Genomic DNA, 230686 nt, shown 5'->3' with positions numbered 1-230686 from the left:
ACGAGTTCCTCGCCGGTGGCTCGCCGGCCAACGGCGCCCGGATCACCGCCCGCGCCTGGGTCGATCCGGGGTTCCGCGAGCGGCTGCTCGCCGACGCGAACACCGCGATCCGCGAGGTGGGCCTGTCGATGGCCGGCGGCCTGCAGGAGCAGCGGCTGAAGGTCGTCGCCAACACCGCCGAGGAACACAACGTCGTCGTCTGCACGCTGTGCTCCTGCTACCCGATCGCGCTGCTGGGTCCCTCGCCCGGCTGGTACAAGAGCGAGGCCTACCGCTCGCGGGTGGTGCGCGACCCCCGCGGCGTGCTGCGCGAGTTCGGGCTCGAGCTGCCCGAGCGGACGCGGATCTCGGTGTGGGACGCCAGCGCGGAGTCGCGGTACATGGTGGTGCCGCGCCGTCCCGAGGGCACCGAGGACCTGTCCGAGGAGCAGCTCGCCGCCCTCGTCACGCGCAAGGGCCTCATCGGGACCGCCGCGGTCTGACACCGGAGCGCCGAGCGCGCAGCCGCGCCGCCGGGTCCGGCGGTCACCACCACAGCGGCCCCCAGCGACGGGCGTCGGCCTGCACCCGGGACCACGGGACGTCCTCGCTCTTGGCGCGCCCGATGGGGTTGATGCCCCAGCGCATCGTCACGTTGGCCCGCAGGGTGTGCAGCCGGTTCTCGAAGAGCATCTTCTCGCTGATCCAGGAGATGGCGTCCAGCTCCGGCTTCCACGCCGCGGTGTAGCGCTGCGCCGCCCCCGCGAGGGCGGCGGCGCCGAGCCCGGCCGCGCCGATGCACCGGTCGAGCTCGACGGCCGCCTCCATGGCCGCGTTGACGCCCTGGCCGATGGGTGGGAAGGGGCCGGCGGCGTCGCCCAGCAGCAGGGCCCGCCCACCGTCCAGGCGGGAGCAGGTGAGCTTCTGGCCGATGTGGTAGCAGGTCCGCTCGGCGAACGCGGTCACCGCCGCGTCACTGGCGAGGTCCAGCACGCGGGGACAGTGCTGCTGCAGGTAGGCGCGGGCCGCCGCGGCCGAGGAGAACGACAGCGGCCGGCGGGTGCCGATCCCGCAGAACCAGCGCGGCCGGTCGGACTCGTCGTCGCCGGGGATCGCGCCGGCGACGCAGAACGGCCGGGTCGCCAGGGCCTGCAGGTAGGTCTCGTCGAGCTGGTCGACGAGCCGGTCGAGCGCGATCATCGTGAGGTGGTTGGGCAGTGACCTCCGCGCCACGGTGAAGCCGGGCACGTGCCGCTCCATGGCCTCGCGGACCACGGAACCCGCTCCGTCCGCGCCGACGACCAGGTCGAACTGCCGGGTCACCGGACCCCCGCCCGCAGGCGTGTACGACACGGCTCCGCTGAGCACGTCGACCTCGGTCACGCGGCAGCCGTACTCCACGTGGACGGCGTCCTTGTGGCGGTCGGTGACCACCGCGGCGAGGGCCCGGAGGATGTCCCCGCGCGCGCCGGTCCACCCCGGGCCCGGCCAGTCCTCCACCACCTGTCCCGCGTACTGGATCCCCCGGAACGGGAGCAGCCGGTCGTCGAAGTACCCGGTGGCGTCGATGTGCCGCAGGGCGCGCAGTCCGTGCCCGGTGATGTCGATGGTGTACGAGCGGTCCGGGTTGAACCGCGGGGCCAGCTCGGGATGGGCGTCCCGCTCGAAGACCGTGGTGGCGATCCCCCGGCGGGCCAGCGCGATCGCCGCCACCAGCCCGGCAGGGCCGCCTCCGACGATGGCGATGCCGCCCGGCTCGTCGTGCGGCCGGGTCGAGAGCTCGTCGCTGGTGTGGTTCGACATGGCCGTCTCCCGTCGTCGGCGTCGGATGTGTGCCGATGGCCAGGCTCGCGGGCACGGGACGGCGATCGCATCGGTGACCTCCCCAGTCCCGGAGGACTAGCCTGGCCGGGTGCTGCTCGGCCGTGGGCCGGAGTGCATCCGCCTCGACGGCGTGCTCGCGGATGCGCGGGCCTCGCACAGCCAGGTCCTGGTGGTCCGTGGGGAGCCCGGGGCCGGGAAGTCCGCGCTGCTCTCGTGGGCGGCGCACCGGGCGGGGCCCGCCCGCTGCCTGCGGGCCGCGGGCGTCGAGTCCGAGTTCGAGCTGCCGTTCGCGGTGCTGCAGCAGCTGCTCGCCCCGGCGGTCGACGGGCTCGGCGCGGTGCCCCCGGTGCAGGCCGACGCCCTCCGCGGGGCGCTCGGTCTGGAGCCCGGGCGCGGCAGCGACCGGTTCCTCGTCGGCATCGGCGTGCTCTCGCTGCTGGCCGAGGTCGCGGCGGACTCCGGGGCGGTTTGCCTGGTGGACGACGCGCAGTGGGCGGACTCCGCGTCGGTGGAGGCGCTGGTCTTCGCGGCCCGGCGGCTCCGGGCCGAGGGCGCCGCGCTGGTCGTCGCCACCCGGTCAGCAGGCGACGACGCGTTCGCCGCCGCGGGGCTGCCGGAGCTCGTGCTCGGTGGGCTGGACCCGGAGGCGGCGTCGGCGCTGGTCGTCCAGCGGGTGCCGGCGGTGGCCGCGGACGTCCGCCGCCGGCTGGTCGAGGGGTCAGGCGGCAACCCGCTGGCGCTCGTCGAGCTGCCCGGGGTGCTGACCGCGGCGCAACTGGCCGGGCTGGAGCCGCTGCCGGACCCGCTCCCCGTCGGGGCCGGCGTCGAGCGGCTGTTCGCGGCGCTGGCGGCGGAGCTGCCGGAGCCCACCCGCCGGCTCCTGGTCCTCACGGCCGCCGACGACACCGGGCGGCTGGGCGTCATCGGCCGGGCGGCGGCGACGGAGGGTCTCGACCTGACCGCGCTCGGCCCGGCGGAGGCGAGTGGCCTCGTCCGGGTCGCCGGCGGGCGGGCGGAGTTCCGCCACCCGCTGGCCCGGTCGGCGGTGTACCAGGACGCCGGCTTCGCCGGACGCCGGGCGGCGCACCACCGCCTGGCGGCGGTCCTCGACGGCGCCGAGGACGCCGACCGCCGGGCCTGGCACCTCGCGGCCGCAGCGGTGCCCCCGGACGACGCGGTGGCCGATCTCCTGGAGGCGTCGGCCGCGCGGGCGCGCATCCGGTCCGGCCCCGCGTCCGCCGCGGCGGCCCTGTCCCGGGCGGCGGCGCTCTCCGGGCCGCCGGAGCGGCGGGGCCGCCGGCTGGTGGCGGCGGCCGAGGCGAGCTGGGCAGCCGGTCACCCGGCCCGCGCCGCGCAGTGGCTGGACGAGGCCGAACCCCTGCTCGGGGCGCCGGCGCAGCGGGCGGCCCTGCACGGCCTGCGCGGTCTCATCGAGCTGAGCGGCGGGTCGCCGGAGACGGCCTACCCGCTGCTCGTCGCCGCGGCGCTGGACGCTCCGGACCGGTCCACCGCGGTGGCCGGTCTGGCGCTCGCGGGCGAGGCCGCCTCGCTGGCCGGCGGGGAGCGGGCCGTCGAGCTCGGCCGCCTGGTCCGGCAGGTGGTGCCCGGGGACGCCGGGGCCGACGAGCCGGTCGTCGACCTGCTCACCGGGGTGGCCGCCCTCGTCGCGGGGGACTGGGCGGAGGGCGCGATCCGGCTGCGCCGCGTCCTGGGCTCCGCGCGGCGGGTCGAGGAGCCCCTGGCGTTGCTGCGTGCGGGTCAGGCGGCGCTGCTCCTCGGCGACGAGGTCGCGGCGCGGCGGTGCTACCTCAGGGCGGAGGGGGTCCTCCGCCGCACGGGCGGCATCGGGCTGCTGGCCACGACCCTCAACCGGCTGGCCTTCTCCTACGCCCAGTCGGGGCTGCTCGCCGACGCCGAGGAGCGGTGTCTGGAGGGGGAGGGGCTCGCCCGCGAGCTCGGCCAGCAGTCAGCCACCGGCGACGTCGTGCTGGCCCTCATCGCCGCCTGGCGGGGGGACGAGGAGAGGTGCCGGCGGCACGCCGAGGGCGCCGCGGAGCAGGCCGAGGTGCGCCGGCTGGGTGCCGTGCGGGCCGGTGCGGCGTGGGCGCTGGGACTGCTGGACCTCGGTCTCGGCCGGCCCGACCGGGCGCTGGGGGGCCTGGCACCGGTGGTGGCCGGGCGCGGACTGGGCCATCCGGCGGTGGCGCTCTGGGCGGTGCCCGACCTGGTCGAGGCCGCGGCCCGGGCCGGCCGCCCCGAGGCCGGACGTGCGGCGCTGCAGCGGTTCGGGGGCTGGGCCAGGCGGGCCGGGTCACCCTGGGGGATCGCGCTGGCCCACCGGGGCGCCGCCCAGCTCTCCGGAGGGGACCTGCGCTCCTACGAGGAGGCGCTGGACCAGCACGCGGCGGCCGCCCGGCCGCTCGACGAGGCGCGGACCCGGCTGGCCTACGGCGAGTCGCTCCGGCGCCAGCGTCGCCGGGTGGACGCGCGGCTGGCGCTTCGGGCCGCAGCGGAGGCCTTCGACCGCGCGGGCGCGGTCCCGTGGGCGGACCGGGCGCGCGTCGAGCTGCGGGCCACGGGGGAGACCTTCGGCAGGCGGCAGGCCACGGAGTGGGACCGGCTCACCCCGCAGGAGCTGCAGATCACCCGGATGGCCGCGCGAGGTGCGTCGAACCCCGAGATCGCCACGCAGCTGTTCCTGTCCCGGAAGACCGTGGAGTACCACCTGCACAAGGTCTTCACCAAGCTCGGCGTCGGGGGGAGGACCGAGCTGGCCCGGCTGGCGCAGGACTAGGGACCTCCCGGATTCCGGCGCCGACACGGACGTCCAGGGTCGGCGTCGCCGTCCCGGTTCTCCGACGAGGTGAGCACCATGACCACCAGGACCGACCGACCGTCCACCCCGCCCCGCACCCCTCGCCCCGCGCGCCGGCGGGGTGTCCGCCCCCTGGTGACCGTCGCCGTGCTGGCGCTCCTCACGCTGTGGCTGGTCGTCCGGTTCGGGCCCACGTCGAGCGAGCAGCACTCCTTCTCGATGGGCCCCGGCACCACGCGGTTGACCGTCGAGGTCGGCACCGGGTCGGTGCGGCTCACCCCGACCGACGGCGCGGAGATCCAGGTCCAGCGGACCGTCCGCTCCGGGTGGCGGGACCCGCGGATCGAGGAGCGCACGGACGGCTCGCACGCGGTGGTCGAGGCCTCGTGCCCGGGCTTCCTCGGGGGCGGGTGCGAGATCCGCTACGACATCGCCGTCCCGGCCGGCCTCGACGTCGAGCTGGCGGCCAGCACGGGCGACCTCGACGTCCGCGGGATCGAGGCACGGTCGCTGCGGACCACCGTGTCCACCGGCCGCACCACCCTGGTCGACGTCGACGCGCCGCTCGAGATCCGGGCCAGCACCGGCCACGTCAGCGCGTCCGGGCTGCGCAGCGACCGGGTCACCGCCGACGTGTCGACGGGCAGCGTCGAGCTGGACTTCGCCACCGCGCCGACCGACGTCACCGTGTCGGCCAGCAGCGGGGACGTGACGCTGCAGCTGCCGCGAGCCGGGGACCCCTACGACGTGCAGGTGGGCACCAGCTCCGGCGGCGAGCGCGTCGACGTCCCCACCGACCCCGGCTCGCCACGGGCGGTGGCGGTGACCGTGAGCAGCGGGGACGTCGTCGTCCGGCCCCGCTGACCGCGCGGAGGACGTTCAGGGCGTCCCGGCAGGACTGGTCGCCCCGAGGACGATGTCGGGCTTGAACCAGCGCGACGAGGGCTCGTCGTCGGACTCGACCAGGGACCGGATGGACCGCGCCATCTCCTCGACGGGCTGGCGCACCGTGGTCAGCGAGGGGTGGGCGAGCGCTGCTGCGCCGATGCCGTCGAAGCCGATGACGCGGAACTCGTCGGGGACCGAGCGGCCCTCGTGCAGCAGGTGCGCCAGGACGCCGAGGGCGATCACGTCGGCCGCGGTCACGATCGTGGCGCCGGTCCAGCCGTCCGCGAGGATGCGGGCCGCCGCCTCCCGTCCCCAGGCGGCGGAGAAGTCCCCGAGCAGGGCGGGGACGTCGGGGGAGAAGTACTGCCGCATGCCGTCGAGGCGTTCGTGGGCCGAGGAGGAGTCCGGCGTCGCGCCGACGTAGACGACCGGTTGCCTGCTGACGTCGACCGCCGTGCTGACGTGCTCGTGGACGAGCTGCATCCCCGCCCGGTTGCTGACACCGACGTAGGACGCGGCGGTGCCCTGCACGCGGCGGTCGAGCTGGATGGTGTGCACCGCGGCCGCGGCCGTGGTGACGGACGGTTCGCTGCGCTGCTCGTGGACGGGGATCAGCACGAGTGCGTCGACCTGGCGCCCGAGGAACGAGCGGACGCCCCGGGCCTCGGTCTCCAGCGAACCGTCGGCGCTGAAGACGAGCAGGTCGGTCCCGGGGTCGGAGGAGAAGGCGCGGGAGAGCTGCTGGGCGAGCGCCGAGAAGTACGGGTTGTCCAGGTCGGGCACGACCAGCCCGACGGTCGACGTGCGGGTCTGGCGCAGCGCCCGACCGACCAGGTTCACCTGGTAGCCGAGCCGCTCGGCGGCCTCGGTGACCCTGCGCTGCATGGCCGGGTCGACCGACCGCGTGCCGCTCAGGGTCCGCGAGACCGTCGCCACCGACACGCCGGCCAGCCGCGCGACGTCGGCCATCGTGGCCGAGCGGGACGGCGGCACGGCGGGCTCCTGTCGTCGGGCGAGATGGTGCGGGACGCCGGTCGGGGGACGGCCCTCGACCAGGTGGTCAGTCTGTGTCTACAGTCACAGCCCACCACGGTAATCGATTTCCCACGGAACGAGGACCCCATGACCCGACACCTCGGCGTGGCCGCCCTGGCGACTGCCGCGACCCTGACGATGACCGCGTGCAGCACCGGCAACGAGGAGCCCGCCACCGGGGCGTCCGGCGAGGCTGCCGAGGAGTGCGTGATCGGCATGACCCAGATCAACCAGACCGCCACCTTCTTCACGCAGATGAACGAGGGCGCGCAGGAGGCGGCCGAGGAAGCCGGGTGCGAGCTGCAGATCGCCAACGCCAACAACGACTCGGCCAAGCAGAACAGCGACATCGAGAACTTCGTGTCCCAGGGCGTGACGGGCCTGATCGTGGTGGCCATCGACGTGAACGGCGTGCTGCCGGCGGTGCAGCAGGCCACCCAGCAGGGGATCCGGACGGTCGCCATCGACGCCGAGCTCGAGGAGGGGGCGGTCGACACCTTCGTCGGCGTCGACAACGAGGCCGCCGGGGAGCAGGCCGGCCAGTGGGTCGTGGACGCGGGCCTGGCCGAGGGGGCGAGCTACGGCGTGGTCGACGCCCGCAACTCGTTCATCCAGAACCAGCGCGAGGACAGCTTCCGGGCCGTCGTCGACGCAGCCGGGGCGACCTTCGCGCAGGCCGTCGACGGCGAGAACGTGCAGGAGCAGGCCGCGACCGCCGCGCAGAACCTGGTGACCGCCCAGCCCGACCTCGCCTTCGTCTACACCACGGGCGAGCCGGCCACCGTGGGCGCCGTCGCCGCGCTGGACCCTGCCGGGAGCACCAAGGTCATCGGCTGGGACCTCACCGCCGAGGTGATCGCCGGCATCGACAGCGGGCTGGTGACGGCCGTCGTGCAGCAGGACCCGCGGCAGGAGGGCATCGAGGCGGTCAACGAGCTCGCGGCCGTCCTCGACGGCGAGGAGCCGGCGGGCTTCATCGACGTCCCGATCACGATCGTCACCTCGGAGAACGTCGACGAGTACCGCGAGATCTTCGAGTGACCGCAGGCACCCGCGACATCTCGACCCCGCGGGTCGAGATGCGCGGGATCCGCAAGCGCTTCGGCGCCCTGGAGGTGCTCCGCGGCGTCGACCTCACGGTCGGCAGGGGAGAGGTCGTCGGCCTGGTCGGCGACAACGGTGCCGGCAAGTCGACGCTGATGAAGATGCTGGCCGGCGCGGTCGTCCCCGACTCGGGGGAGATCCGCGTGGACGGGACGGCGCTGACCGGCTCGGGCCCGCGCGCAGCGCGGGCGGCGGGGATCGAGATGGTCTACCAGGACCTGGCGCTGTGCAACGACGTGGACGTGGCCGGCAACCTCTTCCTGGGGCGGGAGATCCACCGCCCCCTCACCCGGCGCCTGGACCACAAGCGGATGCACGAGGAGGCCGCGAAGGACCTCGCCACCCTCCACATCCGCATCAGCGACACCCGGCAGCTGGTGGCCACCATGTCCGGCGGGCAACGCCAGGCCATCGCCATCGCCCGTGCCGTCACCTTCGAGCCGAAGGTGCTCGTGCTCGACGAGCCGACCGCCGCCCTCGCGGCGCGCGAGGTCGAGATGACCCTCCAGCTGATCCGTGACGTCTCCTCCCGGGGGGTCAGCGTCGTGCTCATCACCCACCGCCTCCAGGACCTCTTCGAGGTGGCCGACCGGTTCGTCGTCCTCTACGAGGGCGTCAACCACCGGCAGATGACGCCCGCCGAGACCGACCTCGGCGGGCTCGTGACCGCGATGATGGGGAGGTGACACCGTGAGCACCCGGACCGCCGCCCCCGCTCCCGGTCGGGCCGACCGGCGCGGCGCCCGCCAGGACTTCGTCAGCCGCAACTTCGGGGTGCTGTCGATCTCCGCCGTCCTCGCGGTGCTGTTCGTCTTCTTCAGCGTCCAGACCGACGCCTTCCTGACGACGAACAACCTCGTCAACGTCGCCCGGCAGGTCGCCCCGACCGTCGTCGTCGCCGTCGCGATGACCTTCGTGATCACCACCGGCGCCATCGACCTGTCCGTCGGGTCGATCCTCGGGCTCACCGCGGCGGCGCTCGCGATCGTCGCCGAGAGCGGCAGCGCGGTGGTGGCGCTCGTGCTCGCCCTGGTGCTCGGGCTCGGCATCGGCCTGGTCAACGGCGCGCTGACGGCGTTCGGCAAGCTGCAGTCCTTCATCGTCACGCTCGCCGCGCTCACCGCGGTGCGGGGTCTCGCGCTGCTCATCACCGACGGCTACAGCACGCCGATCACGTCGGACTTCCTGCTGCCGATCGGCAACGGCCGGCTGGCCGGGCTCTACACGCCCACCTGGATCGCGGTGGTGGTCGTCGCAGCGGGTTGGTACGTCTTCAACCACACCCGGTTCGGTCGGTACGTCGTCGCCGTCGGCTCGAACGCGGAGTCCCTGCGCCGTGCCGGCGTCGACGTGCGCCGGATCCAGCTCGCCGTGCTGACGCTGACCGGGCTCGCTGCCGGACTCGCGGGCGTGATCACCGCGGCCCGCCTGGCCAGCGGCTCGTCCAACTCCGGGACGCTGTTCGAGCTCGAGGTCATCACCGCCGTGGTGCTCGGCGGCACCGCCCTGATGGGCGGCAAGGGGTCGATCGTGGGCTCGGCGATCGGGGCGGTCACGCTCGGCGTCATCAGCAACGGCCTGGTCCTGCTGCGCGTGGACGTCTACTGGGTGCCGATCACCCAGGGCATCATCCTGATCGTCGCGATCCTGCTGAACGCGAAGCTCTTCAGCCGCATCACCGGGCAGCGGGGATGAGCGGGTGACGACCGTCCAGACCGTCCGCGGGCCCGTCGCCGTGGACGACCTCGGCATCACCCTGACCCACGAGCACCTGCTCAACGACGTCTCGTCGTGGTGGCAGCGGAGCACGTCCCGCGGGGTGGACCCGGACGAGTTCGCGGACGCGCCGCTCAGCGAGGCGCTGCTGTGGGACCTGCGCCAGGACCCCTTCGGCAACCGTGCCAACCTCGCGCTCGACGACGTCGACGTGGCCTGTGCCGAGCTGGGCCGGTTCGCCGCGCTGGGCGGGCGCACCGTGGTCGAGACCACGGGCTTCGGGATCGGCCGCGACCTCGCGGGGCTCCGGCAGATCTCCGAGCGCACCGGCGTGCACGTCGTGGCCGGCACCGGGTTCTACCTCGAGGCCTCCCACCCGGTCGACCTGGTGGCGCTCGGGCCCGACGGGGTGACCGACCGGATCCTGGCCGACCTCCGCGACGGCGAGGACGGCGTGCGGCCCGGCATCATCGGCGAGATCGGGGTCAGCGCCGACTTCACCGCGGCCGAGCAGGTCGGCCTGCGGGGTGCGCTGGCGGCCCAGGTCGAGACCGGGCTGCCCATCCAGGTCCACCTGCCCGGCTGGTTCCGCCTCGCGGGCACCGTCCTCGACCTCGCTGAGAGCGTGGGTGCCGACCTCGCCAAGCTCGTGCTGTGCCACATGGGCCCGTCGGGGGAGGACCTGGACTACCAGCGTGCGGTCCTGGACCGGGGTGCCTGGGTCCAGTACGACATGCTCGGGATGGAGGTCTACTACGCCGACCAGGGCGTGCAGTGCCCCTCCGACGAGCAGAACGCCGCGAACCTCGCCCGCCTGGTCGCGCTCGGCCTCGGTGGCCGGCTGCTGCTGAGCCAGGACGTCTTCGTCAAGTCGCTCCTGCGCCGCCACGGCGGCCCGGGCTACGCCCACCTCCTGCAGTACTTCGCTCCCCGTCTGCACCGGCACGGCGTGGACGAAGCGCAGGTGCTGTCGCTGATGACCGACAACCCGCGCCGCCTCTTCGGCGGCGGACACCCGACCGAGGGGACCCCGTGACCCGCATCCTGCTGGCCGGCGAGAGCTGGATCTCGACCGCCACCCACGTGAAGGGCTTCGACGAGTTCTCGAGCACCTCGTTCCACACGGGCGCGGACGCGTTCATCGCTGCCGCCGCGAGCGAGGGCCTGGAGATCGAGCAGATGTACGCCCACGACGTGCCGGGCTCCTTCCCCCGCACCGTCGAGGCGCTGTCCGCGTACGACGCCGTGATCCTCTCCGACATCGGCGCGAACAGCTTCGTGCTCCCCCCGGAGGTGTTCCTCGAGGGACGGCGGGTGGACAACCCGCTGGTCGCCCTCGCCGAGTGGACCCGCGGCGGTGGCGGTCTGATGATGGCCGGGGGGTACCTGAGCTTCACCGGCTTCCAGGCGCGGGCCAACTTCGCCAGGACCGCGGTGGCCGAGGTGCTCCCGGTGACGATGCTCGAGGCCGACGACCGGGTGGAGGCGCCGCAGGGCGCCCCGGTCGCACTCGACCTGCCGGCCCACCCCGTGGCCGCGGGGTGGGCGGAGCTGGCCGGCTCCGCGCCGACGCTGCTGGGCTACAACCTGGTCCGACCCAGGGAGGACGCCACGGTCGTCGCGACCGTCGGGGGCGACGTGCTCATCGCCACCCGGGAGGTGGGCGAGGGCCGGTCCCTCGTGTGGACCTCCGACATCGGGCCCCACTGGTGCCCGGAGGACTTCCTGGCCTGGGACGGCTTCGCCCCGCTCGTCGGCGGGATGCTGCGCTGGCTGGCCGCACGGTGAGCGACGCCGGTCCCACGCCGATCGTCCTGGACTGCGACCCCGGCCACGACGACGCGGTCGCCATCCTGCTCGCGCTCGGGTCGCCGGGGGTCCGCCTCCTGGGGATCACGACCTGCTTCGGCAACTGTGCGGTCGAGGACGCCACCCGCAACGCCCTGAGGGTGCTCGCGCTGGCAGGTCGCGAGGACGTCCCCGTGGCAGCCGGAGCCGCGGGGCCGATGCGCGGTGAGGTCGCCCTGGGCAACTACGTCCACGGGGTGACCGGGCTCGACGGCCCCGACCTCCCGGAGCCGACGGCGGCACCGGTCGAGGAGACGGCCGCGCAGCTGCTGCGTCGCCTGCTGACGGAGTCGCCCGAGCCGGTCACGGTCGTGGTCACCGGGCCGATGACGAACGTCGGGACGCTGCTGTCGGAGGAGCCGGGACTCGTCCGGCACGTCCGCGAGATCGTCTTCATGGGGGGCTCGACCGAGCGGGGCAACCACACCCCGACGGCGGAGTTCAACACGTTCGCCGACCCGGAGGCGCTCGACGTCGTCCTCCGTGCCGGCGTGCCGGTGCGGATGGTGGGGCTCAACCTGACCCACCAGGCCCTGGCGACCCCTGCGGTCGTCGAGCGCATGTCGGCGATGCCGCACGACGTGGGTCGCACGTGCGCGGCGTGGATGGGCTTCTTCGGCAGCTCCTACGAGCGCATCTGGGAGTTCGAGGCCCCACCGGTGCACGACCCGTGCACGATCGCGGCGCTGCTGGACCCCGACGTCATCCGCTGGCGCGACTGCTTCGTGGCCGTGGAGCTCGACGGGACGTGGACCCGCGGCACCACGGTCGTCGACCTGTTCGGCCGGCTGCCCGACCACGCACCCAACGTCTCCGTCGCCGTGGAGCTCGACGTCGAGCGCTACTGGGACCTGGTGCTGGCCGCACTGGACGCGCTGGGATCGGCATGACCGGTCTGGTCTGCGTCGTGGGGTCGCTGAACGACGACACGACCCTGACGGTCCCGGTGCTGCCGTCACCGGGCGAGACCACCCTGACCCGCGGCGTGCGCCTGACCTCGCCGGGAGGCAAGGGAGCCAACCAGGCGGTGGCCGCCGCGGTCCTCGGTGCGGAGGTGGCGATGGTCGGGGCGGTCGGGAACGACGAACCGGGGGAGCGGTCGCTGGCCGCGCTGCGGCACGCCGGGGTGGACCTGACCGCGGTCGCGGTGCGCGAGGACGTCGGGACGGGCATCGCCGTCATCACCGTCGACGACGGCGGGGAGAACACGATCGTGGTCGACCCGGGTGCGAACGGCACGCTCACCCCGGACGAGGTGAGCCGCGCGGTCAGCGCCGCCTCGCCCGCGGTGCTGGTCGTCCAGCTCGAGGTGCCGCACGACGCCGTGACCGCGGCGGTCGAGGCGGCCCGGGGAGCCGTGGTGGTGCTCAACCCGGCGCCGATGCCGGCGGACCCCGAGCAGGTCCGAGAGCTCGTGCCGCTCGTCGACGTGCTCGTCCCCAACCGCAGCGAGCTCGGTCGCCTGGCCGGACGTCCCGAGCCGACGGGTGCGGCGGAGGTGGCGGAGTGCGTCGCGGCACTCGGTGCCCGCGGCAGCATCGTGGTCACGCTCGGTGCCGACGGCGCCCTGTGCTTCGAGCCGGGGGCCGCGCCGGTCGCGGTGCCCGGGGTCCCCACCACGGCCCGCGACGCGAGTGGTGCCGGTGACGTGTTCTGCGGGTGTCTCGCCCAGGAGCTCGCGCGCGGCACGGGCCTGCTCGACGCGGTGCGCGCGGCCAACGTGGTGGCCGCCGCCAGCACCGCCCAACCCGGCGCGAGGATCAGTGCGGATCTCGTGGACGGCGCCGGCTCCGTGGACCGGGTGTCTCCGCTCGCACCCTGAGCAGGGGCGACCGGGCACGACGGCACTGCCGTGCAGCCCGCCGTCGCCGTCCACGGGGCCGTCGTCCTCGCTCACCGCGCCGTCTCCCGTGCTCGCCGGCACCCTCCTGCGCGCCCGCCACCGGACAGCACCGGGGGCGGGCGACCTGGTGGTCGCCCGCCCCCTCGTCGTCCGTCCGCGCCGCTACCCGAGACGCTCCGCCGCACGCCGCGGGAGCACCCAGCCGGGCCGCACGAAGTGGCACGTGTAGCCGAAGGGGATCCTCTGCAGGTAGTCCTGGTGCTCCTCCTCGGCCTCCCAGAACTCACCCGCCGGCTCGACCTCGGTGACCACCTCGCCCGGCCACAGGCCCGAGGCGTCGACGTCGGCGATGGTGTCCTCGGCGACGCGCTTCTGCTCGTCGCTGGTGTAGAAGATCGCCGAGCGGTAGCTGCGGCCCACGTCGTTGCCCTGCCGGTCCTTCGTGGACGGGTCGTGGATCTGGAAGAAGAACTCCAGCAGCTCCCGGAACGAGATCACGTCGGGGTCGAAGACGATCTCGACCGCCTCCGCGTGATCGCCGTGGTTCCGGTAGGTGGCGTTCGGGGTGTCGCCGCCCGAGTAGCCGACGCGGGTGGAGACCACCCCCGGACGCTTGCGCAGCAGCTCCTGGGCGCCCCAGAAGCAGCCGCCGGCGAGGATCGCCTTCTCCGTGGTCACGATGTGCCCTCCCTGTCTCGAGTCCCACCACGTCAACACCCGGCCCCGTCCACTGTTCCCGGGGTGCCGGGTGCCGCGGTGCTGTATCTCCGCACCCCGTCGCGCCTCTGTCCGGGTGCAACCCCGTACCAGGAGGACACCATGACCTCGACCACCGATACCCGCCGCATCACCGTGCCGGTCCCGCGGCCCCTCCCCGATGCCGAGCGCATCCCGAGCCCCGACGCCGAGCCGCCCGACTGGGCCTCGCTCTACCCGCTGGTGCGCTACGCGGCCGACAACCTGCGCGTGCTCGGCAAGCGCATCGTCGAGTCCTAGTGGCGGACGGCGTGGTGGTCGGCTGATCGCCGAGCGTCGTCACCACGACCGAACCTGCCTCCGGAGTCGCCGCGGCGTCCACCGTGTCTCCGTCGACGAGACTTGAGGCGCATGACCGGTAGCCGGCGACCGTCCTGTGCCTGGTGGGCTTGAGATGCCGGGACGACCTCCAAAACCGGCGGGCTGCCGCCTCGCGGTCCTCGCCCTCCGACGAGGGTGACGTCGAGGTTTCGCGCGTAGGTCCACCATCCAGAAGCGGGCGCGAGGTGCGCTCACTGTGCATCAGACGACGAGCCAGGAAGCGCCGTTGCTCAGAGACATGGCCGGGGTGATCCGTCCGGGCCCACTGCGCGCACCTCGGTGGTGGGCTTGCCCCCGGTCCAGTCGAAACGTCGCCTGTGAGGCCTCGGCCTCGAGCTGACTGCGGACCAGTTCAAGAGAGTGAGGCCGAGAACAGGGGTCCGTGGGGGCCTGAGACGGGCTTCCGGACGGTCCTCCAGCAGACCTGTACAGGAACAGACAGGAGGGTCGACCTGCGGACACGCCTGGAGCGGGTGACCGTAATCGAACGGGCATGACCAGGTTGAGATGGCGGACCTCGTGACCCTATCTGTGCTGGTCAGCGGCCTGTAAGAGCCTCCGCGCGAGGCGGCACGACCCGAGTGCGATTCATCTCGTGGCTCCACACCTCCTGGGCGTCGCGAGCGGCGACGTGCGCGGCGCGGGTCGCGCACAGCGTGGGGGTGGCGACCACGCCGTCATCGAGGGCGGGTAGGTCCGCGGCGGAGACGGTTGGCACGGTGTCGAGGCGGTGGCGGCGGTCATGGCCGGCCCCAGGCCGCGCGGCCACCTGCCATCAGTCACTGACCTGACCGGGCGTTCCTCGGGCGCCGCCTACCTGGGCCGCCGCGCCGGCGCGGCGACTTCCGCCCGTCTTCCCACACCCCCACGGCGAGTTGCAGGTCGTCTCCGCGCAGCAGTTCCCGCACTTCCGCCCAGAGGCGGGCGTGCCGACCGCGCGGCCCTGTCTGGCCCTCGCGCGCCTGCTGCTGTAGCGCCCGGTATAGCGTCCGGAGGGCGAGGAAGACGGCCTCCTCGCGGGCGTCGTCGCCCGGCGGCAGGTTCGCGACGGCGTGGACGTCGGCCATCCGGTCGTCGACATCGTCGGTCAGATCCTCGAGCGTGGCGGCCGGCGGAGGCGGGCCGCCGGCGCCGAGAACCCGGGTGAGGACGACAGCCGAGCCGAGCTCGACGGCTTGCTTGACCGTCTCAACGCCAGCCTCGCCTCCCGCCGCCCCGAGATCTGTGGGCGCCTCCGCAAACGCGGCCGCGAGGACCGCCAAGGCGGCGGGCCCGGCGACCAGGATGGCCTGGCGGACCCAGGCGGTGACCCGGACGCGCCTGCTGACCTCCTCCGGCTTCGGCCCGTGCTCCGCTGCCTCGGTGAGGGTGCGCCGCAGCTGCCGGACGAAGAAGGTCAGCTCGCGGCGAGCCCTGCGCGCGCGGGGGGCGCGCAGACCTGCCGGGGTGCCCTCGTTGAGGACTCCGTCGACCGCCGTCCGCAGCTCGGGGGCTATTTCCTCCAGGTCCGGCGGCGGACGGTAGCCGAGCAGCGGCAGGACGGCGAACACGTCGTGGTCCGCAGATTCCTGCAGGCGCAGACGCCTGTCCCAGGGCAGAGCTGACAACGCGGTCTCGTCGTTGGCGAGTGCCGTCCAGAACGGTTCGGCATCAGGAGCGAGCAGGCTCTCCAGTGAGGTCAGCAGTTCTTGTCCGGCCGCCACCAGCTCGGTGAACGCGGCCCGGGATTGCTGTTGTTCGGTCAGCTGCAGCTGGGTGAAGCCGACGACGCTGCCGGCGGCCCGGCGGGCCTGTTCCTCCGCCGCCACCGCGTTACGGCCGCGTTCGGCGGCCGCCAGCAGGCGCTCGCCGCGCCGGCGCATTCGCTCGCGGTGCATGCGCGGGAACACGTCGCTGCGCCCGGTCGCCGGTCTGCGAGCGGGCGTCGGCGAGGGCGGAGGGTCCGTGCGGCGCCGGGCGTGCGGCCGGTTCGGATCGTAGGGGGCCACTGCGGTCCTGGGCATGCCTCGCCTCCCACCGGACACGGAAGGTGGCCAGTCGACCGCACACCCGTGGCGGTCACTAGGGGCTGTGGACCCTGCCAGGGAGCCCTGCGAGTAGTGGGCGAGCACGAGGGAAGGGTGTTGGGGTGCCGGCGGTCGCCTTGACCAGCTCGATGACGAGGCGACGTGACCCGGTCGGCTCACGGAGGCCTTGTCCGTCAGGTCCGACTGGGTCCTCATCAGGCTGCATGCCTTGGCAGCGTGACCCGTTCATGACCCACGCAGCGGAAAACAGGGGTCATGAAAGGGTTCAAACGGGCCGTATGGAGGGTCCTCCAGACCTTCTCCAGGAGGGCTAACGGACCACTTGATCTGCGGTTTCGCGTGGAGCGGGTGACCGGGATCGAACCGGCATGGCCAGCTTGGAAGGCTGGGGCTCTGCCATTGAGCTACACCCGCGAGGTGCCCGCCCAGCGTAGCGGCCCGGTCGATAGCGTCCGAGGCGTGACCGACGCCACGTGGCTGGACGCCACCGCCTCCGCCGACCTCGTCCGCCGCGGGGAGGCCGGCCCGGCCGAGCTGGTCGACGCCGCCATCGCCCGCATCGAGCAGGCGAACCCGCAGCTGAACGCCGTGATCCGCGACCGGTTCGACGCCGCGAGGGCAGAGGCCGGGAGCGACCTCCCCGACGGGCCGTTCCGCGGCGTGCCGCTGCTGCTCAAGGACATGGGCGCGCACATGGCGGGGGAGGAGACCGGCTACGGGCTGGCCCCGCTCCAGCAGGCCGGCGTCCGCTGGCGCCGCGACAGCCACCTGGCCACCGCCTTCCGCCGGGCCGGCTTCGTCGTCCTCGGCCGCACCAACGTCCCCGAGCTCGGCACCACGGTCACCACCGAGCCCGCCGCCAACGCCCCGGCCCGCAACCCGTGGGACCCCACCCGCTCCACCGGCGGCTCCAGCGGCGGCTCGGCCGCGGCGGTGGCGGCCGGCATGGTGCCGGTCGCCCACGCCAGCGACGGCGGCGGCTCCATCCGCATCCCCGCCAGCGAGTGCGGCCTGGTCGGCCTCAAGCCCACCCGCGCCCGCGTCAGCCAGGGGCCCGACGTCGGCGAGGGCTGGGCCGGCGCCACCATCGACGGCGTCGTCACCCGGACCGTCCGCGACGCCGCCGCCGTCCTCGACGTCATCGGCCGCCCCATGCCCGGCGACCCCTACGCCGCCCCGCCGCTGCCGCGCCCCCTGCGCGAGGAGGTCGGCGCACCCGTCGGCCGGCTGCGCGTCGGCCTGCTCGCCTCCCCGCCCGAGGGTCGCGGCCTCGACGACCCCGACTGCCGCGCCGCCGTCGCCGCGGCCGGCCGGCTGCTCGAGGACCTCGGCTGCACCGTCGAGGACGCCGGCCCCGCCGCGTTCTTCGACGACCAGTTCCAGCGCGACTTCAACGCCACCATCGCCGCCGACACCGCCCGCACCCTCGCCGACTTCGAGCGCGTCCTCGGCCGCGAGATCGCCGACGACGAGCTCGAGCCGCGCAACGTGCACTACCGCACCTCCGGCAACCGGATGACCGCGACCGAGTACCTCGCCGCCCGCGCCCGGCTGGGCTCCTGGTCGCGCCGGATGGCCGCCTTCTGGACGCCGGAAGACGACGGCGGCGAGGGCTTCGACCTGCTGGTCACCCCCACCGTCGCCGCCCCGCCGCCCGAACTCGGCTGGTTCACCGCCGCCGGCCCCCGCGAGGAGGGCCGCCGCATCGGCTCCTTCATCCCCTGGACCGCGCAGTTCAACGTCACCGGTCAGCCCGCCGTCAGCCTCCCGCTGCACACGACCGACGCCGGTCTGCCGGTGGGTGTCCAGCTCGCCGCCGCCGTCGGCCGCGAGGACCTGCTGGTCCGCGTGGCCGCCGCGCTGGAGGAGGCGGCCCCGTGGGCGGGGCGGCGTCCGGGCGGGCACGCCTAGACTCGTCGCCGCCACGGGGTGTGGCGCAGCTTGGTAGCGCACCCGCTTTGGGAGCGGGGGGCCGTGGGTTCGAATCCCGCCACCCCGACCCCGCCCGCGGCGTCTCTAGACTCGGGGGCCGACCCGGCGTCGTCCACCGTGCCCGGCGCCCGTCCCCGTCTGTCTACCGAGGAGCACTGCCGCTGTGAAGAGCACCATCGAGGAACTGGGCCCCACGCGGGTCCGGATGGCGATCGAGGTGCCGTGGGGGGACCTGGACCACGCCTTCGGTGAGGTCTACAAGGAGCTCGGCCGCCAGGTCCGCGTCCCCGGGTTCCGCCCCGGCAAGGTGCCCAACCGCGTCCTCGACCAGCGCATCGGCCGCCCCGTCGTCCTCGAGCAGGTCGTGCAGCACGCGATCCCCGAGGTCTACTCCGAGGTCGTCCGCGAGAACTCCGTCCGCGTGCTCGGTCAGCCCGACATCGAGGTCACCCGCCTCGACGACAACGACACCCTCGCCTTCACCGCCGAGGTCGACGTCGTCCCCAAGGTCGAGCTGCCCTCCCTCGACGAGCTCGCCGTGACCGTCGACGACGTCGAGGTCACCGACGAGGAGATCGACCAGCAGGTCTCGGTCATGCGCGAGCGGTTCTCGATGCTCACCGGCGTCGACCGCGCCGCCCAGGACGGCGACTTCGTCTCCATCGATCTGGAGGCCCGCGTCGGCGACGAGGTGCTCGAGGACGGCAGCACCAGCGGCATGTCCTACGAGGTCGGCTCCGGCTCGCTCATGGAGGGCCTCGACGACGCCGTCCGCGGGCTGTCGGCCGACGGGTCGGCGACCTTCGAGACCGCGCTGCAGCAGGGCCCGCACGCCGGCGAGCAGGCGCAGGTCACCGTGACCGTCCGCTCGGTCAAGGCCAAGGAGCTGCCGGAGCTCGACGACGAGTTCGCCTCCACCGCCAGCGAGTTCGACACCCTCGCCGAGCTGCGCGACGACGTCCGCACCCGGCTGCAGCGGGTCAAGACCATGCAGCAGGGCGCCCAGGCGCGCGACAAGCTGGTCGAGCACCTGCTCGCCACCACCGAGGTGCCCATCCCCGACGGCCTCGTCGACCGCGAGATCCAGTACCGCAACCAGGCGCTGGAGAACGAGCTGCAGCAGGCCGGCATGGACTGGGACGCCTTCATGTCGATGACCGGCTCGGAGAGCCGCGAGGCCTACGAGACCGAGCAGCGCACCCAGATCGAGGAGGCGGTGCGCACCCAGTTCGTGCTCGACGCCGTCGCCGACGCCCGGGAGATCACCGTCGACAACGACGACCTCTCCGCGCAGATCATGGCCCAGGCCTCGCGCAACCGGATGAGCCCGGAGCAGTACGCCCAGCAGCTGCAGCAGGGCGGCAACATCGCCGAGTTCGTCGCCGACGTCCGCCGCACCAAGGCGCTGGCCCAGCTGCTCGAGCAGACGACGATCACCGACGCCTCCGGCAACGTCGTCGACCTCGAGGCGCTGCGCCCGAAGACCGTCCCGGCCGCCGCTGCCGACTCCTCCGAGGACGCCGGCGAGGACGCCGAGGACGAGGCGCCCGACGCCGAGGTGGAGACCGCCGTCGCCGTCGAGGCCACGGAGGGCGCCACCGAGGACAGCGCGGACGTCGCCAAGGGCTGAGTCCCGCGCCACGCACCACGGACGCCGTCCTCGCCCGCACCCGCGGGGGAGGGCGGCGTCCGCCGTCTCCGGCCCACCGCGCTGCGCCGTCGGCGAACAGGCCCCGCACCGGGACTCCGGGCCCGGGGGTGCGCGTTAGGGTCGACGTGACTCGGGGTGGACGCCGGGGGTACGGCCCGTCCGGGCTCCCCGGCCCCGCTCCCACGAGCCCGCCCATCGAGACCGACTGCTTCCCCGCCCAACGGAGGTCACCACACCCGTGAGCACCGACCCGAACCCGGCGATGTCCCCGCTCATGCGGGGCGGCGCCGGGGGGATGAACCTCAACGACTCGGTCTACGAGCGCCTGCTGCGCGAGCGGATCATCTTCCTGGGCACCCAGGTCGACGACGTCATCGCCAACCAGCTCGCCGCCCAGATGCTCCTGCTGTCCGCCGAGGACCCCAAGCAGGACATCCACCTGTACATCAACTCGCCCGGCGGCTCGGTCAGCGCCGGCATGGCCATCTACGACACGATGCAGTTCATCGACTGCGACGTCGCGACCTACGGCATGGGCCTGGCCGCGTCGATGGGCCAGTTCCTGCTCACCGCCGGCACCAAGGGCAAGCGCTACGCCCTGCCGCACGCGCGGATCATGATGCACCAGCCCTCGGCCGGCGTCGGCGGCACCGCGGCGGACATCGCCATCCAGGCCGACCTGTTCCGCCGCACCAAGAAGGAGCTCAACGAGCTCCAGGCCTTCCACACCGGGCAGCCGATCGAGCAGATCGAGAAGGACTCCGACCGCGACCGGTGGTTCACCGCGCAGGAGGCCCTCGAGTACGGCTTCGTCGACCACGTCGTCAGCCGTGCCGCCATGACCGACAGCACCAACCCGGTCACCGACAACTGACGGCCGCGAGGAGACCCGCCATGAGCTTCGAGATGCCCTCCAGCCGTTACGTGCTGCCCTCCTTCGTGGAGCGGACCAGCTACGGCATGAAAGAGTCCAACCCGTACAACAAGCTCTTCGAGGAGCGCATCATCTTCCTCGGGGTGCAGATCGACGACGCATCGGCCAACGACGTGATGGCCCAGCTCATCACGCTGGAGTCGGCCGACCCCGACCGCGACATCACGATCTACATCAACTCGCCCGGTGGCTCGTTCACGTCGCTGATGGCCATCTACGACACGATGATGTTCGTCCGGCCCGACATCCAGACCGTGTGCATGGGCCAGGCCGCCTCGGCCGCCGCCGTCCTGCTCGCGGCCGGCACCCCGGGCAAGCGCCTGGCGCTGCCGTACTCGCGGGTGCTCATCCACCAGCCCTCCGGCGAGGCCGGCGGTCAGGTCTCCGACCTCGAGATCCACGCCGCCGAGATCGCCCGGGTGCGCGCGCAGATGGAGGAGATCCTCGCGCGGCACACCGGCCGGGACGTGGAGCAGGTCCGCTCCGACATCGACCGCGACAAGATCCTCACCGCGACCGAGGCCAAGGAGTACGGCATCGTCGACCAGGTGATCCAGAGCCGGAAGCTCAACGCGCTGCCGGTCTGATGCACGTCAGACCTCGATCGGTACGGGCGGAGTGTGCGCGTGTCGCGCCTCCGACCCGTACCGTTCGGGGTGCAGTGCCGGGAGTGACGAGCGAGTCGACCCACCCCGGCGCACCGGGGCGTCGCAGCCCCGCGGCGTCCGGGGCGGCAGGTACGGTCGGCGAGCGCCCGATCCCCGGTTGGCAGCGCCGGGAGGACCCCCTCGCGGCACCCGCCTCCAGCGGGGCCGAGCACACGGGCAACGTCAGCGACACATCATCCGCAGGTCCGTTCCACGCAGGACCTGGTTCCCCCGAGGTGGAGGTCAGCAGGTGGCACGAATCGGTGAGAGCGGTGACCTGCTCAAGTGCTCGTTCTGCGGCAAGAGCCAGAAGCAGGTCAAGAAACTCATCGCGGGCCCCGGGGTCTACATCTGCGACGAGTGCATCGATCTCTGCAACGAGATCATCGAGGAGGAGCTCTCGGAGTCGTCGGACCTGAAGTTCGACGAGCTGCCGAAGCCCAAGGAGATCCACGACTTCCTCGAGCAGTACGTCATCGGCCAGGAGAAGGCCAAGCGGACCCTCGCCGTCGCCGTCTACAACCACTACAAGCGGGTGCAGGCCGGCGGTGAGCGCGCCAGCCGCGACGAGTCGGTGGAGCTGGCGAAGTCCAACATCCTGCTGATGGGCCCGACCGGGTGCGGCAAGACCCACCTGGCGCAGACGCTGGCCCGGATGCTCAACGTCCCGTTCGCGATCGCCGACGCCACGGCGCTGACCGAGGCCGGCTACGTCGGCGAGGACGTCGAGAACATCCTGCTCAAGCTGATCCAGGCCGCCGACTACGACGTCAAGCGCGCCGAGACCGGGATCATCTACATCGACGAGGTCGACAAGATCGCCCGCAAGAGCGAGAACCCGTCGATCACCCGCGACGTGTCCGGCGAGGGCGTGCAGCAGGCGCTGCTGAAGATCCTCGAGGGGACGACGGCGTCGGTGCCGCCGCAGGGTGGCCGCAAGCACCCGCACCAGGAGTTCATCCAGATCGACACGACGAACGTGCTGTTCATCGTGGGCGGTGCCTTCGCCGGCCTGGAGAAGGTCATCGAGCAGCGGGTCGGCAAGCAGGGGATCGGCTTCGGCGCGGAGATCCGCGGCAAGAAGGAGATCGAGGCCTCCAGCGCGTTCGCCGAGGTCATGCCCGAGGACCTGCTGAAGTTCGGGATGATCCCCGAGTTCATCGGCCGCCTGCCGGTGATCACCAGCGTGCAGGCCCTCGACCGCGAGGCGCTGATCAGCATCCTCACCGAGCCGAAGAACGCCCTGGTGCGCCAGTACCGGCGGCTGTTCGAGCTCGACGGGGTGGAGCTGGAGTTCACCGACGACGCCCTCGAGTCGATCGCCGACCAGGCCATCCTCCGTGGCACCGGCGCCCGCGGGCTCCGGGCGATCATGGAGGAGGTGCTGCAGTCGGTGATGTACGAGGTGCCCAGCCGCGAGGACGTGGCCTCCGTGGTGATCACCAAGGAGGTCGTGCTGGAGCACGTCAACCCGACGATCGTGCCGCGCAAGCCCACCCGCGAGCGCCGCGAGAAGTCCGCCTGACGCACTGACGCAGCCACGGCGAGCCCGTCCCCGACTCCGGGGGCGGGCTCGCTGGCGTCCGGGGTCCTGAGCGTGTGCGCCGGCGCCCGGTTCGGGTGCCGGGGACGGGGCGTGAGCGCACACGCTCGTCGTCCACCGGAGACGCGCCGTCCACAGACCCCGTGACGCCGGCCGGCGGAGGGGTCGGAGGCGTGACGCTCGCGGGGTGACCCACGACCCGGCCGTGTCCGTCGGCCCGGACGGCTGGGCGACCTGGGAAGCGCTCACCGCCCGCGTCGGCCGCGGGACCGTCGCCCGCTGGGTGGCCGGCGGTGGGCTCGTCCGCCTGTACCCCGGCGTCTACGCGGTTCCCGGCCTGGCCGAGGACTGGCGGCTGCGGGTGGAGGCGGCGGTCTGCGCCTGTGACGGCGTGGTGAGCCACCGGTCGGCCCTGGCGCTGGGGGAGCTCACGCCACCCGGCGGGTCGGTCCACCTGACGGTCGGGCACGCACGCAGCGGAAGAGGGACCCCGGGCGTCGTGCTGCACCGCACGCGGGCGCTCGAGGTCGGCATCCGCCGCGTGGACGGCCTGCCCGTCTCCTGTCCCGAGCGGGCGGTCGTCGACGCCTGGGGGTCCCCGGGTGGGCTCCAGCGCGCGGAGGTGCGGAGCGCGGCCATCGACGCCGTCCGTCACCGGTTGTGCGGCCCCCGAGAGCTGCTCGCGGAGGTCGAGCGCCGACCGTGACTCCCGGGGCGGGCCGGTCTCGTGGAGCTGGTGCGACTGCTGGCGGAGGGCTGCCGCAGTGAGCTCGAGATCTGGGGGTGCCTGGCGGTGCTGGGCGGACCGGGCATGCCCCCGTTCACGCAGCAGCGCCGCATCGAGGTGGCGGGGGAGGTGTTCGTGCTCGACGCCGCCTACGACGAGGTGCGACTCGCGGTCGAGATGGACGGCGCGGCGTGGCACGGGTCCCGGGCTCAGCGGGAGCGGGACATCCGGCGGGACGCGCTGCTGGCGACGGCCGGCTGGCAGACCCTGCGCTTCGGCTTCCGCCGGATGACGACCGAGCCGGAGCGCTGCCGGGCGGAGATCCGTGCCGTCCACGCCGCCCGCCGCCGGCTCTTCGGGGCCGAGCGTGTGCGCTGAGGCCCCGGTCGGAGCTGCGATACGGGGCGTCGGCGCACACCGTCGCCCCACGGCGTCGACGGGCCGAGGGACGGCGGGGCTGGCAGGCTCGGCGGGGTGCGTGCCCTGACCGCCCTGCCCGAGGCGGCCCGCCGCGCCTTCCGTGCCCGCGTCTCCGGCGACCCCACCGGCGCGCCGGACTGGGTCCGCGACATCGCGCGGGTCGGCGAGGGCCCGGGCTGGTTCGAGCCCGACGGCGTGGTGTGGCGGGTGCACGGCGACCTGTCCACCCTCGTCGGCGGGGTCGTCGCGCTGCTCGGCCAGGCGGCGCACCCGCTGGCGCTGGCCGGCGTCCAGCGGCACTCGGCCTACCGCGAGGACCCGTGGGCGCGGCTGGCCGGCACCGCCCGCTGGCTGGTGGTGAGCACCTTCGGCTCCGCCGAGCTGGCCGCGCGGGAGGCGGCGCGGGTCCGCGGGATGCACGAGCGGGTGCGCGGCCGCGTGCAGGGCCGCCCCTACTCGGCGTCGGACCCCACGCTGCTGCGCTGGGTGCACCTGGCCTTCACCGACGCGTTCCTCGCCGCCCAGCAGGCCGTGGGCCAGGACCTCACGGGTCGCTTCGGCCGCCGCTGGCCCGACGTCTACGTCGGCGAGTGGGCGCGCACCGCGCGGGAGCTGGGCGCCACCGACCTGCCGGGCAGCACCGCCGAGCTGGCCGAGGCGCTGGCCGCGTTCCGCGGTGAGCTGGCGCCGGTGCCCGACGACCTGCGCGCCTTCCTCGCCGCGCCGCCGGGGCTCAGCCCGCCGGAGCGGGTGTTCTACCGCGGGCTGTCCGGCGCGGCGGCCCACCTGGTCTCGCCCGCGCTCGCCGGCTGCGCGGGGGTGCCCGGCCGGGGCCGCGGCGGCACCGCCCAGGTCACGGCCACCCGGCTGCAGCTGCGCGGGCTGCGCCTGGCGCTGGGCTCCTACAGCCCGTCGGAGGAGTCGGCCCGCTGGCGCCTGGGCCTGGGTCCGGCACCCGCCTGGGCGCTCGAGGACGCCGCCTGACCGGGTCCGTCGACGATCAGCCCTCGGCGGGTGGGGCCAGGACGACGTCCACCGACAGCGGGCCCTCGCCGGCGACCACGGTCAGGGTGGCGATCCGCCCGGCGTCGGTCAGGTCGCCGCGCGCGGCCTCCACCAGCGGCACCTGCGCCTCCGGCACGGTCACCGTCGCCGACTCGACGTCGGCCCGCATGGACACCTTGGCGTCGGACTTGGCCTTGCGGACGCCGGCCAGCGCGGCCGCGACCACCGGCAGCACTCCCGCGTCCCCGCCGGCCGGCAGCTCGGCGGCCGACGGCCACGGCGCGCGGTGCACCGAGCCGGCCTGCCACCAGGACCAGACCTCCTCGGTGACGAAGGGCAGCACCGGGGCGAACAGCCGCAGCTGCACCGACAGCGCCAGCGCCAGCGCGGCCTGGGCCGACTCCGCCGCCGGGCCGGTGCCGTAGGCGCGCGACTTCACCAGCTCGACGTGGTCGTCGCAGAACGACCAGAAGAACGCCTCGGTCACCTCGAGCGCGCGGGTGTAGTTGTAGGCCTCCATCGCGGCGGTGGCCTCCTCGACCACCGACGCCAGCGACGCGAGCAGGCCCCGGTCGAGCGGCTCGGTCACCTGCTCACCGGTCAGCCCCGCCGTCACCCCGAGGCCCAGCACGAACTTGCCGACGTTGAGGATCTTCATGGCCAGCCGCCGGCCGACCTTCATCTGCGCCTCGTCGAACGGCGAGTCCGCCCCCGGCCGGGCGCCGGCGGCGCGCCAGCGGACGGCGTCGGTGCCGTAGCGCTCCAGCACGTCGATCGGCGTGACGACGTTGCCCTTGGACTTCGACATCTTCTTGCGGTCGGGGTCGACGACGAAGCCGGAGATCGTCGCGTGCGTCCACGGCACCGCGCCGTGCTCGAAGTGCGAGCGGACGACCGTGGAGAACAGCCAGGTGCGGATGATGTCGTGCGCCTGCGGCCGCTGGTCCATCGGGAACACGTGCGCGAACAGCTCCGGGTCGGTGTCCCAGCCCGAGGCCACCTGCGGCGACAGCGACGACGTCGCCCAGGTGTCCATGATGTCGGGGTCGGCCACGAACCCGCCGGGGACGCCGCGCTGCGACTCCTCGAACCCCGGCGGCACGTCGGAGGCCGGGTCGACCGGCAGGGAGGCCTCGTCGGCCAGGATGGGGGAGGAGTGGTCGGGCTCCCCGGCGGAGTCGAGCCGGTACCAGACCGGGAACGGGACGCCGAAGAACCGCTGCCGGCTGATCAGCCAGTCGCCGTTGAGCCCCTCGACCCAGTTCTCGTAGCGGTACCGCATGTGCTCGGGCACCCACTGGATCTCCCGACCGCGGGCGACCAGGGCGTCGCGCAGCTCGGGGGAGCGCCCGCCGTTGCGGATGTACCACTGCCGCGTGGTGACGATCTCCAGCGGCCGCTCGCCCTTCTCGTAGAACTTGACCGGGTGGGTGATCGCCTTCGGCTCGCCGTGCAGGTCGCCGGACTCCCGCAGCAGCTCCACGATCCGCTGCTGGGCGCTGAACGCCGTCTTCCCGGCCAGCTCGCCGTAGACGTCGGCGGGCACGCCGTCAGGCGCCTCGGGCACCAGCCGGCCGTCCCAGCCGATCACCGCGCGGGTGGGCAGCTGCAGCTCGCGCCACCACGTGACGTCGTTGAGGTCGCCGAAGGTGCAGATCATCGCGATGCCCGAGCCCTTGTCCGGCTCGGCCAGGCGGTGGGCGACCACGGGCACCTCGACGTCGAACAGCGGCGTGCGCACCGTCCGGCCGAACAGCTCCCGGTAGCGCTCGTCGTCGGGGTGGGCGACCAGCGCGACGCAGGCCGGGAGCAGCTCGGGCCGGGTGGTCTCGATGAACACCGGGCCGGCCGGGCCGGAGAAGGAGATCCGGTGGTAGGCGCCGGGGCGCTCCCTGTCCTCCAGCTCGGCCTGCGCCACCGCGGTGCGGAAGGTGACGTCCCAGAGGGTCGGCGCCTCCTGGGCGTAGGCCTCCCCGCGGGCCAGGTTGTGCAGGAACATCCGCTGCGCCGTGGCGCGGGAGGTCTCCGAGATCGTCCGGTAGACGTTGGACCAGTCCACCGACAGCCCGACGCGGCGCCACAGCTGCTCGTAGGCGCGCTCGTCCTCCTCCGTGAGCTGCATGCACAGCTCGACGAAGTTGCGCCGGCTGACCGGCACCTGCTCCTTGCCCGGCTTGGCGGGCGGCTCGTACGACGGGTCGTAGGGCAGGGCCGGGTCGCAGCGCACGCCGTAGTAGTTCTGCACCCGCCGCTCGGTGGGCAGCCCGTTGTCGTCCCAGCCCATCGGGTAGTAGACGTGCTTGCCGCGCATCCGCTGGTAGCGGGCGACGATGTCGGTGTGGGTGTAGCTGAACACGTGCCCCACGTGCAGCGACCCGCTGGCCGTCGGCGGCGGGGTGTCGATCGAGTACACCTGCTCGCGCGGCGCGGCCAGGGCGGCGGCGCGGTCGAAGGCGTAGGTGTCCTGCTCGGCCCAGCGGGCCACCCAGGTGTCCTCGAGACCGTCGAGGGTGGGCTTCTCGGGTACGCCGGCCCCGGCTCCCGGGCCAGGCGTGTCCGGGGTGCGGGGATCGGTGACCATGCTCTCCAGTCTAGGAAGGCGGCGGCTGGCATCCTGGGGAGGATGAGCAGCGACCTGACCCGCGTCGAGCAGGAGCTGCTGGCCCGCTGGCCGGAGACCCGGCTGGAGCCGTCGCTGGGCCGCATCGCCGCCCTGGTCGACCTGCTCGGCAACCCGCACCGCGCCTACCCCGTCGTCCACGTCGCCGGCACCAACGGCAAGACGACGACGGCGCGGATGGTCGACGAGCTGCTGCGCGGCTTCGGCCTGCGGGTGGGCCGCTTCACCAGCCCGCACCTGCAGTCGGTGCGCGAGCGGGTCGTCCTCGACGGCGAGCCGGTGAGCGCCGAGCGCTTCGTCGAGACCTACGACGACATCGCGCCCTACGTGCGGATGGTCGACGCCGCCGGCGAGCACCCGATGAGCTTCTTCGAGGTGACGGTCGGGCTCGCCTACGCGCTGTTCGCCGAGGCCCCGGTCGACGTCGCCGTCGTCGAGGTCGGCATGGGCGGCACCTGGGACGCGACCAACGTCGTCGACGCGCGGGTCGCCGTCGTCACGCCGGTGGCGCTGGACCACTCCGAGTACCTCGGCCCCGACGTCGCGACGATCGCGGGGGAGAAGGCCGGGGTCATCAAGCGCGACGCGATCGCCGTCCTCGCCCACCAGCAGCCCGGGGCGCTCGACGCGCTGGTGCGCCGCGCGGTCGAGGTGGAGGCCGTGGTCGCCCGCGAGGGCACCGAGTTCGGCGTGCTCGACCGGAAGGTCGCCGTCGGCGGGCAGCAGCTGCGGCTGCAGGGCCTGGGCGGGGAGTACGACGACGTCTACCTGCCGCTGTTCGGCGCCCACCAGGCGCAGAACGCGGCCACCGCGCTGGCCGCCGTCGAGGCCTTCCTCGGCGCCGGGGCGGCCACCGGCACCGTCGACGTCGAGACCGTGCGGGCCGCGTTCGCCGCGGTCCGCTCGCCGGGCCGGCTGGAGCGGGTGCGCACCAGTCCCACGGTGCTCGTCGACGCCGCGCACAACCCCGCCGGCATGGCCGCCACCGTCGAGGCGATCCGGGAGTCCTTCGACTTCACCCGGCTGGTCGGCGTCGTCGGCGTGGTGCACGGCAAGGACGTCGAGGGGATGCTGCGCGAGCTGGAGACCGTCTGCGCCGAGCTGGTGGTCACCCAGAACACCTCCCCCCGGGCGCTGCCGGCCGACGAGCTCGGGGCGCTGGCCGTCGACGTGTTCGGCGCCGACCGGGTGAGCGTCTCCCCGCGGCTGCCCGAGGCGCTCACCGAGGCGATCGAGCTGGCCGAGGCCGGCCCCGACGACGCCCTCGGCGGCTCGGGGGTGCTGGTCACCGGCAGCGTGGTCACCGCCGGGGAGGCCCGGACGATCCTCGGCGGGACGCCGTGACCGCGCCCGACCCGGTCCGCGCGGCGCGGGCGCTGCGCGGCGCCGCGGCCGCCGTGCTGCTGCTCGAGGGCATCGCGGTGCTGTTCGTGCCGCGGGCCATCGCCCAGACCGCGGCCGGGCTGGGCCCGCTGCGGCTGACGCTCCTGCTGGCGCTCGCCGCCCTCCTCGTCCTGGCCAGCGGCGTCCAGCGCCGGCCGCGCGGGCTGGAGGTCGCCACCGCGCTGCAGGTGCCGCTGCTGCTCACCGGGCTCATCGACGCCGCGATGTGGTTCGTCGGCGGGGTCTTCGTGCTCATCTGGCTCTACCTGCTGCAGATCCGCAAGGACCTGCTCGGAGCGCCGTTCCGCGAGCCCGCCGGCGACTGAGACTCAGGCGGCCGGCCGGGCCGCGAGTTCCTGGCGCAGCCGCGCGACGTCGGCACCCAGCTGCCGCAGCACGCGCCCGACGACCGGGTCGGCGACGGCGAGGACGCCGACGACGAGGTGCCCGGTGTCGATGGCCCGGCGACCCCGCTGCCGGCGCGGCCGGGCCAGCACGTGCCGCAGGGCGGACTCGAGCACCTGCTTCGCGCCGTCGCCGAAGGGCAGGTGCCCGCCGGCCGCGCCGGGTCCGCGGTCGAGCGCGCCGGGCCCGAAGGCGGACTCCGCGGCCGCGCGCACCCGGTCCAGGTCGATGCCGACGGCGGCGAGGGCGTCGGCGTCCAGCGGGCCGCCCGACCGGGACAGCGCCTCCCGGACGGCGGGGTGGTCGACCCCGACGGCCCGCAGCGCGCTGCCGCCGCGGCCGGGGTCGCGGGTGAGGGCGAGCAGCAGGTGCACCGGCTCGATCCGCCCGGCGCGCAGGTCGCGGGCCTCCTCCTGCGCCTCGACCACCGCGTGGCGGGCCTCCTGGGTGAAGCGTTCGAACACCTCAGACGTCCTTCCTGCTCCGGGCGTGCTTCTTGTGGACGGCCTGCCGGGACACCCCTAGCGCCTCGGCGATCTGCTGCCACGACCAGCCCCGCGCCCGCGCGTTGCCGACCTGCAGCGCCTCCAGGCGCTCGGCCAGCTCGCGCAGCGCCCGGACCGCCCGCAGGCCGGTGTCCGGGTCGTCGGCCGCGGCGGCGGTGGTGACGTCGGTGGGAGAGGCCATATGTCAACTCTGGTTGACGCCGTCCCGCCTGTCAACCCAGGTTGACGCGCGGCGTCCCGTAGGCTGCCGCCCCGTGACTGATCGCAGCCTGGTCCTCGTCAAGCCCGACGGCGTCGCCCGCGGCCTCGTCGGCGAGGTCGTCTCGCGGCTGGAGGCGAAGGGCCTGCGCCTGGTCGCCGCCGAGCTGCGCACCCTGACCCGCGAGGTCGCCGAGGAGCACTACGGCGAGCACCGCGAGAAGCCGTTCTTCGGCTCGCTCGTCGAGTTCATCACCGGCGGCCCGCTGCTGGCGCTCGTCGTCGAGGGCCCCCGGGCGGTCGAGGCGTTCCGCGCGCTGGCCGGCGCCACCGACCCGGTCACGGCCGCCCCCGGCACCATCCGCGGCGACTTCGCGCTCGAGGTGCAGTCGAACATCGTGCACGGCTCGGACTCGGCCGAGTCGGCCGCGCGCGAGATCGGCCTGTTCTTCCCGCAGCTCTGAACCAGGTGGACCGCGCCCCCGGGGCCGACGCTAGCGTCGATCCCGTGGGGGAGTCGCTGGTCCGGGCCCGGGGCCTGGTGAAGCGCTTCGGGGAGCACACCGCCGTCGACGGCATCGACGTCGACATCGCGCCCGGGGAGGCCTTCGGCTTCCTCGGGCCCAACGGAGCCGGCAAGAGCACGACGATGCGGATGATCGGCGCCGTCTCGCCGCCGACCGCGGGGGAGCTGCGGGTGCTCGGCATGGACCCCGCCGTCGACGGCCCGGCCATCCGCACCCGGCTGGGCGTCGTCCCGCAGACCGACAACCTCGACCTCGAGCTCACCGTCGAGGAGAACCTGCTGGTCTACGGCCGCTACTTCGGCCTGTCGCGGGCCACCGTGCGGGCGCGGGCCGCCGAGCTGCTCGACTTCGTCCAGCTCACCGACCGCGCCGGCGACCGGGTCGAGCCGCTCTCGGGCGGGATGAAGCGGCGGGTCACCATCGCGCGGGCGCTGGTCAACGACCCCGACGTCGTCCTGCTCGACGAGCCGACCACCGGGCTGGACCCGCAGGCCCGCCACGTGCTGTGGGAGCGGCTCTACCGGCTCAAGCAGCGCGGCGTCACCCTCGTGCTCACCACCCACTACATGGACGAGGCCGAGCAGCTGTGCGACCGGCTCGTCGTCATGGACAAGGGGCGGATCGCCGCGCAGGGGTCGCCGGCCGAGCTGATCGCCGCCTGGTCCACCCGCGAGGTGTGCGAGCTGCGCTTCCCGCTCACCGAGGGCGGTCCCGGGCCGGCCGCGCACGCCGACGCGCTCGCCCCGCTGACCGCCCGCGGGCTCGCCGAGCGGGTCGAGGTGCTGCCCGACCGGCTGCTGCTCTACACCGCCGACGGCGACGCGGCGCTGTCCGCCGTCCTGGCCCAGGGTCTGCAGCCGGTGTCCTCGCTGGTGCGGCGCAGCTCGCTGGAGGACGTCTTCCTCCGGCTCACCGGCCGCACGCTGGTCGACTGACGTGCCCGGCCCGGCCGCCTGGTCGCTGTTCCGGCAGCGGCTGACCGCGCACCGCCACTACTGGCGCAGCAGCGCGATCGGCAGCGTGCTCGAGCCGGTGCTCTTCCTCGCCGCCATGGGGCTGGTGCTCGGCTCGCTGGTCGACCGCGGACCCGGGGTGCCCGGCGGGGTCGGGTACCTGGCCTTCCTCGCCCCCGGCCTGCTGGTGGCCGCGGCCATGCAGACCGCCACGGGGGAGTCGAGCTACCCGGTGCTCGGGGCGATCAAGTGGGACCGCACCTACGAGGCGCTGCTGGCCACGCCTGCCCGCCCGGTCGACCTGGTGGCCGGGCACCTGCTCTACGTCGCCTTCCGGGTGACCACCTCGGCGGCCGCCTTCCTGCTGGTGCTGCTCGCCTTCGGTGCCGCCCGCAGCCCGCTGGTCGTGCTCACCGTGCCGGTCGCGCTGCTCACCGGGCTGGCCTTCGCCGCGCCGGTCACCGCGCTGGCGGCCCGGCTGGAGGAGGACGCCGCGTTCGCCGCGCTGCAGCGGTTCCTGCTGGTGCCGATGTTCCTGTTCAGCGGCACGTTCTTCCCGGTCGAGCAGCTGCCCGCCGTCCTGCAGGGGGTCGCGTACGCCACGCCGCTGTGGCACGGCGTCACCCTGGCCCGCGACCTGGCCCTGGGGACGGCGCAGGCCGGGCCGGCGCTGCTGCACGTGGGCTACCTGGCGCTGTGGGCCGCGGCCGGCGCGGTGTTCGCCGCCCGCGCGCTCACCCGGCGGCTGGTCCGGTGACGCTGCCCCGGCCGGCCGGCCCCTCGGTGTCCCTGCTGCTGCGCGTCGTGCCGCTGTACCCGCTCTCGGCCCGGCGCGCGGGCTCGCTGGTGCACCGCAACCTGCTGGTGGCCCGCCGCAACTGGGTGGTGTTCGTCTCCGGCTTCTCCGAGCCGTTCTTCTACCTGCTGTCCATCGGCGTGGGCATCGGCGGGCTGGTGGGCGAGGTGGTCACCGACGGCGGCACGGCGCTGAGCTACCAGGAGTTCGTGGCGCCGGCGCTGCTGGCCTCGGCGGCGATGAACGGCGCGGTCTACGACGCCGTCTTCAACCTCTACTTCAAGCTGAGGTACGCCAAGCTCTACGACGCCGTGCTGGCCACCCCGGTGTCGGCGGCCGACGCCGCGGTGGGGGAGACGGTGTGGGCGCTGCTGCGGGGCGCGGTGTACTCGGCGGCGTTCCTGCTGGTCATGCTGGCGCTCGGCCTGGTCGGCTCGTGGTGGGCGGTGCTGGCGCTGCCGGCGGCGGTGCTCATCGGGTTCGCGTTCGCCGCGGTGGGCCTGGCGGCGAGCACCTTCCTGCGCGGCTGGCAGGACTTCGAGTTCGTGCAGGTCGCCGTCCTGCCGCTGTTCCTGTTCTCCACGACCTTCTACCCGCTGTCGGCCTACCCGCGGCCGCTGCAGGTGCTCGTCGAGTGCACGCCGCTCTACCACGGCATCGAGCTGGTGCGCGGGGTCGTGACCGGCGACGTCCGCTGGGCGCTGCTGGGTTCGGCCGCCTACCTGCTCGTCCTGGGCCTGGTCGGGCTCGCCGTCGGCGCCCGCCGCCTCGAGCGGCTCCTGTTGAGCTGAGCGGCACGCATCCGGTGGGTCGGCCCCGCGCAGGGGCCCGTCGCGAGCTCGTGAGTGGCGGGGGCGAGGGGGTCCTTCCCTCAGGCCACGGCGGTGAGGACGCGGCCGCCGCGCAGCAGCGCCGTGACGGCGTCGGCCGGCACCGGCGAGCCGAACAGGTGGCCCTGCCCGGTGTCGCAGCCCAGCGCCCGCAGCGCGGCGAGCTGGCCGGGCTCCTCGACGCCCTCGGCGACCACCTGCAGGCCCAGGCTGTTGCCCAGCGCGATGACCGCGTCGGCCAGCGACCCGGCGGCCGCGTCGGCGGCGAGCAGCGCCACCGACGTGGTGTCGATCTTCAGCCGGTCCAGCGGCAGGTCCTGCAGGCGGGACAGCGACGACGACCCGGTGCCGAAGTCGTCGATGGCCACCCGCACACCCAGCGCCCGCACCTCGCGGATGCCCGCGGCCGCGTCGGGACCGGCGGCCACCGCCTCGGGCACCTCGATCTCCAGCCGGGCGGGGTCGACGCCGGCGTCCCGGGCGGCCGCGGCGAGGGCCACCGCGAGGTCGCCGGTGCCCAGCCGTCGCGCGGAGACGTTGACCGCCACGCCCAGCCCCGCCAGGCCGGCGTCGTCCCAGGCGCGCAGCTGCCGGCACGCCTCGCCGATCACCCAGTCGTCGATGGCGTCGACGACGCCGGAGCTCTCCGCGGCGGGGATGAAGCCGGCCGGCTCGACCAGCCCGCGGCTGGGCGACTGCCACCGCGCCAGCGCCTCCATGCCGGTGACCACGCCGGTCCGCAGGTCCACCTGCGGCTGGTAGAGCACCCGCAGCTCGCCGTTGGCCACGGCGGCGCGCAGGTCGCGCACCAGCTCGTCCTGCGCGGTGACCTCCTCACGCATGCCGCGCTCGAAGACCCGCACCCGGTTCTTGCCACCGGACTTGGCCACGTACATCGCCAGGTCGGCGTCGCGCAGCAGGTCGTCCATGCCGCGCCGGTCGGTGCCGCCGGTGAGCGCGACCCCGACGCTGCCGCCCACGGTGAACCGCTCGTCGCCGAAGGCCACCGGCTCCCGCAGGGCGCCCAGCAGCCGCTCGGCGACGGCGACGACGTCGCGGCGGCCCTCGACGTCCTCCATGAGGACGACGAACTCGTCGCCGCCGAGACGGGCCACGGTGTCGGCCGGGCGCACCACCGACTCCAGTCGCCGAGCCACCGCGGTGAGCACGGCGTCGCCGGCCTCGTGCCCGCACTCGTCGTTGACCGCCTTGAAGTCGTCGAGGTCGACGAGCAGCACGGCGTGCCGGCGGGCGCGGCGGTCGGCGAGGGCGTGCGCGAGCCGGTCCGCGAGGAGGGTCCGGTTGGCCAGGCCGGTGAGCGGGTCGTGCAGGGCCAGCCGGGCCAGCTCGCCGGCCTGCTCCGCCAGCTGCCGAGCGGCCGCGCGGGCCTCGGCCTCGGCCCGCTTGCGGCCGGTGATGTCGCGGGCGATCGCGGCGACCTCCGTGAGCGCGCCGTCGTCGTCGTGGATGGTCGAGAAGGTGATCAGCGCGTCGAACTCCGAGCCGTCGCGCCGGCGGTGTCGCCGCTCCACCGGCGCGCTGCTGCCCGACAGCGCCCGCAGGTCGGGCGGGGACTCCCCGCCGGCGGTGAGCACCGACATGTGCCGGCCCACGATCTCGGCGGCCGCCCACCCGTAGAGCCGCTCGGCGCCGGGGTTCCAGCTGGTGAGCCGGCCGTCGGGGGCCAGGGTGGCGACGGCGTCGTCGGTGCACTGGACGACGGCGGCCAGCCGGGCCAGCTCGTCGCGCTGCGCGGAGAGCTCGGCGGTGCGCTCGGCCACGAGCTGCTCGACGCGCTCCCGGCGGTCGTCGAACCGGCGCCAGGCGAGCAGGCAGGCCCAGCTCTCCAGCAGCACGAAGGCGGCGTGCAGCGTGGCCATCGGCAGGGGCGCGACGTCGTGCGCGTAGACGGCGTGGGGCAGCAGGGTGCCCAGCACGAAGTGGTGTGCCGCGACGAAGCCGACGGCGAGCAGGAAGGGCGCCCGGGCGGCGTAGAGGGCGGCCAGCGGGAGCAGCGCGAAGAACAGGAAGTGGGCCTCCGTCTGGCCGCCCGACAGCCGCACGCCGACCGCCGCGACGGCCATGAGCGCGAGCGCCGCGACCGCGGCACGGGTGCTGCGCCGCAGCAGCGTCGTGCGGGCGAGCAGGGTCAGCGCCAGCAGGGGAGCGGTGGCCAGCGCCGCGGCGGCCGGGCCGTGCCCGCGCAGCAGGGCGTAGACCGGCACCGCCGCGACGAGGACGGCGAGGGTGCGGAGGACGAGGGCGTGGTGGGCGGCCCACTGCTCGGGGGGCATCGCCCGGCCGCGGGGCAGGGAGAACGCCGCCCGGCCGCGGGGCAGGGAGAGCACCGCCCGGCCGCGGGGCAGGGGGAACACCGCCCGGCCGCGAGGGAGGGGCGTGGTGGAGCGGGTGGGGGCGGCGCCGTCGGCGCCGCCCACGCTCGGGGGCACCGTGGCGGTCCCGGCCGGCTCGGGCACGTTCCTCCCTGACGCCGTGCTGCTGGTCACCCTGAGTGTAGGCCCGCGCACGCTGCGGCGCTGTTCGGCGCGAGGGTCGGCGACCGGGCGGCGGCGTCTACCCTGGACCGGTCATGTCTGGACAGAGTCTCTACCCCCGTCTCGAACCGCTGCTGGCCCAGGTGCAGAAGCCGATCCAGTACGTCGGCGGGGAGTTGAACGCGCAGGTCAAGGCGTGGGACGACGTCGCCGTCCACTGGGCGCTGATGTACCCCGACGCCTACGAGGTGGGGCTGCCCAACCAGGGCCTCATGATCCTCTACGAGGTGCTCAACGAGCGCCCCGACGCCCTCGCCGAGCGCACCTACGCGGTCTGGCCCGACCTGGCCGCGCTGATGCGCGAGCACGGCGTCGGCCAGTTCACCGTCGACGCGCACCGCGCCGTCCGCGACTTCGACCTCCTCGGCGTCAGCTTCGCCACCGAGCTCGGCTACACCAACCTGCTCGAGGCGCTCGACCTCGCCGGGGTCCCGCTGCACGCGGTCGACCGCGACGAGACGCACCCCGTCGTCGTCGCCGGCGGGCACGCCGCCTTCAACCCCGAGCCGGTCGCCGACTTCGTCGACTGCGCCGTCCTCGGCGACGGCGAGCAGGTCGTCGGCGACGTCACCGACGTCGTCGCGGCGTGGAAGGAGCAGGGCCGCCCCGGAGGCCGGGTCGAGCTCCTGGCCCGGCTGGCGCGGGTGGACGGCGTCTACGTGCCGCGCTTCTACGCCGTCTCCTACGGCCCCGACGGCGCCATCGCCGCGGTGACCCGCACCCGCGACGACGTCCCGGCGCGGGTCGGCAAGCGCACGGTCATGGACCTCGACGAGTGGCCCTACCCGAAGACCCCGCTGGTGCCGCTGGCCGAGAGCGTGCACGAGCGGATGAGCGTGGAGATCTTCCGCGGCTGCACCCGCGGCTGCCGGTTCTGCCAGGCCGGGATGATCACCCGTCCGGTGCGCGAGCGGACGATCACCGGCATCGGCTCGATGGTCGACCAGGGGCTGCGCGCCACCGGCTACGAGGAGGTCGGGCTGCTCTCGCTGTCCAGCGCCGACCACTCCGAGATCGGCCAGGTGGCCAAGGAGCTCGCCGACCGCTACGAGGGCACCAACACCGGCCTGTCGCTGCCGAGCACCCGGGTCGACGCCTTCAACGTCACCCTCGCCAACGAGCTGTCCCGCAACGGCCGCCGCTCCGGGCTCACCTTCGCCCCCGAGGGCGGCAGCGAGCGGATCCGCCGGGTGATCAACAAGACCGTGTCCAAGGAGGACCTGGTCCGCACGGTCACCACCGCCTACGCCAACGGCTGGCAGCAGGTGAAGCTGTACTTCATGTGCGGCCTCCCCACGGAGACCGACGAGGACGTGCTCGAGATCGCCGAGCTGGCCGTGGAGGTCATCCGCGCCGGCCGCGAGGCCAGCGGCCGCCGGGACATCCGCTGCACCGTCTCCATCGGCGGTTTCGTGCCCAAGCCGCACACGCCCTTCCAGTGGGCCGGGCAGGCCAGTGCGGAGACCATCGACCACCGGCTGCGGGTGCTGCGCCAGGCGATCAACGCCGACCGGCGCATCGGCCGCTCCATCGGCCTGCGCTACCACGACGGCCAGCCCGGCGTGGTCGAGGGCCTGCTCTCCCGCGGTGACCGCCGGGTGGGCCGGGTGATCGAGCGGGTGTGGCGCGAGGGCGGCCGCTTCGACGGCTGGAGCGAGCACTTCTCCTACGAGCGCTGGACGGCGGCCGCGGCCGCGGAGCTGACGCCGCTCGGCGTCGACCTCGACTGGTTCACCACCCGCGAGCGCGGCCAGGACGAGGTGCTGCCCTGGGACCACCTGGACTCCGGGCTGGACAAGGAGTGGCTCTGGGACGACTGGCAGGACGCGCTGTCGGAGGAGGAGGTCGCCGACTGCCGGTGGACCCCCTGCTACGACTGCGGCGTCTGCCCGACCAACGGCACCGAGATCCAGATCGGCCCCACCGGGCGCAGCCTGCTCCCGCTCACCGTCGTGGGTCGCTGAGGTGGCCCGGTAGTGGCCCGCCAGCCCGACGGGCCGCCCCCGCCGCCCACGGTCCAGAAGTTGCGGCTGCGCTACGCCAAGCGCGGGCCGCTGCGCTTCGCCTCCCACCGCGACCTCGCCCGCGCGCTGGAGCGGGCGCTGCGCCGCGCGCAGGTGCCGATGGCCTTCTCCGCCGGCTTCTCGCCGCACCCGAAGATCTCCTACGTGGGTGCCGCGCCCACCGGCGCGGCCAGCGAGGCCGAGTACCTGGAGATCGGCCTGGCCCGGCGCTGCGACCCCGAGCAGGTGCGCGCCGCGCTGGATGCGTCGCTGCCGGCCGGCGTCGACGTCCTGGAGTGCGTGGAGGCGGCCGAGGGCGGCGGCTCGCTGGCCGACCGCATCGACGCCGCCCGCTGGCGGGTCGAGCTGCCCGGCGTGGAGCCGGCCGAGCTCGCCGCCGCCGTGGCGGCGCTGCTGGCCCGCGACGAGGTGCTCGTCGCCAAGCGCACGAAGAACGGCCTGCGCGACGTCGATGCCCGGGGCCCGGTGGCCTCGGCGTCCACGGGCGGAGAGGCAGGTTGTGCCATACTGCACGTGGTCGTCCGGCAGGTGACGCCCGCCGTTCGACCCGACGACGTGGTGGCCGCTCTGGCTGCCGTCGCCGACCTGCGCCCGCCGTCGCCCCCCCGGGCCGTGCGTGAGGCGCAGGGCCGGCTCGACGGCAGCGGGACCGTGGCCGACCCGCTCGGTCCCGACCGAGAGGCGCGCGCCCGCTGCCAGGGGGAGCACGCCGCGGTCTGACCGGGGACCGGCCGCCGCTGCGCCGTCGAGCGACACGGCTGCCAGACGTGCCGCCGCCCGGTACCACCCGAGACCACCGCACGACCGCACCACCTGCAGTCCGCACCACCTGCAGTCCGGCCCCGGCCGCGGCGACCGCCGCGCGGGACCGACCACAGACTTCGCAGGCCGATCGGCCACCGCACCCCTCGTGGCCGCCCGGCCCGCCCAACCCGTGCTCCTGCGCGGCCGCCTGTCCTCCGACCGGCGCCCGGGAGCACCACACAGGAGGCGAGCCCTCGTGGCCGACACCGACGACACGACGACCGACGACGACACCACCGGCAGCCCCGCCGCGGAGCAGCCCACGACGGAGCACCCCGTCGCAGGAGACCCCGCCGCGGTGAGCCCCACGGCCCCCGACCTCCCGCCCGGCGACGCCGCCGTCGCCGAGGTGCTCGGCGGCGAGGCGGCCACGGGGGAGACCCCCGACGAGCCGCCCGCGGAGACCGCCGCGGCCGGGGCGCCGGAGGCCGGGGACCCCGCGGCCGGGGACCCGGCGGCCGAGGACGTCGTCCCCGGGCCGCCCGCCCAGGAGGAGCCCGAGGAGGACCCGGCGCCGTCCCCCTTCGGCGCCGAGTTCAGCTCCCCGGAGCCCACCGCCGTCATCGCCCGGCCCCGCCGCCGGGCCACCCGCCCGGCCGGTGCGGCCGATCCGGGCACCTACACCGCGCCTCCGCCGCCGGTCGCGCCCGCCGTCCCGGCCTTCGTCAGCTTCGTGGCGCCGACCGAGACCGAGGTCGCGCCGGCGCCGCGCCGGCGCAGCCGCCGCCCGCTGCCGGAGTCCCCGGAGGTCGAGGAGACCGCCGGTCCGGACGAGGACGCCGAGGAGACCCCGGCCCCGCGCTCGCGCCGCGGCCGCTCCCGGCGCCGTGGCGGCGAGGTCCCGGCGGCCGACGAGCCGCGCCCCGACGTCGACGAGGACGCGGCCGATGCGGCCGACGAGGCCGAGGACACCGACGACGTCGACACCGACGACACCGACCGCGACGAGACCGACCGCGACGAGGGCGACCGCGAGGACGGCGGCGGCAGCCGGCGCCGCCGGCGGGGCCGCCGCGGCCGCGGGCGCGGGCGCAGCGGCGATGACACCGACGGCGACGCCGAGGACGCTCCCGAGCGGTCCGGCGAGGACGCCGACGAGGACGACGGGGCCGAGGACGAGGACACCGACACCGACGAGGCCGCCGAGGGCGACGAGGCCGAGGGCGGGTCGAGCACCCGCCGTCGCCGTCGCCGGCGGCGCCGCGGCGGGGACGCCGGCGCCGAGGCCGCGACCGACGACGACGACCGGCCCGAGCGTGCCGGCCGCACCGGCCGCACCACCAGCGACGACGACGTCCGCGGGGTCGCCGGCTCCACCCGGCTGGAGGCCAAGCGCCAGCGCCGCCGCGAGGGTCGCGACACCGGCCGCCGCCGCGCGCCGATCCTCAGCGAGGCGGAGTTCCTCGCTCGCCGCGAGTCGGTGGAGCGCCGGATGGTCATCCGGCAGCGTGGCGAGCGCACCCAGATCGCCGTCCTCGAGGACGGGGTGCTCGTCGAGCACTACGTGACCCAGGCGCAGGCGACCTCGTTCGCCGGCAACGTCTACCTCGGCCGCGTGCAGAACGTGCTGCCGAGCATGGAGGCGGCCTTCGTCGACATCGGCAAGGGCCGCAACGCCGTCCTCTACGCCGGCGAGGTCAACTGGGACGCCGCCGGTCTGACCGGCAAGCAGCGATCGATCGAGCAGGCGCTGAAGTCCGGCGACAAGGTGCTGGTGCAGGTCACCAAGGACCCGATCGGCCACAAGGGCGCCCGGCTCACCCAGCAGGTCAACCTGCCGGGCCGGTTCCTGGTGTACGTGCCCGGCGGTTCGATGACCGGCATCAGCCGCAAGCTGCCCGACACCGAGCGGCAGCGGCTCAAGGACGTCCTCAAGAAGATCGTCCCCGAGGACGCCGGCGTGATCATCCGGACCGCCGCCGAGGGCGCCTCGGAGGAGGAGCTCACCCGCGACGTGGCCCGGCTGCAGGCGCAGTGGGAGGTCATCCAGACCAAGGCGTCCTCGTCGTCGAACGCCCCGGCGCTGCTCTACGGCGAGCCCGACCTCGCCATCCGGGTCATCCGCGACGTGTTCAACGAGGACTTCTCCGAGCTCGTCGTCCAGGGCGACGACGCGTGGGACACCGTCGAGGCCTACGTCGCGCACGTCTCCCCGGAACTGACCGGGCGGCTGACCCGGCACACCGGCGAGGGCGACGTCTTCCGCGACCTGCGCGTCGACGAGCAGCTGGCCAAGGCGCTCGACCGCAAGGTGTGGCTGCCCTCGGGCGGCTCGCTGGTCATCGACCGCACCGAGGCGATGACCGTCGTCGACGTCAACACCGGGAAGTTCACCGGCTCGGGCGGCAACCTCGAGCAGACCGTCACGCGCAACAACATGGAGGCGGCCGAGGAGATCGTCCGCCAGCTCCGGCTGCGCGACATCGGCGGCATCATCGTCATCGACTTCATCGACATGGTCCTGGAGAGCAACCGCGACCTGGTGCTGCGGCGGCTCACCGAGTGCCTGGGCCGCGACCGCACCAAGCACCAGGTCGCCGAGGTCACCTCGCTGGGCCTGGTGCAGATGACCCGCAAGCGCGTGGGCCAGGGCCTGCTCGAGGTGTTCTCCGAGCCGTGCGAGCACTGCCGCGGGCGGGGTGTGCTCGTGCACACCGAGCCGGTCGACGACAAGCGGCGCGGCGGCGGGGGCAACGGCTCGGGCGCGTCCGGGGGCTCCGGCGGCGGCAACGGGCGGCGCGAGCAGTCCCGCAAGGACGCCGAGCGCAAGGAAACCGAGCGCAAGGAGACCGAGCGCAAGGACGCCGAGCGCAGGGCGCCCGAGCCGGTCGCGGAGCCCGAGCCGGTCGCGGTGCCGGCCGGTGCCGAGGCGGCCGAGGGCAGCGGGCCGGAGAGCGGGGACGGCCAGCGGTCCGGCGGCCGCCGCCGCGGGCGCCGCAACCGGGGCCAGGCCGGCGAGGAGCGCGCCGCCGAGGACGCCGCGGTGCTCGCCGCGACGTCCGGGGACGCCGGCGAGGAGCCCGGGCCCGCCGGGCCCGCCGAGGTCCCCGCGCAGTCGGATGCCGAGGGCAGCGAGCAGGTCGGCACGGAGCCGGTCGGCACGGAGCAGGTCGGCACGGAGCAGGTCGGCACGGAGCAGGTCGGCACGGAGCAGGTCGGCACGGAGCAGGTCGGCACGGAGCCGGTGAGCGCCGGGCCCGAGCCGGTCATCGAGGAGCCCACCGCGGACGAGCTCGCGGCCACCCCGGTCGTGCCGGACGGCGACGCGACCGGCGACGCGGGACCGGCGCCGGCGCAACGGGTCCCCGCCGAGCCCGCCGCCGAGGCCACCGACGAGGCCACCGACGAGGCCACCGACGAGGCCACCGACGTGGCCACCGACGAGGACGACGAGGACGAGGACGTGCCCGCGTCGGCCGGGCCCGACGACCCGGCGCCCCACCGCGACCCGCAGGCGCCCGGCAGCACCCCCGAGGCCGCGTCCGGCAACGGTGCGGCCCCTTCCGGCGGGCGTCCGCGCCGCCGTCGCGCAGCCAGCCGCCCGGCCGGGCCGCCGGCCTCCTGAGCGGCCGGGGGCGCGTTCGACCCGCTCCCGGCCGCTCGGGTACGCTGGTCGGGTTGCACCGCCCCGGACCGGGCCTCGCCCGGGGCCGATGAGGCGGTGCGGCCCGTCCAGCACCCGGCGCCCGCGCCGGGGTGCGTGCAGGGCGCATCGCGGGACAGACAGCAGCGATCGAGGAGTCAGTGGTGTACGCAGTCGTGAAGGCCGGTGGCCGGCAGCACAAGGTGGCCGTGGGCGACCGGTTCACGGTCAACCGTCTCGTGGGTGAGGCGGGCGACACCGTCACCCTCCCGGCCCTGCTCCTGGTCGACGGCGACACCGTCACCAGCGACGCGCAGGCGCTCGCGGGGGTGACCGTGACCGGCGAGATCGTCGGCCACGGCAAGGGCCCGAAGATCCGCATCCACAAGTTCAAGAACAAGACCGGCTACCACAAGCGTCAGGGCCACCGTCAGCCGCTGACCGACGTGGTCGTCCGCGACATCACGAAGGGCTGACGACGACATGGCACACAAGAAGGGCGCCTCGTCCTCCCGCAACGGCCGCGACTCGAACGCCCAGCGCCTCGGCGTGAAGCGCTTCGGCGGCCAGGTCGTCAAGGCCGGCGAGATCATCGTGCGCCAGCGCGGCACCCACTTCCACCCGGGCCTGGGTGTCGGTCGCGGCAACGACGACACCCTGTTCGCCCTGGCGCCCGGTGCGGTGACCTTCGGCACCCGGCGTGGCCGCAAGACCGTCTCGATCACCGCGGTCGAGGCCTGAAGAAGGACCCCCTCGCCCCCCGCCACTCGCAGGCTCGCGGCGGGACCCTGCGAGGGGGCCGTTCCAGTACGTCACCACGTCACGAGCGCACGGGCCGGCCGGCCCGTGCGCTCGTCGGCGTTGAGCAGGCAGTGAGCAGGTAGAGCAGAGACATGGCCGCGTTCGTCGACCGCGTCGTCGTGCACGTCGCCGCGGGCAACGGCGGTCACGGCGTCGCGTCCGTGCACCGCGAGAAGTACAAGCCCCTCGGCGGCCCCGACGGCGGCAACGGGGGCAACGGCGGGGACGTCGTCCTCGAGGTGGACCCCAGCGTCCACACGCTCCTGGACTTCCACCACCGGCCGCACCAGCGCGCCGGCAACGGCCGCCCCGGCGCCGGCAGCCACCGCAACGGCGCCAACGGCGAGGAGCGGGTGCTGCGGGTGCCCGAGGGCACCGTGGTCAGCGTCGACGGCGAGGTGGTCGCCGACCTCGTCGGCGCCGGCACCCGCGTCGTCCTCGCCCACGGCGGCAAGGGCGGCCTGGGCAACGCCGCGCTGGCCAACCCCCGCCGCAAGGCACCCGGCTTCGCGCTGCTCGGCGAGCCCGGTGAGGCCTTCGACGCGGTGCTGGAGCTCAAGAGCGTCGCCGACGTCGGGCTGGTCGGCTTCCCCTCGGCGGGCAAGTCCTCGCTGATCGCGGCGATGTCCGCGGCCCGGCCCAAGATCGCCGACTACCCGTTCACCACGCTGGTGCCCAACCTCGGCGTGGTCCGGGCCGGCGACACGGTGTTCACGATGGCCGACGTCCCGGGGCTCATCCCCGGTGCGGCCGCCGGGAAGGGGCTGGGCCTGCAGTTCCTCCGGCACGTCGAGCGCTGCGCGGTGCTGGTGCACGTCGTCGACACCGCCACGCTCGAGCCCGGCCGTGACCCGGAGACCGACATCGCGGCGCTCGAGCAGGAGCTGCGCACGTACTCCGAGAACTCGACCGGCGGCGAGGAGCTCGACCTGGTGGGCCGGCTGCGGTTCGCCGTCCTCAACAAGGTGGACGTCCCCGACGGGCGCGACCTGACCGACCTGGTCCGGCCCGCCCTCGAGGCCCGCGGGCTGCGGGTCTTCGCGGTCAGCGCCGCGACGGGGGAGGGGCTGGCCGAGCTCGGCTACGCCCTGGCCGCCGCCGTGGCCGAGCACCGCGCCGCGCTGCCCGCGCCCGAGCCGGCCCGCGTCACGCTCACCCCGCGCGCGGTCGACGACTCCGGGTTCACCGTCGCGCCGGACCCCGACGACGAGGGCACCTTCGTCGTGCGCGGCGCCAAGCCCGAGCGCTGGGTGCGGCAGACCGACTTCACCAACGACGAGGCCGTCGGCTACCTCGCCGACCGGCTCAACCGGCTCGGCGTCGAGGAGGAGCTGGGCCGACTGGGCGCGGAGGAGGGCGACACCGTCGTCATCGGCGACGTCGCCTTCGAGTTCCAGCCGACGCTGCCCGCCGGCACGCCCGTCGCCGAGGAGACCGCGGGCCTGGGCGGCCGCGGTACCGACAGCCGCATCGACGCCCCGCACCGGGTGCGTGCCGCCGAGCGGCTGGCGGCCAAGAAGGCCCGCCGGGTGCCCTACGAGCTCACCGAGACCTGGACCGACGACGAGCTGCCCGACGACGAGCTGCCCGACGACGAGCTGCCCGACGGGGACGCGTGACCGCGCGGCCCGAGGTCGCCGCCGCCGGCCGGGTGGTGGTCAAGGTCGGCTCCTCGTCGCTGACCACCCTGCCCGGCGGTCTCGACGCCGCCCGGCTGAGCGCGCTGGTCGACGTGCTGGCCGGGGTCCGTGCGCAGGGCCGCGAGGTGGTGCTGGTGTCCTCCGGCGCGATCGCCGCCGGCCTGGCGCCGCTCGGCGTCGTGGGCCGGCCGCGGGACCTGGCCACCGCGCAGGCCGCGGCCAGCGTCGGCCAGCTGCGGCTGGTGCAGACCTACGCCGACGCCTTCGACCGGCACGGGGTGACCATCGGCCAGGTGCTGCTCACCGCCGACGACCTCACCCGGCGCAGCCACTACCGCAACGCCCGCCAGACCCTGGAGCGGCTGCTGACCCTGGGCGCGCTGCCGATCGTCAACGAGAACGACACGGTCGCCACCGAGGAGATCCGCTTCGGCGACAACGACCGGCTCGCCGCGCTGGTCGCCCACGTCGCCCGGGCCGACGCGCTGCTGCTGCTCTCCGACGTCGACGGCGTCTACGACGGCGACCCCCGTCAGGGCCCCGCCCGGCTGCTGGACACCGTGCGCGACCCGGCCGACCTCGGCGCGGTCACCCTGGGCACCGCCCGGCGCAACGGCGTGGGCACCGGCGGGATGGCCACCAAGGTGGAGGCCGCGCTCATCGCGGCCCACGCCGGCGTCCCCGTCGTCGTCACCTCCACCGGGCAGGCGGCCGCCGCGCTGGCCGGCGAGGCGGTGGGCACCCGGTTCGCCGTCATGGGCCCGCGGCCGCGCACCCGGCAGTTCTGGCTGCGCTTCGCCACCCGCCCGCGCGGCCGGCTGCTGCTCGACGACGGCGCCGTCCGGGCGGTCCGCGAGCGAGGTGCCTCCCTGCTGGCCGCCGGCATCACCGGTGTCGCGGGGGAGTTCCTCGCCGACGACCCGGTGGAGCTGGTCGGGCCCGACGGGGTCGTCGTCGCCCGCGGCCTGGTCGCCTACGACGCCCGGGAGCTGCCGCCGCTGCTCGGCCGCCGGACGGCCGAGCTGGAACCGGAGTACCGGCGGGAGATCGTGCACCGCGACGAGATGGTGCTGGTCCGGCGCCCGTCGCTGGGTTGAGAGACTGCACGGCGTGACGATCCGTCCCATCCGCGAGCTCGGAGACCCGGTCCTGCGCACCCCCGCCGACGAGGTGCGCGCCTTCGACAGGGAGCTGGCCGCCCTCGTGCGCGACCTGGTCGAGACCGTCGACCACCCCGGCCGCGCCGGGCTGGCCGCGCCGCAGATCGGCGTCGGCGCGCGGGTGTTCAGCTACAACATCGACGGCGTCATCGGCCACGTGGTCAACCCGCGGCTCACCGAGGTCTCGGAGGAGACCCAGGACGGCGACGAGGGCTGCCTGTCGGTGCCCGGGCTGTGGGCCCCCACCGTGCGGGGGATGCACGCCGTCGTCGAGGGGTTCGACGTGCACGGGGAGCCGGTCCGGGTCGAGGGCAGCGGGCTGATGGCGCGCTGCCTGCAGCACGAGGTCGACCACCTCGACGGCAAGGTCTTCCTCGACCGGCTCACCGGCGAGGCGCGCAAGGCCGCGCTGCGTGCACTGCGCGACCGCTGACCCGTACGGTCAGGTCCCGTGACCGACCTCGCGACCCGCGCCCGGACCCTGCTCGACCTGCACACCGCCCCGGAGATCCTCGTCCTCACCAACGTGTGGGACGTCGTCTCCGCGCAGGTGGTCGCCGCCACCGACGGCGTGCGCGCGCTGGCCACCGCCAGCCACGGCATCGCCTCGACGTTCGGCTACGAGGACGGCGAGAACATCCCGCTCGACCTGCACCTGGACATGGTCGGCCGGATCACCGCCGCGGTGGACCTCCCGGTCAGCATGGACATGGAGGCCGGCTACGGCGACGCGGGGGAGACCGCCCGCCGGGCGATGGAGAAGGGCGTCGTCGGGGGCAACCTCGAGGACCAGATGAGGCCCCTGGACGACGCCGTCGCCGCGGTCGAGGCGGTCGTGCGCGCCGGCCGCGACGCGGGCGTCGACTTCGTGCTCAACGCCCGCACCGACGCCGTCATCCGTGCTCGGCAGGGCGCCGACCGCGGCGAGCTGGTCGCCGAGGTGGTCCGCCGCGGGCAGGCCTTCCTCGAGGCCGGGGCGCCGGTCGTGTTCGTCCCCGGCCTGGTGGCGCGCGAGGAGATCGAGGCGGTGGTCGAGGGCCTGGGCCGCGGCAGGCTGACGCTGATCAGCGTCCCCGGGGCCTCGCTGCCCGCGCGCGAGATGCAGGAGCTCGGCGTGGCCCGCGTCTCCACCGGCCCGTTCACCCAGCGGGTCGCGCTCACCGCCCTGCAGGACGCCGTCGTCGAGATGGTCGGCGGCGGCGTCCTGCCGCCCGGCACCCGCGCGCTGAACTGAGTGGGGACCGGCGGTCAGACGGCGACGCCGGACCGGGGGAGCACGAGGCCGCGGACCTCGAACTCGGTGACCACCGTGGGACGGCGGGGCCGCCCCTCCAGCAGCTCGGTGGCCAGCGGCCCGACGACCTCCGCGGTGCAGCGCTCGAAGTCCTCGCGCGACTCCCACACCTCGACGACCTGGAAGCCGTCCACGGTCTGCCGGGCGAGGTGCACCAGCAGGCCGTCGACGGCTCCGCCGGTCCGCTCCAGCAGGAGCCGGTGGAAGGCGTCGTAGAGCTCCACCGCCTCGGCCACGTCCATGGTCACGGCGTACGTCATGTCGCCCTCCTCGACTCCTCCCGGCGGCCGTGCGCCGCCGGCAGCCGGTGCACGCCCGCGCCGGAGAGCCGGTGCACCGTGGCGGTGCGGCCGGTGACCAGGAGCAGCAGGTCGCCGGTGGTGCCCTCGACGGGGGCGCCCGCGCCGAGCACCAGGTCGCCGTCGGTGGCCCGCAGCAGCAGGCCGGCCAGCCGCTTGCGCGCGTGGAAGGGGAAGCCCATCTCCCAGGCCCGCCGTGCCGCCGCGGCGGCGGGTGCCGGCGGCACCGGCCGGTCCCGGTCCAGCGGGACGGCGACGTCCTGCCCGTGCACGAGGACGTCGACGAGCGGCTCGAGCGGGCTGATGAACGGAGCGCGCCGCCGCGAGCCGACCATCGCCCGGATCCGCCGGCCGTACTCGGCGTCGGGTAGCGGGCCGACGCGCAGGGCGGAGTCGCGGATCATCCGGTCGAAGCTGCCGCCGGCCCGGATCGCCGGGACGACGGCCTCCCGCAGCCGCATCTGGGCCTGGGTCAGGTGCGCCGCGACGTCGCGCACCCGCCACCCGGCGCACAGGGAGGGCGTGTCCCACTCGGCCGGGGACAGGTCGTCGAGCAGGTCGGCCAGGCTCGCCCGCTCGGCGTCGATATAGCGCCACACGTCGTCGAGGTCCACGACGACCTCCTCGGAGTTGGTACGATGTGCTGACTATCAAGTCAGAAGATCTGACCAACGTCAAGGGGTGTCGTGAGCGGTTCGCACGGGGACGGGCAGAACCTCGGCCTCCTCTGCTTCTACCCGCACCGGGCCATGGAGGCCCGGGTGCTGGCGGCGGTGGCGGCCGCCGGTCACGGGCACATCACCCCCGCCCAGGGCCGCATCGCCGCCCGGATCGGACCCCGGGGCACCCGGCTGACCGACCTGGCCGAGCAGGCGCTGGTGACCAAACAGACCGCCGGCCACCTGGTCGACCAGCTCGAGCGCGCCGGCTACGTGCGCCGCGTGCCCGACCCCACCGACGCCCGGGCCCGGCTGGTGCAGATGGCCGAGCGCGGGCTGGAGGTGGTGGCGATCGCCCGCCGGGTCGAGGCCGAGGTGGAGGCGGAGTGGACGGCCCACCTGGGGGAGGAGGCCGCCGCGCAGCTGCGCACGGCGCTCACCCGGCTGCGCGAGATCACCGACCCCTACCGCTGAGCCGGTCCTCGCGCTGGGCGGCCGCGCAGGGCCGGCAGGTGCCGAAGACCTCCAGCTGGTGCTGCACGTCGGCGAAGCCGTGCTCGGCGGCCACCCGGGCGGCCCAGCGCTCGACCGGCGGGTCGGCCACCTCGACGGTGCGCCCGCAGGACCGGCAGACGAGGTGGTGGTGGTGCACCGGCGAGCAGCGCCGGTAGGCGGCCTCGCCGACCTCGCTGCGCAGCACGTCGACCAGGCCGTCGTCGACCAGGGCCTGCAGCGCCCGGTAGACGGTGGCCAGGCCCACCGCGTCGCCGCGCTCGCGCAGCAGCGCGTGCAGCTCCTGGGCGGTGCGGAAGCCGTCGAGCTCGTCGAGCAGCGCGAGCACCGCCGTGCGCTGCCGCGTCTGGCGGCGGGCGGGGACCTCGGGCGCGCTCACGGCCGTTCCCTCCCCACCGGCGGGACGACGGCGGTCGGGTGGGCGGATCCGCTGTGCTCGTCGTAGTGCGTGCCGGTGACCGTGTGGTGCGGCGCGTGCAGGTGCCCGTCGTGGTCGTAGTCGACGTGGTCGCCGTGCGGCACCGGCCGGTGCCCGCACCCCTCGCCGTGCTCGTGCGGGTGCGCGGCGTGCACCTCGGCCAGGCGGCCGTGCCGCCGCCGCGCCGTCGCGTCGCGCAACGCGACCCCGGCGGTGACGACGAGGAACAGCGCGATGGCCAGCAGCACGATCGTGCCGCCCGACGGGGTGCCGGTGTAGTACGAGCCGGCGGTCCCGGCGACGCTGACCACGACGCCGACCCCGCAGGCCAGGTACAGCGTGCTGCGGAAACTGCGCCCGACCAGCTGCGCGACGGCGCTCGGCAGGATCATCAGCGCGCTGATCAGCAGCAGCCCGACCACCCGCATCGACAGCACGACCGTGGAGGCGACCAGCGCGGCCAGGACGACGTTGAGCGGCAGCACCGGCAGCCCCACGGCGCGCGCGTACTCCTCGTCGTCGCTCACCGCGTACAGCCGCCGGCCGAGCAGCCACACCACGGCCAGCACCACCACGGAGATGACCGCGAAGACGGCGACGTCGGCGGCGGTGGTCGTGGTGATGGCGCCGAAGAGGTAGGCGTCGAGGTTGGTCGCCTGCCCGCGCGGGGCCAGGGACAGCAGCACCACGCCGCCGGCGATGCCGCCGTAGAACAGGACGGCGAGGGCGACGTCGCCGCTGGTGCGCCCGCGGGCGCGGACCAGCTCGATGAGCACCGCGCCCAGCACGGCCGCGACCAGCGCCGTGCCGACCGGCGCGCTGGAGGTGAGCACGCCGACGCCGACGCCGGTCAGCGCGACGTGCCCGAGCCCGTCGCCGAGCAGCGACAGCCGGCGCTGCACGAGGAACACCCCGACGGCGGGCGCGACCAGGCCGACCATGAGGGCGGCCAGCAGCGCCCGCTGCATGAACCCGTACTCGAGCAGCTCCACTAGCGGCTCCCGTCGCGCAGGCGCACGGCGTCGGGCGCCGGCCGCGGCTGGTCGAGGCGGTAGCCGCGGACCGGTGGCCGCGCGGCCTCCTCGGGGTGGTGGCAGTCCGGACCGGTGGCCGCCCCGACCCCGGCCAGCGGCCCGTCGTAGGTGAGCCGGCCGGAGTCGACGACGACCGCGCGGGTGAGCACGCCGGCCAGCGGGCCGGTCTCGTGGGTCACGACGAGCAGCGTCGTCCCGGCCGCCGCCACCCGTGCCAGCACGCCGGCCAGCGCCGCCTGGCTGGCCGCGTCCACCCCGGCGGTCGGCTCGTCCATGACGAGCAGCTCGGGTTCGGCGGCCAGCGCGCGTGCCACCAGCACCCGCCGCTGCTGGCCGCCCGACAGCGCGGCGACCGGGTCGTCCAGCCGGTCGGCCAGGCCGACGGCGTGCACCGCCTCGGCGACCGCGGCCCGGTCGCGCGCGCCGGGCCGGCCGAACAGGCCCAGCCGCGGCAGCCGGCCGACGCCGACCACCTCGCGCACCGTGGCCGGCATCGCGCCGCTGACGGTGTGCCGCTGCGGCACGTAGCCCACCCGGCCGCGCTCGCGCAGCCGGCCGACGGGGGCGCCGAGCACCTCGACCGTGCCGCCGAGGACGGTGGCCAGGCCGAGCAGCCCCCGGGACAGCGTGGTCTTGCCCGAGCCGTTGGAGCCCAGGACCGCGACCGCCTCACCGCGCCGCACGCTCAGGTCGGCGTCGCGGACGATCGCCACGTCGCCGTAGCCGATGGTGGCGCCGGCGAGCCGGATCGCGGGGTCGGTCACGCGCAGCCCTGCCCCTCCCGCAGCGTGGCCAGGTCGGCCCGCATCACCTCGAGGTAGTCCGCGCCGGCCGACTCCTCGGTCAGCCCCTCGAGCGGGTCGAGGACGGCGGTCTGCACACCGGCCTCCTCGGCGACGGTCTCGGCCACGGCGGGGTCGACGAGGGTCTCGGTGTAGACGGTCGTCACGCCGCGCTCCCGGACCAGCGTAGAGATCTCGGCCAGCTGTGCCGGGCTGGGCTCGGTCGAGGGGCTCAGGCCGCTGACCCCGACGACGTCGAGGCCGTAGCGGTCGGCGAGGTAGCCGAAGGCGTCGTGACCGGTGACCACCGTGGTCACCGCGCAGTCGGACAGGCCCTGCGCCATCTCGGCGTCCAGGGCCTCGAGGTCGCCGCGCAGCGCCGCGGCACCGTCGCGGAAGGTGTCCGCGCCGTCGGGGTCGACCTCGGCGAGGCGGTCGGCCAGGGCGTCGCCGACGTCGGCCAGGCGGGTCGGGTCGAGCCAGAAGTGCGGGTCGGGGACCTCCTCGCCGGCGTGCTCGGCGTGCTCCTCCTCGCTCTCGCCCTCGTGTGCGTGTGCGTCGGCGGTCAGGGAGAGGTCGGCGGCCTGCCCGGCGTCCCAGGCGGCGTCCCCGGCCTCGGCTGCGGCGTCGTCCAGCGCGGGCTGGAAGCCCTCGAGGTAGACGAGCAGGTCGGTCTCGCTCAGCGCACCGACGTCCTGCGGGGTGAGCTCCAGGTCGTGCGGCTCGGCGCCCGGCGGGGTCAGCGAGGTGACCGTGACCCGGTCCCCGCCGACCCGCTCGGCGGCCCACTGCAGCGGGTAGAAGGCGGCGACCACGCCGACGCCGTCGTCGGCGCCGGCCCGCGCCCCGTCGGAGCCGCAGCCGGTGAGCAGGACGGCGGTGGCCGCGGCGGCGGTGGAGGCGACGAGGCGGGCGGCCGGAGTGGTCATGAGAACCATTCTCACACGTCCGCCGGACGGTCCGGCCGACGGGTCCGGCGCGTACCCTCCGGGGCGTGTCCGACGTCGCCGAGCTCCCGCTGATCGGGGCCGCCGCCCTGCGTGCCCGCACCGCCTCCCGCGTGCTGCGCACCCTGCCGACCGACGTCAAGGACGCCGCGCTGTCGGCGATGGCCGACGCGCTGGTGGAGCGCGCCGAGGAGGTGCTGGCCGCCAACGCGCTCGACGTGGCGGCCGCGGAGGCCGACGGGACGCCGGCCTCGACGGTCGACCGGCTGCGCCTGGACCCCGCCCGGGTGGCCGGGGTGGCCGCCGCGCTGCGCGAGCTGGTCGCGCTGCCCGACCCCGTCGGCGACGTCGTCCGCGGCTCCCGGCTGCCCAACGGGCTGCAGCTGCGGCAGGTGCGGGTGCCCTTCGGCGTGATCGGCATCGTCTACGAGGCGCGGCCCAACGTGACCGTCGACGCCGCGGGCCTGTGCCTCAAGAGCGGCAACGCGGTGCTGCTGCGCGGGTCGGCGTCGGCGCACCGCACCAACACCGCGCTGGTCGCCGTCCTCACCGAGGCCGGGGAGAAGGCGGGGCTGCCCGCCGGCTCGGTGCAGCTGCTGCCGGCCGACCGGGCGTCGGTGGGCGAGCTGCTGTCCGCCCGCGGCCTGGTCGACCTGGTCATCCCGCGCGGGGGCGCCTCGCTCATCCAACGCGTCGTCCGCGAGGCGCGGGTGCCGGTGATCGAGACCGGCGTCGGCAACTGCCACGTCTACGTCGACGCCTCCGCCGACGCGGCGACGGCCGAGGCGGTCGTGCTGAACTCCAAGACCTCCCGCGTCAGCGTCTGCAACTCCGCCGAGACGCTGCTGGTGCACCGCGACGTGGCGTTCCTGCCCCGGCTGCTGTCGGCGCTGGCCGACGCCGGGGTCACCCTGCACGGCGACGACGCGGCGCGCGCCGCCCACGACGCGGTCGTGCCGGCCACCGACGAGGACTGGGCCACCGAGTACCTGTCGATGGACATGGCCGTGCGGGTGGTCGACGACCTGCCGGCCGCCCTCGACCACGTCGCGCGGTGGGGCAGCGGGCACTCCGAGGCGATCGTCGCCGACTCCGCCCGCGCCATCGCCGACTTCACCGCCGGCGTCGACGCCGCCGCCGTGCTGGTCAACGCCTCGACCCGGTTCACCGACGGCGGCGAGTTCGGCTTCGGCGCCGAGATCGGCATCTCCACCCAGAAGCTGCACGCCCGCGGTCCGCTCGGCCTGCCGGAGCTGACCAGCACCACCTACGTCGTCACCGGGAACGGCCACACCCGCTGACCCGCCCGCCCTCCCCGAGGAGTCGCATGCCCCGCCCGCCGACGCAGACGCCCCAGTTCTCCTCGGTCGCCGACGTGAGCAAGCGGCTCGCGACCGCCGGTTACCTGCCCGACGCGCAGATCGCCACGACGGTCTTCCTCGCCGACCGGCTGGGCAAGCCGCTGCTGGTCGAGGGCCCGGCCGGGACCGGCAAGACGGAGCTGGCCAAGGCGCTGGCCGCGGCCACCGGGTCGGAGCTGATCCGGCTGCAGTGCTACGAGGGACTCGACGAGGCCCGGGCGCTCTACGAGTGGAACTACAAGAAGCAGCTGCTGCGCATCCAGGCCGCGCAGGGGGCCGACGGCGCCGACTGGCACGCCGTGCACGACGACGTCTTCGGCGAGGAGTTCCTGCTCTCCCGGCCGCTGCTCACCGCGATCCGGCGCACCGAGCCCACCGTGCTGCTCATCGACGAGACCGACAAGGCCGACGTCGAGGTGGAGGGCCTGCTGCTGGAGGTGCTCAGCGACTTCCAGGTGACCATCCCCGAGCTCGGCACGATCGCCGCGACCCGGCGGCCGACCGTCGTGCTGACCTCCAACGCCACCCGGGAGCTGTCCGAGGCGCTCAAGCGGCGCTGCCTGTACCTGTCGCTGGACTACCCGTCGGCCGAGCGGGAGCGGGAGATCGTGCTCTCCCGGGTGCCCGACCTCGCACCGGGGCTGGCCGAGCAGCTGGTGCGCACCATCCGGGCGCTGCGGGCGCTGGAGCTGAAGAAGTCGCCGTCGATCTCGGAGACCCTCGACTGGGCGCAGACGCTGCTCGAGCTGGGGCTGGACACCCTCGACGAGACGGCGGTGCGCTCGACGCTGGGTGTGGTGCTCAAGCACGCCAGCGACCAGGACCGCGCCGCCGCCGAGCTGCGGCTCAACTGATGAGCGCGGCGACGTCGTCCGGTGCGGCCGCCACCGGTGGTCTCGCCGGTCACCTCGACGGGTTCGTCCGCGCGGTGCGCGAGGCCGGGATCCCGGTGGGCATCAGCCAGGCCGTCGACGCCGCGGAGATCCTCACCGTCGTCGACCTGCTCGACCGCGAGCAGCTGCGGCACGGGCTGGCGGCGGTGCTGCTGCAGCGGGCGGCCCAGCGGCCGGCCTACGACGTGCTGTTCGACCTGTGGTGGCCGCTGGCCGACCGGCCCGCGGGCGACCCGTCCGGCGGTGCGGACGACGGCGAGGGCGAGCCCGGGGACGACGACGCCGGCTCGACGCTGGACCTCCCCGAGGGGCACGGCGACGAGCGCGACCTCGCCCGGCGGATGCGCGAGGAGCTCGCCCGGCTGCTGCTCGAGGGCGACGACGAGGCGCTGCGCCGCTTCGCCCGTCAGGCGGTCGACCAGCTGGGGCGGGCGCCGGCCTCGCCGTCGGGGCAGTCCTACTTCGGCTACCGGGTGATGCGGGCGCTGTCGCCGGACACGCTGGTCGCCCAGCTGCTGGCCGGGCTGCTCGGCGACGGCGGCCGCGGCGGCCTGGCCGAGCAGGTGGCCCGGCAGACGGTGCGCGAGCGGCTGGCCGCCTTCCGCGCCGCGGTGGACGCCGAGGTGCGCCGGCGCGCGGCGGCCGAGCGCGGGCGCGACCGGGTGGCCAAGAGCGCGGTGCGCCCGCTCGCCGACCAGGTCGACTTCCTGCGCGCCCAGCAGGCCGACCTCGCCGAGTTGCGCCGCACGGTCGCGCCGCTGGCCCGCCGGCTGGCGGTGCGCCTGTCGGCGCGGCGGCGGATGGGCCGCGTGGGGCGGCTGGACTTCCGGCGGACCGTGCGGGCGTCGCTGGGCACCGGCGGGGTGCCGGTGGTGACCCACCACCGGCCGCGGAAGGTGCACAAGCCCGAGCTGGTGGTGCTCTGCGACGTCAGCGGCTCGGTGGCCGGGTTCAGCCACTTCACGCTGATGCTCACCCAGGCGCTGCGGGAGCACTTCTCCGGCGTGCGCGCGTTCGCGTTCGTCGACGCCACCGACGAGGTGACCCGCTTCTTCCGGCCCGGCGCCGACGTGTCCGACGCGGTCGCCCGGATCGGCCGGGAGGCCGACGTCGTGGCCTTCGACGGGCACAGCGACTACGGCAACGCGCTGGAGGTCTTCGCCGACCGCTGGCCGTCGGCGGTCGGGCCGAAGACGTCGCTGCTGGTGCTCGGCGACGGGCGCACCAACTACCGGCAGCCCGGGCTGCCGGTGCTCGCCGACCTGGTGAAGCGGTCCCGCTCGGCGCACTGGCTCAACCCCGAGCCGCGGCGGCTGTGGGGGAGCGGGGACTCCGCGGCCGACCGCTACGGCGAGGTGATCGACATGGTCGAGTGCCGCAACGCCACCCAGCTGGCGGACTTCGTCACCACCCTCTGACCCCCACCGCGCCCTGGTTGCCGCGTCGGGGTGGGGAGACCTGCCGTGCCCCGGTCGGTCGTGCGTGACCGATCGCGCGGTGCGTCGTTGTCAGCGTGGTGCCCGTCGCCGGCCGGCCGGCCGGTGGACCCCGCAGCCGCGGGGAGCGGGCACCCGTGACCGACGGCACGGGGGTGCCGGTCACGGCCGGGGTGGCCCCGGCAGCCCGGGTGCGGCGTCGTCCGCACGCCGGGCGTCGGGCCGGCCTCCCACCCCCGGGTCCTCGCGAACCGCCTCCCCGCCACCCGGCTAGGCTCGGTCGGTGACCGGCAGCCGGATCGGGGTGATGGGTGGGACGTTCGACCCCATCCACCACGGGCACCTCGTGGCCGCCAGCGAGGTCGCCGGGCTGTTCGGTCTCGACGAGGTGGTGTTCGTCCCCACCGGCCAGCCCTGGCAGAAGAGCGAGCGGGTGGTCAGCGCCGCCGAGGACCGCTACCTCATGACCGTCATCGCCACCGCCTCCAACCCGCGGTTCTCCGTCAGCCGGGTCGACGTCGACCGGGAGGGCCCGACCTACACCATCGACACCCTCACCGACCTGCACCGGCAGCGCCCCGACGCCGAGCTGTTCTTCATCACCGGCGCCGACGCGCTGGCGCAGATCCTCAGCTGGCGCGACAGCGAGCGCTTCCTGCGGTTGGCCCACTTCGTGGGCGTCACCCGGCCCGGGTACGCCCTCGCCGACGGGCACCTGCCCGAGGGGTCGGTCAGCCTGGTCGAGATCCCGGCACTCGCCATCAGCTCCAGCGACTGCCGCGAGCGCGTCGAGCGGGGGATGCCCGTCTGGTACCTCGTCCCCGACGGGGTGGTGCAGTACATCGAGAAGCGGCGGCTCTACCGCTCCTCGTCCGGGGCCCGCCGCACCGACCTCCCCCGCGGGGACCAGCGGGTGGCCGACCGCCCACCCGGGCCGTCCCCCTCCGACCCCCACGACCCACCAGCTCCCCACCTCCAGGAGGTGCCCCGATGACCGCCTCGGCCGAGGCGCGGGAGACCGCGCTGCTCGCGGCCCAGGCCGCCGCCGACAAGCTCGCGACCGACGTCTCGATCGTCGACGTCAGCGAGCGGCTGGCGATCACCGACGCGTTCGTGCTGGCCGCCGCGCCCAACGAGCGGCAGGTGCAGGCGATCGTGGACGAGGTCGAGGAGCGCCTGCGCCGGCACGGGGTCAAGCCGGTGCGTCGCGAGGGCGTCGCCGAGGCCCGCTGGGTGCTGCTGGACTTCGTCGACGTCGTCGTGCACGTCCAGCACACCGAGGAGCGCGCCTACTACGCCCTCGAGCGGCTGTGGAAGGACTGCCCGACCATCCCGTTCGTCGACCGCGCCGCGCCGCCCTCCGCCGCGGGGACCGGGGCGCCCGCCGGCACCCTCTCGGCCGACGACGTCGACCCCGGCAGCTCCGACCCGGTGCCGCTGACGCCCGACCCAGCAGGGGACGCCCGCGCCGGCACCACCACCGGGACCGGCGCGACCGCCGCGGCCGGGGCCACCGGCGGGGCCGACGTCACCGACGAGGACCTCGTCGAGGACGACCTGGTGGAGAGTGACCCGCTCCAGGACCCGTTCCTGAGCCCGACGCGGGACCCGTCGCAGATCCCGGCCGCCGGCCCGGAGGCGACCGGCCGGTGACGGCAGCCGTCCCCGCCCTGCCGGTGCCCCGCCTGGTCGTCTGGCGGCACGGCCGGACCGAGTGGAACGCCACCGGCCGCTTCCAGGGCCAGCTCGACCCGCCGCTGGACGCCGAGGGCCGCGGACAGGCGGCCCGCACCGCGCCGCACCTGGTGGCCGGCGGGCTGGCCCCCGAGCGCACGGTCGTCGTCTCCAGCGACCTCGTCCGGGCCGCCGAGACCGCCACCGCGCTGACCGGTCTGCTCGACGCCCCGCTGCGCCTCGACGAGCGGCTGCGCGAGCACGGGCTGGGCTGCTGGGAGGGGCTGACCCGAGAGGAGGTCGCCGCCCGGTACCCCGAGCAGTACGCCGACTGGCTGGCCGGCCGCCCGGTGCAGGGCCGCGGCGGGGAGGACGCGCCGGCCGTCGCCGCCCGCGCGCTGGCCGCGCTCACCGAACTGCCCGAGGCGGAGGTGGCCGTCGTGGTCACCCACGGCGGCACCGCCGGACGACTGGTGGAGGCCCTCCTGGAGCTGGGACCCGAGCACCGTCGGGTCTTCGGCCCCCTGGCCAACTGCGGCTGGAGCGAGCTCGTCCGCCAGGGCACCCGGTGGCGCCTGATGCGCCACAACTGCACGGTGGCCGACGTGGCCGCCCCGACTGCCGAGGCGGCCCCGGCCCGATCGGCCGCCGCCCCGGTCGAGGCCGGCGCCACCCCGGAGGAGGCGACCCCGGCGACGGCCCAGGACGCCGACGCGGTGGCCTGACCCCGGTGCGGGACCGCTCGTCGCCTGCCCCGGGCGACCCGGACCCGGCGGGCTAGCCTCCCCTGGTGGTCGTCGCCGTGGTCACCGACTCCACGGCCTACCTGCCGCCCGACGTCGTCGCCGACTACGGCATCGAGGTCGTGCCCTGCTATGTCGTCCTCGCCGGGCGGTCGGGCCGCGAGGGCGAGGACGTCACCCCCGAGGACGTCGCCCGGGCACTGACCAGCCGCGGCCAGAAGGTGTCCACCTCGCGTCCCACCCCCGGGGACTTCGTCGCGGCCTACCGCCGGCTCCTCGCCGCAGGGGCCGACCGGGTGGTCTCGGTCCACCTGTCCGCCGACCTCTCCGGCACCTGGGACGCCGCCCGCCTGGCCGCCGCGCAGGTCGGCGAGCACCTGGTCACCCTGGTCGACTCCCGGTCGACGGCCATGGGCACCGGCTTCGCCGTCCTCGCCGCCGCCCGCGCGGCCGCCGGCGGGTCCGCGGCCCCGGACGTGGCCGCGGCCGCCAACGACACGGCCGCCCGCACCCGCACGCTGTTCGTCGTGGACACCCTCGAGCACCTGCGCCGGGGCGGCCGGATCGGCGCGGCCGCGTCCCTGCTGGGCACCGCGCTCGCCGTCAAGCCGGTCCTGCACGTCGTCGACGGGCAGGTGGTCCCGCTCGAACGCGTCCGGACGTCGGCCCGGGCCCTGTCCCGGCTGGTGCAGCGGGCGGCCGAGGCGGCCGGCGGGCCCGGCGCCGCGGTCGCCGTCCACCACCTGGCGGCGCCGCAGCGCGCCGAGCGCCTGGCCGCCGAGCTGCGGCAGGCCATCCCGGGCATCCGCGAGTTCCACGTCAGCGAGCTCGGTGCCGTGGTCGGCGCGCACGTCGGCCCGGGAGCGGTGGGTGTCGTCGTGGCGCCGGCCGACGAGCCGCCGGCAGGCGGCGACGAGCACGCGGAGGACTGAGCGGAGGACCGGGTGCACGGGCGCAGCGTGCACCCGGCCGGGCACCACCCCGCGCCGGTCGTCCACAGGGGGTGGCGCCGTCCACAGCCGCCCGCGGGGCGGGCCGGTGCGCGGCCGGCCTGCCTAGCGTCCGCCGGGTGCGCCTGACCTCCCGCCGCTCCGACGACGCCGACGTCATCCGGGCCCGCCTGCGTGCGCTGCTCGACGAGGGCCGGCGGTCCTCCGGGTGGCTGCCCGACGACGACCCGGTCCGGGACGCGCCGGTCACCGGCGTGGCCCTGCTCCGGCGCCGGGACGCGGACGGTCCGGACGGCGACCCGGCCCCCGAGCCGGAGGGGGACGCGGACGACGACCTCCTCGACGGTGACCCGCCCGACGGGGTGCTCCCCGGCCTGGGACGCCACCGCGCACCCGCGCGGACGGTGCGCGTGGACCCCGGCCGCCGCGGGACCTGGGCGCTGTGGGTGTGCGGCCTGGCCGTCGCGCTGGCCGTCGCCGGCTGGACCTGGCTGGACCGGCCGAGCGTGCAGCCGGCACCCGCCGCGGGACCCCCGGCGGCGTCGGCCGCCGAGTCGCCCGCGTCCCCGTCGGTCGGCGAGGCCGCCGACGGGCAGGCCACCGTCGTCGTCTCGGTGGTCGGGCAGGTGGTCACCCCGGGCCTGGTCACCCTGCCCGACGGTGCGCGGGTGGCCGACGCCGTGGCCGCGGCCGGGGGGCTGCTGCCCGGGGCCGACGCCGCGTCGGTCAACCTCGCCGCGGTCGTCACCGACGGCCAGCAGGTGGCCGTGGGGGTGCCCGGAGCCACCGCGGCCGCGGCCGCGCCGGACGGGACCGCTGGGGGAGCGCCGGCCGGGCCGCTCGACCTCAACGCCGCGACGGTCGCCGACCTCGACGCGCTGCCCGGCATCGGGCCGGTGCTGGCCCAGCGGATCGTCGACCACCGGGGCGGGCACGGCCGGTTCACCAGCGTCGAGCAGCTCGACGACGTCCCGGGCATCGGGCCGGCCACCTACGCCGAGCTCGCCGACCTGGTGCGCGTGTGAGCCGCACACCCCCTGCCCGCTGGACCTGGCTGGACCTGCGCCTCGTCCCCGTCGCGGTCGCCGTCTGGGCCGTCACCCTCCTGGCCGGCGTCCTGCCGCCCGCGGTCCTGGCCTGGCTCGCGCTCGCCGCCGTGGTCTCCGCCGGGCTGGTCCTGCGCCGCCGCCGGACCGGTGCCCGGGTGCTGCTCGCGGTGCTGGCCGCCGTGGCGGCGACGGCGACCACCTCGGCCGTCCGCGGCGCCGCGCACGCCGCCTCCCCGCTGGCCGAGGTCGCCGCCGGCCGAGCCGTGGAGCTGGTGCTCGAGGTCGACGGCGACCCGCGGCGGGTGCGCGGGGCCGGGGCGCCGCGCGTCGTCGTCGAGGCGACCGTGGTGGCACTGGACGACGGCACCCGGCGGGTGACGCTCACCGCCGACGCGGTGCTCTTCGCACCCGCGGAGGAGTGGGCCGCCGTGCTGCCGGGGCAGTCGGTCCGCGTGCGGGCCGCGGTCGCGCCCGCCGCCGCGTCCGAGGGGGTCGTCGCCCGGCTCTCGGCCCGCGGCCCGCCCGAGGTGCTCGGCCGACCGCCGTGGCCGCAGCGTGCGGCGGGGGACCTGCGTGCGGGGCTGGCCGAGGCCTCCGGACGGGTCGTCGGCGGTCCGGCCGGCGGGCTGCTCCCCGGGCTGGTCGTCGGTGACACGTCCGCGATGGACCCGGTGCTGGAGGAGGACTTCCGCCGGGCCGGCCTGTCGCACCTCACGGCCGTCTCGGGCGCCAACGTGGCGATCGTCGTCACCGGTGTCCTCGCACCGCTGCGCCGGCGGGCGGTCGACCGCCGGGTGCAGGCGGTCGTCGCGGCGCTGGCGCTGGCCGGCTTCGTGGTGCTCGCCCGGCCCGAGCCCAGCGTCGTCCGAGCCGCCGCCATGGGCGCGGTCACCCTCCTGGCCCTGGCCACCGGCCGCACCCGGGCGGCGGTCCCGGCGCTGTGCGCCTCGGCCACCGTCCTGCTGTGGCTCGACCCCGGACTGGCCCGCGACGCCGGCTTCGCCCTGTCGGTCACCGCGACGGCGGCCATCGTGCTCCTGGCCCCCGGCTGGTCGGCATCCCTGCGGGACCGCGGCTGGCCGCGGACCGTGGCCGACGCGGTCGCCGTCGCCGCGGCCGCCGGGCTGGCCACCGCGCCGCTGGTGGCCGGGCTGTCCGGCCTGGTCAGCCCGGTCTCCCTGCCGGCCAACCTGCTCGCCGCGCCCGCGGTGGCACCGGCGACCGTGCTCGGCCTGCTGGGGACCCTCGTCGCGCCGCTCGTGCCCCCCGCCGGGGACGCCCTGGTGTGGCTCGCCGGGTGGCCGGTGCGCTGGCTGGTGCTCGTGGCCCGGACGGCGTCGGGCCTGCCCGACGGCGCGACCGGGTGGCCGGCCGGCACCCGGGGCGCCCTCCTGCTCACCCTCCTGCTCCTCGCTGTCGGGCTCCTCCTGTGGCGCCACCCGCGGCTGCGCCCGCTCGCCCTGGCCGCCCTGCTCGGCCTCCTGGTGCTGGGCTGGCCGCTGCGCCAGGTGGCCGACGGGTGGCCGCCGGACGAGGCGGTGCTCGTGGCCTGCGACGTCGGGCAGGGTGACGCCCTGGTCGTGCCCACGGGACCGGGTGAGGCCGTCCTCGTCGACGCGGGCCCCGAGGTCGGCCCGGTGGACCGCTGCCTGGGCCGGCTCGGGGTCGACCGGCTGCCGCTGGTGCTGCTCTCGCACCTCGACGCCGACCACGTCGGCGGGCTGGCCGGCGCGCTCGGCGGCAGGGACGTCGACGTGGTGGCCACCGGCACCCTGTCCCCGGCCGACGAGCGGGCGCCCGCGCTGGACGCGGCCGCCGCCCGGGCCGGTGCACGCCGGGAGGTGCTGCGGCCGGGGGACCGGCGGGTGGTCGGCTCGGCGCAGCTGGAGGTGCTCGCCCCGCCGCCGGAGATCGCCACGGCGGCCGCCGAGGCCAACGACCTGTCGACGGTCGTGCGGGTCACCCAGCGGGGGGTCCGCGTGCTGCTCACCGGCGACCTGGGCGCGGTGGCGCAGTCCCGCGTCCTGGACCGGGGCGTGGACCTGGCCGCCGACGTGCTGAAGGTCCCGCACCACGGCAGCGCCGACGCCGACCCCGCGTTCCTGGCCGCGTCCGGGGCCCGGGTGGCACTGGTCTCGGTCGGGGCGGACAACACCTACGGGCACCCCGCACCCCGGCTGCTCGGCTGGCTGCAGCAGGCCGGCGCGCGGGTGCACCGCACCGACCGGGAGGGCGACCTGGCGGTCGTCGGATCGGCGGGCGACTGGGGCGTCACCGCACGCGGCGCGACCGGGGGAGCCGCCGCCGGCTCCGCCCCGGCCGGTGGGGCGACGTCCGGCGACGGCGTCCCCGCGACCGCACCGCGCCGCGTCGCCGCACGCCGGCCGTCCCGTCCCCCCGCCGTGACACCATCGCCCCGTGACAGCGGCACCCCCGGCACCGACCTCCCGGCTGCGGGCCGTCGTCGGCGAGGAGGAGCTGCTGCGCGCCCGCGCCGTCTCCGCCGTGCGGGCCGCCGTCCTCGAGCGCCACCCCGACGCGGAGGTGCACGAGCTGGCCGCGCTGGGCCTGCCGGTGGGTCAGCTGGCCGACGTCCTGGCGCCCTCGCTGTTCGGCGGCCACCGGCTCGTCGTCGTCGGCGGCGTGCACGAGGCCGCCGGGGCCCTGGTCGACGCCCTGACCAGCTACTGCGCCGACCCCGACCCGGACCTGACGCTGGTCGTCGTGCACCACGGCGGCAAGCGCAACGAGGCACTGCTCAAGACCCTGACCGCCGCCGGCGCGGCCGTCGACGACTGCCCGAAGATCTCCTCCGCCAGCGACCGGGCGGCCTTCGTCCGCAACGAGGTGCGGGCGGCGGGCGGCCGGATCACCACCGACGCGCTCACCGCCCTGGTCGACGCGGTGGGCGCCGACCTGCGGGCGCTGTCCTCGGCGGCCACCCAGCTGGTCGCCGACTTCGGCGGCACCATCGACGCCGACGCCGTCGCGCGCTTCCACCGCGGTCAGGCCGAGGTCACCGGCTTCACCGTCGCCGAGCGGGTGCTCGTCGGCGACCGGCAGGGCTCGCTGGAGATGCTGCGCTGGGCGCTCGACCGCGGGGTGGCCCACGTGCTCGTCGCCGACGCCATCGCCGACGGCGTCCGCACCGCCGCGCGGGTCGCCTCGCTGAACACCAGCAACACCGGCGAGCTCGCCCGGGCGCTCAAGCTCCCGCCGTGGAAGGTGAAGAAGGCCCAGACCCAGGCCCGCGGGTGGACCATCGACGGATTGCAGCAGGCGATCGGTGTGGCCGCCGAGCTCAACGCCGACGTCAAGGGGGTGGCGGCGAGCGCCGACTACGCGCTGGAGCGGGCGGTCCGCCGCATCGTCGCCATCCGTGCGGTCACCGGCCGGGCCGCCCGCGGCCTCCGCTAGGCCCCGGCCCTCAACCCCGGCCCGCAGGACGCAGCGAGCCCCGTCCCTCGCGGGGACGGGGCTCGCCGGGAGCGCGGGGCGCAGGTCAGAGGCTGGCGAAGTGCTTGGCCATGCCCGACTTGCGGTTCGCCGCCTGGTTCTTGTGGATGATGCCCTTGCTGGCGGCCTTGTCCAGCGCCTTGCTGGCGTGGGCCAGTGCGGTGCCGGCGGCCGCGGTGTCCCCGGACGCCGCGGCCGTGCGGAAGCGGCGGACGGCCGTCTTCAGGGCGGACTTGACGGCGACGTTGCGCTGGCGCGCCTTCTCGTTCGTCTTGTTCCGCTTGATCTGGGACTTGATGTTCGCCACGCGTGAGCCTCGGTGTCTCGCAGAGTTGGGAGTCTGACAGTGCGTCCGGACGGCGTGCGTCGGCGGACCGGCCTGCCAGGTTACCAGCGCGCGAGGCGGCGTCCCACCCCGGTCGCGTCCGGCCCTCCCGGCAGGGTGCTCCGCAGCAGCGGCCCGCCGTGGGACGATGGCAGCACTGTGACGACTCCCGCTGCCACCGATCCCACCCGGATCCGGAACTTCTGCATCATCGCCCACATCGACCACGGCAAGTCGACGCTGGCCGACCGGATGCTCGAGGTGACCGGGATCATCGAGGCGCGGCAGATGCGCGCGCAGTACCTCGACCGGATGGACATCGAGCGCGAGCGCGGCATCACCATCAAGGCGCAGAACGTGCGCCTGCCGTGGACTCCGCGGACGGGTGAGGCAGCCGGCGCCGAGTACGTGCTCGACATGATCGACACCCCGGGCCACGTCGACTTCACCTACGAGGTCTCCCGCTCGCTGGCCGCCTGCGAGGGCGCGGTGCTGCTGGTCGACGCCGCGCAGGGCATCGAGGCGCAGACCCTGGCCAACCTCTACCTGGCCCTGGAGAACGACCTCACGATCATCCCGGTCCTCAACAAGATCGACCTGCCGGCCGCCCAGCCGGAGAAGTACGCCGCCGAGATCGCGCACATCATCGGCTGCGACCCCGCGGACGTGCTCCGGGTCAGCGGCAAGACCGGCGAGGGCGTGCCCGAGCTGCTCGACCAGATCGTCGCGCAGATCCCGGCCCCGGTCGGCGACGCCGACGCCCCGGCCCGCGCCATGATCTTCGACAGCGTCTACGACATCTACCGCGGGGTCATCACCTACGTCCGCGTGGTCGACGGCCGGATCGCCAGCCGCGAGCGGATCAAGATGATGTCCACCGGCGCCACGCACGAGCTGCTCGAGATCGGCGTCATCTCGCCCGAGCCCAAGCCGGTCGACGGCCTCGGCGTCGGCGAGGTGGGCTACTTCATCACCGGGGTGAAGGACGTCCGCCAGTCCCGCGTCGGCGACACCGTCACGCTGCAGCACAAGCCGGCCGCCGAGGCGATCGGCGGGTACAGCGACCCCAAGCCGATGGTCTACTCCGGCCTCTACCCGATCGACGGCAGCGAGTACCCGCTGCTGCGCGAGGCGCTGGACAAGCTGCTGCTCAACGACGCCGCGCTCACCTACGAGCCGGAGACCTCCGCGGCGCTCGGCTTCGGCTTCCGGGTCGGCTTCCTCGGCCTGCTGCACCTGGAGATCGTCCGCGAGCGGCTCGAGCGCGAGGCCGGCATCAGCCTCATCTCCACCGCGCCGAACGTCGTCTACCGGGTGGTCATGGAGGACGGCACCGAGCACACCGTCACCAACCCCAGCGACTGGCCCGAGGGCAAGATCGACACGGTCTTCGAGCCGGTCGTCAACGCCACGATCATCGCGCCCAGCGACTACACCGGCGCGATCATGGAGCTGTGCCAGAGCCGGCGCGGCCAGCTCGGCGGCATGGACTACCTCAGCGAGTCCCGCGTCGAGCTGCGCTACACGCTGCCGCTCGGCGAGATCATCTTCGACTTCTTCGACGCGCTGAAGTCGCGCACCCGCGGCTACGCCAGCCTCGACTACGCCGAGGCCGGTGAGCAGGAGTCGAAGCTGGTCAAGGTCGACATCCTGCTGCAGGGCGAGCCGGTCGACGCGTTCAGCGCGATCGTGCACAAGGACAAGGCCTACGGCTACGGCGTGATGATGGCCGGCAAGCTGCGCGAGCTCATCCCGCGCCAGCAGTTCGAGGTGCCCATCCAGGCCGCCGTCGGCTCCCGGGTCATCGCCCGCGAGACGGTGCGCGCCATCCGCAAGGACGTCCTCGCCAAGTGCTACGGCGGTGACATCACCCGCAAGCGGAAGCTGCTGGAGAAGCAGAAGGAGGGCAAGAAGCGGATGAAGATGGTCGGCCGGGTCGAGGTCCCGCAGGAGGCCTTCGTCGCCGCGCTGTCCACCAGCGAGCCCTCCACCGCCAAGAAGTGACCACCGGCCGCATCGAGGCCGTCTGCGTCTCCGGCAGCGACCTGCTGCCGCTGCCCGACCGCCGGCCCGGCCGCAGCGGCATCGACAAGCGGCCGGTGGCCGGGCGGGTCGCCGTCGGCCGGCTGGGGCTCGACGGCGACGTCCAGGTCAACCGGCGGTACCACGGCGGCGAGGGCCAGGCGGTCTACGCCTACGCGCAGGAGGACGCCGCCTGGTGGGTGGCCGAGCTCGACCGGCCGCTGCCGCCGGGCCGGTTCGGCGAGAACCTGCGGACGGCGGGGCTGGACCTGACCGGCGCCGTCCTGGGCGAGCGGTGGCGGGTGGGCACCGCCCTGCTCCAGGTCACCGACTGCCGGATCCCGTGCGCCAATTTCGAGCGCTTCTGGGACGTGCCGCGGCTGGTCCGGCGGTTCACCGCGCACGGCGCCAGCGGCGCGTACCTGCGGGTCCTCGAGACGGGGGACGTCGGCGCCGGCGACGAGGTCACCGTCGTCGACCGGCCCGGCCACGGCGTCACGGTCGGGACGGCGTTCCGCGCCTACACGACCCAGAAGCACCGCCTGCCCGAGCTGGCCCCCGCGCTGCCGGTCCTGCCCGAGCGCACCCGCGGGAGGATCGCGGCGCGCATCGAGCGGCGGCTCGCCGCCACGGGCTGAGGCCCCCGGCGCGCTACCGTCGCGCCGCGCCGGGTGGGCCGGCGCGACGGGGAGGTCGCTCGATGCTGCTGCGCCGTGCCGCCGGGCTGGTCGCCGGCACCGTGCTCGCCGTGCCGCTGCTGGCCGGCTGCGGTGGCGGCGGCGAGCCGGAGGAGAGCGCCGACCAGCTGCTGTCGCGGGCACGGACGACCCTCGACGAGGCCAGCAGCCTGCACTTCGTGCTCACCAGCGAGGGCGCGCCGACCACCGGCACCGAGCTGACGGGCGGCGAGGGCGACGTCGCCCGCCCCGCGTCGTTCCAGGGGACGCTGCAGGTGCTGGCCGCCGGCGCGCCGCTCGACCTCGCCGTCGTCTCGGTCGACGGCACCGTCTACGCGCAGCTGCCCTTCACCACCGGCTACAGCGTCGTCGACCCCGCGCAGTTCGGCTTCGGCGACCCCGGCACGCTGCTCGACCCCGACACCGGGATCTCCCAGCTGCTCGAGCAGGCCGGCTCGGCCGAGCTGGGGGAGGAGCGCCGGGTGGACGGCGAGGTGGTGCGCGAGGTGACCGCGGAGCTGCCCGGCGACCTGGTCGAGCAGGTGCTCACCAGCGAGGACCCGAGCCGGCCGGTGGCCGCCCGCTTCTCGGTGGCTCCCGACAGCGGCGAGCTGCGCCGCGCGGAGCTGACCGGCCCCTTCTACACCGCCGGCCAGGACGCGACGTTCACCCTCGAGCTCAGCGACTTCGGCGCCGATGTCGAGATCACCGCGCCGGCTGTCGGCTGAGCCCACGGGGTCCGCGCGGCCGGTCCCGGGCCTGCCGCTGGTCGTCCTGGCCACGCTGGCGGTGCTGGTCACCGCGGCCGACACCTACGTGGTCGTCCTGGCGCTGCCGGAGATGCTGGCGGGGGTCGGCGTCGGCATCGACGAGCTCCAGCGCGCGACGCCGATCATCGGCGGCTTCCTGCTCGGCTACACCGCCACCCTGCCGCTGCTGGGCCGGCTCGCCGACCTCCGCGGCCGGGTGCCGGTGCTGGCCGGCTGTCTGCTGCTGTTCGCGCTGGGGTCCCTGCTGACGGCGACGGCGACCGGCCTGGGTCCGGCGGTCACCGGCCGCGGGCTGCAGGGCGTGGGCGCCGGCGGGCTGGTGCCGGCCACGCTCGCGCTGGTCGCCGACCGCTGGCCGCCCGAGCGCCGCGCGCTGCCGCTGGGCGTGGTCGGCGCGGTGCAGGAGGCCGGCGCGGTGCTCGGCCCGCTGGCCGGCGCCGCGGTGCTCGCGGTCAGCGACTGGCGTGCGGTGTTCTGGCTCAACCTGGCCCTCGGCGCAGCACTGGCGGCCGGGGTGGTCGTCACCGGCCGCCGGCGGCCCGACCCCGCCGGGCTGGTCCTGCTCGCGGTGGCCGCCGCGGCGCTCGGGCTGCTGCTCGCCGAGCCGGCGGCGCTGGCCGAGGACGTCACCCTCGGGCTGGCCTGGGTGCCGCTCCTGGACGGCGTGCCCGCCGCCACCCCGCTGCTGCTGGCGGCGGTGGTCGCGGGTGCCGCGCTGGCCGCCCGCAGCCTGGCCCACCCCGCCGGCGCGGTCCTGCCGCTGCGCGGGCTGCCCCGGCTGGCGCGCGAGGTCGACGTCGTCGGGTCGCTGCTCGCCGTCGTCGCGCTCGGGGCGCTGGTGTGGGCGTTCGCCGCCGCCGACCCGGCCACCGAGGTGGTCGCGCACGGCCCGGTGCTGCTGCCGGTCGCCGCGGCGGCCGCCGCCGCGTTCTGGCTGCACGAGCGCCGCACACCCGACCCGGTGCTGCCGCTGCGCCAGCTGCGACCGGCCGGGGCGTGGGGCGCGCTGCTGGTCAACCTGCTGGTCGGGGTGGCGCTGGTGGCCGCGCTGGTCGACGTCCCGCTGTTCGCCCGGGCGACGACCACGCCGGGCGACCAGCTCGGTGCGGCGCTGGTGCTGCTGCGGCTGCTGGTGGCGGTGCCGGTGGGCGCGGTGGCCGGCGGGTGGCTGTGCCGGGTGGCGGCGCCGCGGGTCGTCGCGGCCGGCGGGATGGCGCTGGCCGCGCCGGCGCTGTGGGCGATGACCCGCTGGGGCGAGACGTCGCTGGACGGCTGGGGGTCCACGGTCGTGCTGCTGGCCGCGGGCCTGGGCTTCGGCCTGGCCATCGCGCCGGTCAACGCGGTGCTGCTGGCGGTCACCGGCCCGGCGGTGCACGGCAGCGCCGGCGCGCTGGCCGTCGTCGCCCGCACCGTCGGGATGCTGGTCGGGCTTTCGCTGCTCACCGCCGTGGCGCTGCGCCGGTTCACCGCCGAGGTCGAGGCGATCGGCTCGCCGCTGACGGTCTGCCCCGCCTCGCCGGCCGACTGCCCGGCGTACGACGCGGCCACCGACGCCGCCGTCCTCACCCAGCTGCACACGGTGTTCGCCGGCGCCGCGGTCGCCGCCGCACTGGCGGCGGCCGCGGCGCTGGTGCTGCTGCGGGAGCGCCCGCTCAGACGGTGAAGACGATCTTCCCGGCGGTGCGGCCCTCGAGCATGCGGGCGAACCCGTCGCGGGCCTGCTCCAGCGGCAGCTCGACGTCGATCACCGGGCGGGCGCCGGTGGCCGCGCACATCCGCATGAGCGCCTCCAGCTCGTCGCGGGTGCCCATCGTGGAGCCGATGACCGACAGCTGGGTGAAGAAGACCCGGTTGAGCTCGGCGCTGGGGTCGAAGCCGGTGGTGGCGCCGGAGGTCACGATGACGCCGCCGGGCTTGAGCGACTTGACGCTGTGGCTCCAGGTCGCCTTGCCGACGGTCTCCATCACCCCGTCGACCCGCTCGGGCAGCCGCGCGCCGGTCTCGAAGGCCTGCTCGGCACCCAGGTCCAGCGCCGCCTGCCGCTTCTCCTCGCTGCGGCCGGTCACCCAGACGCGGAAGCCGGCGGCCCGCCCGAGCACCACCAGCGCGGTGGCGACGCCGCCGCTGGCGCCCTGCACCAGCACGGTGTGCCCGGGGCGCAGCCCGGACTTGACGAAGAGCATCCGGTAGGCGGTCAGCCACGCGGTGGGCAGGCAGGCGGCCTGGGCGAAGGACAGCTCGGCGGGCTTGGGCAGCACGTTGCGCCGGGGGACGGCGACCCGCTCGGCCATGGTGCCCTGGTGCAGCTCGGAGAACAGCGTGCGCTTCGGGTCGAGGGTCTCGTCGCCGGTCCAGCCGGGGGTGGAGACGACGCCGTGGACGACGACCTCGTTGCCGTCCTCGTCCAGGCCGGCCGCGTCGGTGCCCAGGACCATCGGCATCCGCTCCTGCGGCAGCCCGACGCCGCGCAGGCTGAACAGGTCGTGGTGGTTGAGCGAGACGGCCTTCACCTGCACCGTCGTCCAGCCGTCGGGCACCTCGGGTTCGGGGCGGTCGCCGACCTCCAGCACGGAGAGCGGGTCGTCGGGCGAGGGCGTGGAGACGAAGACGGCGCGCATGCGCCGGACGTTAGGACACGGCGGTCCGGTGGGCGAGGGCGCGCCCACCGGACCGCCGCGGGCCGGGGTCAGACCCGGCCGGGTGGGCAGGCGACGTTGTCGTGGGACAGGCCGCCGTTGTCCAGGTCGAGCTCGGCCGCGAGGTCACCGGTCAGCGAGACGCCCCCGGAGACGAGCGCCTCGCGGGAGAGGGAGAGGCCGACGGTGCAGTCGTAGAGGGGCTGCCGCTCCGCCCTACCGACCCCGGTCCAGGTCAGGTCGACGTCCACCGTCCCGGTCAGGGACTCCGGCGCCAGGCCCTGCGAGCCGTCGTCCGCCGCGGTGCAGGTGTAGTCGTAGGACACCTCCAGGCGGGCCGAGTCCAGCCGGTCGACCTCCGCGACGGCCACGTCCTCGCCGTCGACCGTGCAGGAGAGGCCCTCGCGGTACAGCGCGAACCGGACCACGGTCCCCGCGCCCCGCTCCTCCTCGACGGTCACGTCCGCGACGAGGCCGTCGCCACCGGTGAACAGCGCCCACCCGCGGTAGGCGGTGTAGGTGCCGGCGCCCTCGGGAGGTGCCGCGGCCGCGGTCCCCGCCGCGGTCTCCATCGCCGCCGTGGCCAGCAGCACGGTCAGTGCCCGGCCGGCCGTCCTCGTCCTCATGCCGTCCTCCTCACGAGCCGGTCCCGGGACCTCCGGGTCCGGTGAGCGGGAGGGTGACAGCGGCCGGCGGCGAGCCGGAAACCCTTTTCGCGCGGGGCGCGCGGGCTGACGGCGTGCCGCCGGCGACACGCCGTCAGCGGACGACGACGACGTGTTCCTGCCGCGGCACGAACTCGCCGATCACCGGCGCGCCGGGCACCTCGCCGCCGAGCAGCAGCCCCCCGGAGGTCTGCGCGTCGGCGAGCAGCAGCGCCTCCTCCCCGGAGACGGCGGACAGGTCGGCGTGCGGCCGGACCCAGTCCAGGTTGCGCCGCGTCCCGCCGGAGACGAAGCCCGCGGCCAGCGCCTCGCGGGCACCGGCGAGGTAGGGGACGGCGGCGGCGTCGACCACCGCGGTCACCCCGCTGGCCCGCGCCATCTTGTACAGGTGGCCGAGCAGGCCGAAGCCGGTGACGTCGGTGCCGGCGCGGATCCCCGCCGCGACGGCGGCCCGCCCGGCGTCGCGGTTGAGCGCCGTCATCGACGCGACGGCCTCCTCGCTCACCTCGCCGGTCGCCTTCATCCGGCTGTTGAGCACCCCGACGCCCAGCGGCTTGGTCAGCGACAGCGGCGTCCCGGGCACGGCGGCGGCGTTGGTGACGATGCGGTCGACGTCGACCACGCCGGTCACCGCCATGCCGTACTTGGGCTCGGGGTCGTCGATGGAGTGCCCGCCGCCGACGTGGCAGCCGGCCTCCTGCGCCACTTCCAGCCCGCCGCGCAGGACTTCGGCGGCGAGCTCGGCGGGCAGCACGTCGCGCGGCCAGCCGAGCAGGTTGACCGCGACGACCGGGGTGCCGCCCATGGCGTAGACGTCGGAGAGCGCGTTGGCGGCGGCGATGCGGCCGAAGGTGTGCGCGTCGTCGACCACCGGGGTGAAGAAGTCGGTGGTGAGCACGATGCCGACCCCGGGCACGCCCGGACGCCGGTCGATCCGGACGACGGCCGCGTCGTCGCCGTCGTCGAGGCCGACGACCAGCTCGGCGGCCGGGTCGCGCGGGCCGGTGGCGGTCAGCCCGGCGACGACGGCCTCCAGCTCGCCGGGCGGGATCTTGCAGGCGCAGCCGCCGCCGTGGGCGTACTGGGTGAGCCGGATCCGTGCGGGAGCGGTGGTCACGCCGCCACCGTAGGCTCCCGGGCGGAGGCGTCAGGGCGCCTGGTGGCCCCCGCGGCCTCTAAAGCCGACGTGGCCGAGCAGCTCGGTCAGGCGGGTTCGATTCCCGTCCGCCTCCGCCAGCCGCCCCGCGGGCCGGCGCGCATACGCTCCGCAGCGATGAGCGCCGACCCGCGGCGGGCCGTGCCCCGCACCGACACGCTGCTCGCCGACCCCGCGGTGGCCGCCGCGTGCGCCCGGCTGGGCCGCGAGCTGGTCAAGGACGCCGTCCGCGGCGTCCAGCAGCGGGTGCGCGACGGGCGGCTGGACCCCGACAACGCCGTCGCCGCCGTCCTGGCCGCGCTGCCGCCGACGGCGGGGAGCCTGCGGCCGGTGCTCAACGCGACCGGCGTCGTCGTGCACACCAACCTCGGCCGGGCGCCGCTGTCGCCGGCCGCGGTCGAGGCCGTGGTCGCCGCCAGCGGCACCACCGACGTCGAGCTCGACCTGGGCACCGGCCGCCGCGGGCCGCGCGGCGAGGCGGCGCTGGCCGCGCTGCTGGCCGCGGTGCCGGCGGCCGAGGCGGCCCTGGTGGTGAACAACTGCGCGGCCGCGCTCGCGCTGGTGGCCACCGCGCTCGGCGGCGAGCTGGTCATCGCCCGCGGCGAGCTGGTCGAGATCGGCGACGGCTTCCGGATCCCCGAGCTGCTGGAGGCCACCGGCGCCCGGTTGCGCGAGGTGGGGACGACGAACCGCGTGGCGCTCGAGGACTACACGCGCGCGCTCGGCCCGGACACCGGCGCGGTGCTCAAGGTGCACCCGTCGAACTTCGTCGTCCGCGGGTTCACCCGGGCGGTGCCGGTGGCGTCGCTGGCGGAGGCGCTCGCCGGGACCGGGGTGCCGCTGGTGGCCGACGTCGGCTCGGGGCTGCTGCGCCCGCACCCGGTGCTGCCCGAGGAGCCCGACCTGCAGACGACGCTCGCCGATGGCGCCGACCTGGTGCTGGCCAGCGGCGACAAGCTGCTCGGCGGCCCGCAGGCGGGGCTGGTGCTCGGCCGGGCCGACCTGGTGCAGCGGCTGCGCCGGCACCCGCTGTACCGCGCGCTGCGGGTGGACAAGACGACGCTCGCCGCGCTGGAGGCGACGCTGCGCGGCCCGCTGCCGCCGGTGCCGGAGATGCTCGCCGCCGACGTCGCCGTCCTGCGCCGCCGCGCCGAGGCGCTGGCCGCCCGGCTGGCCGGCGCCGGGGTCGACGCCCGCGCCGTCGACTCGGCCGCGCGCGTCGGGGGCGGCGGGGCGCCCGAGCACCCGCTGCCCAGCGCCGCGGTCTCGCTGCCCGAGCCCTTCGCCGCGCCGCTGCGGCGCGGTGCGCACCCGGTCGTGGGGTACGTGGCCGACGGGCGCGCGCTGCTCGACCTGCGCAGCGTGCCGCCCTCGTCCGACGACGACCTCGCCGCCGCGGTGCTGGAGGTGGCCGCCGGGTGGAGGTGATCGCCACCGCCGGGCACGTCGACCACGGCAAGTCGACGCTGGTCCGCGCGCTCACCGGCATGGAGCCCGACCGGTGGGAGGAGGAGCGCCGCCGCGGCCTGACCATCGACCTCGGCTTCGCGTGGACGACGCTGCCCTCGGGCCGGGTGGTCGCCGTGGTCGACGTCCCCGGGCACGAGCGGTTCGTCGGCAACATGCTGGCCGGCGTCGGTCCGGTGCCGGCCGCGCTGGTCGTGGTCGCGGCCGACGACGGCTGGTCGGCGCAGACCACCGAGCACGTCGCCGTCCTCGACGCGCTCGGCGTGCGGCACGCGCTGCTCGCCGTCACCAAGGCCGACCTCGCCGACCCGGCGCCGGTGCTCGCCGACGCCACCGAGCGGCTGGCGGCGACCTCGATGGGCGCGGTGCCGGGCGTGGCGCTCAGCGCGCCGGCCGGCCGCGGCGTGCCCGAGCTGGCCGCCGCCCTGGAGACGCTGCTGGCCGGGCTGCCCGCACCGGATCCCGACGCACCGGTGCGGCTGTGGATCGACCGGGCGTTCCCCATCCGCGGTGCCGGCACCGTCGTGACCGGCACGCTGGCCGCGGGCGCGGTGGCCGCCGGCGACCGGCTGCTGCTGGGCGGTCGCGAGGTGGGCGTGCGCGGTGTGCAGTCGCTGGGCCGCCCGGTGGACCGGGCGGTCGCCACCGCCCGGGTGGCGCTCAACCTGCGCGGCGTCGCCGTCGAGGACCTCCGCCGCGGCGACGCGCTGCTCACCCCGGGCGCGTTCCGCTCGACGGCCGAGGTCGACGTCGTGCTGGCGCGCGAGCCGGAGGAGCGGCTGCCGGCCGAGGCGGTGCTGCACGTCGGCTCGGCGGCGGTGCCGGTGCGGGTGCGCCCGCTGGAGGGGACCGCGGTGCGACTGCGCCTGGCCGGCCCGCTGCCGCTGCGCGTGGGCGACCGGGTGCTGCTGCGCGACCCCGGCGCCCGCCGGGTGCTGGGCGCCGACGTCCGCGACGTCGCCCCGCCCGAGCTGCGCCGCCGCGGCGCGGCCCGGCAGCGCGCCGCCGAGCTCGACGAGCAGGGCACCGGGCCCGCCGGTGCGGCCGCCGACCTCGCCCGGCGCCGGGTGGTGCGCGCCGACGACTTCACCGCGATGGGCTGGCCGGTGCCCGGTGACGCCGTCCGCGCCGGGCCGTGGCTGCTCGCGCCCGGCGTGGTCGACGAGCTGGCGCGGCGGGTGCCCGGGCTGGTGGCCGCGCACCGGCAGGCCCACCCGCTGGAACCGGGCCCGCCGGTCGCCGTCGTCCGGCGCGAGCTGGGCCTGCCCACCGACGACCTGGTCGCGCTCGTCGTCCGCACGCCGCTGGCGCTGCGCGAGGGACGGGTCGTGGTGGCCGCCGCGGGGTTGCCGGCGGCGGTGCAGCGGGCGGTCGACGCCGTCCGCGCCCGGCTGGCCGACGACCCGTTCGCCGCGCCCGACGCCGAGGAGCTGCGCGCCGCCCGGCTGGGCCCGCGCGAACTCGCGGCGGCGGTGCGCGACGGGCAGCTGGTGCGGGTGGCCGAGGGGGTCTACCTGGCGCCCGGGGTGGAGGAGCACGCGCGGGCGCGGCTGGCCGCCGTGCCGGCGCCGTTCACCCTCGGCCAGGCCCGGGCGGCCTGGGGGACGTCGCGGCGCGTGGCCGTGCCGCTGATGGAGTGGCTCGACGCGCGCGGGGTGACCGAGCGGCTGCCCGACGCCAGCCGCCGGCTGCGCTGACCGGCCGGCCGCAGGGGTGTCCTGCCGCCGGTCGTGCTCTGCCCCGGCACTGGGGGCAGAGCGCGAAGGGGAGACCGGGAGGTGTCCGGCCGGCAGTCGTGCTCTGCCCCGGCACTGGGGGCAGAGCACGACTGACCGGGGGAGGAGGTGGCCCGGCTGCCCGCCGGGCGGTCAGACGCCGCCGGCCTCGCGCAGCAGGCGGTCGCGCTCGTCGCTCTCGGTGGCGGCCGGCCGCGTGGTGGAGACGTCCACCGTCTCCACCGTGTCCTCGGGGTCGACCGGCCCGGGCAGCGAGCGGAAGCGGGCGCGGGGGTCCTCCGGTGCGGTCACGCCCGCAGGGTCCCGCGCACCCGCGGCCGGCGCCAGACCGGTCGGCGCCCGGGGTCGGCGCCGGAGTGGCCGGCGTCAGGAGCGGCCTGGGTCAGGAGGCCGGCACCCAGCGCGCCGGGCGCTTCTCCCGGAAGGCCGCGATCCCCTCCTGACCCTCCGCGCCGGCGAACGCCCGCGCGGAGAGGTCGAGCAGGTCGTCGAAGGAGCCGCGCAGCCCACCCGCGCGCAGCAGCCGCTTGGTCTCGGCCAGCGCCCACGGCGAGCCCGCGGCCAGCGCCCGCACCTGCGCCTCGACGGCAGCGTCCACCTCGTCGTCGGGCACGGCCAGGTCGACCAGCCCACCCGCGGCCGCGGCGGCGGCGTCGAAGACCTCGCCGGTCAGCATCAGCCGGTGCGCCACGTGCGGCAGCACCCGCGGGAGGACCACCGCCGAGATGACCGCGGGCACGATGCCCAGCCGGACCTCGGAGAAGGCGAAGGTCGCCGAGGCGCCGGCGACGACGACGTCGCAGGCGGCCAGCAGCCCCACCCCGCCGGCGCGTGCGGGCCCGCGGACGGTGGCCACCACCGGCTTGGGGGAGGTCCAGATCCGCTCGAGCAGCTCGGGCAGCTCGCGCACGCCCTGGTCGCCGGCGCCCGCCCCGGCCGCCTCGGACAGGTCCATGCCGGAGCAGAACACCCGGCCGGTGTGGTCGAGCGCGACCACCCGCACCGCGTCGTCGGCCAGCGCGGCGTCGAGGGCCTCGCGCAGCCGGGCGCGCAGGGCCCGGGAGAGCGCGTTGCGGTTGGCGGGGGAGTCGAGGGTGAGGGTCGCGACCCCGCGCTCGACGGAGACCTGCAGCACGTCGTCGTCAGCCACGACCGGTCATCCTGCCCCGCGCGGCACACTGGGGGCGGATGAACACCGCCCTGCCGCTGCTCGACGCCCCGCCGGCGACCCTGCAGCTCCCCGACAGCGCCCGCGAGGGACTGGCCCGCACGCCCTTCGGGCTCTACGTGCACGTGCCCTTCTGCGCCACCCGCTGTGGCTACTGCGACTTCAACACCTACACCTCCGACGAGCTCGGCCCGGGCGCCAACCGTGCCGAGTACGCGGGGACGGCGATCGCCGAGCTGCGCCGCGCGGCGGAGGTCCTCGGCCCGGACCTGCCGACCGTCTCCACCGTCTTCGTCGGCGGCGGCACCCCGACGCTGCTGCCCGCCGGGGACCTCGCCGCGGTGCTGGCCGCCGTCCGCGATCTGTTCCCGGTCGCCGACGACGTCGAGGTGACCACCGAGGCCAACCCCGAGTCCGTCACGCCGGCCAGCCTGGCGACCCTGCGCGCGGGCGGCTTCACCCGGCTGAGCCTGGGCATGCAGTCGGCCGCCGAGCACGTGCTCGCCGTCCTCGACCGCCGGCACACCCCCGGCCGCGCGGTCCAGGCCGCCGAGGAGGCCCGCGCCGCCGGCTTCGCGCACGTCAACCTCGACCTGATCTACGGCACGCCGGGGGAGACCGACGCCGACTGGGCCGCCTCGCTCGACGCCGTCCTGGCCGCCCCCGTCGACCACGTCAGCGCCTACGCGCTCATCGTCGAGGAGGGCACCCGGCTGGCCCGCCGCATCGCCCGCGGCGAGCTGCCGCTGCCCGACGACGACGTGCTGGCCGACCGCTACGTGCAGGCCGACACGGTGCTGCGCGGCGCCGGGTTCGACTGGTACGAGGTGAGCAACTGGTCGCGCGGGGACGCCGCCCGCTGCCGGCACAACGAGCTCTACTGGGCCAACGCCAACTGGTGGGGCGTGGGCCCGGGCGCGCACAGCCACGTCGGCGGGGTGCGGTGGTGGAACGTGAAGCACCCCGCCGCCCACGCGCAGCGGCTGGCCGCGGGGGAGGACCCGGTCGCCGACTCCGAGGTGCTCGCCCCCGCCGACCGCGCGCTGGAGACGGTCATGCTCGGCCTGCGGCTGCGCGACGGCCTGCCGCTCACCGCGCTGTCGGGCTCCGGCCGGCTGCGCGCCGCCGACGCCGTCGCCCGCGGTCTGCTCGACCCGGTCGCGCACGAGGAGGGCCGCGCGGTGCTCACCGACCGCGGCCGCCTGCTCGCCGACGCCGTCGTCCGCGACCTCACCGACTGAAGAAGGACCCCGTCCCCCTCACGCCTCGCACGCTCGGCGCGAGCCTCTGGACGGGGCCGAGCTGACGTTTGTCAGCTGGGGACGGCGACGTCCCGCACTACTGCGGGGCCCCCGGCGCGGTCAGGCTCGGGCCGTGCCTGCGAACGCCCTCGACATCGACGGCCTGACCGTCCGCCACGGCGACGTCCTCGCCGTCGACGGCCTCGACCTCCGCATCGGGCGGGGCGAGACCGTCGCGCTGCTCGGCCCCAACGGGGCGGGCAAGTCCACCACCGTGGGCGCCGTGCTGGGGCTGCTGCACCCGGCGGCCGGAACCGTCCGCGTGCTCGGCCGCGCCCCGGCCGACGCCGTCCGCGCCGGCTGCGTCGGCGCGATGCTGCAGCACGGCGGCCTGCCCGGCGAGGCGCGCGTCGGCGAGGTGCTGCACCTGGTCCGCGGCGCCTACGCCGACCCCTGGCCGCTGGCGGACCTGGTGGCCACCACCGGCACCACCGGCCTGCTCGGCCGCGACGTCGACGCGCTCTCGGGCGGCCAGCGGCAGCGGGTGCTGCTCGCCCTCGCCCTGGCCGGGCAGCCCCCGCTGCTGCTGCTCGACGAGCCCACCTCGGCCATGGACGTCGAGGGCCGCCGCGCCTTCTGGACGACGATGCGCGACCTGGCCGCCCGCGGGACCACCGTCGTCTTCGCCACCCACCACCTCGAGGAGGCCGACGCGGTCGCCGACCGGGTCGTGGTGCTGGCCGGGGGCCGGCTGGTCGCCGACGGTCCCGCGGCGCAGGTCCGCTCGGCCGTGGCCGGCCGCACGATCCGCCTCCCCTCCGGCCGGCTGCCCGAGCCGCTGCCCGGCGTCACCGGCGCCACCCGGCAGGGCGCCACCGTCGAGCTCGCCACCACCGACGTCGAGGCCACCCTGCGGGCGCTGCTCGCCGGCGGCGTCCCGCTGACCGACCTCGAGGTCCGCGGCGCCAGCCTCGAGGACGCCGTCCTGTCCCTCACCACCACCGGAGGACCCCGATGAGCCCGCTGCTCGCCTTCCAGCTGCGCCGGGTGGCCCGCAACCGGCAGTTCCTGTTCTTCACCGTGCTGCTGCCGGCGGCCTTCACCGTGTTCTTCACCCGGGTCTTCGCCGGGACGCCGGGCGGCGTCAGCCCCGAGCAGGCGGCGGGCACGATGGTCTCGATGATGGCCTACGGCGCGATCGGCGCCACCCTGGGCGCGACCGTGCGGCTCTCCTTCGACCGCGCCTCGGGCTGGCTGCGCCAGCTGCGGGTGACCCCGGTGCCGCAGACGTCGGTGGTCGCCGTCGACGTCGCCGTCGGGATGGTGCTGACCCTGCCGCCGCTGGTCGTCGTCGCGCTGACCGGCCGGTTCGTCAACGGCGTGCGGCTGGCGCCCGGCGAGTGGGCCGGGCTGGTCGGGGTGCTGTGGCTCGGGTCGGCGGTGTTCGTGGCGCTGGGCCTGCTGCTGGGCTGGGCGCTGGAGCAGAAGGCCGCCGGTGGCGCGACCGGCATCGTCGGCACCGTGCTGGCCGCCCTCGGCGGGCTGTGGGTGCCGGTCGAGCTGTTCCCCTCCGGCCTGCGCGCGGTGGCGCACGGACTGCCGTCGTACTGGTACGCGGAGGCCGGCCGGGCCGCCGCCGGGGGAGCGCTGCCGTCGGCGTCAGCGGTCGGCGCCCTGGTCGCCTTCGCCGCCGTCTTCGGGGGCCTGGCGGTGCTCGTGGCGCGGCGCCGTCCGCTCGCCGCCGTCGCGGGCTGACCGGGCTACGGTCGGGCGCCGTGGACCCCCGCCCCCGCTGGTACCGCATCGGCTGGGCGCTGCCCTGGCTGCTGTTCCAGTTCTTCCCGGTCGCCGACCTGCTCACCACCGACCGGCCGCTCGCCGTGCGGCTGGTCGCCGGCGCCGGCCTGCTGGTGTTCACCGGCGTCTATCTCGACGTCTTCCGGCGGGCCTTCGGCGACCGCTGCTGGTCGGGGTCGCTCCTCGGGCGGCTGGCGGTGGTCGCGGTGCTGGGCACCGGGCTGGCCGTGTGGCTGGGACCGTCCTGGGCGGGCCTGCTGATCTACGTGTCGGCGGCCTCGGCGGCGGCGCTGCCCACCCGCTGGACGTGGCCGGCGGTCCTCGCGGCCGCGCTGGTCTGCGCCGGGGTGGTGGTCCTCGGCGGCGAGCCCGGGCTGGTCGTCCTGCCGGTGCTGTGCCTGCTGACCGCGTTCGCGCTGCGCGGCACCCGGCACCTGGTCTCGGTCAACGCCGAGCTCGCCGAGGCGCGCGAGGAGCTGGCCCGCCACGCCGTCGCCGAGGAGCGGCTGCGCTTCGCCCGCGACCTGCACGACCTGCTCGGCCACAGCCTGTCGCTCATCGCGCTCAAGAGCGAGCTGGCCGGGCGGCTGGCCGAGGTCGACCCCGCCCGGGCGCGCACCGAGATGGCCGACGTCGAGGCCGCCGCCCGCCGCGCGCTGGCCGAGGTGCGCGACGCCGTCAGCGGCTACCGGCAGGTGAGCTGCGCCCAGGCGCTGGCCGAGGCCCGTTCGGCGCTGTCGGGCGCCGGCATCGCCGTCCGGCTGCCGCCGCGGGTGCCGGAGCTGCCGGGGCCGGTCGACGCCGCGCTGGGCTGGGTGGTCCGCGAGGCGACGACCAACGTGCTGCGGCACAGCGGCGCCCGCGCGGTGACCGTCACCCTCACCGACGACGGCGCCGAGGCGGTGCTCACCGTCACCGACGACGGATCCGGCCCCGCCGACGACGCCGGGCCCGGCTCGGGGCTCACCGGGCTGGCCGAGCGGGTCGGGGCGCTGGGCGGCGCGCTGACCGGCGGCGCGGGGCGCGACGGCGGCTACGAACTGCGCGCCGTGCTGCCGCTGGCGCCGGTGACGGCGGGCGCGGCCCGGTGATCCGCGTCCTGATCGCCGAGGACCAGTCGATGGTCCGCGGCGCGCTGCGGGCGCTGCTGGAGCTCGAGGACGACGTCACCGTCGTCGCCGAGGTCGGCCGCGGCGACGAGGTGCTGGCCGCCGCCCGCGAGCACGGGCCGGACGTCGCGCTGCTCGACATCGAGATGCCCGGCCGCGACGGCATCGAGGCCGCGCGGGAGCTGGCCGCCGAGCTGCCCGCGGTGCGCGCCGTCGTGCTCACCACCTTCGGCCGGCCCGGGTTCCTGCGGCGGGCCATGGAGGTCGGCGCCGCCGGGTTCCTGGTCAAGGACGCGCCGGTCGCCGAGCTGGCGAGGGCCATCCGCGCCGTCGTCGCCGGCGAGCGGGTGATCGACCGGGACCTCGCGGCCGCAGCGCTCGCCCTCGGGGCCACCCCGCTGTCGACGCGCGAGGCCGACGTGCTGCGCGAGGCCGCCGACGGCGCCACCGTCGCCGACATCGCCCGCCGGCTGTTCCTGTCGGAGGGCACGGTGCGCAACTACCTGTCCTCGGCGATCGGCAAGACCGGGGCGCGCACCCGCGTCGAGGCCGCCCGCGTCGCCGCCGACAAGGGCTGGCTGTAGCCGCGGGACGCCGCGCGCCGCTCCGGTGAGTTCCGAGCTCCCGGCGGGTCCGAGCTCGTGACACCCGAGGCTCGTGACACCCGGGGCTCGTGCCACCCGGGGCTCGTGCCACCCGCGGAGAGGACACCGCCATGTCGGAGCTGCTCGTCGACGTCATCACCTCCCTCGACGGCTACGCCTCGGGAGAGGGCTGGCCCGGCTTCTGGGGTCTCGAGGGCCCGGAGTACCTCGCCTGGCTCGGCGAGCAGCCCGAGGTCACCTACCTGATGGGAGCGAACACCTACCGCCTGATGTCGGGCTTCGCCGCCGGCGAGGTCCCGAGCGGCCAGGACGGGTTCAGGCCCGAGGAGGAGGCATCCGTCGACGAGCTCACGCGAGCGCCCAAGGTGGTGTTCTCCGCCTCCCTCGAAGAGCCGCTGACGTGGGCCAACTGCACGCTCGTCCGCGGCGACGCCGTCGAGGCCGTCCGCGCCCTGAAGTCGACCGGCTCGGGGCTCCTCAGCACGATCGGCAGCCTCAGCCTGTGCCGGTCCCTGCTGCGAGCCGGACTCGTCGACCGCTTCCGGGTCGGGGTGTTCCCGGTGATCACCGGGGCCACGGGCGAGGAACGCGTCTACGACGGCTACCCCGACGTCGCCCTGGAGATGACCGAGCAGCGCACCTTCGACGGCCGCATCCTGCTGGTCGAGTACCGGCCCCGCGTGCTCGAGCACCCGCCGCTCGGCGCCCCCGAGGGCTCTACAGCTCGAGCTTGAAGCCCTCGTGGGAGGCGACGTAGCCGAGACCCGCGTAGAAGCGGTGGGCGTCGGTGCGGCGCTTGTCGGTGGTGAGCTGCACCAGCGTCGCGCCGCGGCGGCGGGCCTCCTCGGCGCACCACCGCAGCATCGCCCGGCCCAGCCCGCGCCCGCGGCGCGCCGCGGCCACCCGCACCCCCTCGACGTGCGCCCGCAGCGCGCCGCCGCGGGAGAGCCCAGGGAGGAAGGTGAGCTGCAGCGTGCCGACGACGGTGCCGCCGTCCTCGGCGACGACGAGCAGGTGGGCGGGGTCGGCGTCCACCGCGGCGAACGCCGCCGCGTAGGGGGCGGGGTCGGCGGTCTCCCGGCCGGCGCCCAGGACGTCGGCGGTCAGCAGCGCGACGATCGCCGGGACGTCCTCGGCGCGGGCGCGGCGCAGCAGCACCCCGCCGTCGAGGAGCTGCTCCCTCACCGCACCCGGCCGGGGTCGGTGGGCATGAGCGCGTCGAGGTCGAGGACCCGCACGTGGATGACGGTGCGCTGCTGCAGCGCCGCGCGCAGCGCCCGGTGCAGGCCGTCCTCGAGGTAGAGCTCGCCGTGCCACTGGACGGCGTGCGGGAACAGGTCGCCGTAGAAGGTCGAGTCGTCGGCCAGCAGGGTGTCCAGGGCCAGCTCGCGCTTGGTGGTCACCAGCGTGTCGAGCCGGATCTGCCGGGGCGGGATCATCGCCCAGTCCTTGGTGGCCAGGCCGTGCTCGGGATAGGGACGCCCGTCGCGCACCGCTTTGAAGACCAGGGACCCGACCTCCGTCCTGACCCGCCCCGTTCCGGCACCGTCCGTCCGCCAGCCTAGCCACGCCCCGGGGGCCCGCGCCCGCCCCCCGCGGGTGTGGCGTGCGTCCGGGTGCGCGACGGACGCGCCGCCCGGTCGTATGCTGGGCTGGCACTCGGTCCGTGCGAGTGCCAGCCCACCGGTGGAGCCCGGTGCGCGCAGGCCGCGTCTCCCGGAGCCGCCCGCACGGGCCCGTCGACCGGTACGGGGAGGTGTCACCGTGGCGCACGACGAACGCCGCCTGCAGGTCCTGCGGGCCATCGTCCAGGACTACGTCTCCACCAACGACCCGGTGGGCAGCAAGGCCCTCGCCGAGCGGCACGACCTCGGCGTCTCGCCGGCCACGATCCGCAACGACATGGCGGTCCTCGAGGAGCAGGGCTACATCACCCAGCCGCACACCAGCGCCGGCCGGGTGCCCACCGACAAGGGCTACCGCCTCTTCGTCGACCGGCTCTCGGCGGTCAAGCCGCTGTCGGTCGCCGAGCGCCGGGCGATCGAGCGCTTCCTCGACGGCGCGGTCGACCTGCACGACGTCCTCGGCCGCACGGTGCGGCTGCTGGCGCAGCTGACCCACCAGGTCGCCGTCGTCCAGTACCCGACGCTGTCGCGCAGCGCCGTGCGCCACCTCGAGGTGGTCCAGCTGACCGCCTCCCGGCTGCTGCTGGTGCTCATCACCGACACCGGACGGGTCGAGCAGCGGGTCGTGGAGTGCCCGGTCGACATCGCGCAGGACGACGTCGCCGAGCTGCGCGCGCTGCTCAACTCGGCCTTCGCCGGCGCCCGGCTGGGCGACGCGGGCGGCAAGGTGCCCGACCTGGTCGACACCGCGCCGCCGCACCTGCGCGCGCTGGTCGCCGCGGTGAGCGCCACGCTGGTCGAGACGCTCGTCGAGCCGGGGGAGGACCGGCTGGTCATCGGCGGGACGGCGAACCTCGCCCGCACCGCCCTGGACTTCCCGGGCAGCCTGCGCCCGCTGCTGGAGGCGCTGGAGGAGCAGGTCGTCGTCCTCAAGCTGATCAGCGAGGTCGACACCGGCGGCGCCGTGCTGGTGCGCATCGGCGAGGAGAACGCGCACGAGGCGCTCACCGGTGCATCGGTCGTCTCCGTGGGGTACGGCACCGGGGACCGGGCCCTCGGGGGCCTGGGCATCGTCGGCCCCACCCGCATGGACTACCCGGGCAACATGGCCGCGGTCCGCGCCGTGGCCCGTTACGTCGGCCAGCTGCTGGCCGAGAGCTGAGGTCTCGAAGACAGATGGCAACCGACTACTACGGCGTCCTCGGGCTGTCCCGGGGCGCGTCCGACGCCGACATCAAGAAGGCCTACCGGCGGCTGGCGCGCGACCTGCACCCCGACGTCAACCCCGACCCGGAGGCCAAGGAGCGCTTCCAGGAGGTCAGCCGCGCCTACCAGGCGCTGACCGACCCCGACAAGCGCCGCATCGTCGACCTGGGCGGCGACCCGTTCGACACCGGTCCCGGCGCCGGCGGCGGGGGATCGCCGTTCGGGCAGGCCGGCTTCGGCGGGCTCGGCGACATCATGGACGCCTTCTTCGGCGGCGCCGCCGGGATGGGCGCCCGCGGGCCCCGCAGCCGCGTGCGCGAGGGCGACGACGCGCTGATCCGCATCGAGCTCGACCTCGAGCAGACGGTCTTCGGCACCACCGAGGAGATCACCGTCGACACCGCGGTCCTCTGCGGCACCTGCACCGGCGCGGGCACGGCGCCGGGCACCCACCCGGTCACCTGCACCACCTGCTCCGGCCGCGGCGAGGTGCAGAGCGTGCAGCGCTCGTTCCTCGGCCAGGTCGTGTCCACCCGGCCCTGCCCGACCTGCGCCGGCACCGGCCAGGTCATACCCGAGCCCTGCCCCGAGTGCGGCAGCGAGGGCCGCGTGCGCGCCCGCCGGACCATCCCGGTCAAGGTGCCCGCCGGCGTCGAGGACGGCATGCGGATCCGGCTCACCGGCCGCGGCGAGGTCGGTCCCGGCGGCGGCCCGGCCGGCGACCTGTACGTGGAGATCCGCGAGCGCCCGCACGAGGTGTTCCGCCGCGACGGCGAGGACCTGCACTGCCACGTGACGCTGCCGATGACGGCCGCGGCGCTGGGCACCACCCTGCCGCTGACCCTGCTCGACGGCGGGGAGACCGACGTCGACGTGCGCCCCGGCACCCAGCCGGGCACCGTGCTCACCCTGCGTGGGCAGGGCGCGCCGCGGCTGCGGGCCACCGGCCGCGGCAACCTGCTGGTGCACGTCGACGTCCAGACGCCGACGCGGCTCGACGCCGAGCAGGAGAAGCTGCTGCGCGAGCTGGCCGTGCTGCGCGGCGAGGACCGGCCGGCGTCGGCGTCCGGCGAGGGGCACGGCGGGCTGTTCTCGCGGGTGCGGAACCCGTTCAAGTGAGCGACCCGGCCGCCGGCGGCGCGCGGCCCGCCCTCGACGGCGCCCCGCTGTTCCTGCTCGACGAGGTGCCCGACGCCCCGGAGCTGCTGGTCGAGGGCGCCGAGGGCCGGCACGCCGTCGAGGTGCTGCGGCTGGCCGCCGGCGAGCCGGTGCGGGTCGCCGACGGCCGCGGCACGGTGGCCGAGGGCACGGTCCTCCACGCCGGACCGGCCGGCCTGCGGGTGCAGGTGGCCGCCCGGCTGGAGGTGCCGCCCGCCGAGCCGGAGCTGTGGCTGGTGCAGGCGCTGCCCAAGGGCGACCGCGGCCCGCTGGCCGTGGAGCTGGCCACCGAGCTCGGCGTGGACCGGATCGTGCCCTGGGCGGCCTCGCGCTGCGTGACCCGCTGGCGGGACGACCGCGTCGAGAAGGGCCTGGCCCGGTGGCGGGCCGCGGCGCGGGCGGCGAGCAAGCAGTCCCGGCGGCCGCGGGTGCCGGAGGTCGCGGAGCTGATGACCACCCGGCAGGTCTGCGGCGAGCTGGAGGACGTCGACCTCGCGCTGGTGCTGCACGAGCAGGCCCGCCGTCCGCTGGCGCGCGTCGAGGTGCCCGCGAGCGGCACGGTCGCCGTCGTCGTGGGACCCGAAGGCGGGCTCACCGACGGCGAGGTCGTGGCGCTGCGGGCCGCCGGCGCCCAGGTGGTGCGACTCGGCCCGGAGGTGCTGCGGACCTCGACCGCGGGCGCCGCCGCGCTGGCCGCCCTCTCGGTCGCCACCCGCTGGCGGTAGGGCGGTGCCGCGCGATGATCAGGTGACCTGATCATCGCGTGTCCCACCCGACGGTGGGCGGTCGGGTGGGACGCGCTGCGGTGCGGTGGGACGCCGCCCGGGCCGGGTCCGCGAGGTGTGGGCACGGGCCGGTCCTCCTAGGGTCGGCGCCGTGAGCGACTGCCTGTTCTGCCGCATGGTCGCGGGCGAGATCCCGGCCGACGTCGTGCACGAGACCGACCGGACGCTGGCCTTCCGCGACATCAACCCGCAGGCCCCCACCCACGTGCTGGTCATCCCCAAGGACCACCACGCCACCGCGGGCCTGCTCGTGGGCGCCGACCCGCAGCTGCTGGCCGAGGTCGTGGCCGCCGCGCACGCGGTCGCCGTCCAGGAGGGGCTGGTCACCGGGGACGGCGCCGAGCCGGGCTACCGGCTGGTGGCCAACACCGGCCCGCAGGCCGGCCAGACCGTGCACCACCTGCACCTGCACGTCCTCGGCGGCCGCCCGATGACCTGGCCGCCCGGCTGAGCCCGCCCGGCTGAACCCGCGTGGCAGGGTGACCGGCATGACCGACGCACCCGGCGCCGCCCCCGTCCGGCTCGAGCGCGACGGCGACGTCGCCGTCGTCGTGCTGGACAAGCCACCGCTGAACCTGTTCGACGAGCCGGTGTTCGCCGGCTTCGAGCAGGTGGTGGCCGAGCTGGTGGCGCTGACCGAGCCCGGCCGGCCCGACCGCGCCCGCGCGGTGCTGCTCGAGGCCCGCGGGAAGGTGGTCTCCGGCGGGGTCGACGTGCACGGCTTCCGGGAGATCGCCGAGGGGCCCGAGCCCGCGCAGCGCGGTGCGGCGCTGTGGGCCCGCCTGCTGCGCATCGCCCAGACGGTCGAGGACCTCCCGGTGCCCACGGTCTTCGCCGCGCACGGGCTCACCCTCACCGCGGCGTTCGAGATCGCGCTGGCCTGCGACCTGCTGGTGGCCGCCGAGCGGGCCTCCTTCGGGCTGGTCGAGGTCGTCGTCGGGCTCACCCCGTCCATGGGCGGGCCGCAGCGGCTGACCGAGCGGGCCGGGCCGGCGCGGGCCAAGGAGCTCATCCTCACCGGCGAGCGCTTCCCGGCCGCCGTCCTCGAGCGGTGGGACGTGGTCAACCGGGTGCTGCCCGACGACGGCTTCGCCGAGGCCGCCCGCGATCTCGCCCGCCGGCTGGCGGCGGGGCCGACGGTGGCGCACGCGGCCACCAAGCGGCTGGTCACCACCGCCGTCCGGCACGGGGTGCGGGCCGCCGACGAGATCACCCCGCAGGTGTCGGGACCGCTGTTCGCGACCGCCGACCTGCGCGGCGCGGTGGCCTCCTTCCTCGAGGAGGGACCCGGCCGGGCGACCTACACCGGGCGGTGAGGGCCGCCCGCGACGGCGGTTCCGGGCTCCCGCGCGCGGGTAGACTCGACCGGTCAGCAGCCTCTGTGCCAGGAAGGCAGGGTCGAGGGCACTTGCCCGATCCATCCCCGAACGTCCCCGTGCCGGGCGCGCCCACCGCGCGCGAGGCCTCCGCGCAGGCCGCGGCCGCGGACGGCGCCAGCGCCCTCGCCGGTCCCGCCCCCGCCGCGGTGCGCACCACGATCACCGTCCCCGACACCGTGTCGATGGTCGCCCTGCTCGGCTCCGGCGACGAGCTGCTGCGGCTCGTCGAGGGCGAGCTGGCCGCCGACGTGCACGTCCGCGGCAACGAGATCGCCGTGACCGGGCAACCGGCCGACAACGCCTTCGCCGTCCGCGTCTTCGACGAGCTCATCGCGCTGCTGGGCACCGGCCAGGCGCTGCGGCCGGACTCGGTGCGCCGGGTCATCGGCATGCTGCGCAGCGGCGGGTCCGAGCGGCCGGCCGACGTCCTCAGCCTGGACATCATCAGCCGCCGGGGCCGCACCATCCGGCCCAAGACGCTGAACCAGAAGCGCTACGTGGACGCCATCGACGCGCACACCGTCGTCTTCGGCATCGGCCCGGCCGGCACCGGGAAGACCTACCTGGCGATGGCCAAGGCCGTGCAGGCGCTGCAGACCAAGCAGGTCAACCGGATCATCCTGACCCGGCCCGCGGTCGAGGCCGGTGAGCGGCTGGGCTACCTGCCCGGCACGCTCAGCGAGAAGATCGACCCCTACCTGCGGCCGCTCTACGACGCGCTGCACGACATGGTCGACCCGGAGTCGATCCCGCGGCTGATGCAGTCGGGCACCATCGAGGTCGCCCCGCTGGCCTACATGCGCGGGCGCACGCTCAACGACGCGTTCGTCATCCTCGACGAGGCGCAGAACACCACCGCCGAGCAGATGAAGATGTTCCTCACCCGGCTCGGCTTCGGCTCCAAGATCGTCGTCACCGGCGACATCACCCAGGTCGACCTGCCCGGTGGCGCGCAGAGCGGACTGCGGATCGTGCGGGAGATCCTCGACGGCATCGAGGACGTGCACTTCGCCAACCTCACCAGCTCCGACGTCGTCCGCCACCGGCTGGTCGGCGACATCGTCGATGCCTACGAGCGGTGGGACGCCGGCCAGCAGCGCCAGGACCGCCCGGCCGCCGCGGGCCCGCAGGGCGGCCGCACGGCGCGGCCGCGCCGGCAGCAGGGGAGCTGAGCGAGGGTGCCCGTCGAGGTCGCCAACGAGTCCGAGATCGCCGTCGACGAGGCGGAGCTGACCGGCCTCTGCCGGTACGTGCTCGCCGAGCTGGGCGTCAACCCGATGGCCGAGCTGTCGGTGCTGTGCGTCGACCCGGACCACATGTCGGTGCTGCACGAGCGCTGGATGGGGGAGAAGGGGCCGACCGACGTCCTGGCCTTCCCCATGGACGAGCTCGACACCGCCCGGCCCGACGACCCCGAGCCCGGCCCGGCGCTGCTCGGCGACGTCGTGCTGTGCCCGTCGGTCGCCGTCCGGCAGGCCCGCGCCGCCGGCCACTCCATGGACGACGAGCTGCTGCTGCTGGCCACCCACGGCGTGCTGCACCTGCTCGGCTACGACCACATGGAGCCGGAGGAGGAGCGGGAGATGTTCGGCCTGCAGACCCGGCTGCTCGAGGGCTGGCGGTCCGCGCCGCGGCAGCCGGTGACCGGCGAGCCGGCCGAACGGGGCCCCGGGTCGCGGTGAGCGCCGGCGCGGTCGTCCTGCTGGTCGTCGCGATCTGCCTGGTGCCCCTCGCGGGGCTCTTCGGCGCGCTGGACGCCGCCCTGCAGCGGGTGTCCCAGGCGCGGGTCGAGGAGCTGCGGCGCGACGGCGTCCGGCGGGCGGCCACCCTCGAGGAGGTCCTCACCGACCGGGCGCGGCACGTCTCGCTGCTCCTGCTGCTGCGGATCGGCTGCGAGATGGTCGCCGCGGTGCTGCTCGCCGTCGTCCTGGCCGGGCTGTGGGGCGCCGGCTGGCAGACGGTGCTCACCGCCGCGGCGGTGATGACGGTGGTCAGCTACGTGCTGGTCGGCGTCGGCCCGCGGACGCTGGGCCGCCAGCACGCCTACCCCATCGCGCTGCGCACCGCCGGGGTGGTGCGGCTGCTCGGCCGCGTGCTGGGCCCGGTGACCCGGCTGCTCATCCTGGTCGGCAACGCGATCACCCCCGGCCGCGGCTACCGGGACGGCCCGTTCGCCACCGAGGTGGAGCTGCGCGAGCTGGTCGACCTGGCCGAGGAGCGCGGCGTGGTCGAGTCCGGCGAGCGCAACATGATCCACTCGGTGTTCGAGCTGGGCGACACCATCGCCCGCGAGGTCATGGTGCCGCGCACCGACGTCGTCTGGATCGAGCGCACCAAGACCGTCCGCCAGGCGCTGGCCCTCGCGCTGCGCAGCGGGTTCAGCCGCATCCCGGTGATCGGCGAGAACGTCGACGACGTCGTCGGGGTCGTCTACCTCAAGGACCTCGTCCGCCGGTCGCAGAACCTCGGCGACTCCCGCGGGCCGCGGGTCGAGGAGCTCATGCGCCCGGCGGCGTTCGTGCCGGAGTCCAAGCCGGTCGACGAGCTGCTGCGCGACATGCAGGCCCGCCGCACGCACATCGCGATCGTGGTCGACGAGTACGGCGGCTTCGCCGGGCTGCTCACCATCGAGGACATCCTCGAGGAGATCGTCGGGGAGATCGCCGACGAGCACGACGCCGTGCAGCGCCCGCCGGTCGAGCACCTCGACGACGGCTCGGTGCGGATCACCGCCCGGCTGCCGGTCGAGGACCTCGCCGAGCTCTTCGACGTCGAGCTGCCCCGCGACGACGACGTCGAGACCGTCGGCGGGCTGCTCGCCCGCGAGCTGGGCCTGGTGCCGATCGAGGGCTCGCAGGCCGAGGTGGCCGGGCTGGTGCTGGTGGCCGAGAGCACCGGTGGCCGGCGCAACCGGATCGACACCATCCTCGTCCGGCGGCTGCCCGACGCCGACCCCGAGCACCAGTCCGGGGCCACCCGGGCCGACGTCGCGGCGGGCGTGGAAGGCTGAGCACCCGTGTCGGCACCTGACCTGCAGCCCGAGGACGCCAAGCTCGTCACCCTCGCCCGCTCCGCGCGCGGCCGCACCGGGGCACCGGAGGGCGCGGCGGTGCGCGACACCGACGGGCGCACCTACGTCGCGGCGAGCGTGGCGCTGCCCTCGCTGACGCTGTCGGCGCTGCAGGCCGCGGTCGCCGCCGCCGTCTCCAGCGGGGTCGAGGGCCTGGAGGCCGCCGCGGTGGTCTCCGACGCCGGCACCGTGGAGACCGCCGGGCTGGCCGCCGTGCACGACCTGACGCCGTCCGCGCCCGTGCACCTCGCCGGCCCCGACGGCGTGGTGCGCTCGACCGCCTGACCGTCGCCGCCTCCGCGTCGGTGTCACCCCGCGGTGGGAGACTGGTCCGGTGAGCACGCCGGAGCAGCCGTACCGCAGCGGCTTCGCCTGCCTGGTGGGCCGCCCCAACGCCGGCAAGACGACGCTGACCAACGCCCTCGTCGGCGAGAAGGTCGGCATCGTCAGCAACCGGCCGCAGACCACCCGGCACGCCATCCGCGGCGTCGTCCACCGGCCCGGCGGCCAGCTCGTGCTCGTCGACACCCCGGGCCTGCACAAGCCGAAGAGCCTGCTCGGCCGTCGGCTCAACGACGTCGTCCGCGACACCCTCTCCGAGGTCGACGTCGTGGTGTTCTGCATCCCGGCCGACCAGCCCGTGGGCACCGGCGACCGGTTCATCGCCCGCCAGCTGCAGGGGACGACGGCGCCGGTGGTCGTCGTCGTCACCAAGACCGACGCCGCGTCGAGGAAGCAGGTCGCCGAGCAGCTCGTGGCGGCCAGCCAGCTGGTCGAGGCCGCCGAGGTCGTGCCGGTGAGCGCGGTCGCGGGCGACCAGGTCGAGCTGCTCGAGGACCTGCTCGTCGGCCTGCTCCCGGAGGGCCCGCCGCTCTACCCGGAGGAGCAGACCACCGACGAGGACACCGACCGCCAGATCGCCGAGCTGATCCGCGAGGCGGCGCTGGAGAAGGTGTTCCAGGAGGTGCCGCACTCGCTCGCGGTCACCGTCGAGGAGCTCACCCGCCGGCCCGACCCGAAGCGGGCGGGCGCCGAGCTGGTGGAGGTGCACGCGCTGCTGCACTGCGAGCGGCCCAGCCAGAAGCCGATGCTGCTCGGCAAGGGCGGGTCGGTCATCAAGGCCATCGGCACCGAGGCGCGCACCGGGCTGGAGCGGCTGCTCGGCGCCCGCGTCCACCTCGACCTGCACGTCACCGTCCTCGGCGAGTGGCAGGACGACCCGAAGAAGCTGAACAGGCTGGGGTATTGAGCACCACACCGAAGGCGCTGTACCGCGACGAGGGCGTCGTCCTGCGCACCCAGAAGCTGGGGGAGGCCGACCGGATCGTCACGGTCCTCACCCGCCGGCACGGCAAGGTGCGGGCGGTGGCCAAGGGCGTGCGCCGCACCAAGAGCAAGTTCGGCGCCCGGCTCGAGCCGTTCACCCACGTCGACCTGCAGCTCTACACCGGCCGCAGCCTCGACATCGTCAGCCAGGCGGAGTCCATCCGCTCCTACGGCTCGGTGATCGCCGGCGACTACCCGGCCTACACCGCCGGCACCGCGGTCCTCGAGACCGCCGACCGGCTGACGGCGGAGGAGAAGGAGCCCTCGCTGCGGCTGTTCCTCCTCGTCATCGGCGCGCTGCGGGCCCTGTCCGATCGTGCCCACCCCGCAGGCCTGGTGCTCGACGCGTTCCTGCTGCGCGCGATGTCGGTGGCCGGGTGGGAGCCGGCGCTCGGCGACTGCGCCCGCTGCGGCGTCGAGGGCCCGCACCGGCACTTCTCCGTCCCGGCCGGCGGCACGGTCTGCCGCGAGTGCCGGCCCACCGGCTCGGCGATGCCCAACCCGGTCACCATCGGCCACCTGGAGGCGCTGCTGTCCGGCGACTGGGACACCGCCGAGGCCAGCGGGAACGCCCAGCGGCGCGAGGGCAGCGGGCTGGTGGCCGCGCTGCTGCAGTGGCACCTCGAGCGCGGGCTGCGGTCGCTGCCGCTGGTCGACCGCTCCGACGTCGCCCCGCGGCGGGAAGCGGGCCTGCTGCGTGAGGCGTGAGGTGGGGCAGCCGAACCCGCACCCGTCGGGCGCGCGGCCGCCGTCGATCCCGGCCGACAAGGTGCCGCGGCACGTGGCGATCGTCATGGACGGCAACGGGCGCTGGGCCAAGCAGCGCGGCCTGCCCCGGACGGCGGGCCACGAGGCGGGGGAGTCCTCGCTGTTCGACTGCGTCGAGGGCGCCATCGAGCTGGGCATCGGGGCGATCAGCGCCTACGCCTTCTCCACCGAGAACTGGCGGCGCAGCCCCGACGAGGTCCGCTTCCTCATGGGCTTCAACCGCGACGTCATCCGCCGCCGCCGCGACGAGATGCACGCGCTCGGCGTGCGGGTGCGCTGGGCCGGTCGCCGCCCGCGGCTGTGGCGCAGCGTGATCAAGGAGCTCGAGGTCGCCGAGGAGCTCACGCGGGACAACGACGTCCTGACGCTGACCATGTGCGTCAACTACGGCGGCCGGGCCGAGATCGCCGACGCCGCCGCTGCGATCGCCCGCGAGGTCGCCGCCGGGCGGCTGGACCCGGGCAAGGTCACCGAGGACACCGTCGCCCGCTTCCTCGACGAGCCCGACATGCCCGACGTCGACCTGTTCGTGCGCAGCTCGGGCGAGAACCGGACGAGCAACTTCCTGCTCTGGCAGTCGGCCTACGCCGAGTTCGTCTTCCTCGACACCCTCTGGCCGGACTTCGACCGCCGGCACCTGTGGGCGGCGTGCGAGGAGTACGCCTCCCGCCAGCGCCGCTTCGGCTCCGCCTAGTCCCCGGGCCCCGTGGGCGGGGCTCCGCACGCGGTCCGGACGGCGCCCACGCGTCCTGCTCGGGCGGATCGGACAGCCGCGCCGGGATCCGTTGACACGCCCACGGCACCGACCCGACAGTGGCGCCTCCCCGACAGAGGACGGACCCCCCACCGTGAGCGAGAGCACGATCGCGCCCCAGCACGCCCGGACCCCGGCGCAGCCCGGTGACCTCACCGACCAGTTGATCGCCAGCGACTTCTGGACCGACCAGATGCTGGCCGAGGCGGGCATCCCGATCATCGACGTCCCGTTCGTCACCTTCGGCGGCGGCATCGGGTCGTTCGTGACCGTGGACTACCTGCGCATCTGCGGCGTCCCGACCAGCGCGATGCGGGTGCTGACCCCGCTCAAGACGCCCTGGGAGAGCTACGAGTACCTGACGACCGTCTCGCAGATCCCCCGCGGCGAGCGGCTGCGGTCGGACTCGTCGTCCTGCCCCGACAACATCTGGGGCTTCCCGAGCTACGCCATCCGCGAGGCGCTGCAGGGCGACCTCAAGCAGGCCTGGAACGTGCTGGTCGAGCCGATCTTCGCGAACTACTACACCCCCCGGGCGGGGCACGCGTTCGAGTCGATGGAGAAGGAGATGCACCGGATCCGGTACCCGGAGATGGTCGTGCACGGCCAGGTCCGGATGGTCCGGCGCCGCGTGGGCGGCGGGTACTTCACCATCCTCACCCCGCCGGAGGGGGCGACGCCGACCAAGCGGATCGCCTACCGCAGCCAGTGGGTGCACGTGGCCGTCGGCTACCCCGGCCTGAAGTTCCTGCCCGACCTGCAGCGCTACCGCAGCGAGCACAACGACTACTCGAAGGTCGTCAACGCCTACGAGCGGCACGAGCACGTCTACGAGCGGCTGCACCAGCGCCCGGGCACCGTGCTCATCCGCGGCGGCGGCATCGTCGCCTCCCGCGTGCTGCAGCGGCTCATCGACGACCGCGACCAGCGCGGCCTGCAGACCCGCATCGTGCACCTGTTCCGCACCTACGTGGACAAGCCGCACGGCACCGGCATCCTCAAGCGCCGCAAGGGCGCCGACGGCTGGGCCTACCAGGGCTTCAACTACCCGAAGTCGGTGTGGGGCGGCCAGCTCAAGCAGCAGGTCCGCACCAGCGAGGGCGCCGAGCGCAAGCGGCTCTACGAGGAGATGGGCGGCACCAACACCCCGGTCCGCCGGGACTGGCAGGAGCAGCTCAAGCGCGGCCGCGCCGAGGGCTGGTACCGCGTGATGATCGGCTCGATCGAGGACATGCGGCCGGTCGGCGACCTGGTCGAGGTGCGCGCGAGCACCCCCGACCAGGGCGAGCACGTGGGCACCTTCGACGCCGTCATCGACTGCACCGGGCTCGAGGCCGACATCCGCGAGCACCGGGTGCTCGCCGACCTGCTCGACCACTCCGGTGCCGGGCGCAACCCCGTGGGCCGGCTGGACGTGCAGCGCAACTTCGAGGTCACCGGGACCGCCAACGGCGGCAAGGTCTACGCCTCCGGCAGCGCGACGCTCGGCGGCCCGTTCCCCGGCGTCGACACCTTCTTCGGCCTGCAGATCGCCGCGCAGGAGATCGCCGACGACCTCATCGCGCAGGGCTTCGCGCGGAAGCTCGGACCGGGGCGCTCCACCAGCCAGTGGTGGAAGTGGGTCCGGAACGTGCAGATCTGACCCCGACACCGACGTCCGCGACGACCGAGAGAGACAACCGTGCTGCCCACCCTCAACGGCCGCATCCAGACCAGGGTCTTCCTGCTGGCCGTGGTCGGATCGATCTGGACCCTGCTCATCACCCCCGTGCTGCCCACCGGGACCTCGCTGGGCGCGTCCTACCGGGCCACCTTCTCCGTGCTGCTGGTGGTGACCGTGCTGGGGGTGCTGTGGGAGCTCGTCTACCACGGCATCCAGCAGTTCCGGTGGGAGAAGGACTGGCCCACGCTCTTCGGCCTGCTCACCGGGATCCCCGAGGGCCTGCTGGTGTGGTTCCTGTTCGCCGGTGGCGCCGTCCCGTGGGTGGACTCGCTGCCCGGGCCGGCCTTCCTCATCCACTTCGCCAGCGTGTGGCTGATCGTGTGGCTGGTGGCCAACGGCCCGATGCGCGTGCCCTTCATCCACTGGCGGATCAACGGCGGGAGGCTCATCTGATGTCGGCGTCCCCCCCGCCGGTCCCGCTGACCGGGACGACCGGCGCACCGGCGACGGTGCCGCCCTTCGACCAGGTCGCCGTCCGGGTCGCCCCGGGGCAGGACCTCGTCGTGCGGCTGCCCGGCGTGCTCCTGGTGGTCGCGGTGACCACCGCCGCCGCCGGGCCGGCCACCGCGCCGGCCCGGCCGGCGCTGGTCGGCTGGGGCCCGGCCCCCGTGCCGCCCGCACCGGTCGCCGCTCCGACCGGCGACGTCCACGTCGGCGAGCTGGTCGGCCTGTGCCGCCGGGTGTCGGCCGCGGGCAGTCGTGCCCCCGGACGGCGGCTGCACGAGGAGCTGCACGGCTGGCTGCTCACGGTGACCGACCCGCCGTCGTTCGCGGTGGCCGCCGCGACCGAGGACGGGCTGGCGCTGGTCCTCGTGGGCGGCGGCACCGCCGAGGTGCCCGACCTCGGCCTGCGCCTGACCCCGGCCGAGGGCGAGAAGCTGGACAACGGGACGCTGGTGCTCGACCGCTTCGTCACCTGGCCGCCCGCGGCGCTGCAGCTGTCGGCCGGCGCACCGGCCGGCACCGCCCCGCACCCGCTGGCCGACCTCGAGGCCGGGGCCGTCCCGGGAGCCGCCGCGGTCCTGTCCCCGGCCCCGGCGCCCACCGCGGCCGGTCCCGTCCCCACGGGGACGACGCAGCTGCGGCTGCCGGCGCCGCACGTCGTGACGCCGCCGCTGCCCCCGCCGCCCCCGCGACCGGCCGCACCGGCCCCGACGCCGCGGGCGCCCGAGGTCCTGGCACCGCCCGCGCCACCGCACGACCACGCGGGACACGGCCACGGCGACCACGCGGACCACGACCACGGGGACCACGCCGGGCACGACCACGCCGCCCCGCCGGCGCCCGTGCCGCCCCCGCCGGTGGAGCTGCCCGCGCCGAAGAAGTCGACGCTGCTGTTCGGCGGGACCGGCGAGCCGGAGCCGCCGCGCGAGCCGCTGCCCACGCCGGGTGCCGCACCCGCCGCGGGCGCCCCGGCCGCCGAGCCCGAGGACGAGCGCCCCCAGGTCAAGGGCATCCTCTGCAAGAACGGTCACCTCAACGACCCGCGGGCCGGCTTCTGCGCGCTGTGCGGCATCCGCACGACGCAGCAGACCGCCGTCCTCGTGGAGGGCCCCCGCCCGCCGCTGGGGCTGCTCGTCTTCGACGACGGCGCGACGGTGAGCCTGGACATGGACTACCTGCTGGGCCGGGAGCCGGAGACCGACGAGCGGGTCGCCTCCGGCCAACTGCGGCCGCTGCTCGTCGTCGACACCACCGGCGGCGTGAGCCGGCACCACGCCGAGATCCGCCTGGAGGGCTGGGACGTGCTGCTGGTGGACACCGGCTCGGCCAACGGCACCCTCGTCGCCCCGCGCGGCGCGCCCGGCTGGTCGTCGCTGGTGCCCGGCCAGCCGGTCCGGCTGACCCCGGGGATGGCCGTGCGCATGGGCGGCCGCCAGTTCGCCTTCGAGTCACCGCACGGCGGCTTCTGACCGCACCCGCCCCGGCGCCCGCCTCCCCACCCGGGGAGGCGGGCGCCGCCGCGTCTCGGGGGCCCGGGTACCTCCCGCGCCCGGTCGTGCACTGCCCACGGTGGCGGGGCAGAGCACGAAGGAGGGACCGGGAGGGGTCCTGCGGCGGGTCGTGCTCTGCCCACGGTGGCGGGGCAGAGCACGAAGGAGGGACCGGGAGGGGGCCTGCGGCGGGTTGTGCTCTGCCCACGGTGGCGGGGCAGAGCACGACCGGCGCCAGGGGAGCAGGTGGCCGGCACGGGCACCGTCCGGACGCGACGGAGCCCGCGCCCCTGGCGGGGACACGGGCTCCGGGGGCGGGGGTTCAGACGGACTCGGCGCGCGGCGTCTCCGGACCGGCGACCGCCGCGAGGGCGGCCAGCGTCTCGTCCATGTCGCGGTCGGCGTCGGCGGTGCCGGCGTGCACCAGCAGGATCGGCGTCAGGTCGTCGGCGGCCGGCAGCGGCGCCGCGCCCGCCGGGGCCACCAGCAGCGCCGGCAGCGCCTCGGTGTCCGCGGCGACCTGCACACCCGCCCGGCGCAGCGAGTCGGCCACCGTCCGCCGCACCCCGCGCCGACCCCCCGTCCGCAGCTGCAGCGGCGCCGACCTCCCGACCGCGGCGTGGGCGGCCACCCGCAGGGCGGCGCGGCCGTCGGCGTCGGTGTCCTGGACGACGGCCACCGGCCCGCCCGGCTGCAGCCCCGCCTCGCCGAGCTCGCCGGACACCACGACCACCGACCCGTGCAGCGACGGCGGCCACGGGTGCCCCGTCGCGGCGGTCAGCGCGCCCTCGGCGATGCCCCACCCGCTGCGGACGAGCACCACGTCGGCGGTGCTGCTGCCGGCCAGGTCGGTGACCTCGGCCCACGGGTCCTCGCTGAAGCGGGAGGCCACCGAGGCCCGCAGGCCGCGTTCCTCGACGCGTCGGGCCAGCGTGCGCAGCTCGCCGGCGACGGTCGCCATGAGCTCGAGGTCGGCGCCCAGGCCGCTGGACACCTCCGGCTTGGGCCGCGACCGGCGCACCACCCGGGTGAGCACGACCTGCGCCGGGCGCTCCCGCCCGACGAGGTCGCAGGCGAGGTCCACCAGGCCGGCGTCGCGGTCGAGGTCGTCGACCACCACCACGACGGTGTAGGCGTCGGTCAGCCCCATCTCGGCCCGCTCGGCCGCCGCGATGTCGCGCTCGAGGACCCGCTTCGGGTAGATGACGTTGAGCAGCGGCGAGGCCATCACCGTCGTCACCACGGCCATGATCACCATCAGCGTGAACATCTCGCCGTCGAGGACGCCCTGCTGCACGCCGATGGTGAGGATGACCAGCTCGGTGAGGCCGCGGGTGTTCATCAGCGTCGCCAGGGCGGTGGCCTGCCGCCGCGGGACCCGCTGCACCCGGGCGGCGGCGAAGGCGCCGACGAACTTGCCGGAGATCGCGACCAGCAGGATCAGGGCCAGCTCGCCGACCCCGGCCAGGTCGATGGCACCGACGTCGACGTTGAGGCCGGTGACCACGAAGAAGACCGGCAGCAGGAGCAGCACGCTCACCTGCTCGAGCCGGTCGATGATCTCGTGGTTGAGCCGGGCGGCGCCCTTGCGCGGCATGACGACGCCGAACAGGAACGCGCCGAAGATGAAGTGGATGCCGATCTCCTCGGCCACCCAGGCGCTGGCGAGGATGCCGACGAGGACCCCCGCGAGCATCTCCGGGGTCAGCCGGCCCAGCCGCTCGTAGCGGGCCACCAGCACCCGCAGCAGCGGCTTGACCACCAGGAACATCACCAGCGCGAAGACGGTCGACAGGCCGAGGATCAGCACCACGCCGGTGAACGACGTCGCCGCCACGATCGCCACCACGACGGCCAGCAGGCACCAGGCCAGGACGTCGTCCACGGCGGCGCAGGCCAGCGCCAGCACGCCGGTGGGGATCCGGTGCATCTGCCGCTCGGCCAGGATCCGCGCCAGCACCGGGAACGCCGTGATCGACATGGCCACGCCGAGGAACAGCGCGAAGCCGAGGAACGGGATCGCCGACGTGTCGCCGTCCTCCGCGGTGAAGACGTCGTGGCGGGTGTGCAGGTAGGTGGCCAGCAGCACACCGAGCGCGAAGGGCAGCAGGATCGAGGCCAGCGACACCGAGACGGCGACCCGCTCCCGCCCGCGGATGAACGACAGGTCGACCTCGAGGCCGATGAGGAACATGAACAGGACCAGGCCCAGCTGCGCCAGCACGTTGAGGAACGGCCGGATGTCGGGCGGGAACAGCAGGGTGTCCAGGTCGCCGGGCAGGGCGCCCAGCAGGGTCGGGCCGAGCAGGATGCCGGCGACGATCTCGCCGACGACGGCGGGCTGGCCCACCCTGACCGCCAGCCGGCCCATGAGCCGGGCGATCACCATGATCACCGCCAGGTCGAGGAAGACGTAGGCGATGATCTCTGCGACGGGGCGCGGCTCCACGGCTGCTCCGGGGGTGTCGAGGTGTCCGGGTCGCGGTGCCCGGGTGCGTGCGGGCGCGGATGCTAGCCGCGCCCGGCGCCGTGCAGGGGGTTCGCGGACGCGGGACGGCGGCGGGCGCGAACGGGTTCCGGCACCGGCGGGAGGGCGGCACACTGACGCGCTGCCGCGCCCCCGCGGCGTCCCGGCCCGGCCGGGAGCACCGAGTCAGGAGGACGTGGATGGATGCCGTCGGCCTGGTGGGCGCGGCGCCCGCCAACATCGCGGACTACCAGGTGGTCCGCGTGCTGGGGGAGGGCAACAACGGCCGCTTCTACCTGGCCCGCCCGCCGGCCCGCCTGGGCCTGCCCGACGACTACGTCGCGGTCAAGGTCTTCACCGGCACGCACAGCGAGCAGGCCTACGAGCGCGGGGTGCGGGAGCTGCGGGCCTTCGCCCAGGTGGCCTCGCCCTACCTGGTGCGGGTCTACGACGCGGTGCTGCAGGACAGCTTCCTGTACGCCATGGAGTACTGCCCGCTCGGCTCGCTGGCCGCGCCGGCCCGGCCGCTGAGCCGCGGGGAGGTGCTGCGGGCGGTGGCGCACGCCGCGCACGCCGCGCACGCGCTGCACGAGGCCGGCCTCACCCACGGCGACATCAAGCCGGCCAACATCCTGCTCACCGACGACGGCGGCAAGCTCTCCGACCTCGGCCTGGCGCGCTACCTGGCGCCGGGCGTGACGCTGACCGGCATGGCCAGCGCCGCCTCCGTGGAGTACCTCGACCCGGCGCTGCTGCGGGGTGACCGCCCCTCGCGCGCCACCGAGGTGTTCGCCCTCGGCGCCACCCTCAACCGGGCGCTGACCGGCACTGGCCTCTACGGCGAGCTGCCCGACGCCGAGCCGCTGCTGGCCATCCGCCGGGTGATGAGCGCCGAGCCCGCGATCAGCCCGGGGCTCACCGACGAGGAGGCGGCGCTGGTGTCGGCGTGCCTGGCCCCGGTGGGGCAGCGCCCGGCGACCGCCGAGCAGGTGGCCGCGCGGCTCGACCAGCTGGCCGCGGCGGCCCTGGGCGGCGTCCGCGCCTGAGCCCGTGCGCGACGAGGGCCCCGTCCCCACCGGCCGGTGGGGACGGGGCCCTCGTCGTCGTGCGACCGCTCAGCCGGCCCGGAAGTCGCTCTGGTCAGCGTCGTTCCACCAGGCCCACAGGTCGGCCAGGCCGGACTGCCCGCCGCCCGGGGCCACCACGTGCCCCTCGGCGGCGACGTCCTCCTGGGTCCAGGCCAGGTTGGCGTCCCCCTCGGCGTCGACCCAGCAGGCCACCCGCCCGGCGGGCTGCTCGTCGGCGTCGCGGTACCCGCGGTAGCCCTGGGCGTCGGGGCAGTCGGTGTCGGTCAGTGGGGAGAGCCCGACGCCGGTCACGTCGGAGACGAACACCGCGTCGACCGCGTCGCCGTCCTCGTAGAGGTAGAAGAAGGCCACCTGCGGGCCGGGCTGCTGCGCGGCGGCGCCGCACTGCAGGGCCGCGAGGTCGCCGTCGCCCGCGGCGCCCTCCGTCGTGCACGACGAGCCGTCGAAGCCGGCGGGCAGGACGGCGCGCAGCTGCTCCTCCGGGTCGGGCCCGCTGCTGGTGCCCGCGCCGCCGGAGGTGCCGGCCGGCCCGCTGCTGCCGCCGGCCTGCGGGGGGTCGGTGCTGTCGTCGGAGCGTCCCATCAGCGCGATGACGGCCACGACGGCGAGGACGACCACGGCCGCGACCCCGGCCAGGACCAGCGGCAACCGGCTGCTCCGCCGCGGCCCCGGCGCCGTGGCGCCGCCGGGCGGGAAGCCGGGAGCCGCGGGCGGGAAGCCGGGGCCGGTCGGCGGGTAGCCGGTGGGCGGGTAGCCCGTGGGCGGCCCCGGGTCGGACGGCGGCCCGTAGCCGGCGGGCGGCCCCGGGTGCGACGGCGGGCCGTAGGCGACGGGCGCGCCCGGGTACGAGGGCGGGCGGTACCCGGTGGACACGCCGGGGGCCGACGGCGGGCCGTAGCCGGCCGCGGGCAGCCCGGGGGAGGAGGGGGAGCCGTACCCGCCGGAGTCGGGGAAGCCCACGGTCTGCGGCCGGGTCAGCAGCGGCGTGACCGACGTCGGCGGGGCCGCCTCGGGCCGGGCCGCCACGCCCACCGAGGCCAGCGCCGCCCGTGCCGCCGCGGCCAGCTCCCCGCAGGTCGCGTACCGCTCGTCGGGTTCCTTGGCCAGCCCCCGGCGGACGACGTCGTCGAGCGCCCGCGGCAGCTCCGGGCGCAGCGCCGACGGCGGCGGCGGCGTCGTGTTGAGGTGGGCGTACATCAGCGTGGCCAGCCCGTCGCCGGTGAACGGCCGGCGGGCGGTGAGGCACTCGAAGAGCACGCAGGCCAGGGCGTAGACGTCGACCCGCCGGTCGATCGGCTTCTCGAGGAAGCGCTCGGGGGCCATGTAGTCGAACGACCCGAGCGCGGCGCCGGTCTGGGTCAGCGCCGGGCCCTGCGCGTCCGTCGTCGACCGGGCGATGCCGAAGTCGACGAGGTAGACGAACTCGTCGTCGCCGGTGCCGGTCAGCAGCACGTTGGACGGCTTGACGTCGCGGTGCACCAGGCCGTCGGCGTGCGCGGCGTCCAGCGCCCGCGCGGTCTGGCTGACCACCGACACCGCCCGCTCGGGGCTCATCGGCCCCCCCTCGGCCAGCACCGCGGCGACGTCGCGGCCGGGCACCAGGCGCATGTCGAGGAAGAGCCGGCCCTCGATCTCGCCGTAGCGGTGGATGGGCACGATGTGCGGCTCGTTGAGCCGGGCGGCCAGGTGCGCCTCGCGGCGGAAGCGCTCGCGGTACCCGGCGTCGGCGGCCAGGTGCTCGGCGAGCACCTTGAGCGCCACCGTGCGGTCGTGCTCGGTGTCGAAGGCGCGCCAGACCTCGCCCATCCCCCCGCGGCCGAGCAGCGCCTCGAGGCGGTAGGGGCCGAACTGTTGCAACTCCACCGGTGCGTCCTCCGTGTGCCGCAGCCCCGGAGCCGGATCGGCGCCGGGGTGCGGGTCGTCGGCGGAGTCTAGGGACGGCGACCGGCCGCGACCAGCGCCCGCGGTGCGGCACGATGGGCCGGTGTTCGCGGTCACCCGCCTGCGCGTCCCCCCGGACGGCGCCGCCGAGTTCCCCGCCGTCGTCGACCGGCTGCTGGCCGCGCTGGCCGACCGGCCGGGCTGGCGCGGTGGGGAGGCGGGCCGCGCCGCCGACGACCCCTCGCTGTGGGCGCTGGTGACCCGCTGGGACGGCGTCGGCGCCTACCGCCGGGCGCTGTCGGCGGCCGAGGTGAAGGTGGCGGGGGCGCCGGTGTGGGTGCACGCGGTCGACGAGCCCGGCGCCTACCTGCCCCTCGACTGACCGCGCCGCGCGGCACCGGGCGGGCCGCCCCGGGTGCGTAGCCTGCGGCGGACAGCACCGCAGCCGGGGAGGACGGGCGCGATGAGCCAGCCGCCGCAGGACGACGGGACCCCGTCGGCCGACCGCACGCGCGAGGTGCGCCTGCCCCCGGTGCCGCCGCGCTCGCCGCTGCCCGACCCGCCGACCGACGAGCTGCCCGGGCCGCCGCTGGGCCAGCGCGACCCGACGCTGCGGATGGGCGGCGGCGGGCCGCGGCCCGGCGGGGTGCCCACGGCGACCGGCGGGCAGCCGGCCGTGCCGAACCCGGCGTGGGCGCAGCCGGGTCAGGCGCCCGGGCAGCCGCAGGGCTGGGGTCCCCCGGGCCAGGGCGGTCAGGGGTGGGGCTCGTGGGGCGCGTCCGGCCCGTACGGGCCGCCCGGCGGCTCCGGCGCCCCGGGCTACGGGCCCCCGGGCGGACCCGGATACGGCGGACCCGGGTACGGCGGCGGCTACGGCGTCGGTCACGGCGGCGGTCACGGTGGGCCGCCGGCCCCGCAGCGCCGGCGCCGCGGGCCCCTGGTGGCGCTGCTGGTGGCGCTGGTCGTCGTCCTCGTCGGCGCCGGGGTGCTGGTCACCGTGCTGCTCACCCGCGACGGGAGCGGCGGGACCGAGGTGGCCGCGTCCCCGTCCGCCTCGGCGTCGACATCGGCGAGCCCGTCGACCTCGGCGAGCCCGTCGTCGACCTCGACGAGCCCGACCACCGGAGCGCCGACCACGTCCTCCGGCGGGGGCGGGTTCGGCGGCGGGGCCGGCAACCCCGACGGCGGCGGGACCAGCGACACGCTCAACTTCCCCGACAGCCCCCAGTTCGCCGCCGGGTGGGTGCAAGCCCTCGTCGACGGCGACGCCGGGGCCGCCTACGCCGACCTGTGCACCGCCGGGCAGGACCGCTTCGCCGACCCCGCCGCGCTGCAGGGCGACTTCGAGGCGTTCCTCGGCGGCCGCATCGACCAGGGCTCGACCAGCGACGCGGTCGCGCAGGGCGACGTCGACCAGGTCACCTTCGACGTCACGCTCGACACCGGCACGGCCCGCTCCTTCGTCGTCACCGTGGTGGAGGAGGGCGGCCGACCGGCCGTGTGCGGGTTCACCGAGCCCTGACCGGGCGGCCCGCCCGGGCCCGGCGACTACCGTGGGCGGGTCCACTCGCCGACCGCCAGCCGGATGGAGCCCCCAGCCCGTGAGCGCCAGCACCACCAGCACCTCGACCGCGACGCACGACCCCGCCCGCCTCGACAAGGTGGTCAACCTCTGCAAGCGCCGGGGGTTCGTCTTCCCCTCCGGCGAGATCTACGGCGGCACCCGCTCCGCCTGGGACTACGGGCCCCTGGGCGTCGAGCTCAAGGAGAACATCAAGCGGCAGTGGTGGCGCACCGTCGTGCAGCGCCGCGACGACGTCGTCGGCCTGGACTCCTCGGTGATCCTGCCCCGCCAGGTGTGGGTGGCCTCCGGTCACGTCGGCGTCTTCACCGACCCGCTCACCGAGTGCCAGAACTGCCACAAGCGCTTCCGGGCCGACCACCTCGAGGAGGACTTCGAGGCGAAGAAGGGCCGGCTGCCGGAGAACGGCCTGGCCGAGATCACCTGCCCGAACTGCGGCACGAAGGGCCAGTGGACCGAGCCGCGGGACTTCAACATGATGCTGAAGACCCACCTCGGCCCGGTCGAGGACGAGTCGGGGCTGCACTACCTGCGCCCGGAGACCGCGCAGGGCATCTTCGTCAACTTCGCCAACGTCATGGGTGCCGCGCGGCGCAAGCCGCCGTTCGGCATCGGCCAGATCGGCAAGTCCTTCCGCAACGAGATCACCCCGGGCAACTTCGTCTTCCGCACCCGCGAGTTCGAGCAGATGGAGATGGAGTTCTTCGTCGAGCCCGGCAGTGACGAGGAGTGGCACCAGTACTGGATCGACGAGCGCACCCGCTGGTACACCGACCTCGGCATCTCGCCGGACAACCTGCGGCACTTCGAGCACCCGAAGGAGAAGCTGTCGCACTACTCGAAGCGCACCGTCGACATCGAGTACCGCTTCGGCTTCCAGGGCTCGGAGTGGGGCGAGCTCGAGGGCATCGCCAACCGCACCGACTTCGACCTGTCCACGCACAGCGAGCACTCGGGCGCGGACCTGTCCTACTTCGACCAGGCCAGCAACACCCGCTGGACGCCGTACGTCATCGAGCCGGCCGCCGGCCTCACCCGCTCGCTGATGGCGTTCCTCATCGAGGCCTACACCGAGGACCAGGCGCCCAACGCCAAGGGCGGCGTCGACACCCGCACGGTGCTGCGGCTCGACCCGCGGCTGGCGCCGGTCAAGGCCGCCGTCCTGCCGCTGTCGCGCAACGCCGACCTCTCGCCCAAGGCCCGGGACCTGGCCGCGCAGCTGCGCCGCAACTGGAACGTCGACTTCGACGACGCGGGCGCCATCGGCCGCCGCTACCGCCGCCAGGACGAGGTCGGCACGCCGTTCTGCCTCACCGTCGACTTCGACACCCTCGAAGACCAGGCGGTGACCGTCCGGGAGCGCGACTCGATGAGCCAGGAGCGCGTCGCCCTGGACCAGGTCGAGCCCTACCTCGCCGCCCGCCTGCCCGGCTGCTGACCCGGGGCACATCCGCGGAAGTGCCCGGTGCACACCCGCGGAGGTGCCCGGGGGCGGTGCCGGGTCAGGCGGCCGGGGAGACGGCGGGGCCGCCGTCCTCGAGCAGGTCGAGGGCGGCGGCCAGCACCGTCTCCACCGGCACGTCGGCGACCAGCGAGGCGTCGTGCCCGCACCGCGACCGGCGCTGGTCGGTGCCGCAGACGGGGCAGTCGGTGCGCGAGGAGACGGCCACCCGGTGCCGCCGTCGGGTGAGCGGCCCGGCGTTGAGCAGGTTGCGCTCCAGGAAGACGCCGACCGTCGCCGTCCCCACCGCCCCGGCGAGGTGCCGCGGCCCCGAGTCGTCGGCGACCACCAGCCGGCAGCGGGCCAGCACGCCGGCCAGCCCGCCCAGGGTCAGCCGGCCGACGAGGTCCAGCAGCGGCGCCGACGACGCGGCGCGGATCGCGTCGGCCGCCCGCCGGTCGTCGGCGCCCGAGCCGACCAGCACCACCTGCGCGCCGTCGGCGGCCAGCGCGTCGGTGACCGCGGCGAAGCACGCCGGCGGCCACCGGCGCCGCGGGTCCTGGGCGCCGGGGTGCAGCGCGACGAGCGGTCCGGTCCCGGCGGGCAGGACGGCGTCGGCGGCCGCGACGTCGGCCGGCGTGAGGGCCAACCGGGGCTCGAGCCCCACCGGGACGGCGCCGACCAGTCCGGCCACCTCCAGACAGCGCAGCACCTCGTGCTGGTCGTGGGCGTAGGGCAGCCAGCGGTCCAGCGCCGGTGCGCCGGTGTCCCGGGCGCCGGCGGTCACCCGGGCGCCGAGCGCGGCCACCAGCGGGTTGGAGTTGCCGCCCCCGCCGTGCAGCTGCAGCGCCAGGTCGTAGCCCTCCCGCCGCTGAGCGGCGAGGAAGCGCCGCACCTCGGCGCCGTCGCGCGCGGCGCCCGGCTCGTCCCGCACGCCCGGCCACGGCGGGACGACGACCACCCGGTCCCACGGCCCCGGCCGCCCCTCCAGGAGCTGCGGATGCCACGGGGCGCCCAGGTAGGTGACCTCCGCGTCGGGGTAGGCCGCCCGCAGCGCGGCCAGCGCGGGCAGCGTCAGCACCAGGTCGCCGAGGAAGTTGGCCCGCAGCACGGCGATCCGCTCGACCTCCCGGACGAGCGCCCCGGTGGCCGCCGGCGGCGGGGGGAACGACCTCGGCACACGACCTCCTGGGCTCGGGTGGGCGGAGAACCGCACTGCCCACTCCGGGCGCGACCCATGCCCGGGGGCCTCCTGCCGCCCCCACGGGTGACCCCGGCCACGAGGTGCCGCGACCTACCCTGGACGTCGTGACCGCGACCCTCGAGCCGACGACGACGGCGCTGCCGCCGCTGCGGCTCGGGCCGCTGACGGTGGACCCCGCGGTGGTGCTCGCGCCGATGGCCGGCATCACCAACCCCGCGTTCCGGACGCTGTGCCGCGAGTTCGGCGCCGGCCTCTACGTCTGCGAGATGATCACCACGCGGGCGCTGGTCGAGCGCAACGAGAAGACGCTGCGGATGATCCGGGCCACGCCCGAGGAGGCGGCGGCCGGCTTCTCCGTGCAGCTCTACGGCGTCGACCCGGCCACCGTCGGGCGGGCCGTGGAGATGCTCGTCGACGAGGAGGTCGCCGGCGTGCGGCCCGCGCACGTCGACCTCAACTTCGGCTGCCCGGTGCCCAAGGTGACCCGCAAGGGCGGCGGCTCGGCCCTGCCGTGGCGGCGGGTGCTCTTCCGCGACATCGTGCGCGCCGCCGTGCGCGCGGCGCGGGACGTGCCGGTCACCGTCAAGACCCGCATCGGCATCGACGCCGACCACGTCACCTACCTCGACGCCGGCCGGATCGCCCGGGACGAGGGCGCCGCCGCGATCACCCTGCACGGGCGCACCGCCGACCAGCTGTACAGCGGCACCGCCGACTGGGCGCCGATAGCCCGGCTGGTGGAAGCCGTCGACCTCCCGGTGCTCGGCAACGGCGACGTCTGGGAGGCCGACGACGCGCTGCGCCTCGTCCGCGAGACCGGGTGCGCCGGCGTCGTCATCGGCCGCGGCTGCCTGGGCCGGCCGTGGCTGTTCGGCGACCTGGCCGCCGCCTTCGCCGGGGAGTCGCGGCGGGCGCTGCCGACGCTGCGCGAGGTGGCCGCGGTCATGCACCGGCACGCGCAGCTGCTGTCGGCCGAGCAGGGCGAGCTGCACGGCTGCACCGACTTCCGCAAGCACGTCGCCTGGTACCTCAAGGGCTTCGCGGTCGGCTCCGACGTCCGCCGGGCGCTGGCGATGGTCTCCTCGCTCGACGAGCTGGCCGGCCTGCTCGAGCGCATCCCCGACCAGCCCTACCCGACGGCGGTCCTCGGCGGCCCGCGCGGGCGGACGAGCAGCCCCCGGCCGGTGGCGCTGCCCGAGGGCTGGCTCGACGACCGCGACGACCCCCGCCCGCCGGCCGGCGCGGAGCTGGAGACGAGCGGCGGATGAGCGGCCCCTACCTCTACGACGACGGCCCCGAGGCGCTGCACACCGGCCGGCCGCGCTCCCGCAACGGGTTCATCGTCGCCCTCCTGGGCGGGACGGCGGCCGTCGCGGTGGCCGCCGTGGTGGCCCTGCCGCTGGTCAAGGGCTCCGCCGAGGAGCAGGCCCGAGAGGTGGTCGGCGTCTACCTGGCCGCCCTCGAGGCCGGGGACACCGAGACCGCCGGCGAGCTGCTGTGCGAGGCCGAGCGCGACCGCGCCACCGAGCAGGGGCTGGCGGCCGGCGAGCGGGCGCGGGAGTACGTGCCGTTCGGCACCGGCGAGGTGGTCGGCGTGCGGCCCGGCGAGCTCGACGGGCAGGACGCGCAGGAGGTGCGGGTGCGTTGGGACGACGGCGCCGACCGTGCCGAGACGACGCTGACCGTCGTCCTCGAGGACGGCCCGCGCGTCTGCGGGAGCTCGCCCGCGGGCTGAGCGCGGGGCTCCCTCCCGCGGCGCGACGGGATCCCTTCCCGGCCCGGGAGGCGGCTGCCACCATGTGCGCCGCCCGCCCGGAGGTCCAGCGGGGCCAGCCCGAGAGGAACCACCTTGTCGCAGCCGCCCTACCAGCCCGCGCCGTACGCCCCGCCCGGGCCGTACGCCCCCCTCCCGTCGGTGCCGGCCCCGCCCGCGCCCCGCCCCGCGGCCGCCGGTCCCGCCGTGCCGCCGCCCGCCGCACCCACCCAGGTCGGCTACCCCGGCCAGGTCCAGCTGCCGCCGCAGCCGCGGTACGCACCGCCGGGCGCGCTGGCCAGCGGGTTCCCGGACTACCGCTCCCCGGCGCCCTCGCCGGTCAACCGCACCGGCCTCTACGTCGGCACCCTGGTCTGCCTGCTGACGATCCTCTTCGCCGTCGTCGGGTTCGCCCTCGTCGCCTGAGCGGGCCCGGGGCCGGGAGCCGGCGCCGGGACGGGTGCGCGGAGCGGGCGTGCTGGTGTCCACTGCCACCAGCACGTCCCCGACCCCGACCCGGCGAGGAGCCGCAGCCATGAAGAAGCTGATCAACGACCCCGCGGACGTCGTGCCCGAGGCGCTCGCCGGCATCGAGGCCGCGCACCCCGACCTGCGGGTGGACCACGCGAACAAGGTCGTGTACCGGGCGGACGCGCCCCGGTCGGGCAAGGTCGGCCTGGTGTCCGGCGGCGGCTCGGGGCACGAGCCGATGCACGGCGGCTTCGTCGGCCTCGGCATGCTCGACGCGGCGTGCGCCGGCGAGGTGTTCACCTCGCCCGTGCCCGACCAGGTGCTGGCCGCGACCCGGCTCGTCGACGGCGGTGCCGGCGTCCTGCACGTGGTGAAGAACTACACCGGCGACGTGATGAACTTCGAGATGGCCGCCGAGCTCGCGGAGGCCGAGACCGGCGCGCGCGTGGTGTCGGTGGTGACCGACGACGACGTCGCCGTGCAGGACAGCACCTGGACGGCCGGCCGCCGCGGGGTGGGCGTGACCGTGCTGCTGGAGAAGATCGCCGGCGCGGCCGCCGAGCAGGGCCGGTCCCTCGACGAGGTCGCCGACGTGGCGCGCCGGGTGAACGCCGGCGGGCGCAGCATGGGCCTGGCGCTGACCAGCTGCACGGTGCCGGCCGTGGGCCACCCGACGTTCGAGCTGGGCGAGGGCGAGATGGAGCTCGGCGTCGGCATCCACGGCGAGCCGGGACGCGAGCGCGTGCCGCTGGCGCCCGCGCGCGACATCGCGGCGATGCTCGTCGAGCCGGTCCTGTCCGACCTGCCCTTCGACCGCGGCGACCGGGTGCTCTGCTTCCTCAACGGGCTCGGCGGCACCCCGCTCATCGAGCTGTACGTGCTCTACAACGAGGTGCACCGCATCCTCACCGGCTCCGGTCTCGACGTCGCCCGGTCTCTCGTGGGGTCCTACATGACCTCGCTGGACATGGCCGGCACCTCCGTGACGCTGCTGCGGGTCGACGACGAGCTCCTGTCGCTGTGGGACGCCCCCGTGCGCACGCCCGCGCTGCGGTGGGGGGTCTGAGCCGTGGAGCAGGTGTCGGCCGACGACCTCCTCGCCTGGATCCGGGAGTTCGCCCGGCTGGTGGCGGAGAACCGGGACGCGCTCACCGAGCTCGACGCGGCCATCGGCGACGGCGACCACGGCGCCAACATGCACCGCGGCACGACGGCGGTCCTCGCCGCCGTCGACGGTGCCGCCCCCGCCGCGCCCGGGGCGCTGGTGAAGAAGGTCGGCACGACCCTGGTCTCCACGGTCGGCGGAGCCAGCGGGCCGCTCTACGGCACCTTCTTCCTCCGCCTCGGCACGGCACTCGGGGACGCGGCGACCGCGTCCCCCGCCGACGTCGCCGCCGCGCTGCGCGCCGGCGTGGAGGGCGTCGTCGCCCGCGGGCGCGCCGAGGCGGGGGACAAGACGATGGTCGACGCCCTGCTCCCGGCGGTCACCGCCTGCGAGGAGGCGCTGGCCGCGGGCCGGACGTGGGCGGAGGCCCTCGCGGCGGCCGCGGAGGCGGCCGCCGCGGGCCGGGACGCCACCACGCCGATGGTCGCCCGCAAGGGCCGGGCCAGCTACCTCGGCGAGCGCAGCGCCGGCCACCCGGACCCCGGTGCCACGAGCGCCGCCCTCCTCCTGGCCGCGGCCGCGGGGACCCTCGCCGGCGGGAGCCGGTGAGCGCACCGGGCGCCGCCGGCCGGTCCCGCGTGGGGATCGTCGTGGTGTCGCACAGCCGGGCGCTGGCCGAGGCCGCGGTCGGGCTGGCCGCGGAGATGGTCCCCGGGCAGGCGGTGCGCGTCGCGGTGGCCGCCGGGCTGGACGAGACGACGTTCGGCACCGACGCCGTCCGGATCGCCGCCGCGGTGGAGGAGGTGGACGACGGCGACGGCGTCGTGGTCCTCCTCGACGTGGGCAGCGCCCTGCTCAGCGCGGAGATGGCGCTGGAGATGGTGGCCGACGACGTGCGCGAGCGCGTCGTCCTCTCGCCGGCGCCGCTGGTGGAGGGGCTGCTGGTGGCCACGGTCACCGCGGCCGGCGGCGCCGACCGCGCGGAGGTCGCCGCGGAGGCCCGGGCCGCGCTGCTCGCGAAGGAGTCGCACCTGGGCAGCGCGCCGGCCACCGCGCCGGTCACCGCGCCCGCCGGGGAGCCGGGGCCCGCCGCGGACGGGTTCCTGACCGGGTCCTTCGTGGTGGCCAACGCGCACGGCCTGCACGCCCGCCCCGCGGCCCGGCTGGTCGCCGAGGTGCGCCGGCTCGACGCCGACGTCACGGTGCGCGACCTGACCACCGGCACCGGCCCCGTGCCGGCCGGCAGCCTGAGCCGGGTGGCCACCCTCGGCGCGCTGCGCGGCCACGAGGTCGAGGTCGCCGCGCGCGGCCCGGCGGCCCGCGAGGCCGTGGACCGGGTGCTGGCGCTGGCGGCCCGCTCCTTCGACGACGACGACGACGACGAGGCGCCCGGCGCTGTGGAGGAGCAGCCGGGCCCGGCCGGGACGGCGCCGTCGCCCGGACCGCTGCCGGCCTCGCCCGGCATCGCGGTCGGCCCCGCCGTCCACCTGCCGGCGGTCCCCGTCCCGGTCGACGAGCGCCCCGCCGGGCCACCGGAGCACGAGGAGCGCCGGCTGGCCGACGCCCTCGCCGCGGTGCGCCGGGACGTCGCGCGGGCCCGCGACCGCGCCGGCCCCGGGCAGGCCGGCGTCTTCGCGGCGCACCTGCTGCTGCTCGACGACGCCGAGCTGACCGGCGCGGCCCGGGCGGGGACCGGGGCCGGGGCGCCGGCCGCCGGCGCGTGGGCGCGGGCGGTGGCCGACCTGGAGGCGACGTGGGCGGCGCTGCCCGACCCCTACCTGCGGGCACGGGCCGCCGACGTGCGCGCCGTGGGGGACCAGGTGCTCCGCGCCCTCGCCGGCGAGGCCCCGGAGCCGGGCGTCGACGTCGACGGCGTGCTGGTCGCCGACGACCTCACCCCCGCCCGGGCCGGCGCGCTCGACCCGCGGCGGGTGGCCGGCGTCGCGCTGGCCGGCGGCAGCCCCACGTCGCACGCCGCGATCCTGGTGCGCGCGCTCGGCATCCCCGCCGTCGTCGCCGCCGGGGCCGGCCTCCTCGACGTCGCCGACGGCACCCCGCTGGTGGTCGACGGCACGGAGGGCCGCGTGCTCGTCGACCCGCCGGCCGCCGTCGTGGCGGAGTACCGCGCCCGCCGGCGGGAGCTGGCCGACCGGCACGCCCGGGACACCGCCGAGGCAGCCCGCGAGGCACTCACCCGCGACGGCCGGCGCGTGACGGTGAGCGCGAACGTCGGGTCGGTGGCCGACGCCCGGGCCGCCGCCGCGACCGGCGCCGACGGCGTGGGCCTCCTGCGCACCGAGGTCCTCTTCCTCGACCGCGACCGGCCCCCCACCGCCGAGGAGCAGGAGCAGGAGTACCGGGCGGTGCTCGACGCGCTCGCCGGACGCCCGGTGGCCATCCGCACGCTCGACGTCGGCGGGGACAAGCCGCTGCGCTACTGGCCGCAGCCGGCGGAGACCGACCCCTTCCTCGGCGTCCGCGGCGTGCGCCTGTCGCTCACCCGGCCGGACCTGCTGCGCACCCAGCTCGCCGCCGTCTGCCGGGCCGCGCGGCACGGGCCGGTGCGGCTGCTGGTCCCGATGGTCACCGTGGTCGAGGAGGTCCTCGCGGTGCGCCGGCTGCTCGCCGAGGCCGCCGCCCCCGGCCCGGTGCCGGCCGGGCTGCAGGTCGGCGTCATGGTGGAGGTGCCGGCGGTCGCGCTGGACGTCGAGGCGTTCCTGCCGCACGTCGACGTCCTGAGCATCGGCACCAACGACCTCACCCAGTACACGCTCGCCGCCGCCCGCGGCCACCCGGCCCTCGCCGCCCTCGCCGACCCCCTCCACCCGGCCGTGCTGCGCCTGGTCGGGGAGACGGCGTCCCGCGCGGCCGGCCGGGCCGCGGTGTCGGTGTGCGGGGAGGTGGCCGCCGACCCCGCGGCCGTCCCGGTGCTGGTCGGCCTCGGCGTGCGGGAGCTCAGCGTCGCGCCGTCGGCGGTCGCCGGCGTCAAGGCCGCCGTCCGGCAGCTGGACACCGGCGCGTGCGCCGAGCTGGCGCGGCGGTGCCTGGCCGCGACCGGCGCGGCGGAGGTCCGGGCGCTGCTGCGCGCCGCCGCCCCGGACGCGTGACGGGCTGGCGTGTCCTCCGCCCGTGGGCCACCATCACAGTCCTGCTCCGAGCGGACGTCTGAGACGTCTGTGCACACCGTCGTGATCGGAGCCCCGACGGACGAGCGCGGAGGTGCACGGTGGGCAGTGGGACGACCTGGGTCTACGACTTCAGCGAGGGCAGCAAGGAGCAGAAGGACCTGCTCGGCGGCAAGGGCGCCAACCTCGCCGAGATGACCAACCTGGGCCTGCCGGTGCCGCCCGGGTTCACCATCACCACCGACGCCTGCCGCTTCTACCTCGAACACGGCGGCACCCCGCCCGACCTCGCCGACCAGGTGACCGAGCACCTCACGGCGCTGGAGAAGGCGATGGGCAAGACGCTCGGCGACCCCTCCGACCCGCTCCTGGTGTCAGTGCGCTCGGGGGCGGCGGCGTCCATGCCCGGGATGATGGAGACCGTCCTCAACGTCGGCCTCAACGACGAGTCGGTGCAGGGCCTGGCCGCGCAGTCGGGCAGCGACCGGTTCGCCTGGGACTCCTACCGCCGGCTCATCCAGATGTTCGGCAAGACCGTGCTCGACATCGACGGGGAGCACTTCGAGCACGCCCTCGACGAGGCCAAGCGCGAGCAGGGCACCGACCTCGACCTCGACCTCGACGCCGAGCACCTGCGCGACGTCGTCGACCGGTTCAAGGCGATCGTGCGCGAGCACACCGACCGGGACTTCCCGCAGGACCCGCGCGAGCAGATGGACCTGGCGATCAACGCCGTCTTCGACTCGTGGAACTCCCCGCGCGCGATCCTCTACCGTCGCCGCGAGCGCATCCCCAGCGACGCCGGCACCGCCGTGAACGTCTGCTCGATGGTCTTCGGCAACCTCGGGCCCGACTCCGGCACCGGCGTGGCCTTCACCCGCGACCCGGGCAGCGGCGAGCAGGGCGTCTACGGCGACTACCTGCAGAACGCCCAGGGCGAGGACGTCGTCGCCGGCATCCGCAACACCGTGCCGCTGACCGAGCTCGAGCGCATCGACGCCGGCGCCTACGGCGAGCTCATGGAGATCATGAGCACCCTGGAGTCGCACTACCGCGACCTGTGCGACATCGAGTTCACCGTCGAGCGCGGCAAGCTGTGGATGCTGCAGACCCGCGTGGGCAAGCGGACGGCGGCCGCGGCCTTCCGCATCGCCACCCAGCTCGTCGACGAGGGCCTCATCGACACCGACGAGGCGGTCCGGCGGGTCACCGGCGACCAGTTGGCCCAGCTGATGTTCCCGCGGTTCGTCTCCGGCGGGGACGCCACCCAGCTCACCCAGGGCATGAACGCCTCGCCCGGCGCCGCCGTCGGCAAGGCGGTGTTCAGCTCGGAGACCGCCGTCCAGTGGGCCGACCGGGGGGAGAAGGTGGTGCTGGTCCGGCGGGAGACCAACCCCGACGACCTGTCCGGGATGATCGCCGCCGAGGGCGTGCTCACCAGCCGCGGCGGCAAGACCTCGCACGCCGCCGTCGTCGCCCGGGGCATGGGCAAGACCTGCGTCTGCGGCGCCGAGGAGCTGCAGGTCGACACGAAGAACCGGCGCTTCACCGCGCCCGGCGGCGTCACCGTCGAGGAGGGCGAGGTCATCTCCATCGACGGGTCCACCGGCCGGGTGTGGCTGGGGGAGGTGCCGGTCGAGCCGTCGGCCGTCGTCCGCTACTTCGAGGGCGAGATCGATCCGGACTCCGCCGAGACCGACGACCTGGTGCGCAGCGTGCACCGGGTCCTCGCCCACGCCGACGGCGCGCGGCGGCTGGACGTGCGCACCAACGCCGACACCCCCGAGGACTCCGCCCGTGCCCGGCGCTTCGGCGCCCGCGGCATCGGCCTGTGCCGCACCGAGCACATGTTCCTCGGCGACCGGCGGCAGCTGGTGGAGAAGCTGATCCTCGCCGAGACCGACGAGGACAAGCAGGCCGCGCTCGACGCGCTCGCCCCGCTGCAGGAGCAGGACTTCGTCGAGATCTTCGAGGCGATGGACGGGCTGCCGGTGACCGTGCGGCTGCTCGACCCGCCGCTGCACGAGTTCCTGCCCGACCTCACCGACCTGTCGGTGCGGGTGGCCGTGGCCGAGGCCCAGGGGCACCCCGACGAGGCCAACCTGCGGCTGCTGGCCGCCGTCCGCCGGCTGCACGAGCAGAACCCGATGCTGGGCCTGCGCGGCGTGCGGCTGGGCCTGGTGGTCAAGGGGCTGTTCGCCATGCAGGTGCGCGCCATCGCCCAGGCGGCGTGCGCGCGCAAGCGCGCCGGCGGCGACCCGCGGCCGGAGATCATGATCCCGCTGGTCGGGGCGGTGCAGGAGCTCGAGGCCATCCGCGAGGAGTCCGAGCAGGTGCTCGCGGCGGTGTTCGAGGAGTGCGGCGTCGAGCTCGACGTGCTGATCGGCACGATGATCGAGGTGCCGCGGGCCGCGCTCACCGCCGCCGAGATCGCCCACTCGGCCGAGTTCTTCTCCTTCGGCACCAACGACCTCACCCAGATGACCTGGGGCTTCTCCCGCGACGACGTCGAGGCCGCGTTCTTCCACGCCTACCTGGACAAGGGCATCTTCGGCGTCTCGCCGTTCGAGTCGCTGGACCGGCCCGGCGTCGGCCGGCTGGTCGAGATCGGCGTGGAGAACGGCCGGTCGGCGCGGCCGGACCTCAAGCTCGGCGTCTGCGGCGAGCACGGCGGCGACCCCGACTCGGTGCACTTCTTCCACGAGGTGGGACTGGACTACGTGTCCTGCTCGCCGTTCCGGGTGCCGGTGGCCCGCCTGGAGGCGGGCCGGGCGGCCCTCGGCGGGGACCGCGCCGGGTCCTGAGCACGGGGCTCCCCGCCCGCCGGGGAGCCCCACGCGCCACGCCCGTCCCGCCAACCACGGACGGCGCCGGCCCCGTGTCATCCTCGATCGGTGACGTGGGCGGGGGCGCTGGTGACTCGGGTGTTCGGTGCCGTCGTCCTCGCCGTGCTGCTGCTGGTGACCTCGACCGCCGCGGCCATCTGGTGGACCGCGCGGCACGACGCCCGGCCGCAGTCCGACGCGATCGTGGTGCTCGGGTCGGCGCAGTACAACGGCGTCCCGTCGTCGATCTTCGCGGCGCGGCTGGAGCACGCGCTGTCGCTGTGGGAGGACGGCGTCGCCCCCGTGGTGGTGACCGTCGGCGGCAAGGCGGCCGGCGACCAGTTCACCGAGGCCGACGCCGGCCGCGCCTACCTGGAGGACGCCGGCATCCCGGCCGACTCGCTGCTCGCCGTGCCCGAGGGCGTGGACACGCTGGAGAGCATGCGGGCGGTGGGCACGGCCTACGCCGAGCGGGGCTGGACCACCGCCGTCCTGGTCACCGACCCCTGGCACGCCATGCGCGCCGAGCGGATGGCCGAGGACGCCGGCATGGAGGTGACCAGCTCGCCCACCCGCCAGGGGCCGGCCGTGCAGACGCGCACCACGCAGTTCCGCTACATCCTGCGGGAGACCGCGGCCTACCTGCTCTACCGCGCGACCGGCGAGAGCGTGGCGGGTGCCCCCGGGATCGGCTGACCCGCCCGCCCGCACCTCGCGGTGCAGTGCCCGACCTCACCGCGCAGCGCGAGGTCGGGCACCGCACCGCGAGGACGGCGGGCACCCGGGTGGGGACGGCCGCCGCCCGCGTCCACCCCGCGGGGGATGATCGGGGCGGGACGCGCACCGGCGTCCTGAGCAGCAGCACGACGGAGGGGGCCCATGGCCGGCCGGGGACGCATCCGAGCGGCGGACATCGCGCTGGTGCGCGAGCGCAGCCGGATCGACGAGGTGGTCGGCGAGCACCTGCAGCTCAAGCGCGCCGGGGGCGGCAGCCTCAAGGGCCTGTGCCCGTTCCACGACGAGAAGTCGCCGTCGTTCCACGTCACCCCGGCGCGGAACCTCTTCCACTGCCTGGCGGGGGAGACCGGCGTCCTGACGGAGGACGGTGTGGTCCCGATCGCCGAGCTGGCGGGACGGACCGTCCGGGTGCTGAACGGCGACGGCGGCTGGGTGGAGGCCCCCTTCCGCTCCTACGGCGTCCAGCGGCTCATGCGGGTCGTCCTGTCCCGCAACGGCCGGGAGAAGGTGCTCTTCGCCACCGACGAGCACCGGTGGTTCGTCCCGTCGGGGAAACTGCGGCAGGACCGCCGCGAGAAGCTGACCAGGGACCTGCGGCCCGGTGACCAGCTGTCGGCCTCGTTCCCGATGAGCCGGGTGCTCAACCCGGCCACCCGGCCGTCTCCCTTCGGCATCGCACGCGGACTGGTCTACGGCGACGGCACCCGCTCCGGAGCAGGCTCGATCGCGGTCCTCTTCGGGGAGAAGGACGCCGAGCTGGCCGGCTTCTTCGATGGGTGCCGCAGCTGGTCCGAGGAGCGGGGGACGCGCTACTACGGCCTGCCGGCCTACTTCAAGGACGAGCGCCCGCACCTCGACGAGGACACGTCCTACCTGCTCGGTTGGCTGGCCGGCTACTTCGCGGCCGACGGCTGCGTGGCCGACGACGGTGATGCCGTCCTGAACTCCGCGCGTGTCGACGACCTCGAGTACGTCCGGACGCTGTGCACCCGACTCGGCATCGGGACCTACGGCGTCGCCAAGCAGACCCGGCTCGGCATCGACGGCGTCATGAGCGACGTCTTCAACGTCCGCTTCATGACCAAGGGCCTGCCCGACTCGTTCTTCCTCCTCGCGCACCACCGCGACCGGATCCTGAGCAACCGGAAGAAGTACGAGCGCAAGCGCTGGGTGGTCCGATCGGTCGAGTGGAGCGACCGCGTCGAGGAGGTCTACTGCGCCGAGGTGCCCGGCACGCACGCCTTCACGCTCGAGGACAACGTCCTCACCGGCAACTGCTTCGGTTGCGGGGCGGGCGGCGACGTCATCAGCTTCGTGCAGCAGATCGACCACCTGAGCTTCACCGAGGCCGTCGAGCGGCTGGCCGGGCGCGCCAACATCGACCTGAAGTACGAGGACGACGGCGGCCGGCCCACCGGGGCGCCCGACCGCGCGCAGGCCGGGCAGCGCGCCCGGCTGGTCGCGGCCAACACCGCGGCCGCGGAGTTCTACGCCGAGCAGCTGCGCAGTCCCGAGGCGGCGCCCGCGCGGCAGTTCCTCGCCGACCGGGGGTTCGACCGGCAGGTCGCCGTCGACTTCGGCTGCGGGTTCGCCCCCGGCGGCTGGGACGGGCTGACCCGCCACCTGCGCGGCAGGGGCTACAGCCAGCAGGAGCTGGTGACGGCGGGGCTGGCCAAGGAGTCCTCGCGCGGCACGCTCATCGACCGTTTCCACCGCCGGCTGGTCTGGCCGATCCGCGACATCACCGGCGACGTCATCGGCTTCGGCGCCCGCAAGCTGGCGGACGACGACCCCGGCCCGAAGTACCTCAACACCCCCGAGACGCCGCTGTACAAGAAGAGCAGCGTCCTCTACGGCATCGAGCGGGCCAAGCGGGACATCGCCCGGCGCCACCAGGCCGTCGTCGTCGAGGGCTACACCGACGTCATGGCCTGCCACCTCGCCGGGGTGACCACGGCGGTCGCCTCCTGCGGCACCGCGTTCGGCCCCGAGCACATCGGCGTACTGCGGCGGCTGCTCATGGACCAGGACGAGTTCCGCGGGGAGGTCGTCTACACCTTCGACGGCGACGCCGCGGGGCAGGCCGCCGCGATGAAGACGTTCAAGGAGGACCAGCGCTTCGTCGCGCAGACGTTCGTCGCGGTCGAGCCCGACGGCCGCGACCCCTGCGAGCTGCGGCAGGCGCACGGCGACGCCGCCGTCCGCGACCTGGTGGCCCGGCGGACGCCGCTGATCGAGTTCGTCCTGCGCACGACCCTGGCCGAGTACGACCTCGACACCGTCGAGGGCCGGGTGGCCGCGCTGGACCGGACGGCGCCGCTGCTGGCGCAGGTCAAGGACCACGCGCTGGTCCCCGCGTACGCCCGCCGGCTGGCCGGCCTGATCGGCGACACCGACGAGGGCGAGGTGCTCGAGCGGATCCGGCGGATCACCGGCGGGGAGGTGGCCTCGTCCCGCTCGCGGCCGCGGGTGCCGAAGCGGACGCCGGACGACGCCGCGGTGGCCGTGGAGCGGGAGGCGGTCAAGGCCGCGCTGCAGGTGCCCGAGGTCGCCGGGCCGTCGTTCGACGCCGTCCCGCCGGAGGCCTACACCGATGCCGACTACGCGGCGGTCGCCGCGGCGGTGGCCGGCGCCGGGGGAGCGGCGGCGGCGACCGTCACCGGGCCGGAGTGGCTCGACCAGGTGGCCGCGCACTGCGAGCGGGAGACGGCGCGGGCGATGCTGACCGCGCTCGCCGTCGAGCCGCTGCGCTCGGTGGGCGAGGCCGACGCCGGCTACGTGACGGCGGTGCTGGCCCGGCTGGAGGAGATGCACACCAACCGCCAGGTGGCGGGCATCAAGGGCAAGTTGCAGCGGATGAACCCGGTCGAGCAGGGCGACGAGTACATGCGCCTCTTCACCCGGCTGATGGAGCTCGAGCAGCGGGCCATCTCGCTGCGCAAGCGGGCGATCGGCGGGCTGGCCGAGTGAACCTCGCCGCGGCGCTGCGCCGCCGGTTCACCCGCCCGCCGGAGCCGGTGCGCGCCGTCGTCGACGCCGCGCAGCGCTCGGGTACCGACCCCGACGAGCGGGTGCTGGCCTGGGGCGAGCTGGTGCGGGGGCAGGGTTGGCTGGTGGCCACCAGCCGCGGGCTGCGCGTGGTGCCCGCCGACCTCCCGCTTGCCGAGGCGGGGGAGGTCGGCGTGCTGCGCTGGCACGAGGTCGGGGCGGCGCGCTGGACGGCCACCCACGACGGCGGCGGCAGCTTCGCGGTGACCGCGCTGGCCGAGGTCGAGCCGGGCGTGCAGGCCCGCGAGCCGGTGCAGCGGCACGCCCTCGCCGACGCCGGTGACCTGCCCGCGGTGGTGCGCCGCCGGGTCGACGACACGGTGGTCGCCAGCCAGCGCTCGCCACTACCCAACGGTGGCGGGGTGCTGCTCGTGGCGCGCCGGGTGCCCGGGCAGGCGGCGCGGGAGTGGACGGTCGTCTTCGACGACGACGCCCACCGCAGCGACCCGGAGGCGCGCGAGGTGGCCCGCCGCAAGCTCGCCGAGGCGGTCTCGGCCGACCAGCCTGACTGAGGCCGCCCCGGCGGCCCCGGTCCGGCAGCGGTCAGGGGGTCAGGCGACCGGCGGCGGGTCGACCGGCAGTGCGGTGACGTCGGGCGAGCTGGTGGCCGTGGCGGGCGGCGTCGTGGTGGTGCCGGTGCTGCGGCCGGTGGCGCTGCCCGCGGTGGCGCTGCCCGTGGGCTCGGCATCGCGGCCCATCTTGGCCTTGACCGAGCTGACGACGTCGTCGGCGCGCGCCTGGGCCATGCCGGCCAGGCCCTGCAGCTGCGGGTTGTCCTTGGCGTCGGACCACAGTCCGCGGATCTGCTCGTAGCGCTCGCGGCCGGCCCGCGCGCCGAGCACGTAGCCGGCGCCGAGGCCGACGAGGAAGGAGAACTTGGCCACGGGGGACCTCCGGGGGTTCGAAGCGGACACCGACCGGGTGATCACGCTACGGCGGCACCGGACCGTCCGCGACGCGAGAGCCTCCGTGGGGCGCCCGGAGCCGTGGGGTACTCTCGACGGGCGCGCGGCTCGCAGCCGCCCGTCCCCCGTAGCTCAATTGGCAGAGCATGCGACTGTTAATCGCAGGGTTATTGGTTCGAGTCCAATCGGGGGAGCAACACTCCAGGTCAGCGGCCTGACGCGGTCGTGAACCCGGGCCCCACGACCAATTTACGACCAACAAACGAGCGGACCGCCCACCTCCGGTGAGGGCATCCTCTGTGCGGGCGGGGATCGTCGAGCGGGTCGGCGACGAGGACGTGCCGGCGCCGCGGCGATCGACATCCCCGAACTGTGCATCGGGCGCGGAGCGCCTCACCGCGCCCTGAGGCGGACGCGCTCGGGCGGCACACTCGTGAGGTGACGGCCCCAGCCGTAGTCGTGCAGCTGCCGCCAGGTGACCGCGGCGCGCCAGCCGAACCCGTCATCACACAAGCCCCACGCCGTCTGCTCCCCGGACCACCACCGGCCGTCGTTCTCCACCTCGACGTCCCGCGGCGGGTCGAAGCGGCGCTCGTCCAGCAGGCGGACAAGGATCGTCACTCGGACGGTGTAGCCGCCGCCGCGGACCCGCCACGCCCACCGACCCCCTGGTGTGACATCACGTGACCGAACCGTGCCGGCCGGACCGCGGCACGGGGACGATGCGCACCGTGGCCTACCAGGCGTCGACGTCGCTGCCCCACGACAACCTCGAGCGGGCGACCGCGGGGCTGCGGGCCGAACTCCGCCATCGTGTGCTCGACGCCGGCGACCCGGGCTTGCCGGACTGGTCGACACTGGCCGTGACCGGCCCCGAAATTGCCGCCGACGAGCACGGCCGGCCCTAGTTCACCTGGACCGCCTCGGTGACGACCCGCCCGCTGCGCGCTTGATCTTGCGGCTGAAGGCGGGTCACCCTAGGCAGACGGCCCAACCGTCGCACGGCGCCACGATCCGCAGCTCGGCGCTGAGCTGTTCCGCGCCCCCTTCACTCGTCGGTGTCGCTGGCCGGTCTTCGTGGAGCTAGCCGGGGTCGCCCACCGGCTATCGCTGGCGCCTTGACGATGTCACTAAGGGCGGCTTCAGGGACACCGAGGCGGAACGTCCTCGACCGCCACCGTTGGACCACCCGCGAGCAACTACGGCTGGCAATCGTCATCTGGATCGGGAAGACCGACCACCGCCGCCAGCGCCAAGACGCCCTCGGCCGCATGACCCCCATCGAGTTGGAGACACTGACCCAGACCGCTCTCGCGGCCTGACCGCCCCTACCCACCAGAGTCAACTGAAGTCTGGGCAGTCCTGTGGCTGGGCTACCACTCCATCGCCTTCACAGACGCCGTCTACGCCCACGTCGCCAAGGAGCCCGACCACACCGCCGCCATCGAACGGACGCGTCGCGCACGCGGCGTGTAGATGAGAGACACGGGCGGCCGAGCACAGCGGGTCACCTAGTGAAGAGGTGCGACATTCGGTCGCGCGGTAGATCGAGCAGACGCAAGACATGCGCAACACCGAGCGCGGCCAGAGCTCGACCGACGGGTCGCAGGGTCGTAGCCGGAACGTTGCCCGCGCCGTGTGAGATCTGATTGCGATACAGAGGAACGTCACCGGGAATCAGGTCGAGGTTCACTATGCTCAACACATCGTCCGCGACGTCATCGCGCAGCTCTTTCAGACGATCGCGCAAGCTGTAGCGGCCGTTCATGTCCAGCCATCGGTGCAGGAACGCGCGTCGCTTCTTGCTGAGTCCGAGCTGTTTCACGTCTTTTAGAATGCTGTCCCGCTCTTCTTTGTGCTTCGCGGAATACTGTGACCCTTCCCCGTATGTCTCGGTGTGGAGACCCTCTAAGGCCTGGACTGTCAGCAGGAACCCGGATCGAGAGTCGGTCGGCTCCGTAACACCTCGAATCAACGGTTCGATGAAGTTGGGATGCGCGGCTCGCAGCTTCTCCCAACGCTCTACCAGCTCCAAGGGACTATAGGGCAGTGCGCTGAATACAAAGAGCGACCGACCGTCCTTATCGCGGTCGATGGTCGGCGCATACGGCGACTGTGCGATCTCTCGGGAGAAAACCTGGACGCTACCGAACTTCGTGCCGTCATCTTCGTGATCGAGCTCCAACCAACTGACGGTCTGCTGTTCTAGAGTCCCGAGTGTGACGAGTTCGCGCAGGGGAAGGACATGATCTGCGATCCAACCCAGAGCAGTCGGCCGGCTTGCGTCCCGGATTTCGAACACAGGAGCAGTGCGCACACCGAATCTGTAGTAGTCGAGATTGTGCGCTGACAGCCAATAGCGGCATCGGAGTTCAACATCGTCCCGCTGGTAGGACCTGTTCGCATCCACGTCGATCGTTGCTTTGTATTCAACCGTCCCCTGTGGAGGCAGCGACCTAGGCCCGGAGGTCTCTTTGACCGGCGTAGCACCGAAGATCCGGTGCCCGCCGGTGATCTGCAGACTTACCTCTGGGAACGTTGATTCAGGGTCCTGCTCCAGCCCGTGCCCCACGACCGCAGCCTCGGCCCGTACGAGTGAGCGACCTGGGAACCACATCTCCACAGACGCGTTCAGGAGAAGGGGCTGATAACCAACGCGCAAGTCGCACGCCAGGACGGAGAAGTGCTGCGGAGGCTGCGGGAAGGATGTGGCCTTCTCCAGGCCGGGTGGCGTCCCGAACACCTCGCCATGGGGACTCTTAGATGGTTCGAGTTCGAGTTGCCCAGCCTGCCGGTCACCGTTCGGATAGATCACCGTGCACGGGTAGGACCCCGTCTCTACGTCTAGCTTCGGGAAGGTCGTCACTTCAGCTCCCCCGTCAGGACGGCCTGGCCGCCGCGCGGCTCAAGCGGATGTTGGAACGACTACCGGAAGCAAGCTGAGGCGAATCACCCTTCCCTCATCGGTCTTGGACTGCAACGAGAAGTCCCTTCTTGTCTTGTCCGCATCCCACTCGGCGGCTGACAGGAGGCGCTCATGAGCTTCTAGAACCTCGGATGCGCTTTGAAGCACGCGAGAGACGTCCTTCCGGTCTCGAACGAAGAGGATGAGGGCGACGCGCGTGTCCCGCCAGACTACGTAGCGACCCAAGAGCTGCTCGACCGCGTCAGAGAAGTGGCGTGCGCCATGCCAGAACTTGCACTCCGCGATGAAGGCATCGAGATCCCGCCAGCGCAGGGAGATGTCTGTCTTACCGAGGCCGATGAACGTTTCACCGGTCACCTGGCCAGCCCAGTTCGCGTTCAGGACGAACAGAAGGACGTCGCGCAAGGTTTCCTCGTCCTCGCCCAACAGCTTGTCCGCGGTCACCGGCAATCGCTCAAGCGCGCGCGAGAAGGAAGCGATGGTCTGGAGGAGGCCCTCGGCGATGTCATCAGCCAACGAGAACGGTTCCCTACCGGACGCAACAGCAGACTCGGCAGCAGCAAGCGACAGATGACGTGGCGATACGGGAATCACCGCGACATCGGCGGTCGTTCGCGACAGGGGAATCGACAGGTTTCTCGTTGCACGCTGAACGGCGACGAGGGGGTTCCGCCGTCGGCCAACTTCGGCTCCCACCTGCTCGGTCATTTGGCTACGCCGCTCGGCAATTTCTACGTTCGCTTGCCGAACGGCGGCCACTAACTCCAACTTCCATTTCGCGCGGAAGTCTCGGAGGGCCGTTTCGAGCTGGCCCGCGTCCCAACCCTCCTCTGCGAGCGAGATAGAAAACATCAGACGCCAGTGAGGCTGACCCGCCGGTGGCCTTGGGTCGATCGTCCCGCCGCCATGCACGGGGCCATGTACTGCTTGAGCCGCTCCGCCGCAAGGGACATTGAACTCAAGTTGAAGAACCGTGGGCGGCCCTTCCCTATCGCCCGAATGGACGTGGCGCTCCCGGCGGTTCACCCACAGTTGGTCGAAATACAGTTGGGCAGGTCGAGCGGAATAGTATTCAACAATGGCGGCCAGCGCCGCTCGGTTCTCGTGCAGCCCGAGGAGGTGCTCGCCTTCTCGGTAGAGGTCGGTGCCGGGGGTGTTGAGGTACTTGGGTCCGGTGCGGCCGTCCTCGGCGACTGCGGGGTTGCGGCGAGCGACGAAGCCGCGGATCGCGCCGTCGACGTCGCGGATGGGGAAGGTGAGCCGGTCGCGGAAGCGGTCGATCAGGGCCCCGGTGCGGGCGCGCTGAGCGAGGCCGGCGGCCAGCAGCTCGTCGTCGGTGGCGCCCCGGGAGCGCAGGTGGTCGACGAGCGTCGTCCAGCCACCGGGCGCGTAGCCGGGGTCGAAGCGCGGATCGGCGGTGAGGTCGGTGCCCAGGCGACGGCGCAGGTAGCCGGGTGCCCAGGAGCCGGGGTAGGAGTCGGCGTAGAAGGCGGCGGCCTGGGTGGTGAGCTCGATCAGCCGGTCGCGCCCGACGGCGGCCGTGGCCCAGAAGTGCTGCTCGAGCAGGTAGTCCGCCTCGTCGGCCACGGGTCGACCGGTCCAGGTGAACGGGTCGGGAGTGAGGTTGCGCGGCTCGGCCGTCGGCGGCGGGGCATCCCACTCCGGGTCGAACGGCGCGTCCTGGTCACCGGGCGGCGGGTCGGCCGGACCCGCGGCGCCGACGGCGGCCGGGTCCTCGATGGACGCGAGCTGGTCGGCGTCATCGGGGGGCTGCAGGTCGGCCGGCAGCGGTTCGGGTGCATCGACGGGCGGGGTGTCGGTGAGGGCGGTGATCCGGAAGACCAGCGCCTCGGTGCGTGCGCGGCCGGTGCGGTCGCCGACGGCCGCGGCCGGCAGGCCGATGACCGCGGCGGCGAGCAAGTCGGCGGGGGACCAGCCGGTGCGGCTGCCGGCGGTGACGGCCGCGACCAGGGCCGGCCATGCGGGATCGGCCAGCACGCCGTCGGCGTCGGGGAGCAGTCGCCGGAGGGTGGCGCACCAGTCCGGGCGCGGTCCGGCGGTGCCCGGAGCGGCGGGGATGGTGGCCGGGGCGAGGTGGGGGGTCAGCCGCCACCACAGCGCGGCGGCGGGCAGGTCGTCGGGCAGCGGCCGGTGCGCCGCGACCGCGGCGAGCAGGCCGGCGGCGTCGAGGCCGGCGCGGTCGGCGGCCGCCAGCCGTGCGGCGAGCGCGGGCCAGTGCGGGTCGTGGCGGATGCGGGGGTCGATGCCGTCGGCCAGCGCCGCCCACACCGAGCTGCTCCGGGCCGGAGCGGTTGCGGCGAGGTCCTCCTCGAGCCGCCGCTGGTGCCGGCGCTCGGCGGCTGCAGGGCGCGGGGGCCCGGTGGGTCGCCGGTCGCTGTCGGGCACGGCGAGGGCGGCGCGCCAGACGGTCACGTCGGAGCGCAGCTGCGCGAGGGCCGGATCGATCAGCTGTCGGGCCCACGCGGGGACGGTGGCCGGCGTCCACGTGGCGGCGGTGTCGGCGACGCGGGCCGCGCAGGCGGTGACGTGGTCGGTGCGGGCGGCGAGGTAGGGGCCCCAGCGCGGATCGTCGGCGAGCGCGGCCGGCACGCCGGGCAGCCAGGGCAGCGGACCGGCCGGGCCGGGCTCGGGCAGTCGCCACTGCAGGACGGCCGCCGAGTCGTGCGCGGTGTCGAGTTCGCGGACCGGGGCCGCGGTCCGCAGCGCGGCGACGGGGTCGGCGCCGAGGAGGGCGAGCAGTGCCAGGTGCCCGCGCAGCGTCGGCCATGTCGTGGCGGCGGTGAGGTGCGGGTGCAGCCGCTCGGCGGCGTCCTGCAGGGCTTCGACGGTGGGGCCGGCGAGGTGGTGCTCGGCGGCGACGCGCAGGGCGTCGGCGTACCGGGTGGCGGCGGAGTGCAGCTGCCCGGCCGGGTCGGTCAGCGCCCGGCGGTCGCCGGTGGCCGAGGTCTGGGCGTCGTCGCGGCCGAGCACGGCGATGAGCAGGTCGGTGGCGGTCGGCGGGGACACCGCTGCGGGCGTGACGAGGCTGTGCGGGTCGCCGTCGCCCACGGTGGGCAGGTAGACGTGGTTGGCCGTCCGTCCGCGGGAGAGCGCCACGTACAGCAGCTGTCGGGACTCCGCGCCGGTGAGCACGGCGTGGCAGGTGTCGGCGGTGACGCCCTGCGCGCCGTGCACGGTGCTGGCGTAGCCCAGCTGCACGTGCTCGGCGACGTAGGCCGCGGGCAGGGTGAGCCGTCCACCGGTGCCGGTGTGCGCGACCCGCAGGGCGCCGTCGGCGCGGACGGCGGTGACGGTCCAGCGGTCACCGTTCTTCACCCAGTCGGCGCCGGTGAGGAGCAGCCGCCGGTCGTTGGCGCGGGTGATGACCGGGTCCCCGGCGCCGGCCCGGGTGCCGTCGGCCAGCGTCACCTCGCGGCCCGGCGGGACACCGGAGGAGGCGAGGCGGTGGGCGCGGGCGCGGTCGTTGAGTTGCTGCACGACGTCGCGGGTGGCGGCCAGCAGGAGCGCGTCGAGGCCGCGGGCGCGGTCGGCGGCCCACCGTGTGTAGGCCTGCTCCGCGCAGGTGGTCAGGTCGCCGACGTGCACCCGCCCGGCGTCGAGGTAGAAGCCGACGGCGGTGGTGTCGCCGTCGCGCAGAGCGACGGTGGCTGCGGCCTCGGCGGGGTCGGTGAAGCGCACCAGCTGCGTCAGGGTCGCCGCCCCGTGGCGGGCGGCGATCTCGGTCAGCACGCCGCCGGCGGCGACGGAGGTGAGCTGCCGGTCGTCCCCGACCAGCCGCACCGACCCGCCCCGGCCCAGCACGTGCGCCACGACCCGGGCCAGGTCGCGGGTGCCGGCCATGCCGGCTTCGTCGACGATGACCAGCGTGCCCGGGCCGATAGCCGTGACCCAGTCGGGCAGGTTCCCGGTGTCGAGCGACCAGGTCAGCTTGGCGACGGTGTCGCACGGTGCCCCGACGGCCTCGCGCAGACCGGCCGTGGCCACCGCCGAGGGCGCCAGCCCCAGCACGTCGCCGCCGCTGGCTTCCCAGGCGCGGGACAAGGCGGCCAGCGCGGTGGTCTTGCCCGCCCCGGCCGGGGCGACGGCTAGCTGCACCCGGGCCCGGCTGCCGGCCAGGTCGCGGACCAGCTGAGCCTGGCCGGGGTTGAGTTCCCTGCCGTTCGCGGTGGTTTCCAGCAGGGCCAGCTCGACGACGGCCGGATCGACGCGGCGGCCGTCGCCTCGGCCGGCCGCGGCGAGCAGCAGCGCCTCGGCGTCGAGCACCGCGCGGCTGCTGTAGCGGCGCGCACCGGCGACGGTGTAGACGCTGGAGCCGTCCGAACGGCACAGCGGCGGCGGCTCGACCACCGGGTCCGGATCGCCCAACGGGATGGACAGGTCGGGGGAGAGGACCGCCGCCGTCAGCCGATCGACCGCGCGGTCCACCTCGTCGGAGGTGAGCGCAGCAGCGCGTACCAGCCGCTCGGCCTCGGCGCGCACGTGCCACACCTGCCAGGTCGCCCGCTGCCCGCTCACCGTCTCCAGCACCCGCAGGGCCGCTGATCGGATCCAGCGTTCGGTGACCGGCAGAGCCGGTGTCCGCTCGCGGGTTAGGACCCGGTCGAGCATGCCGCTGAGGCCGGCCGGGCCTCCGAGTACGGCCAGCGCCTGCCGCCGCCAGGTCACCCGCTGTTCGGCGAGGGAGCGCGGCTCGTGCTTGGCCTGCCGTGTCTCCAGGGTGGCCTGCTGTGCCAGGGCGATCGCCTCGATCGCGGTCGGTGTGCGGCCGTGCCGCTGCTGGAACGCGGCGGCCAGCTCGCCGCGGCGGACGTCGATCACCTGCCGGCGCGAGGACCAGGTGGCCAGCAGGCGGTCGTCCACGCCGACGACCTCGCGCACCGGCCGCGTGCCTGCGGTCTGGCCGGGACGGTCGGCGAATCGGACGCCGACCCGGTCGGCCAGGTGGGCCTCCAGCCGGGTGTTGTACCGCTCGGAGGCGCTCACCGCCGCCTTGTGCAGCACCCGCCCGTCCAGGGCCAGCCAGCGGCCGTCGCGGGTCTGCACCTTGTTGCTGACGGCGACATGGCTGTGTAGGTCGGGGTCGCCGGCGCGGGAGTCGCGATGGGTGAACACCGCCGCGACCAGCCCGGTGGTCTCCACCTGGCGCACGCCGTCGGCGCCGGTGCGGGTGAGGCAGGCATGTCCCTGCAGCCAGGAGAGGGTGTCGGCGACGGCGACGGCGGCGGCGTGGGCGGCCTCGATCCGCTCGGCGACGTCCCGGGGTGCCAGCGCCCAGAGGGCGGAGACGGACTTGACCGGGGAGAAGGTCAGGTCGTACCCGGTGACCGCGGTGGTCGCCGATCGCGACAGCCGGGCGATGAACCCCGACAACTCGCGGGCATCCCGCGGCGCGCGGCCGTAGACATCGGTGAACATGTCGCGGCCGGTGTCGCTGCGGATGCCTGCCCGCTCCTCGTCGGTGATCGGGGAGTCGCGGGGGTGTCCGCGGGCGCGGGTGAGCGCCGCGCACGCTCGGGCGCAGCGGGCCTGGAATCCGTCGGCACGCGCGGCGAAGACGTAGAAGGGCCGGCCCAAGGCCCCCGCCAGCCACGCCTGCTGCCGGTCGGCGCCGGCGGCCAGGGCCTGCCGCTGCAGCCGGGCGGCGTCGGGATGGCGGCCCTCGCCGAACAGCGCCCTCATCTGCTCCTCGCCGACCGGCTGACCGGCGTCGATTCCGTCCAGGCCGTGCAGGCCGCCGCCGGTCCAGACGCCCGGGGACTCCCCGCGCTGGGAGTAGTAGTCACCGAGCCCGCCGTAGCCTCGCTCGGTGGCGTCGAAGGCGGCCACCTGGCGGGTGAGGTACGTGTACCCGTCGCCCGCGGTCAGCTTGTGCAGCGACATCACCGCGCGGACCGTAGGAAGCCGCCCTCCAGTTCCCGTGGGGAACGTCTCCAGCCATCCTCCGGTACCCCGCGGCCGACCCCGCCCCGGCGGATGGCGCCGGGGGACGTTCGCCGGCCGTGACCGGCGGACCGGTCGATCCTCCGCGCGGCGCAGCCGCGACCGGCATGGCGGCACCGGTCACCCGATGGGATCGGCCACACCCTCGCACCACGGTCGGCGTGCAGCCGTGCACGAACAGGTCGTGGCGGCGATGAGGGTCCTCGTCGGCGCCGGAGGCCACGCCGGGGGGCTCACGCGGGTGCCTGCAGCCTGAACACGGAGCCGAGGTGGCCGAGCACGGGTCCGGCGGTAGCGGGCCGGCTGCGGTAGGCGATGTAGCCGTCGGGCCGGACCAGGTACAGCGACTCGGCCGCGGCGGCGTAGCGGTGGTGGGCGTCGCGGTCGGGGTCGAGGACCACGTCGACGTCGTCCAGGTGCTCGGGCCTCCGGTCGCCGGGGACCACGATCCAGGCGCGGACGTCGTCGCCGAGGGCGGCGCGCACACGCCGGGCGGTCGCGGTCATCCGCCGGTATCCGGCGTCGGTCGCGGCGGGGCCGTCGAACACCAGCAGGGTGGAGTGCGTGCCTCGGAAGAGGTCGAAGAGGCGCGTCGGCGCGCCGTTGTCGCCGGCACGCACCTCGGCGTCCGGTGCGCGGTCACCGGCGTGCGGGCCGCGCCGGAACCGGACGGCGTCGACCAGACCGGCCGCCTCCCCGTCGCCGGTGTGCTCTCCGGTGGCCGCCTCGTCGACCAGGGAGCTGTCCCGGTAGCCCACGTCGAGTTCGGCCACGCCGTCGAGGAGCCGGTTCCGGATGACCGCCAGCCGCAGGGCCGGCACGAGGACCCGGTTGCGCAGGAGGGTCATGGCGGGGTGGGGGGAGAAGAAGGCGCTGTGGCCGAGGTCGCTGCTGGTGAGGACCGCGCGGGCGACCGGCCTCCGCTCCTCCTGGTAGGTGTCGAGGAGGGCATGGGCGGCCCGTCCCCGGAGGACGGCGTCGAGCTTCCAACCGAGGTTGTAGGCGTCCTGGATGCCGGTGTTCATGCCCTGCCCGCCGGCGGGGCTGTGCACGTGGGCGGCATCGCCGGCCAGCAGCACCCGGCCGGCCCGGTAGCGGTCGACGATGGCGACGCGGGGACTGAAGTCGGACAGCCACGTGGCGTCGTGCAGCCGCACGTGCCCGAAGCCGCGTTCGGCGAACAGGCGCCGGAACAGCTCCAGGGACGCTGTCTCGAGCTTCCCGGAGGTGTCGGGCCGGACGCTGGCCTGCACCTGCCAGGTCCCGCTCCCGTCGAGCGGGTCGGCGGCGAGGTACCCGTCGTCGTCGAACCAGGCGAAGGACGAGCCGTCGGCCGGCAGGCCCTCGATCAGGACGTCGCCGAGGACGAAGTGCTCGTCGTGGCTCGCGCCGCGCATCGCGATGCCGGTCAGTGTCCGCACCCGGCTGCTGCCGCCGTCGCAGCCGACCACGAAGGCGGCCCGGAGCGCTTCGGTCGCGCCGGTGCCCGGGTCGACGACCGTGGCGGTGACCCCGTCGTCGTCCTGGGAGAGGTCGGTCAGCTCCCGCCCGTACTCGACGGTGCCGCCGAGGGCCGCCAGCCCATCCCTGAGCACCTGCTCGGTCCGCCACTGCGGCAGCACGACCAGGTTCGGGTACGGAACCCCGGGCTGCGGCGGCCGTGCGGGGAGGTCCAGGTCCAGGGCGGGCCGCCCGCCCGAGTACAGGCGCAGGTGGTGGTGGGTCCGGCCGGCGGCGAGGGCGGCCCCGGCGATCCCGAGGTCGTCGAAGACCTCGAGGCTGCGCGGCTGGAGGCCCTTGCCCCGGGACCGGACGTGAGGTGTCACGGCCCGGTCGAGGACCCGGCAGTCGACGCCGCGCCGGTGCAGGTCGCAGGCCAGCGTGAGCCCGGTCGGGCCGGCGCCGACGACGAGGACGTCCGTGTCGGTGGTCACGGGTGTCACCGGGCCTGGAGCCGGTGCGAGGGCCGGCTGTCGAGGAACTCCCGCCAGGTGCGGCCACCGGCGGGGTTGCCGGGGACGAGGTTCGCACCGGCGCGCAGAGCGGCGGCGGACGCGCCCGGCACGGGGAGCTCCAGGACCGGCCGTCGACGCGGTGTCCCGCGGAGGCGGTCCCGGACGAGATCGACCACGGCAAACACCTCCGGTCCGCCCAGGTCGGGCAGCCTGCCCGCCGGCCCCGACGCCACGCCGCCGGCCAGTCGCCGAGCGACCTCGTCGACGTCGATGGGCTGGACCCGCCACCCGCGGGGCACGGGGACGATCGGCAGAGCGGTCAGGCGGTCGAGCAGCTGCAGCACAAACGGGTGGAACTGCGTGGTGCGCAGGATGGTCGACGGCAGCCCGGAGCGGGTGACCGCCTGCTCGGCGGCCAGCTTGGACCGGTAGTACTCCGTCGGGACGCGGTCGATCCCGGCGATCGAGACGTAGACGACGTGCGGTCGGCCGGCGTCGCGGGCGGCCTCCAGCAGCCGGGCCGTCCCCTCCACGTCGACCGCCCGGGACCTGCGCGGGTCCGTGGCGCAGTGCACGATCGCGGTCGTCCCGGCCACCGCCTCGGCGAGGCCGGTCCCGGTGCGCAGGTCCGCCACGAACACGCCGGCGCCGGGCACCGGCGGTGCGGCCGGGCTCCGGCTCAGGATCCGCACCGTGTGGCCGTCGGCAGCCAGGGCGCGGACCACGCGGCGCCCGAGCTGTCCGGTGCCGCCGGTGACGAGCACGCTGGTCATCGCACATCCCCTTCGTCAGGGCTGGTGGTCAGCGGAAGCGTCGCCGTCGCGCCTTGACGGTCGGTTGCCCCGGCGGAGGCGCGTGGCGTCAAGCAGGCGTCAAGGCGGGCCTGGGCACCCTCGGCCGACAGTCGAAGGGACCGGGAGGGGCGATGACGGCGACACCACGCGGCTCACCGGCCGGGATCGTCTTCCGGCGGCTCGACGCGGGCCCGGAGCGGCGACGGGCCGCCCGGCTGTTACCGGACTGCGGTCTCGACGACCACGACTCGACCTGCGTGTGGTACGGCCTGTGCGACCTGACCGCGAGGGAGGACGCCTGCCTCGCGGCAGTGGCGGTGGTCTCCATCGGAGGCGCCACGGCCCGGCTGTGCGGTCTGGCCGTGGCGGCGCCCTACCGAGACCCCTCCCTCGGACGCCGGCTGGTGGGCGAGGTCGCCGACGCGCTCCGGGCGTCGGGCGTCGAGGAGCTCACCGCCCCGCCGGTCCCCGAGCGCCGGGTCGCCGCGCTGCTCGTCCGGACCGGTTTCGTCCCGTGCGAGCAGGATCAGCCGTCCGGGTCGGGGTGGTCGCAGCTGACCTTGTGACGCTCGCTGCCCACCGCTTCGCACGTCTCGACGGCGCGCCGCAGCAGCATCACCGACCCCTGCTCGCGCGCGACGGCGGCCGCCTGCCGGAGAGCGTCGCGGGCCTCCTCGGCGCGCGGTGGCGTCAGCGCAGCCAGGCACAGTGCCCGCAGCCGGTGCAGCTCGGACTCGTAGGAGCGTTCACCGGTGCGCTCGACCCGAGCCAGCGCGTCGTCCAGCAGGCGCAGCGCCTCGACGGGCCGGTCGTCGCGCAGGTGCGCCTCCGCCAGCAGGCCGAGCCCCCAGCCGACCAGGTGCTGGGTGCCGCCGGCCTCGATCTGTGCCAGGTGGCCCCGTAGGTCGGGGATCGCGGTCGTGGGATCACCCTCGATCGCGCGCACCCAGCTGAGCACCACCGCCGAGTACCCGGCCGGCCAGGGGAGGTTCCACCGCTCGGCCAGCTGCAGCGCCTCGGTGGCCCACGTGCGCGCCGCGGAGGGGTCGCGGCGCATGGCGGAGACGAGAGCCGCTCCGGTCACGGTGAGGGCGTGCGAGAACGGGGATCCTCCGCGCGCCGCCTCGACGGCCCCGGCCAGCAGGTCGACCCCCGCGTCCGCCTCGCCGAGCGAGGTGAGCACCGCGGCCAGCTGGAGTTGCAGCACGATCCTCGGCGGCAGGAACTCCTGGCTGTCCCGTGCTCCCGCCACGTGCAGGCCCTGCTCGAGGTGCTCCCTGGCGGCGGCCAGCCGGCCCTGGGACCACAGCGTGCGGCCCAGGGACAGGTGGCTGACCACGATGGCGGCCGGGTCGTCGCTGCTCCGGGCGATGGCCAGCATGGCCTCGGCCTGGGCGGCGGCGGCCGAGTGGTCGGCCCGGGCGAAGGCCACCTCGTACAGGCTGCGGCAGGCGGCCAGCAGGGCCGGGACGTCGCCGAGCTGGTCGGCCAGCTCGCGGGCCCGGCCGAAGCAGGCCCACGCGTGCTCGCAGCCGCTGCCGTGCAGCTGCACGAGCAGCGTGCCCAGGCGCTGCTGGACGGCCAGCTCGGAGGAGCTGCGACCGGTGGTCGGCGCCGCGGCGGCCAGCAGGTCGAGGCTGCGGCGCAGCTGCCGCTCGGCCTCCTCGTGGGCGAAGGTGTCGAGGCACAGTTCGGCCGCGGCCATCACGTGCGGGATCGCCCGCTCGGCGCCGACCACCGGTGCGGCCAGCCACCAGTGCTGGGCCAGCTGCAGGACGGAGTCGGCGTCGTCGCCGCGCCGGTCGAGCAGCGCCTGTCCCACGCGGGCGTGCAGTCGGGCCCGGCGGGCACGGCTGATCTCGCCGTAGATGGCCTCGCGGACCAGGGCGTGCGCGAAGCGGAAGCGGCCCACCGTGACCAGGTCCTCGACGACCAGGCCGGCGGACACGGTGAGCTCGACGGCGGCGAGGGCGTCGTCGTCGTCGAGCCCGGTCACGGCGCGGAGGACGTCGAGGTCGAACTGCTGACCGACGACGGCCGCGACCAGCAGCACCGTGCGGGTCTGGTCGGGGAGCCGGCCCAGGCGTCGGCGGAGGACGTCGCGCACGCCGGCGGGGACCTGCTGCGCGACCAGCGACGCCGCCTCGCCCGGAGCCCGCTGCGGCCAGCCGCTGCTGCCGAGCAGGCGCAGCACCTCGAGGACGAAGAACGGGTTGCCGCCGGTGCGATCGCTGACCAGCCGCGCCAGCTTCTCGTCGGGGTCCGTGCCGACGTGCGACGCCATGACCCGGGCGACGTCGGCGACCTCCAGTCCGGCCAGCTCCAGCCGGTCCACCGGCGCCGTGCGGGCCAGCGCGGCAAGGGTGTCGGCGAGCGGCTCCCCGCCGTCGAGGTCCCTGTCCCGGTAGGTCACCAGCACGACCACGGGGGCGTCGGCCAGCGTCGTGGCGAGGTGGGCCAGCAGCCGGTGGGAGGCGACGTCGGCCCACTGCAGGTCGTCGAGGACCACCAGCAGGCGCCGTCCGCGGGTCAGCCGCAGGAGGGTCGCGGTGGCCGCCTGGCACACGCGGAAGCGGGACGCCTCCGGGTCGACCACCGGGGCGGCGGCCCGCGGTCCGCCGCCCGCCAGTTCCGGCAGGATGCGGACCAGCTCGGCGGTGTCGGTGTCGGTGTCGGCGGTGTCGTCGTCCGGCCTGGCCGCGGGTGGCCGGGCCGATCCATCCCCCAGCAGGTCGCGCAGCACCTGCGTCCACGGCCAGAACGGCGGGGCGCCGGCGTCCTGGTCGCTGCGGCCCCAGGCCACGGTGACGCCGGAGCTACGGGCACGCCGTACCGCCTCTTCGGCGAGTCGCGTCTTGCCGATCCCGGGCTCGCCCGCCACCAGGAGCATCCGCCCCCGGCCGCTCGCCGTCCCGGCCAGCGCCTCGTCGACCACCCGCAGCTGCGCGTCGCGCCCGACCAGGCGGCCGGGAGCGGACGGCGCCGCAGCGCCCGCAGCCTGGACGTCCGCCGTCGCGTCGGGAGAGCCGGACGCGTCCGGCTCCAGGGCGGCAGCTGGTCCGGGCGCGCCGCGGTGCTCGGCGCCAGCAGCCCTCCAGTCCAGGTGCGGAGCCTGGCCGAGGACGTCGCGGTGGAGGTCCCGGAGCGCCTGGCCGGGGTCCAGACCGAGCTCCTCCCGCAGCTGCACGCGGAAGTGCTGGTAGCTCTGCAGCGCCTCGGCCTGCCGTCCGCAGCGGTAGAGGGCGGTCATGCGCAGACCCTGCAGGCGCTCGCGGAACGGGTGCTCGCCCGTCAGCCGCTCGAGCTCGGCGACGATCCGGGCGTGCCGGCCGATGGCGAGGTCGGCGCTGAGCCGGTCCTCCAGCGCGGTCAGCCGGAGATCCTCCAGCCGGGTCCGCTCGGCCTGCACGAACGGCGCATCGGCGAGGTCGGCCAGGACCGGCCCCCGCCACAGCCCGAGGGCCGCCTGCAGCGTCTCCGCGGCCCGCGGTGCCTCCCCGTGCTGCAGGAGGTCGTGTCCGGCCTGCGCGAGGGTCTCGAAGCGGGCGGCGTCGAGGTCACCCGAGCCCAGCACGATGCGGTAACCCGGCGGCTGGGCCACGACCACCGTCGCAGGGGCCCCCGGTGCCCGCTGCGGCTCCAGCAGCCGGCGCAGGTGGGACACGTAGGCCTGCACCGACGCCAGGGCCTGCGGCGGTGACTGCGGGCCCCACAGCTCCTCGACCAGCCGGTCGAGGGAGACCACCCGGCCCGCGTCGAGCAACAGGATCGCCAGGACGGCGCGCTGCTTCGGCCGCCCGAGGAGCAGCGGCCGTCCCGCGTCGCGGACCTGCAGCGGCCCGAGGATGTCGAACTGCACCGCCCACCCGCCTCCCCGGCCCCGCCGTCGGACCATCCTGCCCCGTAACGGCCGGATCTCCGTCCCTCGGCGCAGCGCCCGCGCCCGGACCCGTCAAGGAGACGCCCACGATCCGTCAAGGGCCGGGTCCGACGGTCTCCCCGGGACGCCGGGACCTCGCCGACGCCCGACCGGATCCCCACTCCTCCGGAGGCCCGCATGCGACTCGCCGTCAAGGTCCTGCTCGGGTGGTTCGCCCTCTTCGGACTCGGGATCGGCCTCTGGCAGGCCGTGTTCCCGGCCTCCTTCTACGCCGACTTCCCCGGGATGGGACACCACTGGGTCAGCCCGGACGGCCCCTACAACGAGCACCTGCTCCGCGACGTCGGCCTGGGCAACCTCGCCGTCGGCACCGCCGCGCTCGTCGCGCTGCTCACCGGGGTCGTGTGGGTCGCCCGCGCCGTCGGCCTGGCCGTCGTCGTGACGAACCTGCCGCACCAGCTCTACCACCAGGCGCACGTGTCGGTGCTCCCCACCACCACCGACCAGGTCCTGCAGTCGATCTCGCTCGCCGCGGTCAGCCTGGCCGCCGCCGCGCTGGTGGTCCTGGCCTTCCGGCTGCCAGCCGGCTCTACCTCGGCCGCCCCGCGGACCGACGCCCGCCCCCCTGCGCCGACCCACTCCTAGGAAACCGCCATGGACATCGCACAGCTGCTCGCCGACTTCGGCGACTGGGCCTTCGACCGCCACGCCAACCCGCTGAGCTGGTACATCCGGCCGCTGTTCCTGATCCCGCTGGCCTGGTTCGCCCACCGGCGCAGCGGCTGGGGCATCGCCGGCACCCTCCTCGCCCTGGCGAGCAGCATCTTCTGGTTCCCGGCGCCGGCCCAGCCCGATCCGCAGATCCTGCAGTTCCTCGACTTCGAGCGGGAGTGGCTCACCGGGACCTGGGACCTGCAGAAGGTCGCGCAGGCGACGCTCGCCCCGCTCGCCCTCACCCTCTACTGCCTGGCCTTCTGGCAGCGGTCGGTGGTCTGGGGCCTGGTGCTCCTGAACGCCATGGCCGGCGGGAAGCTGCTGTGGGGCGTCGTCGCCGGCGACGGCACCGGATGGGCGATGACCGCGCCCGCGCTGGTCGGACTGCTGATCTGCGACGCCGCCGTCCTCTGGGGGGTGCGGCGGTACCGGGCGGGCCGGCCGCAGCCGGCGGAGGAACCGCCGGCCCCGCCCGTCCTGTCGTCGAGTTCGTCGTGACCGCCCGCCCCGCCCCATCCCCCGCTGGAAGGACGATCCCGTGACCAGCACCCAGGACCTCCCTGCGACGACGACCGTCTGCATCGCCGGCTGTGGCCCGGCGGGGGCGGTGCTCGGGCTCCTCCTCGGCCGCGCCGGCATCGACGTCGTCGTCCTCGAGAAGCACGCGGACTTCCTGCGTGACTTTCGCGGCGACACCGTCCACGCATCGACGATGCAGGTGCTCGCCGAGCTCGACCTGCTCGAGGGGTTCGAGGAGCTGCCCCAGCAGCGCACGACCAGCATCTCGCTGATGACCGACGACGGCTTCCTCACCCTCGGCGACTTCACCCGGCTCCCGGGTCGTTTCCAGTGCCTGTCGATGGTGCCGCAGTACGAGCTGCTGGACTTCCTCACCACCGAGGCCGCGCGGTCGTCCTCCTTCACCCTGCACCGGCAGGTGGAGGTGGTGGGGCTCGTGGAGGAGGACGGCACGGTGACCGGGGTCCGCTACCGGCGGACGGACGGCTCCGAGGGGAAGCTGTGCGCGCTGCTCACGGTCGCTGCCGACGGACGCTCCTCCGCGGTGCGGCGGGCGGCGGGCATGTCCCCGGTCGAGTTCGGCGCCCCGATGGACGTGCTCTGGTACCGCCTGCCCAAGGGGCCGGGGGATCCGCCGGCCTCCTTCGCGCGGCTCGTTCCCGGCCGGTTGCTCCCGATGATCGACCGGGGCAGCTACTGGCAGGGCGCCTACACCATGCCGAAGGGCACGGTCGCGTCGCTCCGGGCCGAGGGCATCGAGGCACTCCGGGCGGACCTGGCCCGCGCCATGCCGTTCCTGGCCGACCGGCTCGACGGTGCCCTCCGCAGCTGGGAGGACACCGGCTTCCTGGAGGTCCGGGTCAACCGGCTGCGCCGCTGGTACCGGCCGGGCCTGCTGTGCATCGGGGACGCCGCCCACGCCATGTCCCCGGTCGCGGGGGTCGGGATTAACCTCGCCGTCCAAGACGCGGTGGCCGCCGCCAACGCCCTGGTCCGCCCCCTGCGCAGAGGTGCCGTGACCCCGCAGGACCTCCGGCGGGTGCAGCGCCGCCGCGACCTCCCCACGCGGGTCACCCAGCTGGTGCAGCGTGGCGTCCAGCGGCAGATGTTCGGCGCCGCCGGGGGCACGGTCCCGCCGCGGGGGGTCCCCGTGGCATTGCGCCTCATGTCGCGGGTGCCACCGATGCTGCGGCTGTTCTCCCGCTTCATGGCCATCGGGATCCGCAACGAGCACGTGGCCCTTCCGGCGCAGGCGGTGCCCGCGGCGGCCGGGAATCCACGGTGAGTGCGCCAGTGGCGCCGGAGCGCCGGCTGGCCGGGGTCATCCGCCGGCACCCCGTCGCGAGCTTCCTGGCCTGGTCCTTCCCCGTCGGGCAGGCGATCGCCGTCCAGCCCGTCGTCGCGCGCGCGTGGTGGGACGTCGACCTGCCCACGGCTCCATTCGTCGTCGGAGCCAACCTGATCGGCCTGCTGCTGCCGGCGGTGGTGATCACCCGCGTCGTCGACGGGCGGGCGGGGGTGTGGGCGCTGTTCAGGCGCGCGGTCCGGGTCCGGGTACCGCTGCGCTGGTACGGCCTGGCCCTGGTCGTCGTCCCGGTGGCCACCACGGCGGTGGCCGTGGCCCTGCTCGGGCCGCCGGTGGCCACCGCCTGGGTGCTCGCCTCGGCGCTGGCGTCGGGACTGCTGGTCCAGCTGCTGCTGGGGTTCCTCACCACCAACTGGGCGGAGGAGGTCGCCTGGACGGGCTTCCTCCAGACCCGCCTGCAGGACCGGCACGGGCCGGTGCGGGCCGCACTGGCCACCGGGCCGCTGTTCGCGCTGCAGCACGCCTCTCTCGCGGCCGGCAACGGCTGGCTCGGCGGGGTGGCCGTTCTGCTGTTCATCACCGCGACGGCGATCCCGTTCCGCTTCCTGCAGGGCTGGGTCGCCAACCGGACCGGCAGCCTGCTCGTCGTCGGCCTGGTCCACGCGGCGGGGAACGCGGCGACCGACGGCAGCGGGTTCGGCGGTCCCGGCCTGCTGCCCCGGCTCTACCCCGACGACGGCGTGGGCCCGGTGCACCTGGTGGCCAGCGCGGTCCTGGGCCTGGTCGTCCTGGCCGCCAGCCGCGGCCGGTTGGGGCGCCGGGCTCCCACGTCCCCGGCCGGCGCCGTGCGCGTGACCGGCCCCGTCCCGGCGGGGCGACGGTGACCGGCACGGCGCCGTGGGTCGACCTGACCGGCACCAGTCCCCAGATCCCCGGGACAGCGCCGGACGCCCCAGTCCTCGGCCGCCGGCTCTGCAGCCGTCGGCTGCGGGCTACGCCGGCCGGACCCCGCCGGGTGACGACCGGCTGTCCCCGCTGTACAGCGACCTGGCCGGGCTCTCGCCGGTGCACCTCGCCGCGGGGACCCGCGGCCTGCTCGTCCACGACGTCCGCCCGCTGCGACAGCGGCTCCGAGACGCGGGCGTGGCCGTCGACTCCCCCGAGGAGCCCGCCCGGCGCCCTGCACGCGTACCCCACCCCCGGCGCCGGCCCCGCGGCCGATTGGGCGGTGGCCGCGCAGGTCGCCTTCCTCCGTGAGCACCTGGAACCCGCACGACCGTTCGCGGTTCCATCCCGCGACACCCCTCGCCGCTCGAAGGAGAACGTCATGTCTAAGCAGCTGTCCGCCCACGTCGGCATCGCAGCGACGCCCGAGCGGGTGTGGGAGGTGCTCACCGACCTCGCCGCGTACCCGGAGTGGAACCCGTTCATCGTCCGGGCGGAGGGAGCCGTCGGCCCGGGCCGCCGGCTGACGCTGACGATGCAGCCGGTCGGCGGGCGGGCGATGACCATGCGCCCCCGACTGATCGAGGTCGACGCCGGCCGCGTGCTGCGGTGGCGCGGCAGGCTGGTCATGCCCGGGCTGATGGACGCCGAGCACACCTTCGCGCTGCAGCCGCAGGCCGGCGGCACCCGGCTGGTGCAGTCGGAGACCTTCCGGGGGATCCTCGTCCCGTTCGTGGCCGCGTCGCTGGACCGGAGCACCCTGCCCGCGTTCGCGGCGATGAACGAGGCGCTCAAGAGGCGGGCGGAGGAGCCCGCGCGTACCGGTGCGGTCGCCGCAGGCGGCACAGGGTCGGGGACGCCATGAGGCGGCGATCCGTGCTCCAGGCGAGCGCCTGCGCGGGCGGGGCCGCCGTCGCCGGGAACGCCTTCATCGGGAAGCCGGCGATGGCCTGGTTCCGGGGCCTCACCGCGCCCCGCTGGCAGTTGCCGATGCCCGCCTTCCTCGGCGTGGGCGTGGCGTACTACGGGGTCATCGGCTACGTGCTGGCACGGAGCATCGACCGTCGCGACGCCAGGAGCACCGCATGGAGCCTGGCGGTGCTGGTGGGCAACGAGTCCTGGAACGGTGTCTTCTTCGGCCGGCGGAGCACTCGTGCCGGCTTCGTCGGCCTGTGCTCGTTCCTGCTTCCTCTCGCGGCGCTGCAGCGGTCGGTCGCGGGTGACCCACGCGCGCGGCTTGTTCTGGCCCCTTACACGGCCTACGTCCTCCTCTACGACCTGCCGTGGACCTACCGGCTGTGGCGACTGAACCCGGCGAGGCACTCCGGCACCAGGGACCGACGGGCCGGTCCCGGCACGGCGTCGAGGCGCGGGCGTTGCGCCGGGACGGGCGCGGGTGGTCGACGCCGGCACCGCGGCCACGCGCTGGACCTCCCGCGGCGGGTGGGTTGAGGTGACCGTCGAGCGCGGCGGAGACTCCACCTGATCCCACCGGATCCGCCGTCGGCACCATCACGGTGGGTATCACGAGCTCGGCTCCGCCTGGGCGCTTGCGAACGGGGCGGGGACGGGCTTCCCCACGTCCAGCATCCGCCGTACTGATTGCGGAGGAACGGTGGCGGGCCGTCGGGTGTCTCGCCGCTGGGGCAGAGACCAGCGGACCGGCCGAGCGCCTGTGGTCGGGCGGCTGCCCACCGGTCACCGGAGCGGGCGTCGAAGGCTCCGGCTTGACCTTCCTCGACACTCATCTCAGCGCGGCCACGAGGGGCAAGCAGAGGACGGCACACGCCGGCCGAGGCGGGGTGCCGGCAGCTCGCCGTTCTCACTGGCACAGCTCCCCGTGCGCGCGTCGACACCGAGAGACCGCGGCCTGCGCGACTGTCACGATCGCAGCTCGGCTGATCCGCAGCTCGTCGAGATCCACGGCAGTCCGGGGTGCTCGCGGCGAAGTCGCCGACGTGCGGCGACGAGCGAGCGCTACCGACTGTGGGGGACGAGTTTGCAGGGCACCTCCGATAGCCGGCGCCTGCAGCGCCGACACACCTGCGGTGCGTCCGTCCCGGCCGATCCTCCAGTTGCCCGGAAGGGGTGCTGGAGTGCACGAGGACTCCCCTCAGCGCAAGTCGAAGAGCACCACGGAGGCGCGGTCGGCGCCGGTCTGCCTCCAGTAGCAACCCGAGCTCGACGGACAGTGCGCCGAGTCACGGTCGTAGACACGGCCGGCATCGAGCTGCGTCGTGAGCTCGTGCAGGATGAAAGGTCAGTTCCGTCGGCTCGGTGAGGTCTGCGCCGGAACCGCGGGCCGCCGCTTGACGACTTCAAGAGCTGCGCGGCCGGACGCTGCGGCCCATGCCTGCTCCCATGCCTGGTAGCGGCAGGTGACCGAGCACCACCTCGGGATTGGTCCTCGCGAGCGCGGCAGGGTCACACCGCCGCACCAGGCACAGGACGAGGCGGTTGCCCGCCGGACATGGCCGCTCGCCGCCCCGCCAGCGGACGCGGCGCGCCGGGCCGGGACCTCCTTGGCGTTCCCCGTACAGAGCGCTCCCGGCGCTGACGCTCACGCTCCTGACGGCGCGCCCGGTAGCTGGCGCTGCTCCCTCTCCCCATGTCCCCAGCGTCCGAGGCGACCTCCGGAAGCTCGTTACAACGAGTTCCGGGACGCCGAATGAGCTCCTATGTGCAAGGGCTCCGGCGGTAGCGTTTTGCCCGGCGGTGGGTGCGGTGGACTGGCCGCAGCGAAGAGCAGGTCTGGGACTGTGAACCTGTCGCGCAGCTGGCTTCGGCCGTAGAGACGCGTCCCGTTTGCCGCTGCCGCACTCACCGTCCTATCGCGGCCGGCGCCCGCCCGGATGCGAGGTCTTCGTGCAGGGTCTTGTAGACCACGTCGGAGAGTCGTCGTTTCAGGCAGCGCAGGGCTTCGCGTCCGGTCTTGCCTTCGGCGCGTTTGCGCAGGTAGTAGGCGCGGCCCTCGGTATCGGCGCGGATCTGGGTGATCGCCATCGTGTAGAGCACCCGGTTCAGCGTGCGGTTGCCCGAGCGGTTGAGCCGATGCCGGGTGGTGCGCCCTGAGGAGGCCGGCAGCGGAGCGGTGCCGTTGGCCGCGGCGAAGGCGTGCCGGGATCGGTAGCGGCGAACGTCGGCGACCTCGCCCAGGATGGTGGCCGCCCCGATCGGGCCGAGGCCGTAGAGGCCGGTCAGGCCGGTGTCGATCTCGGCGACCGCGGTGGTGATGAGTGCGGCGACCTCCTGGATTTCTGCCGTCAGCTCCGCCAGCCGGATCAGCCGCCGGCGGGTCAGCTGCGCCCGCACGCCGGTCTGGTCGGCGAGCAGGTCGGTGGCCGCGGCGATGAACGTCGGCGCGGTCAGCCGCGGAACCTGGGCCTGGTAGCCGGGCAGCAGCCCGTGCAGCTCGGTGTGCGTGCGGTTGGCCAGCGCGGTGCGCTCGGCAACCAACTGGGCGCGGTAGTCGGCCAGCGCCCGCAGATCCGCGGCCTGACCGACCGCCAGACGCACCGCCGGCAGGCCGGGCTCCCGGGCGGTGATCCGGGCGATCGCGACCGCGTCGACCGGATCGGTCTTGCCTGCCCCCGGCCGCCCGGAACGCTCCCGGGAGGTGAGGCTGGGCGGCACCTCCACCACCTCGGCCGGGCCGGTGAGCACCAGGTGCACGGCGGCACCGCGGCCGTAGTTGCCCGAGCCCTCGATGCCGACCCGGGTCACCGCGTGCTCGACCAGCAGCTGCTCGAGGTCGGTGAAGCCTGCCTCGGTGTTGGCTATCTCGGTGACCACGACCGGGCGGCCGGCCGAGTCGATGACGGCCACCGCGAGGGTGTCCTTGTGGGTGTCGATTCCGGCGAGCACACAGACTCCTTCCGCGTCGGAACGAGCTCGCGGAAGACCGGTGTCCGGGCGCAGCGCATGCATCTGCGGGCCGCGGTGGCCCCATGCTCCTATCAAGCGTCAACCACCCAGGACGCCGGCGGACGTCACCGACGGGCACTCATTGCGAAGGCCACGGAGAACACGGCGGGCAGCAAAAGGTCGAGCCTCGCCGGTGACGCCCGCGAGCACCTCGCCTCGGCGACGGGGCGCCTCTTCGTACCGCAGATGCAAGAGGTGTGACGGCTCGTGATCTTGAGACATCCAGTATTGCGGGGCGATGTCGATGGCGTCGAAGTAGACGCTGCGGCGGAGGGCGTCGATGCCGTTGCTGCGACCAGCGCAGGCTGGTCGGCACGTCGTCGAAGGGTGCCGGCAGCGGCCGCAGCGGGCGGTGCATGGGCGCGGGGAGGTCGTCCCAGTGGATGGGGACGAAGCGGCGCGCGCCGGTGGCGGTGACTGTCTCGCGTCAGTGGGCGTCGCGAAAGGACTCGGGCTGCCGACCGCGGGCGGCGATGCCGAGGGACACGGTGTCGGCGCGATGCCCGGCCAGTGCGCCGGGCAGGTACCTGGCGCTTGCGTAGATCGGCAGCGCGCGCTCGCCGTGCGCGACATGCAGGGGATAGCTGTCATCGGTCCTGTAGGCGGTCATCCGGCCGGCGGGGCCGGCGGCGTCTCGATGGTGCCGGGAGTGATCTCGCCGGGGGCTGTGCTGGGCGGGCAGGGCGGTGAAGGTGAACCGCCCGAAGTGCAGGGCCGGCCGTGGTTGACGACGGCGATCCGGTCGGCGGGCCGGCCGTCGCCGAGCGCGATCCGCCCGGAGGGTACGACACCGAGCAGTTGCGCGCCGGTCAGCGAGGCGACCTGAGGTAAGTCTCCGCTGGGTGTCCCGGCCACGTCGCTGCTAGCCATTGACGGCCAGCTCTCCACTGTCTAACCTTGTGAAACTTCAGTTCAATTTCGGCAGGACCTGGTCCGGCGCCGGGGCAGGCTCTCGGCCCGGCGCCGGGTCGTTGCCGTCACTGCTGACGGCCGTTCATAGATCTTCGGAGGTCGACGGAGCATGCTGCCCGCCTCGCCGACGTCGCTCCGGCTCGCCGTCGAGGACCGACCGGTTGACCTGTGTCGGGTACGACGTCTCCGCTCCTCCGGTGAAGCCACGGTGGTCGGGTGCGGGCAGCCGAGGGAGCTGTGCGTCGTTCGGACCCTCACCGGGCTCTTCCGCCCTCCGGAGGAGGAGGTGGCCGCCGCGACGCCGAGGCAGGGACTGCTGCTGTGGCCGCCTCCTTGGAGGCGTCGCTCACCTCCTGACCTCCCGCCGGTACCTGCCCGCGGTCCGGCGGGCAGCCACCGATCGCTGCTGAGCGCCACCCGACAGACCGTCTGGAGCCGAGGATGCCTCCGTCGCCCGTCCGCACCGTTCCTGCCGAACCGGCAGGACAGTCCGAGCCTGCGGGCACCACGGCCGTCGCCGACCCCTGGTGGCAGGCCTTGCCCGTCATGTTGCGCTCATCGACTGCCGCGGCGCGCGTACGCGCGCAGTACTTCGCCGCGAGCGCGTCCTCCGACCTCGCCGACCGCTCCCCGGGCGACCTCGTCGCGGCCGTGACCTCGCACGTCGCCACCGCTGCCCGCCGGCCGACCGGTGAGGCCGTGGTGCGTGCCGTCGACGGCGGCGTCTCGGGCGCGGGTGACCACGCGACCACGGTCGAGGTAGTCGCCGAGGACATGCCCTTCCTCGTCGAGAGCTTGACCTCAGCCCTGACCAGGCTGGGGCAGGGGATACAGACAGTCGTGCACCCGCGGTTCGCCGTACGGCGGGATCAGGCGGGCACACTTCTCGACCTGCACCCGGTCGACGACGCGACGTCCGGTGACGCCGTCGAGGCCTGGATCCGCATCGAGGTGGACCGCACGAGCGGCCCTGCAGCGCGGGACGGGCTCGTGGCCGAGCTCACCTCAGTCCTCGCAGACGTCCGCGCGGCCGTCCGTGACTGGCACTCGATGCGCGGGAAGGCGCTGCGAGTGGCCGACGACCTGGCCGAGGCAGGCGGCGTCGGAGTTCCCGAGGACGCCCTGTGCAGCACTGCCCGCTTCCTCCGCTGGCTCGCGGACGACCGTTTCACCTTCCTGGGCTACTCCGAGTACGACGTTCCGCCGGTCAGCGGGGACCTCTGCCTCGTCCCGTGTCCGGAGACCGCCTTGGGCGTGGTCAAGGGCGAGCGGGAGAGTCAGAACGGTGAGGTAACCCGGCTGCCGGAGCAGGCGAGGGAACGGGTGCTCCGTGTGACGAAGACCAACCGGCGAGCGACCGTGCACCGGTCGTCGTACTACGACGCGGTGAGCGTCACCAGGTTCGACCCGGAGGGTCGGGTCGCTGGTGTGCACCGGTTCCTGGGCCTGTTCACCTCCAGCGCCTACACCGAGAGCGTGCGGCGCATCCCGGTCGTCGCCGAGAAGGTCGCCGAGGTGCTGCGCCGGGCCGGCTTCGCCCCCGGGAGCCACTCGGCCCGGGACCTGGTCAGCATCCTCGAGTTCTTCCCACGCGATGAGCTGTTGCAGGCCGAGACCGAGGAGATCCTCCCGACTGCACTCGCCGTCCTGCGTCTGCAGGAGCGCCGTCGCACCCGGCTCTTCGTGCGTTCCGACGCGGCCGGCGGGTTCCTGTCGTGCCTCGTGTTCCTCCCGAAGGATCGGTACACCACCACTGTCGGCAGCAAGGTGGAGGAGCTGCTGCGGCAGGCCCTGGACGGCGCCACGGCCGAGACCGCCCTGCACGTGTCCGAGTCCGCGCTGGCACGTCTGCACGTGGTCGTCCGCCCACGTCCCGGCGAGACCCTTGAGGAGGTCGACTTCGAGGAGCTCGAGGCCGTCGTCGCGCGGGCGGTTCGCTCCTGGGAGGACGACGTCCTCGACGCAGCCCGGCAGCGGCTCGGCGCCGCCGAGGGCACCGCTCTGGCACGACGGTGGATGAGGGGCGTGTCGAGCGCGTACCGGGCCGACGTCCCCCCGGTCCGCGCGGTCGAGGACCTGCTACGGGCGGACGCTGTCCTCGCCGCGATCGACAGCCGGTTGCCCGCGGACCGCACCGACCGGCCGGGGTCGCCGGTGGAGCCCGCGCCCGTGCTCGCACTCCGCGAGGCCGGTGATGGGCAACCGCTGACGTGGCGCCTGACCCTCTACCGGTCGTCGCCGGCCACGCTGTCCGAGGTCCTCCCCGTCCTCACGGACCTCGGCGTGGAGGTCACCGACGAGCGTCCTCACCTCCTGGCGCGAGCCGACGGTCGCTCGGTCTGGGTCTACGACGTCGGGCTGCGACCGCCTCGCGACCTCGTGCTCAACGACGAGGCGGAGGGGATCCGCGCTCGGTTCTGCGACGCGTTCGCGGCGACCTGGTCCGGTCGCGCGGAGAGCGATGCGCTCAGCCGACTCGTCCTGGCGGCGGGGCTGACCTGGCGGCAGGTGGCCGTCGTCCGGGCGCTGGTGCGCTACCTCCGCCAGACCGGACTGCCCTACAGCCTCGACTACCTCTCCAGCACCCTGCTCAGCGACGGCACGGCCACCCGCCTCATCGTTCGGCTGTTCGAGGAGCGCTTCGACCCCCGACGCAACCAGGCGCCCGGCGAGCGAGAACGTGCCACCCGGGCCGCGCTGGCGGCGGTCCGCAGCGCGATCGAGGCCGTGCCGAGCCGCGACGCGGACCGGATCCTGCGCGCACTGCTGTCGACCGTCGAGGCGGTGCTGCGCACCAACGCCTTCCAGTCCGGGACGGACGGCGCGCCGCCGCAGCACCTGTCCTTCAAGCTCGACCCGGCCCGGGTGGCCGGCATGCCCGAGCCCACGCCGACATACGAGATCTGGGTGTACAGCCCCCGCATGGAGGGCGTGCACCTGCGCTTCGGAGACGTCGCGCGCGGCGGCCTGCGCTGGTCGGACCGCCCGGAGGACTTCCGCACGGAGGTGCTCGGTCTCGTCAAGGCACAGATCGTGAAGAACGCCGTCATCGTGCCCACCGGCGCCAAGGGCGGGTTCGTCGCCAAGCGGCTGCCCGACCCGGCCGTGGACCGGGAGGCCTGGTGGGCGGAGGGTGTCACCTGCTACCGCACCTTCATCAGTGGCCTCCTCGACGTCACCGACGACCTGCGCATCGACGGCAATCGTCGAGTCGTGGTGCCGCCCGCCGACGTCGTCCGCTACGACGGCGACGACCCCTACCTCGTCGTCGCCGCGGACAAGGGCACCGCCACGTTCTCCGACATCGCCAACGGCATCGCGCGGGAGCGGGGCTTCTGGCTCGGGGACGCCTTCGCCTCCGGTGGCTCCAACGGCTACGACCACAAGGCGATGGGGATCACCGCCCGGGGGGCGTGGGAGAGCGTCCGCAGACACTTCCGCGAACTGGGGGTCGACCCCCACACCGAGGACATCACCGTGATCGGCGTGGGCGACATGAGCGGGGACGTCTTCGGCAACGGGATGCTGCTCTCGCGGCACATCCGGCTCGTCGCGGCCTTCGACCACCGGCACGTGTTCCTCGACCCCGACCCGGATCCGGAGGTGTCCTTCGGCGAGAGGGCTCGGCTGTTCGCCCTGCCTCGCTCCTCGTGGGCCGACTACGACCCGACCCTCCTCAGCCCCGGCGGGGGAGTGCACCCGCGCTCCGCGAAGTCGGTGCCGCTCACGCCGCCGGTCGCGGCGCGGCTCGGACTACCGGAGAGCACGCGCTCGCTAGGCACGGACGAACTCATCCGCGCCATCCTGCGGGCTCCGGTCGACCTGCTCTGGAACGGCGGCATCGGCACCTACGTCAAGGCGTCCACGGAGACGCACAGCCAGGTCGGGGACAAGGCGAACGACTCCGTGCGGCTGGACGGCGCCGACCTGCGGATCCGGGTCGTCGGCGAGGGCGGCAACCTCGGCCTCACGCAGCGCGGGCGCGTGGAGGCAGCGCGGCGAGGGGTGAAGCTGAACACCGACGCCATCGACAACTCGGCCGGGGTCGACTGCAGTGACCACGAGGTCAACATCAAGATCCTGCTCGACGGTCTCGTCGCGGACGGCCTCCTCGACACGGACGAGCGGAACCGCACGCTGCAGCAGATGACAGACGACGTCGCGCGGTTGGTGCTGCGCAACAACTACGAGCAGAACCGGGTGCTGTCCGTGGAAGGTGTCGGCGCTGCCGACCTTCTGCCGGCGCACTCACGCTTCCTGGAGGCGCTGGAAGCGGCTGGCGAGATCGATCGGGGACTGGAGGCCCTGCCGTCGATGGCAGAGCTCGACCGGCGTGCCCGGGACGGAGCCGGGCTCACGATGCCCGAGCTGTCCGTCCTGCTCTCCTACGCCAAGATCTCGCTGGGGGCCGCCGTCCTGGCCAGCGGACTGCCGGACGAGGACTGGGCGCGGACGACCCTGCGGGCCTACTTCCCGCCCGGTCTGGGGGAGCGCTTCTCGGACTGGGTGACGGAGCACCCGTTGCGTCGGGAGATCACCACCACCGTCCTGGTCAACGAGGTCGTCGGTGCGGGTGGGATCACCTTCGCCTCCCGCGCCGCCGAGGAGACCGGCAGCGACCTCGCGGAGGTCGTGCGGGCCTACGCCGTCGTCGCCCGGGTCTTCGAGCTCGGCGAGCGCTCCCGCGCGGTCGAGGACCTCGACGGGCTGGTGCCGGCCTCGATTCAGACACTGATGCGGCAGCAGCACCAGCGGCTGCTCGATCGGGCCGTGCGGTGGCTCCTCCACGCCCGCCCGGAGGGAATCGACGTCCCCCGGGAGGTCGATCGCTTCGCACCGGCGATCGGGGCGCTGGCCGTCCGTGTACCTGATGTGCTGCTCGGCCGGGACTCGGACTACGTCCGCGACCTGGCCAACCGGTTCACCGGTGCCGGAGTGGACGAGGCTGAGGCGCTGTCGACGGCCGGCCTGCTGTTCTTCTACCCGCTCCTCGACGTCGTGGAGGTCGCTGCAGAGACGGGCCGTCCCGCTGGGGAGGTCGCGCCGGTCTGGTTCGTGCTCTCCGAGCGCTACGGGTTCGACCTGCTGGCCGCGATCTCGGGTCTGGGTCGGGAGGACCGGTGGGCGGCCTTGGCCCGGGCGGCGCTGCGGGACGACCTGTACGCGGTGCTGCGGGAGTTCACCACTGCTGTCGTCAACCACGACCGGACCACACCGGGATCCGACGCCGGCCGGGACCCGGCCTCGGCGGTGGCTGCCTGGGAGGAGGTCCACGCTCCTGCCGTCCGGCGCGCTCGCCACACCCTCACCGCGCTCGAGGCCTCGGGCCGGACCGACGTCGTCGCGCTGTCCGTGGCACTGCGGACGCTGCGCACCGTACTGCGACGCGATTGAAGCAGTGCTCCGGGCGCCGTCGAGCCCCCTTGCGGCAGCAACGCCGTCCCGTATCGATCTGCACTACCTGGAGAGGAGTTGCGCGGTGACCGTTGCGCCGGATGACCGTGTCGTCGTGGATCGAGCCGAGGTGGATCGGCTGTGCCGGGCGGCGTTGGCGGCGGCAGGTGCCTCGCCGCGGGTTGCTGACCTGCTGACGGATGCGGCGCTGTTCGCCGAGGACCGCGGATCCACCGCCGTGGGGGTGGCGCACCTGTTGGACTATCTCGACGCGATGGATGCCGGCCGTCTGGACGGCCGGGCCGTTCCTCGCCTGACCAGCCCGGCTCCCGCCGTCGTGCGGAGCGATGCTCGCGGAGGCATCGCTCACGCAGGCTTCGACGAGGCCTTCGATCGTCTGACCGAGGCCGCGTGCCGCTTCGGCGTGGCGGTGTTCGTGCAGCACGGCTCCTACACCTGCGGTCAGTTGGCCTGGTTCACCGAGCGGCTGGCCGACGCGGGGCTCGTCGCCTTGGCCACCGCGGTCTCTCCGGCGCTGCTCGCGGCCGGACCCGGCACTGGACGGGTCTTCGGCACGAACCCGATGTCCTACTCCGTGCCGCGGGTGCAGCAGGCGCCGCTGACGGTGGACCAGGCGTCGAGTGTGACCGCGTTCGTCGCCGTCCGGGATCGCGCCGCGCGAGGGGAGGCGTTGCCCGAGGGGTGGGCGCTCGACGCGGACGGGCAGCCGACCAGCGACGCGGAGGCGGCGCTGAGCGGCGCCCTGCTGCCCTTCGGCGGCTACAAGGGTGCCAACATCGCGCTGTTCGTCGAGCTGTTCTCCTCGATGGCCGGCGGTCTCTGGTCGGTGGACGCCCCTGCGTTCCACGCCGGATCGCAGTCGCCGGCGATCGGGATGTTCGTGCTCGTGGTCGACCACCGTGCGCTCGGCGAGGACTTCCCCGGGCGGGTTGAGCAGCACGTCGACCGCCTCGCCGACCGAGGGGTGCGTCGACCGGGCATCAACCCCGGGCAGGTGGTCGCGGCGGACCCGATCGAGCTGCCTGCCGACGTGGTGAACACGCTGCGGCGCCGGGGAGGTCGGGATGCCGCACGGCTCCGGTGACCGGCGCCGGCGCCTGACCTGCTCGTCGTCGGCGGTGGCCCGGCCGGCACCGCTCACCGGCTGCGCGACTGCTCGGTGTGCACGTACCGACGTGGCAACAGGCTCGCGTGTGCTCGGTCCCCAGCGCGCCGCCGGTGAGGGCGAAGCCGCCAGCGACCTGTCGGCGCCGGCACTCCGCCGCTGACAGGACATCGCCGTCGCCGGGACCCATGGCGCGCGGCCGGGTGGGCGCGTTGCGGAGGCGGTGCTCACCTCCGCCGCGGCGCGTGTGGGGTCAGGCGTCGATCTGGAGGTCGCTCAAGGGCGTGGAGCAGCAGATGAGCACCTTGTTCTGCGCGATCTCCCGTGGCCGGATGCCGCCGTTGTGCTGCATGTCCACGGTGCCGGAGAGAACGGTCGTCTTGCAGGTACCGCACATGCCCTGGGTGCAGGAGGACGGCGGAGCCAGCCCCGCCTCATACGCGGCGTCGAGCACGGTCTCGTCCTCGGCGCAGTGGAAGGTCACGCCGCTGCGGACGAACTCGACCGAGTACGTCGTCGCGCCCGCCCGGGCTGCCTCCGCCGCCTCCGGGTCCGGCGATGCCTCCGTCGCCGCGGGGACGGTGAACTCCTCCATCCGGAGGTCGCCGAAGACGAAGGACTCCTCGTGGTAGTTCTGCATGTCGAAGCCGGCCTCGTCGAGCATCCGGCGGACGGCGGCCATGTAGGGCGCCGGTCCGCAACAGAAGACGACGCGCTCCTTCAGGTCGGGTGCCAGCATCCGCAGCATCTCGGCGCTCAGGAAGCCGCGCAGTCCCCCCCAGGGTTCCCGGGGCTCGTCCCGCTCGCAGACGTGCGCGACGCGCACCGTGGGCACCGTGCTCGCGATCGTCTCGAGTTCCCGCCGGAAGATGATGTCGGACGGCGTGCGTGCGCTGTGCACGAACACGATGTCGGCGTCCGAACCGAGGTCGTACAGGGCCCGCGTCATGGACATGACCGGGGTGATCCCGCTGCCGCCGGACAGGAAGAGGTACTTGGCCGACCGGTGCCGGGCGATGGTGAAGACGCCGAAAGGTCCGTCGGCCGCGATGCGCTTCCCAGGGGTCATCGTGTCGTGCAGCCAGTTCGACACCACACCGCCGGGCTGGCGCTTGACCGTGATCCCCAGCAGGTGGGGTCGTGTGGGGGGCGAGGAGATGGTGTAACACCGGCTGACCGGGCGGCCGTCGATCTCCAGCTGCAGCGTGACGAACTGTCCTGGCTCGTGCTGGAACAGTGCGGGCTCGGCGGGCTCGAAGAGGAAGGTCTTGACGTCGTGGGTGACGTCCTGGACCTGTCGGCAGACCAGCGTCGAGCTGTCGTCCTCACCCCAGACGGCGAGGCTGGACGGGTGCCCCGGCAGGAGTTGCTCGGCCGCGGCAGTCCCGGCCGTCCACGCCGCGTCGAGCCCTGCTGCGGTGTTCAGGACGGTCATCGCCGTGCCTCCCATGTCCGGCCCCCGTCCTCCGACCTGTCGACTGACATGCCGGCCTCGACTGGGGGTGTTCATCAAGTGGGCGGATGCGCCCGAAAAGTGATGCCCACCGTAAGCTGCGTCACTACCGTGTGCAAGGTCGACCCGCAGGTCCCCCGAGTGCTGGAGGAGAGTCATGAGCGGCGCAACGACCCGGTGGTCCCTCGAGGCGGGGAGGCCGAAGCCGCAGCGACCGCCTCTGCCGGCTCCGGCCGAGGCGCGCAGGTCGTGGCCCGCGGTGGACGTCGAGCTCGTACGGGGGGCCGTGGAGCACGCACTCGCCCGGACGAGGGCCTCGCTGCGCCGCCATGACCTCGCCGCCGCCCTCCTGGTCGACCCGGTCAACGTCCGGTACGCGTCCGGGACGTCGACCATGCCGGTGTGGACGATGCACTCGATCGACCGCTACCTCCTGGTACCGGCCGAGGGCGAGCCGGTGCTGTGGGAGTACGCCTCCGCGCCCCCCGAGCTGCTGTCCCCGTACCCCCGACTCGAGACCCGGACGGCGACGAGCTGGGCGGTCTTCGGTTCCGGGGAGCAGGCCGGTGAGCGGGCCGCGCTGTTCGCCGCGGACGTGGCGGGCGTCCTCCGCGACCGGGGCATCGCGGGCGAGCGCATCGGGGTCGACCGGCTCGACGCCTACGGTTTTCTGGCCCTGCAGGCGGCCGGTGTGCACCTCGTGCCGGCGCAGCTGGCCCTCGAGCGGGCCCGGGCCGTCAAGGGGGCCGCGGAGATCGAGCTGGTCCGCCGGTCGGTGGCCGTCGCCGACGCCGCGGTGGCCGGTCTGTACCGGGCACTGCGCCCGGGGATGACCGAGAACGAGGCCTGGGGCGAGCTCCTGGGCCGGGCATTCTCGTTGGGCGCGGAGTTCTCCGAATGCCGCCTGCTGTCCTCGGGACCACGGACGAACCCCTGGTTCCGCGAGGCGAGCGACCGTCCCGTGGAACGCGGCGACCTGCTGGCCTTCGACACCGACCTCATCGGTCCGGCCGGCTACCTGGCAGACCTCTCCCGCACGTACTTGGTCGGGTCCACCAAGCCATCGGCTCGGCAGCAGCGGCTCTACGCCGACGCTCAGGCCTTCCTCGCCGAGATCATCGACGAGCTCAGGCCGGGGGCTGCCCTGGACGAGCTGGGCGAGCGGCTCTGCCGCCGGCTGCCCGCCGCTTACCACGCCGAGCGGTACCCCTTCATCGCCCACGGCAGTGGCCTCAGCGACGAGTACCCGGTCATCGCGTTCTCCGACCACCATCCGGGCGAGATCGAGGCGGGCATGGTCCTGAGCGTGGAGGCCTACATGGGCGTCGAGGGTGAGGACGAGGGCCTCAAACTCGAGGAGCAGGTCCTGGTGACCTCGGCGGGTGTCGAGATCCTCAGCCACGCACCGCACGACGAGCACCTCGCGTGCACGTGAGGACGGACGGCGACCGGATGGCCACCTTGACCACCGAATGAGACGGTGGTAACACATCGCAGAGTGGACACCGCCCACTACCACGTGAGCACCATGTGGTCGAGATCCCGGTGAAGGAGCAGACACGGTCGTCCGACCCGGTCACCTCCGCACACCCCCGGCTCCTGGGAGACGCACCATGACCATCCAGCTCGATCGGCCGACCCGACCCGACGACCTGACGGACCTGATCGGCCGGCACACCGCCGGCTACAGCCTGGAGGCCCCGCTCTACACGAGTCGGGAGGCCTTCGACCTGGACATGGCCGCGATCTTCACCAAGCACTGGCTGTTCGTGGCCGCGGAGGCGGAGGTACCCGAGCCGGGTGACTTCGTCACCGTGCAGGTGGGCCCCTCCTCGGTGATCATCGTCCGGGACGATGACGAGCAGGTGCGCGCCTTCTACAATGTCTGCCGGCACCGCGGGTCGCGGCTGCTCGACGACGCGCGGGGCAGCGTCGGCAACCTCGTGTGCCCGTACCACCGCTGGACCTACAACGTCGACGGGCGTCTGCTGCACGCCGACAACCAGCCGGCCGGGTTCGACTGCAGCCGTTTCGGGCTCAAGCCGGTGCACGTGCGCAGCGTCGGCGGCTTCGTGTTCATCTGCCTCGCTGACGAGCCCCCGGCCGACTTCGACGACGTGGCGGCGCGCATCGACCCCTACCTGGCGCCCTACGAGCTGGGACGGACGAAGGTCGCCCACCAGATCGACATCGTCGAGCAGGGGAACTGGAAGCTGGTCATGGAGAACAACCGGGAGTGCTACCACTGCGACGGCCACCCCGAGTTGACCAGCGCCTACTTCCCGCTGCACGGTTACACCGCCGAGGATGTCCCGCCCCGGCTCCGGCGGACGTGGGACCGCTTCGAGAAGGCCACCGCGGCCCTGCAGGCGTCATGCGTCCGGCAGGGCTTCCCGCTGGACGGGATGCGCGAGCTGGACAACCGACCCACCGGTTTCATGGTCGCCCACGCCCCGCTCGACGGGGCCGGGAAGTCCTACACCGCGGGCGGTGAGTCCGTGTGCCGCAAGCGGCTGGGGTCGATCGCCGACGACCGCTTCGGCGACTTCCACCTGCACATGCAGCCGAACTCGTGGTTCCACCTGCTCTCCGACCACGCGGTGGTGTTCTCCGTGCTGCCTCTCTCGCCGGACACCACGCTGCTGCGGTCGACCTGGCTGGTCCACGCGGACGCCGTCGAAGGCGTCGACTACGACGTGCCGACCCTCACGCACGTGTGGAGCGCCACCAACGCCCAGGACAGCGCCTTCGTCGCCCGCACCCAGCGCGGGGTGGAGGACCCCGGCTACCAGCCCGGCCCGTACTCGGAGGTGGAGGGAGACGTCGAGGCCTTCGTCTCCTGGTACGTCTCCCGGGTACGGGCCCACCTGGCCACCACGGCCTACTGAGCCCTGCCCGGCGCAGACGAGGACTGTCACGTGGACGATGCCGAGGGCCTGGCAGGAGGGCCGGGCCTGCCGGGCCCTCGGTATCGTGGCCGCATGGCGTCGGCGGCTGAGGGAGCCAAGCTCAACCAGTCGGTGCGGAAGGCGATCACCCTGCTGCGCGCCACCGCCGAGGACCGCGATGCGAACGTCTCCTCGCTGGCCAGATCCGCGGGGCTGCCGCGCGCGACGGCACTCCGCATGATCCAGACGCTGGAGCAGGAGGGGTTTCTCCTGCGGATCCCCGGTGACGACCGGGTGCTGCTGGGGCCGGAGCTGCTGCGTCTGGCCCGGGGCACTGATGAGCAGCTACTGCTCCGCGAGGTGGCTCGCCCGGTCATCGGTGATCTGGTCGCCGCCGTCCGGGAGACCGTGACGCTCAGCGTCGTCGCGCCTGACGGGGGCCTGGACCTCGTGTCCCAGGTCGACGCGCCGGCCCAGCTGCGTCCCCAGTCCTGGGTGGGTCAGCGCTTCCCCCTGCACGCCAGCGCGAGCGGCAAGGTGCTCCTCGCCGCGTATGACGAGGAACGGTTGGAGCGCTTCCTCCTCGAGCCGCTCCCACGGTTCACACCCGCGACGATCACGACCGCCGAGGCGCTGCGGGCGGAGCTGGAGCATGTCCGTGAACAGCGGTACGCCGTCGCGAGGGACGAAGAGGAGGAGGGCCTCGCCGGCATCGCCACGGAGATTCACGGACCGGGGAACGAACTGCTCGGCGTGCTCACCGTGGGTGGCCCGACGCAGCGGCTGGATCGTCAGCGGGGACGCCACGCGGTCGACCACCTGCTGCGCGCGGCAGGCCAGGTGGAAGCGGTGCTCCGGCGAGGGCGCGCGTCGCCGACGGTCCTCGAGGTCATCGCCCGGACGGGCGGCTGAGGCGCGGTGGGAACACGCCGGTGGCCTCCCGCCACTCAGGACGGGGGACCGGCGTGGGCCCGAGACCACATGCCTGCTGGGGCCGCTCCCATCCCGATCCCGGTGATCACGCCCTCTCCCGGGATCACGGAGCCGGCGGGATGAGCACCAGCTTCCCAGTGTGCTCTTTCCTGAGGAAGTCCTCCTGGGCGCGGGCGATCTCCTGCAGCGGGTACGTACGGCAGACCACCGGCCGCACGTCACCGTCCGCGACGTACCTGATCAGGTTCTCGAAGACCTCGTCCTCCTGGAACGTGCAACCGAGGACGGACAGGTCCTTCAGGTAGATCGTCCGCAGATCGATCTCGGCGATCGGCCCGCCGATGGCGCCGGAGACGGCGTAACGACCACCGGGGCGCAGGACGTCCAGGAGCCTCGACGTCCGAGGGCCGCCGACGAGATCGATCACCACGTCGACAGATGCCTCGCCGAGCGTACTGCCCAGGTCTGCACCGCGGTCGACGGTGACATCCGCTCCCTGTGCCGCCACGTCGGCCGCCTTCGCGGCCGAGCACACCGCGATCACCGTCGCACCCCGGCGTTTGGCCAGCTGCACCGCAGCCAGTCCGACACCCCCGGAGGCGCCGGTGACGAGCACTCGGGCCGTGCCGACCCCGGCTCGGTGCAGCATGTTCTCCGCGGTCGAGTAGGCGCACGGCACGGCTGCGAGTTCCTCATCGCTCCGGTCGCTGACCACGGCGTAGGTCTCTCGGGACGGCGCGACCGTGAACTGCGCGAACCCGCCGTTGCACTCGCTACCTAAGGTCCAGCACTCGAAGGGTCGGTAGTCGACCGGCGTGCGCAGCATGTTGCGGACGAGGACGCGTACACCGATGCGGTCGCGCGAGACCCCCTCGCCGACGTCCACGATCCGGCCACAGACGTCCGCGCCCTGGATGCGCGGGAACTCGAGGGCGGCACCCGACCACGTGGCGTCCACGTCGTCGACGGTGTCGAAACCCGCTGCACCACCTTCGCCGGTCTCGGACGTGACCGACTTCGAGTACCAACCGATGCGCGTGTTGATGTCGGTGTTGTTGACCCCGGCTGCGGCGACCTGGATGAGGACCTCACCCCTCCTCGGCTGGGGAACCGGTACGTCCGTTCGATACTCGAGGCGGTCCAAGCCGCCATGGCCGGTCAGGAGGACGGCGGCCATCGTCCTGGGCAGCACCATCCAAGTTCCTCTCACTCGTGTCCGCGCAGCCTGGCGGGTCGTCGATGGGACCGCGTTGGCGGTGGCCTCCAGGGGACCGGACCGTTCAGGCCCAGAGGTCGCCGACCGTGAAGCCGTTCACGAAGGGGTCCGTCGGGTCGAGCACGTAGGTGCCGAACCCGGAGATCCACGCCTGCCCCCCGATGGTGGGGACAACGCCCGGGCGCCCGCCGACCTCGGTCTGGTCCACCAGGTTCCCGGTGTAGACGGTTCCCAGGAGGCCCTCGTGGCGGAAGGGCTGGTCGAGCTCCAACTCGCCCTTGGCGTGCAGAACGGCCATCTTCGCGCAGGTGCCCGTGCCACAGGGGCAGCGGTCCAGCGCTCCTGTCCAGGTCGAGGGGTCGTCGAAGCTGATCGGGCCGCTGGCCATGGTGACGGCGTTGCGCCAGTCCGCGATCGGGTTGTCGGTGGGGCCCGAGAGCTGCGCGATGGTGATCCCGATGTCCGGATAGTCCGGGTGTGCGACCTCGAGCTGGTCCTGTGCGGCCCGCAGGACCAGTGCGGAGACCCGGGTGAGCTCTCCACCGCACTCGGGCTGCAGTCGGAGTCCGTCGAACTGGCGGACGTCAGCGATGACGTAGAACATGCCGCCCCAGGCGACGTCGACCGTGACCTTCCCGAGCGTCGGCACGTCGATCACAGCGTCCAGGTGGGCGGCGAAGGCGGGGACGTTCTGGAAGGTCACCTGGGTGACCTTGCCGTCCCTGCACTCCGCCCGGATGCCGATGAGGCCGGCTGGCGCCTCCAGCTGGAACTCCGTGATGGGCTCCTCCATGGGGATCATGCCGGTCTCCAGGAGGACCGTCGCGACGGCGATGGTGTTCCCGCCGCTCATGACGGGGTATTCCAGCTGTTCCATGATGATGTAGCCGGCCGCCGCGTCGGGGTGTCTCGCCGGTACGACGAGGTTGCAGCACGCGGCCGGGTATCCGCGGGGTTCGCGCAGCATCAGCAGGCGCAGCTGGTCGTCGTGCTCCGCCAGCCAGCGCATCTGCTGATAGACGGTCTCCCCGGGGATGGTCGGCACTCCACCCGTGACGACCCTCATCGGCGTGCCCGAGTGCACGTCGACGGCCTGGAACATCCTCCGGAACGTCATGCCGTCTCCTCCGTCGACGTGGGGAACGTGGGTAAGCCTTTCCGCGGCCGTGGCCCGGTCCGCCCGGTGCGTCCAGGCGGCCAGGGTCGGTGCGGTCCGACAGCGATGCCCGAGTTGTTCCCCGGCGCTGGTGGCGCGGACGGCGTGCGCGGCAGGGCCGCAGCGCGGGATCGGTGGTGACCGAGGCCCGCGGCTGCAGCCGCGGCGGTTGGGAGCTGGCGACACGAGGAGCGACCGGTCCCCGGCGTGGGACGAGCTCAGGACACGTTGTGCACTTCCGTGGCGATGGTGGTGTCGTCGCCGTGGCCGGTCTTGACGGTGGTGTCGCCCGGCAGGGTGAGCAGGTGTGACCGGATCGACCGGACGATCGTCGGGTGGTCGCTGTAGGACCGCCCGGTGGCGCCGGGCCCGCCGCAGAACAGCGTGTCGCCGGTGAACACCGTGGCCAGGGCCGGCGCGTACAGGCAGGTGCTGCCCGGCGAGTGGCCGGGGGTGTGCACGGAAGCCAACGTCGTGCCCGCCACGTCGAACCGGGCGCAGTGACCGAGGGGGTGGTCGGGCAGTGCCCTCGGATGCACCACCTTCCAGAGCATCAGGTCGGCGGGGTTGAACCAGATCGGCGCGCCGGTGGCCTCGCGCAGGTCGACGGCGGCGGTGACGTGGTCGTTGTGCCCGTGGGTGAGCACGATCGCGGTGACCCTCCGCCCGCCGATGGCCTCGACGATCGGCTCGGCGCGGTGCGGGGCGTCGATGACGAGCACCTCGTCGTCGTCGCCGACGAGCCAGACGTTGTTGTCGACGTCGAAGTCCTGCCCGTCGAGGCTGAAGACGCCGCTGATGACGGCCTTCTCGATGCGGGCGGTCACTTGTCCAGCACCACGACGGAACGCAGCACCTCTCCGGCGTGCATCTTCTCGAAGGCCTTCTCCACGTCGTCGAGGGCGATGGTCTCGGTGACGAAGTCCGCCAGCGGGAAGCGGCCCTGCCGGTAGAGGTCGGCGAGCATCGGGAAGTCGCGGCTGGGCAGGCAGTCGCCGTACCAGCTCGACTTCAGCGCCCCGCCGCGGCCGAAGAGCTCGATCATGGGCAGGGTGAGCTGCATGTCCGGGGTGGGGACGCCCACCAGGACGACGCGGCCGGCGAGGTCGCGGGCGTGGAAGGCCTGGGTGAACACCTCCGGGCGGCCGACTGCGTCGATGGCGACGTCCACACCGAACCCGCCCGTGTGGCCGCGGATGGCCTCGACCGGGTCGGTCTCGCGGGAGTTGACGGTGTGGGTGGCGCCGAACTGCCGCGCCCAGGCCAGCTTCCGGTCGTCGACGTCGACGGCCACGATCGTCGTCGCCCCGGCCAGCTTGGCACCGGCGATGGCGGCGTCGCCCACGCCGCCGCAGCCGAAGACGGCGACGGACTCCCCGCGTCGCACCGCGCCGGTGTTGATCGCCGCGCCGACGCCGGCCATCACGCCGCAGCCGAGCAGCCCGGCGGCGGTGGCCGGGGTCTCGGGGTCGACCCTCGTGCACTGCCCCGAGTGGACCAGCGTCTTCTCCACGAACGCGCCGATGCCCAGCGCCGGGGACAGCTCGGTGCCGTCGGCCAGCGTCATCTTCTGCGCGGCGTTGTGCGTGTCGAAGCAGTACTGGAGCTGCCCCTTGAGGCAGGCGCGGCACTGCCCGCAGACGGCCCGCCAGTTCAGGACGACGAAGTCGCCGACGGCCACGTTCGTCACGCCCTCGCCGACGGCGGCCACGGTGCCGGCGGCCTCGTGTCCGAGCAGGAACGGGAACTCGTCGTTGATGCCGCCCTCGCGGTAGTGCAGGTCGGTGTGGCAGACGCCGCACGCCTGCACGTCGATCACGGCCTCACCCGGGCCGGGGTCGGGTACCAGGACCGTCTCGACGGTGACCGGTGCTCCCTTGCCGCGGGCGACGACGCCCCTCACCTCGTATGGCACGTGGCCCTTCCTTCCTTCGCTTGTGGTGGTCGGTTCGGTGGGATGGACGACCCGAGGGCCCAATCGGCCGGCGCGGCGACCGGGCCCTCGGGGAGGCGGCGAGACTGAGCGGCGCCGCCGCCGTGGGGTTCGTCCTCCGGATCAGCCGCGCTGACCCATGTAGGGGTAAGTCCAGTCGTGTGCCGGGCTGAACGTCTCCTTGATGAACCGCCCGGTGATCCACCGCTGCAGGGCCAGAGGGGAACCGGTCTTGTCGTTCGTCCCTGAGCCCCTGCTGCCGCCGAAGGACTGCTGGCCGATGGACGCCCCCGTCGGCTTGTCGTTGACGTACGTCATGCCGCCCGCGTCACGCAGGACGTCCAGGGCCTGCGAGATGGCGCGGCGGTCGCCGGCGAAGACGGAGCAGCACAACGCATAGTCGCTGGTCTGGTCGACGAGTCGTAGCGTCCGGTCCCACTCGTCGTCCTCGTAGACGTAGACGCTGAGGAGTGGCCCGAAGAACTCCTCGGACATCGTGATGGCGTGCGGGTCGGTGGTCTGGAAGATCGTCGGGTCGACGAACCAGCCCTCCTCACTGCGCGTCCTGCCACCGACGAGCAGCTGGTGACTGTCGAGTGCCTTACCGCGCTCGATCGCCTGCTCGAGGCGCCGCACGGAGGCCCCGTCGATGACCGCACCCACAAAGGTCTCGTGCTGGGTCACGTCCCCGACCCGCAGGTTCGCCGTCGTCTCGACCAGCGGCGCCTCGACGGACGCCCACAGGCTGCGCGGGATGTAGGTCCGCGACGCCGCGGAGCACTTCTGGCCCTGGTACTCGAAGGCGCCCCGGACGAGGGCGGTGACCAGCGCCTCGGGATCGGCCGAGGCGTGCGCGATGACCGCGTTCTTGCCGCCCGTCTCCCCGACGAGCCGCGGGTAGCTGCGGTAACGATCGATGTTCGCCGCGGTGCTCTTCCACAGCTGGCGGAAGACCGCGGTGGAGCCGGTGAAGGTGATGCCGGCCAGGTGCGGGCTCTGCTGCGCGACGGCAGTGACGTCGGCGCCGGACCCGTGCACGAGGTTGATGACCCCCGGCGGGAGGCCGGCCTCCTCGAACACGCGCATGACGACCTCGCTGCTGAGCGCTGACTTCTCCGACGGCTTCCACACCACCACGTTGCCCATCAGAGCCGGAGTCGAGGGAAGGTTGCCCGCGATCGCCGTGAAGTTGAACGGTGTGATGGCGAGGACGAAGCCCTCCAGGGGGCGATGGTCCATCTGGTTCCAGGCCCCGGGCACCGACTGCGGCTGGGTGTCGTAGATCTGCGCCGCGAAGGAGGCGTTGTACCGGAAGAAGTCCGCCAGCTCGTTGATGTCGATCTCGGCCTGGTGGAAGGTCTTCGATTGGCCCAGCATGGTGGTGGCGAGCAGTTCGTCCCGGTACTTGCCAGTGACCAGGTCAGCCGCCCGGAGGAAGATCGCGGTCCGATCCCACCACGGCGTGCGGGACCACGTCGGGCGAGCCCGCAGAGCGGCCTCGATGGCTGCGGTCACCTCACGTTCACCGGCGGGGGAGAAGTGCCCCAGCACGTGCCCGTGGTCGTGGGGGGCGACCACGTTCGTCCGTGCGGCCAGCGGCAGTCGCTCGCCGTCGATCACATGGGGCAGCTCCCGGACCTGCCCACGGACCCGGTCGATCTCCTTGAGGACGCGGGTCGCCTCCAGGGACCCGGGGGCGAAGTCCCGTGGGGACTCGTTGAACGGAGCCGGCACTCGGAGGTTGCCGGTCACGCTGGTGTGTGGAGTGGTCATCGGAAACCGCCTTCGAGAGATGTGACTGGACCGCCCGCCACGTGCGGCGAGGAGTGGCTGTTGGGGCCGTGGTCCGCGAACTCCCGACTGAAGCTACATAGAAATTTCTGGACTGGCTACCCGGGCCGGATGGGTCGAGGAACGACTCCGGCCGTCCTTCACGAGGAAGTCATGAGCCATCTAACAGCCTTGCCTGATCTGTGATCACATCCTAGGGTCGTGTCATCTGCAGTCCGCCTACGACCGGCCGCCTCCTTCGCGCGGCAGCGTCGGCGGCCAGGTGGTCCTCGCCCTCTACTCCGGGAGATCCCGATGCCGAGTCGACTCCTCCTCGTCGCATCCGAGAGTCAGAAGCTCGGAGCGATGGTCAGCCGCTCCCCACTCACCCGGGGTTTGGTCTCCCGCTACGTCGCGGGCACCACCCTCGACGACGCCATGGCGGTCACCGACCAGCTGCGGCGACAGGGGCTCGAGGTGAGCCTCGACCTGCTGGGCGAGTCCGTCACGGACCTGGCGGATGCGGAGAGAGCGACCCAGGAGTACATCGAGGCCCTCCCCGCTCTGGCGGAGCGAGCACCCGGGTCCAGCGTCTCGGTGAAGCTGTCCCAGCTCGGCGTCGCCGTCGACCAGCGGGCCTGTGCTCAGAACCTCGACAAGCTGCTCGTCGCGGCGGACGAGCACGGCGTGCTGGTCGAGGTGGACATGGAGGCCAGCTCGGTCGGCAAGGCGATCCTGGAGACCTTCCGGGCCGTTCTGCCCCGGCACCAGCAGACCCGGATCGCCATGCAGGCCGCCATGCGCCAGACACTGCCGGACCTGCAGTCGTTCCAGGAGGTCAAGCCGCGCATCCGGTTGGTCAAGGGAGCCTTCCTGGAGTCGCTGGAGACCGCGGCCCAGGACAAGGACGAGGTGACCGCACGCTACAAGTGGTTCACGACCTGGGCGCTGGAGAACCTGCCCGACCCGGCGTTCGGCACCCATGACGACGCCTGCATCGCACACGTGAGGTCCGAGGCGGATCGCCTCGGGATCGACCGGCGTGCCTTCGAGTTCCAGATGCTGTACGGGGTGCGCCGCCAGTTGCAGCAGGAGCTGGCCCGGGAGGGCTACCGCGTCCGGGTGTACCTGCCCTACGGCTCTCAGTGGTACCCGTACCTGATGCGCCGGATGGCCGAGCGGCCGGCCAACCTGCTCCTGTTCCTGCGCTCCCTCATCGGGGGTTGACCCGTGGTCGCACCTGACGTCGAGGTCGTCGTCGTCGGCGCCGGGCTGACCGGTGCCTCGACCGCGTGGGCCCTGGCCCGGGCCGGCGTGTCCGTCGTCCTCTTCGAGGCGCACGCGTTCGGGCACACCCTCGGCAGCTCGCACGGGAGTTCACGGATCTTCCGGCGGGTGTACAAGGACCCCCTGTACCTGAGGATGACCGGGCAGGCTCAGCAGATGTGGGCCGAGCTGGAGAGCGAGAGCGGGACCTCGTTGCTGCAGTGGACCGGTGGCATCGACCACGGTCGGGTCCGTGACCCCGAGGGCATCGCCGCCTTCCTCGCCGAACAGCCCGAGGAGGTCCAGCACGAGCTGCTGAGTGCCCGCGAGGCCGAGGCCCGGTGGCCGGGCATGCGCTTCACCGGTCCGGTCCTGTTCCACCCTGACGCCGGCACTGTCAACGCCGACGCCGCGGTCACGACCTTCCTGGCCGAGGCGGCCGGACACGGCGCACGACTCTTCCCGGAGACCTCCGTCGACCGGATCGACGTCCACGGCGATTCAGGCGTCACCGTGCACACGGGCGAGGAGTCGGTGCGGGCGCGCAGTGTCGTGCTGGCCAACGGACCCTGGATGCCGGAGTTCCTCCCCGGATCAGGCCTGGGGATCGACCTCCCGCCGATGCGGGTCACCCAGCAACACGTCTTCCACTTCCCGCGGCGGGAACCTGACGTCAGCTGGCCCGTGGTCGTGCACAAGGAGGAGATGCAGGTCTTCGCGCTGCCGTCGGGCAGTGACGGCGGACCGAGGGCGGCGTTCAAGGTCGCCCAGCACGATGCCGGTCCGGTGGTCGCGCCCGGCTCGTCCGCGGCCGTGCTCGACACTTCCCGGCGGAGTCGGATCCTCGACTACGTACGGACGTGGATGCCCGGTCTCGAGGAGGTTCCGGTCGCCGACGCGACGTGTCTGTACACGACCACCGCCGACGAGGACTTCGTCCTGGATCGACGTGGTCCGGTGGTCGTCGCATCACCGTGCTCCGGCCACGGCGCGAAGTTCGCCCCCCTGCTCGGCCACCTCATCGGCGAGCTGGCTCGCGGTCGCCGCCAGCCCGAACCGCAGTTCGCGCTCGACCGTCCCGCTCGTGCACCGGGGCCACGGGCGAGCGTTGTCGCCCTCGGTTGACGCCGATCCCGTCGTCCAGCCTCCGTCCCTGCTGACGGAGGGGTCTTCGCCAGCCTGGGTGACGCGTTCGCGAACGGGACCGGGCCCGCTGGGGCGCGGTCGCAGGTCCGTGGCACCACACCTCGCCGGCGGGAACCAGCATCAGGCCGGTCCTCGAGGTGACCAGGCGGTTGGAGGAGGCCGGCCTTGCCGCCCGGGCCCGCCTCGGGGAACGGTCGTCGCGGGCAGCTGCCGAGGGCAGACGACGCGTCGACCCGACAACCGTCTCGCTGATGTCCCCACCGCCGCACGCGCCAGGCGGCCGCCGACGCCGACTCGGTGTCGCCCCAGCGAGGACGAGGTGCTGCGTCTCCTGTACACAGCACCGGCAACCGAGTCCTCCTCGAGACGATGGAGTCACCTTGGAGGCGGTGCCGCCCGTATGGACTGGTGGGCGCCGCCGAGGCGCGGGAGAACGACGGCGGCCCACTCTGGTCGCTCCAGTCCGACCTCGTGGCCGCCGCCGCTGGAGCACGGGACGGCGAGGCCGCCCGTGCAGCACGGGACGGCGAGGCCGCCGCTGGAGCACGGGACGGCGAGGCCGCCGCTGCAGCACGGGACGGCGAGGCCGCCGCTGGAGCACGGGACGGCGAGGCCGCCGCTGGAGCACGGGACGGCGAGGCCGCCGCCATCATCACGCGGAGGCCGCTCCTCGATGCCCGGGCTCGGGTCGAGGCTCCCTCGCCGTCGGCCGGTGAGCTCTGGGCGTGGCGGGCCGAGTGATCCGTGTCGCGTCCGTGCGGGGAGGGTGCATCCTGCCCGCAGACTGACATTGCAGTGATACCCTCAGCATTCGTTCTCGTCTCGCTCGCCCGGATCGGAGCCAGTCCGGCCTCGTCCACTGCTCACCCGAGGATGACCACGTGGCTCACAGCCTCACCTACGTCGACCGTCCCGCGCCGAGCGCTGTGCCTGTGCGCCTGGTCGACCGGGCGTACGAGTCCCTGCGGGACGCCTTGATCTCGCTCCGCATCGAACCGGGCGAGCCGATGGACGAGAAGCAGCTGAGCGCGTCGATGGGCGTGGGGCTCACCCCGGTCCGGGACGCGCTCAAGCGGCTGACGCTCGAGGGCCTGGTCGTCATCTATCCCCGGCGCGGGACGTTCGCGGCGGAGATCAGGGTCTCCGACGAACTGTGGCTGACGGAGGTACGCATCCCGTTGGAAGGCCAGGCGGCGGCGCTGGCTGCCCAGCGAGCCACCCGTGAGGACTGTCAGCGACTGCTCACGCTGACAGGCCGGACGGGGGAGGAGGGAGGCAATCCGATCGACCTCGACGTGGCCATCCACCGCGCCGTGTATGCCGCGGCGCACAACGCCTACCTCGAGACCGCCTGCAACCAGCACGCCAACCTGGCCATGCGGTTGTGGAACTACGCCTTCCGGCGGGACCCGAGTCCGTGCGATGTCCCGTGCACCCTGGACAGCGTGGTGCACGCCATCGCGGCCCGTGACCCCGAACGAGCCCAGCACGAGGCTGAGGTCCACCTCCGGCAGTTCTCCGACGAGGTTCGCGACCTGCTGTCACGCTGATCGCGCTGCGCCGTACTGCGCCACGACGAGCAGGCCGAGGGGCGGGGCCCGCCCCTCGGTCCCCGCGGTCCGGTTGCGGGCCGGTCCGGCCGATCTCCGGACAGGGCGGGAGCCGTCAGCAGCGGTGTCCGACACGTCCCGGCTCAGCTCAGCCAGCTCGGCTCGGCCAGGACCGGTTGGCCGGCGACGGCTGACTCCACGCAGTCCCGCGTGGAACCGAAGTAGACGCCGCGCCGGAGCAGCCCCGGCCCGTAGTGGGCGAACTTGCCGGAATCCGTCATGACCCCTTCGGTGCCGGGGGGAAGAGACCCTTCGGTCAACATGCACAAGCACGTGTCGGTGCTGACCCGCATGCCGAAGTCCTCGATCGCGTCGAGGAGCCCCTGTGTGCTCGCCTGCTCGTGCACGAACCGGCTGGTGGTGACCAGGACGTCGACGTCGGGATGTTTCCGCCGGCCTCGGGAGAGGGTGGCCAGTCGGGCCAGGTCTCCGAGCGTGCAGTGTGGGCTCCCGAACGCAACCAGGTGCAGTATCTCGCCCCGGCCGGTCGACAGCTGGCGCCAGACGTCGCGGAGGTCCGTCCGCGTCACGTCCAGGACACGCCGCGGTGGGCGACCGCCGAGGGCCGTCTCGACGGTCGGTGCCTCCGGAGTGACCCCGACCATGTGGAACAGGCCCACGGGGCCCGACGTCGCGACCGTCGAGCAGAACGCCTTCAAGTCCTCCGTCGACGGGGCGCAGGAGATGCCCTCGATCACGGGGACGTCGGTACCGGCGTGCTTCCCCACGAGGTAGCCGAGGGTCGTGAAGAAGGACGGGTCGGGAGCCTCGACGTCGGGGATCCGGACGAGGAGGCCGCCCCTCCGGTTCTCCGGCAGGTGCAGGCCCGACCGAGGAACCCGTCCCGTGATGGCGGCGCACACGTCCAGGAAGTCACCGTGACGGTTGGTCCGGGCACCGATCACGCTGTTGGCGTACGCGATGGCGTTGGACTCGGCCCAGAGGACGTGGTCGCCGAGCGCTGGCCCGTCGGGGAACACGTACGGCGTGCACGAGAAGACGGGCCGGGCACCCATCTCCTCCAGCGCGGTGGCGAGCCGGTCGGCGTTGCGTGCGAACTCGGGGTCGGGTGCTCCGTGGGTGCCGCGTGAGCGGTCGATGGAGATGGCGTTCACCGTCGTCGGCACGCGGACGGTCGCCCCCAGCTCGACCATCCGCTCGACGGCGTGCAGGCTGCCTCGGCCGGTGTAGATGCTCCCGCCGACGTGCACGTGACTGATGTCGATGAGCTCGGTCGCCTGCTGGATGGCCGCCATCCGGAGGATGATCCGCATCGCGATGCGAGTGGCCTCACCCTCGTGGCCGGCCAGCATGTCCAGGTCTCGCTCGGACAGCTCGATGTCGGGGTGGGAGTGGGTCACACGCATCGGCTCAGGCATGGAGAACCACCGTCCCGTCACGACGAACCTCTGCTCGGCGGGCAGTCAGCGCCATCTGGAACCACTCGTCGTCGAGGACGACGACGGGGATGGTCGCGCCGTGGAACTCCTCGTGGACGACGGCACCGAGCGAGATGATCTCGTCGACCTCGCGAAGGATGATGCCCGCCGGTGCTGTGCCCGCGACCAGCGCGTCCAGGAGGACGTAGCTGCCGGTGCTCGACCCCTTGCCCTTGGGCAGCACCAGGATGGTGCCGGTGATCGACTGACCGCACAGGGGGTGACGGTGGTCGATCACGGTTCCGGTGGCGGGGTCGACGCCGCCCCAGAGGCTCAACATCTCGCTGGTCGCTCGAACCTCCGCCGCAGCGGTACCCCCGACGAGCACGCGCCCGGGGCAGGTTGCAATCACAGATCACCCCTCTTCAGTGACGGTGGTGGTGGCTCGCTGCAGTGTTCCGGGGGCAGCCGCTACCCGGTCACGACGTCACGATGACGCGGCGGCGTCGGCACCGTGGGTCTTGGCGGCGAGTCGCCGCCGGATGTCCTCGGCGGCGACGTCGAGCGAGGCGTCGGAGGCTGCGGCCGCGGCGTCCGGGTCGTGCGACCGGGCCGCTGCCACGAGGTCACGCTGATAACGCCAGAGCCACTCGTTGGACTTGGGCGACTCGATGGTGGCCTTGATGCCCACGGTCTTGTATGCGTGGCACTGCAGCCACAGGTTGCGGATGCTGCTCACCAGCACCGGATTGCCGCTCGCCTCGTAGAGGATGGTCAGCAGCGCCTCGTCGTGACGGAGGTGGTCCTCGACCTGTTCCGCCGCGATGGCGGCCTGGATGTGGCCGTACTCGGCCTCCATGCGGGCGACGTCCTGCGGCGTGATCCGTTCGCTGCCGAGTCGGGCCGCCTCTCGCTCCAGGATCTTGCGGACGGCGTAGACGTGGACCAGTTCCTCGAGCGTGAGCCCCTTGACCACGGCGCCCTTGTGCGGTTCCCGGTGGGCGAAGCCGCCCTCCTCCAGGCGTCGTATCGCCTCGCGCACCGGCATCACGCTGGTGCCGACCTGCGCGGCGACGTCCCGGATCCGCAAGCGCGACCCGGCCGGCAGATCGCCGTTGATGATCGCCTCGCGCAGCACGTCGTACACCTGGTCGGCCAGGAGCGTCGGCTGCAGGGGTTCGGTGAGGTTCACGTGCAGACGATAGTCGCGCGGTGACGGTCAGCGGCGAGGCTGGCGGTCAGCGGCCGTGGTTGTGCATCACGTGCTTGGTGCGGGAGTAGTCGTCGAGTGCGTAGATCGACAGGTCACGGCCGTACCCCGAGCCCTTGAACCCCCCCCAGGGCACCTCGTTGGCCAGCACCAGGTGCGAGTTCACCCAGACCGTGCCGGCGTCCAGGCGCGCGGCCACGGCGTGGCTGCGGCGGGCGTCGTTCGTCCAGACCGAGGCGGACAGGCCGAGCCGGACGCCGTTGGCCCGCTCGACGGCCTCCTCCTCGTCGGTGAAGGTCTCCAGCGTCACCACGGGGCCGAAGATCTCCTCCACGGTGCACGCCGCGGAGGCGGGCACGTCGACCAGCACGGTCGGCTCGACGAAGAAGCCCGTCCCGTCGGCCGCACCGCCGCCGACGGCCACGCGGGCTCCTTCAGCGACCGCCCGCTCGAGGTGGCCGAGCACGCGGTCGTAGTGCGCCCGGGACACCAGCGGACCCACCTCGACGTCCTCGCCCGCGGCCGGTTCGCCGACGACCAGCTCCCGCACCTGCGCCACCAGCCGCTCGACGAACGCGTCGGCCACCGACTCGTGCACGAGCACGCGGCAGGCGGCGCCGCACTCCTGCCCGCTGTTGTAGAAGCTGGCCGCCCGCAGCGACGTCGCGGCCAGGTCGAGGTCCGCGTCCTCGAAGACCACCACCGGCGCCTTGCCGCCCAGCTCCAGGTGGACCCGCTTGAGGCTCTCGGCGGCGGCGCGCGCGACGGCGCGGCCGCTGCCGACCGAGCCGGTGAGCGCGATCATGTCGATGTCGGGGTGGGCCGCCAGGGCCTCACCGACGACCGGGCCGAGACCGGTCACCACGTTGAACACCCCGGCGGGCAGCAGGTCGGCCACCAACTCGGCCAGCTTGAGCGTGGTCAGCGGCGTCTGCTCGGACGGCTTGACCACGACGGTGTTGCCGGCCGCGAGGATCGGCGCGACCTTCCACGCCGCCATCAGCAACGGGTAGTTCCACGGCGTGACGACGCCCACCACGCCGAGCGGTTCGCGCAGGATCACCGACAGGTGGTCCTTGGCGTAGTCCCCGGCGGCCAGCGACGTGGTCGCCCGCAGGGCGCCGGCCATGAAGCGGAACGTGTCGATGGTGCCGTCGACGTCGTCGCGGGCCACCGACACCGGCTTGCCCGTGTTGGCCGTCTCCAGGGCGACCAGGACGTCGTGGTGCTGTGCGATGCGGTCGGCCACGGCGTGGAGCAGCTCCGAGCGCTCCTTGGGCGTCAGGCGCGCCCACCCGGCCCGGGCGCGCTGCGCAGCGGTCACGGCGAGGTCGACGTCGGCCGTGGTGCCCTGCACGACCCGGGTGATGACCTCCTCGGAGGTGGGGTCGACGACCTCGAGTCGGTCGGCGTCCGGAGAGTCGCGGAAGATGCCGTCGATGAAGTGCCCGGCGGGCGGCAGTGCGGCCGGGTCGAGGGGGCGGGTCGCCGCGGCACGACGGACGACGTCGGTACGGGGGGCGGTGAGGGACATGGCGGGACTCCTCGAGGCGGCGGTGCTCGGCGCGGCGGCCGGGTGGGACAGGGTCAGCCGACGGTCACGGGCTGGCGTGCCGGGGCTGGCGGGAGGGCCGACGCGAGGCGGGAGATAGTGGCGGCCACCTCGCCGTCGAGGGGGAGCACCGGTGGCCGCGGGTCGCCGATGGCGAAGCCGGTCGCGCCGAGCGCGGTCTTGACGGCAGCGCTGAACGGCGCGGCCATGATCGCGTCGATGAGCGGGTACAGCTGCGTCCACTCATCTCGTGCTCGGTGCAGGTCACCCTGGCTCATGGCGGCGTGGATGGACACCAGTTGGGCCGCGATGACGTTGGCGGTGCCGGCCATCACGCCGGCCGCGCCCTCGGCCAGGGCGGCGAGCAGCAGCGAGTCCCAGCCGACGAAGGTGGAGACCACGTCGGCGTGGTTGTGGATGAGCTGCCCGGCCTGCGCGATGTCGGCGGTGGTGTCCTTGACGTACCGGATGTTGTCGACCTCGCGGGCCAGCTCGCCGATCAGCGCCGGCGGCATGTTGACCCCGGTCGCCGCCGGGAGGTTGTAGAGCATGACGGGGATGCCCACCGACTCGGCGACGGTGCGCAGGTAGCGCTTGGTCTCGTCGATGGTGAGCGGCTCGTAGTAGGGCGCCACCACCATCACGACGGAGGCGCCCGCCTGCTCGGCGTGGCGGGAGAGCTCGATCGCCTCGGCCGTGGTCTGGGCGCCGGTCTGTGCCACCACCGGCACCCGGCCGGCCGCCTGGTCGACCACCGTCTCGACGACCAGCCTGCGCTCGGCCCCGCTGAGTGCGGTGAACTCGCCCGTCGATCCGCACGCCACCACGCCGTGCACGCCGCCGTCGATGTTGCGGTCGACCACCCGTCGCAGGGTGGCCTCGTCGACACGGCCGTCGCCGTCGAAGGGGGTGAGCAGGGCGGACAGGACGCCGCGGAGCGGTGCGGACATGGGAACTCCTCGCTGCAGCTGCTAAGGGGAGGGGAGGGCGTCAGGAGGCGGGCGGAGCCGGGCGCGCGGTCCGGTCGGCGTCCAGGGTGGACTCGGCGGCAGCGGCGGCGGCCAGGCCCGTGTACACCGCGGTCTCGGTGTACTGGGTGCCGAGGTAGTCGCCCGCCAGCAGCACCCGGCTGTCGCGCCGGGTGAGGACCGGCTGCAGCCTGGCCCGGCCGGGGAAGCTGTACACCGACCCCTCGGGCCACCGGGCCACCTCGGCCTCCACCAGCGACGACGCGGTGCCGGGCAGCACCTGGTCGAGGTCGTCGAGGTAGGTCTTGAGGATGGTCTCGTCGTCCTGCTCCAGGAGCTGTCGGGCGAGTCCGGCTGGGGAGAAGGCCATGAAGCTGCTGCCGGGGAGCCGCGCGGTGCTGTGGCCGTGCACGTTGTTGCTCATGTTCAGCACCACGTTGAACGAGCGCTTGGGAGTGGCGATCGCGTAGGTGCCGTCCCACGGGCACGGCCCGGCCTCGTCGGTGAGGAACGCCGCACTCACGAACGGGCCGTACCTGACCTGGGCGAGGGCGTCCTTGACCTCGGCGTCGAGATCGACCGCGATCCGGGCGCTCACGCCGGCCGGGGTGGCCAGGACGACGCACCGGGCGTGGACCTCGTGCCCGGCGCCGCCCTGGGAGTAGCGCACGACCACCGAGTTCCTCCGGTGCACCACCTCCTGCACCGCGGCGCCAAGCTGCACCCGTGCGCCGAGCGCCGCGGCGATCCCCTCGGTGAGCGTGGAGGGTCCGCCGACGATGCTGTGCGACAGGCCCGCACCCAGGTTCCAGACGAGGTTGAAGTACCCGATGCCGGCCCCGGCGGAGATCTCGTGCATCTCCGCCGACGACCTCGTGACGGTGGGCTTGAAGAGCGCCTCGGCGTCCTCGGTCAGGTCGCCGACGTAGTCGGCGAAGGAGATGTCGTTCTTGAAGTCGTAGACCCGCTGCTGTCGGGTGGCCTCGTCCTCGCCCGGGCGGCGCTTGACCAGTCGGCCGTAGCGCGCCACGCCCAGGCGCACCTTGGCGCCGGCCCGGATCAGGCTCGCGCGGTCCCGCCACGACATGGGTACCCGGAACGGGAAGGTCTCCACCCGGCCACTGAGCAGCAGGCGCCCGTTCATGCTCAGCCCGGCCAGGTTGCCGGGTACCGGCCGCGACTCGACCCCGGCGTCGTTCAGCAGCCACTGCGTCGACGAGGCCGGGTTGCCGTCGTAGACGTGGCCACCCCAGTTCATCCAGTAGTGACCACGACGCTCGGAGCGGATGCGGCCGCCGACCCGATCACCGGCCTCGAACAACACCATGTCCCGGTTGCGCAACCTCCATGCTGCCGCCAGGCCAGCGATGCCACCCCCGACGATCACCACGTCCTTCACTGCACCCTCCAGGGTTGGTGTTGCAGCCGTTGCGCCGGGCACGGGGACCTACTGGCCTCGCTCGGGACTGACGGGGCGTTGACGGCATGACGTAGATCACCCTAGGGTGTGATCACAGATCACCTCAAGAGTCACAGCATGACGAGTCGACCGCGGGGGAGGTGTCGTGATGACCGGACCGTGCCTGCGACGGGATCTTCCCGGCCGGACCGCGCCAACGAGGAACGCCGTGGTGTCCACGAGGTACTCGCTCCGCCCGCTGGCCCGCTAGCGGCCGACCACACTCACCGACGGGAGCCCGCCGTGAACGCCATCGTGGCACGTGACACCTACAAGGTCTTCGGCAGACGACCCGAGCGGGGCGTCGCGCGGTTGCGGGACGGCGCGACGCGCGAGGACCTCCGCAAGGACGGCCTCACCGCCGCGGTGATCGACGCGAGCTTCGACGTCCGCGAGGGCGAGATCTTCGTGGTCATGGGGCTGTCGGGTTCGGGGAAGTCGACGCTGATCCGCATGGTGAACGGGCTGCTGGAGCCGACGGCGGGGGAGCTGCGCGTCTACGGCGACGACGTGGTGACGATGAACAAGCAGCAGCTGCGGGTCATGCGGCGCGAGAAGGTCAGCATGGTCTTCCAGCACTTCGCGCTGTTCCCGCACCGAACGGTGGGGCAGAACGCCGCCGCCGGCCTGCGCGTCCAGGGCATCCCCAAGCACGAGTGCGAGACCCGCGCCAAGGAGGCCCTGCGCCTGGTCGGCCTCAAGGGCTGGGAGGACTCGTTGCCCGGTCAGCTCTCCGGTGGCATGCGCCAACGCGTCGGGCTGGCCAGAGCCCTGGCGGCAGGCACCAACATCATGCTCATGGACGAGGCGTTCAGCGCCCTCGACCCGCTCATCAAGCGCGAGATGCAGGACCAGCTGGTCGACCTGCAGCACAAGCTGGGCAAGACGATCCTCTTCATCACCCATGACCTGAACGAGGCCATGCGCCTGGGCGACCGGATCGCCATGATGAAGGACGGCCGGATCGTCCAGATCGGCACGGCCGAGCAGATCCTCAACCAACCTGCCGACGACTACGTCTCCCAGTTCGTCCAGGACGTCGACCGCACCCGGGTGCTGACCGCCGGGAGCGTCATGGTGCCCCCGGTGGCCATCGTCGGCAGTGACCACGGACCGGATGTCGCGCAGCAGGTGATGCGCCAGCACCGGATGTCCCGTGTCTTCGTCGTGGACCGCGACCAGACCCTGCGCGGTGCCGTCGACGAAGAACGGGTGGCGGCTGCGGTGCGCGACGGGGCCCGCACCCTCGACGGCATCGTGGACGACCGGGTGCTCAGCGTGTCCCCGGACGCCCGGCTGTCCGAGCTGCTCCCGATGAGCGCGGCGAGCCCGGAGGCACTCGCGGTGGTCGACGGCGGCCGGCACCTCATGGGCGCGATCGCGCGAGTCACCGTCCTCAAGGCCTTGGCTCAGTGCTCGGGCACGGCGGAGGCCGACCACGGCACGACCAGCCGGATCTCGGTCCCGGCGCGCACGGAGGCGATGGCGCGATGAGCGCGACCCCACTGGCGATCGAGGTGCCCCGGGTTCCCGTCGGCGACACGATCGAACAGTTCTTCGACTGGCTGACCACGGCGCTGGATGCCTTCTTCGACGTGGTCAGCGACGGCCTGGGCTCACTCGTCGACGGTCTCATCGCACTGCTCCAGGCACCCGACCCGGTGGTCCTGGCGGTGATCTTCGCTCTGTTCGGCCTCCTGCTGGGCGGATGGCGACTGGGACTCGTCTCGCTCGTGGGCCTGATGCTGGTCATCAGCATGGAGCAGTGGGACGCCGCCATGCAGACGCTGGCCCTGGTCCTGGTCTCCGCCCTCGGGGCGTTGATCGTGGCGATCCCGCTGGGCATCTGGGCCGCCAGCAGCAGGCGGGTTAGCGCGGTCCTCCGACCGGTCATGGACCTGATGCAGACCATGCCGGCCTTCGTGTGGCTGGTGCCGGTGGTCACGCTGTTCAGCATCGGTGTCGTGCCCGGCGTCATCGCGACGATCATCTTCGCCCTGCCGCCCGGCGTCCGGCTCACCGAGCTCGGCATCCGCAACGTCGACCACGAGGTCGTCGAGGCCTCGCACGCCTTCGGCTTCACCCCGCGGCAGACCCTCTTCGGCGTGCAGCTGCCGCTGGCTCTGCCGACGATCATGGCCGGCGTCAACCAGGTCATCATGCTGGCCCTCTCCATGGCCGTCATCGCCGGCCTCGTGGGAGCCGAGGGCCTCGGTGGGGCGGTGACGGCAGCCATCGCGACTCTGAACCTCGGCCTCGGGTTCGAGGCGGGACTGTCCGTGGTCGTCCTCGCCATCTACCTCGACCGCGTCACCGCCTCCATCGGGCACGGGAAGGGCGGGAGCCTCCTCCGCAAGCTGCGGCGCGGGAGGCGGCCCGCCGCCGTGGAGGACCCCGTCGACGACGCGACCCGAGACGAGCCGGCCATACCGGACGAGCTTCCCACCAAGATCGGCGCGTAGCGCCGGACGAGCTCCCCCCTATCGAGAGGAACGTGAATGACCCAGCGACACCTGACCGTCCGGCTCCGGCTCGGCGCGGCCGCGACGGCGCTCGCCATGACGACGGCCGCCTGCGGAGGCAGCAGCGACGACGGTGACAGCGCCGATGGTGGCGAGACCATCACCATGGGCGTCATCCCCGGCTGGACCGACGAGACCGCCACGACGTACCTGCTGAAGGACGTCCTGGAGGACAACGGCTACACCGTCGAGGTCACCGAGCTCAGCGACAACGCGCCGATGTACACGGCACTGGCCAACGGGGACATCGACGTCCTGTCGTCCTCCTGGCTGGAGCGGACGCACAAGTCCTACATGGACGAGTACGGCGAGAACCTCGAGGACCTCGGCGTCTACTACGAGGGGGCGACCTCCTTCCTCGCCGTGCCCGACTACGTCGACATCACCTCCATCGACGAACTCCCCACCCGCGCCGACGAGTTCGGCGGCCGGATCGTCGGCATCGAGCCGGGCGCAGGGCTCACCGAGATGACCAGGGACAGCGTCATCCCGGCCTACGGACTCGACGACGGTTTTGACCTGCAACTGTCCTCGACCGCCGCCATGCTCACCGAGCTGCAGAACGCCACCGAGGCCCAGGAGCCGATCGTGGTCACCATGTGGAAGCCGTTCTGGGCGAACCTGGCCTATCCGATCAAGGCCCTCGAGGACCCCGAGGGCGCCTACGGCGAGCCGGAGAACCTGCACGTCCTCGCGCGGGAGGGCTTCACCGAGGACCAGCCGGAGGTCGCGGCCATGCTGGAGAACTTCACGCTCACCGACGAGGAGTTCGGCAGCCTGGAGAACATGGTCGTGAACGACTTCGGCGAGGGCGAGGAGGCCAAGGCCGTCGCCGCGTGGCTCGAGGAGAACCCCGACTACGCCACCACCCTCGCCAGCCACCTCCAGGGCTGACGCACCACGGCGCAGCGCCCCGTCTCCCGGAGGCGGGGCGCTGCGCCGTCCTCCGCACCACCCGTTCCTCACCGCCCATTCCTCACCGTCCAAGAGCCCACCACGGATGGGGGCCTCGCATGCCGGCCGCGTTGCGCGTCGCTCGTCTGTCGACGACCCCGGTCAAGGGTCTCGCGCTGCACCATCCCCACTCGATCGAGCTGACGTCGCATGGCGCCGTCGGCGACCGGATGTTCTACCTCGTCGACGACACGGGGAAGATCCAGAGCCTCACGGCCAACGCGGACCTCTGTGCACTCGCGGCCGAATACGACGGCGAGGACCACCGCCTCGCGGTCACCCGTGGCGGAGAGGTGGTGTGCACCGGGATCGTCGACACCGCGGGCTCGATCGACACCGACATGTGGGGCCTGCGCACGGTCACCTCCGACCTCGTCGCAGGCGCACAGTGGAACACCTTCTTCTCCGACGTCCTGAAGAAGCCGGTCCGCTTGATCCGAGCGCGGGGTGCCGCCTACGACGTGCGCCCTGCGACCATCCTCGGGGCGAGTTCGATCGACGAGCTGGCGCGCCGGGCTGGCCTCACCGAGGTCGACGCGCGGCGCTTCCGGATGCTGATCGAGTTCTCGGGCGGCGAGCCGCACGCCGAGGACTCGTGGGTTGGCAAGGTCCTGCAGGTCGGCAGCGCGGTCCTGCGCGTCGGTGGCCCGGTGAAGCGCTGCGCCGCCACAACCCGCAACCCCGGCTCCGGTCTGGTCGACCTCCAGACGCTTCGCCTGATCACGTCCTACCGTGGCCGCCGCGACTCCGTGCTCGGGGTCGGTGCGACCTTCGGTGTCTACTGCGACGTGCTCGAGCCGGGCGCGATCGCCGTCGGGGACGACCTGCGGGTCGTCCCCGACGAGTGAGGGGCGACGCCACTGCGCTCCCACGGGTCACGTGCGCCCGCAGGCGACCCGTCCAGCTGTCGGAGCGCCAGGGGGACACTGCCATTGACCCGCTGATCCGGGCAACGGCACGTGTGCGTGTCGCTGCTGGGATCGACGGGAGGCTGGTAGCAACTGGTGTGGAGGCGCTGCGATGACCTGCTGGCCGATGTGCAGCACTGGTCGGCGGGCTCAACAGTGAGCTGCACCGCCCGATGGCCGACCTTCGCCCGCGCGGAGCCCCGCGCCCGGGCGTCAGAACGCGGGCGGTGAGGCTACGGCCACTGCGGTCGTGTCGCACATCCGCAGCAGCTGGTGGTCTCGACAGTCCTGCTACGACTACGTTCCCGCCATGCAAGACAGTCGCACCACGCGGGACAACGCGGTCCAGTCCGTGGATCGGGCGATATCGATCCTGCAGGTACTCGCACGCCATGGCACCGCCAGTGTCACGGACATCGCCGGCGAACTGGGCCTGCACAAGTCGACCGCGTTCCGCCTGCTCGCCACCCTCGACGCGCGCGGCTTGGTCGAGCAGAACGCCGAGCGCGGCAGGTACCAGCTCGGCTACGGGGTGGTGCAGCTGGCTGCGGGGGTGACGAAGACCGGCGACCTCTCCCTGGTCGGTCTCCCGCTCTGTCGGGAACTCGCCGAGACCGTGCGTGAGACGGTCAACGTGGCGGTGCGCGACGGTCGGTGGGTCGTCAGCGTCGACCAGGTGATCGGCGCCGCGGCAGTGACAACCGTGAACTGGGTGGGGCAGCGCAGCCCCGTGCACGCGACCTCGGCCGGCAAGGTGTTCCTCGCACACATGCCGCCCGACCAGCTGGACGCCGTGCTCGCCGAGGACCTGGAGAGATTCACCCCCCACACCGTGGTGGACCCCATCGTCCTCAGGAAGCAGCTCGAGCTCGTGCGGGACCGGGGCTTTGCCTCCACGAGCGAGGAGCACGAGATGGGCCTGGCCGCCATCGCAGCTCCAATCCGCTCCATCGACGGCAGTGTGATCGCCGCCGTCACCGTCTCCGGGCCGACGTTCAGGGTCAACGAGGACACGATCCCCAACCTGGCCAAACACGTGATCGCGACGGCTGACGAGATCTCCCAGCGCCACGGCCATCCCAAGCTCGGCTGACGAGGTGGTGCGGAGCCCGTCGCGCGACGACCTGTTGCCGCGGCCGGCGACCGGCTGCCGCCGCGCACGAGCGGCTGCGCAAGTCGACCGCCGATGGCACCTGGGATCGCCTCCTCGAACACGTGGTCGTCGAGGACGACGCGGTCGGCGCGGTGGAGTGGAGGATCAGCGTGGACTCCTCCCGCGTCCGGGCGCACCAGCACGCCGCCGGCGCCCGCAGGGGGGGGGGGGGGGGGGGGGGCTGCAGTGCACCAGTCGAGGCCCCAGCGGTCGACGGGGAGGCAATTCCGCCACTCCCGGGGCGGACCGACCAGCAAGATGTGCGGTGCTCCGGCTCCGCGCACGAGTCGCGGGAACTCCCTATGACCGAGACCCCGAGCAGACGAGATGCAGCCACAGGTCCGCGACACCGACGACGTCACGCCCGAGGCGCGGGAGAACCCGGTGCGTGGGACATCTCCTTCCGGGTGCTGTTCAGCGCTGATCGGACGCCGACGTCCTCGCTGTACACCGGTTTCACCGAGCTGCCGCCCACCGACTGGCTGGGACCTCACCGGCACACCCAAGCCGAGGTCTACAACGTCGTCGAGGGAAGGGGAGTCCGTCGTCTTGGACGGCGACGAGCGCCCCGGTGACGCCCGGATCGGCTGTGTTCATCCCCGGCAACGCCGAGCGCGGCACCCGCAACACCGGCGACGGTCCTCTCCGGTTCGTCTACGCGTTCGCAACCGACTCGATCGACGATGTGGTGTACCGCTTCTTGGACGACAGATGATCGGCGCGAGCTGCAGGTGAGACGAGCTAGCGGACTCGGACCCGAGTCGACTCGATGAGTCCCGCGCCACGGCCACCCGCTATGCCAGATCCGCGCCCTGCTGATCGTCGCGTCGCCGTTTCGTGGCTCCGCGAAGACTCCCAGGGCAGGTCCTAGGTGAGCCGCTTGTCCTGGGCGATCTCACGCGGCAGGACCCCGCCCTGGTGTTGCGTGCCCATCTGCAGGCGAGCACGGTCGCTGGCCCTCGACGCGCCCGCAGTGGTGGCAGCAGCAGGTCAGCTTGACTGCTGAGGCTGTCTCGGCTCGCGGGCGTGAGCGGTCGCGCCGTTCTCGTGACCGCCGGGGGCGCGTTGCTGGGCAGGTCCCGGCTGCTGGACCGTGCCTGGTCGCATCTCCGCGACCACCGTGCGGACGCCAGGCGGGACCGTGCTGACCACCGGCTCACTGCGCAGCTGCTTGAGCAGGCTGTAACAGACACCGAGCATGACGATCAGGAACGGGACGCCGAACACGATGACCGTGGTCTGGATCGCATCCAGCCCTCCGGCGAGCAGCAGAGCGATCGCGACCGCGCCGATCATCGATCCCCACGTCACCACCAGCCAGGTCCGGGGGTGGAGCGACCCGCCCTGGGAGAGCATCCCGAGCACCAGGGATGCCGCGTCGGCGCCGGCGACGTAGAACAGCAGGATCAAGACGACGACGAGCACCGCGGTGAGGGTCGAGAACGGCATCGCGTCGAGCATCGTGAACAGGGTGTTCTCGACACCCGTGGCCAGCGAGCCGGCCATGTCGGTGACCCCGGTCAGCTGGAACCGGATGGCGGTCCCACCCATCACCACGAACCAGACGGTGCTGACGAGGGTCGGGACGATCAACACGCAGATCACGAACTCGCGGATGGTCCGACCCCGGGAGATCCGGGCCATGAAGGTGCCCACGAACGGCGCCCACGACATCCACCACGCCCAGTAGAAGATCGTCCAGCCGGCGAGCCACTCGCGGCCACCGGCGGCGCCGGTCCGGAACGACATGGGCACGAACTGGGCCAGGTAGCCGCCGAAGGACTCGACGAAGGTGTTCAGCAGGAAGATCGTGGGCCCGAAGGCGAACACGAAGACCAGCACCCCGACGGCCAGCCCGGCGTTGATGTTCGCCATCCACTTGACGCCCCGCTCGGTCCCGCTCACCGCGGAGAGAACGAACAGGGCGGTCAGCACCACGATCACCACGATGCAGACGGTGTTGCTCTGAGGGGCGTCGAAGACCCGCGTCAGCCCGCTGTTGATCTGCAGGGCGCCCAGTCCCAGGGACGTGGCCGCCCCGAACGTGGTGATGAACAGCCCGAAGATGTCGACGGCCCGGCGGGCAGGGTGGGAGGGGTCCTTCCGCGGGAACACGATGGAGCTGAGCAGGTTGGGCAAGCCCTTGCGGAACGTGGCATAGGCCAGGGCCAGCCCGACGACGCCGTACAGCGCCCACGGGTGCAGTCCCCAGTGGAAGATCGTGTACTCCAGGCCGAGCTCGGCCGACTCCGGCGTCGAGGGCTCGGCGAGGTCCAGCGGCGGGGTGAGCAGGTGCGACAGCGGCTCGGCGACGCCCCAGAAGATCAGCCCGATGCCCATGCCGGTGGCGAACATCATGGAGATCCAGGAGACGGTGCTGAACTCCGGGCGCTCGTCGTCGCGGCCCAGTCGGATCCGCCCGTAGCGCGAGAGGGCGAGCAGCAGCATGAGCGCGACGAAGCCGGCGGTCACGAGGACGTACACCCAGCCGGTGGCGTCGATCATCTTCGCCAGGACGGTCGAGGCCGCGGTGGCCAACGAAGTCGGCGAGAGGACACCCCACAGCACGAACGCCAGGGTCAGGGCGAGGCCGGCGATGAAGACGGTCCGGTCGACCGGCTGGTCGACGTCGGCGGCCCGCGGGTGCGTCCGGTCGTCATCGGGCGCGGCGTGGACGAAGTGCTGGACGACGACCGTCTCCTCGACCGCCATGTCGCCGTCGGCGGCTCGGGTGCGCTTCGGGTGTTCGGTGCCGTCGGGGCTCATGAGACACCTCTCGTTTCGCAGGGCGCTTCCGTCGCGCCATACGAAACAGCGTGACCTGGACCACTGTCAATGGGCACTTACAAGTCACTTGGTGACATAGCGTCCGGGCAGGCAGGCGCGCCGGATCGCCGGCGGGCAGCCGGCACCTGATGGGCCTCCTCCAGGGGTCGGCGGAGTCTCGACGGACCCACCACTCGTGGGACGTCACCCCCATCGGCGGCTGCAGTCCTGGATCGTTGTCTCCGGCAACGCGCCCCAGTCGTGTAGACCGCGCCCGTGCTCGCGATGTTGCGCCGGAAGCACGACGTCGGCGGCCATCGGTATCGGCGTGGCCGAGCCGGTCTGCGGCAACCCGGGAGGACCGGCCGGCGTGGTCGATCACACCGAGTTGGTCAGGCGACCAAATATCAGGCGGGCTGTGTTCGCGGCCCGCGCACCGAGGACCGCGACACCAGCCGCGCGCTCAGGACGGTCCTCTCGGCCGCTGCGTCGAACCCGTCGATCCGCTGGATGAGCCGGCGGGCCGCGGCCTCGCCCAGCTGCTGGACGGGCTGCTGCACCACGGTGATGGGGGGCTCGACGACCGCGGTCCAGGGACTGTCGTCGAAGCCGACGAGCGAGACGTCCTCGGGGCAGCGCAGCCCGGCGGCCTGCAGGGCGCGCAGGGCGCCCAGCAGCGCGTCCGTCTCGGTCGCGAACACCGCACTGGGCGGACGGGCCGAGCCGAGCATGACGCGCAGGGCCTCCTCGGTCCCCTCGACGGTCTCCACCCCGGTGGTGACCAGGCGGGGGTCGAGGTCGATGCCCGCTGCGTCGAGGGCGTCGACGTAGCCGCGCAGGCGGGCGGCTCCGGTGGACAGGTCCGCGCCGGCCGCGCCCAGCAGCTCCTCGCGGCTGCGGACCTGCCCGGGGTGCGGCGGCCCCCACGCGTAGGCGATGCGGCGGTGCCCGGCGTCGATCAAGTGATCGACGGCGTGCCGGGTGATCTCGCGGTTGTCGATGACGAAGACGTCGGCGTCCAGGTCCGGGAGGTCGCGGTCGACGCCGACGACCGGTGTGCCGCGGCTGATCGCCGCCCGCAGGTGGGGTGCCGGAGCCGGTGCGCCGGCGGCCGAAGCGATGATCAACCCGTCCACCTGCTTGCCCACCAGGACCTCGACGGCAGCCCGCTCCCGATCGACGCGCTCGTCGGTGTTGACGAGCACCGTGTCGTAGCCCGCCGCGCGCCCCGCGTCGGCGATGCCGCGTACCAGGCCGGCGAAGAACGGGTTGCTGATGTCGGCCACCACCACCCCGATGGTCTTGGTGACGCCCGTGGACATGGAGCGGGCGAGCATGTTCGGTCGGTAGCCCAGGGCCTCCGCCGCTGCCCGCACCCGGGCCTGCAGCTCGGGACTGGGTGAGCCGTAGCCGCCCAGCACCCGACCGGCGGTCGCCTTGGCCACGCCGGCGGCCCGGGCCACCTCGGCGATGGTGGGCGGGACCTGCGCCGCCGGTCGGTCCATGCGGCCGACCCTAACGGCGGGTGGTCGACTCACCGGCGGTGCACGACGGCGCCGCCGGCGAGGGTCAGGACGACGGAGGCCCCGGCCAGCTCCTCGACCGGCACGTCCAGGAGGTCGCGGTCGTGCGCGGCGATGTCGGCTCGCTTGCCGACCTCCAGCGTCCCGGTCCAGCCGGCGGCGCCCGTGGCGCGGGCGCCGCCGATCGTCCAGCTGTCGAGCACCTGGGCCCGGCTGAGCGCACGCTCGGCGTGCCACCCGCCCTCCGGTCCTCCGTCGGGGAAGCGCCGCTCGGCCGTGGACAGCAGGGCCTCGGGGACGGAGGGGAGGAAGAGCGGGAGGTCCGTGCCCGCGGCGAGACAGGCGCCGGCCCGGGTGAGGGCGGCGAAGTTGCCCAGCCGCTGCTCCCGCTCCGGGCCCAGGATCGACCGCACCAGGTCGGTCGTGTACCCCTCGATGAGCAACAGCTGCGGGTACACCTCGCAGAACAGACCGAGGCGGCCGGCGCGAACCGCGTCCTGGTCGCTGACCAGCGACACGTCGGACAGCGACGTGCCGGCCGGGATCGGGATCCCGTCCTCCCGCGCGGTCTCCAGGACGTCGAGGCAGCGGTGCACGGCGCCGTCCCCGTCGGCGTTGAGGGCGACCGCGTGGCCGGCCCGGAGGATGCGCCGGGTCTCGTCCTCCACGTGCCCGTAGTCGACGTGCCAGCGTTGGAGCCGGGTCCACTCGTCGTCGGGGCCGAGCAGGTGCGCGCCGAACTCGTCGAAGGAGCCGTCGGTCATCAGCTTGAACCCGTGGAAGCGCAGGGCCGGCGACGTGTGCGTCCGGCGCATGGCCTCGGCGAACTCCAGATCCGCCCGCGCCCGGACCGGCTGGGACGCGACGCTGATCCGGAGCGGGAAGCCGCCGTCGGCGGTGAGCCGTTCGAGCACCGGGAGCACGCCGAGGTAGTCGTCGAACGCGATCTCCTTCACCGAGACCACGCCACGCGCGCCCAGTTCCGCAGCGGCCGCCCGGTACACCTTCTCGACGAGGGCCGCGTCCTCGGCCAGCGCTGCGTACAACGGGGCCAGGGACTCGTTGCTCGCCGGGTCGAGGTCGCCGAACCGCCGGGTCGCCGGTGAGTTGGGCACCAGCCAGGCGCGGCCGCGGCCGACCACGACGACCGGGTCGTCCGGGAACGCCTGGTCGAGCGCGGCGCCCACGAGGTCCCGGGGGGTGTCGGGCAGGTCGACGTCCCGGGCGACCAGCACGCCGGTGCGGGGGAGGGTGGCGAGGGCGGCGACCACCTGCTCGAGGGAGCCGAGCCCCCCGCCGTCGGCACCGGCGTGGTCCAGGAGCGTCGCGGTGAGGAACGTGTGGTTGTCGTGGAACGCCGGGGTGACCAACCCGTCACCGAGCTCGTGGACCGCCGTCCGCGGCCCGACGAGCTCGGCTCCGTTCCCGGGGCCGACCGAGACGATGGTGTCGCCGGCCACGGCCACGTGCCCGGGCCGGCTGGTCCCGGCGACCGCGTCGTACACCGCGGTCGACCGCAGCAGGACGTCGACCGGCCCCATCAGCTCCCCACCAGTCCGAGTACGGCGTAACCGGCGAGGGCCAGGACGAACGCGATCACCTGGTAGGGCAGGTTGGTGATCCAGTGCCGGAACAGCGGCACCTCGGTGGACGACGAGGTCAGCAGGCCCACGTCGGAGGAGATGGCGGTGGTGATGCCCCAGGTGCCGGCGCTGACCAGGGCGGCGACGGTCGCCAGCGGGTTGGCCCCCATCTGGTCCGCCAGGGTGATCAGCACCGGGACGAGCAGGATGTACAGGCTCCAGTTGAGGGTCACCAGGGCCTCGGTCAGCCCGAACGCCAGGAAGACCACGAAGGGCAGCCACGCTGCCGGCACGGCCTCGGAGACGTTCTGGATGACGAACTCGGCGAACTGCAGGTCGGCGATGCCGGAGACGAGTACGAACGCGATCGCCATCAGCAGGACGAGGGAGAAGATGTCCTTCATCCCCTCGACGGCCGCGTCGAGGTAGCTCGCCGGGGTCGCGATCCGCTGGACGATGAGGACGATCCCGGTGACCAGCAGCGAGAGGATGAACCCCTTCTGCACGTCGCCGGTCACCAGGCTGCCGACGATGACCGTCCCCACGGTGACGACCAGGTTGAGCCAGTGCGGCCGCCGTCCGGAGCGCTCGGTCAGGGCGCTGACGGGTTCGGCCGCCTCCGCCTCGACGACGTCCTCGACGGTCCCGGTGCTCATCTCGCGCCTCATGGCGCCCAGCGGCGGGATGACGCCGAGGCCGGCCAGCACGGCCACCACCACGACGGCCATGGGGAAGAAGAGGTAGGTCATCAGGTGCCCGTAGGTGGAGACCTGGGTCGCGGCCGTGGCCGCGCCGGCGGTGACCAGCAGGCCCGCGATGAGCACCGGGGTCGAGCCGATGGGGTTGAGGGTGCAGAGGGGTTCGGCGGTGGAGCGGATCAGCATCGCGCTGTACGCGCGGGGGATCCCGAACCGGCGGTTGACCGGGGTCATCGAGACGCCCACCCCCGAGCTGGACAGGTAGGAGTCGTTGCTCAGCGCGGCCGTCGCCGCGAGGGTGACCAGCGCGCTGCGGCGGCGTCCCCGCGCCAACCGCGCCACCCGGTCGGCGAACGACGCGGCGAGCCCCAGGTGGTCGACCACGCCGATCAGGCCGCCGATGCACAGCAGGAGCACCAGCAGCCACAGGTTGTCGGTGTTGGACACCTCCTGGTAGAGCCGGTCGACCCACGCGGTGAAGACGTCGCCCCGGGAGGACATGAACAGTGCGAGGGCGGAGGCCCAGAGGAAGCCCTCGAGCACCCGGTGAGTGACGAGGATGAAGCCGAAGAGGGTCACCGCCGGGAGCAGGCTCCAGGCGCCGTACCAGTCGCCGCCGTGGGGGGCCGCGACGGCGACCAGGCCGACCACCGCGGCGAGCGCGGTGTAGACGGCGAGATCCCGGTGCCGCACGGCGGTCGTGCGGAAGGAGGTCCCAGTGGGCGTCGGCGCGCTACCAGTGGGGAGGTCGGTGTCCGTGGTCATCGTCAGAACTCCTTGCCGTGGCCGAAGGCGCCCTCGACGAGGCACTGCTCGGCGGAGAAGTGGGCCGCGAGGCGGAGGGCCCGGTCGAGGGACTCGGGGGAGGGGAGCCGGTCCCGCTGCCAGCCCTGCTGGAGGCACGTGACCGCGAAGGCCGTGGCGAAGGCGTCGCCACAACCCATGGTGTCGACCGCGTCCACGCGCACAGCGCTGCCGTGCCGGAGCGCGCGTCCGTCGTAGAGCAGCGAGCCCTGTAGCCCGCTCGTCGCCAGGACCAGACCCACCCCCCGGCCGTGCACCTCATGCACGAGGGCCTCGGTTTCTTCCCTGCCGTAGGCCTCGCAGGAGAAGACCGCCAGGTCGACGTTGGGGCACACCCGGTCCAGGTACGCCGGGGTGCGGAACTCCTTCTCGTCGGAGAAGTCGAAGGAGACCAGGGCCGGCAGCTGGCGGAGCAGGAACAGCTCGTCCTCCACGCCGCCGTAGACCCCGGAGTGCACCAGGTCGAACCCGGCGAGGTACACGAGGTCGGCGGCGCTCAGCACGAAGGGCTCCGCCGTCGTCACCCCGCCGCCGTTCCAGTCCCCGAACACGCGGTCCCCGTCGACGACGATCACGTCACACCACCCCGTCTCGCCCTCCTTCACCTGGCACCGGTCCAGGGCCACGCCCAGCCCGGTGAGGGAGGTCTGCAGGTGCGCGGCGAGGGCATCGGTTCCGAAAACGCCCAGGTATGCGGCGGCGGCGCCGAGCTGGGCGGCGAACACCGCGAAGTTGACGCTGTTCCCGCCGGGGTAGGACACGCGGCGGTCCAGGAACCGGTCGACCACGTTGTCTCCGAAGCCGACGACGCGCGGCCGCGTCGCAGACTGCGCCGTTGCAGCCATGTCACGTCCTCCCGGCGCTCTAGTAGTCGACGACGCGGTAGTAGCGCCGGAGGTCGAGGGGATGGTCGCGGACCTGCTCCAGGTGCTTGGACAGCCGGATGGTCACCGAGTCCATGACCAGCGGACCCAGCAGCCCGCGGAACTCGGCGTCGATGCCGGCCAGGGCGTAGTCCGCCGAGTCGAAGACGGTGACGCTGTCGCTGTAGCGCTCGGCGAAACCGCGCACCCGGTCCATCAGCGGGCGCGTCTCGTCCTCACCGATGAAGAGGATCAGGCTGGTGTCCCGCTCGACCAGCTCCAGGGAGCCGTGGAAGAACTCGGCCCCGTGGACGCGCGTGGTCCGCAGCCACTGCATCTCCTCGAGGATGCACATCGAGTAGTTGTAGGTGAAACCCCAGAGCGGCCCGCTGCCGACGAGCATGTGGTACTCGGTGGTCGAGTGCCGTGCGGCGAACGAGGCGGCGACGGGGTCGGCCTGCTCCTGCACGGCGCGGAGGACCGCCTCGATGCCGTCCATCTGCTCCGCGAAGCGCGGGTACGTGTCGAACTCGCCTAGGGAGTGGAGGATCGCGGCGCTCAGGAGCGTGAGCTGGATGTCGTAGGACTCCGACGCCGTCTCGTCGTCCGCCGGGTTGACCAGCACGTGGTCGACCACCTGCGCCAGAGGCGAGTTGGGGTCCCCGGTCATGCCGATCGTCCGCACCCCGCGCGCCCGGCAGTACTCCGCCGCGGCCACGGTCTCCCGTGTCGTGCCGGACAGCGAGGAGAGCAGCACCACCGACCGCTCGGTGAGCTGGCGGTTGCCGGCCGCCACGAGCTCCGCGGCGATGACCGAGCGCACCGGCAGGGCCGAGCGGGTGGTGAGCAGGTACTCGTACGGCCACATGGCGGCGTACGAGCCGCCGGAGCCGACGAGGAACAGCGTGTTCGGTTCGGCGGCGACGATCTCGGCCGCCAGCTTCTCGATCTGGGGGCGCAGTGAGACCGCACCACCCAGGACGGACCCGTAGCGGCGCTCATCAAACCCGAGCATCGGTGATGTGTCCTCTCTCAGTATGAGACCGGTCTCTGCGAGAGAGAGACCGGTCTCTTGTGTGGCCGGGAACACTAACAGCCACATGCCGGATCCGGAAGGAGTCGCGGGCGGGATCATCGGCCCTGAGCGCATCGAGCTGATGTCCCGGCTGGGTGTCGACGTCCGCTCCCGGTCCCCATACCTGGTGCGAGCGTCGCCGGTACGACCGTGCCGGCTCTCTCGGCAGCGCCGGCCCCGAGTTCCTCGACCGGGGTCGACCGAGCTGCCGCTGGAGAGCGCCGTGGTCCCCTACGAGCACGACCACCTCTGGCCGGGTTGCTGGGGTTCCTACTGGTCGCGATGGTCGCCGTCGCGGCGCCACGGGTGCACGTGGCGGTGACCGCGTCCGGGGTCAACTCCCGGCGGTCCGCGGCGGCGTGGATGGCGTACTGCATCCGGTGGCGTGGTGTCCGGGCAGTCGATGTCCGATCCGAGAGGCAGCGATCCGTCGGTCCCTCGTACTCGAGTGCTCGCTCCCGGGCGGGCAGGCCGAGCCGAGCCCGCTGCTGATCTCGACGGGGGCGACGTCCGGCCGCCGCCACCGGACCCGGCGGCCGACGATGCACGGCCGCCCGGCGTCAGCGGGGCGGTCAGCCGATGACGACGAGCAGGTCGCCGCCTTCGACTGGTGCACCACCGGTCGGCTGCTGCCGGGCAGACGGCTCAGCCGCTTGTCCCCTTGTAGGGGTCGGGCAGCCCCTACCGCAGGCCCCGGTCCGTCCGGGCCGCTCCGGGAGTTGCCGGGTCAGCTCCAACAGGTCAGGGGCGTGGACGGCTGGGACCGGAGTGATCCGCTGGCTTCACCTCGATGCGCCCTGTCCCGACCTGTGCCGCCTCCTCCTGCTGATCGGTCGATCGCGATGTTCCGCCCGGCTCAATCCCACTGACCTTCTCCGTGACCGGCCGGGACACCGGCTCGGCGCTCGCGGCCGGCCGCCCGGTCGCCGTCGGGCCGCGCAGCTCACACCCGGCGGCGTAGCAGATGGCCTTCGACGTGCGGCACGAAGCTGCGCCGAAGGTCGGGCGCCGGAGGGCACGCTGGGGATCCTGTCCGGCCAGCAGGCGGCTGGCTGCGGCGGCGTCGTGGCTACGTCAGCGCGGAGTGCTGGCGTCTGGCACGAAGGGCGCGCCGTGGCCGGGGATGATGAGCGTGGCGAGGTCCAGCACCCGCTCCCTTCCGGCTCGGAGCGCTGCGCCGTCGGTGGCCAGCGGGTCCTCGGGGGGCCCGGCCTGGAACCACCACAGGTGTGAGAGCGCCACCGTGTCCTCGGCTGTCTCGACGAGGGTGGTGATGTCCTGGGGGGTGTGCCCTGGCGTCTCGAGCAGGCGGATGGAGCTGGAGATCTCGAACCCCTCGGCCGGACGCGACAGCCACGTGTCGTTGCGGTAGATGGCCATGTGGTCGTGCATCCGGGCCTGCGGGAACAGCGCCGCGTTGACGGTGTGGTCGGGATGGTGGTGGGAGAAGATGATGTCGGTGATGTCCTCGGGTCGCACTCCGAGCTCGCGCAGGGGATCGAGGATCGAGTTGGGGCCGCTCACCAGGCCGGGGTCGACGATGACGTGGGTGTCGCCGTCCCGGATGTAGGTGACGGTCGAGGCGACCGACCAGGGGGTCGGGCTCATGTCCGCGTAGCCGTGGGTCAGGACGTGCACCGCGGCGGAGGAGGCCGGCGGTGGGGCGGAGTCGGGCGTCATCCAGACAGCGTGCTCTGGTCGCCGGCGATGCTCCACCCGAGTCGGAGTGACTGGGCCGTGCTCTGGGTGAGGAGTCCCGTGCCGCGCCTCTGCGGGGTAGAAGGGGCACCGTGGTCCGACGGACGAAGCCGGTCGCCTCGCGACGCGACACGGCGGAGGCGGGGCGTGGAGGCGCTCAGGAAGGCGTTGGCCGGTCCTGCTTGCGGGCATAGGCACGCGCGGCTCGGACGCGGTCCCCGCAGCGGGTGGAGCACCAGTGTCTGCGCGCGTGGGTGCGGAGGAGGAACCGGTCGCAGGGAGGGGCGGCGCAGCGCGCGAGCTGGGGGGCGTCGGTTCCGGTGAGGAGAGCGGCGGCGTCCTCGGCGACCTGGGCCATCGCGTGCTCGACGAGGCGTGTCAGGGGATGTTCAGGCTCCCGGCGCAGGCCCCCCTCCGGGTGGTGGCGCAGCACCGACGCGCTCGGCACCTTGGTGAGAGCGCGGTTGACCTCGTCCAGGGACCGACGCGGGGGCGCCTCGCCCTGCACGTGGGTCGCGAAGAGTGAACGCAGGTGCCCTCGTAGGCCGGTGAGCTGGTTCTGGCAGTACGCCAGGAGTGCGGTCTGCTCGGGGACGAGGCCGTGGTCGATGAGCCAGCGCGTGGCGTCCTCGGGGCTCCCGAGTTCGTCGGCCCGCTGCCCGCCGGGGAGGGCGACGACGCTGTTGACCAGCGCAAGGCTGACGTACTGGTCGGCCCCGGGGGCTGGGGGGAGGGGGATCCGCGACATCGGCTCTCACGGTATCAGCGCCGACGTGCCGTGATGCTCCTGGTAGCGTGGCTATCACGAGAAAGAGTGGCTATTGCCATGAGAACCAGGAGTTCCATGATCCCCGCACGGCCTTCGGGCACCGCTCCCTTCGTCCTCTCGGTGCTCGACAACGCGCACACCGCGGTCGGGCAGACCGTCGAGGAGGCCTTCGGCGAGATCATCGCGCTGGCCCAGCTCGCCGAGCGGCGGGGCTACGAGCGCTTCTGGATGTCCGAGCACCACGCGATGCCGGCGGCGGCGACGTCGTCGCCGCAGCTGATGCTGGCGCGGCTGACCGGCGAGACCGACCGCATCCGGCTCGGTGCCGGCGGCGTGATGCTGCCCAACCACGCCCCCCTGGTCATCGCTGAGCAGTTCGGCATGCTGGATGGGCTCGCCCCCGGGCGGATCGACCTGGGGCTGGGGCGTGCACCCGGCACGGACCTGCCCACCGCCCTGGCGCTGCGCCGGCACCACGACGCCAACGACGACTTCCCGCAGCAGGTCCTCGAGTTGCTCGGGTTCCTCGACGACGATTTCCCCGACGACCACCCCTACCGCAGCGTCCACGCGGTTCCGGGTCCGTGGCAGGCCGACCAGAACCGGGTGCCGCGACCGTCGACGGCGCCGGACGTCTGGGTGCTCGGCTCATCGCCGTACTCGGCTCGCCTGGCAGGCCAACTCGGCCGCCCGTACGCCTTCGCGCTGCAGTTCGGTGACGCGGACGTGGTCTCGGCCATGCGGCTGTACCGGGAGAGCTTCCAGCCGTCCCGCATCCTGTCCGAGCCGTACGCCCTCCTCAGCGTCGGCGTGGTGGCGGACGACGATCCGGCGGAGGCCCGACGCCAGGCGGCCTCGTCGGCGATGGCCATGCTGCGGATGTTCCAGCGCAGGCCCTACAGCCTGCTCCCGCCCGAGGAGGTCGAGGCGTACCGGGCCACCGCGCAGGAGCAGCACGTCCTGGACATGTACACACGCCGGTTCCTCAACGGCACCGGACCCCAGGTGGCGGCAGCCCTGGAACGACTCCATGCACAGACCGGGGTCGACGAGGTGATGCTCGTGGTCATGGGGCACTCACGCCGCGCCCAGACCCGCACGCTCGAGGTCATCGCCGACCACTACGCGCTTCCCTCACGGTGAGCCGGTCGCGTCCACGACACCGCCGGCCTCGTCGCGGGCCGCGGTGACCGTGCATCCCAGCGTCCATGATCCCGATGAGCCGGCCGGGGGAAGCGCCAGGGCGCACGACCAGTTGTCCGGTCTCATCCGGCACGGCGGGCGGCGCCCGTGGGGGTGGGTCGGGCTGCCGCGCGCCACGGCCGAGCACGCGTTCCGCGCCAGCGCCGTGATGGTCGTGGCCGGACCCGTGGCCGACGATGTCGCCTTCCTGCTGGTGCGGCGTTCCTGGACGCTGCGCCACCACCCGGGCGAGTTCGCGTTCCCCGGCGGCGGCATCGACCCGGGCGAGACCCCCGTCGCCGCTGCGATCCGGGAATGCCACGAGGAGACCGGGATGCTCATCGATCCCGAACGAGTACTCGGAGTCCTGCCTGCGCTGGCGCTGCAGGCGAGCGCCAACGTCGTGGCCCCGGTGGTCGCCTGGGCGGGAGACGATGTCCGTTCTCGCCCCGCACGACGTCGGCCCGACCGCGAGACGCACTCGACGCACTGGGTGCCCAGGCGTCACCTCACGGACCCGGAGCATCGCGCCACCGTCATCGACGGCGAGGGCTGGACCGGGCCGGGGCTCCTGCTCGAGGACTCCTGCATCTGGGGCTTCACCGCCAAGGTCCTGGACTGGCTCCTCGACGAGCTCGGATGGAGCCGCCCCTGGGACACCTCCCGCCTGCATCGGGTCGCACAGGGGAAGAGTGCGAGAGCAGGTGGGACACGGGCCCTGCGCTGAGGCACACCGAGCGTCTGGTGACCGGGTCCCTGGAGGGTCGCTCTCCGCTGGGTCTCGCCGTCGGCGAGCACTTGTGCCGGTGGGGGTGCCCGTGACGCCGCTCGTCGTCGGCCCGTGCTGCCTCCTCGGCCGGCTCGGCCGACGGCGCCCCGGGAGTCGTCGCGGGCGCCCCTGGGCTCAGGGACGAGCGGCCAGTCGGGGGCGTCGGGGCCGCCGGCTCCTCAGAGGACTGCGGCCCGCCCCGGCGGGTACCGGGCGGACCGCAGGGGGTGGTGCTCAGGCGAGGGAGAGGAACAGCTTCTCGAGCCGGGCGCGGTCGACGCCGGTGCCCTCGGGGCCGGCGGTGATGCACTGCTCGAGGCCGGTGGCGATGATCGCGAACCCGGCCTTGTCGAGGGCCCGGGAGACGGCGGCGAGCTGCGTGACGACGTCCTCACAGTCCCGCCCGGCCTCCAGCATGCGGATCACGCCCGCGAGCTGGCCCTCGGCGCGGCGCAGCCGCTTGACGACGTCACCGACGACCTGGGCGTTCTCGAGCTGCATGTCCTCATCCTCTCCTGACCGCCGGTGCTATACCCGGGCGGGTACCTCTGCGGAGAGCGCCGCGCGGTGCGCGGGGATTCCCCTGCGCCCCGCGCGGCCGTCCGAGTCAGGCCCCGGCAGTGCGGGGGCCGACGATCTCGGCGTGGCGGAGGGGGCAGCGCGGCACGAACGCCGAGCAGATCCCCATCACGCCGGCCACGCCGAGGAGCGCGGTCACCAGCGGCAGCCGCGCGCCGTCGGGCGCCTGCTGGACGAGCACAGATGCGCCCGTGAGGAGGACGAACCAGCCGAAGGCCCGCCGCAGGGCATCGGCCGGGATGCGGTCGACCAGGCGTGCCCCGAGCAGGCTGCCGGCGACGGCGGCCGCGGTGACCGCCCCGGTGAGTGCCCAGTCGACCGGCACGGCGGTCAGGTGGCCTGCGAGGCCGGCCGCGGAGTTCATGGCGATGACCAGTAACGAGGTGCCCACGGCCGCGGTCATCGGGAGGCCCGCGAGCAGGGTGAGTGCCGGGACGATCAGGAAGCCGCCGCCGGCGCCGAGCAGGCCGGTGACCAACCCGAGGCCCGCTCCGATGAGGAGGCTGCACCCGGGGGAGGGCCCGGCCGACTCGGGCGCAGCGGAGCGACGGCCGCGCAGCATCGCCACCGCGGTGACCATCATGAGCACCGCGAAGCCGCCCATGAGCAGCTGTCCGGGCAGGTGCGCTCCGATCAGCCCGCCGGCGAACGCGCCGACGATGCCGGTAGCGCCCAGGAGCCACCCGGTGCGCCACCGGACGCGGCGAGAGCGGGCGTGGCCGATCACGCTGACCGCGGAGGTCACGCCGACCACCACGAGCGAGAGGGCGATCGCCTCCTCGGCGTCCTTGCCGGCCACGTAGACCAGCAGCGGGACCATGAGGATCGACCCTCCGCCGCCGAGCAGGCCCAGCGCCAGCCCGACGACGACGGCCAGTGCGACCGTGAGGGCGATCAGCACCGGGTCACCGCGTCCGAGACGGCGTGCCGACGGTGCAGGCGACGGCGGCGTTGCCGCGGCGGTTCCAGGGCATCCGCGCCAGCGCCATGCCCATCGCGCAGGAGTTGCTCACCGCGGCGAACACGAGGCCACCGCCGACAACGCCCGACAGCCACTTCAGCCTCGGTGCGACCAGGCTGCCGAGGGTGCCGGTGACGACCAGGGATCCGGCGGCGAAGCGGACCTGGCGCTCCAGGTCCCAGACCTGGCGGCCACGGTCCACTGCCAGGCCGGCCCGCTCCCAGTCGACCATCCCGCCGGAGAGCACGGCTGGCGCGCCGAGCCCCGCCATTCGCATGACTTGCTGGGCCTGCCCGGCGCGGGCGCCGGAGCGGCAGACCAGGACGACGTCGGCGTCGCCGAGCGGCTCCCGCAGATCGGCGAGCCGGCTGCGCAGCTGGTCGAGCGGGACGTTGGTCGCGCCGGGGATGTGTCCGGCCTCGAACTCCGCAGGGGTGCGGACGTCGACCAACGCCGGGTCGGGGCTGTGGTCATCGCCGAGTCGTTCGGCGAGGGTGGGTGCGTCGATGGCGCGGGTCACGCGGAGATCTCCTGGCGGGTCGAGTCGGTGAGGGGGAGGCCGGCGGGACCGGCGTTGTCGAAGGAGTCGTCGATGGCGACGACGTCGATGCCGTGGGCGTCGAGGAGCGCGGCGACGACCCCGGCGCGGTAGCCGCCGGCGCAGTGCACCCAGACCGGTCCGGCCGGGACCTCCTCCAGGCGGTGCAGCACCTCGTGGATCGGGACGTGCGTGGACCCGGCGATGTGCCGCTCGGCGCGCTCCTGGTCGCGACGCACGTCGAGGACGGAGGTCGACGGGTCCTGTTCCAGCTGCGCCGCCAGGTCGGCGAAGGTCGCCGTCCGGTAGCTGCGCAGCGGCGCGCCGCCGGCCCACTGCTCGGGCGTGCCGGTGGCCATCGCGGCCGGGCGGTCGATGCCGATGCGGACCAGTTCGCGCTGGGCCTCGGCGACGTCGTCGGCGGTCTCGCCGAGCAGGGTGACCGGGGTGCCCCAGGGGATGAGCCAGCCCAGGTAGGTGACGAACTGGCCGTCGAGACCGAAGTTCACCGTGCCGGCCAGGTGACCAGCCGCGAACGCGGTGCGGGTGCGCAGGTCGACCACCCACTCGCCGGCCTCCATGCGCCGGCGCAGCTCGGCGGGGTCGGCCTCGGCCGGCAGCGACAGGTCGGCCTCGCCCGGGCGGCCGGAGTTGGCCAGGCCCATGTGCGCGTAGTAGGCCGGGTAGGCGTCCAGGCCTGCCAGCAGCTCCTCGACGTAGCTCTCCAGGTCCCGGGTCAGCGCCGGGTTGGCCACCTTCTCCTGGCCGATGGTGCTGGCGGTCCCGCCCGACTGGGTGGCCGAGCAGAAGCTGCCGAAGCCGTGCGTCGGGTACACGGCCGTCGGGTCGGGCAGCTCGGCGGCCAGCCGGCGTGCCGAGTGCCACTGTGCCTGGGCGAGGGTGTCGGTGTGCTCGGGGCCGAGCAGGTCGGGCCGGCCGGTGGACCCGTAGAGCAGCGAGCCGCCGGTGAAGACGCCCACTGGCTCATCGCCATCGGACAGCGCGTAGGACAGGTGCGTGTGGGTGTGCCCGGGGGTGAGCAGCACCCGCACGCGCATCCGGTCGCCGACCTCGACGACGTCACCGTCACGGACGCCCACGCAGTCGAAGGAGACCGGGTCGTCGCCGTTGAGCAGGTACTGCGCGCCCGTCTCCTGGGCGAGCTCGTATCCGCCGGTGACGTAGTCGTTGTGGATGTGCGATTCGAACACGTGGGTGATCCGCACGCCGGCGGCTCGGGCCAGGCCGAGCACGCGGTCGTAGTCGCGCTGCGGGTCGACGACGAGGGCGACCTCGCCGTCGTGGGCCAGGTAGGTGCGATCGCCCAGGCCGGGGGTGTCCAGGGGGAGGACGGTGATCGTCATCGCAGGTTCCTCTCGCTGCCGTGGAGTGGTGGTCCAGGTCAGGCTGTGGCGACCGGGCGGCCGGACTCGATCCATGCGCCGGTGCCTCCGGTGACGCTGACCGCGTCGATGCCGACCGCGCGCATCAGGTCGGTGGCCTGGGCGCTGCGACCGCCGGCCTGGCAGATCACGTAGACCGGCCGGTCCTTCGGCAACTCCGGCAGTCGGGCCGGGAGCACGCTCAGCGGCAGGTTCCGCGCACCCGGGACGTGGCCGGGGCGGTACTCGCGCGCCTCCCTCACGTCGACGACGAAGGCATCGCCCTCGTCCAGCCGGGCGGCGAAGGTGTTGTGGTCGATCTCGGGGATCACGGTAGCTCCTAACAGCGGTGTATACCCGGGGGGGTATACCCGAAGAACTGTAGCACCGTCGCAGGTATTCCCCCGGGGGTATGTCGTACGGGCTGCGGCCCACGAGGTCGGCGGTGCCGCGGCCCATCGGTCCGACGCAGGACGACGAGGGCCGGCTGCTCGAGCACTTGGCCCTCGTCGTGCCCGGTCGGGCGGCCGTCCCGCCCGCGGCCGGAGCGCCCCTGACGACGTCGTCGTCGGTGCCGGGGTCGGCATCGGCTGTTGTGCCGACGCAGACCTCAGCGGCCCGCTCCTCCGTGCCCGCGACCGTGGGGGCGTGGACCACGGCGTGGCCCCTGCCGCGGCCGATGAGCCGGGCGAGCTCCCGCTGGAGGTACCGATCGCCGTCGCATGCAGCGTGGCCGTCGTCGCCACCGCATGGGCCACCGGCCGGCCATCACCCATGGCGCGTCGAGCAGGCCACACAGCTCGAGGCGGCCGGTCGACCGGATGGCCGACCGCCGGCCGCTGCGGCGACCGTCCCTGCCGTCGACTCGGGCGAGGGCAGGAGGCTCCGACCAGTTCATGTCCCGTTGCCAGGAGGTGCCGAGCCGTCGTCGGTCTCGATAGAGGGCGCTGAGCGCCGGACCGGGCCTCTCGGCAGAGCGCTCGATCAGGCCGGCGGTCACACGGTGCCGTCCCGCGATCGGTGGTTCAGGCCGCCGCAGCGTCGCGCACGGCCGCCTCGAGACCCTGCGGCGATCGCGTCTCGAGCACGTCACCGTCGACGAGGATGGTGGGCGTGCCGGTCAGGCCGTTGCGGCTGGCGTCGTCGGTGACCCGCCGAGTCCAGTCCGCATAGACCAGGTCGCGGATCCCGGACTCGATCTCCGCGCCGGTGGCTCCGGTGCGCACGGCCAGGGCGATCAGCTCGTCGTCGGGCAGCCCGGCGCCGCCCTCGGTCGGCTGGTGGGCGAAGAGCAGGTCGTGGAAGGCGAGGAACGCCTCGGGTCCGGCGGCGTCGGCGACGACGCCGGCGGCGTTGAGTGCCCGGGTGGAGTAGGCGTCGGTGGAGTAGTGATCGAGGATCGCCACCGGCCGGTACTCCACCGCGGCGGTGCCGTCGGCGACCAGTGCGGCCAGGGTGTCCCCGCTGGTGCCCTCGAAGGACTTGCAGGCCGGGCAGAGGAAGTCCTCGTAGACGGTCACCGTGACCGGCGCGTCGGCCTGGCCGATGCGGACGGCGGTGCCGTCGGCGACGGTGTTGGCGGGCGTGCCGGCCTGGGCGGAGGTCGCCGTCCGCTGGGACTGCACGACGACCACCACGACGAGGACCACCAGCACCGCCACCGCGGCGGCGACGCCGCCGATCATGGTCCGCCGCCGGCGCTGCGCTCCAGCGAGCGCGGCGGCCTCGGCGGCGCGACGGGCTTCGATCCGCTGGCGGGCGGTGGTCCTCGAGCCGGTGTGGGTCGGGTCAGCGGGCACGGGTCGGCTCCTCGTCGGTGCGGTCGGGGGGAGCGGGGGAGCAGGCGCACGGCCGGCCGTCTCCGGAGACCCCGCCCAGGGCCAGCCGCGAGCGCGGCCACCGGGTCAACGCCAGCGCGAGCAGCAGCAGGCCGGCGTCGCGGGCGATCTCGCCGGGGTAGGCGGTCTGGCCAGCGGCGACCTGACCGCCGTCGCCGAAGCAGCCGCAGTCGATCTGCAGGCCTCGCGCCCAGGCCGTGGTGATGCCGGCGATGAACACGGTGAGCAGGACGGCGGAGGCCAGTGCCGCCGTGCGCACGAAGACACCGGTGAGCAGCGCCAGGCCGACGGCTATCTCCAGGACCGGCAGCCCGAACGCGACCGGTGCGACCAGCGTCTCGGGGAGCAGTCGGTAGGCGCGGACGGCGCGGACGGCGGCGGCCGGGTCGGGGATCTTCAGCGCGCCGGCCATGACGAGGACGCCGCCGAGCAGCACGCGGGCCGCTGTCGCTGCCCAGAGCCAGACGGTGGACGGGAGGGTGCGCACCGTCTGTTGGTCGGTGTCCGGCCCGTCCTGGTTCCGACCAGGCGCTGTGGGGCTCCTCACCGGGCCGGTGCCGCCTGCGGCGCGCGCTGGACGTCGCGGGTGGTGACGGTGGCGGCGACGAGGACGGCGGCGGCCAGCAGCAACCCGGATCCGGTGAGGAAGCCCGCGGTGTAGCCCTCCGCGAGGGCTTCGCTGGCCCGGGCGACGGCGGCGGCGTCTGTGTCGGCCACGCCCTGTTGGAGCACCCGGGCGGCGCCGGGCAGCTGCTCGTCGGCCGCGACGGCGGAGACGGTGGTCAACACGGCCAGGCCGAGTGCGGCGCCGATCTGCTGGGCCGAGTTGACCAGCGCCGAAGCCACTCCGGCCCGGTCGTCGGCGACGCGGTGCACGGCGGTCAGCGTCAAGGGCACGAACGCCAGGCCGAGCCCGAAGGAGGTTCCGAACAGCGCGGGCAAGACGTGAACGGAGTAGGAGGAGTCCACGGTCAGCGTGGACAGCCCGAACATGCCCGCCGCGGCCAGCAGCAGCCCGGGCGCGGCCAGGATGCGCGGCGCCAGGCGCTCGACCAGCTTCCCGCTGGTGCCCGAGGCCAGGATGATGCCGACGGCGAAGGGCAGCGACGCCGTCCCGGCCTCCAGGGCCCCGTACCGGAGGACCTGCTGCAGGAACAACGCGAGCAGGTAGAACGACCCCATCAGCCCGGCACCGATGAACAGCACCGTGGCGTAGGACCCGGCGCGGCTGCGGTCGGCGAACAGGCTCAGCGGCAGCAGCGGCTGCACGGTGCGCGCCTGCAGGACCAGGAACACGGCCAGCAGCACCGCGGCGGCGGCCGACGCGGCCAGGGTGAGCGCGTCGGTCCAGCCCTGCTCACCGGCGCGGGTGAGGCCGTAGACCAGCGCGACCATCGCGCCGGTGCCGGTCACTGCCCCCGCGGTGTCCAGCCGCTCGCGACCTCGGCTGTTCTCCGCCAGGACACCGGTGCCGGCGAGCACGGCGAGGCCGATCGGGGCGTTGATGAAGAACACCCACCGCCAGTCGAGCAGCCCGGTGAGAGCCCCGCCGAGCAGCACGCCGACCACGATGCCGACGGCAGACATCGCGCCGTAGACCGCCATCGCCGAGTTGCGCGCCTTGCCCTGCGGGAACGTGGTGGCGATCAGCGCCAGCGCGTTCGGCGCGGCCAGCGCCGCACCCAGGCCCTGCAGGGCGCGGGCGCCGATCAGCAGGCCTGCGTTCGGCGCGAGGCCGCCCAGCAGCGACGCGGCGATGAACACGACCAGGCCGATGCGCAGTACCCGGCGCCGGCCGAACAGGTCACCGACCCGACCGCCGAACAGCAGCAGCGCGCCGAAGACGAGGACGTAGGCGTTGATCACCCACGGCAGGTTCGCTCCGGAGACGTCCAGGTCGGACTGGATGCTGGGCAGGGCGATGTTGGCGATGCCGTCGTCGAGCACCAGCATCAACTGGGCCGTGGCGATCACCAGCAGTGACAGCCCCAGTCGGCGGGCAGTCGGAGCGTTCCCGGCGGCCTGGGATTGATCGGACAGTGACGCGGACATGCGCGAGCTCCTGGAGGGTGGTGCGGGCCCGGCAGCCCGGCTCGGGGCCGGGCCGCCGGGTCGGTCGGGCGGCAGGCGGCCGGGTCAGTGCGTTCCGGCAACCGACGGTCGCCCGGCGCTGCGAAAACGGCGCAGCCGCAGGCTGTTGGCGACGACGAACACCGAGGAGAACGCCATCGCCGCGCCCGCGATCATCGGGTTGAGCAGCCCGGCGGCGGCCAGCGGCAGGGCCGCGACGTTGTAGGCGAAGGCCCAGACCAGGTTCCCCTTGATGGTGCGCAGCGTGCGGCGGGACAGCCGGATGGCGTCGGCGGCGGCGCGCAGGTCCCCGCGGACGAGGGTGAGGTCGGAAGCCTCGATCGCCACGTCGGTGCCGGTGCCCATCGCCAGGCCCAGGTCGGCCTGGGCGAGGGCCGCCGCGTCGTTGATGCCGTCGCCGACCATCGCCACGACCTTGCCCTCGCCCTGCAGCCGCTCCACGACGGCGACCTTGTCGGCGGGCAGGACCTCGGCGATGACCTCGTCGATCCCCACCTGGGCCGCGACGGAGCGGGCGACGGAGGCGTTGTCGCCGGTCAGCAGCACCGGGGTCAGGCCCAGGTCGCGCAGCTGTCGGATGGCTTGAGCCGAGGTCTCCTTGACCGCGTCGGCGACCACCAGGACGGCGCGGGCGGCGCCGTCCCAGCCGACCGCGACCGCGGTCTTGCCCTCGGCCTCGGCCGCGGCCTTCGCCCGCCCCAGGTCGACGCCCAGGTGTACCGACCAGTCCTCCAGCAGCCGGGTCCGCCCGACGAGCACCGCGTGCCCGTCGACGACGCCCTGCACGCCGAGGCCCTCGATGGTGGTGAACCCCTCCACCGGCGGCAGGTGGCCGACGGCTGCGGTGGCGCCCGTGGCGATGGCCTGGGCGATGGGGTGCTCGGAGGCGTCCTCCAGCGCGCCGGCCAGCCGCAGCACCTGCTGCCGGTCCTCGCCGGCGGCGAGGACGACGTCGAGCAGGGTCATCCGGCCGGTGGTGACCGTGCCGGTCTTGTCCAGCACGACGGTGTCGACCGCGCGGGTGTTCTCCAGCACCTCGGGGCCCTTGATCAGGATGCCCAGCTGGGCGCCGCGGCCGGTGCCGACCATCAGTGCGGTCGGGGTGGCCAGGCCCAGGGCGCAGGGGCAGGCGATGATCAGCACGGCGACCGCGGCGGTGAAGGCGGCGGTCAGGCCGCCCCCGGTGCCCAGCCAGAAGCCGAGGGTGCCGATGGCCAGGGCGATGACGACCGGTACGAAGATGCCGGAGATGCGGTCGGCGAGGCGCTGCACCTCGGCCTTGCCGTTCTGCGCGTCCTCGACCAGCCGAGCCATCTGCGCCAGCTGCGTGTCGGCGCCGATGCGGGTGGCCTGGACGACCAGCCGGCCGCCGGCGTTGACGGTGGCACCGACCACGGCGCCACCCGGGCCGACCTCGACCGGCACGGACTCGCCGGTGAGCATCGAGGCGTCCACCGCCGAGGAGCCCTCGCTGACCACACCGTCGGTGGCGATCTTCTCGCCCGGCCGGACGACGAACAGGTCGTCGACAGCCAGCTGGTCGACGCCGATGCGCTGCTCACGCCCATCGCGCAGCACCGACACCTCTTTCGCGCCCAACTCGAGCAGGGCGCGCAGGGCGGCACCGGCGCGGCGCTTGGAGCGGGCCTCGAAGTACCGGCCGGCGAGGATGAACGTGGTCACCCCGGCGGCGGCCTCGAGGTAGATGTTCCCCGCCCCGTCGCTGCGGGCGATGGTCAGCTCGAACGGGTGGGTCATGCCGGTCCTCCCGGCGGTGCCCCAGAACAACGCGTACAGCGACCAGGCCAGCGCGGCGATGGTGCCCACCGAGACGAGCGTGTCCATCGTGGCCGCACCGTGGCGCAGGTTGGTCCAGGCAGCCCGGTGGAACGGCCACGCCCCCCACACGACCACTGGCGCGGCCAGGCTGAGCGACAGCCACTGCCAGTGGTCGAACTGCAGCGCCGGGACCATCGCCGTCGCGATGACCGGGACAGACAGGACCGCGGAGACGGTCAGCCGCTGCCGCAGGGTGCGGACGTGGTCGTCGGCGGCCGGTGCGTCGGGCTGTCCTCCGTCCGGCGAGACCTCCGACCGGGGAAGTGTGGCGGTGTAGCCGGTGCTCTCCACCGTCGCGATGAGGTCCTCGGCGGTGACCGCACCGGAGAAGGTGACCTTCGCCTTCTCGGTGGAGTAGTTGACCGCGGCGGTGACGCCCTCGAGCTTGTTCAGCTTCCTCTCGACCCGTGCGGCGCAGGAGGCGCACGTCATCCCGCCGATCGCCAGCTCGACCTGGTTCTCGCCGGCCGTTGCCGGACCGGCGGTGGTGCGTGGGGTGGAGCTCATCATCGTCTTCCTGGGAGCGTGTCCCCCCGGGGTGGGGGGGCGGAGGTCAGTCGTGGGCGTGCCCGGCGTCGCCGTGCCCGCTCGCAGGCCCGGTGGCGGGGACCTCCGTGACAGGAGGCCCACCGACGGGAGCAGCGGCGGTGTCGCCGGCACTGACGGTGAACTCGGCGGTGCGCACCGCGTCGCCGTGCCGGAAGTCCAGGAACAGCCGGTAGTCCCCGCCCGAGGGAGCCGTGGCGCGGAAGGTGATGTCCGGGCCGGGCGCGGTGGTGCGGTCGCCGGGCTCACCGGTCGGGTGCACGTGCAGGTAGCCCAGATCGCCGTCGCGCAGCGCGACGAGGTGCCCGTAGGCGCCGAGGTAGGGCTGCAGGTCGGTGACCGGGTGCCCGTCCCGGCTGACCGAGAGCGTGAGCTCGGACTCCTGGCCGGGGACCAGCTCTCCGTCGAGGGTGACGGTGTACCCGTCGACCTCGGCCGTGGTCGACGGCTCAGGGAGCGGCTGCGGGACGTGGTCACCGCCGACGGCGACGTCGGCACCCAGGACGATCGCGGGGTCGTCACCGGCGGGATCGAAGTCGGTGAACAGCCGCCAGGTGCCGGGGGTGAGGTCGAGCGGTATCGCCCAGATGCCGTCGGCGGCCAGTTCAGGGTGCACGTGCTGGTAGCCGGTGAGATCCCGGCGCACCGCGATCAGGTGCAGGTCCTCGTCGTGGGCGGTGTCGTAGCCGGTCACCGGCCGACCGTCGGGGCCGAGGATCCGGAACGCGACCGGGGTGGCCGTGCCGGCCGGGAGCTGTGCGGCGACGTCGAGGGTGTAGCCGTTCTCGGAGATCTGCAGGCCGCCGAGGGTGTGGGAGGTGGCGGCCGTCGATGCGTTCGTGTCCATCGCGGACTCCGTCTGCGGATCATCGTGCGCGGGGGTGTGTTGGGACGCCACGGCCGGGCCGACCGGCCCGACGGCGGCGCCGATGCCGGCCGTGACGCCGAAGACGGCGACCAGACCGAGCGCGTAGGCGCCGAGCTTGGCGGGCGTGTTCATCTGTGCTGCCTTCCTGATGTCGGCGTCGGGTACGGCACTGGTGGAGGGTGGGGGGATCAGGAGCGGACCAGGCGGGCGATGGCGGCGGAGGCCTCGCGGACCTTCTCGTCGGCCTCCGGGCCGCCCTGTTGCGCCGCCTCGACCAGGCAGTGGCTCAGGTGCTCATCGAGCAGACCGAGGGAGAACGACTGGAGCGCGCGCGTGGCCGCCGACACCTGGGTCAGGATGTCGATGCAGTACTGGTCGTCCTCGACCATGCGCGCCAGGCCGCGGACCTGACCTTCGATCCTGCGCAGCCGCTTGAGGTGCTCGTCCTTCACGTGGGTGTAGCCGGCCATGACGTTCTCCTCGGGAACTGCGGAACGGGAGGGGTCGGGGTGGGCGCCGGTCGGGCGGGGCGCCCACCCCGGACGCGGGTCAGGCCGCGACGACCTCGTAGCCCGCCTCCTCGACCGCGGCGGTGACCGCGGCGGCGGGGACCGGCTGGTCGGACTCGACGGTCACCCGGCCGGCGGCCACGTCGACCTGTACGCCGGTGACCCCCGGGATCGTGGAGATCTCGGCGGTCACCGAGCCGGCGCAGTGGCCACAGGTCATGCCGCGGACGACGTAGTCGGTGGTGTTCACGGTCGTGTACCTCTCAGTGAGCGCAGTACCCCGGGTGGGTATGCCGTACAGGGATACCCTAAGGGGGTACTCCTCTGCCTTACAAGTGAGCGAGCAGTGATGAGGACGACAGGGGTGCAACGCGGTGCGGCGGGCGCAGTGGCGCGTCGGCCGGCTCGACCCAGACGCCTGGCAGATGCACCCAGGACGGCCGTCGGCTCGGCCGGCGCCGGTGGTCACGGAGCCAGAATCAGCGCATCGGCGGGCTGCCCGCTCACCCGCTCCGCCCGGCAGCGCCAGGCCGGTCGATGTGGACGGCGCCGGTCAGGTCTGGGAGGCCTGCTGCTCGGTGACGGGTGACGAGCTGGTGATCTCCGCCAGTGCCGGGGCGAGACAGGGCGGGAGGAGGGCGCGGCGGCGCACCAGCGGGCGGCCGGATGAGTAGGGCTCGGCATGGACGGATGTGTTCGGGCGACCGCGCGTTGCGCACCAGCAGCCAGTGGACGACCTAGGCGTCGGAGCCGTGGGCTGCCGGGGGACCGTGGCGGCGCTGGGCGGTGGGTGGGCGAGGATCCGGTCGATGTGCCTCTCACCTGCAGGCCTGGGTGCTGAGTGCCGCAGCCACGGTCTGGTCGAGGGTGATGGCCTGTCCCTCCGCCCATGCCGCGGCGAACGTCGCGGGGGGGAGGACCTCCCGGGCGACGGTGAGCCACGCTGCTCGGCGTCGTTCGACGGCGGGCCAGTCCCTCACGCCGTGCAGCGCGCGCAGGCGCGCGGCGCCCCCGGCCAGCCGGACGGCCCGTCTGGCCTCGCCCTCCTCGAGGGCGAGGTGGGCGACGCAGTCCACCGCGAGGTGGAGGCTCAGGCGATCGGTGACCCGCATCATCAACTGCAGGCTCTCGGTGAGCAGGCAGCGTGCCAGATCCCGCTCTCCGCGCCTGAGTGCGAGATCTCCCAGCGCCACCAGCAGCAGAGCGCTGAAGCGGGACAGGCCCAGATCGCGGTAGGTGTCCAGGCTCTCGTGCAGCAGGCGGCTGGCCGTCTCGGTGCCGCCGTCGATGTCGGCGGCCAGCAGGCCGAGGTGGTGCAGCGCTGCGGCGGCCATGAAGGGGTGATCCGCGGCTCGTGCGGTGTCGAGCGCGGCCGTGAGCAATCGGGCGGCGGCCGGGTGGTCTTCCGCGACGCGGGCGGCGAAGCCGGCGACCAGCAGGGCCTCGGCGAGCCCGCGGTCGTCGGTCAGGGCGCGGCAGAGCGTGGCGCTCTCGAGCGCACGTGCGCGCGCGCGGCGTAGTCGCCCTGGCTGAGGGCCAGTTGGCCGTCGCCGAGCAGTGCCCGGGCCCGTGCCGGGGTGATCCCCTCGTCGGTGGGCAGTTGCAGGGCCACCGCGAGTGCCGCGCGCGCTTCGGTGGTGTGGCCGCGCACGTACCAGTAGGGCCAGAGCGCTGCGGCCAGCCGAACGGCCCGGGCGGCGTCGGGGCGCGCGGTGAGCCGGCGCAGCGCGGCGGTGAGATTGCCGTGCTCGCGGTCGAGCCGGTCGAGGGCGGAGGCCATGTGCGGGCCGAACACCCGGCCGGTGACGTCCTCGGCCAGCGCCAGATAGTGGGCGCTGTGCCGCTCGGCCACAGCGTTGGCCTCGAGATCGGTGTCAAGCCGCTCCTGGGCGTACTCGCGGACCGTGTCCAGCATCCGGAAGCGTGGGTCCTCCGCCTCGGCGTCCTCCAGCCGCAGCAGGCTCGCGCGCTGCAGCTCCTCGACTTGGCGAGCAGATCTCCGGTCTCGGATCCGGCGGGCGGGCACACCGCCTCGATCGCCGACAGGGTGCAGCCGCCCTCGAACACCGCCAGCTGGCGGAACAGCGCCTGCGCCGAGGTGGGCAGCAGGTCGTGGCTCAAGGCGATCGCCGCTCGCATGGTCTGCTGGCGCCGCGGGGCGTCCGGGGCGGCGCCGGTCAGTACGCCGAGCCGGTGGTGCAGCCGGGCCAGCATCGCGGCCGGTGGGAGCACGGCGGTGCGCGCGGCGGCCAGCTCGAGCGCCAGGGGCAGGCCCTCCAGCCGGCGACAGATGTCGGCGACCGTCCCGGCGTTCTCCCCGGTCAGCGCAAAGTCCGCGCTCCTGGCCTGCGCCCGGCGCAGGAAGAGCTCGACCGCGGGGTTGGCGGCCAGCACCTGGACCGGTGTCGACGTCGCGGGCGCCGGAGTCGCCAGCGGGCCGACGGCGAACTCGCGACCGCTGCGCAGGCCCAGGCTCACCTGGCTGGTGACCAGGACGACGAGCTCGGGGCAGCGGGCGGCCAGGTCGGCCACGGTTGCGGCGGCCCTGGCGATGCGCTCGAAGTCGTCCAGCACGAGCAGCACGAGCAGCACGGGCCGCTCGGCGAGTGCGCCGGCGAGGACGTCGAGATCCCCCCGCGGAGCGTCGGCGGCGAGACCGAGTGCGCCGCCGACCGCAGCCGGCAGCAGCGCCGGATCGGCCTGCGTCGCCAACGGCACCCAGACCGCCCCGTCGGAGAAGCGCGTCGCGAGCCGTCCGGCCGCCTCCAGGGCCAGCCGGGTCTTGCCGACCCCGCCGGGGCCGGTCAGGGTCAGGATCCGGACGTCGCCGCCGGACAGGATGTCGACGACGGCCGCGAGCTCCCGTTCCCGACCGATCAGCGGGCCCGAGGGCGGGGGTGGTGCCCCCGGCCGCGGCGGCACGCCCGGCCCGTCCGGTCCGGGGCAGGCCGCCCGCGCCAGCACGCCGCGCTCCACCGGTGACAGGGTGAGCGCCGCGGCCAGCCGGTGGACGCTGTCCCGGGTCGGATGCCCAGGCCCCGCTCGAGGTAGCGCAGCCCGCGCACGCTCAGCCCGGAGGCCTCGGCGAGCTCCTCCTGCGTCAGAGCGGCCCGGACGCGGTAGCCGCGCAGGAGGTCCGCGAACGAGCGCCCCGCGGACGTCGCAGCGTCTACCATCGGCCGCCGCCCACTTCCACCGACCGGGTTCGAGCGGCGCCGATGCTAGCCGCGGATCGGGAGGTGGTCCGGCCGCGCTGTTCCGGTGGGTGTGCCTGCGCCTGTTCCTCCCCGGGAGGACCGGCTCCCCCTACCGTCGGCCTCGTCCACATGAGGCGCCCGATGCGCCCCCACACCGGAAGAGGAGGCAGTCATGGCACTGGCGATGCTGGCCGAGATCCCCGGCCTCACCCGGCAGCAGTACGAGTCGGTCGTCACGGCGGTCAACCAGGCCGCACGCCGGCCGGGGCGCTGTTCCACGCCGGGGGTCCCAGCGACCGCGGCTACCGCGTCGTCGAGGTCTGGCAGACCCGCGAGGCCGCGGAGTCCTTCTACGGCTCCGAGCTCTACCGGCAGGCGGTCACCGCGGCGGACGTGCGCACCGAGCCCGAGATCGTCATGACGTGGACGGTCGAGGGCCTGGACGACGGGCACGGCTGGCGAGCCACCACCTGACCGCGGGCCACGCCGGCGTGCTCGCCGCTGACCTCGCGCGACTACGCCGGCCTTCCACCCATGCACGTACAGGCGGGTGCGGCCTACGAGGGCGACGCTGGAGGTCTGGTGCCCGTGCGGGGAGAGGTGGGCGGAAGGCGGTGCAGTAGCGGCCCCAGACGGTGGTCGCTGCTGTCGGGACGGGCAGCCGGCTGCGCCAGTTGCGGCTGCGGCGCTGGTCGGCGTGGTCGGCGAGGGCCTGCTGCGGCGTGATGCCGGCCGGGAAGTAGACCGCCAGGTCGTCGACCTCGACGTGCTCGATGCGCGGGCTGCCTGTCTCGGCTTCACGGATGAGCAGCATCCGTCGGGCGACGGACGACTTCTCCTTCGCGGTCGGCCGGGCATTGGCGGTCAAGAGCATGTCGACGACCAGGTCCGGCAGGCTGCGGCCGGTGCACCCGTACAGCAGCTAACCGGGGCGGAGATGCAGGCCTAGACCGCCCGTGAGTCTCGGAGCGGCTCGGCCACGCCAACGCGACCATCACGCTCACCTCTAGCAGCGCGTCCACCCTGGCATGGGCCGTCAGGCCGCCGAGCGGTACGCCGCCCTGCTGCGGGGCTGAAGAGGTCGCGAAGTGTCGGAGTGGTGTCACGGGGCGTTGTTGACCTTGAAACGACACCGCCCCGGGCCTCTGACCTGTAGAGACACCGGGGCGGTGCTGTGTCCGACGGGGACTTGAACCCCGCGGGGACTCTGGTCCGGCCGTTTGAGGGGGTCAAGGTTCAGGCGGGCGTCGGCGGTTGAGCACACCTCCGCGTTGACTGCGGCAGTGTCCGCCCCAATCTGCGGCTGTCCTGTCCTGTCGGGCGACCTGCCCAGAGGGACGTGAGCTCACGTCCGTGGGACCGCTTCGGACGTTCGGCACTCAGGGCTCGAACAGTGCCGTGGGTTGGTAGGCCGCGGCCACGATCTGGTCCGTGGGCAGTACAGAGATCCACTGGCTGAACACCTCGTTGGCCGGTAGACCCGCGTTGAAGCCCCCCTCCAGCGGATCGAAGCCGTGCTCGAACACCCGGTCCGCGGCCAGGGTCGTGCTGATGTCGTCGTTCTTCTCGGCGAGGTGCGAGGCGATCTTGGCCAAGACGTTGCCCACGGTCGGTTGGTCGCCGTCGGCCTCGACCTCGGCCACCAGGGCGGCGTCGTCCGGGCCCGAGGGGACGTAGACGGCGTCCCAACCGTCCTGCTCGTGCCCCTCGATCCCGCGCAGCCAGTTCAGCGCCGCCGCTTCGCGGCCGGGACGGATGGGGATCACCGCCTTGACCCACGGCGCGTTGAGGAAGGCGTTGCGCAGGTTGTCCCCGTCCAGCTGCAGCAGCCAGCCCAGGGAGCTGCCGAGCCGTGCGGGCTGGGAGGTCTCGGTGATGCTGTAGTTGTCGGCCCGTTGAGGGGTGTCGCCCCAGCGGATGGCGTCGGCCTCGGTCAGGTTCACGACCTCGGCGCCTTTGCCGGCGACGGGGTCGAAGCGGTGCTGGGTCTGGTGGCGGCGGGGGAGCCACCACTCGGGGGCGACGAAGTAGAGCATCGCGTCGACGTCGAAGATGGCCCGGACGATCTCGGACCGCACGTGGTTGAGGCGCCGGTTCTCCGCGGTGTCGGGCAGGTTCCAACTGTCCATCATCAATCTGCGCAGCAGCGCCCGGTAGACGACCGTGCGCTCCTCCTCGCGCAGGTCCCACGAGGGGCGCGGTTGGATCGAGGCGGCGTCGTCGATCCGGTCCCGGACGTTGTCCAGGTAGGCCTTCTGCAGCAGGCGGTACTTCTCGGCCTCGTACTTGTCCTGCGCCTTCTTCTTCAGATCGGCGTACGTGGTCATCGCCGCCGACGTAGGTGCGTAGACCAGTTCCAGGTCCAGGGGCACCGACTGCTCTCCGCCGAAGCTGATCTGCTGCATGACGATCTGGAACGACCCGTCCGGCATGCGCGTGGGCTTGCCACGGACCTGTCCGAGCTTGCTGCCCTGCGGCCCGAGCACGCGGATGTCGTCGGTGAGCACGTAATCCAGTTGAGGTGGGTCGATCTTGAAGGTGAACGGTCCCATCACGACCTGGTTGTCCTCGGCGTCCTCGTCGTTGGTGTTCGCGCGGTTGCCCAGGTGCTTGCCCTCGTAGGCGGTCTTCGCCGTCTCGACGTAGCGCCACTCGTAGATGGCGGCGGGGCCGTTGTCGTCGTAGTTGAGGATGGGCGAGAAGGGGATGGGGACGGTGACCTTCTTGACGATGGCCGCCGGCGGCGGCAGCGGGTCGGGTTCCTTGAGGTTGGCGAGGTCGGGTGACTCGGCGTAGTGCACGAAGTCGGCGAGCCCGAGGCCGGCACCGGCGTCGTCGACGAAGACCTGCCAGCACAGTCGCTCGCCGACGTCCTGCAGCTGGACGCCCACCCGACGCATCTTGCGGCGCAGCTCGTAGTTCACCAGCTCGCTGCCGGGGTTCTGCAGGACGTAGCGACGCGTCCGGCTGTCGGTGGTCTCCGTCGTCGTCTTGAACACGGACTTGTAGCTCCGCTTGATCTCCGAGGACAGCTTCTCGGTCTGCTCGCGGCTCTGCTTGTGCAGTGACTCGCGGGCGTCCTTGCGAGCTGATTCGAGGCCGAGGCTCGCGGTGGCCGACCCCTGGTAGACGCCGACCTTCACGGTGTTGGTCGTCGAGACGCCGAGCTTGGTGCTGCCGCTGTTCTCGGCGCGCACGGCGTCGCTCAGCTCGTCCTTCACGCTGGTCGAGGCCTCGACCCGCTGCTGCGTCTCCAGCGACATCTCCTCGGTGCGCTCCAGCAGGACCCGCCGGGTGCTCACCTCGATCAGCTCGATCGTGGTTCCGGGAGCCAGCCAGACGTGTTCGACGGGCTCACCGAGGAACGTCCCCAGGTCGAAGAAGTACTGGCGGAACAGGTGCACGAAGCCGACCGGTGACAGCACGCCGCTGCGGTCCTCGGGGTCGATCGTGGCGAGCGGATCGGTGGTGGCCAGCACCTCGGACAGCGGGGGTGCGGTGACCACGACGTAGAGCTGTTCCAGCGCCGCCGGGTCGTAGTCCGCCTGCGCCTCGGCGTGGAACAGCAGCATCGCGGCGATCTGGGACTCGAACCGCATGAGGTCGAGCAGCTCGGCGCGTCCCGCCTCGATGGCCGCAGGGGTGACCCCGCCTTCGCCGGCCTCGGCCTGCATCCGTGCCCAGATGCGCTCCCGGTGCCTGTCGTTCACCACGCGCAGCGGTCCCTCGTCGGTGTTGAGGAGCACGTTGATGTCGATGACTGCCGCCCACTCGGTGCCCTGCGGCAGGTGGCCGTCGTGGGCGTCGACCCACGCCTGCACCCTGTCGCGGAGGACGACGATGAGTTCGCTGCCCAGCGGCCGCGGCGCCACCACGCGCCACGGAGTACGCCCCGAGCCTGGCTCCAGGGGTTGGGCCAGGAACTCGAGTGGATGGGGGTTGACCACCTCCGTGACGCCCGGGGTGATCCGGCCGTCGAGGATGCGCCGCAGGCGCGGGTCCACCGTGCGCCCGCCTCTGCGCACCCACTGGGTCGTCAGGTTCGAGCGCCAGCCCAGGAGGGGCTGGTAGACGCCGTAGTGCTCGCTGGCGTAGGGCGGGATCCCGCGGTAGGTGTCCAGGTCCTTGAAGAGGTCGAACATGACGCCTCGATCCCCGCGCCGCTCCGTGGAGGGTGCGACGGTACGGGCAGCCGGGGGGCCCGGGAAGGCTCAGCGTCCTGGGGCCCAATCCAGGAAGCTCGTCTCGGCGAACTGCCGGCCGTCCCGCTCGCTGAAGTGGAGGGTGGCGCGCCGGGCGGCGTCGGCGATGAAGAGGTTCGGGAAGGTGTTGTGCACGTCCTTGAGGACGGGGTCGATGATCGCCGGCCCGAACAGTGCCTTGTCGATGTAGGCGACCACGACGTGGGGCAGACGTGGGTCGGCGAACAGTCGTTGCCGAGCGGGGTCGAAGGTCAGCCCGGCGCGGGTGATGGCCGCGGTGACCTTGTCGACGTAGTACCGGTCCTGGGAGTAGAGCAGTAGCCGCTTGCGGCGGTCGCCGCGCAGCACGCTGAGCGCGACGTCGACGATCGGTGAGCGGTTCCTCGGGTTGCCCGGTGGCGGGTCCAGCACCACCAGGTCGGTCACGGAGTCCCGGACGAAGGGCGAGTTCCGGTGCCGGTCGAGGAAGGCGGCGAGGATCGTGGTGCTGATGCTGAAGGAGGCCAGCACCACGTGGCGCAGCCGGTCCTCGTGGAGGCGTTCGGGCGGCGGCTGTCGATCGAGATACCACCGCTGCAGTCCCAGCAGCACGCCCTCGAGGACTTCGGGAGCCCCGAGTGGGCCCATGCCGTCGGCGAAGCTCCGCACGAGCGGGACGACGAAGACGTAGGGGCTTTTGGCCCACTTGAGCTGGTGGGCGAGCCGGTGGGCGTTGATGTGGTGCTGGAAGGCCAGCCAGTCCCACGCGTAGGGGTAGCCGGTCGCGTCGCCGTAGTAGACGGGGACGTCGGGGTCCTTCGTGCGGTCGTACAGAGGTCGGTTGGCGGCGCGGTGCGCCGCGGGAGTGTCCTGGGGGCTCGGCGGCACGTAGACCAGGAAGGGCAGGGTCTGGGACACGGGCGGCAGCCCGAGGTCGCCGCTGAAGCCGGCCATGACCAGCTGGGTGCGGCCCTCGACGGACACCTCGAAGATGCGGCCCTGGTAGTTGGGGAACAGTTCGACGCTCGCGATCAGCAGGCGATTGCCCTCGAGGAGCTTCTCGGTCACGTAGAGCTTGCGGAAGACCCGGTCGTCGGCCTGGGGTACCAGGTACTCGCGGAGCAGAGTGGGCGACACCGAGAAGCCCTCCTGTGCCCGGGCCATCGGGACGGCCTTGAGGGTGTCGACGACCCGGGGCGTCACGTCCACGACAGGAAGCGGTGTCGCCATGGCCGCCCTCCTCGCCAGGATCCGGCGATGGTCGCACGGATCCTGGGAGTGCCTGCCGCAGCGGATCGCCAGATCTGCTCCGCCAAGTGGGAGGTCCCTGCGTGGCCGGCGACCGGCGACTGGCGACAAGAGGACACGGGCACTGAGGCCGCCGACCCGAGCCGCACCCCGCACCTGAGCAACAGCGCTTGAGGCGTCCTCATCCACCGCGCTGGGGGCAGCACCCGGCTGCGACCAACTTACGACCAACAAACCCCCGTCGACCGCCGATGTCGACCATCAACACCCAGCCGCACAACGAGAGTCTGACCTCGTCATTCAGCACCAGCCGGTGGTTGTCGTCGACGTCAAGATCAACTCGCAGGGTTATTGGTTCGAGTCCAATCGGGGGAGCAAAACGCAGGTCAGCGGCTTGTTCGGTCGGTAGTTGATCCACCAAGGACCAACAGACGACCAACAAACCCCTCCCGCACAGCCCGGTGCGACCTCTGTCGAGGCATCTCCGGAGACGGCGCGGCGGCGGGGGAGTGGCCGCGGGCGGAGCCGAGGAACGCGGTTCGCCGTTACAGCGTGCGCTGCAGTGCGGCGGCCGCTTCAGGACTGGCGAGCCGGCGGCCCATGTAGACGTCCTGGGTGAGGCTGGGCCGGGTGTGGCCGAGGTGGTCAGCGATCTGCCGGGCAGAGAGTCCGGCTTCGTCGAGCCGGGTGGCGACGGTCTTGCGGAACGTGTGCGAGGTGACCCAGTCGAAGCCGGCTCGGTCCAGCGCGCTGCGCAGGTCGCCGCTGGTGTTGTTCGGGTCCCGCAGCCGGCCCTGCGGACTGCGGAAGAGCACCGGCGGGTCGGCGTCCGGGGGGACAGCGGCGCAGCGACGGCGGAGCAGGCCGACGACGACGGGCGGTAGGGCGATGGTCCGCCGCCCGGTGTCGGACTTGGGCACCTCCTGGATGACCAGGCCCCGGCCGGGCACACGGACGACGGTCGCGGTGATCGCCAGGGTGGCGGCGTCCAGGTCGACCGCGGTCGGGCGGACCGCGCAGGCTTCGCCGATGCGCACGCCGGTGCCGAGCGTGAGGTCCACGAACTCCGGGAGGTCCAGCCGAACGGCCTCGGGGTCGGCAGCGAGCTCCTTCCGCAGATGCTGGGCCTCGGCGACGGTCAGTGCCCGTGGGGTCTTCGTCGGCCGGGCGGTGCGCCGCAGGGTGGTCTCGCGGACCGGGTTGGTGGGCAGCGCGCCGTGGCGGACGGCGAGGGCGAGGATCCCGGACAGGACGCTGCGGGTGGACTTGGCCGCGCCGGCGCCGTGGCCGGCGCGGACGGCGGTCAGCAGCCGGTCGACCGCGGGGACGGTGACCTCGCGCAGCCGCAGCTCGCCCAGGCGGGGGAGGACGTAGGAGTCGACGACGAGGCGGTACAGCCGCTTGGTGCCGGCGGCCAGCTCGCTGGCCTCGACCTCGGCCAGCCACAGTGCCGCGGCGGCGGCCAGCCGGCTGTCGGCGGTGGCGGCCGGCGTCGCCATTCCGTTGCGGTCGCGCAGGGCCTCGCGCAGCCGCCGCTCGGCGTGAGCGCGGGTGGAGCCGTAGCGGGTGACGAAGCGGCGTCGGCCGTCGAAGTCGCGGACGCTGGCCCGGGCCCGCACCCGGCCCTTGCCCACCACGAGGAAGTCGATCTTGCCGAAGGTCCCCACCGGCAGTGGTGGCCTTCCCATGACGGCTTCCTCGATCCTCGCCGGTAGCAGGGGAGTACCGGCTGAGACAGGCTCGGCGACGAGGTGAACACCGCGCGGTGACGGCGCGGGATCCTGGGGACAGCGCAGAGCCCTGTGGATGACGACGACGCCGTCCGGCTCCGACTGTGAGGAGCCTGCTGCAGTCCTTCTCCAGTACTCCCCCACCAACTACTGAGCCAGACGTCGTCCGGACTGCAGCGCTGTCCGACGGGCTCAATCGCGGACAGGCCCAGCGGGCGCACAGGAAGGTGGTGACAGGTCCGTGCGCTGCGTAGACGCTGGCCTCCGGATCCCGCGCTCTCGGAGGTGCCTCGTGCCCGTGTCCGCTTCTCGCCTTGCCACCGTCTTGGGATTTGCGATTGCATCCCTGGTGGCGACCGCGCCGTCCGCGCTGGCCGCTCCGAGCCTCAACGACCACAACTGCGCTGGGACCGTCGTCAGTTCACTGGCTGAGCCCGGATTCGGTCCGTTCGTCGCCAGCAGCGCTCAGGCACAGGCGGTGGACAACTTCGGGCTGGCGAACTGTGGGCAGCCGCCGCGGAACAACCCCTGACCGGCCCACGGTACGACGAGGCTGATCCGGCAGGAGCGCCGGCGGCCAGCGGCCCGCTATCAGCCGTTCCTGCAGGCAAGAGGTGTGATGCCCGTGATCTTGATGGTTCTGCAGTGCGGAAGAGTTCATCGTCGGATCTCGACGGAGGCTCGCCGGTGTCAGGGGTCGGAATCTGGGCGGACCGGTCAGAGTGGAGGTGGCGGTCGATTCCTTCCTCGGGAGCGCTGATCGATTGTCGGTTACTACGGCTGCGATCACCGAGCGGAGCAGGCGGTCTGGGGATCCCTCGGCGGCTTCCCGTAGGAGCGGTGTCGCTGAATCCCCTGACGGGTGGCTCGACATCCTCGACGGCCGTTTCGGCCTCGAATCCGGTGTCCGTGGTGCGTCACGGAGGCGCGCATGCGGTCCGTGGTCGTGCCGGCGGGGTCGAGCGATCCGATGGAGCGGCGGACGTGCGACGGTCAGATCGCAGCCTGCGCCGAGGGAGCTCCGCGGCTCCTCGGCGAGCGGGCGTCGGACCGGTTCCTCCAGGACAGGGATGGGGCAGGATGTCACCGTGCTGCCGACGGAGGGAGCGCGGGAGGGACTGCGGACGGCGACGACGGCGGAGACCTCGGGCCGGCTCGGCCGGTGGCCGGGCCTCGACGTCGCGCGAGGAGTCGTCGTCGGTGGCCTGATCCCCTTCCACGCGGCGCTGGTCTTCGACGCCACCGACGACTTCTACGTCAAGAGCGACCGCACCGTGGACCTGACGCCGTTCGCCGCGCCGGTGGTGGTGGCGGCGATGCCGCTGCTGTTCCTGGTGGCGGGGATCGGCGCCCGGTACGCGTGGCGCGCGCGGAGCGCCGGTGCCTACCTCCGCCGTCGGGTGCGCCGGCTGCTGGTGCCGCTGGTGGCCGGGACGGTGCTGCTCGTCCCGCTACCGGTCTGGCTGCGGCTGCGGGCGGACCCGGACTACACGGAGGCCTACCTGGACTTCTGGCCCCGCTTCCTCCGTGTCCGGTGGAGTTGGTCGGACTTCCCGTTCGTCGTCCAACCGGCCGCTGGGGGCCGGGGCTTCGAGACCGGCCACTTGTGGTTCCTCTACCTGCTGTTGCTGTACTCGCTGGCCGTGGTGCCGCTCCTGATCTGGCTCGGCTCCTCCCGGGGGGATCGAGTCGTGCGCCTGCTGGCTGCCGGCGCCGAGCGGCGCGGTGTCGTCCTGCTGCCGGCTGTTCTCTTCGGCGCGGTCGCCGCCGGGCTCGGCCTCGACCAGGGGATCGCCGCGGGCAACGCCCTGGGCTATCTCCTGTTCTTCGCTGCCGGTGTGGTGCTCGCGTCCGACGTCCGCTTCCCCGCGGTGCTGCGCTGCAACGCCGGACTGGCCGGGGCGGTCGCCATCGCGTTGCTGGCCGTCGCCGGCGCGGCTCTCGTGGGCGGGGACGGTGACCCCTTGCTCGACCGTGACCCGGTCGACCTGGTCGGGAGGGCCGCGTTCGGCGCGGCCGGGTGGTGCGCGGTGGTCTCCATCGTCGGGTGGCTGGCCCGGTTGCGGCCGTCCTCGGGCCGTGCCGCGGGCGACCGCTCACCGGGCCGCCGGGTCGGGCGCTACGTCGTGCCGGCGGTGCTGGCCTGGTACGTCCTGCACCAGCCGATCGTGGTCGGGGTGGCGTACCTCGTCGTCGGTAGCACGCTGCACCCCGTGCTGGAGTACCTGCTCATCTGTGTGGCGAGCGCTCTGGGCACGTTGGTGGCCTATGACCTGCTGGTCCGACGGACCGCGTTGACGCGGGCGCTGTTCGCCGGGACCTGAGCTCCGCCCGACGTGCGCACGACGACACGGTGGCAGGCGGCGGTGGGACGGGGCCCGGACACGGGTCTGGCCGCGTCCTCGGGCGACGTCCGGGGTCGTGGTGAGCACCGCGACGTCCGGTGAGCGCAGTCGCCGCCGACTGCTGCGTCCCCTGTGACCTGCCGCCCGCGGCGCGTGAGGTCGTCCAACAGCACCCGGGCGTGACGAGCGCTGGGTGGTCGCGCGCAGGTCCGGGTGCACGCACGCAGACGCACGGCGCGATCCGTGCACCGGACGCAGGGGTTGACGCGGTCGCACCACGGGACGCGTCGCGACCCCGCACCGATCCGGTGCGACTCCTCGGCGGGCGAGGCGGAGCCCGTGATCGCTCCCGGCCGGGTGGGCCCGGTCCGCCTGGCACCGTCACTGGACACCGCGGGTGGTGAGTCCGCTCGCCTCACCTCGCGGAGGCGGGCTCCCGCTGTGCCCCGGGCGCCGGTGCGGTGACGAGGTCGGCCTGCCACAGGTCGGGGCCGAAGACCTCGTACTGGATGTCGCGAGGCGGTACTCCCCGCTCCACGAGGGCGCTGCGCACCGCCTGCAGGAACGGCAGCGGGCCGCACAGGTAGTAGGTGGCACCGTCGGGCAGGGAGACCTGTCCCAGGTCCATCATCCCGGCGTGCACCCCGTCGACGGGGAGCTCGCTGTCGGCGCCGCCCTCGTACCAGACGTGCAGGGAGGCGTTGGGCAGGGCCCGCACGTCGCGGGCCACCTGCTCGCGCAGCGCGAAGGAGGCCTCGTCGACGTCGGCGTGCAGCAGCGTGATCGGCAGTCCGGAGCCCGCGGCGGCCAGGTGCGACAGCATGCCGGCCATCGGGCTGATCCCGATGCCCGCACTGGCGAAGACGACCGGCCGGCCGGAGTCGTCGAGGACCACGTCGCCAAAGGGCAGCGACAGGGTGAGCACGTCGCCGACCTGCACCCGATCCACCAGGAGGTTGGACACCTCCCCGTCGGGCTTGCCGCCGCCGTGCACGCGCTTGACCGAGAACTGGCGGTGCTCGCCGTCGTCGGCGCGGGTCAGGCTGTACTGGCGCGGCTGGTGCACGCCGTCGGGCATCTCCACCTTCACGGTGACGTACTGGCCCGGCAGCGAGGTCTTCACCAGCCGGTCGTCGATCCGCTTGACCCGGAACGTCACCACGTCGTCGGTCTCGCGCCGCTTCTCCTCGACCTCCCACGGCCGCCACACGGTCTCCGGGCGCACACCGCGGGCACTGTAGAGGCCGCGCTCCTGGTTGATCAGCGCGTAGGCCATCAGCCAGTAGACCTCGTCCCAGGCCGCGGCCACCTCGGGCGTCACCGCGTCGCCGAGCACGTCGACGATCGCCCAGAACAGGTGCTCGTGCACCACCTGGTACTGGTCGGGGCGCAGGCCCAGTGAGGCGTGCTTGTGGGCGATCCGGTTGAGCAGGTGGTCGGGGAGCTGCTCGGGGGTCTGGACCAGTGCGCTGGCGAACGCGGCCACGGAGCCCGCGAGCGCGACCTGCTGCGTCCCCTCGGCCTGGTTGCCGCGGTTGAACAGCCCGTCGAGCAGCTCAGGGTGTTCACCGAACATGTGGGCGTAGAACCGCTTGGCGATCTCGCCGATGTGCTCGCCGACGACCGGCAGCGTGGCCTCGATGACAGGACGTGAACGGTCCGAGAGCACAGGTTCCCCCTGGGTCGTAGGAAGCAGCCGCCACCCCCTCGTTCGGGGTGGCTCGCTGACGACTCGACCGACCGTAGAGGGAGAGCAGGGTGGCAACAACAGCAGTTGTACTTATGAGAAAGACTGATAGGAACATCCCGAGGTCATCCCGTCGGGCGAAGCAACGCGGTGAGCGAGGACAGGAGGGCTCGTGCAGAAGGTCAGCCTCGACGCGCTGGCGCGACAACTGTTGCTCACGGCCGGCGCCTGTGACAGTGGCCGAGCGGCCGACACGGTCCACGGCGGGCATGAGAAGACGCTGCGGCAGACCGTGGTGGCACTGTCAGCCGGCAACGCCCTGGCAGAACACGAGAACCCCGGTGAGGCGACCCTCCTCGTTGTTCGCGGACGAGTGCGCCTGGACACGGCTCAGGCGTCCTGGGAGGGACGCGACGGCGACCTCATCGTCATCCCACAGGCTCGACACGGCTTGTACGCGCTCAGCGATGCCGTCGTGCTCCTGACGGTCGTCAAGAACCGCTGACCACCGGAGGAGTTCCTAGGCCTGCGGCCTCGGTCAGGCGTTGGCAGTCCCCAGCTGGGCGATGCACAGGAACGGCTCGACGAAGGGCAGCAGCCGTTCAGCAGTCACCGGCGCCCCCATCTCGGCGAGCGCTCCCCGCATCAACCCCAGGTGGATCGAGCACACCACCTCGCGGTGGTCCTCCGCCAGCTCCCGGAACGGGCAGTTGGGCACCAGGATCCGGCGCGGGTCCTCCGGCGCCGGACTGGGGGTGAACCCGATCTCGTCGAGGATGCCCAGCAACCGGGTCACCGCCTCCTGCTCGGTGACCCGCCGGAAGGGCGCCGGCCGGTCGACGAGGTGGCGGCCCCAGGTCCGGCCGGCCTCGAGAGCGACCTGTGCCGGATCCTCCGCGGTGCCGCTCAGGTGTCCGGCCAGGATGTGGGCCAGGAACTGGTAGTTGCGCCGGTCCCGAGCGGGATCGGGGCGCGGCACCGCGGTGAAGGCCAGCCGGGGACGGCCCGGCTCGCCGCGCTCGACGACGTGCCGCTGCACGAGCTCCTCGCCGACCAGCCGGTCCAGGTGGAAGCGCACCGTGTTGGGGTGCAGGCCGGTCCGGTCCGCCAACTCCTGCACGCCCAGCGGTCCGGCGGCCGCGCGCATCAGCCCGAGGACCCGTTGCCGACTGACGCCGGCTCGCCCAGGGTCTGGGGCACGATCGCCCCGCGGCGGCACCTCCACCCGTCCAGTGTCGCGCACTCCCACGAGGACCAGCTGGTGTGCGTCATCCCATCGAGCGCAACCGTGTACAGCAACGAACGTGGCCCCGGCCGGCGATGAGGGCGACGGGGGCTCGACGCGCCGGAGGCGCCCGCTCCCGCACACGAGCACGCCGCCTCTCCCCCCGGGGTGGCGATGCGACCGACCCCGGCGACGCGTCCTCCCACCACGGTGCACCGAGGGACAGGTCACGGAAGCACACACTGACGGGAGGAGTCGGGGAACCGGGCGTTGGAACAGCGGCTCGCCGAGGCGCTCGTCGGGGTGTCCCGCTCCGTCGGGGAGGCGAGGTGAGCGCCGACCTCCGCTGACTGCACCGGATCGGCGGGGACGACACGAACAGCTTCGGTCGGGACCGCTGGTCGCATCACGAGGTCGTGCGCTCGACGCACAGCGGGACCTGAGTCGGGTCCTGTCCGTGGCGGCCTCGGTCGAGGACCGGGTCAACACCTGCGAAGAACACATGCAACCGCGTCCGGAGGTGCTCCGCCTGAGTGACCGAGGCCGGTGCGAGCCCGGTGGCGTAGGTCTACACCGAGGCATGGTTGTCGAAAGGGCCGGCGTACTGGCGGGTGAGGGAGGTCGCCTCCGCGAGCGAGGTCCCGTGGGTCACGTAGAGGAAGGTGACCGCCGTCTCGGGACTGGAGGTGGGGACCGGTACCGCCGCGAGGACCTGCTCCCCGGTCGGCGACACCCCGCGCTGCAGGGTGGCCAGGGAGTGGGCCAGCGCCCACAGCGCGACATCAGCCCAGGTGAGAGGGTCCAGTCCCTGCGGGTCGTGCACCGCGACGGTGGTCTCGGACAGCACCGGCACGCGGAACAGCGGCAGGCTGCGTTCCTGGATCTCGACCGCCGCGCTGTCCGGGCGCAGCAGCCCTCCGGCGTCGTCGCCACCGCCACCGCCACCGCCACCGCCGGGGGCCGGCAGCGCGACCGTGGCCACGGCGAGCGCGATCCACCCGACCAGGGTGAACCACCGTCCGGTCACCGCAGCCGTCCGGACGGCGCCGGTCACCCTGCCCAGCACGGTCACCGGACACCGCCCGGCCGGTCGGCGCCCGGGGCGCTGGACCCGCACCCGCACCGGTCTCCTCCGCGCGTAGCCCACCGTGTGCCGGTCAGCACGGCGGCCATCGATCCGCCGCGGGGGAGGACTGCCATGACCCAGGCCGGCACCGGGGACCAGGCGTACCGGTCCGCCCGGCCGGGTGGGGTGGACCGGGTGGGTCACCACCGGCGCCTTCGTCGTCGGTGTCGTCGTCGGCGTGGGCTGCTCGGCACGGACCCGCCGGGGTCTGCGGCCGCGCAGGCGATGACCACGCCCGCGCCGTCGACGGGCGGCGCTGACCCGGGTGGCCGGGCGCAGCTCGACGAGAGCTGCCTGCGCGCCCTCACCGCCGCCCAGGACATCGCCGCCCCCTCGACGACCTCGGCTCCGCCGCAGCGGCTCTGGACGCCGCTCAGCTGGACGAGGTGATCCGCAGGCTGCAACCGCTGCGGGACAGACTCCAGGAAGGCACCGCCGCATGCCGGGCGGCCGGCCGCTCAGGTCGTGGGTGCAGCAGGAGCGGTGGGTGTGGCCGGACCGGAGCCGGACGGGAGGTCGTCCTCCCGGTCACGTTCACCTTCGCCGAGGCCGACCGGATCAGGACCCCACCGATCCGTTGCCGGCTGCGCCGGCGAGCTATGGCCGCGTCCAGCTCGTCGCGGCCCTCAGCCTCTCCTCGGGCGAGCTCAGCCTCGGACGTGTGCAGCCACCGCATGGCGTCGGCGATCGCCTTGAGGGACCAGAGGTCATCGGTGGTGCGCAGGACGGCGGAAGGCCTGCCGTGCACGGTCACATAGGCGCGTTCGTGCTGACCGCTGGTGCGGGCGACCAGCCTGGACAGGCGAGCCTTCGCGTCCGCTGGCGACACCGTCGTCACGGTCAGGAGAATGACCGACCTTCGGTACCGGTCCAGCCTCTGCAAGGCCGGTGTGGAGCCAGGCGGATCAGGTCGGCGGCGACGACGCGACCAATCTACGACCAACAAACGTTCCTTGATACCCAGTGGCAGCCGACGCTGCTCGAGGGCTCGGAGGCCGGTTGACCTGCGCGTTCGTTGTGGACCAACCGCCGCCAACCACCTCAAGATCAACTCGCAGGGTTATTGGTTCGAGTCCAATCGGGGGAGCAGAGCTCCTGCTGAGCGCCTCGCCGGCTGCGGTCGGACGAACGATCGATTGCGCTGCGGTGCGGAGCTGGGCCTCGACCGCAGGTCGACCTCAGCACGTGACTCCGCACCAGGCGGCGAGCGGGAGGTCCCCGCAGGGGCGATCAGCCCGTCGTCGGTGTCCGGTGGACACGTGCGCCCGGCGGACGCCACGTGCCAGCTCAACGAGCACCGACGGCACCGAGGGCGATCAACGTCAGCGCCGCGCCGGCGAGGAGGACCGTCAGGACGGTCAGGGCCGCGGTCGCACGAGGGGCGGGCCCGTGCTGCCTGGATCGCAACCGTCGCCACTGCGCCCAGGAGACCGACGCGGCTGCCACGACGCCGGCAGCGCTCACCCCGACCGCGAGGACACCGGTAGAACCGACGAGCCGTGTGGTCAGGAGGGCACAGACAGCCAGTGCCAGAGCGGTGCGCGTCCATGCCTGGTGGGTCCGCTCCGGCTGCGCGCCGGGGTCCCACAGGGACGGCGCGCGCTCGTGTCCACCTCTGCTCATGCCGCGACCAGGGCACCGATGACCAGGGCGATGCCGCACACGGCCAGCCCAGCGGCGAGCACCGGTGCGACACCGAGCCCGGGGAGGCTCCTCCCCTCCCGGAGGGCCCGCTCGCTGCGGTACCAACGGCTGAAGGCAGTCACAGCCAGCGCAGCGCCGAAGAGCAGCAGCCCGACCGCGAGGACCTGGCGGAACCGGACGGCGAGCGCCTCTCCGGCGAAGGCCTCGAGACCGATCCCGCCCGCCATCAGGGCCAGGGACGTGCGGATCCACGCGAGGAAGGTCCGCTCGTTGGCGAAGGTGAAGCGGGGGTCGGGGTCCGTGCCCGTGGCCAGGAGCCGACCGACCCACCCCCGCCGCTCCGGAGCGCGGTCGTCGACACCCTGGCGCGTCCCCCGTCGACCGGTCGACCGCCACCCCGCCATCCGGCACCTCCTCGTCACCCCGCCGATCCTCTGCACTGTCCAGCGCGGCAGGTCACCTCGCCACGACGACGGTCAGCAGCCCGGCTGGGGTCACGAGCACCGCCGGGAGCCTGGGTCCCCGCCGACGGACCCGACCTGAGCGCGTCGTGTGTGGGCGGTTGCGCCCCGATGCGCCTCGACCGCCAACCCGCCGCCGCTCCCAGTCGCGATGTCAGCTGACCGACATCGTCACGGGCGTCAGGCGGCCGGCCAGGCGAGTGCGGCGACGGCTGTCCGCACACCGGCCCCCTCCGTCCGCGTGACGCGTTCGTGGTCGAGGGTGGGTCGGCACCTCTGCGCGCCGGGTGCTGCCTGCGCTACCGGCCCGCCGCCCGGCGAGCGCTCCGCCACCGGTCCGGCGGAGGTGGCTGCACAGCAGTCCGGCCGGCCGCGGACCACGGTGGCCGGCCTCGTGCCGGGCGTCGATCCGGCGGCGGCCCGCCGCACCGCCTCGGCCGCCCGGTCGGGGTGCAGCAGGTCCGCGTCGTCGCCGTCGGCTCGGTCGAGGTGCTTGCGCGCCAGGGCCAGCCGCAGGTCCCGCGTAAACGTGCGGCCGCCGTCTCCGAGGGCATCGACCTGCTGCGGTCGCACCCGCCGCGCCCCGGAGGACGTCACCGCGCCGGAGCGCTGGAGACCTCCTCCCGGGCAGGGAGCGCCGCGCGCGGACGCCGCCGGCGGTCGGCCGTCCAGCACACCGCGGCGGCGACGGCGAGCCCGGTCACCACCCACCAGGGGTGGGCGATGGCGGCGTCCTCCGCGCCGGCCAGCGGGTTGGCCAGCAGGCCCAGTCGGTCCAGCGCCCACCCGGTGGCGGCGGCCAGTGCCACGCCGGCGCCGGTGAGGCGCAGCGCCGGGGAGAACCGCGTCCGCGACACCACGTACAGGGACGGGAACACCAGCGCCACGGTGAGCAGCTGCGCCAGCTCGACACCGACGTTGAACGCCAACAGGGCGGGCACCGACGCCGTCCCGGCGAGCCCGAGGTCGGTGAGGATGCCGGCGAAGGCCAGGCCGTGCACCAGGCCGAAGCCGCCGGCGATGAGCACCTCGCCGCGGCGGGCCAGCGGGCGCACCGCGTGCACCGCCGCCACTCCGACCGAGGCGGCGATCAGCACCTCGACCGGCGCGCCGGGCACGGCGACCCAGCCCAGCGCCGAGGCGATCAGCGTGAGCGAGTGGCCGACGGTGAACGCGGTGACGACCGCCAGCACGCGGCGCAGCGTCGGGGCCAGGCCCTCGCGGCGCTGCCACCGGCCGGCGACGGTGACCAGCGGCGCCACCAGCAGCAGGGTCAGCAGGAAGAGCAGGTGGTCGGCGCCCTCGAGGACGTGGTGCAGCCCGTACCCGACCACGTCGGTGATCCCGGCGTCCGCAGCGTCCCCGATCTGCAGGCTGTCGTCGGTGGCGGTGAGCACGCCGGCGGTGGAGATGTCGCCGGCGGCGTCGGTGAGGACGACGACGGCCTCGTGCGCCGGGTCGGCCTCGATGACGCCGTCGTAGGCGAGCGTGAACGACGACGGGTCGGCGCCGGCGGGGTCGAGGGTCACCTCGACACCGACGGAGTCGATGCCCTCCACCGACTCGCCGGTGACGGCGGTGTAGGTCTCGGTCCAGGGAGTGCCGTCGGCGCCGGTGACGGTCAGGTGCTCGTCGACGTAGGCGATGACGGCGTCGGCGTAGGAGTCGACGTCGGTGGCCGCCGTCCAGTCGGTGCCCAGCGTCTCGTCGAGCGTCTGCAGCGCGACGGTCACGGTGGTGTCCACCGCGTCCTCGCCGACCCGGACCGACAGCGTGCTGCTGTCGAGGCTGTGCGCGCTCGCGACGGCGGGCGTGAGCAGGACGAGGCCGCCGGTCAGCAGGCCGGTGAGGGCGGCGCCGGTGGCGAGCGTGCGGCGGCGGGGGGAGGAGGACACGGGGCCCCACCGTGCCGGTGCTCCCTGGGAGTTCCCCGGACGCCGGCTGGGAGAGATGTGACGGAGCGCAGTCGCGAGGTGTCACAGCGTCCTCACAGTGCACGTCCAGAGGAGCCGGAGGACTGCCGCACATCGTGGTGCCCGACCGACTCCTCCCGAACCGAGAGAAGCCTCCCGTGAAGCTCCGCACGACCCTCGCCGCCGTCCTCCTCGCCGCCGTCGTCCCGGTCGCCGCCGCCTGCGGCACCACCGCCGAGGCCGCCTCCGCGACCAGCGGCACGAGCACCTCGGCGTCCGCCGACAGCAGCACCACCGACGGCACCACCGACACCGGCGGGCCCGGCGGCGGCATGGCACAGGGCGGCGGCCCCGGCGGCATCGACGTCTCCTCCGTCACCACCGAGGACCAGCTCGTCGAGCTGGTCCAGGAGGCCTATGGCGACGCCGGCCTCGGCCTGCACCGTGGCCACCAGCCCATCGAGGACGTCCTCGACGAGGTGCTCACCATCAGCCACGACGAGCTGCACGTGCGCATGGACGCCGGGCAGAACCTCGCCGCCGTCGCCGAGGACCTCGGCATCGACCCGCAGACGCTCATCGACGCGCTGGTCGCGGAGTACAGCCCGGCCATCGACACCCTGCTGGCCGACGGCACCATCACCCAGGACGAGGCCGACCAGTACCGCGCGGCGCTCGAGGAGGCGTTCTCCTTCCGCGTGAACTGGGACGGGGAGGAGGCCACGCCGACCTTCTCCGGTCTGGACGCCTGAGCGGACCGCTCGCGTCAGGAGCCTGCGGGTGTGCGGGCAGGCCTGCGGTCACGGCACTGCGGGCCTGCCCGTCCCGACGCCGTCGGTGGACCTCCTGACCCGACCGCACGGCTGCCGCCGACGTCGCCGGCGGGGCGTCAGGAGGCCGGCCCGGCGCCGTCTGCCGGGGCGACCGGGAGGACTCCCGATCGCCCCGGCAGGGTCGACGCCGTCGGCCCGGGCGCTACTCGGAGAGCTGCCTGAACAGCGCGTCCGCGTCACCGCTCTGGAACAGCTCGTCCGAGACCTCGACCTCCCGCGACGTCTGCCCCTGCAGGAGTTCGACGCCCCCCACGACCTCGTCCCCGGCCGCGGCCGACACGGACTCCGGGTCGCCGACGCGTCCGGACGTGGCTGCGATGACCTGACCGTTCTCGTCGACGATCGCCGTGATCCTCACGCTGCCCCTCCACCCTGGATGTTGAAGAAGATCCCCCCGGGCCCCAGGTTGCGGAAGCTGACGCGGTACGTGGTCGTGCCGTTGGTCAGCTTCTGCTTGCTCTGGTCGAACGCGACGACCTCCGCGCCGTTGTTCGGGGTCTTGATGTCCGCACCGGCCTGCTGGAAGCCGCGGTCGGCCCCGCCGAAGCTGTAGAAGTACCGGAGGGTGCCCCCTTGGGCCAGGAACACGATGTCCCCGGCGTTGGTGAAGGCAATGGGCCCGCTCTCCTCTCTGTGTCTCCCCGTCGCGGGGACGGGCCGGTCGACGCGGGTGCTGCTGTCCACCCGTCGGCGGTGCGCCGCTCGCCGGTGCACGGGAGCGCACGCTAGGGAGGCGTGCGTCACGCCGTTGTCACCTCGGCATCACCGCCGTGCGGCACGGCCCGCGGCTGCCCGCCCCCGCGGTGCGTCGGGGACGGCGGGCTGACACTGTCGGAGCCGACCCGGACCGCGTTCCTGCGTCCCTCGACCGCCGGGAGCCGCCATGACGACCGCCCACGACGCCCCGTCCCGCCTCGCCACCGTGCTGGCCGGGCTGGACCGGATCCGCGACGAGCTGGAGGAGCTCTACCGCGACCTGCACCGCCACCCGGAGCTGTCGCACCAGGAGCGACGCACCGCCGGGCAGGTGGCCGAGCGGCTGCGGCGGTCGGGGTTCGGCGTGCACGAGGGGATCGGCGGCACCGGCGTGGTCGGCGTCCTCGAGAACGGCGAGGGCCCGACCGTGCTGGTGCGCGCCGACATGGACGCCCTGCCGGTGCGCGAGGCGACCGGCCTGCCCTACGCCAGCACGGCCACCGCGATCGACGCCGACGGCGACGAGGTGCCGGTCATGCACGCCTGCGGTCACGACGTGCACGTCACGTGCCTGCTGGGCGCGGCCCGGCTGCTCGCCGAGGGCCGGGACTCGTGGCGGGGCACCGTGGTGGCGCTGTTCCAGCCGGCCGAGGAGACCGGCGACGGCGCCCGCGGCATGCTCGACGGGGGGCTGGCCGACGTCGTGCCCGTCCCTGACGTGGCGCTGGGCCAGCACGTGCTGCCGCTGCCGGCCGGGGAGGTCCGCACCCGTCCCGGCCCGACGATGTCGGCGGCCGACAGCGTGCGGGTCACGGTGCACGGGCGCGGCTCGCACGGCTCGATGCCCCAGGCCGCGGTCGACCCGGTGGTCGTGGCCGCCGCCGTCGTGCTGCGGCTGCAGACCGTCGTGGCCCGCGAGCTGGCACCGGGTGAGCCGGCCGTGCTCACCGTGGGCAGCGTCCGGGCGGGCACCAAGAGCAACATCATCCCGGACACGGCGACGCTGCTGCTGAACACGCGGACCTACAGCGACGCCACCCGCACCGCGGTGCTCGACGCCGTGCGCCGGATCGTCACCGCCGAGTGCCAGGCGTCCGGGTGCCCCCGGGAGCCGGAGTTCGAGCTCTACGACCGCTTCCCGGTCACGGACAACGACCCCGCCGTGACCAACCGGGTGGCCGACGCCTTCGCCGCCCACTTCGGCGACCGGGCCGGGCAGCTGCCCCGCCTGTCGGCCAGCGAGGACTTCGGCGACATCCCCACCGGCCTGGGCGCGCCCTACACCTACTGGGGCTTCGGGGGGATCGACCCGGACACCTGGCGCGCCGCCGAGGAGGCCGGCCGGGTCGAGCGGGACGTCCCGGTCAACCACCACGCCGCCTTCGCCCCGGTCCTCCAGCCGACGCTGGACACCGGCACGCAGGCCCTCGTCGCGGCCGCGCTCGCCTGGCTCTGACGCCGCGGGGGTGACCACCGGTGGGGTCCCGCTGCGGGGCGTTGCCGACGGTCGGCAACGTGCACCCGGACTTCTCGACCGGCGGCCGCCCTCCTGCGGCAGCCGGGACCCGGGGAGGGTGTGGTCAGGACCAGCCGCGGCGGGCGTGGCCGGTCACCGGGTCCGGCCCCGGCGACGACGGAGGAGGTGACGGGGGATGACCGCGAGCACGTGTCGGGCCGCCGGGGCCTGCGCCGTCCCGGCCGCCGGAGGTGCCCCGGGCCCCTGCGGGACGTGGCCCGCCCCGGTCTCCCGCGGCGCGCGCCTCGCCCTGGCGGCGGGCCTGCGGGCCCGTGGCCTGCGCGGCCTGGACGTGCTGCGACGCAGTCGGGACCGGGCGCCGCCGGCCGCGGGCTGACCCGCACGGGTCCACGACCCCCTCGACGCGTCCCGCTCCGCGGGACGCGTCCTCGTTCCACTCCCAGGAGGTACCGCCGTGTCCACGCTCACCACCGAACCCACCACCGCCCCGACGACGGTGACCGCGCCGACGACGGGGACGGCGACGGCCCACCAGCGGTACCTGGTGCTGCTGCAGGCGCAGCGCGCCGACTGCGTCCGCCGGCGCGAGCTGGCCCTGGCCGAGGCGGCCACCTCGGTGCCGGACCCGGTGACGGTGCGGCGGGCCGCCCACCTGCTGGCCACCATCCACGAGATCGACGCCGCGGTGGAGCGGATCGCCGACGGCAGCTACGGGCGGTGCACCCACTGCGGTGTCGACGTCCCCGCCGAGCGGCTGGAGTTCCGGCCCTTCGCGGCCGGCTGCGTCGCCTGCGAGGCGTCGGCGCACTGACCGCCCGCACGGGCCGCGCGGCCCTGCCGCGACACGGTGGAGGGAGAGGGACACGCATGTCGTCGGAACACCAGCACCAGGGGCCGGCGCTCGTCGCCGGCGCGCCGCGGCAGGTGGCCGTGGTCGGTGCCGGCACGGTCGGCCTGGCCACCGCCTGGTTCCTGCAGGAGGCCGGGGTCCGGGTCACCGTCTACGAGCGCGACCACGTCGGCGCCGGCGCCTCGTGGGGGAACGCCGACCGGCTGACCCCGGCGCTGACCGCGCCGCTGCCGGAGCCGGCGGTGCTGCGCTACGGGCTCCGGGCGGTGCTCAGCCCGCGGTCGCCGGTGTACCTGCCGCTGCGCGCCGACCGCACGCTGCTGCGCTTCCTGACCGGCTTCGTCGCGCACAGCACCGCGCGGCGGTGGCGGCGGGGCGTGGCCGCCTACGCGCCGCTCAACGAGCGGGCCCTGGAGGCGTTCGACGTCCTGGCCGCCGGTGGGGTGCCCGCGACGACGCACCGCGCGGAGACGTTCCTGGCCTGCTTCCGCCGGGAGCGCGACGCCGCGGGTCTCCTGGCCGAGCTGGGGCAGGTCCGCGACGGCGGGCAGCAGGCCGCGTCCCACCCGGTGACCGGCTGGCGGGTGCGGGCGATCGAGCCGGTGCTGACCGACCGGGTGGGCGCGGCCGTGCAGCTCCACGGGCAGCGCTACCTGCACCCGCCGGAGTTCGTGGCGGGTCTCGCCCGCGCGGTGCGGGACCGCGGCGGTGCGGTGGTCGAGGGCGGCGACGTCACCGACCTGCGGTCCGGGCCGGACGGCGTCGTGGTGACCACCCGGAGCGGCGACCGGCAGCGCCACGACGCCGTGGTCCTCGCCACCGGCGCCTGGCTGGGGGAGCTCGCCTCGCGGTTCGGGGTGCGGCAGCCGGTGCAGGCCGGCCGCGGCTACAGCTTCAGCGTGCCGGTCGAGCGGATGCCGGCCGGCCCGCTGTACTTCCCGGCGCAGCGGGTGGCGCTCACGCCGCTGGGCGACCGGCTGCGGGTGGCCGGGATGATGGAGTTCCGCCGCCCCGGTGACCCGCTCGACCCGCGGCGGGTCACCGCCGTCGCCGACGCCGTCCGCCCCTTCCTGACCGGGGTCGACCTCGACGACCGGCGCGACGAGTGGGTCGGCTCCCGACCGTGCACGCCCGACGGGCTGCCGCTCGTCGGTGCCACCGCCTCCCCGCGGGTGTTCGTCGCCGGCGGACACGGCATGTGGGGCATCGTGCTCGGACCGCTCACCGGGCAGCTGCTGGCCCAGACCGTGCTCAAGGGCGAGGCCCCGCCGGAGCTGGCCCCCTTCGACCCGCTGCGCTGACCGGCCTCCGCACCCCTGCTCGTCGGCGGGCGGCCCTCCCCGGCACCCGCCGACGAGCAGGCCTCGCTCCGCCCGCTCCCCCCGGGCGGGTGCGGCAGACTGTGCCTGCCGATCGTCGGCAACGACGTGCGGAGGGGACATGACCGGAAGCCAGTCCACGCGTCCCGGTGGGCCGGCGACGCCACCGGCCGCCGACGACTGGCTGGCCCCGGTCGCGGCCTCGGCGGCGAAGGCGGTGCAGGCGCCGGAGGAGCTGCTCGGGGGCTACCTGCCGATGCTGGCCGACGCCGCCGTCAACGGCCGCCGTCCCGACTCCTCGCAGCTCGAGGCCGTCCGCGAGCTCGGCCGGCGCGCCGCCGCGCAGGGCGTCGGCGCCCGCCGCGCGGTCGACCTCTACCTCTCCGCCGCGTGGCGGCTGTGGCGGCAGCTGCCCGTGGTCGCCCGCTCGTCGGACCCGGAGAAGGTCCGCCGCGCCGCCGAGGCGGTGCTGCGGGTGCTCGACGACGCCGTCGGCGTGCTCGTCGACGGCCACCAGACCGAACGGCGGGACATGGTCCGCCACGAGGAGGCGCAGCGGGCCGGGTTCGTCGACGACCTGCTGCGCGGTGACGCCGACGTCGCCCGGCTCGTGGAGCGCGCCGAGCCGTTCGGCATCGACCTCGGCAAGCCCCACCACGTCGCGCTGGTCGCCCCCCGCGACGGCGACGGCACGGCCGACCGTGCGGCGACCGCGCTGGAGCGCGCGGTGGTCGAGCGCTTCGGCGACCGGGAGGTGCTGGTGGCCACGAAGGACGGCCGCGTGGTCGTCGTCGTCCCGGGTGGCCCCTCGCCGGCCTTCGCGCTCCCGGAGGGCGTCGGCGTGGGCACGGTGCTCCACCAGGCGCTGCAGCGGCGCGGGATCGCCGGCCGCTGGCGCGTGGCGGCCGGGCGCGCGTTCGCCGGTGCCTACGGGGTCGCCCGCTCCTACGAGGAGGCGCTCGAGGCCCTGACCGTCGCCGACCGGCTCGGTCTGGAGACCGACGTCGTGCACGCCCGCGACCTGCTCGTCCACCGGGTGCTGGGCCGTGACCAGGCGGCCATGGTCGACCTGGTCCGCGACGTGCTCTCGCCCCTGGAGCGGGTGCGCGGCGGCGCGGAGGTGCTGCTGGAGACCCTGCAGGGGTACTTCGACGCCGGCGAGGTCGCCACCGAGGCCGCCCGCCGGCTGCACGTCTCGGTCCGCACGGTCACCTACCGGCTGGCCCGGGTCGCGCAGCTGACCGGCTACCGCGTCTCCCGGCCCGACCAGCGCTTCGCCCTGCACGCGGCCGTGCTGGGTGCCCGGCTGCTCGACTGGCCCGCGACGCCGCTGCCGGCCGAGCCCTGACCGGTGCCGCTGCGCGCGCACGCGCGCGGCGTCGCCGTGTCCGGCGTGCTCACCCTCTGCCCGTCGGCCGCCCCGTGGCTCCTCCCGGGGACCACTCCCGTCCGCCACCCGCGACCAGTCCGGCGAGGTGCCACAGCGTGACCAGGCCGGACAGCCGTCCGTCCCGGTCGACCACCGGCACGGCGTCGGCCCGGGCGCCCAGCACGACCCGGGCCACCGCCGCTCCGCAGGTCCCTCCTCCTGTCCGTGGCGGGCGGGGACGGCTCCACCGCCGGGATCCGCCGACTGCGGTTGCCGGCACCCGGCGAGGACGGGGTGCTGCACCTGACCGGCCACGCCCCTCGTGTCCCCGTCCGGTCCCCGGCACGCTCGGGACCAGCAGAGGTGGACGGTGCCCAGCAGGAGGTGGACGGTGCCCAGCAGGAGGTGGACGGTGCTCAGCGCGGAGGAGGAGCGGGCCTGGGAGGAGATCCGGCGTCGCTACGCGCGGGAGGTCGAGGAGCCCGCTCGTCGCCTCGACCCGGGCGGCCGGCGGCTCCGCTCCTCGACACCGGTGGCGCTCCGCGCCGCGGTCGTCGCCGGCGGCGGCCTCGCCGTCCTGCTCGTCGTCCTCGGAGCCCCGCTCGCCGGCCTGGCCATCGCCGTCGCCA

General features: G+C 74.2%; 202 protein-coding genes, 4 tRNA genes and 2 pseudogenes (2 of these 208 cut by a window edge). 126 read left to right on the top strand and 82 right to left on the bottom strand.

The features are described from left to right. Window positions 1–482, top strand: the 3' portion of a protein-coding gene (locus BLQ97_RS15475; RefSeq protein WP_091366873.1) for a nitrile hydratase subunit alpha. The gene continues 109 nt to the left of window position 1, outside the view; 482 of the gene's 591 nt are visible here — the last part of the coding sequence; its start codon lies off the left edge, out of view; the stop codon is at window positions 480–482. Window positions 483–525: 43 nt separating this feature from the next. Here BLQ97_RS15475 and BLQ97_RS15470 read toward each other — a convergent pair whose 3' ends face one another. Next, window positions 526–1782: an FAD-dependent oxidoreductase gene (locus BLQ97_RS15470; protein ID WP_091366872.1), complete on the bottom strand. Its 1257-nt coding sequence runs from the start codon at window positions 1780–1782 to the stop codon at window positions 526–528. Between the two features lie 109 nt (window positions 1783–1891). On the opposite strand from BLQ97_RS15470, the gene BLQ97_RS15465 reads away from it, so the two are divergent. Both BLQ97_RS15465 and BLQ97_RS15460 read left to right on the top strand, forming a co-directional pair. Beyond that, on the top strand, window positions 1892–4597 hold the full coding sequence (locus BLQ97_RS15465; RefSeq protein WP_091366871.1) for an ATP-binding protein: 2706 nt from the start codon (window positions 1892–1894) through the stop codon (window positions 4595–4597). A 156-nt stretch (window positions 4598–4753) separates the two neighbouring features. Next, window positions 4754–5482 (top strand): DUF4097 family beta strand repeat-containing protein, encoded by a 729-nt coding sequence (locus BLQ97_RS15460; RefSeq protein ID WP_175471758.1) that lies wholly within the window; start codon window positions 4754–4756, stop codon window positions 5480–5482. A 15-nt stretch (window positions 5483–5497) separates the two neighbouring features. Here the strand turns inward: BLQ97_RS15460 and BLQ97_RS15455 are convergent, their stop codons facing one another. After that, window positions 5498–6499: a LacI family DNA-binding transcriptional regulator gene (locus tag BLQ97_RS15455; RefSeq protein ID WP_091366869.1), complete on the bottom strand. Its 1002-nt coding sequence runs from the start codon at window positions 6497–6499 to the stop codon at window positions 5498–5500. Between the two features lie 129 nt (window positions 6500–6628). Here BLQ97_RS15455 and BLQ97_RS15450 point away from each other — a divergent pair, with 129 nt between their 5' ends. Genes BLQ97_RS15450 through BLQ97_RS15420 form a run of 7 tightly spaced genes read left to right on the top strand, consistent with a single transcriptional unit; the run spans window position 6629 to window position 13031 of the window. Beyond that, window positions 6629–7582 (top strand): substrate-binding domain-containing protein, encoded by a 954-nt coding sequence (locus BLQ97_RS15450; RefSeq protein WP_091366868.1) that lies wholly within the window; start codon window positions 6629–6631, stop codon window positions 7580–7582. Next, window positions 7579–8331 (top strand): ATP-binding cassette domain-containing protein, encoded by a 753-nt coding sequence (locus BLQ97_RS15445; protein WP_245692219.1) that lies wholly within the window; start codon window positions 7579–7581, stop codon window positions 8329–8331. Before BLQ97_RS15450 ends, BLQ97_RS15445 begins: the two co-directional genes overlap by 4 nt. A 4-nt stretch (window positions 8332–8335) precedes the next feature. After that, on the top strand, window positions 8336–9340 hold the full coding sequence (locus BLQ97_RS15440; RefSeq protein WP_091366867.1) for an ABC transporter permease: 1005 nt from the start codon (window positions 8336–8338) through the stop codon (window positions 9338–9340). A gap of 4 nt (window positions 9341–9344) precedes the next feature. Further along, window positions 9345–10397: a phosphotriesterase family protein gene (locus tag BLQ97_RS15435; RefSeq protein WP_091366866.1), complete on the top strand. Its 1053-nt coding sequence runs from the start codon at window positions 9345–9347 to the stop codon at window positions 10395–10397. Continuing rightward, a complete protein-coding gene (locus BLQ97_RS15430; protein WP_091366865.1) occupies window positions 10394–11149 on the top strand; it encodes a glutamine amidotransferase in 756 nt (251 codons plus the stop codon). The genes BLQ97_RS15435 and BLQ97_RS15430 overlap by 4 nt, the downstream gene beginning before the upstream one ends. Continuing rightward, a complete protein-coding gene (locus tag BLQ97_RS15425; protein WP_217637215.1) occupies window positions 11146–12099 on the top strand; it encodes a nucleoside hydrolase in 954 nt (317 codons plus the stop codon). Before BLQ97_RS15430 ends, BLQ97_RS15425 begins: the two co-directional genes overlap by 4 nt. Then, window positions 12096–13031: a ribokinase gene (locus BLQ97_RS15420; protein ID WP_217637214.1), complete on the top strand. Its 936-nt coding sequence runs from the start codon at window positions 12096–12098 to the stop codon at window positions 13029–13031. Before BLQ97_RS15425 ends, BLQ97_RS15420 begins: the two co-directional genes overlap by 4 nt. Before the next feature lie 183 nt (window positions 13032–13214). On the opposite strand, the gene msrA is transcribed toward BLQ97_RS15420, so the two are convergent. Next, the gene (msrA, locus tag BLQ97_RS15415) at window positions 13215–13730 is read right to left on the bottom strand and encodes a peptide-methionine (S)-S-oxide reductase MsrA (RefSeq protein WP_245692218.1); all 516 of its coding nucleotides are present in this window, start codon (window positions 13728–13730) and stop codon (window positions 13215–13217) included. Window positions 13731–13871: 141 nt separating this feature from the next. Between msrA and BLQ97_RS23395 the strand changes: the two genes are divergently transcribed. Then, the gene (locus BLQ97_RS23395) at window positions 13872–14048 is read left to right on the top strand and encodes a hypothetical protein (RefSeq protein ID WP_175471757.1); all 177 of its coding nucleotides are present in this window, start codon (window positions 13872–13874) and stop codon (window positions 14046–14048) included. A gap of 860 nt (window positions 14049–14908) precedes the next feature. Here BLQ97_RS23395 and BLQ97_RS15405 read toward each other — a convergent pair. Continuing rightward, the gene (locus tag BLQ97_RS15405) at window positions 14909–16018 is read right to left on the bottom strand and encodes a hypothetical protein (protein ID WP_091366863.1); all 1110 of its coding nucleotides are present in this window, start codon (window positions 16016–16018) and stop codon (window positions 14909–14911) included. Between the two features lie 478 nt (window positions 16019–16496). Further along, window positions 16497–16570, bottom strand: a tRNA-Gly gene (locus tag BLQ97_RS15400). A 45-nt stretch (window positions 16571–16615) separates the two neighbouring features. On the opposite strand from BLQ97_RS15400, the gene BLQ97_RS15395 reads away from it, so the two are divergent. The 9 genes from BLQ97_RS15395 (at window position 16616) to BLQ97_RS15360 (ending at window position 24994) form a co-directional block, all read left to right on the top strand. Beyond that, the gene (locus tag BLQ97_RS15395) at window positions 16616–18067 is read left to right on the top strand and encodes an amidase (protein ID WP_217637213.1); all 1452 of its coding nucleotides are present in this window, start codon (window positions 16616–16618) and stop codon (window positions 18065–18067) included. A gap of 14 nt (window positions 18068–18081) precedes the next feature. Further along, a tRNA-Pro gene (locus tag BLQ97_RS15390) sits at window positions 18082–18155 on the top strand. 96 nt (window positions 18156–18251) lie between these two features. Then, window positions 18252–19718: a trigger factor gene (gene tig, locus BLQ97_RS15385; protein ID WP_091366862.1), complete on the top strand. Its 1467-nt coding sequence runs from the start codon at window positions 18252–18254 to the stop codon at window positions 19716–19718. A gap of 259 nt (window positions 19719–19977) precedes the next feature. Then, entirely contained in the window at window positions 19978–20613 is a 636-nt protein-coding gene (locus BLQ97_RS15380) for an ATP-dependent Clp protease proteolytic subunit (RefSeq protein ID WP_425402620.1), read from the top strand. Between the two features lie 20 nt (window positions 20614–20633). Beyond that, window positions 20634–21260, top strand: a complete 627-nt coding sequence (locus tag BLQ97_RS15375; RefSeq protein WP_091366861.1) for an ATP-dependent Clp protease proteolytic subunit — start codon at window positions 20634–20636, stop codon at window positions 21258–21260. A 310-nt stretch (window positions 21261–21570) separates the two neighbouring features. Beyond that, window positions 21571–22845 carry an ATP-dependent Clp protease ATP-binding subunit ClpX gene (gene clpX / locus BLQ97_RS15370; RefSeq protein WP_091366860.1) on the top strand — a complete coding sequence of 425 codons (1275 nt, stop codon included), beginning with the start codon at window positions 21571–21573 and terminating at the stop codon, window positions 22843–22845. Between the two features lie 205 nt (window positions 22846–23050). Further along, a complete protein-coding gene (locus BLQ97_RS23995) occupies window positions 23051–23569 on the top strand; it encodes a type IV toxin-antitoxin system AbiEi family antitoxin domain-containing protein (RefSeq protein ID WP_245692217.1) in 519 nt (172 codons plus the stop codon). A gap of 30 nt (window positions 23570–23599) precedes the next feature. After that, entirely contained in the window at window positions 23600–23968 is a 369-nt protein-coding gene (locus BLQ97_RS23990) for an endonuclease domain-containing protein (RefSeq protein WP_245692216.1), read from the top strand. Between the two features lie 96 nt (window positions 23969–24064). Further along, the gene (locus BLQ97_RS15360) at window positions 24065–24994 is read left to right on the top strand and encodes an oxygenase MpaB family protein (RefSeq protein WP_091366859.1); all 930 of its coding nucleotides are present in this window, start codon (window positions 24065–24067) and stop codon (window positions 24992–24994) included. Window positions 24995–25010: 16 nt separating this feature from the next. On the opposite strand, the gene valS is transcribed toward BLQ97_RS15360, so the two are convergent. Beyond that, window positions 25011–27596 (bottom strand): valine--tRNA ligase, encoded by a 2586-nt coding sequence (valS, locus tag BLQ97_RS15355; protein ID WP_091366858.1) that lies wholly within the window; start codon window positions 27594–27596, stop codon window positions 25011–25013. A gap of 42 nt (window positions 27597–27638) precedes the next feature. Here valS and folC point away from each other — a divergent pair, with 42 nt between their 5' ends. Beyond that, on the top strand, window positions 27639–28979 hold the full coding sequence (gene folC, locus BLQ97_RS15350) for a bifunctional tetrahydrofolate synthase/dihydrofolate synthase (protein ID WP_091366857.1): 1341 nt from the start codon (window positions 27639–27641) through the stop codon (window positions 28977–28979). Beyond that, window positions 28976–29344 (top strand): DUF4233 domain-containing protein, encoded by a 369-nt coding sequence (locus tag BLQ97_RS15345; protein WP_091366856.1) that lies wholly within the window; start codon window positions 28976–28978, stop codon window positions 29342–29344. Before folC ends, BLQ97_RS15345 begins: the two co-directional genes overlap by 4 nt. Window positions 29345–29347: 3 nt before the next feature. On the opposite strand, the gene BLQ97_RS15340 is transcribed toward BLQ97_RS15345, so the two are convergent. Next, window positions 29348–29887 (bottom strand): Clp protease N-terminal domain-containing protein, encoded by a 540-nt coding sequence (locus BLQ97_RS15340; RefSeq protein WP_091366855.1) that lies wholly within the window; start codon window positions 29885–29887, stop codon window positions 29348–29350. 1 nt (window position 29888) lies between these two features. Continuing rightward, window positions 29889–30110 carry a helix-turn-helix domain-containing protein gene (locus tag BLQ97_RS15335; RefSeq protein WP_091366854.1) on the bottom strand — a complete coding sequence of 74 codons (222 nt, stop codon included), beginning with the start codon at window positions 30108–30110 and terminating at the stop codon, window positions 29889–29891. Between the two features lie 73 nt (window positions 30111–30183). Between BLQ97_RS15335 and ndk the strand changes: the two genes are divergently transcribed. From ndk to BLQ97_RS15315, 4 genes are read left to right on the top strand one after another with little or no spacing between them, the layout of a single operon-like run. Continuing rightward, window positions 30184–30591, top strand: a complete 408-nt coding sequence (gene ndk, locus BLQ97_RS15330) for a nucleoside-diphosphate kinase (protein ID WP_091366853.1) — start codon at window positions 30184–30186, stop codon at window positions 30589–30591. A 44-nt stretch (window positions 30592–30635) separates the two neighbouring features. Beyond that, window positions 30636–31589 (top strand): ABC transporter ATP-binding protein, encoded by a 954-nt coding sequence (locus BLQ97_RS15325; RefSeq protein WP_091366852.1) that lies wholly within the window; start codon window positions 30636–30638, stop codon window positions 31587–31589. 1 nt (window position 31590) lies between these two features. Next, entirely contained in the window at window positions 31591–32364 is a 774-nt protein-coding gene (locus BLQ97_RS15320) for an ABC transporter permease (RefSeq protein ID WP_091366851.1), read from the top strand. Continuing rightward, entirely contained in the window at window positions 32361–33194 is an 834-nt protein-coding gene (locus tag BLQ97_RS15315; protein ID WP_091366850.1) for an ABC transporter permease, read from the top strand. The genes BLQ97_RS15320 and BLQ97_RS15315 overlap by 4 nt, the downstream gene beginning before the upstream one ends. 80 nt (window positions 33195–33274) lie before the next feature. On the opposite strand, the gene BLQ97_RS15310 is transcribed toward BLQ97_RS15315, so the two are convergent. After that, window positions 33275–35740: a putative bifunctional diguanylate cyclase/phosphodiesterase gene (locus tag BLQ97_RS15310; protein ID WP_139173683.1), complete on the bottom strand. Its 2466-nt coding sequence runs from the start codon at window positions 35738–35740 to the stop codon at window positions 33275–33277. 83 nt (window positions 35741–35823) lie between these two features. Between BLQ97_RS15310 and BLQ97_RS15305 the strand changes: the two genes are divergently transcribed. The 9 genes from BLQ97_RS15305 to BLQ97_RS15265 all read left to right on the top strand — a co-directional run bounded on the left by BLQ97_RS15305 (window position 35824) and on the right by BLQ97_RS15265 (window position 47034). After that, complete coding sequence (locus tag BLQ97_RS15305) at window positions 35824–37752, top strand: TIGR03960 family B12-binding radical SAM protein (protein ID WP_091366848.1); 1929 nt, start codon at window positions 35824–35826, stop codon at window positions 37750–37752. Between the two features lie 12 nt (window positions 37753–37764). Then, a complete protein-coding gene (locus tag BLQ97_RS15300; protein ID WP_091366847.1) occupies window positions 37765–38532 on the top strand; it encodes a TIGR03936 family radical SAM-associated protein in 768 nt (255 codons plus the stop codon). A 280-nt stretch (window positions 38533–38812) separates the two neighbouring features. Next, window positions 38813–42181 carry an Rne/Rng family ribonuclease gene (locus BLQ97_RS15295; RefSeq protein ID WP_091366846.1) on the top strand — a complete coding sequence of 1123 codons (3369 nt, stop codon included), beginning with the start codon at window positions 38813–38815 and terminating at the stop codon, window positions 42179–42181. Window positions 42182–42363: 182 nt separating this feature from the next. Beyond that, window positions 42364–42675: a 50S ribosomal protein L21 gene (gene rplU / locus BLQ97_RS15290; protein ID WP_091366845.1), complete on the top strand. Its 312-nt coding sequence runs from the start codon at window positions 42364–42366 to the stop codon at window positions 42673–42675. 7 nt (window positions 42676–42682) lie between these two features. Further along, complete coding sequence (rpmA, locus tag BLQ97_RS15285; protein ID WP_091366844.1) at window positions 42683–42940, top strand: 50S ribosomal protein L27; 258 nt, start codon at window positions 42683–42685, stop codon at window positions 42938–42940. Window positions 42941–43092: 152 nt separating this feature from the next. Further along, window positions 43093–44619 (top strand): GTPase ObgE, encoded by a 1527-nt coding sequence (obgE, locus tag BLQ97_RS15280; RefSeq protein ID WP_091366843.1) that lies wholly within the window; start codon window positions 43093–43095, stop codon window positions 44617–44619. After that, window positions 44616–45737, top strand: coding sequence for a glutamate 5-kinase (gene proB / locus BLQ97_RS15275; RefSeq protein WP_091366842.1), 1122 nt, complete (start codon window positions 44616–44618; stop codon window positions 45735–45737). Before obgE ends, proB begins: the two co-directional genes overlap by 4 nt. A 13-nt stretch (window positions 45738–45750) precedes the next feature. Continuing rightward, entirely contained in the window at window positions 45751–46233 is a 483-nt protein-coding gene (def, locus tag BLQ97_RS15270; RefSeq protein WP_091366841.1) for a peptide deformylase, read from the top strand. An 18-nt stretch (window positions 46234–46251) separates the two neighbouring features. Continuing rightward, entirely contained in the window at window positions 46252–47034 is a 783-nt protein-coding gene (locus BLQ97_RS15265; RefSeq protein ID WP_091366840.1) for an isocitrate lyase/PEP mutase family protein, read from the top strand. A gap of 14 nt (window positions 47035–47048) precedes the next feature. On the opposite strand, the gene BLQ97_RS15260 is transcribed toward BLQ97_RS15265, so the two are convergent. After that, complete coding sequence (locus tag BLQ97_RS15260; protein ID WP_091366839.1) at window positions 47049–47354, bottom strand: hypothetical protein; 306 nt, start codon at window positions 47352–47354, stop codon at window positions 47049–47051. Further along, the gene (locus BLQ97_RS15255; RefSeq protein WP_091366838.1) at window positions 47351–48007 is read right to left on the bottom strand and encodes a maleylpyruvate isomerase family mycothiol-dependent enzyme; all 657 of its coding nucleotides are present in this window, start codon (window positions 48005–48007) and stop codon (window positions 47351–47353) included. Before BLQ97_RS15255 ends, BLQ97_RS15260 begins: the two co-directional genes overlap by 4 nt. Before the next feature lie 72 nt (window positions 48008–48079). On the opposite strand from BLQ97_RS15255, the gene BLQ97_RS15250 reads away from it, so the two are divergent. Continuing rightward, a complete protein-coding gene (locus BLQ97_RS15250; protein ID WP_091366837.1) occupies window positions 48080–48526 on the top strand; it encodes a MarR family winged helix-turn-helix transcriptional regulator in 447 nt (148 codons plus the stop codon). Here BLQ97_RS15250 and BLQ97_RS15245 read toward each other — a convergent pair. From BLQ97_RS15245 to BLQ97_RS15230, 4 genes are read right to left on the bottom strand one after another with little or no spacing between them, the layout of a single operon-like run. Then, on the bottom strand, window positions 48507–48944 hold the full coding sequence (locus tag BLQ97_RS15245) for a Fur family transcriptional regulator (RefSeq protein ID WP_091366836.1): 438 nt from the start codon (window positions 48942–48944) through the stop codon (window positions 48507–48509). The two genes, BLQ97_RS15250 and BLQ97_RS15245, sit on opposite strands and share 20 nt — an antisense overlap. After that, window positions 48941–49975 (bottom strand): metal ABC transporter permease, encoded by a 1035-nt coding sequence (locus tag BLQ97_RS15240; protein WP_091366835.1) that lies wholly within the window; start codon window positions 49973–49975, stop codon window positions 48941–48943. The genes BLQ97_RS15245 and BLQ97_RS15240 overlap by 4 nt, the downstream gene beginning before the upstream one ends. Continuing rightward, window positions 49975–50781 (bottom strand): metal ABC transporter ATP-binding protein, encoded by an 807-nt coding sequence (locus BLQ97_RS15235; protein WP_245692215.1) that lies wholly within the window; start codon window positions 50779–50781, stop codon window positions 49975–49977. The genes BLQ97_RS15240 and BLQ97_RS15235 overlap by 1 nt, the downstream gene beginning before the upstream one ends. Continuing rightward, window positions 50778–51728, bottom strand: coding sequence for a metal ABC transporter substrate-binding protein (locus tag BLQ97_RS15230; RefSeq protein ID WP_091366834.1), 951 nt, complete (start codon window positions 51726–51728; stop codon window positions 50778–50780). Before BLQ97_RS15230 ends, BLQ97_RS15235 begins: the two co-directional genes overlap by 4 nt. A gap of 65 nt (window positions 51729–51793) precedes the next feature. On the opposite strand from BLQ97_RS15230, the gene BLQ97_RS15225 reads away from it, so the two are divergent. The 10 genes and pseudogenes from BLQ97_RS15225 to holA all read left to right on the top strand — a co-directional run bounded on the left by BLQ97_RS15225 (window position 51794) and on the right by holA (window position 63269). Further along, window positions 51794–53047 carry a glutamate-5-semialdehyde dehydrogenase gene (locus BLQ97_RS15225; RefSeq protein WP_091366833.1) on the top strand — a complete coding sequence of 418 codons (1254 nt, stop codon included), beginning with the start codon at window positions 51794–51796 and terminating at the stop codon, window positions 53045–53047. A 26-nt stretch (window positions 53048–53073) separates the two neighbouring features. Beyond that, window positions 53074–53961: an AAA family ATPase gene (locus tag BLQ97_RS15220; RefSeq protein WP_091366832.1), complete on the top strand. Its 888-nt coding sequence runs from the start codon at window positions 53074–53076 to the stop codon at window positions 53959–53961. Next, window positions 53961–55418 (top strand): vWA domain-containing protein, encoded by a 1458-nt coding sequence (locus BLQ97_RS15215; RefSeq protein WP_175471756.1) that lies wholly within the window; start codon window positions 53961–53963, stop codon window positions 55416–55418. Before BLQ97_RS15220 ends, BLQ97_RS15215 begins: the two co-directional genes overlap by 1 nt. 301 nt (window positions 55419–55719) lie before the next feature. Next, window positions 55720–56430 carry a nicotinate-nucleotide adenylyltransferase gene (gene nadD / locus BLQ97_RS15210; RefSeq protein ID WP_245692214.1) on the top strand — a complete coding sequence of 237 codons (711 nt, stop codon included), beginning with the start codon at window positions 55720–55722 and terminating at the stop codon, window positions 56428–56430. Then, window positions 56427–57089, top strand: a complete 663-nt coding sequence (gene rsfS, locus BLQ97_RS23985; RefSeq protein WP_245692213.1) for a ribosome silencing factor — start codon at window positions 56427–56429, stop codon at window positions 57087–57089. The genes nadD and rsfS overlap by 4 nt, the downstream gene beginning before the upstream one ends. Continuing rightward, the gene (locus BLQ97_RS15200; protein WP_091366831.1) at window positions 57086–57835 is read left to right on the top strand and encodes a histidine phosphatase family protein; all 750 of its coding nucleotides are present in this window, start codon (window positions 57086–57088) and stop codon (window positions 57833–57835) included. The genes rsfS and BLQ97_RS15200 overlap by 4 nt, the downstream gene beginning before the upstream one ends. A gap of 65 nt (window positions 57836–57900) precedes the next feature. Beyond that, on the top strand, window positions 57901–58785 hold the full coding sequence (locus tag BLQ97_RS15195; protein ID WP_091366830.1) for a DegV family protein: 885 nt from the start codon (window positions 57901–57903) through the stop codon (window positions 58783–58785). Between the two features lie 137 nt (window positions 58786–58922). Next, on the top strand, window positions 58923–59828 hold the full coding sequence (locus tag BLQ97_RS15190; RefSeq protein WP_091366829.1) for a ComEA family DNA-binding protein: 906 nt from the start codon (window positions 58923–58925) through the stop codon (window positions 59826–59828). After that, window positions 59825–61927, top strand: a pseudogene (locus tag BLQ97_RS23980) (ComEC/Rec2 family competence protein); the annotation flags it as partial. The gene BLQ97_RS15190 and the pseudogene BLQ97_RS23980, both read left to right, overlap by 4 nt. Before the next feature lie 343 nt (window positions 61928–62270). Next, a complete protein-coding gene (gene holA, locus BLQ97_RS23975) occupies window positions 62271–63269 on the top strand; it encodes a DNA polymerase III subunit delta (protein ID WP_245692212.1) in 999 nt (332 codons plus the stop codon). Between the two features lie 85 nt (window positions 63270–63354). Here holA and rpsT read toward each other — a convergent pair whose 3' ends face one another. Beyond that, window positions 63355–63615, bottom strand: a complete 261-nt coding sequence (gene rpsT / locus BLQ97_RS15180) for a 30S ribosomal protein S20 (protein ID WP_091366828.1) — start codon at window positions 63613–63615, stop codon at window positions 63355–63357. Between the two features lie 177 nt (window positions 63616–63792). Here rpsT and lepA point away from each other — a divergent pair, with 177 nt between their 5' ends. The 4 genes from lepA (at window position 63793) to BLQ97_RS15160 (ending at window position 68765) form a co-directional block, all read left to right on the top strand. Beyond that, window positions 63793–65637: a translation elongation factor 4 gene (gene lepA / locus BLQ97_RS15175; protein WP_091366827.1), complete on the top strand. Its 1845-nt coding sequence runs from the start codon at window positions 63793–63795 to the stop codon at window positions 65635–65637. Beyond that, entirely contained in the window at window positions 65634–66293 is a 660-nt protein-coding gene (locus BLQ97_RS15170) for an MOSC domain-containing protein (RefSeq protein ID WP_091366826.1), read from the top strand. The genes lepA and BLQ97_RS15170 overlap by 4 nt, the downstream gene beginning before the upstream one ends. A gap of 62 nt (window positions 66294–66355) precedes the next feature. Continuing rightward, window positions 66356–67060: an LppX_LprAFG lipoprotein gene (locus BLQ97_RS15165; RefSeq protein WP_091366825.1), complete on the top strand. Its 705-nt coding sequence runs from the start codon at window positions 66356–66358 to the stop codon at window positions 67058–67060. Beyond that, window positions 67029–68765: an MFS transporter gene (locus BLQ97_RS15160; protein ID WP_091366824.1), complete on the top strand. Its 1737-nt coding sequence runs from the start codon at window positions 67029–67031 to the stop codon at window positions 68763–68765. The genes BLQ97_RS15165 and BLQ97_RS15160 overlap by 32 nt, the downstream gene beginning before the upstream one ends. On the opposite strand, the gene BLQ97_RS15155 is transcribed toward BLQ97_RS15160, so the two are convergent. The 3 genes from BLQ97_RS15155 to selD all read right to left on the bottom strand — a co-directional run bounded on the left by BLQ97_RS15155 (window position 68755) and on the right by selD (window position 71520). Beyond that, the gene (locus tag BLQ97_RS15155) at window positions 68755–69720 is read right to left on the bottom strand and encodes a zinc-binding dehydrogenase (RefSeq protein ID WP_091366823.1); all 966 of its coding nucleotides are present in this window, start codon (window positions 69718–69720) and stop codon (window positions 68755–68757) included. The two genes, BLQ97_RS15160 and BLQ97_RS15155, sit on opposite strands and share 11 nt — an antisense overlap. A gap of 68 nt (window positions 69721–69788) precedes the next feature. Continuing rightward, window positions 69789–70364 carry a hypothetical protein gene (locus BLQ97_RS15150; RefSeq protein WP_139173681.1) on the bottom strand — a complete coding sequence of 192 codons (576 nt, stop codon included), beginning with the start codon at window positions 70362–70364 and terminating at the stop codon, window positions 69789–69791. Between the two features lie 133 nt (window positions 70365–70497). Beyond that, window positions 70498–71520: a selenide, water dikinase SelD gene (gene selD, locus BLQ97_RS15145; RefSeq protein ID WP_217637212.1), complete on the bottom strand. Its 1023-nt coding sequence runs from the start codon at window positions 71518–71520 to the stop codon at window positions 70498–70500. 23 nt (window positions 71521–71543) lie between these two features. Between selD and BLQ97_RS23390 the strand changes: the two genes are divergently transcribed. From BLQ97_RS23390 to selB, 3 genes are all read left to right on the top strand, one after another. Continuing rightward, window positions 71544–71639 (top strand) — tRNA-OTHER (locus BLQ97_RS23390). Between the two features lie 37 nt (window positions 71640–71676). After that, the gene (gene selA, locus BLQ97_RS15140) at window positions 71677–72987 is read left to right on the top strand and encodes an L-seryl-tRNA(Sec) selenium transferase (RefSeq protein WP_091366821.1); all 1311 of its coding nucleotides are present in this window, start codon (window positions 71677–71679) and stop codon (window positions 72985–72987) included. After that, window positions 72978–74723 carry a selenocysteine-specific translation elongation factor gene (gene selB, locus BLQ97_RS15135; RefSeq protein WP_091366820.1) on the top strand — a complete coding sequence of 582 codons (1746 nt, stop codon included), beginning with the start codon at window positions 72978–72980 and terminating at the stop codon, window positions 74721–74723. The genes selA and selB overlap by 10 nt, the downstream gene beginning before the upstream one ends. Before the next feature lie 171 nt (window positions 74724–74894). Here selB and BLQ97_RS23020 read toward each other — a convergent pair whose 3' ends face one another. Together BLQ97_RS23020 and BLQ97_RS15130 are read right to left on the bottom strand one after the other, a co-directional pair. Beyond that, window positions 74895–75053, bottom strand: a complete 159-nt coding sequence (locus BLQ97_RS23020; protein ID WP_139173678.1) for a heme biosynthesis protein HemY — start codon at window positions 75051–75053, stop codon at window positions 74895–74897. A gap of 91 nt (window positions 75054–75144) precedes the next feature. Next, entirely contained in the window at window positions 75145–75912 is a 768-nt protein-coding gene (locus tag BLQ97_RS15130) for an enoyl-CoA hydratase-related protein (RefSeq protein WP_091366819.1), read from the bottom strand. Window positions 75913–75950: 38 nt separating this feature from the next. Here BLQ97_RS15130 and hemW point away from each other — a divergent pair, with 38 nt between their 5' ends. The 6 genes from hemW to BLQ97_RS15100 all read left to right on the top strand — a co-directional run bounded on the left by hemW (window position 75951) and on the right by BLQ97_RS15100 (window position 81416). Further along, entirely contained in the window at window positions 75951–77171 is a 1221-nt protein-coding gene (gene hemW, locus BLQ97_RS15125; protein WP_091366818.1) for a radical SAM family heme chaperone HemW, read from the top strand. A gap of 133 nt (window positions 77172–77304) precedes the next feature. Further along, on the top strand, window positions 77305–78189 hold the full coding sequence (locus BLQ97_RS15120) for an ABC transporter ATP-binding protein (protein ID WP_091366817.1): 885 nt from the start codon (window positions 77305–77307) through the stop codon (window positions 78187–78189). After that, window positions 78186–78926 carry an ABC transporter permease gene (locus BLQ97_RS15115; RefSeq protein ID WP_091366816.1) on the top strand — a complete coding sequence of 247 codons (741 nt, stop codon included), beginning with the start codon at window positions 78186–78188 and terminating at the stop codon, window positions 78924–78926. Before BLQ97_RS15120 ends, BLQ97_RS15115 begins: the two co-directional genes overlap by 4 nt. A 20-nt stretch (window positions 78927–78946) precedes the next feature. Continuing rightward, window positions 78947–80059 carry a sensor histidine kinase gene (locus tag BLQ97_RS15110; RefSeq protein ID WP_091366815.1) on the top strand — a complete coding sequence of 371 codons (1113 nt, stop codon included), beginning with the start codon at window positions 78947–78949 and terminating at the stop codon, window positions 80057–80059. Beyond that, window positions 80056–80661 carry a response regulator transcription factor gene (locus BLQ97_RS15105; protein ID WP_091366814.1) on the top strand — a complete coding sequence of 202 codons (606 nt, stop codon included), beginning with the start codon at window positions 80056–80058 and terminating at the stop codon, window positions 80659–80661. Before BLQ97_RS15110 ends, BLQ97_RS15105 begins: the two co-directional genes overlap by 4 nt. 131 nt (window positions 80662–80792) lie before the next feature. Further along, window positions 80793–81416, top strand: coding sequence for a dihydrofolate reductase family protein (locus tag BLQ97_RS15100; RefSeq protein ID WP_091366813.1), 624 nt, complete (start codon window positions 80793–80795; stop codon window positions 81414–81416). Here BLQ97_RS15100 and BLQ97_RS15095 read toward each other — a convergent pair. Next, the gene (locus BLQ97_RS15095) at window positions 81400–81867 is read right to left on the bottom strand and encodes a GNAT family N-acetyltransferase (RefSeq protein WP_091366812.1); all 468 of its coding nucleotides are present in this window, start codon (window positions 81865–81867) and stop codon (window positions 81400–81402) included. The two genes, BLQ97_RS15100 and BLQ97_RS15095, sit on opposite strands and share 17 nt — an antisense overlap. Beyond that, window positions 81864–82175, bottom strand: coding sequence for a type II toxin-antitoxin system VapB family antitoxin (locus tag BLQ97_RS15090; protein WP_091366811.1), 312 nt, complete (start codon window positions 82173–82175; stop codon window positions 81864–81866). Before BLQ97_RS15090 ends, BLQ97_RS15095 begins: the two co-directional genes overlap by 4 nt. Window positions 82176–82446: 271 nt before the next feature. On the opposite strand from BLQ97_RS15090, the gene hrcA reads away from it, so the two are divergent. From hrcA to BLQ97_RS15015, 15 genes are all read left to right on the top strand, one after another. Then, window positions 82447–83469: a heat-inducible transcriptional repressor HrcA gene (gene hrcA / locus BLQ97_RS15085; RefSeq protein WP_091366810.1), complete on the top strand. Its 1023-nt coding sequence runs from the start codon at window positions 82447–82449 to the stop codon at window positions 83467–83469. A 14-nt stretch (window positions 83470–83483) separates the two neighbouring features. Further along, window positions 83484–84632: a molecular chaperone DnaJ gene (gene dnaJ / locus BLQ97_RS15080; RefSeq protein ID WP_091366809.1), complete on the top strand. Its 1149-nt coding sequence runs from the start codon at window positions 83484–83486 to the stop codon at window positions 84630–84632. Then, window positions 84629–85396, top strand: coding sequence for a 16S rRNA (uracil(1498)-N(3))-methyltransferase (locus BLQ97_RS15075; protein ID WP_091366808.1), 768 nt, complete (start codon window positions 84629–84631; stop codon window positions 85394–85396). Before dnaJ ends, BLQ97_RS15075 begins: the two co-directional genes overlap by 4 nt. A gap of 151 nt (window positions 85397–85547) precedes the next feature. Then, window positions 85548–85907 carry a histidine triad nucleotide-binding protein gene (locus BLQ97_RS15070; RefSeq protein ID WP_175471755.1) on the top strand — a complete coding sequence of 120 codons (360 nt, stop codon included), beginning with the start codon at window positions 85548–85550 and terminating at the stop codon, window positions 85905–85907. A 37-nt stretch (window positions 85908–85944) separates the two neighbouring features. Then, complete coding sequence (locus BLQ97_RS15065) at window positions 85945–86772, top strand: enoyl-CoA hydratase/isomerase family protein (RefSeq protein WP_091366995.1); 828 nt, start codon at window positions 85945–85947, stop codon at window positions 86770–86772. Window positions 86773–86864: 92 nt separating this feature from the next. Then, window positions 86865–88007 carry a PhoH family protein gene (locus BLQ97_RS15060; protein ID WP_245692210.1) on the top strand — a complete coding sequence of 381 codons (1143 nt, stop codon included), beginning with the start codon at window positions 86865–86867 and terminating at the stop codon, window positions 88005–88007. Between the two features lie 6 nt (window positions 88008–88013). Next, the gene (gene ybeY, locus BLQ97_RS15055; RefSeq protein WP_091366806.1) at window positions 88014–88517 is read left to right on the top strand and encodes an rRNA maturation RNase YbeY; all 504 of its coding nucleotides are present in this window, start codon (window positions 88014–88016) and stop codon (window positions 88515–88517) included. Beyond that, on the top strand, window positions 88514–89845 hold the full coding sequence (locus BLQ97_RS15050) for a hemolysin family protein (RefSeq protein ID WP_091366805.1): 1332 nt from the start codon (window positions 88514–88516) through the stop codon (window positions 89843–89845). Before ybeY ends, BLQ97_RS15050 begins: the two co-directional genes overlap by 4 nt. Window positions 89846–89851: 6 nt before the next feature. Beyond that, window positions 89852–90190, top strand: a complete 339-nt coding sequence (locus tag BLQ97_RS15045; protein ID WP_091366804.1) for a cytidine deaminase — start codon at window positions 89852–89854, stop codon at window positions 90188–90190. 49 nt (window positions 90191–90239) lie between these two features. Further along, window positions 90240–91154, top strand: coding sequence for a GTPase Era (gene era, locus BLQ97_RS15040; RefSeq protein WP_091366803.1), 915 nt, complete (start codon window positions 90240–90242; stop codon window positions 91152–91154). Next, entirely contained in the window at window positions 91151–91939 is a 789-nt protein-coding gene (gene recO / locus BLQ97_RS15035) for a DNA repair protein RecO (RefSeq protein ID WP_091366802.1), read from the top strand. Before era ends, recO begins: the two co-directional genes overlap by 4 nt. 1 nt (window position 91940) lies before the next feature. After that, complete coding sequence (locus tag BLQ97_RS15030; protein ID WP_245692209.1) at window positions 91941–92693, top strand: isoprenyl transferase; 753 nt, start codon at window positions 91941–91943, stop codon at window positions 92691–92693. 154 nt (window positions 92694–92847) lie between these two features. Next, complete coding sequence (locus tag BLQ97_RS15025; protein WP_091366800.1) at window positions 92848–94395, top strand: FAD/NAD(P)-binding protein; 1548 nt, start codon at window positions 92848–92850, stop codon at window positions 94393–94395. A 39-nt stretch (window positions 94396–94434) separates the two neighbouring features. Continuing rightward, on the top strand, window positions 94435–94869 hold the full coding sequence (locus tag BLQ97_RS15020) for a hypothetical protein (protein ID WP_091366799.1): 435 nt from the start codon (window positions 94435–94437) through the stop codon (window positions 94867–94869). Beyond that, window positions 94869–96389 carry an FHA domain-containing protein gene (locus BLQ97_RS15015; protein WP_091366798.1) on the top strand — a complete coding sequence of 507 codons (1521 nt, stop codon included), beginning with the start codon at window positions 94869–94871 and terminating at the stop codon, window positions 96387–96389. Before BLQ97_RS15020 ends, BLQ97_RS15015 begins: the two co-directional genes overlap by 1 nt. A 343-nt stretch (window positions 96390–96732) precedes the next feature. Here the strand turns inward: BLQ97_RS15015 and BLQ97_RS15010 are convergent, their stop codons facing one another. Next, window positions 96733–98859 (bottom strand): cation:proton antiporter, encoded by a 2127-nt coding sequence (locus tag BLQ97_RS15010; RefSeq protein WP_217637211.1) that lies wholly within the window; start codon window positions 98857–98859, stop codon window positions 96733–96735. A gap of 218 nt (window positions 98860–99077) precedes the next feature. Between BLQ97_RS15010 and BLQ97_RS15005 the strand changes: the two genes are divergently transcribed. Further along, on the top strand, window positions 99078–99923 hold the full coding sequence (locus tag BLQ97_RS15005; RefSeq protein WP_091366797.1) for a protein kinase domain-containing protein: 846 nt from the start codon (window positions 99078–99080) through the stop codon (window positions 99921–99923). A 69-nt stretch (window positions 99924–99992) separates the two neighbouring features. Here BLQ97_RS15005 and BLQ97_RS23665 read toward each other — a convergent pair whose 3' ends face one another. Then, window positions 99993–101828: a serine/threonine-protein kinase gene (locus BLQ97_RS23665; protein ID WP_217637210.1), complete on the bottom strand. Its 1836-nt coding sequence runs from the start codon at window positions 101826–101828 to the stop codon at window positions 99993–99995. A gap of 121 nt (window positions 101829–101949) precedes the next feature. Here BLQ97_RS23665 and BLQ97_RS14995 point away from each other — a divergent pair, with 121 nt between their 5' ends. From BLQ97_RS14995 to BLQ97_RS14985, 3 genes are all read left to right on the top strand, one after another. Next, on the top strand, window positions 101950–102228 hold the full coding sequence (locus tag BLQ97_RS14995) for an antibiotic biosynthesis monooxygenase family protein (RefSeq protein WP_091366796.1): 279 nt from the start codon (window positions 101950–101952) through the stop codon (window positions 102226–102228). A gap of 81 nt (window positions 102229–102309) precedes the next feature. After that, window positions 102310–103368 carry a hypothetical protein gene (locus BLQ97_RS14990; RefSeq protein ID WP_091366795.1) on the top strand — a complete coding sequence of 353 codons (1059 nt, stop codon included), beginning with the start codon at window positions 102310–102312 and terminating at the stop codon, window positions 103366–103368. A gap of 79 nt (window positions 103369–103447) precedes the next feature. Next, entirely contained in the window at window positions 103448–104866 is a 1419-nt protein-coding gene (locus BLQ97_RS14985) for a glycine--tRNA ligase (RefSeq protein ID WP_091366794.1), read from the top strand. A 64-nt stretch (window positions 104867–104930) separates the two neighbouring features. Here BLQ97_RS14985 and BLQ97_RS14980 read toward each other — a convergent pair whose 3' ends face one another. After that, entirely contained in the window at window positions 104931–106049 is a 1119-nt protein-coding gene (locus tag BLQ97_RS14980; RefSeq protein ID WP_091366793.1) for a glycosyltransferase family 9 protein, read from the bottom strand. Between the two features lie 128 nt (window positions 106050–106177). Between BLQ97_RS14980 and dusB the strand changes: the two genes are divergently transcribed. The 10 genes from dusB (at window position 106178) to BLQ97_RS14930 (ending at window position 119650) form a co-directional block, all read left to right on the top strand. Continuing rightward, window positions 106178–107341 carry a tRNA dihydrouridine synthase DusB gene (gene dusB, locus BLQ97_RS14975; RefSeq protein ID WP_091366792.1) on the top strand — a complete coding sequence of 388 codons (1164 nt, stop codon included), beginning with the start codon at window positions 106178–106180 and terminating at the stop codon, window positions 107339–107341. Next, a complete protein-coding gene (locus tag BLQ97_RS14970) occupies window positions 107338–107808 on the top strand; it encodes an Rv0361 family membrane protein (protein ID WP_091366791.1) in 471 nt (156 codons plus the stop codon). Before dusB ends, BLQ97_RS14970 begins: the two co-directional genes overlap by 4 nt. Window positions 107809–107922: 114 nt before the next feature. Further along, window positions 107923–108252: a hypothetical protein gene (locus BLQ97_RS14965; RefSeq protein ID WP_091366790.1), complete on the top strand. Its 330-nt coding sequence runs from the start codon at window positions 107923–107925 to the stop codon at window positions 108250–108252. Window positions 108253–108361: 109 nt separating this feature from the next. Then, a complete protein-coding gene (dhaK, locus tag BLQ97_RS14960) occupies window positions 108362–109363 on the top strand; it encodes a dihydroxyacetone kinase subunit DhaK (protein WP_091366789.1) in 1002 nt (333 codons plus the stop codon). Window positions 109364–109366: 3 nt separating this feature from the next. Next, the gene (dhaL, locus tag BLQ97_RS14955; protein WP_091366788.1) at window positions 109367–110011 is read left to right on the top strand and encodes a dihydroxyacetone kinase subunit DhaL; all 645 of its coding nucleotides are present in this window, start codon (window positions 109367–109369) and stop codon (window positions 110009–110011) included. Then, on the top strand, window positions 110008–112509 hold the full coding sequence (gene ptsP, locus BLQ97_RS14950) for a phosphoenolpyruvate--protein phosphotransferase (protein WP_217637209.1): 2502 nt from the start codon (window positions 110008–110010) through the stop codon (window positions 112507–112509). Before dhaL ends, ptsP begins: the two co-directional genes overlap by 4 nt. A gap of 119 nt (window positions 112510–112628) precedes the next feature. Further along, entirely contained in the window at window positions 112629–115331 is a 2703-nt protein-coding gene (gene ppdK / locus BLQ97_RS14945; RefSeq protein ID WP_091366787.1) for a pyruvate, phosphate dikinase, read from the top strand. A 90-nt stretch (window positions 115332–115421) separates the two neighbouring features. Further along, window positions 115422–116048, top strand: coding sequence for a YdcF family protein (locus tag BLQ97_RS14940; RefSeq protein WP_091366786.1), 627 nt, complete (start codon window positions 115422–115424; stop codon window positions 116046–116048). A gap of 183 nt (window positions 116049–116231) precedes the next feature. After that, window positions 116232–119060, top strand: a complete 2829-nt coding sequence (gene dnaG / locus BLQ97_RS23970; RefSeq protein WP_091366785.1) for a DNA primase — start codon at window positions 116232–116234, stop codon at window positions 119058–119060. Then, window positions 119057–119650 carry a hypothetical protein gene (locus BLQ97_RS14930; RefSeq protein WP_091366784.1) on the top strand — a complete coding sequence of 198 codons (594 nt, stop codon included), beginning with the start codon at window positions 119057–119059 and terminating at the stop codon, window positions 119648–119650. The genes dnaG and BLQ97_RS14930 overlap by 4 nt, the downstream gene beginning before the upstream one ends. Window positions 119651–119689: 39 nt before the next feature. Here BLQ97_RS14930 and BLQ97_RS14925 read toward each other — a convergent pair whose 3' ends face one another. Beyond that, a complete protein-coding gene (locus tag BLQ97_RS14925) occupies window positions 119690–120022 on the bottom strand; it encodes a hypothetical protein (protein ID WP_091366783.1) in 333 nt (110 codons plus the stop codon). Between the two features lie 142 nt (window positions 120023–120164). Here BLQ97_RS14925 and BLQ97_RS14920 point away from each other — a divergent pair. Next, window positions 120165–120237: transfer RNA gene (locus tag BLQ97_RS14920), tRNA-Asn, on the top strand. Between the two features lie 199 nt (window positions 120238–120436). Here the strand turns inward: BLQ97_RS14920 and BLQ97_RS14915 are convergent. Next, window positions 120437–120664 carry a hypothetical protein gene (locus BLQ97_RS14915; RefSeq protein ID WP_091366782.1) on the bottom strand — a complete coding sequence of 76 codons (228 nt, stop codon included), beginning with the start codon at window positions 120662–120664 and terminating at the stop codon, window positions 120437–120439. Between the two features lie 62 nt (window positions 120665–120726). On the opposite strand from BLQ97_RS14915, the gene BLQ97_RS14910 reads away from it, so the two are divergent. Beyond that, window positions 120727–120951 carry a hypothetical protein gene (locus BLQ97_RS14910; RefSeq protein ID WP_139173675.1) on the top strand — a complete coding sequence of 75 codons (225 nt, stop codon included), beginning with the start codon at window positions 120727–120729 and terminating at the stop codon, window positions 120949–120951. A 246-nt stretch (window positions 120952–121197) separates the two neighbouring features. After that, window positions 121198–121365: pseudogene (locus tag BLQ97_RS23965) on the top strand (IS3 family transposase); the annotation flags it as partial. A gap of 185 nt (window positions 121366–121550) precedes the next feature. Here the strand turns inward: BLQ97_RS23965 and BLQ97_RS14900 are convergent. From BLQ97_RS14900 to BLQ97_RS14885, 4 genes are all read right to left on the bottom strand, one after another. Further along, window positions 121551–122858 carry an ApeA N-terminal domain 1-containing protein gene (locus BLQ97_RS14900; RefSeq protein ID WP_139173673.1) on the bottom strand — a complete coding sequence of 436 codons (1308 nt, stop codon included), beginning with the start codon at window positions 122856–122858 and terminating at the stop codon, window positions 121551–121553. Between the two features lie 90 nt (window positions 122859–122948). After that, a complete protein-coding gene (gene mobF / locus BLQ97_RS14895; RefSeq protein WP_091366991.1) occupies window positions 122949–128870 on the bottom strand; it encodes a MobF family relaxase in 5922 nt (1973 codons plus the stop codon). A 293-nt stretch (window positions 128871–129163) separates the two neighbouring features. Beyond that, window positions 129164–130864: an FAD-dependent monooxygenase gene (locus tag BLQ97_RS14890; RefSeq protein WP_175471754.1), complete on the bottom strand. Its 1701-nt coding sequence runs from the start codon at window positions 130862–130864 to the stop codon at window positions 129164–129166. 5 nt (window positions 130865–130869) lie between these two features. Continuing rightward, window positions 130870–131658: an SDR family oxidoreductase gene (locus tag BLQ97_RS14885; protein ID WP_091366777.1), complete on the bottom strand. Its 789-nt coding sequence runs from the start codon at window positions 131656–131658 to the stop codon at window positions 130870–130872. Between the two features lie 152 nt (window positions 131659–131810). Here BLQ97_RS14885 and BLQ97_RS14880 point away from each other — a divergent pair, with 152 nt between their 5' ends. Next, complete coding sequence (locus BLQ97_RS14880; protein ID WP_091366776.1) at window positions 131811–132245, top strand: GNAT family N-acetyltransferase; 435 nt, start codon at window positions 131811–131813, stop codon at window positions 132243–132245. Here BLQ97_RS14880 and BLQ97_RS14875 read toward each other — a convergent pair. Then, entirely contained in the window at window positions 132206–135538 is a 3333-nt protein-coding gene (locus BLQ97_RS14875) for an ATP-binding protein (protein WP_175471753.1), read from the bottom strand. The two genes, BLQ97_RS14880 and BLQ97_RS14875, sit on opposite strands and share 40 nt — an antisense overlap. A 198-nt stretch (window positions 135539–135736) precedes the next feature. Here BLQ97_RS14875 and BLQ97_RS14870 point away from each other — a divergent pair, with 198 nt between their 5' ends. From BLQ97_RS14870 to BLQ97_RS14845, 6 genes are all read left to right on the top strand, one after another. Further along, window positions 135737–136204: a hypothetical protein gene (locus BLQ97_RS14870; protein WP_091366774.1), complete on the top strand. Its 468-nt coding sequence runs from the start codon at window positions 135737–135739 to the stop codon at window positions 136202–136204. A 9-nt stretch (window positions 136205–136213) separates the two neighbouring features. Next, window positions 136214–136771 (top strand): hypothetical protein, encoded by a 558-nt coding sequence (locus tag BLQ97_RS14865; protein ID WP_091366773.1) that lies wholly within the window; start codon window positions 136214–136216, stop codon window positions 136769–136771. A gap of 40 nt (window positions 136772–136811) precedes the next feature. Further along, the gene (locus BLQ97_RS14860) at window positions 136812–138077 is read left to right on the top strand and encodes an FAD-dependent oxidoreductase (protein ID WP_091366772.1); all 1266 of its coding nucleotides are present in this window, start codon (window positions 136812–136814) and stop codon (window positions 138075–138077) included. Then, window positions 138074–138982: a CPBP family intramembrane glutamic endopeptidase gene (locus tag BLQ97_RS14855; RefSeq protein ID WP_091366771.1), complete on the top strand. Its 909-nt coding sequence runs from the start codon at window positions 138074–138076 to the stop codon at window positions 138980–138982. Before BLQ97_RS14860 ends, BLQ97_RS14855 begins: the two co-directional genes overlap by 4 nt. Window positions 138983–139425: 443 nt before the next feature. After that, window positions 139426–139908, top strand: coding sequence for an SRPBCC domain-containing protein (locus BLQ97_RS14850; protein ID WP_091366770.1), 483 nt, complete (start codon window positions 139426–139428; stop codon window positions 139906–139908). 11 nt (window positions 139909–139919) lie between these two features. Then, complete coding sequence (locus BLQ97_RS14845) at window positions 139920–140495, top strand: tryptophan-rich sensory protein (RefSeq protein ID WP_175471752.1); 576 nt, start codon at window positions 139920–139922, stop codon at window positions 140493–140495. Window positions 140496–141863: 1368 nt separating this feature from the next. On the opposite strand, the gene BLQ97_RS14840 is transcribed toward BLQ97_RS14845, so the two are convergent. Further along, on the bottom strand, window positions 141864–142970 hold the full coding sequence (locus BLQ97_RS14840) for an IS110 family RNA-guided transposase (RefSeq protein WP_245692207.1): 1107 nt from the start codon (window positions 142968–142970) through the stop codon (window positions 141864–141866). Between the two features lie 424 nt (window positions 142971–143394). Beyond that, the gene (locus tag BLQ97_RS14835) at window positions 143395–143577 is read right to left on the bottom strand and encodes a hypothetical protein (RefSeq protein ID WP_091366767.1); all 183 of its coding nucleotides are present in this window, start codon (window positions 143575–143577) and stop codon (window positions 143395–143397) included. Window positions 143578–144425: 848 nt separating this feature from the next. Here BLQ97_RS14835 and BLQ97_RS14830 point away from each other — a divergent pair. Together BLQ97_RS14830 and BLQ97_RS23385 are read left to right on the top strand one after the other, a co-directional pair. Continuing rightward, complete coding sequence (locus tag BLQ97_RS14830; RefSeq protein WP_139173669.1) at window positions 144426–149273, top strand: NAD-glutamate dehydrogenase; 4848 nt, start codon at window positions 144426–144428, stop codon at window positions 149271–149273. An 85-nt stretch (window positions 149274–149358) separates the two neighbouring features. Further along, window positions 149359–150378 carry an Ldh family oxidoreductase gene (locus tag BLQ97_RS23385; RefSeq protein WP_175471751.1) on the top strand — a complete coding sequence of 340 codons (1020 nt, stop codon included), beginning with the start codon at window positions 149359–149361 and terminating at the stop codon, window positions 150376–150378. Between the two features lie 274 nt (window positions 150379–150652). Here BLQ97_RS23385 and BLQ97_RS14820 read toward each other — a convergent pair whose 3' ends face one another. Next, window positions 150653–151834: an FAD-binding oxidoreductase gene (locus BLQ97_RS14820; protein WP_091366990.1), complete on the bottom strand. Its 1182-nt coding sequence runs from the start codon at window positions 151832–151834 to the stop codon at window positions 150653–150655. A gap of 304 nt (window positions 151835–152138) precedes the next feature. Here BLQ97_RS14820 and BLQ97_RS14815 point away from each other — a divergent pair, with 304 nt between their 5' ends. From BLQ97_RS14815 to BLQ97_RS14805, 3 genes are all read left to right on the top strand, one after another. Next, the gene (locus BLQ97_RS14815; RefSeq protein ID WP_175471750.1) at window positions 152139–153287 is read left to right on the top strand and encodes a M24 family metallopeptidase; all 1149 of its coding nucleotides are present in this window, start codon (window positions 152139–152141) and stop codon (window positions 153285–153287) included. A 178-nt stretch (window positions 153288–153465) separates the two neighbouring features. Next, on the top strand, window positions 153466–154740 hold the full coding sequence (locus tag BLQ97_RS14810; RefSeq protein WP_091366763.1) for an aromatic ring-hydroxylating oxygenase subunit alpha: 1275 nt from the start codon (window positions 153466–153468) through the stop codon (window positions 154738–154740). Between the two features lie 93 nt (window positions 154741–154833). Next, window positions 154834–155652, top strand: coding sequence for an IclR family transcriptional regulator (locus tag BLQ97_RS14805; protein WP_245692205.1), 819 nt, complete (start codon window positions 154834–154836; stop codon window positions 155650–155652). A gap of 124 nt (window positions 155653–155776) precedes the next feature. Here BLQ97_RS14805 and BLQ97_RS14800 read toward each other — a convergent pair whose 3' ends face one another. From BLQ97_RS14800 to pruA, 5 genes are all read right to left on the bottom strand, one after another. Next, window positions 155777–156868: an alcohol dehydrogenase family protein gene (locus BLQ97_RS14800; protein ID WP_175471749.1), complete on the bottom strand. Its 1092-nt coding sequence runs from the start codon at window positions 156866–156868 to the stop codon at window positions 155777–155779. A gap of 85 nt (window positions 156869–156953) precedes the next feature. Next, on the bottom strand, window positions 156954–158006 hold the full coding sequence (locus tag BLQ97_RS14795; protein ID WP_091366761.1) for a proline racemase family protein: 1053 nt from the start codon (window positions 158004–158006) through the stop codon (window positions 156954–156956). A gap of 257 nt (window positions 158007–158263) precedes the next feature. Then, complete coding sequence (locus BLQ97_RS14790; RefSeq protein WP_091366760.1) at window positions 158264–158872, bottom strand: MBL fold metallo-hydrolase; 609 nt, start codon at window positions 158870–158872, stop codon at window positions 158264–158266. After that, window positions 158869–159960 (bottom strand): S-(hydroxymethyl)mycothiol dehydrogenase, encoded by a 1092-nt coding sequence (locus BLQ97_RS14785; protein ID WP_091366759.1) that lies wholly within the window; start codon window positions 159958–159960, stop codon window positions 158869–158871. Before BLQ97_RS14785 ends, BLQ97_RS14790 begins: the two co-directional genes overlap by 4 nt. Before the next feature lie 141 nt (window positions 159961–160101). Beyond that, on the bottom strand, window positions 160102–161751 hold the full coding sequence (gene pruA, locus BLQ97_RS14780) for an L-glutamate gamma-semialdehyde dehydrogenase (protein ID WP_091366758.1): 1650 nt from the start codon (window positions 161749–161751) through the stop codon (window positions 160102–160104). Between the two features lie 363 nt (window positions 161752–162114). On the opposite strand from pruA, the gene BLQ97_RS14775 reads away from it, so the two are divergent. From BLQ97_RS14775 to BLQ97_RS14760, 4 genes are all read left to right on the top strand, one after another. Continuing rightward, the gene (locus BLQ97_RS14775) at window positions 162115–162975 is read left to right on the top strand and encodes a proline dehydrogenase family protein (RefSeq protein WP_175471748.1); all 861 of its coding nucleotides are present in this window, start codon (window positions 162115–162117) and stop codon (window positions 162973–162975) included. A 3-nt stretch (window positions 162976–162978) separates the two neighbouring features. Next, window positions 162979–164139, top strand: a complete 1161-nt coding sequence (locus tag BLQ97_RS14770; RefSeq protein ID WP_091366756.1) for an FAD-dependent oxidoreductase — start codon at window positions 162979–162981, stop codon at window positions 164137–164139. Between the two features lie 429 nt (window positions 164140–164568). Then, window positions 164569–164901, top strand: coding sequence for a hypothetical protein (locus BLQ97_RS14765; protein ID WP_091366755.1), 333 nt, complete (start codon window positions 164569–164571; stop codon window positions 164899–164901). 140 nt (window positions 164902–165041) lie between these two features. Further along, window positions 165042–165710 (top strand): GntR family transcriptional regulator, encoded by a 669-nt coding sequence (locus BLQ97_RS14760; RefSeq protein ID WP_217637208.1) that lies wholly within the window; start codon window positions 165042–165044, stop codon window positions 165708–165710. A 143-nt stretch (window positions 165711–165853) separates the two neighbouring features. Here BLQ97_RS14760 and BLQ97_RS14755 read toward each other — a convergent pair whose 3' ends face one another. The 6 genes from BLQ97_RS14755 to BLQ97_RS14730 all read right to left on the bottom strand — a co-directional run bounded on the left by BLQ97_RS14755 (window position 165854) and on the right by BLQ97_RS14730 (window position 172278). Continuing rightward, window positions 165854–167170, bottom strand: coding sequence for an aconitase X (locus BLQ97_RS14755; protein WP_139173667.1), 1317 nt, complete (start codon window positions 167168–167170; stop codon window positions 165854–165856). Continuing rightward, window positions 167142–167537 (bottom strand): aconitase X swivel domain-containing protein, encoded by a 396-nt coding sequence (locus tag BLQ97_RS14750; protein WP_091366753.1) that lies wholly within the window; start codon window positions 167535–167537, stop codon window positions 167142–167144. Before BLQ97_RS14750 ends, BLQ97_RS14755 begins: the two co-directional genes overlap by 29 nt. A 99-nt stretch (window positions 167538–167636) precedes the next feature. Further along, the gene (locus BLQ97_RS14745; RefSeq protein WP_091366752.1) at window positions 167637–168341 is read right to left on the bottom strand and encodes a GntR family transcriptional regulator; all 705 of its coding nucleotides are present in this window, start codon (window positions 168339–168341) and stop codon (window positions 167637–167639) included. Window positions 168342–168387: 46 nt separating this feature from the next. Further along, on the bottom strand, window positions 168388–169893 hold the full coding sequence (locus BLQ97_RS14740) for an aldehyde dehydrogenase family protein (protein ID WP_091366751.1): 1506 nt from the start codon (window positions 169891–169893) through the stop codon (window positions 168388–168390). Window positions 169894–169946: 53 nt separating this feature from the next. Beyond that, the gene (locus tag BLQ97_RS14735; protein ID WP_091366750.1) at window positions 169947–170861 is read right to left on the bottom strand and encodes a dihydrodipicolinate synthase family protein; all 915 of its coding nucleotides are present in this window, start codon (window positions 170859–170861) and stop codon (window positions 169947–169949) included. Between the two features lie 40 nt (window positions 170862–170901). Next, complete coding sequence (locus tag BLQ97_RS14730; protein ID WP_091366749.1) at window positions 170902–172278, bottom strand: protoporphyrinogen/coproporphyrinogen oxidase; 1377 nt, start codon at window positions 172276–172278, stop codon at window positions 170902–170904. A 303-nt stretch (window positions 172279–172581) separates the two neighbouring features. Here BLQ97_RS14730 and BLQ97_RS14725 point away from each other — a divergent pair, with 303 nt between their 5' ends. The 6 genes from BLQ97_RS14725 (at window position 172582) to BLQ97_RS24260 (ending at window position 178590) form a co-directional block, all read left to right on the top strand. Continuing rightward, entirely contained in the window at window positions 172582–173832 is a 1251-nt protein-coding gene (locus BLQ97_RS14725; protein ID WP_245692203.1) for a quaternary amine ABC transporter ATP-binding protein, read from the top strand. Next, the gene (locus BLQ97_RS14720) at window positions 173829–174800 is read left to right on the top strand and encodes an ABC transporter permease (protein WP_091366748.1); all 972 of its coding nucleotides are present in this window, start codon (window positions 173829–173831) and stop codon (window positions 174798–174800) included. The genes BLQ97_RS14725 and BLQ97_RS14720 overlap by 4 nt, the downstream gene beginning before the upstream one ends. Before the next feature lie 36 nt (window positions 174801–174836). After that, window positions 174837–175754, top strand: a complete 918-nt coding sequence (locus tag BLQ97_RS14715; RefSeq protein ID WP_091366747.1) for a glycine betaine ABC transporter substrate-binding protein — start codon at window positions 174837–174839, stop codon at window positions 175752–175754. Window positions 175755–175873: 119 nt separating this feature from the next. After that, window positions 175874–176662 (top strand): MOSC domain-containing protein, encoded by a 789-nt coding sequence (locus tag BLQ97_RS14710; protein WP_091366746.1) that lies wholly within the window; start codon window positions 175874–175876, stop codon window positions 176660–176662. 370 nt (window positions 176663–177032) lie between these two features. Beyond that, window positions 177033–177815, top strand: coding sequence for an IclR family transcriptional regulator (locus BLQ97_RS14705; RefSeq protein WP_091366986.1), 783 nt, complete (start codon window positions 177033–177035; stop codon window positions 177813–177815). 649 nt (window positions 177816–178464) lie between these two features. Next, a complete protein-coding gene (locus tag BLQ97_RS24260) occupies window positions 178465–178590 on the top strand; it encodes a cupin domain-containing protein (protein ID WP_281181414.1) in 126 nt (41 codons plus the stop codon). Window positions 178591–178865: 275 nt separating this feature from the next. On the opposite strand, the gene BLQ97_RS14700 is transcribed toward BLQ97_RS24260, so the two are convergent. From BLQ97_RS14700 to BLQ97_RS14665, 8 genes are all read right to left on the bottom strand, one after another. Further along, window positions 178866–180641 (bottom strand): BCCT family transporter, encoded by a 1776-nt coding sequence (locus BLQ97_RS14700; protein ID WP_091366745.1) that lies wholly within the window; start codon window positions 180639–180641, stop codon window positions 178866–178868. A gap of 407 nt (window positions 180642–181048) precedes the next feature. Further along, on the bottom strand, window positions 181049–182146 hold the full coding sequence (locus BLQ97_RS14695) for a LacI family DNA-binding transcriptional regulator (protein WP_091366744.1): 1098 nt from the start codon (window positions 182144–182146) through the stop codon (window positions 181049–181051). A gap of 29 nt (window positions 182147–182175) precedes the next feature. Next, a complete protein-coding gene (locus tag BLQ97_RS14690) occupies window positions 182176–183705 on the bottom strand; it encodes an amidohydrolase family protein (RefSeq protein ID WP_091366743.1) in 1530 nt (509 codons plus the stop codon). Then, window positions 183705–185210 carry a Na+/H+ antiporter NhaC family protein gene (locus tag BLQ97_RS14685; RefSeq protein ID WP_091366742.1) on the bottom strand — a complete coding sequence of 502 codons (1506 nt, stop codon included), beginning with the start codon at window positions 185208–185210 and terminating at the stop codon, window positions 183705–183707. Before BLQ97_RS14685 ends, BLQ97_RS14690 begins: the two co-directional genes overlap by 1 nt. A 2-nt stretch (window positions 185211–185212) precedes the next feature. Then, window positions 185213–186094, bottom strand: a complete 882-nt coding sequence (locus BLQ97_RS14680; protein WP_091366741.1) for a PfkB family carbohydrate kinase — start codon at window positions 186092–186094, stop codon at window positions 185213–185215. A gap of 19 nt (window positions 186095–186113) precedes the next feature. Then, entirely contained in the window at window positions 186114–187127 is a 1014-nt protein-coding gene (locus BLQ97_RS14675; protein ID WP_091366740.1) for an SIS domain-containing protein, read from the bottom strand. Between the two features lie 1134 nt (window positions 187128–188261). Then, a complete protein-coding gene (locus BLQ97_RS14670; protein ID WP_091366739.1) occupies window positions 188262–188867 on the bottom strand; it encodes an MBL fold metallo-hydrolase in 606 nt (201 codons plus the stop codon). Between the two features lie 175 nt (window positions 188868–189042). Then, window positions 189043–189633: a CGNR zinc finger domain-containing protein gene (locus BLQ97_RS14665; protein WP_091366738.1), complete on the bottom strand. Its 591-nt coding sequence runs from the start codon at window positions 189631–189633 to the stop codon at window positions 189043–189045. A 141-nt stretch (window positions 189634–189774) separates the two neighbouring features. Here BLQ97_RS14665 and BLQ97_RS14660 point away from each other — a divergent pair, with 141 nt between their 5' ends. Further along, a complete protein-coding gene (locus BLQ97_RS14660) occupies window positions 189775–190797 on the top strand; it encodes an LLM class flavin-dependent oxidoreductase (RefSeq protein ID WP_245692201.1) in 1023 nt (340 codons plus the stop codon). A gap of 43 nt (window positions 190798–190840) precedes the next feature. Further along, entirely contained in the window at window positions 190841–191563 is a 723-nt protein-coding gene (locus BLQ97_RS14655) for an NUDIX hydrolase (protein ID WP_245692199.1), read from the top strand. A gap of 276 nt (window positions 191564–191839) precedes the next feature. On the opposite strand, the gene BLQ97_RS14650 is transcribed toward BLQ97_RS14655, so the two are convergent. From BLQ97_RS14650 to BLQ97_RS23380, 14 genes are all read right to left on the bottom strand, one after another. Further along, entirely contained in the window at window positions 191840–192106 is a 267-nt protein-coding gene (locus BLQ97_RS14650) for a metal-sensitive transcriptional regulator (protein ID WP_091366736.1), read from the bottom strand. 106 nt (window positions 192107–192212) lie between these two features. Next, a complete protein-coding gene (locus tag BLQ97_RS14645) occupies window positions 192213–193085 on the bottom strand; it encodes a sulfite exporter TauE/SafE family protein (RefSeq protein WP_091366735.1) in 873 nt (290 codons plus the stop codon). 4 nt (window positions 193086–193089) lie between these two features. Further along, entirely contained in the window at window positions 193090–193665 is a 576-nt protein-coding gene (locus BLQ97_RS14640; protein WP_091366734.1) for a rhodanese-like domain-containing protein, read from the bottom strand. Beyond that, a complete protein-coding gene (locus BLQ97_RS14635; RefSeq protein ID WP_091366733.1) occupies window positions 193662–195047 on the bottom strand; it encodes an MBL fold metallo-hydrolase in 1386 nt (461 codons plus the stop codon). Before BLQ97_RS14635 ends, BLQ97_RS14640 begins: the two co-directional genes overlap by 4 nt. 38 nt (window positions 195048–195085) lie before the next feature. Next, on the bottom strand, window positions 195086–195397 hold the full coding sequence (locus BLQ97_RS23645) for a rhodanese-like domain-containing protein (protein WP_217637207.1): 312 nt from the start codon (window positions 195395–195397) through the stop codon (window positions 195086–195088). Window positions 195398–196090: 693 nt separating this feature from the next. Next, on the bottom strand, window positions 196091–196864 hold the full coding sequence (locus BLQ97_RS14625; protein WP_245692198.1) for a DsbA family protein: 774 nt from the start codon (window positions 196862–196864) through the stop codon (window positions 196091–196093). Then, entirely contained in the window at window positions 196854–197390 is a 537-nt protein-coding gene (locus BLQ97_RS14620) for a MauE/DoxX family redox-associated membrane protein (RefSeq protein ID WP_245692196.1), read from the bottom strand. The genes BLQ97_RS14625 and BLQ97_RS14620 overlap by 11 nt, the downstream gene beginning before the upstream one ends. 56 nt (window positions 197391–197446) lie before the next feature. After that, the gene (locus BLQ97_RS14615; protein ID WP_091366731.1) at window positions 197447–198955 is read right to left on the bottom strand and encodes an MFS transporter; all 1509 of its coding nucleotides are present in this window, start codon (window positions 198953–198955) and stop codon (window positions 197447–197449) included. Between the two features lie 84 nt (window positions 198956–199039). Continuing rightward, on the bottom strand, window positions 199040–201340 hold the full coding sequence (locus BLQ97_RS14610; protein WP_091366730.1) for a heavy metal translocating P-type ATPase: 2301 nt from the start codon (window positions 201338–201340) through the stop codon (window positions 199040–199042). Between the two features lie 46 nt (window positions 201341–201386). Continuing rightward, entirely contained in the window at window positions 201387–202379 is a 993-nt protein-coding gene (locus BLQ97_RS14605; RefSeq protein ID WP_091366729.1) for a hypothetical protein, read from the bottom strand. A gap of 56 nt (window positions 202380–202435) precedes the next feature. After that, a complete protein-coding gene (locus BLQ97_RS14600) occupies window positions 202436–202717 on the bottom strand; it encodes a metal-sensitive transcriptional regulator (protein ID WP_091366728.1) in 282 nt (93 codons plus the stop codon). Window positions 202718–202796: 79 nt separating this feature from the next. Further along, complete coding sequence (locus BLQ97_RS14595) at window positions 202797–203006, bottom strand: heavy-metal-associated domain-containing protein (protein WP_217637206.1); 210 nt, start codon at window positions 203004–203006, stop codon at window positions 202797–202799. Window positions 203007–203574: 568 nt separating this feature from the next. Then, window positions 203575–204090: a hypothetical protein gene (locus BLQ97_RS14590; protein WP_091366727.1), complete on the bottom strand. Its 516-nt coding sequence runs from the start codon at window positions 204088–204090 to the stop codon at window positions 203575–203577. Between the two features lie 131 nt (window positions 204091–204221). Continuing rightward, window positions 204222–204782, bottom strand: a complete 561-nt coding sequence (locus BLQ97_RS23380) for a hypothetical protein (RefSeq protein WP_091366726.1) — start codon at window positions 204780–204782, stop codon at window positions 204222–204224. 86 nt (window positions 204783–204868) lie between these two features. Between BLQ97_RS23380 and BLQ97_RS23375 the strand changes: the two genes are divergently transcribed. Then, complete coding sequence (locus BLQ97_RS23375) at window positions 204869–205738, top strand: hypothetical protein (protein WP_091366725.1); 870 nt, start codon at window positions 204869–204871, stop codon at window positions 205736–205738. Here the strand turns inward: BLQ97_RS23375 and BLQ97_RS24450 are convergent. Next, window positions 205633–205932, bottom strand: a complete 300-nt coding sequence (locus BLQ97_RS24450) for a helix-turn-helix transcriptional regulator (RefSeq protein WP_091366724.1) — start codon at window positions 205930–205932, stop codon at window positions 205633–205635. The genes BLQ97_RS23375 and BLQ97_RS24450 overlap by 106 nt on opposite strands. Before the next feature lie 162 nt (window positions 205933–206094). On the opposite strand from BLQ97_RS24450, the gene BLQ97_RS23000 reads away from it, so the two are divergent. After that, complete coding sequence (locus tag BLQ97_RS23000) at window positions 206095–206427, top strand: hypothetical protein (protein ID WP_139173665.1); 333 nt, start codon at window positions 206095–206097, stop codon at window positions 206425–206427. A gap of 223 nt (window positions 206428–206650) precedes the next feature. Further along, the gene (locus BLQ97_RS14570; RefSeq protein WP_091366723.1) at window positions 206651–206902 is read left to right on the top strand and encodes a hypothetical protein; all 252 of its coding nucleotides are present in this window, start codon (window positions 206651–206653) and stop codon (window positions 206900–206902) included. A gap of 430 nt (window positions 206903–207332) precedes the next feature. On the opposite strand, the gene BLQ97_RS14565 is transcribed toward BLQ97_RS14570, so the two are convergent. From BLQ97_RS14565 to BLQ97_RS14555, 3 genes are all read right to left on the bottom strand, one after another. Continuing rightward, a complete protein-coding gene (locus tag BLQ97_RS14565; protein ID WP_091366722.1) occupies window positions 207333–210095 on the bottom strand; it encodes a hypothetical protein in 2763 nt (920 codons plus the stop codon). Window positions 210096–210164: 69 nt separating this feature from the next. Further along, window positions 210165–211364, bottom strand: a complete 1200-nt coding sequence (locus tag BLQ97_RS14560) for a hypothetical protein (RefSeq protein WP_139173663.1) — start codon at window positions 211362–211364, stop codon at window positions 210165–210167. A 563-nt stretch (window positions 211365–211927) separates the two neighbouring features. Further along, window positions 211928–213070 (bottom strand): site-specific integrase, encoded by a 1143-nt coding sequence (locus BLQ97_RS14555; RefSeq protein WP_091366720.1) that lies wholly within the window; start codon window positions 213068–213070, stop codon window positions 211928–211930. A gap of 1130 nt (window positions 213071–214200) precedes the next feature. On the opposite strand from BLQ97_RS14555, the gene BLQ97_RS14550 reads away from it, so the two are divergent. Next, window positions 214201–215436 carry an acyltransferase family protein gene (locus BLQ97_RS14550; protein WP_217637205.1) on the top strand — a complete coding sequence of 412 codons (1236 nt, stop codon included), beginning with the start codon at window positions 214201–214203 and terminating at the stop codon, window positions 215434–215436. 436 nt (window positions 215437–215872) lie between these two features. On the opposite strand, the gene BLQ97_RS14545 is transcribed toward BLQ97_RS14550, so the two are convergent. Then, on the bottom strand, window positions 215873–217126 hold the full coding sequence (locus BLQ97_RS14545) for a globin domain-containing protein (protein ID WP_091366718.1): 1254 nt from the start codon (window positions 217124–217126) through the stop codon (window positions 215873–215875). 190 nt (window positions 217127–217316) lie between these two features. Here BLQ97_RS14545 and BLQ97_RS14540 point away from each other — a divergent pair, with 190 nt between their 5' ends. Continuing rightward, entirely contained in the window at window positions 217317–217649 is a 333-nt protein-coding gene (locus tag BLQ97_RS14540) for a cupin domain-containing protein (RefSeq protein WP_091366717.1), read from the top strand. A gap of 33 nt (window positions 217650–217682) precedes the next feature. On the opposite strand, the gene BLQ97_RS14535 is transcribed toward BLQ97_RS14540, so the two are convergent. The 6 genes from BLQ97_RS14535 to BLQ97_RS14500 form a co-directional block, all read right to left on the bottom strand. Beyond that, entirely contained in the window at window positions 217683–218363 is a 681-nt protein-coding gene (locus BLQ97_RS14535) for a helix-turn-helix transcriptional regulator (RefSeq protein ID WP_281181422.1), read from the bottom strand. A 574-nt stretch (window positions 218364–218937) separates the two neighbouring features. After that, window positions 218938–219396 carry a hypothetical protein gene (locus BLQ97_RS14530; protein ID WP_139173661.1) on the bottom strand — a complete coding sequence of 153 codons (459 nt, stop codon included), beginning with the start codon at window positions 219394–219396 and terminating at the stop codon, window positions 218938–218940. A gap of 472 nt (window positions 219397–219868) precedes the next feature. After that, window positions 219869–220333 carry a type II toxin-antitoxin system Phd/YefM family antitoxin gene (locus BLQ97_RS14520; protein WP_091366981.1) on the bottom strand — a complete coding sequence of 155 codons (465 nt, stop codon included), beginning with the start codon at window positions 220331–220333 and terminating at the stop codon, window positions 219869–219871. A 449-nt stretch (window positions 220334–220782) separates the two neighbouring features. Continuing rightward, complete coding sequence (locus BLQ97_RS24445; RefSeq protein ID WP_091366713.1) at window positions 220783–221118, bottom strand: DUF202 domain-containing protein; 336 nt, start codon at window positions 221116–221118, stop codon at window positions 220783–220785. Then, the gene (locus BLQ97_RS14510; RefSeq protein WP_091366980.1) at window positions 221115–221543 is read right to left on the bottom strand and encodes a YidH family protein; all 429 of its coding nucleotides are present in this window, start codon (window positions 221541–221543) and stop codon (window positions 221115–221117) included. The genes BLQ97_RS24445 and BLQ97_RS14510 overlap by 4 nt, the downstream gene beginning before the upstream one ends. Window positions 221544–222193: 650 nt before the next feature. Continuing rightward, on the bottom strand, window positions 222194–223495 hold the full coding sequence (locus tag BLQ97_RS14500) for a HupE/UreJ family protein (protein WP_091366711.1): 1302 nt from the start codon (window positions 223493–223495) through the stop codon (window positions 222194–222196). Window positions 223496–223671: 176 nt separating this feature from the next. On the opposite strand from BLQ97_RS14500, the gene BLQ97_RS14495 reads away from it, so the two are divergent. Further along, the gene (locus tag BLQ97_RS14495) at window positions 223672–224265 is read left to right on the top strand and encodes a hypothetical protein (protein ID WP_091366710.1); all 594 of its coding nucleotides are present in this window, start codon (window positions 223672–223674) and stop codon (window positions 224263–224265) included. A 223-nt stretch (window positions 224266–224488) separates the two neighbouring features. Here the strand turns inward: BLQ97_RS14495 and BLQ97_RS14490 are convergent, their stop codons facing one another. After that, window positions 224489–224704, bottom strand: coding sequence for a hypothetical protein (locus BLQ97_RS14490; RefSeq protein WP_091366709.1), 216 nt, complete (start codon window positions 224702–224704; stop codon window positions 224489–224491). Next, a complete protein-coding gene (locus BLQ97_RS14485) occupies window positions 224701–224934 on the bottom strand; it encodes a hypothetical protein (RefSeq protein WP_217637203.1) in 234 nt (77 codons plus the stop codon). Before BLQ97_RS14485 ends, BLQ97_RS14490 begins: the two co-directional genes overlap by 4 nt. A gap of 295 nt (window positions 224935–225229) precedes the next feature. Between BLQ97_RS14485 and BLQ97_RS14480 the strand changes: the two genes are divergently transcribed. The 5 genes from BLQ97_RS14480 to BLQ97_RS14460 form a co-directional block, all read left to right on the top strand. After that, window positions 225230–226498 (top strand): amidohydrolase, encoded by a 1269-nt coding sequence (locus BLQ97_RS14480; RefSeq protein WP_091366708.1) that lies wholly within the window; start codon window positions 225230–225232, stop codon window positions 226496–226498. A gap of 475 nt (window positions 226499–226973) precedes the next feature. Then, window positions 226974–227330, top strand: coding sequence for a TraR/DksA family transcriptional regulator (locus BLQ97_RS14475; protein WP_245692194.1), 357 nt, complete (start codon window positions 226974–226976; stop codon window positions 227328–227330). A gap of 56 nt (window positions 227331–227386) precedes the next feature. After that, the gene (locus BLQ97_RS14470) at window positions 227387–228670 is read left to right on the top strand and encodes an NAD(P)/FAD-dependent oxidoreductase (RefSeq protein WP_091366707.1); all 1284 of its coding nucleotides are present in this window, start codon (window positions 227387–227389) and stop codon (window positions 228668–228670) included. Window positions 228671–228809: 139 nt separating this feature from the next. Continuing rightward, complete coding sequence (locus BLQ97_RS14465) at window positions 228810–230036, top strand: PucR family transcriptional regulator (protein ID WP_091366706.1); 1227 nt, start codon at window positions 228810–228812, stop codon at window positions 230034–230036. Between the two features lie 412 nt (window positions 230037–230448). Further along, a protein-coding gene (locus BLQ97_RS14460) for a hypothetical protein (RefSeq protein ID WP_139173659.1) crosses the window boundary here: on the top strand, window positions 230449–230686 show its 5' portion. The gene runs 146 nt beyond the window's last position; 238 of the gene's 384 nt are visible here — the first part of the coding sequence; it begins with the start codon at window positions 230449–230451; the stop codon falls past the right edge of the window.

The sequence above is a fragment of the Geodermatophilus telluris genome, assembly GCF_900102745.1.
Taxonomy (GTDB): domain Bacteria; phylum Actinomycetota; class Actinomycetes; order Mycobacteriales; family Geodermatophilaceae; genus Geodermatophilus; species Geodermatophilus telluris.
Note: the sequence above shows the minus strand (reverse complement) of the source record. Positions and strands in the feature narration are given on the sequence as shown.

What these genes read in the sequence shown, in the direction of transcription:
- BLQ97_RS14665 (WP_091366738.1), bottom strand. Translation starts at nt 189,633, where the DNA reads ATGTCGCGGATCCCCCTCCCCCCAGCCCCCGGGGCCGACCAGTACGTC.
- dnaG (WP_091366785.1), top strand. Translation starts at nt 116,232, where the DNA reads ATGGCCGGCCGGGGACGCATCCGAGCGGCGGACATCGCGCTGGTGCGC.
- obgE (WP_091366843.1), top strand. Translation starts at nt 43,093, where the DNA reads ATGGCCGCGTTCGTCGACCGCGTCGTCGTGCACGTCGCCGCGGGCAAC.
- BLQ97_RS15065 (WP_091366995.1), top strand. Translation starts at nt 85,945, where the DNA reads ATGACCGACGCACCCGGCGCCGCCCCCGTCCGGCTCGAGCGCGACGGC.
- BLQ97_RS14885 (WP_091366777.1), bottom strand. Translation starts at nt 131,658, where the DNA reads ATGACCAGCGTGCTCGTCACCGGCGGCACCGGACAGCTCGGGCGCCGC.
- BLQ97_RS15150 (WP_139173681.1), bottom strand. Translation starts at nt 70,364, where the DNA reads ATGAGGACGAGGACGGCCGGCCGGGCACTGACCGTGCTGCTGGCCACG.
- mobF (WP_091366991.1), bottom strand. Translation starts at nt 128,870, where the DNA reads ATGTCGCTGCACAAGCTGACCGCGGGCGACGGGTACACGTACCTCACC.
- rsfS (WP_245692213.1), top strand. Translation starts at nt 56,427, where the DNA reads ATGACCGCCTCGGCCGAGGCGCGGGAGACCGCGCTGCTCGCGGCCCAG.
- BLQ97_RS15115 (WP_091366816.1), top strand. Translation starts at nt 78,186, where the DNA reads ATGAGCCCGCTGCTCGCCTTCCAGCTGCGCCGGGTGGCCCGCAACCGG.
- BLQ97_RS14465 (WP_091366706.1), top strand. Translation starts at nt 228,810, where the DNA reads ATGACCGGAAGCCAGTCCACGCGTCCCGGTGGGCCGGCGACGCCACCG.
- BLQ97_RS14470 (WP_091366707.1), top strand. Translation starts at nt 227,387, where the DNA reads ATGTCGTCGGAACACCAGCACCAGGGGCCGGCGCTCGTCGCCGGCGCG.
- BLQ97_RS14735 (WP_091366750.1), bottom strand. Translation starts at nt 170,861, where the DNA reads ATGTCCGCACCGCTCCGCGGCGTCCTGTCCGCCCTGCTCACCCCCTTC.
- folC (WP_091366857.1), top strand. Translation starts at nt 27,639, where the DNA reads ATGAGCAGCGACCTGACCCGCGTCGAGCAGGAGCTGCTGGCCCGCTGG.
- BLQ97_RS15420 (WP_217637214.1), top strand. Translation starts at nt 12,096, where the DNA reads ATGACCGGTCTGGTCTGCGTCGTGGGGTCGCTGAACGACGACACGACC.
- BLQ97_RS14510 (WP_091366980.1), bottom strand. Translation starts at nt 221,543, where the DNA reads ATGGCGGGGTGGCGGTCGACCGGTCGACGGGGGACGCGCCAGGGTGTC.
- BLQ97_RS14720 (WP_091366748.1), top strand. Translation starts at nt 173,829, where the DNA reads ATGAGCGCGACCCCACTGGCGATCGAGGTGCCCCGGGTTCCCGTCGGC.
- BLQ97_RS14970 (WP_091366791.1), top strand. Translation starts at nt 107,338, where the DNA reads ATGAGCGGCCCCTACCTCTACGACGACGGCCCCGAGGCGCTGCACACC.
- BLQ97_RS15015 (WP_091366798.1), top strand. Translation starts at nt 94,869, where the DNA reads ATGTCGGCGTCCCCCCCGCCGGTCCCGCTGACCGGGACGACCGGCGCA.
- BLQ97_RS14830 (WP_139173669.1), top strand. Translation starts at nt 144,426, where the DNA reads ATGTTGCGCTCATCGACTGCCGCGGCGCGCGTACGCGCGCAGTACTTC.
- BLQ97_RS14865 (WP_091366773.1), top strand. Translation starts at nt 136,214, where the DNA reads ATGGACATCGCACAGCTGCTCGCCGACTTCGGCGACTGGGCCTTCGAC.
- BLQ97_RS14715 (WP_091366747.1), top strand. Translation starts at nt 174,837, where the DNA reads ATGACCCAGCGACACCTGACCGTCCGGCTCCGGCTCGGCGCGGCCGCG.
- BLQ97_RS15260 (WP_091366839.1), bottom strand. Translation starts at nt 47,354, where the DNA reads ATGACGTACGCCGTGACCATGGACGTGGCCGAGGCGGTGGAGCTCTAC.
- BLQ97_RS14670 (WP_091366739.1), bottom strand. Translation starts at nt 188,867, where the DNA reads ATGACGCCCGACTCCGCCCCACCGCCGGCCTCCTCCGCCGCGGTGCAC.
- BLQ97_RS14685 (WP_091366742.1), bottom strand. Translation starts at nt 185,210, where the DNA reads ATGACCACGGACACCGACCTCCCCACTGGTAGCGCGCCGACGCCCACT.
- BLQ97_RS14805 (WP_245692205.1), top strand. Translation starts at nt 154,834, where the DNA reads ATGGCGTCGGCGGCTGAGGGAGCCAAGCTCAACCAGTCGGTGCGGAAG.
- BLQ97_RS14690 (WP_091366743.1), bottom strand. Translation starts at nt 183,705, where the DNA reads ATGGGGCCGGTCGACGTCCTGCTGCGGTCGACCGCGGTGTACGACGCG.
- BLQ97_RS15335 (WP_091366854.1), bottom strand. Translation starts at nt 30,110, where the DNA reads ATGGCCTCTCCCACCGACGTCACCACCGCCGCCGCGGCCGACGACCCG.
- BLQ97_RS14635 (WP_091366733.1), bottom strand. Translation starts at nt 195,047, where the DNA reads ATGACGATCACCGTCCTCCCCCTGGACACCCCCGGCCTGGGCGATCGC.
- BLQ97_RS14610 (WP_091366730.1), bottom strand. Translation starts at nt 201,340, where the DNA reads ATGAGCTCCACCCCACGCACCACCGCCGGTCCGGCAACGGCCGGCGAG.
- BLQ97_RS14555 (WP_091366720.1), bottom strand. Translation starts at nt 213,070, where the DNA reads ATGGGAAGGCCACCACTGCCGGTGGGGACCTTCGGCAAGATCGACTTC.
- BLQ97_RS23395 (WP_175471757.1), top strand. Translation starts at nt 13,872, where the DNA reads ATGACCTCGACCACCGATACCCGCCGCATCACCGTGCCGGTCCCGCGG.
- BLQ97_RS14675 (WP_091366740.1), bottom strand. Translation starts at nt 187,127, where the DNA reads ATGCTCGGGTTTGATGAGCGCCGCTACGGGTCCGTCCTGGGTGGTGCG.
- BLQ97_RS23000 (WP_139173665.1), top strand. Translation starts at nt 206,095, where the DNA reads ATGCGCCCCCACACCGGAAGAGGAGGCAGTCATGGCACTGGCGATGCT.
- BLQ97_RS14870 (WP_091366774.1), top strand. Translation starts at nt 135,737, where the DNA reads ATGCGACTCGCCGTCAAGGTCCTGCTCGGGTGGTTCGCCCTCTTCGGA.
- selA (WP_091366821.1), top strand. Translation starts at nt 71,677, where the DNA reads ATGAGCGCCGACCCGCGGCGGGCCGTGCCCCGCACCGACACGCTGCTC.
- dhaK (WP_091366789.1), top strand. Translation starts at nt 108,362, where the DNA reads ATGAAGAAGCTGATCAACGACCCCGCGGACGTCGTGCCCGAGGCGCTC.
- hemW (WP_091366818.1), top strand. Translation starts at nt 75,951, where the DNA reads ATGAACACCGCCCTGCCGCTGCTCGACGCCCCGCCGGCGACCCTGCAG.
- BLQ97_RS15005 (WP_091366797.1), top strand. Translation starts at nt 99,078, where the DNA reads ATGGATGCCGTCGGCCTGGTGGGCGCGGCGCCCGCCAACATCGCGGAC.
- BLQ97_RS14615 (WP_091366731.1), bottom strand. Translation starts at nt 198,955, where the DNA reads ATGTCCGCGTCACTGTCCGATCAATCCCAGGCCGCCGGGAACGCTCCG.
- BLQ97_RS14835 (WP_091366767.1), bottom strand. Translation starts at nt 143,577, where the DNA reads ATGACCGCCTACAGGACCGATGACAGCTATCCCCTGCATGTCGCGCAC.
- pruA (WP_091366758.1), bottom strand. Translation starts at nt 161,751, where the DNA reads ATGACCACTCCACACACCAGCGTGACCGGCAACCTCCGAGTGCCGGCT.
- dnaJ (WP_091366809.1), top strand. Translation starts at nt 83,484, where the DNA reads ATGGCAACCGACTACTACGGCGTCCTCGGGCTGTCCCGGGGCGCGTCC.
- BLQ97_RS14775 (WP_175471748.1), top strand. Translation starts at nt 162,115, where the DNA reads ATGGTCAGCCGCTCCCCACTCACCCGGGGTTTGGTCTCCCGCTACGTC.
- BLQ97_RS14850 (WP_091366770.1), top strand. Translation starts at nt 139,426, where the DNA reads ATGTCTAAGCAGCTGTCCGCCCACGTCGGCATCGCAGCGACGCCCGAG.
- BLQ97_RS15165 (WP_091366825.1), top strand. Translation starts at nt 66,356, where the DNA reads ATGCTGCTGCGCCGTGCCGCCGGGCTGGTCGCCGGCACCGTGCTCGCC.
- BLQ97_RS24445 (WP_091366713.1), bottom strand. Translation starts at nt 221,118, where the DNA reads ATGAGCAGAGGTGGACACGAGCGCGCGCCGTCCCTGTGGGACCCCGGC.
- BLQ97_RS14680 (WP_091366741.1), bottom strand. Translation starts at nt 186,094, where the DNA reads ATGGCTGCAACGGCGCAGTCTGCGACGCGGCCGCGCGTCGTCGGCTTC.
- BLQ97_RS14650 (WP_091366736.1), bottom strand. Translation starts at nt 192,106, where the DNA reads ATGCAGCTCGAGAACGCCCAGGTCGTCGGTGACGTCGTCAAGCGGCTG.
- BLQ97_RS14700 (WP_091366745.1), bottom strand. Translation starts at nt 180,641, where the DNA reads ATGAGCCCCGACGGCACCGAACACCCGAAGCGCACCCGAGCCGCCGAC.
- BLQ97_RS14590 (WP_091366727.1), bottom strand. Translation starts at nt 204,090, where the DNA reads ATGGCCGCCGCAGCGCTGCACCACCTCGGCCTGCTGGCCGCCGACATC.
- BLQ97_RS15100 (WP_091366813.1), top strand. Translation starts at nt 80,793, where the DNA reads ATGTCGGAGCTGCTCGTCGACGTCATCACCTCCCTCGACGGCTACGCC.
- BLQ97_RS14795 (WP_091366761.1), bottom strand. Translation starts at nt 158,006, where the DNA reads ATGACGTTCCGGAGGATGTTCCAGGCCGTCGACGTGCACTCGGGCACG.
- BLQ97_RS14565 (WP_091366722.1), bottom strand. Translation starts at nt 210,095, where the DNA reads ATGTTCGACCTCTTCAAGGACCTGGACACCTACCGCGGGATCCCGCCC.
- BLQ97_RS15220 (WP_091366832.1), top strand. Translation starts at nt 53,074, where the DNA reads ATGCCCCGCCCGCCGACGCAGACGCCCCAGTTCTCCTCGGTCGCCGAC.
- BLQ97_RS15375 (WP_091366861.1), top strand. Translation starts at nt 20,634, where the DNA reads ATGAGCTTCGAGATGCCCTCCAGCCGTTACGTGCTGCCCTCCTTCGTG.
- BLQ97_RS15155 (WP_091366823.1), bottom strand. Translation starts at nt 69,720, where the DNA reads ATGCGCGCCGTCTTCGTCTCCACGCCCTCGCCCGACGACCCGCTCTCC.
- BLQ97_RS15470 (WP_091366872.1), bottom strand. Translation starts at nt 1,782, where the DNA reads ATGTCGAACCACACCAGCGACGAGCTCTCGACCCGGCCGCACGACGAG.
- BLQ97_RS15160 (WP_091366824.1), top strand. Translation starts at nt 67,029, where the DNA reads ATGTCGAGATCACCGCGCCGGCTGTCGGCTGAGCCCACGGGGTCCGCG.
- BLQ97_RS14480 (WP_091366708.1), top strand. Translation starts at nt 225,230, where the DNA reads ATGACGACCGCCCACGACGCCCCGTCCCGCCTCGCCACCGTGCTGGCC.
- valS (WP_091366858.1), bottom strand. Translation starts at nt 27,596, where the DNA reads ATGGTCACCGATCCCCGCACCCCGGACACGCCTGGCCCGGGAGCCGGG.
- BLQ97_RS14740 (WP_091366751.1), bottom strand. Translation starts at nt 169,893, where the DNA reads ATGTCCCTCACCGCCCCCCGTACCGACGTCGTCCGTCGTGCCGCGGCG.
- BLQ97_RS15305 (WP_091366848.1), top strand. Translation starts at nt 35,824, where the DNA reads ATGTCTGGACAGAGTCTCTACCCCCGTCTCGAACCGCTGCTGGCCCAG.
- BLQ97_RS14840 (WP_245692207.1), bottom strand. Translation starts at nt 142,970, where the DNA reads ATGCATGCGCTGCGCCCGGACACCGGTCTTCCGCGAGCTCGTTCCGAC.
- BLQ97_RS15230 (WP_091366834.1), bottom strand. Translation starts at nt 51,728, where the DNA reads ATGACCACTCCGGCCGCCCGCCTCGTCGCCTCCACCGCCGCCGCGGCC.
- BLQ97_RS24450 (WP_091366724.1), bottom strand. Translation starts at nt 205,932, where the DNA reads ATGGTAGACGCTGCGACGTCCGCGGGGCGCTCGTTCGCGGACCTCCTG.
- BLQ97_RS14605 (WP_091366729.1), bottom strand. Translation starts at nt 202,379, where the DNA reads ATGAACACGCCCGCCAAGCTCGGCGCCTACGCGCTCGGTCTGGTCGCC.
- BLQ97_RS14800 (WP_175471749.1), bottom strand. Translation starts at nt 156,868, where the DNA reads ATGGTGCTGCCCAGGACGATGGCCGCCGTCCTCCTGACCGGCCATGGC.
- BLQ97_RS15215 (WP_175471756.1), top strand. Translation starts at nt 53,961, where the DNA reads ATGAGCGCGGCGACGTCGTCCGGTGCGGCCGCCACCGGTGGTCTCGCC.
- BLQ97_RS14880 (WP_091366776.1), top strand. Translation starts at nt 131,811, where the DNA reads ATGACGGCGACACCACGCGGCTCACCGGCCGGGATCGTCTTCCGGCGG.
- BLQ97_RS14695 (WP_091366744.1), bottom strand. Translation starts at nt 182,146, where the DNA reads ATGGACCGACCGGCGGCGCAGGTCCCGCCCACCATCGCCGAGGTGGCC.
- BLQ97_RS14705 (WP_091366986.1), top strand. Translation starts at nt 177,033, where the DNA reads ATGCAAGACAGTCGCACCACGCGGGACAACGCGGTCCAGTCCGTGGAT.
- BLQ97_RS14710 (WP_091366746.1), top strand. Translation starts at nt 175,874, where the DNA reads ATGCCGGCCGCGTTGCGCGTCGCTCGTCTGTCGACGACCCCGGTCAAG.
- rpmA (WP_091366844.1), top strand. Translation starts at nt 42,683, where the DNA reads ATGGCACACAAGAAGGGCGCCTCGTCCTCCCGCAACGGCCGCGACTCG.
- BLQ97_RS14820 (WP_091366990.1), bottom strand. Translation starts at nt 151,834, where the DNA reads ATGACCGTCCTGAACACCGCAGCAGGGCTCGACGCGGCGTGGACGGCC.
- BLQ97_RS14810 (WP_091366763.1), top strand. Translation starts at nt 153,466, where the DNA reads ATGACCATCCAGCTCGATCGGCCGACCCGACCCGACGACCTGACGGAC.
- BLQ97_RS14600 (WP_091366728.1), bottom strand. Translation starts at nt 202,717, where the DNA reads ATGGCCGGCTACACCCACGTGAAGGACGAGCACCTCAAGCGGCTGCGC.
- BLQ97_RS14990 (WP_091366795.1), top strand. Translation starts at nt 102,310, where the DNA reads ATGAGCCAGCCGCCGCAGGACGACGGGACCCCGTCGGCCGACCGCACG.
- BLQ97_RS14560 (WP_139173663.1), bottom strand. Translation starts at nt 211,364, where the DNA reads ATGGCGACACCGCTTCCTGTCGTGGACGTGACGCCCCGGGTCGTCGAC.
- BLQ97_RS15450 (WP_091366868.1), top strand. Translation starts at nt 6,629, where the DNA reads ATGACCCGACACCTCGGCGTGGCCGCCCTGGCGACTGCCGCGACCCTG.